Below are 230,686 nucleotides of genomic sequence, written 5' to 3' on the forward strand. Positions count from 1 at the left end.
TGAGTCCTGGTGTTTATCATACACATGTTGGCGGAAAAGTTGTTCTAACCCCTGAGGGTAAGCTACACTTAGCCGAAAGCCCTGACCTGCTAGCAGGTTCAGTAAAATCTTTAAGAAAAGGGATAGAAAATTTAATAAACATGGGAGTATGTTCTTTTCAAGAAGCATGGGAGATGTCGTCCTTACACCCTTCCACTTTTTTGGGGTTACAAACGAAAGATGGCTTAAAAGTAGGAAGCCCGGCAGACTTTGTCCTGTTTAATAGGAATAAAAATGAAATTCAAGTAATCCAAACAATTAAGAATGGTGAAATAGTGTTTAATGGGTTAAAGGTTGAAAAAAATTAGGAGGTATAAAAATGAGTGAATTAGTTATGACTCAATACTTGCATAAAATTTTTGACCACCTTCAACGGTTACACGATGAAGAAGCATCTTCTATTCAAGAGGCAGCAAGAATGATTGCTAATCAAGTAAAAGATAACAAGATTGTCTTTATTTATGGACCTGGTGGGCATTCCAATCTCGGATCACAAGAATTATTTTTCCGTGCTGGCGGCCTTATGCATATAAGCGCAATTTTAGATGAGGGAACTCTCCTCAGTGGTGGTGCACTTCGTTCAATGGCAATTGAACGAACACCTGGTTACGGGACAATTGTTATCGATGACTACAATTTGCAGAAAGATGATCTTCTAATCATAGTGAATGCTTATGGAATTAATTCGGCAACAATTGATGCAGCACTGGAAGCAAAACGCCGTGGAGTCAATACTATTGGCGTCACTTCTATTGAACACGCGAAAAACACTCCAAAAGAACATCCTGCAAGACATCCAAGTAAAAAGAATTTATTTGAACTTGTTGATGTAGCTGTTGATAGTAAGATTATTGTTGGAGATGCAGTCGTCGATATTCCTGGATTAGAACAGCGTGTTGCAGCAATGTCAACTTTTGCAAACGCGTATTTATTAAATTGCATGGCGGCAGAGGCAGTAAAAATACTTGTTGATCAAGGAATTTATCCTCCAATCTGGAAAAGTGGAAATGCCACAGGTGGGGATGAAGCAAATGCTCGCTTTATTGGACAATTTAAAGGTCGGATTAAATTGCTTTAGATTTGAAAATTAATTTTGGTTTTAATACAAACTTTGATTAACTAGGAGGAAAAATTGAATGGAAATGGGTTTTCGCTGGTACGGACCCTCTGATTCCATCCCGCTGGAATATATCCGTCAAATTCCCGGAATGAAAGGGGTTGTCACAGCCATTTATAATATCCCTGTAGGTGAATCATGGTCGTTGGAAAAAATTAATAAATTAAAAAAGATGGTGGAAGATGCCGGGTTACACATTTCAGTAATTGAAAGTGTTCCAGTTCACGAGGATATCAAGATCGGCCTTCCAACCAGGGATAGATACATTGAAAATTATAAAGAAACGATCCGTAATCTTGGCAAAGCCGGCATTTCAGTTATCTGCTATAATTTTATGCCCATTTTTGACTGGACTCGCTCTCAACTGGATTACCGCTTGCCTGATGGTTCAACATCGTTAATTTTTGAAGAGTCAGTTGTTGAAAAAATGGACCCGTTAACCGGGAAATTATCACTTCCTGGCTGGGATACAAGCTATAAAAAAGAAGAACTTCATACATTATTTGATCACTATAAAAATGTTGATCACGAAAAATTATGGAGTAATTTGGAGTATTTCCTAAAAGAAATTATTCCTGTTGCCGAGAAAGTTAATGTCAAAATGGCAATCCATCCGGATGATCCACCATGGGATATCTTTGGTCTTCCACGCATTATTACAAATAAAGAAAACCTTGAAAGATTTATTAATCTTGTTGACAGCCCATATAACGGCATTACAATGTGCAGCGGCTCGCTTGGATCTGATCCAAAGAACGATTTCCCTGAAATGCTGCGTTATTTTGGAAAGAAAGGCCGCGTGAATTTTGTACATGCCCGTAATGTTAAGTATACGGGCGGAAGATCTTTCCAGGAGTCAGGCCATTTATCTGCAGACGGCTCGATTGATATGTATGAAGTAATCCGTGCAATGGCAGACTTTGATTATACTGGACCAATCCGCCCGGACCATGGCCGGATGATTTGGGGAGAAACCGGAAAATCAGGCTACGGTTTATACGACCGGGCATTAGGGGCTACTTACCTGAATGGATTGTGGGAAGCAGAACAAAAAAACAGAAGGCGTCAATAAATACAACTCAGGGGAGGAACTTAAAATGGCAGTCCCATTTAAAGTCGATTTAACAAATAAAGTGGCGGTTGTAACCGGCGGCGGCGGTGTTTTAGGTTCTTATTTTGCGCAAGCCTTAGCTGAATGCGGAGCAAAAGTGGCCATTCTTGATCTTAACAAGGAACCGGCAAATAAAGTGGCCAATGAGATTAATGCTGCCGGTGGACAGGCGATCGGTGTTGCTGCCAACGTACTTGACAGAGAAGCCTTAGAAAAAGCCAGAGAAATTATTGAAAAGGAACTTGGCACTTGTGACATTCTTCTTAATGGTGCTGGTGGAAATAATCCGCACGGTACAACCGATGATGAATTTTACAATGTTGAAGCAGTTAAAAGTAATCCAGATCTAAAAACTTTCTTTGAACTTGACCCTAAAGGTGTTGGGTTTGTATTTGATTTAAACTTCTTAGGTACATTGCTTCCTTCTCAAGTATTTGCGAAAAGTATGACTGAGAAAAAAGGATGCTGCATTATCAATGTATCTTCCATGAATGCTTATATACCTTTAACGAAAATCCCTGCATACAGCGGTGCAAAAGCAGCTGTAAGTAACTTCACCAAATGGCTTGCTGTTTATTTTGCTAAAGTAGGTATTCGGGTAAATGCGATTGCACCTGGATTTTTGGTAACAAAGCAAAATGAAAAGCTGTTGTTCAATGACGATGGAACACCAACTTCCAGAACGGGCAAAATCCTTAACAGCACGCCAATGGAAAGATTTGGTGAACCGAAAGAGTTAATTGGAGGCCTATTGTACTTGGTTAGTGAAGAAGCAGCAAGTTTTGTTACCGGTGTTGTTTTGCCAATTGATGGCGGCTTCTCATCTTATACAGGTGTATAAGATGAGATAGCTGAAACAATTACCCATTTCATTTCTAATCCTAGTTTTAATCATCAGTTCAGTGCTTCGGTAATCCCTAGGGACATTTGAAATACTAATATATATAAATAATATGTGTGATAATCCCTTGGATAATTGCGATACCAGTCAGCCTCGAGATTTATCTAAGATTGATTGCCTTATAAAGAAGAATGAAATGATATTGTAAAAGTGAAAGGATAGATTTGAAAAATTACCAAAGTAAATAATTGATTCTTGGAAAATTAATAAGAATATATTTTTCCCTATAAGATTATCTTTAGTTTTAAAAGAGAATTTCCAGTTAGATGATGTTAAATGCGTAGATGAGTTTTATAAGGAAAATGAAGAATGGGTTACAGAACTATCAGCAACAATAAGTCCTGAAGTGTATAACTTAGTAAATTCTCTCTTCACACATATATCAGATTATTATTCTTATAAAGCAATGGGCGACCTTAATATATGGTTTGATAAGCATACGATTACCATGATAAGTTAAGTAAAATTATTGATTTATTTGAAAAAGAGTATGAAAAGCTAAAGTAATAGCATCCTTCGGGGTGCTTTTTCTTTTCATAAAAAACCACCTAATGCATTGTATCGCTTGTAGACCATATTCTTTTTTATGCTGAGTGACAACGCTAAGAAGATAATAAAAGAAATTGTAAATGATTTTAATGTATATTACATAAAAAGAGTGATAGTATACAATTAATATTGTATACTACATAATGCCAATATGTTTACAACTTACTTTTCTTAATCCTTTTACAAGAGGAAAATAAGCGCAAATTTAAACGTTAATAATAAGTAAATACATTAAAATCGGGAGTGATCGACTTGGATAAAGGAAATAATGATAACAATGATCCGTTGTACAAACAAATTGCAGATGATTTACTGAATAAGATTGATTCGGGTGTGTTTAAAGAAGATCAGTTAATTCCAAAAGAAGTGGAATTAGCCGACAAATACTACAAAGTAAGTCGGCCAACCATACGGAAAGCCATTGAAATACTTGTTAATGATGGGTATTTGGAACGTAAAAAAAGAAAAGGAACAATTGTTAAAAGAAAAAGGATTGTCCAAGAGTTTACACAGGTTCTTGAAAGTTATGACGAGCAAATGATTAGAAAAGGTTTAGAACCGAGGACAACCGTCTTATCTTTTAACAAAGATAAAGCGAACCGGGAAATCAAAGAAAATTTAGAATTAGAAGAAGGGGATGAAGTTTACAAACTAATTCGTCTGAGATATACAGGTGAAGATCCCAATGTATTGGTTACAAGTTATTTACCGGTAAAATTACTTCCCAACTTATTAACAATTGATTTTACCAAGCGCCGACTATATCAGGTATTGTCAGAACAGGGACATGCAGTGGATTCAGTTGTGAGAACATTGAATATTGAAAAAGCGGATGAAACAACTGGCCATTTATTGAATATAGAGGAAAATGACCCAATTTATTATTTTCATACGATTGGTTATACAGGTAATAAAGTTCCGGTTGAGTTCTCGATTTCAAAATACCGGAGTGATATCAACACATTTATTTTCCAAATAACAAGTGAAGATAAATTTAAGTTACAGTTAAAAGATGCGAATGGTCATTTGTAACAAATGAAAACTGTAATGATTTAGTTTTGGGATGTTACAGAATAGGAGGATAACGCATCCTTGGAGTACATTTTTAAACATTATAAAAAACAATAGCATCTAGAATGGCTTAGTTTTAAAAATAATAAAAAAGGGGTTTCCATTAATTTAGGAAACCTCTTTTTTAGGCTAAATTTCAATAAAATCTTTTCCATCGTTTGTCATTCTTTTTTTAATTTCCTCGATAATTGGGATACCGGCGCTACAACCGATTCTTTCTGCACCATTTTTAATCATTTCCAAGAATGTGTCGGCATCTCTTATTCCGCCTGCCGCTTTCACTTTTACATCATTTCCGGCTGTTTTTTTCATCAGACTTACATCTTCAACAGTAGCACCAGTTGGAGCAAATCCCGTAGAAGTTTTAATAAAATCAGGTTTAACTATTTTTGCAATTTCGGTTAATTTAACAATTTCATCCTTTGTCAAATAGGCATTTTCAAAGATAACCTTTGATATAACATTATGTTCACGGCAAATAGAGACGATTTGTTCCATTTCACCTTTAACATAATCGTAATTTTTCTCCTTTAGCTCGGACAGATTGATGACATAATCAATTTCATCCGCGCCGTTTTCGATGGCATCGACAGTTTCTGCAACTTTCGCTTTAATGGAAGTTTGTCCAAGTGGAAAGCCTATGGCAGCACCGACATGAATATCGGTTCCTTCCAATAACGTTGCACAATATTTTGTTTGAACTTGATTGATGGCAACCATTTTAAAATGATATTGCCTGGCTTCCTCGCAAAGTTTTTTCATATCTTCTCTTGTTGCATACGGCTTCAGATTTGTGTGATCAATCAATCTGCATAAATCATCCAGGTTAAATTTTTTCAAAACGATCTTCTCCTTTTAGGTGAAAAGCTCAAATACACCAGAATAGTAACATATTAAGTAATGACCCTTAAAATATGTCCTAACATAAAATATAAAGTTTGAAAAAATAACTGTCAATAGTCTAAAAACATCTTAACATAAAGTTCAAAAATCGCAGAAAAAACCATATTGACAGCGCTTTCGTAGAGGGGCATTATAAAAGTATAGTTACATTTAAATAAAGTAACTAACATATTACTGCTATCTTACATTTAAAATGTAAAGATACATATTAGGAAGAAGGGAGCAGAACATGAAAGTTGTCGTTACTTCACACGGTGATTTTTGTACCGGAATTTTGAACAGCTTGGAGATGATTGTCGGAAAAAATGGTAATGTGTTCGTCATCAAATTGTCAGAATCAGGGATTGGCAGTTTTACTGAAAAATTAAACTCATTGTTGGATGAATTAACCAAACAAAACAAAGTGTTAATTCTCTGCGATCTAAAGGGTGGAACTCCCTATAACCAAAGCTTCCAGTATTTTTTAGCGAACCAGGATAAAGTAAGGGTCGTCAGCGGCCTGAATTTACCAATGTTAATTGAAACATCAATGATGATGGGGTCAATAGAGGATCTGGATACTTTGGCCGACATGGCGGTTCAGGCTGGCCAGACAGGAGTGGACAAGCCTTCTGCAGATGACAGTGATGAAGACAATCTGGAATTTTAACATAAGCCTAAGGAGGAATTATTTATGACTATTTCATTGGTAAGAATTGATGACCGGATTATCCATGGGCAAATTACAACACGGTGGACAAAACATAAACCGGTATATGGGATTTTGGCGGTTGCGGATGATGTTGCCCAAGATACTTTAAGAAAGAAAGTTTTGAAAGCAGCTGCAGGTAATTATAAGCTGGGTATTTACATGGTGGATCAAGCCCCTGAAAAAATTGCCAAAGCGATGGAATCTGATAAGGCATATTTTTTGATAACAAATAGCCCCCAAGTGATTGCTAGATTACTGGAGAAAGGGGTGGATATCGGTAAAGTCCTGAATGTTGGATGTATGAATGCACGCCCTGGGGCTACTGTTTTAGGCAGATCAGTGGCAATAGATCAAAAGGATTATGAGGCATTTGATTATATTGAAAGTAAAAACGTTAAGATTGAATTCCAATTGTTACCTGATGATGACCCGAAATCCTGGCAATCAATGAAGAAAAAATATGATTCTATAAAATAATCAATTAAAAAGGTTTGGAGGATTAATAATGGATATGACCCTTTTTATTCAAGCGTTGTTGGTCGGTATTCTCTGTTACTTAGGTGCAATTGAAACTCCATGGGCATTTGGTATTACTGGAGGATTTTATACTTTAGGAAGACCATTGGTTGCCGGGTTTTTAATTGGACTTGTATTTGGCGATGTAACTGCCGGGGTGTTATGTGGACTCGCTGTACAAGCGGTTTTCATTGCGAACCTATCTACCGGTGGTGCAACGAACAGTGAAATCACTTATGCGGGATATGGTGGTATCGGTCTTGCGATGGCAACAACAAAGGACCCTGCGATTGCCGTAACATTATCAGTTCTTATTGGGCAAACATTTGGGCTTATTTTCTATAACACGAGGATGGCACTTTATTCATTTTGGAATACGAGAGCCCAAAAAGCTGCAGAAAATTTGGATGACCGGGGAATTACATTAAACCACGTCTATTATCCGGCGATATCAACATTCTTCTTCAGAGCTGTTCCGGTTTGGTTAGCCATTTACTATGGACAAGGTGCTGTTAAATGGATGCTAAACAATGTTCCGAAAGTAATTACTGATATCATTTCCGTACTTGGCGGCGTCTTGCCGGCATTAGGTATTGCACTGCTAATGAGCATCATTATTAAAAACAAAATTCAATTAATCTTTTTCTTTGCCGGATTTGTCTTATTGGCATTTGCAAAATTAAGTATGATTGCCGTGGTATTTATTGCAGCTTTAGTCGCCTATGTCGTTTATTTAAGCATGTCAAAACCATCAGCAGCTGCAGCTAAAACTGCAAATGCTGATGTAGCGGATGATTTTGTTGAAGATGAAGATCTCTTTTAAATGAAAAAACGGGGTGATATAGATGAATACTAAAGAATTAACGAAAGAGCAGGAAAGCAGAAAAGACCGCCTGACAAAAAAAGAATTGCGCCAAATTTGGTTGAGATGGGGTTTTACACATTTGACCTCCATGAGTTATGAAAAATTGCAATCTCATGCTTGGGCCTATTCTTTTATTCCTTTTGCCAATAAATATTATAAAAACGACCCGGAAGCCAAACGCAGGTTATTGTTAAGACATTCTTTATTTTATAATACAGAGCCACAAACAGGTTCTCTCATAAACGGTATTGTTACATCGATGGAAGAAGAAATTGCACTAGGTAACAATGTCCCGGAAACCATGCCGGTAAACATTAAAACATCTTTGATGGGTCCGTTGGCCGGTCTTGGTGATTCAATCATTCAAGGGATTATCGTACCAACATTATTATCCATTGCGATGGGGCTTGCTGACGGAGGGAACCCGTTAGGACCGATATTTTATATTATCACCTATGGAATTATCGGACCGTTGATTTCATATCTCTGCTTTAAATACGGTTATCGATTGGGAGTAAATGCTATTGATGTTGTTACAGGGGAGAATGCGAAACGGATTACGGATGCTTTCAACGTTTTAGGGATAATGATTGTAGGTGGCTTGGCGGCTTCATACATTACACTGAACACTACTTTGAAAATACCGATGGGTGATAAAATGAAACCTTTACAAGAAGTATTGGAAGGAATTTTCCCACATATTTTACCACTGTCAATGGTGTTATTATCCTGGTGGTTAATCTCTTCAAAACAAATGACAGCTACAAAAGTTATTTTGATTTTGACGGCTATTGTTACGTTGGGAGTTGTAGTGGGAATTTTCTAATTTGGTAAGTTTTATGGGCTTTTCTTTCAACTATCCCGGTTGGCAGGATTGCCCATTTATATATAAAGTGTGGAAAAGTCCCATTTCCATGAAGTTTAAAAAGTGGAAAACAATATGATTGGTAAGGCATGAATATTAAATTCCACTTTAGTTCATTTTATCTGAAAAATGAAACGAACGATACATTATACAAGAATTAAAGGAGTAATGAAAAATGTTAAAACTTGAACCAATTTCCAAAAGAAGAATATGGGGAACTAAAAAGTTGCACGAATATTGTGGTGACCAAAGCATCGATAAAATCGGATCTATATATACTGTCAGTGCCATTGAAGAAATCAGCAATCGTATTACAAATGGGGAATATGCCGGACAAGATTTATATCATTTGGTAAAGCAAAATCCTGAAATGCTTGGTTTGGAAAAAGGAGAAACATATCCGCTGATTGTTTCCATGACGGGTGCAGGTGATAACTTGAGCATCCAAGTTCATCCAACTGATGATTACGTTATGGAAAATGGGATAGAGAAAACCGGAAAAAGTGAATCGTGGTACTTTTTGGAGGGACCTGATGAAGGATGGATTTATGCCGGGGCGAAAATAGAAGATAAAACAATTATAAGAGAAAAAATCCAAGAAGGAAAGTATAAAGAAGTGGTCGATACACTTCCTGTTAACCAATTAGACTACGTTTTTATCCCTTCTGGAACCCTTCATGCATTAACAACAGGCTCACTTGTTTATGAAATTCAACAATCAACGGATATTACATACCGTTTTTATGATTATGACCGTGTAGATAAGGATGAAAAAAAACGCGAATTGCATCTCGAGAATGCACTGGACACATTAGAGCCATCAAAGAAACCGGAGAAATCGGCTTTACAAAAAAATGAATGGAAAAAAGAAAAGCCATATCAAATTTTGCTTACGGATTTTAAAGAAGGATACGAAAACAAAGAAACAGTAGCCCAAGCAATGACCGTTATAAACGGTACTTTGAGAATTGAAAACGAGACGGTTGAAAAAGGAATGAGCATACTTATTTTACCAGGCGAAAAATTGGATGTAAGACAATCGGCAGAAGTTATCATCGCGACACCAAACATGTATTGGAGGAGTTAGAAATGTTAAATTGGGGAATTGTCGGTACTGGAGTTATTGCAAATGAATTTGCACAACAATTTCTTGCAGGTAACGCGAATCTCTATGGGGTTTCTTCCAAAAGCGAAATACAAGCCAAACAATTTGCGGGAAAATACAATATTGAAAAAGTATTTGCCACGAATGATGAATTAATCAATGAACCGGAAGTGGATGTTGTTTATATTGCCGTTCCGCATAATATACATTATGAGTTGATTATGCAAAGTTTAAAAGCGAAAAAACATGTGGTCTGTGAAAAATTAATTACCATTTCAAAAGAACAATTAGATAAAGCGACAGAATTGGCCAATAAGAACAATGTATTGTTATTTGAAGCAATGACGATTCATTATATGCCTCTGTATACAAAATTAAATGAGTGGATAAAAGCACATGATTTAGGCCCGTTAAAGATGGTGCAAGTTAACTTTGGCAGCTTTAAAACGTTTGATCAGTCCCGTTACTTTTTTAATAAAGACTTAGCCGGCGGGGCATTGTTTGATATTGGCGTTTATGCCCTGAATTTCACCCGTTGGTTTTTAACGAGCAAACCGGAGGAAATAGACACTTTAGGGAATATTCATACTTCAACAGGTGTAGACGAATCATCGGTCATTATCTTGAGAAACAAGGAAAAAGAATTGGCTTCGATTTCGTTGACCTTTCGGGCGAAAATGCCTAAACAAGGGGTGGTTGCTTTCGAGAACGGCTACTTCACAATCACAAATTACCCACGGGCAGACAAAGCAATCTTTACGGATTTAGAAGGCAATGTGACCATAATCGAGGAAGGGCAGACTGCTAAAGGTCTTGCCTACGAAGTCGAGAAGATAACTGACCTCATTCTATATAAAAAAGAAAATCCAAACTTGCAGTACACATTGGATGTTCTGGAAATTATGGACAACGTGAGAAATAAATGGGGTTTGCACTATCTCTTTGAACATTGCTAATCTTAGTTTTTGTGTATCCGTTCAAATTTGCAAAAAGGGTCATATGATCAAGAAAAGTATAGATGGGACATGGTGTTAATCTAATGTATAAATTAATCGCTTTTGATCTGGATGGTACTTTGTTAAACGAGAAAAAGGAGATCTCCGAACAAGTTTGTGAAGCAGTTCGTTGTGCAAAAACAAACGGTATTTTCATTGTATTAAGCTCCGGAAGATCTTGCCAAGGTATGTCCCAATATATCCAACAACTTGGAGAAGATCTCGTTGATTATGTTATTGGCTTTAGCGGTTCATTAATTAACGAAGTGAAAGGGAATTGCAATATTTACAGATTGCCTTTATTAAAAAGCGATATGGACTTTATAAAGCAAACTGGTTGGCAAGCGGGGTTATCTGTTCATTTTGTATCAGAAAAAGAAATATATACATTTGAAAATCCAATTGGAAAATATACCGTTCATGAATCCTATTTAACTAATTCTCCAATCCTTTATTTGGCGGATTCACAATTGCCGGTTCACCACTATATTTATAAGGTCATTTTCAGTGGAGAAAAAGAAGATATAGATTGGGCGGTTAGAAGGATACCTGAAGAATTTACTAAGGGATTTCATTTTGTTCGAAGTGGGGACAACTATTTAGAAATTGTTAATAAAAATTCAGGAAAAGGGAGCGCTTTAAAATTTCTTGCTGAATCTCTTCATATTCCGCAAGAAGAGGTTGTCGCTTTCGGGGATCACGAAAATGACCTGACAATGATTGAATACGCCGGCTTAGGAATTGCAATGGAAAATGCAATTGATCAGGTAAAAGAGGCAGCGAATTATGTAACAAAGTCTAATGAAAAAGATGGAGTGGCTTATGCTTTAAAAACATTGGTTTTAGTCGGTTCTGACGGACCTTGATTCTTTTGCTTCAAGTGCTTAGGAGTAAAAGAAAGATAGTCGGGAGAATACGTGCTGCTTAGTTCGATTCATTCACTCACTCACTCACCCACCCACTAAGAGGGATGGGGAAGGAATGCTGAAAAAAGCTTTTTATTTTGAGGAAAAATAGGAGTTGCTATCTTATATGTCTTACGATTTAAAACCAAAAGTTAACATTAAACAGTTTCGGCTTGCTTTAAAGGGTTATGAAAAAATTACTGATGAAATAAAAAAAAGACTTGAAAAGATGAATAGCAGGGGCAGGAAAGTTCTGGTGGTCGAATGCTATCCAGGGGTTCGTGATGATGAAATCAAAACAGAGCTGATCGCTTCATTACATGCAGATGTTGTTATTCATTCGGATTCCTGCTTTTTAGATGCAGGAAATCTGAATGAAGAAGTAAAGTCTACGTTGACGGATGACCGTGTTTTTGGAATCATGTCCCATTACCGTTTTGAAGACTTTTTGCTGAAAGATCAAACGGAAAAAGTAAAAGAACAGGTGGAAAATTCAGATGGACTGGTTGTCATTTATGGTACGGGTGCATCAGTCATATATGATCAATATGATATCTTGATTTACGCAGACCTGTCTAGATGGGAGATTCAATGTCGTCACCGAAGCGGCATTCCTAACTGGAAAGCAGATAATCCGGATGAAGATGCAAAAAGAAAATTTAAACGGGGCTATTTTTTTGAATGGAGAGTCGCAGACCGGCAAAAACAAAAAGTATATGAAAAGATTGATTATCTCTTGGATACAACCATTATGGGCCTGCCCAAAATGATATCGGGTGAGGATTACCGCAATGCATTAAGAACAGTGACCCATCGCCCTTTCCGTGTAGTGCCTTATTTTGATCAAAGCGTTTGGGGTGGGAAATGGATGATGGAAACATTCCATCTTGATCCTTCTAAAGTAAATTACGGCTGGGGGTTTGACGGGCTACCGGAAGAAAACAGCCTGATATTGAACTTTGGGGAAGTAGAGATTGAAGTTCCATCTATTAATCTCGTGTTTGCCCATCCTGTTGAATTGTTGGGAGAAAAGGTGAAGGCTCGTTTCGGCAAGGAATTTCCAATCCGTTTCGACTTTTTGGATACGGTCGGCGGGGGTAATTTAAGTTTGCAGGTTCACCCGCTTGTTGAATACATTCAAGATACGTTTGGCATGCATTATACCCAGGATGAAAGTTATTATATTTTACATTCCGAGGAAGACTCATCGGTATATTTAGGCTTGAAAGCCGATGTAGATTTTCAAGAACTTGAAGAAGATTTGCAAAAGGCAGAGATAGGTGAATTCCGCTTTCCAGATGAAAAATTTATAAATCATTTTTCTGCCCGAAAACATGATCATTACAGCATTCCTTCCGGTACGGTTCATTGTCAGGGAAAGAACACCGTAGTTTTAGAAATCAGCGCCACCCCGTATATTTTTACATTTAAACTGTGGGATTGGGGACGTGTCGACTTTGATGGACTGCCAAGGCCGATTCACCTTGAACATGGACTGAAAAATATTGTGAAAGAACGGGATACCAAATGGGTCGAAGAAAATTTAATAAACCGATTTAAGGGCATTCCTGACTTAAACGAACAGGATCCTGTCGTTGAAAAAACCGGCTTGCATCATCTTGAATTTGTAGAAACTCTTCGTCATTGGTTCAAAAATGATGCAATTGTAGAAACGTTTGAAAGTGTGAATATGTTGAATTTGGTTGAAGGGGGAAAAATAACGGTTGAAAGCGTTGATAGTAGTTTTGAACCCTTTGAAGTACATTACGCAGAAACATTTATTGTTCCGGCATCAGTAAAGCAATACAGGCTGGTCAATAAAACCTCCTCGGATAAACCGGTCTGCGTCCTTCAAGCTTTTGTAAGAAATCCAGAAAGTAAATTTCACTAGTATGTTTATTAAATAGGCTCTGTAAATTACAAGCGCTGATACTCGCATTATTAGAAGTCAGCAATATGGTTTGATAGAGACATTAAAGAGACATTGAAATAAAAATGGCGAGGAGCAGGGGGGGAGAAATATCCATTATTTTTCCCCTTGCAAAAATAAAAAATTGGTGATGGTAAATGGAAAAATTGGTTGCCTCAATCATGTGTGCCGATCAGTTAAGATTGGGAGAAGAACTGGAAGAGCTTTTAGATGCCGGGATTGATTGGCTGCATTGTGATGTAATGGACGGGATGTTCGTAAATAATCTAGCAATATCCCTTTTTGCTAAAAACAATAACGGGGGCCAATTTGATAACCGTGAAGTAGAATTTCGCTTGGCTTGTTAATCAAGGAATAAAAGTCATTCCAAGGATTCCTCTAATACCAGGATATACCGCTACAAAGAAAAATATGGAAGAAACTATTCATTTTTTAAATGACTTACAAATATAGAAGGCCCATCTTTTGCCATTTCATCAATACGGCAGAAAAAAATATGAAAACTTGGGAAAAGAGTATCAATTGCAAAATGCACAAACGCTACCACAAGCAGAAATAGATTTATTTAAGTCGCAATTTTTTATTCGTGGAATACAAGTTGTCATTAGTAGACTTGAATAGAGAAAAGTTTGTATCATGTTTATTCAAATAAAAGAAGGGTCGTTTATGATGGAAAATGTATTTTTAGCCGCTTCTATGATGTGTGCCGATTTTACCAATTTGGAAACTGAAGTGAAACAGCTGGATGAGGCTGGGATTGATTGTTTTCATATCGATATTATGGATGGAAACTTTGTGCCGAATTTTGGTATGGGGTTAATGGATTTGGAGACCATCAGGATTTTGACACAAAGACCGGTAGATGCTCATTTGATGATTGCAAATCCAGGAAATTATATTGATTTTTTTAAGGATAAAGGTGTCAATATCATATATTTCCATCCTGAGGCGGATCTTCACCCTGTACGGACAATTTTGAAAATCAAAGAGAGAGGGATTAAAGCCGGAATTGCCGTAAATCCCGGAACTTCGATGGAAACAATACAGGAATTGTTGCCAATCGTTGATATTGTCCTTGTGATGACGGTCAACCCGGGGTTTGCCGGGCAAAAATATTTGGAATTTGTCGATAATAAAATTAATCGAATAGTTTCCAAAAAAGAAGAATATGATTTTAAAATTTATGTTGACGGGGCCATTTCTGCAGAAAAAGTGAGGGAATTATCTAGAAAAGGCGTTGAAGGTTTTATCCTGGGGACATCCTGCCTTTTTAAAAAAATGGAAAATTATCGTACTATTATTGAGAGATTAAAAGCTGCTAATAGATGCAAGGTTTCTGTATGAATTCATTAGTATAATTATCCAGGCCATTTTGTCAAAATAAATTAGAATAGGGAGATCATGATGAAAATTTTAATTGACTCCGCAAATGTTGAAAAAATACGCGAATTAAATGAATATTACACAATTGACGGTGTGACAACGAACCCGACGATATTGGCAAAAGAGAAAAAGGATTATATCGATGTATTGAAGGAAATCCACTCCATCATTGGTAATGAAAAAATGTTGCACGTTCAAGTGGTAGCCCAAACTGCAGAGAAAATGGTTAAAGAAGCAGAGTTGATCCGTGGTCTTATCGAGGGAAATATTTTCATTAAAGTGCCTGTAACTAAAGAAGGGTATAAAGCAATGAAAACATTATCGGAAAATGGCTATAATGTTTTAGCTACAGCTGTATTTACAGTTCAACAAGCATTAATGGCAGCCAAGTGTGGGGCTAAATATATTGCTCCATATGTAAACAGGATTGATAATGCTTCAAGAAACGGGGTGCAGGTAGTTTCGGATATTGTTCATTTACTATCTTTATACGGATTACAAGCTGGTGTGTTGGCGGCAAGTTTCAAAAATATTAGTCAAGTTCATCAATGTAGTTTAGCAGGAGCTCAGGCGGTCACTTGCAATCCTGAGATTATTGAGAAACTCGTAAATTCTCTATATACGGATAAAAGTGTGTGCCAATTTACCGAGGATTGGAAAAACTCATTTGGAAAAGATAGTTTTTAAATGTACCCTCTCCTGAAAATTTGGGGTCAGACCTCCCGCTCAAGTGTAAATTTTGTGGAAAGATATTCTAAATAAGTGCCAGTCACAACCTGCTTTTTTGTCGAAAGCTTCGGCATTCGAGGGTGACAGGCACTGTTCATTTTAAAATTACAATTTTACAGCCTTTATCTCTGGTTGTTCGCCATACTTCTTGACCCAGCCATGTAAAGTATTGACGTTGACGCCCACTTCTCTGGCAACTTGAGCTACAGGCTTATTGTTTTCACTAATGTACTTTACGGTTTCAATTTTAAACTCCTCTTCGAATCGTCTACCCATACAGACACACCTCGTTATAGTTGATATGTGTCTACTATTTAGTCTAGCATCAGTTCTTCAAGGAAATTCAGCGTTCCATTAGATTTATCTTCCAAGTTTATCCCGAACAGGAGATTTTTTTTCATATTCCTCTAAGCTCATTAGCTTCTCGTATTTCTTGCTAGTTTGGTTGTATTGGTAGTCATTATCCATCATGATTTTCGTAAAGTCTGAGTATGGAATGCCAACCTTCTCACTAAAATTTTTCAAATGGTCTTTCTCTTCTTTTTCTAGCATTTTGTTCACAGTCTTTAGCTTATCTTTCATTGATAAACTCATGAATTCCTCTGAGGTCATCTTTATCACTCCTTTAGTTTTGGATGACTTTTTCTTTATATCTATATAGTAGAGTCATAGAAAAGAAATATTCCTGGTTCCATTGATTGTTATGGCAAATAACATACATGTGTATAATAAGAGGTTCACAAAAATAAAAGGTACTGGGAAAACTGCCAGTAATTATAGGGAGGATATCAAAATAAGCAATGTGGAAAAAAAGAATGAAAAGGATTAATAAGGTTATTGATGACTTTGGAGGTCTTTGCGTGAATATCGCTTGGCACACAATCTTTCGTTACAGGATATGTCTCGAATTATTGGAGGATACTCACCATCGTACATTTGGGGAATAGAAAAATACAGGAGATTCCCTGAAATGAACATAAAGCTAAGAATGTTACTTGAAATTTGGGAAAGGGAGGACATCTAAATGTTTTTGCAGGAGATTGTAACAAGAGAGGCAAACGCTAATTGATTGGAGATAATAAAGGCTACTGTATTACGGTTCAAATGTCGTTTTCTGTAGCTTATTTTGTTGGTTCAATAAGCTATGGTTAGACATCCAATCAAATATTCAAACAATAATAGGTAATTGTACCCGTACAACCGCCCTCTTACTTTTTCTTATTGAATTTGATACTATTAAGCCTTTGTAATAAATCTTTATTACAAACCTTTTTTCTTTTTTCTGTCACGGAAGTTATGATTGAAGAGTAGCTAGATTGGTGTGATAAAATTGAGTAAGACATTGCTTTTGATCGGACATACGTTTTCGAGAATGAGCCTTACTAGATTTGAAGAGGCTGTTAAAAGAAATATGAATGATCAAGAAGAAGATTAGACAAGGCATTTAAAAAGGTCAAGATGGATGCTGTTGTTATGGAAGCAATTGAATAAGGAATATATGATGTGATAAAGGTTGAAGCAGTCTTGTGAAGGTTAATAAACGGTGAAGAGTCACTATTTACAGAGAAAGGGCAAGTGGAGTTTGGCTTTGGCGAAGGAGATTTAGATATAGAGGTATTCTAACCATACAAAGTAACCTAGAGCCCACAATTCATATTAGAAAAAAATTGCACAATACTGAAGTATTAATCATTTTCTAACTAGGAAACTATTATTTGTAAGAACTCAATATGTTGTACACATCTGTTACAATTTTATCAAAGGATTTTGGGGGTAAAAATGATAGAGATAAAAAATCCATACAGTCGTAATAGATTAAGTTTGAAAGGAAAATTCAATAAAAAGTTTACTGATTTTATCGTTCCCTATATTAAAAGGATTTCATTGGATGAGAATTGGCAGACAAAGTCAAAATACATTCTTAAAGTGTTAGAATCAGCAAGAATTAGTGTAGAAGATTGGGAAAGTGATAGATTCAGTACATCTGAAATCCCTCAAGACATTGACTTAGATTTGCTTTCTGTGTACGTAGCTGAATATATACCAATTGAGAACGTGGATAAGCTAAATAAAGGACTAAAAAAACTGGTGAAAAACTATCCATTTCGTTTTCAACATGGACAAGCTGAGCATGTAGATGAATTTTGTAATGAGGTGAAAAAGAGCATTCATGGAGGACGTTGGAGTAACTTTGGTTTTATAGATTTCACTAAGGAGAAAAAAGTTTCAGATTTTGTAAAAGACATCCACATCCATGGAACACACTTATCTTCATCTTCTATTATTTTACAATTTGTTATAAATCCTTCTGATGAATTCATTAGTGAATATAAGAAATTAATTCAAAGTGATATAAAAGAGGGTCATTCATTTGAACTTAGTTTTAAGAGTTTATTTAAGTTTTGGGGAGGGAAAGGCTTATCGTATGATATTGTAAAGAATCAGATGTTAGAAGATTTAATTATAGAACTAAAATGGAGGACAATGAAAGAAATCAGTAAATACTTTCCCTTGTATTTCACAAATAATAAACTGATTCCTCCAAGTATCGAAGTCTACAAGTTGAATCAAACTTCATCTATTTTTAAAATTGATGAACATGAGAAAAGAAGTTCATTCTGGCATTCAATCGGAATGGATAGACCTTTTAGCGACATATCTAAGGATGGTTACTGGCAGCTATTTACCGAAGGAAGTAGGCCATATTTTATAGATAGTTCATTAAAGGTTACTTGTAACTCATTAATTAAACGGGAACCAATGTATCATTCATTTGACTTTCAGATTGTTTATTTGTTAGAAGAATTTGCGAATTTATTTCTACCGATTATGGTGATGAGAGAGTATACGGTAGATTCCAGCCAGAAGATTGCTATACAACAAAATAGGACTTTTTCATCAATACAAAAGGAAAAACCTAAGTATCATAAATTGATAAATATAAGGTATGAATTAGAACGAAACTCGCAGATACTTAAAAGATTTAAAAATGAAATTGATGATAACTACTTTAATAGAGTAAAATCTAAAATAAATAAAATAGCTGAATTTGAACCATCAAACCGTAGATATAATGGTATGAGTGCAACTGAAATGATTGTCGATAACACTAAGTATATTGTTGATAAAACATATGAACATTTCCGAAATTTTGCAAAAATGATAGATGACACCGTTCAATTGCTTGAAATTAAAACAAACAACTCTCTAAGAAGAAGGACTTTTGGACTTTCAATTATTACAGTTGTATTATCTATAGCAGCAACTACATTTGCAGGCATTTCATTGTTCTATCAGTTAAGTGATGAAAAGCAGAATAAGATAGTCGGCTTATTCAGTCCCTTTATAGATTTGTGGCAATACTTCTTTTGAAGATGTAAATGAGTAATTCATAAAAGACAGACGAGTAAAAGGAGGGGGTGTTATTACTGAAATTGCTGAAAAAGTATTTACTCACAACAAACAACCTCTCCGAACATCTATAACTAGTAGATAAAAAACGTTAATCTTCAACATATTGTAGCTGAACGTCTTAATTTTCATTTCATTCGTACTTTTTCAGTGGTCTCGTTATTACTAATCCATCCTTTTTCTGCGTTATCATTAAGAAATATGCCAATCACGCTTGGAATTTATTTGGCTACCTTTAAAGCGTTACGGTGAACCGCATAGAACAATAGGTGAATTCCACTACTCAATTATTAGGTGTCTACAGATAGCACACTACACACGTGGAGTGTGGAAACTTAGAGGTTTTATTATATTTCAAACTGTATTAGTAAGAAAGAGTATAAGAGGTCACCTATTCACCAACTTGCTAACATAATTAATTTTCTGAGTTGAATTTATTTAACTGAATTGCTTTTATATAACATTTAAAACTTGATATATCAATCTTTATTGAACTTATTTAATTCAGTTAAATTAGTTAAAATCCAAAAAGTAAAATTGACAGGGTAGAAGTCGCTTGTTCGAGACCAGTCGGAACCATTCTTGCATTGGGGCTGAATCATTTCTACCAGTAAGGATTCAGCCTCTTTTAATATTTAAAAATGTAATTTCACATTTATTCAGTAGTAAGAATTGCACTAATTCTATACCCTTAGTTTACAAAAGGAATGGTTATTGTTCATTTTTTTCTTTCCAAGGAAGGTTACCTCGAAATTCCGATTTTTGATGAGTTTAATTCCCCCTGTTACAATGGGGTATTCCGCCACCTGTATATAGCCATTAATGCCGAAATTACCAAATTCAATAGTAAATTTGTTTGAGTACTGTTGCTTTATTTAGATTTCTAAATAAGGCAGCATCTTAAAAATATTGTTGGTCGTTCAAGTGATTGTCTAATTCAAAGAATGCAGCTTTTCCCCTTATTTTACATGGTTTTCATGCACTAAGACATAAAAAACGAGTCGTTAGGGGGACTTGATTTCTTATCTTGATGGCTATGGACCGGAACCCCTAAAACTGCAATTAATTATTGGCATGCATTACTAAGCCATCAAAAAATTGCTTTAGAGATACTTTGCCTCCGGTTGACGATTTTCTTTGCAAGAAGAGAATCTCTTTGTGGATATTTTTATACCCATAGAGAGTGTTCGCACACTCAATAGTTAATTCATTGTCAAAATCATCTTGGCATAAATTAGCAAGGTTTACCATGCCCTTTTTTATAGCTCGTCTAACGCGCTGAAAAATAATTTTCTTTTCATGAGAGTCTAAAGCAAATTGTTGATCAAAGTTGATAGATTGAAAAGAAATATTTTGTTCGATCATTACTTGACTAATATTTAATATATCAGCATAACCTGCTTCAGAAGTTATTCCTAAAAAACCCAGAATAGATCGTACCTTTTTTTTTGTCTCATTAAACTGATTTGAGTTTAAATTTGAATAGCCATTTGAAGAAGATCCTAATAAGTTTTGAATTTTCTTCAGCTTTTGTTCCATCAAAATACTTTGTTTTACACGATCAACGATTGTCCGGACTTCAATAATATTGATTGGTTTATCGATAAAAAATTCGATTCCAGCTTTATAAGCATCTTCTCTCAATTCACTATCTCGTACTTGTGAAATCATAATAAATTTCAACTCAGGTTTAGCTTTGCAAAGTGCTTCAACTAATGCAATACCATTTAGTTCGGGCATTAACAAATCTACTAAAACAATATCAACATTCAGTAACATCAGTTCATTTAAGGCTATTTTAGGCGATACCGATTTTCCAACTACCTGATTGTTCATGTTTTCTTCCACGATTCTTTGCAAGATCATTGTAACTGCAAGATCATCGTCAATAATATAAAAATTCATGACTGTTCCCCCATAGTTAGTTTTTCCCTGTTAAACGTTAAAAAGAAGATTGCTCCTTTTCCTTCTTCAGAAACAACTTTTATATTGCCACCGAATTGTTCTGCCATAATTATTTTAACGTGCGACAAGCCAATCCCTCGATAAATATCTCCAGTATATTGATTAAATTTAGTAGAAAAACCCGGTTGAAAGATCATATCTTTTATCTCTGAAGGAATACCAGGACCGTTGTCAGAGATACTTATTAGCAACTGCTCTCCCTGATCCTTGACAATTACTGTTATTGAGCCTCCATGTTGATTTCCTATTGCATCAATGCTATTTGCAATAATATTCGACAAGATTGAAACCAAGTAGTAATGATTATTTATTTGTAGATCAATTTGGTTCTTGACCGTAATCAAAATATCCAATTCTCTTTCTCTGATAAGACTGCGTGAATGCATCAAGACGATTTTCAGTATATCGCTTAAACGCATAAATGAGTCATTTTCTACTTCAAAATAACTCCCCAGACCTTTGATAACATTTTGATAATCTTTCTTTACTTCATGTACGTCTCTGGCAATATCTAACGCAATACTTCCATTTTTGCTGGAAGGGTTTTCATTAGAAAGCTCTTTATTGAGTAAATAAGCATTTTTCATGATTCTTTCGATTTCGTTAATATTCTTATTCATAAAATATACTTCACTTTTAACTGCTGAAACTGACCACAAAAAGTAATAATACCGCTGCTCATGACTTTTTTTTCTAATCATAAGCGTGAAGTAATGATACAAAAATGCAATAAAGCAGCTAATAAGACTGCGTAGCAACGCTACTAAAAACAATATTTTAAATAAACGTAGACTATAATTTGAAAAATTCAACAGCAGACTAACTTCTAAGATATTAGAAATATAATCACACAGCACAATAGTAAAAAAGAAAGAACTATCATTGCGATATGCGCGGTGCCAGTATAAAAAATAATACACACATCCGTAACAAAGATAAAAAGCAATATCGGTAAATATATACTGAGCAATTGTTTCGATAGCATAATTATTGGTTATAAAAAGCAGAAGTCCTCGGAAAAAAGGTGAAGCAATTGCAATTCCAAGTGTTAATGGTATCGGATTTAGATCATCATTAAAATATAAAAAAATGGGTAATAAGATGACGGACAGGGTCAAAATGAAGCCATCCACAAAAAACGTCATATTAATTTGTGCCGCCAATGCGATACAAGCTGCAGCAACGCTTATTCTCTTGATTTTATCTTGATTAATGTTGCGAGAAAAAAACGGCATAAAAAAACCCTCCCCCAAAAAACGAGATTGCTGAAAAAGTACTTAGCCATCAAAAACAGCCTATAAGAATATCTACAACTAGTATTTAAAGAATGTTGATTTTCAACATATTGTGTTGTTTCGTCTTAGCTTTTAATTTAGTAGGAATTTTTCAGTGGCCTTCAAAAAAACTTGTCGAATCTTTTTGAAGTTTTTTGAAGCCTCCAAATACACTTTGATTATAGAATTTAAAGGAGGAACAAACAATGAAAAATTTACGAAACCGAAACTTTTTGACACTACTGGATTTTTCACCAATAGAAATGGAATTTTTGTTGAATCTATCCGAAGATCTGAAGAGAGCCAAATATTCAGGTCTTGAACAAAAGAAATTATGTGGGAAGAACATCGCGTTGATTTTTGAAAAGGATTCCACACGGACTCGTTGTGCTTTTGAAGTGGCAGCCTATGATCAAGGTGCACATGTCACATATTTAGGCCCTACTGGAAGCCAAATGGGGAAGAAGGAAAGCGCCGAAGATACTGCACGAGTGCTAGGGGGAATGTTTGATGGTATTGAATATCGCGGATTCTCGCAACGAACAGTAGAAACTTTAGCTAAATATTCTGGCGTTCCTGTATGGAATGGCTTAACTGATGAAGATCACCCTACACAAGTATTGGCAGATTTCTTAACCGCTAAAGAATACTTAAAGAAGCCTTATAATCAAATTCACTTTACTTATGTAGGTGACGGCCGTAACAACGTAGCAAATGCGTTGATGATTGGTGCTTCAATCATGGGTATGACATTCCATTTGGTTTGTCCAAGTGAATTAAATCCAACTGACGAATTATTAGCCAAATGTCAAAAAATTGCGTCTACAACTGGAGCCTCCATTCTAGTCACAGATGACATTGATGAAGGTGTACTGCATTCTGATGTGATCTATACAGATGTTTGGGTATCCATGGGGGAACCAGATGATGTTTGGCAAGAACGAATCAAATTATTAGAACCTTATCGTGTGACCAAAGAAATGATGGATAAAACGCAAAACCCTAATGTAATTTTCGAGCATTGCTTACCATCCTTCCATAATTTGAAAACCAAAATTGGGAATGAAATTTTTGAAAAATATGGATTGAAAGAAATGGAAGTCAGTGACGAAGTCTTTGAAAGCTCTGCTTCAGTTGTTTTCCAAGAAGCAGAAAACCGGATGCATACTATTAAAGCTGTAATGGTTGCAACATTAGGAGATTAAGGAGGAAACTGAATGGCTAAGATCGTAGTTGCTTTAGGTGGAAATGCACTAGGAAATTCCCCTGAAGAACAATTAGAGCTGGTTCAACAAACGGCAGCTTCTCTTGTAGGATTGATTTCTAAAGGCCATCAAGTGGTTATCAGTCACGGTAATGGCCCTCAAGTAGGTATCATCAATCTAGGGATGAACTATGCAGCTGAGCACGGTCAATCTCCAGCTTTTCCATTCCCAGAATGCGGGGCGATGAGTCAAGGTTACATTGGCTACCATTTGCAACAAAGTTTACAAAACGAATTACGCAAAAATAAATTGACTAAAGAAGTAGTTACCTTGATTACTCAAGTCGAGGTCGATCCAAACGACCCAGCTTTTTCCAATCCTACTAAACCAATCGGCTCATTTTATGACAAGACAACTGCAGAAAAAATTGCGAAAGAAAAAGGCTATGTTTTTGTTGAAGATGCTGGTCGTGGTTACCGGAGAGTTGTAGCTTCACCTTTACCAAAAGAGATCGTAGAGTTTAAAAGTATTAACCACTTAATTGAAGCTAATACTTTAGTGATTGCAAGTGGCGGTGGCGGTGAGCCTGTTGTGAAAAACCATGGTAACTATACAGGAGTTCCAGCAGTTATTGACAAGGATAGATCAAGTGCACTATTAGCTGGAAAACTTGCTGCTGATCAATTGATCATTCTAACCGCTGTTGATTTTGTCTATGTGAACTATGGAAAAGCAAATCAATCCGCATTAACAGAAACCAGCACTCAGCAATTAAAAGAATTTATCAAGGAAAATCAATTTTCTAAAGGGAGTATGCTGCCTAAAGTTGAGGCTTGCTTAAGCTTTGTGGATGAAAATCCAAATGGTACTGCGTTGATTACTTCACTTGACCATCTAGATGAAGCCTTAGCTGGAAAAATTGGTACTCGTATCAAAAAATAAATTTATGACGGTTCTATTTCAAGGCCTTTCTAGTCTGCAGCTTTTTTATCATTTGTCCAGATCTAACGAATTGAAAGAACAGTCATGATCGATTGTTGCCTCTGGCCTGGCGCTGATTCCCACAAAAATGAATTAGTTACGTGGTTATCATACCATTGAGACATTCCGGAAAGGATTCATTTGTGATTGCGGACACCTTGATCAGTTGCGACAAATAAATCTGCAGCAACTTTAAGTGCTTTTAGCAAGCTAAAAAACATTAAATCCAAAAGTCAATATTGGCAATCAAATCACAACTGTCTCCATGCTATTTTTGATAAGTGGGACTTCACAAATAGGTGGAGTTCCACTTATCAAAAGTTGCTAATTTCTCGTTGATACATACGCTTCTATCACGTTAAAAAATATGAATCACTAACTACATTATCTAAAGAAAGTCGAAAAAAATTGCCCCTTCGACTTTTCGCTGTAACTTAAAATGAAAGATCTATTTCGTACTGCATAAGCAAAAGTTCAAAATTTCAAGGAAATATGCTCTCTTTTAAAACTATGAAATTCAACCTTATACGATTATATTTTTACAGAGGAGATGACCTTATGAACAATGTAAATGTAGCATATAGTGTAGCAAATAGCACAGAAAAGGACCCTAAAAAGAGATTTAAATTAAGAATGCCCGGAGCATTTGTCATCTTGTTTTTCTTAACAATTGTTGCTGTGATAGCGACATGGGCTATTCCAGCAGGGTCTTATTCAAAGTTATCTTATGATCAGTCTAGTTCTCAATTGAAAATTACTGATCCTTATGGAAAAGTCAAAAGTATCCCTAGTACGCAAGAAGAGCTTGACAAACTTGGTGTTAAGATTGACGTCACCCAGTTTACTTCAGGAGGAATAACTAAACCAGTCTCTGTTCCAAACACCTATCAAAGATTGAAACAAAGGCCAGCAGGACCTGAAGCCATAACAAGCAGTATGGTACGCGGGACAACTGAGGCTGTTGATATTATGGTATTTATTTTGGTTTTAGGCGGCTTGATTGGTGTTGTCAAGGCAAGTGGTTCGTTCGAATCTGGACTTTTGGCTTTGACGAAAAAAACTAAGGGGCGTGAGTTTCTCTTAATATTCTTGGTCGCTATTTTAATGATTATAGGTGGAACTTTATGCGGTATTGAGGAAGAAGCCGTAGCATTTTATCCAATTTTAGTTCCTGTGTTTTTAGCGATGGGGTATGATTCTATCGTTTGTGTAGGTGCAATATTCTTAGCAAGCTCTATTGGTACCGCATTTTCCACAATTAATCCTTTTTCCGTGGTCATTGCATCTAATGCTGCAGGTATAAATTTCACTCAAGGTCTTACTTGGCGAATTGCTGGGTGTGTTGTCGCAGCTATTTTTGTGATCCTTTATTTACGTTGGTATTCTCAGAAAGTGAAAGCTAATCCTAAGTTCTCCTATTCATATGAAGATCGTGATGAATTCAATAAAATGTGGTCTGTAACATCGACTGAAGGCAACGAAAATTCTTCATTTACAGTACGTAAAAAATTGATTTTGACATTGTTTGTCGTAGGATTCCCGATTATGGTATGGGGCGTTATGTCTCAGGGCTGGTGGTTTCCTACCATGGCTGCTTCATTCTTAACATTTGCTATTATCATTATGTTCTTAACTGCTACGGGAAGAAATGGTATAGGCGAGAAAGGCGTAGTCGATGCGTTTGTAGGTGGTGCATCGAGTTTAGTGGGTGTTTCTTTAATTATTGGTCTTGCTCGAGGGATTAATCTCGTGATGAATGAAGGTTTGATTTCTGATACGATACTTCAATTTTCATCTTCTCTTGTTACGCATGTAAGTGGGCCAATTTTTATTCTGGTTATGTTATTGATCTTTTTTGTTCTTGGATTTATTGTTCCATCGTCTTCTGGATTAGCTGTTCTTTCTATGCCTATCCTTGCCCCTTTAGCTGACACTGTGGATATCCCACGTTTTGTGATTGTTACTGCCTACCAATTTGGACAGTATGCTATGCTCTTCTTGGCACCGACTGGATTAGTAATGGCTACCTTACAAATGTTGAATATGAAGTATTCTCATTGGTTTAGATTCGTTTGGCCAGTTGTACTATTTGTTCTAGGTTTTGGTGGGTTAATGCTAGTTATGCAAGTGCTGATTTATTAGAATTGAAAGATTCTTTATTCTCTTTAATCAAAATTGCCAGATAATGTATATGAATAGTTTTTCTGGCCCTAGGGTAAATTATCCACTGGCAAGAATTAATGGATTTAAACCATAAACAAAGTTTTTACTATAGGATGGGAACTACAATTCATTACGGATTTGGTCGCGAGATAGCATAAAAAGAGAGATATTAGGTGATTTTGATGTAAATATAGTAAAAATGCTCAGCTGGTTGGCATTATAAAAAAAGCATGGTCGATACCCTACTGCAAAGGGATTAAGGACCATGCTTTTTTGTCTGTAAAATCATTTTTGCCAGTCTTAAAAGATGCAAAAAACCCTAACGACGCTATTAGCTCCGATGAAAGAGTAAATGTAATTAGTTTGGGAGATCGCTTAGCTGGGAATTTAATGAGTAAAGGGATTGGGGTTAAACATGATAAAACAAATATGACGCAAAAGTTACTAAAGAAAGGATGGAGATCAGCCCAAGCCTATATTTCGTGGTAGGTAGAGAAAATAAAAACTACATAGAAAATCTTGAATTGGCGGTGTAGATAATAATTTGAATGAACTCAATAATACAATTGATGTATTTTCAGATGTACTTGCCCACTATTATTGGAAATCAAATGAATCAAAAGAGGTCAATGGGAATGGTTAAATATTTACCCTCGTCTGTAAAATGGTTACTGTTTACTTTTATTAGTGCAGATTTGTCTTTTTGTCTTACAGGTTTATCCTATATAACAATAAGTGTTTCTTTACTGGTTTTATCTTTTCAATAGCATATTTATATCGGAACAGCTTAGAGAATAAAGATTCCTAACGGATTTTCCTATTTTGAAACTATTGATTTTGTAAGTAATGCCTTTTAACAGATGGGAGAAGAGTAATGGCTTGAATGAAGAGTCCAAGGAAGATGTAGAAAACGTGAATAAAGGCAACTCCTTGAATCATATACATTTCGACTGTAATCCAAATAATTAAGATAAAACCTATGTACAACGAACTATTCCATGACCAATCATTTTCTTTATTAAGTTTGAGTTTTTCAGCGAAGTTTGACGGCTTTTCAGAGATAAGAAAAAATGCAGTAATCAGAGGGAGCAGACCTAACCCTACAAATAGTATAAGTCCTGGAATGAGAAAGTTATTAAAGGGGCTATTTTGCAACATTTTCAGAGGCATAGACAATATCGAACCGTCAGGAGAAACAATCAGTACACCTCCACCAAATAGAGCACCAATTCCTAGAAAAATGTGCAAAAAAATTAATAAATAGCAGGTAAATGGCTTCCGTTGCTTCACAAACATTAGAATCATCTCCAGAAAGATTATGTTTTCAGCTTAATTCTACAGTATGGTAAAAATTCTGGAGTTATGAAACATGAAGGAACTGTGAAAGTTTTTTGAGGAGAACTTTATGAACTGAACATTTTGATCATTTTCCTAGGCATCACATTTTTTAAAAACTCGATAACAATCTGAAAATAGCCATAGATTTTTCTTAGTGCAGTATCAGTTTATTTTTTTCCTTTATAAATCGTCTTTCTAATGAATTTGTGGTGCAAGCGCATAAATGCACAGGCGTACATATAAAAAAGAACAGAATACCATATTTTCCATCCTTTGTAGTCGATGTAACCAAAATATCGAGAAATTTGCTCGTAAATGATCGAAAAAACGATCCAGAAAATATAATAGCCAATAAATCTATCTTTTGGCATAAAGTTTAAATAAATAAATCCAAATAAAGCAGGTATCGTTGTTTGAATGACTATATCTGAATATTGAGGACCATTAATCCTCATTAGGTCGTATAGATCCATAATATCTGCAAATAGGATATCCGCTAAAAGGGTGTGGAAAGAAACAACAAGAAAAGTTATATAAAATTCTTGCAGGCTTAATCTTTTCGGCATTTTAAGGATGATAATCATTAGGATTAAATAAGACAACGATAGAAAAATATAAGTCAATATTCTCCTTCTCCATTCTAACAATTGGATGACCTTTATTAGTAAGATGATTAATCAGCTAAGTTTGATCAACTTTTCGCCCTTAATGGAATTAGGGGTGCCTTTATTAATTGGGTGCCCCTGGTGGATAGTAGTATGGGGGGACTTTAATCTATCCATGTTCTCTCATTTTTGTTTTAACGTCCATTCCATAAATACACTTTTCTGAATGGAACCGGATCCATAGTAGTCCCAGATCACTTCTGATACATTGGCTAATATTCGTGGAGCACAAGACAATATTTGCTGCGATTTTGGCAGAGATTAAATTGGCGATTTCTGTATCAGTAGCCTTAACTCCTAAAGGAATACTATCAGGGTTCGAGTGCGGCTTATTTCCTGTTGTATCCGGGAGAGGTACACCCTCCTTTATCATGAAATCTTTTAATATTTTTGATTGCTTATTTGTAAGCCTTAAAGATCTTTTAATATTCTGCCAAAACATTATCTGAAGTGGTGTTTAAAGCAGATTCAAGGACAGGTATTTCTTCTGCAAGTGCGGTGAAATATAGCCAACATCCCATTGCTTCACCAATATGAAGATTCGATTTAGGCTCACTGTCAAATCTCGTTTTTAAATAATCGAATAAGGCTTCCATTTTATTAGGCATAGGCACTCCTCATTTATAGTGGTTATACAATAAAGTTAACCCCAGATGAGAATTTTATACTTAAGATAGAGTAATTCGAGTATTTCCTATATGAGAAGAGGTGGTAATTATTGACGAGCAAGAGATTCGTTAATAAAAGATACTCTATTTTTAGGGCATGTTTGGAGTTATTTTAAACAGGTTCAATAAATATCAAAAAGAAAACAGGCCTTCACATACGGATATATCTATAAAGCGTTCAGACCTTAAAGAAGGTGTTGACGCTTATTTAATGGGAAAGGAAAAACAGGCACTGATTACTGAATAGGCAGAAATTGATATTGAAAAAATATGGTAACTTTTTTCAACGAATATTCATAGGAAAATTCAATATATTCGGAATTAATATGTTAAAATTTAGTAAATTGATTGAATTAAAACTTAACAATGGGAGTTTTTGCTGGTTGTATTGCAATCTATATTTCATCATTATTCATGCTTTGATTGAGGGGGATTTTATAATGAAGAAAAATTATAAAATTCAAAATGAATATAGGGAAATAATAAAGCAAAAAAGAGAGGAAAAAAAACATACTAAAGAAATTCTAATGGTTGTAATAATTCTGATTTCAATTATACTTCTATTTACATTTTTCAAATATAATCCTGTGGAAAATAAAAACCTTATTAAAATTGAAAAAATTAAATGATCTATGAAATTCATAGTTTTCTTTTTATTATCCCTAGATAGCTCCTAGTTAACAACAATTTGAGTGGTAAGAGATAAATTTTATTATTGATTTAGTGAAATGAAAATATTTCCAGTATTTGGCTGATAGGAATGAAGATATATGTTAATGTATTGAAAAGGAGAAAAAACAATTGGAGGTAAAGTCGAAAAAGGTCGATAGTTTACCAGTTTTTTTAAAAAACTTTTTTTACTTAACGAATTAGACAGATCTATAAAAGTTGGTTTGAATTTTTTGAGAGGGATTCTGAAGATTAAAGGATCTATATGTCTTGAAGAGAGGACAGGAATTATAATAATGGTTTTAAAAATAATACGCTTATACAAATCAAGGCGATAAATATCACTAGTTCCTGTTTTTTAGATTTTTACCGATTTCAATACCTGCATTGAAAATAGCTACAACCATAATAAAGAAAAAGAGGATTCGAATTGAAGAGTTAGCTGTCCAAAGTCCCAGTAAATTCATAAATACAAGAACGATAAATAAAATAGCAGAACTTATAGCTGTTAAAAGGCGTAAGAAACGAGTCATTTTTGTTTCCTCCTAAGCAAGTTAATTTTATTTAGTAAAAGGTTAGCACCATGAATTGGAATTATCAACCATTATTTATATTTCTGGATATTTCTGGTATTGTGGGGTAGTTCCTCTTTATAGCTATTTATTTGTTGGCAATTCCTTGTGATGGCGTTTTTTTCACAAAATAATAATAAAAAACATCTCTTGTTATGGTTATAATTGGATATAAGGGAGATGTGAAAAAAACTTATCCATTCATTATCTATATTTAGTGCGACTGTAGAGCTCCCATGAATGTTTAGGGAGATTCGCACCTCAAATTATACATATTTTTTTACATTTATGTTCTTTTTTTACAAATTATTATTAAAATAATATAAGAATTAGGTGGTTTTTAATGTGGAAAATCATATAAAATGATTGTTTTCTACATAAAGACGCTGTCGCACTCTATATGAGTGCGTGGATTGAAATATCAAGCATTGACCGTCACCTCAATGTTATCTATTGTCGCACTCTATATGAGTGCGTGGATTGAAATAACTAAATCGCCAAGAATTTGAACAGATAAGCCCTGTCGCACTCTATATGAGTGCGTGGATTGAAATTTTCCTGTGTTGAGAACATCATCCTTTCTCTCCTGTCGCACTCTATATGAGTGCGTGGATTGAAATAACGGGGTAAAAAAATATTGACAGCGTTTTCATCGTCGCACTCTATATGAGTGCGTGGATTGAAATATCCGAAATCAATCCTTAAATAATTTCTAACAATGTCGCACTCTATATGAGTGCGTGGATTGAAATGTTATTCGGTCGTGGTAGAGGAGGTGGATCTAATGTCGCACTCTATATGAGTGCGTGGATTGAAATACCAATGATTTTTGGCTCCTGTTCACGATAGCGCCGTCGCACTCTATATGAGTGCGTGGATTGAAATTCAGCTGGTACCAACGTTCCGTTAAATAACTGCCGTCGCACTCTATATGAGTGCGTGGATTGAAATATCACGAAACTGAATTTCAGTACGAACCCAATGACGTCGCACTCTATATGAGTGCGTGGATTGAAATTCAAAAGCCAAACGAATCGCGTATTCAATCGCTGTCGCACTCTATATGAGTGCGTGGATTGAAATTTCGATGATTTTTTGTAAACTCCCATCTTTTTTTGTCGCACTCTATATGAGTGCGTGGATTGAAATATACTCTTCATCGGAATAAGGTTTTACCATATTCATGTCGCACTCTATATGAGTGCGTGGATTGAAATAGTTTTAGGCGTAAGTACGAAAGAAAGAATTGCAGTCGCACTCTATATGAGTGCGTGGATTGAAATCATAGATGACCGGGGAACCGCCCATAATAGTTTTACCGTCGCACTCTATATGAGTGCGTGGATTGAAATATTATGATAACAGCATTTACCGCCACAGATGCAATGTCGCACTCTATATGAGTGCGTGGATTGAAATCTTTAGGATGCTATCAAAGTTTTGATGAAGCAAAGTCGCACTCTATATGAGTGCGTGGATTGAAATTATATGACAGGATTAAACCCTTCAAATTCTTTAAGTCGCACTCTATATGAGTGCGTGGATTGAAATTCATCTAGCTCCATTTTCAATTGATCCTCATCAGTCGCACTCTATATGAGTGCGTGGATTGAAATATGAAGGGAAATGGCTCCTTTCACACTGCGAATCGTCGCACTCTATATGAGTGCGTGGATTGAAATATAAGCCTTCTGATAAGCTTTTGTCGCATTAAAGTCGCACTCTATATGAGTGCGTGGATTGAAATTGCTTCGATAACAAAATTAGGCTTTCCAGTAAAAGTCGCACTCTATATGAGTGCGTGGATTGAAATTCTTCAATCGGAGCTACTGTGCAGCGAGGGTACCGTCGCACTCTATATGAGTGCGTGGATTGAAATTCTTCAATCGGAGCTACTGTGCAGCGAGGGTACCGTCGCACTCTATATGAGTGCGTGGATTGAAATAAATCCCCTTTTAAGAGTTCTTCCGCTTTTGCTGTCGCACTCTATATGAGTGCGTGGATTGAAATTTTGATAGAGTCTCGAAGATTTCCTTTTTACGCGTCGCACTCTATATGAGTGCGTGGATTGAAATTTTATTTCTGATACTGGAATGACTAGAAATAGACAGTCGCACTCTATATGAGTGCGTGGATTGAAATATATAATTATTTACATGTAATTAATTATATGTTATGTCGCACTCTATATGAGTGCGTGGATTGAAATTCGTGATCTAGCAATATATCAAAACTCACACCATGTCGCACTCTATATGAGTGCGTGGATTGAAATATCTATGAATAGCCGTTATATTGAAGGGAAAATAGTCGCACTCTATATGAGTGCGTGGATTGAAATACCTCCTTTATATAAAGGGTTTAATCCACATATGGTCGCACTCTATATGAGTGCGTGGATTGAAATAATAACAATCACATCATCTTTTTTTATATGTGCAGTCGCACTCTATATGAGTGCGTGGATTGAAATTTGTTGTGTATGAAGAAGGAAAATCAAAGGAAGAGTCGCACTCTATATGAGTGCGTGGATTGAAATAACTTCCAAAAATGTACGGTATGGAGCCAAAGCAGTCGCACTCTATATGAGTGCGTGGATTGAAATAGATGTACTTATTGTGGCATCAAGACATTAGAAGGGTCGCACTCTATATGAGTGCGTGGATTGAAATGAGGATGACGAGGAAAATATAACACCCTGAATAAAGTACATCCGAATATCATCCTCTTTTCTCAAAAGTACTCAACTAAAACAAAAAAACGATGAACAGAAAGATGCAGCAATGAACTGGGGGATAGATGGATCGAGTGTAGAAATAGAATTGTCTTTTTTCTAATTTTTACATAAGAGAATTTTAAAAAGCCAGCTTTCTGTAAGATTGTGTTTTTAGTTTAATAAATTACCATAATATATTAAAAATGTTGTGAATTTCCAAAGAGGGATTTATCTAAAGCGTTTTTGAAAATATATTCTGCATTAATAGAAAATGGTGATGTTGTTAATGAAAGAAGAAGAGAAAGACTTAAACAAGAAGAGTTAAAAAGTAACCCAACGGGAAATATGAATGATGCGTTTCATAGGATTGATACTGGAAACCTTGCTGACTTAGTAGGTGTTTAGGTAGGAGAGGGATTTGTACACTTATTCTAGTACTCATAATAGGATTTATCATCGCATCAATATTTATAAAGTAAAGATACCTCTTTTTGAGAAATTTTTAAATTTCTATTCTTGGAGTTTTGATTTTTGACTTGCTGAAATAAGCATTTGTTCTACTCATCAAATGTTAAATTCACCCTCAAAAAAACCAGACGGAATAAGTAAAAATAGTTCTTAATGCCGTTAACACGCTGATCAAATAAATAGATCAATTCAAAAGGTTAATCTTGAATCAATGAGAAAGTCTTATTTAATTTCTCTTAATCCTTTCTCTTCAAGAATATCCTGGACCCCTTCTTCGCAAATCCCATACGACCGCCAAGAACAGGATTCACATATAATTTGAATATCTGTGGGAACGGTGGACTTTCGGATTAGTGACTCAATGTCCTTCCACTGCATAATTTGTCCAATCTTCAAACCTAATTTTTCCAAAATTGCGGCATCTCTATTATGAATATTTTCATTTTGGCAGTGGTATTCACCTGAGTTTGGGTATTTTTCGCATAGTTGATCAGGACCCTTTACAAGTTGAATCCAAATTTTCGGATTTTCCCGTAATGTCTGGTGAAGACGTGTCATATTTTCCACATATTCTTGAGAATAGCCCATTCCGCGATACCCCAAAAGGCAAAAGATATGATGACCTCGAAGTTTATACATTAAATCCCTCCATCTTTATATATGTTAACTGAAACAATGATGTAGTTTACTAATAGTTAATATCATAACACATCACACCAAAAATACTGGAGAATTTTCACCAAAGAGTGATTATTTATTTAAAATAGTAAGTTGCTTAGCCTAATTGGATTTGAACTTAGAGAGTAATTTCCTCATGTATTCATACAAAAAGGGAACAAGAGTTACCTGTTTATTTATCAATGACACTTATAGTATTAAAAAAAATATGGTGGGAACGATAAGGAAAAAACTAAATTGGAGGTCCACCCCAAATGAATTTCAATCTAACGCAGCTAACGGAGGAACACCAAAAGCAAATTAGAACAATCGAAAAACAATATAATATCATTCTCCTTGGATTAACGGGAGAGGAATATGATTTTACTTTAGATGCACTGCGGGAATATCACTGGAATACTAAGTAATGAGAAGAAATTGTAACATTCTTTATGCAAGAAGTTGCAGCTTCTGCTTGGAACCTGGCAAATATGGTTGAAAAATTAAGGAATCAGGTTCATACTTTTAATATTTAGGTTATGTTAAAGAATGGTGTTGATATTATAACAATATTAAAAGAAGCCTCTATTAATCAGGCTTCTTTAGTTGTTATATTTGAACATTGCGTAATACATACGATTTATTTTATCTAAATTTAATAATATAATTATGCTCTTGTTCAGTAGAACTAACCAATTTAAAATTACAATTATTCAATACTTTAATAGAACCAACATTCGTTTTTAGAACTTTTGCGGTTATACCTTTAGCACCTTGAAGTCTATAAGCCCAGTTTATTGATGCTTCTAAAGCCTCAGTCATAAATCTTTTCTTTCTGTAATTAGGTGAAATACTGTATCCAACTTCTGAATAACCATTTACATCTGGTGCTCCTTTAAACCCTATAAAACCTATTCCTTTTTGATTCTCCTTATTAATAATCAGCCAATATGTATACCATTCATGAATATCTTCGTTAATGTTTTGCATTTTCATTAGTTTCTTTGATATTGCTAATTTAACAGAATCTAATATTGATTCTAATTCAATTGAAGTTTCAATCTTATTTAAATCATTGTTATTTATATATTGTAATTCATGAAAAGATAAAGGTTTCAGAAATAATCTTTCAGATTCTAAACATTTCTTATTCACTTTAGCACCCCCGTTTTTTGATTCTCGCAGGTTACACAATAATTTACAACTACGAATTAATTTCATTATAAAAAAAACTGGATAGTTTTGCATATAGATAAGGTGTGTCATTTTCAACACCAGTCTTTAACATAGCCAATATTTAATAGAATAAGAAAATTGCTCATCAATAATCAAATTATTCTTTTTCCAAGTAAGATAATAAAAAAACGGTAGGTTGCCTGAAATAGTTCAGATTGCCTATGTTTTTTTTATTTGAAAAATGATTAATTGTGCGAGTCTAAACGGAACCTTTCATTTGATTTATTAATTTTTCACAACTGTTGTCTAGGCATTTTCAAAAATTACTATTTGTCGAGAATATCAGAATGGTAAAATATAGGGAAATAATGGGATGATATAGAAATTTATCCAAAAATCGGAGTGCATATCATGATGTAGACTTGCTTATACAAGTAGAAATTCTTGTATATCAACAAATCATGTGTAAATTTGGATGTTTATACCTGATTGTTTCAAATGAATCGGAATTATAAAAAAAATTTTTTCCAATAAAATAGGATGCTAAAACGTTTATTAAGTGAAAGGGTGGTGTGAAAAATTCAAATGTGTTTGGAACAATCCGAAGAATCCATTAATATAACTGAATTTAAAAAATTGTTTGATGAAAATAAGAAGTATGTGTTTGCCATAGCACTTTCAATCCTGCGGGACTTTGAATTGGCTGAAGATGTACTGCAGGAAGTGTATATTAAGCTTTTTCAGCAAATGAAATATCAGGAAATTTCAAATGTGAAGGCTTGGCTGATTACAGTCTCTAGAACCAAAGCGTTAGATCAGTATCGAAAGAAAAAACGTGAAATTACAGGTTTGGATAGTGATTATTTTGAACGGTTGGAATGTATTTTAGAAGATCCCCTAGAAAAATTGGTCTTATCCAAATACTTGGAATTGCTAGACCAAGAGGAAAGACAGATTGTCATCATGAAAGGCATCATGGGAATGAAGCATAGAGAAATTGCCAATATAGTAGATATTCCATTGGGAACAGCAATTTGGAAATACAATGCTGCTATAAAAAAACTGCGAAAAAATATAGGTTAAGGAGGAATCTTCTTGGAGAAAGTAAAAATGCTGAAGCATTTGAATCATGCAATTGAAAAACAAGTACCGGATGTCTGGGAAGAAATTAATAATAAGATACATAATACAAAGAATGTAGAAAATATAGAAGATGCCTGGCAAGTTACTGTCTATTCTCCTAATAAAAAAAGAAAGCTTTACAAACGATTATCAATTGCAGCAGTCATTTGCTTGATTACGGTATCCACTTTAACCTTTACTCCTGTGCTGGCGGCAATTCAGGCGACATTTGATAAGATTTTTTCGAGTAAACAGATCGATGATACCGGATTAAGAATGGCTATTAATGAGGGACATGGTCAGGTGCTTAATCAAATATATATTGATAAGATACATGATATTACCGTTCACTTTGACAGTATTTTGACGGATGATAAGGAAACAAAACTACTATTGACTTTTAAGAGTAATAAAACAAATTTAAAAAATTATTATGTGGATATTTTTGAAGGTGCGAGCACAATCAACCTAATTACCAGTGATGGAGAAAAGAAAAAGTTAGAAAATGTAGGTTGGGGAAGTCGACATTACGATCGTGATGAAAATAAAGTGGCGGAAGCATTGTCGTTCGCATCAATTAAGGAATTTGAGGGCAAAGATATTCAGTTAGAAATAGAAAATTTAACGATTTATAGTAATAATAGCTCTAGTAAACTTGAAACCATCTGGCCGATTCACTTCAAACTTGATAAAACAGCCGTTTCCGATAGAGAAACCATTAACCTAAATAAAACGTTCTCGTTTGAAGGCCAAAGTTATAAAATTAAACAGATTGAATTTTCCGCGATGGAAACAAGAATCGTTGTATCTGGAACTGACACGAAACTTATTACGGATTCAGATGGAGAAAAATACCATGTCATGAGCAAGTTGGAGAATCAATTTCTTAATGCGAGGAAATTCGATAAAAAATTGGGATATATTGTGGATGAAAAAAAATCTGGTGTATTTTTAAGATCAACAGGTAAAAGGGTAGAGCCTATTTTTAGTAAAGGTGAAGTACAAGGAGCAGATGACGAATATATTATGTTTTTTGCCCCGGTAACAAACCGCCAAGACTGCATTCTTGAGATTGGAAATGATATTAAAATACCATTGGCAAAGTAGGGAGTCATAATTTTTAAAAAACGTTAAGTTAAATTTACTCATGTTTTGGAGGAAAAGAGCAAGTGTGTATGTTTTAGCATAAATCCTAGTTGTCTTGCACCGTTCGTGTCTAAAGGTTTATTAGATGAACCAAGCATAACATTAGAAATAATTTATAAAAATAATATAATGGATGTGAAAGGAGTTGTTGATTATGACACAATCACTTAAAGGAAAAGTAGCGTTTGTAACTGGTGCTGGAAGAGGTATTGGCAAAGCGGTTGCAATTGCATTAGCAAATGAAGGTGTTAACATTGGTTTACTTGCTAGAACTGAGGCAGATTTAAAAAAAGTTGCAGATGAAGTTAAAGGTTTAGGGGTGAAAGCAGCTTATGCTGCAGTAGATATTTCATCTCTGGATGAGGTAGAACAGGCGATTAAAATGATAACAGATGAATTGGGAACGGCTGATATCCTGATTAATAATGCGGGAATTGGAAAATTTGAAACATTAATAGATATGGATCCACAAGAATGGAAGAGAATCATCGATGTTAATTTAATGGGTCCCTATTACGTGACACGTGCTGTTCTTCCTCAATTAATTGAAAAAAATGGCGGAGATATTATCAATATTTCATCTACCAATGGGTTAAGCGGTGCGGCCACATCGAGTGCCTATAGCGCATCTAAATTTGGCGTAATTGGCTTAACGGAATCATTAGCACAAGAGGTTAGAAGAAATAATATCAGAGTTACTGCTTTAACTCCAAGTACAGTAGCAACTGAACTTGCGATAAAAACAAACTTAATTTCTGAAAACAATGATGAAAAATATATGCAACCTGAAGATATTGCTGAGTTTATCGTTTCCCAATTAAAATTGCATCCACGTATTTATGTGAAAACAGCAAGTCTACTGGCAACTAATCCATTCTAATCAGTTTATGCTGAAGAGGACGAGTCTATTTTAATTAACTATCATTAAATTCATAATTTTATATAATTTTCCTTGCGCTTTTATGAACTCTTTACTATAATCAATTTAATATTATACAATAATTAACCTAAAGACAATGAAGAGAAAAAGTAAGATTAGCCTATTTTACACAGAAAGCTTCGGTAGCTGAAAAGAAGCAAGAATACTAATCTGAACAATGGCCTCTGAGTTTCGTGCTGAACATATCGCTTGATATTAGTAGGTTCCGACGAGATTTGGTACTCGTTATCAATACCACAGTATTCCGGCACATTGATGCCTTGTACTTGTTGAGGCTGTTTGCGTGAACAAACAGTAAAGTAAGGTGGTACCACGTGAGATAAACCACGTCCTTATCCGATTGGATAAAGACGTGGTTTTTTTGTTTTATCCTAGGCATATGCATGAAAGAGAAAAAGCCAAAGGAAGGAAAATGTGGTTTCTCAGTTTGATGAACGACAAAAAGAGGAAAACTCAAAGGGAAACATTTTGCAGAATGGAGGAAGAGTTGTGAATAAGTTTTTAGTCTTACAAACCGATTTTGGTACGAGTGATGGGGCAGTTAGCGCGATGTATGGCGTAGCGTTATCCGTTGAGCCAACACTTCGTCTTTTTGATCTTACGCATGATATTCCTGAATATAATATTTGGGAAGGAGCGTATCGTTTATATCAAACGATTTCCTATTGGCCAGAGGGCACTGTATTTGTTTCAGTCGTTGATCCGGGAGTTGGGTCTGAGCGAAGAAGTATTGTTGCCAAAACGGCATCGAATCAATATATTGTGACTCCAGATAATGGAACTCTCACGCAAATCAAGAAACATATTGGGATTGTGGAGGCACGATTGATTGATGAAGAGGTGAATCGACTTCCGCATTCTGGTGAATCTTATACATTTCATGGTCGCGATGTATATGCCTTTACTGGTGCAAGACTTTCAGCAGGAGTGATTTTATTTCAAGAAGTGGGACCTGAAGTGTCTGTTGATTCCATTGTAGAACTGTCTGTTCCTGAGGCAAGTTTGAGCCAAGGAAAAGTAACAGGCAATATTGACATTTTGGATGTTCGTTTTGGGAACCTTTGGACAAATATTGAACGGGAACTTTTTAGAGAATTACAGATTGAATATGGAGATTCCTTTGAAGTTTTGATTGAAAATGATCAGCGTCAAGTTTATAAAAATATTATGACTTTTGGACGATCATTTGCTGATAGCCATTTAGGAGAGCCACTGCTATATGTCAATTCTCTTGATAATATAGGGGTTGCTCTCAATCAAGGGTCATTCGCCAAGGCTTATCATATCCAGTCCGGTATTAATTGGAAAATTACAATACGCAAAGTACCGAAAATCATTTATAATTAGGAAAATTCAGATAAAATTAAAAGGGAGTTGGATAAGGATGAAAAGGAATCAATTATCGATTAAAACGATTGTAGCCATTGGAATTGGAGCGGCGGTTTTTATTATTTTAGCGAAATTTGTATCCATTCCATCACCGGTACCGAATACGACGATTCAAACGTCTTACGCGTTCTTAGCCTTAATGGCGGTTGTTTTCGGCCCAATTGCAGGAGGATTAATTGGATTAATTGGTCATGCTTTGAATGATGCCATCTCCTATGGGTCTGTTTGGTGGAGCTGGGTTATTGTCTCTATGATTGTTGGTTTTTTAATCGGGCTGCTTTCAAACAAATTGGATATTGAATCTGGTGTATTTAATACGAAAAAGGTGATTACCTTTAATGTCGTTCAAGTTGTTGCACAAGCAGTGGGATGGTTTTTGATTGCGCCATCTTTAGATATTTTGATTTATGCAGAACCGGCAAATAAGGTTTTCGTTCAAGGCCTTTTTGCTGGTATTTCTAATATGGTCACGGTCGGGATTATTGGAACGATTTTATTATTAGCTTATGCAAAAACACGTAGTCAAAGCAACAGTCTACATCGAGAATTATAATTTCCTTCTTGAAGAGGTAGAAGGTTTAAATAGGAGAACACAATGAAAAAGCCAGTCATTGAATTTCACAACTACAGTTTTAAATATCGCAGCCAGTCACAACCTACCCTTCAAGAATTGAATTTAACCATCTATGAAGGTGAAAAGGTATTAATTGTCGGCCCATCTGGTTCAGGAAAAAGTACGATTGGACATTGTCTTAATGGGCTAATCCCTTTTTCATATAAGGGAGAGGTTTCTGGTAGCCTTAGAATTAAAGGGAAGGATGCTTACGAATTAGATATTTTTTCCCGGTCTAAAATAGTGGGAACGGTCTTACAGGATCCAGACGGACAGTTTATTGGGTTGACGGTTGGAGAGGACATTGCTTTTGCACTAGAAAATGATACTACTGAACAAGAGAAGATGATTGATCTTGTGGATGAAGCGGCAAAAATGGTGGAAATGGATGGATATCTTCAATCCTCTATCCATCATTTATCTGGAGGACAACGACAGAGAGTTTCGATTGCTGGAGTCATCGTAGATCAGGTAGATATTCTATTATTTGATGAACCCCTTGCCAATCTTGATCCCGCTACAGGAGTATATGCGATTGAATTGATTGACCGAATTCAGAAAGAAACGAATACTACCGTTGTCATTATTGAGCACCGGTTAGAAGATGTTTTGCATTGTTCTGTTGACCGAATTATTGTGGTGGATGAAGGACAGATTGTTGGGGACATGAGCCCTAACCAGTTATTATCAAGCCCAGTATTAGAAAACAGCTATATTCGTGAACCATTATATCTGAAAGCAGCAAAATATGCGGGAATTGGCATAACGGAAGAGATGAAGCCTGATCATATAAGTACTTTTGCCGTTGAACAATGTAAGACAAAATTATTGGATTGGTTTGAATCCATTTCTCCAATCGTACCTAGGGAAAAAAAGTCTACAATTCTTGAATTGGCCAATATTACTTTTTCTTATTCCCCTGAAAAGGAAACCATTCATGGTATATCATTTTCGATCGAGCGAGGGGAAATGGTTAGTATTGTGGGGAAAAACGGAGCAGGGAAGTCCACTCTTTCCAAACTGATATGCGGGTTTGAAAGGCCAAATTCCGGTGACATCTTCTATAATGGAACAAATATTACGGATGATACCATTAAGGAACGTTCCTTAAGAATTGGCATGGTGTTGCAAAACCCAAATCATATGATTTCGAAGCATATGATTTTTGATGAAGTCGCTCTAGGACTTGTGATTCGTGGAGTGCCGGTGGAGGAGGTAAGGGAGCGAGTAGAAATAACGTTGAAGGTGTGTGGCCTTTATCCATATCGAAATTGGCCAATATCCGCATTAAGTTTTGGTCAAAAGAAACGAGTAACGATCGCCTCCATCTTAGTTCTCGAACCTGAGATTATCATTCTTGATGAACCGACAGCCGGACAAGATCTTCGTCATTATACAGAAATGATGGAGTTTTTAGAGGAATTGAATAGCCAAGGCATGACGATTATGATGATTACTCATGATATGCATTTGATGCTTGAATATACTCCACGTGCAATTGTAATTGAGAGTGGCAGAAAAATTGCTGATGCTTCCTCTGCAACGATTTTGACAGATTCCAAAGTCATCCAACAAGCAAATTTAAAAGAGACCTCCTTATTTGAATTGGCAAAACGAGCAGGGATTTGTGACCCGAGCGAGTTTGTTGCAAGGTTTATAGCCTATGATAAGGAGGTAAGGAAGATATGGCAGTAGAGATGTTATCATATATTGAACGAAATTCGCCTGTTCATCAATTAACAGGTGTAACAAAACTCATATGCTTTCTAATCTGGTCGACTGCTGCAATGCTTACTTATGATACTCGAATTCTTGTTTTTTTGTTTATTTGTAGTATTGCTATTTTTATCCTCTCAAAAATTAAGCTTCAAGAGGTTTCTTTTGTCCTTATTTTTATTTTAATCTTTCTATTGATTAATAATCTGGCTATCTATGGATTCTCGCCACAGGAAGGGGTGAAAATCTATGGAACGAGCCATGTTCTATTTGAAATCGCCGGAAGATATAATCTGACGTGGGAACAAGTTTTTTATCAAACGAATATTACATTAAAATATTTTACTGTTATTCCAGTCGCCTTGCTATTTGTGGTAACGACACACCCAAGTGAATTTGCGGCATCGCTTAATAAGATTGGTGTGAGTTATCGAATTGCTTATGCTGTTTCTCTAGCACTACGTTACATTCCAGACATTCAAAGGGATTTTCGAAATATCGCCCTTTCTCAACAAGCAAGAGGAATGGATCTGTCACGAAAGGAAAAGCTGCTAAAACGGATAAAGAATGCTGCTTCTATCATTCTTCCATTAATTCTTTCCAGTCTGGATAAGATTGAGATAATAAGTAACGCCATGGAATTGCGAGGGTTTGGAAAAAAGAAACGGAGAACCTGGTATAGTGCACGTCCTTTTAAGAAAGGTGACTATTTGACTATGATACTATTTTCAATTTTCTTTGTTTTGACATTGATGATTACTTTTTATGATGGGAATCGGTTTTATAATCCGTTTTTGCTAGTAAAGTAGGTAATTTATAAACTCGATTTCTTCATGTGAGAAATCGAGTTTATTTTATGATGGGAAATAGGACGATTGAAAGGGGATGAACGACATTTTTAAGAAAATTTAATGAGAAAAGGTCGTTCATAAGCTGGATCAATAACAGTTTTAAGAAAAAAGGAAGAGAAAAAGTCGTTCAAATTGGTAAAAGTTTGTTTGTGGTGTTGTTAAACTTTTAAAGGATCTTATGGAAATTATTAACGGTAGAAAGAACCATTATTCTTGAGTATATGATGTGAATAAAGATTGGTTCCGTTCAAATTTCAGGCGCTTTTGCTTTAATCCATCAAGTCTTTCTGAAAAAAGAATAGCTTCATGGCTCCCGTTTCCATATTTATGAATGATATCAAGAAGTTTCTGCTCAAAGATGTTAATTTGCAAATTAAGGTATTCTTCACTTAGTGGGTGTTGTTGCTTCATAATGAAAACTCCGTTTCATTGATTTAAGTTCGAAACACATTTTATCAGTTTTATATAAAATAATTATTAAAAAAATATGGCAAATTTATGAATATAACGTAAGGATATGTTTTTGATAAGAATAGTTAGCAGTTCTCAGAATTTTGGCTTTTCTTTTTATTATTGGAAATCATTTAATGGAATTTAAGGGTATTTGCATAGTAGTTTTCATCAACCGGGCTCATTCCTCTACATTTATAGAATTGTGACATGTTTCCACTCTTATCGTTACGGAGCACAAAAAACAGCATGATTCTTTGTTACTTAGGGACATACCTTCTTTCTGGTAAAAAATAATATAATAAAGATAGATTTTGTCTATCCTTTCATTTTTGAAATGTATGAGCGATTGACAAAACGTTTAATGGATAAATACGGATCAGCTCTGGGAGTCCGTCTAATGGGATAATGACGGCATGCTATCCGTTTTATGGGCTGCTAGTGGTAAGAGAATTTTATCATCGATTGGGTATTCAATTTGTTCAGGAAAATCAAGAATCGCTTGTACATCTATTAATGGAACTAAAGTTTATGATATATTTAATTCAAAGAGGTATAGGAATGTCTTTATTTAAAGGAGGAAAGAAATTAATATATTTATGTGGACTTAAATAATCTCTATCAACATTTTGGAAGTTGGGCAAATCATTTTGTGAACGCTTTCGTTCTTGCACAACGGTTCCGTACTATTCCAGATGTGCCGATTTTTTGAAATACTTTTTAAAACTGATGCTATCATGACAAATGAAGTCCTACAAATTACAAAAAAAGGAGTCAGTCAAATGTTCTCAAATATTGGAGTTCCAGGTTTAATTTTAATTTTAGTACTTGCCCTTATCGTTTTTGGACCGAAAAAGCTTCCGGAAATTGGGCGTGCAATTGGGCAATCCTTAAGAGAATTTAAGAATTCTACGAAAGGATTAATTGAAGAAGAAAAGGACAAGGTGGTTGAGGAAGTAAAATCTGAACAACAGCCTAAGTCAAATGAGTTGTAATTTTCCTGTATAAGTTTAAATGGGTCTAACCTTTATTCAAATTATTTGAGATGAAGGTAGACCTATTTTTATTTAGCGGTTATGGAAAGTTCTGGTCTGGAATTTAGACGGAAGGGAGGGAGTACTTTTTTATCAAGGTAAATTCCGCCATATTATATTTCTAAACTAGTTGCCATTTATCCCACTCTTAACGGACATTTTGACTCCCACTTCAAGATTCTGAGAATACGAAGAAGATAAGTGGGAGATCAACTGTTCGTAAAGGTCCTAGTCAGGCGAAGCCACAGGATGTGGCGCTCCTTGAGCGTGATAAGTGAAATAAGATTTTTCTTTGGGCTTCAGCCTTAGAAAAATCAATCAGGCTCTGCGTGGCTAACCATCAGTGGGGGATGAATGGCAGACTAAAAGCGCGACGTCAATCACAACGTCTGCACACTTCACGTCCTGTGCGTCGAAAACCCCCACTAATGGAAGTTTCACTTTATTCTAATCTGCTCGAATCTAATATTCATTTCAAAGTACTTCGTTTATTTTTTTCATCTACCAGTTGTCTCGTCATTATGTTTTTAGTGAAATAAATTTTTATTTTGAGTTTTAATTTACATGTTTTTTGAAAATTGGTGTTTTATGGATTCATTTATTTTTTACAATCAAATATAATATAAATGGATGAAATTGGATTTTTTTGAGATGGTTAGTATTGTTTAATGGAGGTAATTGATGAAAAGATACATATCTATGGCATTTTTGATTTTTTTTGGCAGTTTATTTTTGGCGTATGTATTTATCTCTATGATCCATGATTATGTTACTGGTTTTGAAATGGTTATTATACTACTACTGTCAATTTTGATTACGTTAATGATTGGGGTTGTAGAATTATTGAGGAAGAGGTAATCATTTAATGGTTCAATTCATTATTGAAAAATAGACTAAAAGGAATATAGGGAAAAATAAAGTCTGAAGGTACGATAATAAAGCCTAAAAAAACTTAATTGCCTGAAAAAACCCATAGATATTGACTCGTAAAATACTTGTTGTTAAGATTAACCCTATTAATCTAATAGAAGAAATACCTTGTATAAGTTCAAGAATATGGCTTGAACGTCTCTACCGGGCTGCCGTAAATAGCCTGTCTACAAGGGGCATGATAAATAGATAATTATTGTCCTTTGTAGATCCTCCGGCAGTGTTCCGGAGGATTTTTTTTACGAGATTCGGAGGAACTATCATGAAAAACTATTTTCAATTTTCCGAACGGAATACTTCTTATAAGAAGGAAACTATTGCGGGAATTACGACGTTTTTATCCATGGCTTATATTTTAGTGGTGAACCCAGTCATCTTAAGTCAAACAGGCATGGACAAGGGAGCTTTATTTACTGCTACTGCACTTTCAGCAATTGTGGGGTCATTATTAATTGGTTTGATTGCGAATTACCCAATCGGGATAGCACCAAGTATGGGAATCAATGCCTTTTTTACGTTTACCGTCTGTATTGGCATGAAAATTCCTTGGGAAACAGCGCTGACAGGCGTTTTTATTGCAGGCGTATTGTTCATGATACTAAGCCTGCTAAAAATTCGTGAAAAAATTATTAATGTGATTCCTCAGGATTTAAAGCATGCGATTGCAGGAGGAATTGGTTTTTTTGTTGCCTTTATTGGTTTGAAAAATGCAGGGATTGTCATGGCAAATGAATCTACCTTTGTTGCGATTGGAGACTTAAAATCAGCTCCAACTTTGCTTGCCATAGTTGGATTTATTATTACGATTATCCTTTTAAACAAAGGGGTAAAAGGCGGGATATTCTATGGAATGGTCATTTCCACAATCATTGGCGTTGTTTTTGGAATCATCGATACGCCAAGTGCCGTTGTTGGAAAAATCCCTAGTCTCGAACCTTCATTTGGCGTTGTCTTCAGTCACTTAGATGAAATCTTTTCACCTAAAGTGTTAGCTGTTATTTTCACCTTTTTATTCGTTGCCTTTTTCGATACAGCTGGAGCTTTAATTGCCGTGGCGAGCCAAGCAGGTTTGATGAAGAATAATGAGATCCCGAATGCAGGGAAGGCACTGCTTGCCGACTCGATGTCAACGATTGTTGGCTCGATTTTTGGTACCTCCACTACTGCATCATTTGTAGAATCTTCTGCGGGAATTGCAGTGGGGGGAAGAACAGGGTTTACATCTGTAATTATCGCATCCTGTTTTGCTATATCACTTTTCTTTGCACCGATCTTGTCGATTGTTACCCCTGAAGTAACAGCACCTGCGCTTATCATTGTTGGAGCTTTAATGGCTACGGAAATCAGCAAAATCAATTGGGGGAATTTTGCGGTTGTCATCCCATGCTTTGTAACGATTATTATGATGCCATTGACCTATAGTGTAGCAACGGGAATTGCGCTCGGATTTATTCTCTATCCCATCAGCATGATTGCTATGAATAAAATGAGAGAAGTCCATCCGATTATGTATGTTTTATGTTTGACCTTTATTGGGTATTTTGTGTATGTGATATAGAATAAGGTTTAAGGCGTGAATCATGTTGTGGATTCACGCCTTGAGTTTTGAAATGGAGATGGTTTCTTGAATGAAATATTAAGGAATTAAAAATATCATCATCTCCTATTAATGGTTAAAAAAGAGTAGGTTTTGAAAATTAATAACCAACCTCAACGGATGCAATGACAATATACATCATATCATTTTTATCCCCTTTTTCTTCAAGGACAATTCCACTAGTTGTTAACATTCCTCCATCCATTACTTCTACCGTGACAATTCCAAATGGCAAGGCTTCCTTTACTGCTTCAATATCAAGGGTTTCTTTTTCACATGGTACTGCAAGTTTTACGTTTACTTTCATATTATGTAAACTGTTTTCAGGTAATACAGAACGGATACCAGGCATAGAATTATAATGAATGGCATTTTTCACAGCCCGAATAGCTGCTTTGGTAATATCTTGACCATGAACATCGATTCCCATCCCAGTTTCGATAAACATTATTTTTTCCATCATTCTTCACTTTCCTTTCTTGAAAATCCTTCATATCTTATTTTATCTCTTTTTTTGTCTTTTTGGGAATTTGATATCATCTCACTTTTTGGAAATAGATAGTTTCAGAAATGCTATCATATATTGGAACATTAATTATAATGGATTATTTTGGGAATGAAGGTTTTCTGGGTAATGGATTAATTCCCCTTTTTATCGTTAATTTAATGCACTCAAAGACTCTGTTTATCTTCGGAGTGAGATCCCGGTTTGTCATGATTGTGATTAATAGGTATAAATTAATTGAAGAGGAATTCTGAAGACCTATCGATATTCATTAAATTTCGGTATTTTTAGGAATGAAAGAGGTTTTTCTTTTCATTATTCTTTGAAATTACCCCTTTTGTATACCAACTTGGACAATGATATGCTTATAGTATATTTCATAATAGAATAAGGAGAAGAGAACTCATGGGAAAATTCTACATAACCGATGCGTTTTGGGAGCTGTTTCCACATGCTGAAATTGCCGTTATTGTGGCAAAGGGGATTACCAATAGTGAAGTATTAGTGGAAAATGTAAGACCAGATATTATTGAACTCTTGGAAAATAGCAACAAAGAAGCAAAACGGTTCTTAACTGAGGATGTTTTTAGTAATAATCAGGTGATATCTGTATGGCGCAAGGCTTATCAGAAATTTAAAACAAAGAAAGGCGCGAGATCTTCCATAGAGTCATTACTCAAACGAATTGAAAAAGGGCGAGAAGTCGGCACGATTAATCCTTTAGTAGACATCTATAACTCTGTTTCCCTTACCTATGGACTACCATGTGGAGGGGAGGATATCGACACTTTCAAGGGAGATTTGCTCTTAACAAAAGCAGATGGGGATGAACTTTTCTTAGCATTAGGCGATGAAGAGTTCGATCATGCTTTGCCCAGTGAAATCATTTATAAAGATGAAGAAGGGGCAGTCTGCCGTTGTTGGAATTGGCGTGATGGGCAGCGAACAATGTTAACAGAGGATACGGTTAATGCTTTTTTAATTATTGAATCAGTCGATCCCAAAAGAAGTTCTGATTTAAAAGAGGCAGCCGAAAAACTTTCGGGGCTTACTAGTCAATTTCTTGGAGGTCAATGTAGCATTACCTATATGGATAAAGATAACCGACAATTGTTATTAAAGTAATGCTTTTTTTCAGGGAGGAAAATAGATGCAAAATATTTTTCTAAAAAGAATCTACGAACCATATGAGCAATCAGACGGTTTGAGAATATTGATTGATCGGCTCTGGCCACGAGGAATATCAAAGGAAGCAGCCAATTTAGACGAGTGGGTAAAGGAAGCAGCTCCGAGTAGTGAATTACGAAAATGGTTCTGTCATAAGCCAGAGCTTTTTGAGGAATTTAAAGCTCACTATCAAAATGAATTACGGACTAACCCATTGCAAAAAAAGGCAGTAGAGCAAATTATCGGAGAGGCAAGAGAGGGGAGAGTAACGCTCTTGTATGGAGCTAAGGATCCAATCTATAATCATGCAGTGGTCCTGCTAGATTGTATAAAAAAATCAATTCGTTGAGACACGAATTGATTTTTTTAGTCTTTTCTGAAATGACCAACGACTTCCAGCGTCTTGGTGATATTGACAAACGCATGCGGATCCGTCTTTTTGATGGTATGTTTCGTTTCATTTAATTCATATTTCGTGATAACAGTTGTTAAAATTTTTTTTGGCTTATGGGTGTATGCCCCTTCTGCATCATAAACTGTGATTCCTCTTGCATGTAAATGGATAAGAGCATCAGTAAGCTCTTTCGATTTCTCTGTAACAATAGTTACTGTTAATTTGTTTTGTGTTGTATACACCATATCGACCGCGCGACCAGCTACATAAATCGCGATAATCGTATATAATGTGATATTCCAGCCAAACACAATACCAGAAATGCCAACCACAAGTAGATTCATCCATATATTTAAATGGCCAACTTGAAAGTTTTTTCTTTTGGCGAGAATTAGACTGACGATGTCTGTTCCCCCTGTTGAACCACCAATGCGAATGATAATTCCAACAGCAATTCCATAAAGGGCTCCCCCAATGATTGAAGAAAGAAGAATATCATTGCTAATAGAACGGATTGGAATAAACTTCAGACTAAAAGATAAAACAAGAACAGCATATATCGTTAAAACAATAAATCTTTTTCCTAAATATTTTATTCCCAGAATAAAAAGGGGAATATTGATGAGTAAAACGACTAACCCAGTGTTGATATGGATAAAATGATGTATAAAAAAAGCGATGCCCGTAGCCCCTCCGGATGCAAGTTTGTGAGGGATTAAAAAAGAATTATAGGCAAATCCAAAAAGAATTGAACATAAGCCAATTACGATTAAATGATAGATATATCGAAACAAAGTATGAACACCTCGACAATTTTTTCCAAACTCAAGTGCAAATCAAATACGGCTAAAAAGTGAAAATACAGTATTTTAATACAAAGGGTTCTAAAGATAATCTTGGATTTTTAGTTTTCCCATTTATATATGTAAAATGAGTAAGTTCATAAAAAAATTAGTTTGAAGCAAACTCCCTTTGAACTTTATCATAAATATTCCAATCCTCCATCATATTTATTATCAATCTCTTAATATCTTTTATTCTATTTTCTCCGCAGCTCTCCTTATTTAATAATTGGCACAATGCGATTAAATCCAGCAGTTTCGCTTGCTGTAACCATTCTTTCGTTAGAACTCTGCCATTATTTTGATAACTCTTTATAAAAGGATACCAAAAATCCGTTATCGGAATTTTTTCATACCTCAACATATTTCCTATATCAATTAAAGGCGAGCCGCATAAAGTATATTCCCAATCTAGGATAGCAGGTAGGTTAATATGAATGATTTCAGCTAAATTCTTATCCCACTCTTAACGGACAGTAAGACTCCCACTTCAAGATTCTGAGAATACGAAGAAGATAAGTGGGAGATCAACTGTCCGTATAGGTCCGACGACGGACAGGATGTCCTAGTCAGGCGAAGCCACAGGACGTGGCGTTATGAGCGTGATAAGTGAAATAAGATTTTTCTTTGGGCTTCAGCCCTTAGAAAAATCAATCAGGCTCTGCGTGACTAACCATCAGTGGGGGATGAATGGCAGACTAAAAGCGCGACGTCAATCGCAACGTCTGCACTAGCACGTCCTGTGCGTCGAAAACCCCCACTGATGGAAGTTTCACTTTATGAGTTTGCATAGCGATTTAAAGTTTATTTCGATTTTTACTTTAACACATTCCTGCCATCGTTACCTTAATTTTAGGATTAACTACATATATACCGTAACAATTCCATTAAATCGAATACAAAAGTTCGCAATATATTTTTAGGTTTAAAGAATTTCGTTATTGCACAAAGTTATATTTTTTATTCTTATATTCAGTAACAATCATGCTAAAAGCGTACAAACATTGGTAGGGTAAAGAAAAAGAGCTAATAACTTGAAAAAAGGAAATTATTGAAATATATAGAATATATAAACATAATTCTGTTCTGATAATTAATTGAATCAATCAATTAGGTTAGGAGATGCCAAGCTATTTAAATGAATATTATGTTTCTATCGATGTTTATAATCCTTACGACTTTGGGGATTTACTTAAGAAGGAAAAATAAAGAAAGTCGATTGGTGTTATGGGCAACACTTATCTCAATTTGTGGTGGGTTTACTGGGTTGCAGATTATTCTAGAAAAAGAAGTTCTACCAATTATCATTATCCATGGGAGCCATCAAATGGTACATGTGTGGACTATAATAGTAGGAATCTTAAATCTGATTATAAATATATTCCCCTATTATGGCATTCTCATCTTCTTCTTGTTTTACAATGGATATTTTCTTTATAACAAATGGATAATGGTCGTTTTGAGCTTTCCTATATGGATTTCCCTATTTTTCTTCTCAGATTTATCGAGTAATGAATTGGATGAGGTTTCAATTGCATCTTGGGGAGCTATTTATTTGATAATAACAGGATGTTTAGCGCTTCGACCGATTATTCTTAGTAATGATCGATCAGAAAGAATGTATCATAGTTCTGTTTCCCTCATATTTCTTGTGCCTTTAATTTGCTTGAATGTGTTTCATTTTACACCTGATCCCTATAGTGATCAGGTTTTGAAAATGATTCCTTTCATCTGTATTGGGAGTTTTCTTTTTGTTTTTCTTTTGTTTTTGCGAGGAACTTTCATAGGGGTGAAGAGAAAGTCAATACAGACTGTTAATATAGGGACAGCCGTTATCCATCATTCTTTGAAGAATTCAATAGCCAAGATTAAGCTGGTTGCTCTTAATATTAGAAAAAGCATAGAACTTCAACATTATTTGGAAGTTGAAGAGGAGATCGGACAACTTCTTAAAACCTATGATGAAATGATGGGTACGATGACTAAAATTTCACATGCAGTTTCAGATAAGCTGAAAATTAATCCGCAGGAACATGATTTATCAGACATACTTGATGAAGTAGTGGAAGTGATAGAAAGTGTTCCAAACATGAAAGTGGAAAAACATTACTTTCCTTATCAGGTGTTTGTCGACCGACAGTGTTTTATCGAATGCTTAGTAAATATATGCAATAATGCGGTGGAAGCAATGGAGGATGGAGGAGTTATTCGGATTGAACTAGAGTTAAGGAGAAGAGTGTTCATTCTTGCTATTAGTGACACGGGGAAGGGAATGAATCCGTTACAATTGCAAAATATGTTTGAACCCTTCTATTCAACAAAACATCAAATGGGGACTAATTTTGGTTTAGGTATGTATCATGTTAAGAAGGTTATAGAGGCACATAAAGGTAAAGTATTCGTAAAAAGCAAATTGGGAGAAGGTACAACAATACAAATTATGTTAAAAAGATGGGATTTGGAGAAATGAACGAGGATATTAAGGTCATGATAGTTGATGATGATCCTGACTGGAGAATGGGGTTACAACGTTATTTTTCGGGGTATAAGCAAATTAATCTAATTTTCTGTGCAGCAACCATTGAGGAGTGTTTTACTTTTTTACATAAAGAACCGATTGACATTGTGCTTATGGATATTATGTTAAGTCATTCATGTGGTTCAGGACTTGATGCAGCCTTAGACATCGCTATTCAATTTCCAAATGTGAAAGTCATTATGCTTAGTTCTGTAGATCAAAATGATGAGATTTTTAACGAAGCTTTTTTAAATGGGGCTTATGAATATGTGTACAAACATGATTTCAATCAATTACCAGAAATCATGATAAGATCCATGGAAAACGAGCCCCATAAATTTGGCGAGAGACTACGGAAGCTCGTTTATGAGAAAAAGAAAAGCTTGCTTAGTGAGGGAGATAAAGAACTTTTAATTATGATATTGGAAGGAAAGACACAAGTAGAGATTTCTCAAGAATTTTGTGTCAGCTTGGCTGCTATAAAAAAGAGAACAGGGAGAATTATGAAAAAGTTCGACTGGCAACGTTCAAGTAAGGAGTTAGCTGAAAAATGTCGCAAATGGGGATTATTTTAATTCAAAAGTATATTTTGTTTAATTTCTGTTTTTCGACATGTTTGGTTCATTATACCTTTATTATGCTATTTATTATAATCTGATGGTAGACATAAAATTGTATACTTTTGGAATTGAGTCAATTGCAATATAATTTAAATATAGTTAGATAATTCTGTTATATTAATGAAATGCTTTTTTCTACCGAAAATTATAATTAGTTCCATAAATTAAAAGAGTTCATTTCATTGCTCAGTAAAGGGCAAACTAATTGAAAGATTGGGGCGCAAAATCACAGGTCTAAGGTACGAATGGTATACTATGACGGCTGGGTTGCCTGAAATACAATCAGTATTTTGGGAGGAATTAAGTGTTGAAAGCAAATAATCATAATGATGACCTAGATGTTGAGTGGGTACAGCTAATTCAAGAAGCAAAGCGACTTGGATTAACAAAAGAAGATATTATTCTCTTTTTAAAGAAGAAGAGGGAAGACAGGAATGGTTTCATAAATCATAAATTTACATAAATTAGTTCTTTAGGTATTTCTTAAATGAAATTAGTTTAAGAAATGCTCCTTTATTATGTATATTTAATATTCAATAGAAGCTGTATCTGAGAAAAAAACTAGAGTATTTACTATTCCTACAGAAGTCAAAATATCACAGCTTGAAAATCAAAAAGAATTATAAATCACGGGTCTTACTATTAATTAAATCATAGAAAAAATTTTATTATTTTATAGATTAATGGAGTCTAATATGAATTTAGTTTATAGAGGTTTAATTATATTTGCGGTATTTTATAATTTTTGATTATTTTAGAAATAATACATTTAATTGGGTGGGAAATATTTTACAATCTGTGTTTATCTTTACTTTTTATTTGTTGCTTACATGGCTATTGGACAGCAATGGAAATAAAAAAGCATAAAAAACTTCGATCAAAAATGATTGGAGCTTTTTTATGTTTAAATACAACAATTTTCATATAAGCAAGTTGCAACTGATAATTAAGCTGTTTATTTTTTCAGGAATAAAGTACTTCTAGCAATACTATTTATAATAATATTCTAATAGAAAAAAATGAATGATTTTTTCTTTAAGGTCATACTCTTCGTTTGAATGTTATGATGAACATATATAGAGAATAAAAAGTAGAGGTACCTGAATCTATGAATGAGACGAAAAAGAATAAAGCGGATAGCTGGTATTGGAAGGCTGAGAAAAAAGCGAGCAATTACTTTAAATTACTTCAGAAACAAGCGTTAGAAAAGACATATGTCACAAAGCTCACAAAGGATATCCAATCATGGAGAAAGTTCCATATTCATCCACCCTTCATTTCTTTATTTTCATCGAAGAAAGGATATTCAGATTATCAGGATTATATACGTTGGTTAGATTCAAAAGGAAAATTAGATCAGTATTTAGATCGGAGCATTTCTTATATTTATATGAGGGATTTAGGGAAAGCCCTCCACTCTAAGGAAACACAGGAAAGGATACAGAGTATAGTCGATGCTTTAAAAAGCCACTTACTAAATAATCAAGTGAATAGCAATGAAACATTTAACTTGGCGAGGCTGTATCGGTTTACGGAGAGGGAAGGAATAGAATCAACCCTGATTTGGGTGATGAATAAATTAAGAAAGGTCACTACGCATTTTCCAAAAGAAATGGATGCTCTTCATGCTGAAAGGAAACTGATTAAAATTATTGCAGGGGTTTTTATGCATCAATGGGAGGAGATGGACAATCATATTTCTCCTCAAGAACGGACTAAGAAATTGGATAGAGCGATAAGGCTTGGCTATTCTTATGGCTTAACCTACCCCTTTATTGATGATCTCCTTGATGCCAAAATCCTAACTTCAAAGGAGGAGAGTCAATATACGGAAATGATTCGGACAACCTTAATATCAGGGACTGTGCCGAATTTAGGAGTATGGACGGGAAAAAATAAAGAGTTTATTCAATTTATTCATGCTGAGCTACGTCAGGCTTTTGAATACATTAAGTCTCAACAGCCAAAAGAAGCTCAAGAGCAGTTTTTTGAACAGGCCTATGTTTTTTTCCGTTCTCAGGAAATGGATCGTAATAAAGACCTTTCAAATGCAAATTACACCAACGAAGAACTATATGTCCCAATCATATTGAAATCTTCATTTTCTCGATTAATTGCTCGTTCTGTGATAAGTGCACCAGAGGATGTTGGTTTTGATGAGCGTACCTTTTATTATGGAATCTACAATCAATTGGCCGACGATTTCACTGATATATTTGAAGATCTGGAAAAAGGAGCGGTTACCCCATATACCTATTATCTGAAATATCATAAAAGAAGAAATGATTTAGTCAATCCATTTGAATTGTATTGGACGGTTATTTCTTATTTGATTCATGATGTGTACCATTCAGATACTAAAACAAGAGAAGTCATTTTAGATCGAGCAATCAATAGTCAAAAGCGTTTCAAGGAAAAATGGGGGACAAAAAAATACAAAGAGATAATGGAAATCTTCACTACCAATAATCTAAAATTTCAAGGACAGCTTCAAAGAATTGTTCAAAAAGCTAAGGATGTAGATTTTTTTGATAAACTTCTTCGTGACTTGATCATCGATTCATTAAACATTGAACAAAAAGAGCAGGAGAACTTTCAAAATACAATTAAACATGTTCGTACACAAATTAATAAAAACTTGCTAATCAAGAAAATGAATTCTGATTCTTTAATAAATGACAAAATTATTGATGCTGCCAACTATACTCTTGAAGGTGATGGAAAACGTCTTCGGCCAATCTTGACCTGGGTGATGGGTGTGCATGGATTTGGTTTAAAAGGTACAGATATCATGCCACTATTACAATCACTAGAATATATGCATACGGCATCCCTTATTTTTGATGATTTGCCAAGTCAGGATAATGCGTCCATACGGCGAGGACGTCCAACTTTGCATAAAGTCTATAACAATGCCATCGCGGAATTAACTGGTCTTTTTCTAATTCAAAAAGCCATAATAGAGCAAACCAATTTAAAGACTTTTGATGCAAAAACAATCCTTCAGTTAATTCAATATTCTGCACAAATGACTGCAGAAATGTGTAGAGGACAGGCAATGGATTTGGATGCAAAAGGAAAATCATTGTCATTAGAACAATTAAAAGTGATGAGCTATTATAAAACGGGAAAAGCTTTTGAAGCTTCTCTGATTGTGCCTGCAATTCTTGCCCATGCAGAGGAATCTGAAATGAAGGCAATAAAAAAATACGCTCAACATGCAGGGATTGCCTTTCAAATAAAAGATGATTTGCTTGATGTAGAGGGTGTACAAAAGACCTTAGGTAAACCAATTGGAAAAGATGCTGAAAACGATAATTCTACCTTTGTGTCGGTTCTTGGAATGGAAGGAGCGAGAAAGGCAATGTGGGAAGAATACTGTCTTGCCATAGAAGCCTTGCAAGAAGTATCCCGTAATCTATCATTTTTTAAGCAATTTTTGAATTACATCGTACACAGAGACCATTAATTTTATTGAACAAATTAGTCAGAGTTTTCGATTTTATCGATTAGGCAGGAAGCATGTATGTGTTTTATTTTGACTGATTCTGCCAATATTTAAGGGGAACATGGAGATATTTAAAGCAATTGAATTAAATTTTATAAAAAATAGGGCTATCTAGACAAAGACAAAGTAAACATATTTTTCAATAAATAATTTGAAAATACTGAAATTATTATGAGAGAATAAAGGTAATAAGGAAGCGCAAGGCGAAAAGTATACATGCTGGGATTTTATCTGTATCAATGGCATATTGTTTATTGATGGCTTTAAAAAGTGGTCGAAATAAGATAAGTTTGAACGGTAACATGAAGGCGCTCCAATCCATTGGGGCGCTTTTATATAAATTTATCTGCTTTTAATGAATGAAGGTGTGATGAACTTGAATTTTGAAAGGATAACTCCCCTTGGTGATTCAGCAATAGTAGTAGAGTTTGGTAAAATAATCGATATAGAAACGCATCAAAAGGTTCAAGAGTTGGGATTGTTTTTGGAGAAAAACCCTTTACCCGCCATGATTGAGCATGTTCCAAGTTTTACGAGTGTAACTATCTTTTATGACTGTGCAAAGGCAGAGAGATCTCAAGATAAAAAGAAGTCCCTCTCTCCTTATGAATATATGAAAAACCAAATAGAGAAAACTCTTTCTCTTATTGAGATGAAGTCTCGGAATCGACCGCAAATCGTTGATATTCCCGTCTGCTATGGTGGTGAGTTCGGGCCCGACTTGGAGTTCGTTGCGAAAATTAATCATTTGCTCCCCGAAGAAGTAATCGAAATCCATACAAGTGGAAACTATCTAACCTATATGATTGGATTTGCGCCGGGCTTTCCGTATTTAGGGGGGTTATCGGATAGGATAACAGCTCCAAGATGTGAAACACCGAGGCTTCATATTCCGGCCGGAACTGTAGGAATTGGCGGAAAACAAACTGGAATTTATCCAATTGCTTCACCAGGCGGATGGCGGTTGATAGGGAGGACACCATTACATTTATTTAATCCAAATCAGTCTCCCCCCACTTTAATTAAATCGGGTGATATGATTCGGTTTAGATCCATTTCATACGCGGAATATCTGAAGCTAACGGAGGTGAAAAGTTGAGCCTTATCATTAAGAAGCCTGGAATCCTTTCCACTATTCAAGATTCTGGGAGAAGAGGATATCAAAAATATGGAGTCATCGTGAATGGCGCTATGGATCCATTTGCCATGAGAGCAGCGAATCTATTAGTTGGGAATGAGAGCAATGAAGCGGTAATTGAAGCTACGATAGTTGGTCCAACGGTCTATTTTGATTCCTTTTCCTTAATTGCCATTTGTGGCGGTGATTTTCAGCCAACCATTGATGGGGTAAAAGTCCCCATGTGGCAGCCTCATATTGTGAAAGCAGGAAGCACCTTGAAAATAGGATCTGCTTGTTTAGGAATACGTTGCTATTTAGCCATTTGTGGAGGTTTCAAATTACCGCTTGAAATGGAGAGCCGTTCCACCTATTTGCGTGCGGGTTTTGGCGGTTTTTCAGGAAGGGCACTTCGAGCAGGTGATTTTCTAGAGACAAGAAAAAAATTGACGATAAGTAAAGCAATCTTATCTACTATTCGTTCAAACGAAAATCGCTCATTTTATTCAATACCATGCTTTATTTCACATCATGTAAAGCCACTTTATTCAAAAAATCCACTGATTCGTGTGATAAAAGGAGCCCATTTTGAACTTTTTACTACTCAAAGTAAAATATTATTCTTTAAAAGCTCCTATAAAGTTTTAGCTTCATCGGACAGAATGGGCTATAGATTAAAAGGAGCAGAGCTTGGATTAAAGAAGCCAAGGGAAATCATTTCAGAGGCGGTCTCATTTGGAACGATTCAGGTACCTCCAGATGGTCAACCCATTGTATTAATGGCCGATCATCAAACAATTGGCGGATATCCGAGGATAGCTGAGGTAATATCTGTTGATTTGCCGCTTATGGCACAGTTGAATCTAGGGTCCTCGGTTCATTTTCAAGAAATTTCACTACATGAAGCTCAGAAACTATATATAAAACGCGAACAGGATTTACGTTTAATGGAAAAAGGTATGAAAGATATATTGAAAAAATTTGGAGGTTCCTAGAATGAGTGTGATTGATATTAATTGTGATATGGGAGAAAGTTTTGGAGCATATACATTAGGTGAAGATGCTGAAATTTTAAAATATGTTACCTCTGCCAATATTGCGTGTGGCTTTCATGCAGGAGATCCATCCACTATGAGGAAAACAGTCAGACTTGCCTTAGAGTACGATGTTGGAATTGGGGTACATCCTGGTTTACAGGACTTAACGGGCTTTGGTCGCCGTTATATGGATATTTCTCCGGAAGAAGCTTACGATTTGGTTGTTTATCAAATTGGGGCGCTATCTGCTTTTGTAAAAGCTGAGGGTGGGCAAGTCCAGCATGTGAAGGCTCATGGTGCTCTTTATAATATGGCTGCTAAAAATCAAGAACTTTCAGAGGCAATCGCAAAAGCGGTATACCATGTGAATCCTGACTTGATTTTATTTGGTATAGCAAATAGTGAAATCTTGAAGGCTGGGAAACGAATCGGTTTGCGGACGGCAAGTGAAGTATTTGCAGATCGAACGTATCAACAGGATGGTACTTTAACTTCAAGAAAGCAAGCAGATGCATTGGTTTTGGATGAAAATCAAGCTGTTCAACAAGTTGTCAGAATGGTGAAAGAACAAAAGGTGTTAACAAGAGAAGGGATGGATGTTGATATTGTTGCTGAAACTCTTTGCATTCATGGAGATGGAGTCAAAGCTTTAACTTTTGCTCAAAAAATCAGACGTACATTAGAAGAGTCTGGTATTGATGTGTGTGCAATAAGAGAAACAAAATAATTTTCATGAAAAAATAAAGGAAATCAGAGGTGAGATTATGAAGGAGATTTATCGTAGGTTGGAACAATGCTGGCAACAAAAAAAAACTGCCGTTTTAGCGACGATTATCCATGTAAATGGATCTGCCTACCGAAAGTCAGGCACCCGGTGTCTCATTTCTGAAACAGGTGAAATGATTGGAATTATTAGCGGAGGCTGTGTGGAAGAAGATTTATTTGAACACGCAAAGGAAGTACTCAGAACCCATTTACCCATTAAGTTGGAATATGATTTTAGATGGGGAGAGGATGATTTATGGGGTTTAGGAGTAGGATGTGATGGTATCATATCCATTTGGCTTGAATCATTTGATCCCATTGGACAACCGATGCAGGCAAAAAGACTTTTGAATGAAATAGCAGCAAGGCTTTCATGCGAAAAACCGTATTATTTTGTATCCGTGATTGAATCTAGCCTCAAAGAAAAATTTCCACTTGGGTTTTATTTATCTTCTTATGAGAGCCCTCAATATTATTCTTTTATGGAGTCAATAGCAAAATCATGTATATTGAAAATCCAATTAGATGGAGTTCAATTGACATTGTTTGTTGAGAAAGTAGAGCCGATGCCCCATTTATATATTATTGGTTCGGGTCCAGATGCCGCAATGCTTGCAAGAAAAGCAAATGAATTGCCTTGGAAAATTAGTGTGATTGATCATAGAGAAATGACCCTTATCAAACATTTTCCTCATATTCATCATTGTTTAATTAAACGGACCGATTACCAATCAGTGAATATTCCACCTCATTCTTATGTTGTCGTTATGACTCATAATTTGGAATTTGATTATCTAGCCCTGAACTATTTAGTGACTTTAAATCTCTCTTACATTGGTCTTTTAGGTTCAAGCAGACGCTTTACAAAACTTAAGCAGATGTTAAAAGCAGGAGATTCTGATATTAAAGAAGAAGGATTTCAAGTGATTCATTCCCCGGTCGGATTAGATATTGGAGCAGCATCACCGGAGGAAATTATCATAAGTATTCTTTCAGAAATACTGGCACATAAAAACAAAAAATTAGGTGAAATGCCATGCAAACAGAAAACGTGCAACTAAACGAATGTGAAGTCTGGCTGCTTGTTCTGGCTGCCGGATTTTCGAAAAGAATGGGGGAGCAGAAGCTATTACTTTCTGTTAAAGGTGAAACGATGATTCGATATGTTGTGAAGAAATTAAATCAAACAAAGGCAGATGGAATCATCGTTGTAACAAACTCATGTTTTGAAAAAGAAAAGTATGAACTTGCAGATTTAGGGATTGTCATCCTTGAGAATGATGAATCACACTTAGGAATGAGTTCTTCCCTCAAATTAGGGATTCAATATTTGAAAAAACGAAATGCAGGTTCTGCGATTATTCTATTAGCGGATCAACCAACTATTGATGTTCAAATCATTAATCGTGTAATTGATAAATATAAAAAAGATCGATTTGATATCATTCAAGCCCTTTATCAAACAAAGCCATCCCATCCGGTGCTATTTTCCAAAAGGTGGTTTGATGAGCTTCTGCAAATTTCTGGTGATAAAGGGGCAAGAGATGTAATGAAGATGAATCAGAATCAGATTATGTTTGTAGAATGTGATGTACCTGAACCAAAGGATATTGATACAGTTAAAGATTATGAGGATTTAATAAAATCTATTGCATGAACGTTATGGAAAAAATGATATTTTGACAATTTTTAATAGGAACTTTATAATGAACGTGAATTTAAATATTTAGGAGGATTATTAAAAAATGACACACGCGATGAGACTTCGATTCCTGACTTTGAACTAGTAATTGAATAAGTTCAAAGGCTCTGTTTGTGTATACAGAGTAAACGGGATAAGTCTGTCCTTTTTTAATAATCTTCATTTTGTATTCATACAGGGCATATGAAGAAAGGCGGATGATGCTGCCTTTCTTTATTTATGTTTTCATGAATTTCCTTCATTTGTTTAGGCAAAAAGAAGGTTTATTTGGTGGCGCTCCTTAATTGCCCTAATCCAATCATGATGGGTCTCCCGACTTTTACTCTAATCACAGGCAGATTGCCTGTGATTTTTTTTCGTTGCCTGATCAAAGGATTTCATTTTTATAGAGTCAGAAAAGTAAAGACCACGGTTGGATCAATAAGAAGCTGAAAAAAGAACAACCACATAAAAATGGCTGGAGGAAGAATTTATGGAAAAAGTATATCTTGAATTAGAAAATATTGAAGTTTCCTATTTGGATCGATTGGTACTGAGCATCCCGCGGTTAACCGTTTATCAATTTGATCGGATAGGAATTGTCGGGAAAAATGGGGCAGGAAAGAGTACTCTCTTAAAGCTAATGAATGGACAAATCAAACCAGATAAAGGACATGTGAAAGGATTAGTAGATTTCGCTTATTTTGATCAGCTTTCACAGCCTATTGTTCAAACGGTAGATTATGAGTTGGTTGGGAAGCTATCGATCCCAAAAACGGACCTTGAACATTTTAGTGGAGGAGAACAAACTCGTTTGAAGCTTGCTGAAATCTTCTCCAATTACCATGAAGGATTACTCCTTGATGAACCAACGACCCATCTCGATGCTGCAGGAACACAGTTCTTGATCGAAGAGTTGAAATATTATTACGGTGCCCTTGTGCTTGTCAGTCATGACCGTCATGTATTAGATCAACTGGTTACGAAAATTTGGGAAATAGAAGGTGGACAAATTACAGAATACACAGGTAATTATTCTGCTTATGTTGCTCAAAAGGAATTAATGCAAAAGCAACAGCAAGAGCAGCATGAACTCTATGTAAAAGAAAAAAATCGCCTAATAAAAGCAGCAGAAGAAAAGATGAAAAAAGCAGAAAAAATGACTCAGGCAAATGGTCATATTTCCAAAAAAGAATCCAAGGCAAAGGCAAATAAAATGTTTATGACGAAATCAAAGGATACAGGGCAAAAAGCAGTTCAAAAAGCAGCGAAAGCAATCGAACAAAGAGTTCAGAAGCTTGATGTTGTGGAGGCTCCACTTAAAGAAATGGAACTGCATTTTCATCAACCACATGCCTTACAGCTGCACAATAAATTTCCTATAATGGCTGATCGTCTCACCCTTAAAGCGGGAGATAAAATTCTTCTCAAGGAAGTAAGTTTTCAATTTCCTTTAGGAAAAACCATTGCTATTACTGGAAATAATGGCTCAGGAAAAACAACCCTTCTTCGCTATATTTTACAAAGGAGAGAAGGAATCTTCCTCTCACCGAAAGCGGTCATGGGGGCTTATGAACAAATGAGCTATCAGTTTGAAAAGAATGAAACGGTCCTATCCTATATGAAAAAAAGAAGTGAATACGATGAGGGTAAAATTCGTTCGGTTCTTCATGCTATGAATTTTACAGGGAATGATTTAAGAAAAAATGTCCGTGATTTAAGTGGGGGAGAAGCGATTCGCCTTATATTGTGCCAGTTATTCTTAGGAAAATACAATGTATTAATTTTCGATGAACCGACGAACTTTTTGGACGTTTATTGTATTGAAGCATTGGAACGTTTTTTAAAGGCATATGAAGGTACCGTTATCTTGGTTTCCCATGATCGAATGTTTGTGGACCAGGTGGCTGATCATTTGTATTTAATGGAAGAGCATAAATTAAAATGGATTTATTGATCGCTTATTGACAAAAGAAGATGAAGAGCATTACAATAAATTTAGTAATTTACTAAATGAGTAATTTACTAAATTACTAAATTTAAATAAAGGAGAAAGGAATTGAAAATCCCAACTAGTCTTAAACATAAACCAGTGATTGTTTCAGAGAATTATGAAAATATAGATGGAAGAAATGCTTATCAGACGGATGCTAAAGGTCTTTCTTTAGGCCTTGCTCAATGGAATGAAAGAGGGAAACTGGATATCTCCGCCAAAGTCTGGCGCTATACAGGTGAAAAATGGTCTCGACAGTCAGAAGAATTACCGATGCATCGCGTTTTAGATCTTGCCATATTAATTTGTAGAACAAATTTGTACTTTCAAGACGCTTATAGGTTCCCGAAAATGTATGATCCAGAGAATTCGCTGATCGAGAGAATCGGTTTACAAGGGGATGCCATGAGTGTAGAAGTTTGCAAAGATAATCCAATGATTGATGAAGATATTCAATTATTTGCACAAGCGCTAAGCGAAGATGGAGAAATGATTGGCGAAAGACTGCGCGTATTATCAAGACTTTTGAAAGAAATGGGGTATTAGAAAGGAGAATTACTGTGTGTACAGCAGATAATGGATATGCCAATATCCATTCAGAGTTTATTTTAACAGGGAATCGAAACTTTATGGAATCTGAAAAAGCTTTAATTTGGAAGAAGCCTTTATCTCATCGAACGAGCATTGAAGAATTAAGAATATGTCGTGAAATTAACCGAAATTGGAATCGTGGAGAAATGAAAATCACCAATATTTTATTAGAAGGGGATGCAGGTTCCGGGAAAACACAATTAGCGAAAGCTTTATCCGCTAATTTAGGCCTTCCGTATACGAAGGTGACTTGTTTTGCTGATATGGATCAAACGGATATCATTGGTGCGATTTTGCCTATCATCTCTTCTCAAGGTTTAGAGGAGATGGAACCGGAGGCGAAATTCGCGCTGCAGGCACTGTATGAGAGCGATGGTTTTCAAAGTGCAACAGAAATATTGATGAGGTTTTTAGGTGTTACTCAGGAAGAGGCTGCTCTCAGATTTAAGCAATTATTGAAGCTTGTGAAGGAAAAAGGCGGGGATGAAGTAATTGAGTATCGCTTTTATCCATCCGAGATTGTACGGGCTTTTCAAAAGGGATATCTTCTAGAGATTCAAGAACCAACAGTCATTCGGGATGCTGCGGTATTAATGGCCCTTAATTCTGCTTTGGAGATGGATGGTTGCATCAATTTACCAACAGAAATGATTCATAGACATCCGGATTTTATTGCTGTCATCACGACGAATCGCAATTATGCAGGCTGTAGACCATTAAATGAATCGCTGCGAGATCGTTTTCAACATACAGAGAAGATGGATTTACCTTCAAAGGAAACCATGATGGAACGTGCAAAGGCGAAAACAGGTTTTAAAAATGAAAGAATGCTCGGTGTATTAGCTGAAACCATAATTCTTTTAGATAAAACGGCGCGTGCAAATGCGATTAAAGGGGTTGCAGGTATGCGTTCATACTTTTACTGGACAGATGCAGTAGCTAACGGTGCCCCTGTCAAAGAATCGCTTTATCATAAAGTTATTTTTAAAATTACAACGGATCAGGAAGAAATTAGCCTATTAGAGGAAGCATTAACATCACAAGGCTTGCTAGAGCAATTAAATGAGTTAGGGAATGAGTTAAAAAAAAACGGAATTCTGATGTAGTAGAGATTACCACATCAGGAAATATAGATGGGGCGAAAATAGATAAGAAAAAGCATGATGAGGAAAAAGGAATTGCCTTAAGAAAGGCTCCAAATAGTGAAACTCATTCCTCTGATCTTTCGAATGAGTTAGGTGATACAAGTGGCTCAGAAATTGGAGAAGATGGAAAGCCAAAGTATCATCAAGTAAACCCAGAAACGATGTCAGAAAGAGAAATAAGAAAGGAACGAGCATTTCGAAAAAAGTTGAATCAGGAGGCACGAAAGATTATTTCCCATTCTATTCATCAAGGGGTGAAGCTTGTTGTCCATCGCCCAGATTTTGATATGAAAAATAGGAAGGAATATGAAGATTTGAAAATTGGCCTTATGCCAATCGTTAGAGAAATTGCTAGAAAGACGCTTCCATTACTTGAGCACGAGATTTCTTCCGAATTCGTGAAAAATCATTATTATGGCAGTAAATTTCAGGCAGAGAGCATTGTGAATAAAGATTTTAGGTATTTTTTGAAAAAACGACCACCAACTGAATCCCCTTCACTTGTAGTGGGGTTAAGAATAGATGAATCCGCGTCTATGACAGCGTTTGGAAGATTAGAAGCAGCGAAAAGAGCTGCACTTGCCGTCTATGAATTTTGTCAAATATGTGAGATTCCAGTTTCTATTTATGGGGACACCGCGGATGCTTCCAAGCTAGAACAAATGTCGATTTTTGCCTATGCTGACTTTCATAAAAAGGATCCTGATGACCGATATCGAATAATGGGAATTCGCGGGAGAAGTAATAATCGGGATGGGATGGCGTTAAGAGTTCTTGCTGATCGGTTAGCGGAGTCTTCTCAACAAACAAAGCTCATTATTAGCATCAGTGACGGGCAGCCAAAGGCCATGCCGGATTATACGGGAAGCTATGCTGTAAAGGATATGCAGCAAACCATTGCGGAATATGAGCGAAAAGGCATAACCTTTCTGGCAGCTGCCATTGGACAGGATAAGGAAGTCATTAATGAAATCTATGGAAAAGAACGGTTTTTGGATATTTCAAATCTTCATGAGCTCCCTACCCAGCTAGTTCGAATTATTGCCCGATATTTATAAAAAGAAAAAGAAAGGACGATTAGAATGGATATGAAAAGAAGGAAAGAATTATTAGAACAATATAAGCAGATTAAGACCTATTATGGTGTCATTCAAGTGACAAATACAGCGAATGGAAAAATATTCTTGAACTCTTACCCAAATTTGAAAAACAAATGGTTAACCTTAAAAGCGCAATTAGATATGGGAACCCATGCTAATACTGAATTACAAAAAGATTGGAAGGAGTTTGGACCTGAAACCTTTACCTACGAAGTATTAGAGCAAAAAGATCTTTCCAAAGTGACAGATAGAAAATGGGAGTTAAAACAAATCTTAAAGCCATGGTTAGAGAAGCTGCAGCCATATGGGGAAAAAGGATATAATAAACCGCCAAGGGATTAAGAATATGACCCTCTGCTAAAACAATGGTATTCACACTGTTTTAGCAGAGATTTTTGTTTGTATGATGGATCTTCAAAATGGTAATTAGGTTATAAAAAATCCATATTCGTTATAATGGTTATATTTTTGAAAAATAGTTGTTCATATTCCATTCATATACTTCTTATATAATCCAATTATCAAATTAGAAGTTATTATAGAAGGGATGTATATAAATATGTCAAAAGCGAAGAAGCAAATAGGGTGGCGGTCATTTATTCGTATGGTCCAACAAACGAACCCGCCAAAGCTCTTAATTGGTATTGCGTTGTTATTAAGCTTGGGTACTACCGGGGTCAGTCTATTGGTCCCGCTTTTTACTAAAAATCTGATCAATGATTTTTCACTTAGTTCTTTAAGCGCTGGAAAGATTATTCTTCTCGTCTCAGCTATGCTTATTCAGGCTTTAGCAAGCGGGGTCTCCATTTATTTACTAAATCATATTGGACAGTCTGTTGTCGCTGGGATACGCGATCGACTTTGGAAAAAATTATTAGTATTGCCTATCAGTTATTATGATGAACATCAATCTGGCGAAACAGTCAGTCGGATGACCAATGATACTGCTGTGGTTAAAACACTCATCACTGACCATCTCACAAATTTTATCTCAGGAGTCATTTCGATTATCGGTTCTATCATTGTTTTGCTAATTTTAGATTGGAAAATGACAATCGTTATGTTTATAGCTATTCCTTTAGCTGGGGTGATTCTAGGTGTTTTAGGGAAAAAAATGCATCAAGTGTCAAAAGGTATGCAGGACGAAACGGCCAAATTTACATCTGTTCTTCAACAGGTTTTATCAGAAGTCCGTCTAGTTAAATCCTCTAATGCTGAGCAGATTGAATATCAGAATGGGAAAAAGGGGATAACAAATTTATTTCAATATGGGTTGAAAGAAGCCAAAATTCAGGCGCTAATCTCTCCATTAATGGGCTTAATTATTATGGTACTACTTGTTCTGATTTTAGGTTATGGTGGAATGAGAGTTTCATCGGGAGCTTTGACAGCCGGTGAGTTAGTTGCCTTTATTATGTATCTGTTTCAAATTGTCATGCCAATGGGTCAACTAGCTGCATTTTTTACTCAATTTCAAAAAGCATCAGGTGCGACTGAACGAATTATTTCAATCATGGACTCAGATGTTGAAGAAGATGCCAGTTTGGAGGTTCAAGAGATTCAGCAAAATATTGTTGTAGATGGCTTGGATTTTTCCTATAAAAACGGAGAGGACGTTTTAAAAAATATCAGCTTTGAGGTGGAGGCAGAAAAAGTAACCGCGATTGTCGGACCAAGCGGAAGTGGAAAGACTACGCTGTTTTCGCTAATAGAACGTTTTTATCAACCAAAAGAAGGGGATATCCGTCTAGGAAAGAACTCCATTCGTCAATTTTCTCTTCTTTCTTGGAGAAGTCAAATAGGCTATGTTTCACAGGAAAGTCCAATTGTCTCAGGTACGATTCGTGATAATATTTGTTATGGCTTGGATCGATTTGTGAAGGATGAGGAAATCCATCGAGTCGCCAAAATGGCTTATGCGGATCAGTTTATCTCAGAACTACCGCAAGGCTATGATACTGAAGTGGGAGAAAGAGGAATTAAGTTATCTGGTGGACAAAGACAAAGAATCGCGATTGCAAGGGCATTTTTACGAAATCCTAAAATTTTGATGCTGGATGAAGCGACTTCAAGCCTTGACAGTAATTCAGAGTTGGTCGTTCAACAAGCACTGAAAAACCTCATGAGAGGAAGGACGACCATTATAATTGCTCATCGTTTATCGACTGTGATTGATTCGGATAAAATTATCTTTCTGGATAAAGGGACGATTACCGGAAGCGGGACACATGAACAGCTTTTACGGACTCATCCCTTGTATCGCCAATTTGCTCAGCAGCAGCTACGAAATATTGAGTTAGCTTGAATGGATGAAAGGAATGAAAGTAGATGACGAAAATAGTGGTCGTCGATGATGACGCGCATATTCGTGAATTGGTTCATCTTTTTTTAAAAAAAGAAGGATTTGAGCTATATGAAGCGGCCGATGGTGTTCAAGCGTTAGATTTAATGGAAAAGATCAAAATGGACTTAGCCATTATTGATGTAATGATGCCTTATATGGATGGATGGGAGCTATGCCAAGAGCTTCGAAGCTTTAGTGATATGCCCATTCTAATGCTTACAGCCAAAGGAGAAACCTCACAAAAGGTAAAGGGATTTGGACTTGGCGCGGACGATTACCTGGTTAAGCCGTTTGATCCAATCGAGTTACTGGTCAGGGTAAAGGCTTTATTGAAACGATATAAAATAACGGTCTCGCAAACAGTGAATATTGGTGACTTTCAGTTAAATCGGAAAACCCATGAAATTTCTTTTAAGGAGATGGATTACACAATCCCATTAAAGGAGTTTGAACTATTGTTTAAATTGGCCAGCTACCCCGGGAAGACATTTTCAAGGGAGGAGCTAATTGAAGATATTTGGGGTTATGATTACGAAGGGGATGAACGAACAGTAGATGTTCATATTAAAAGATTGCGTGAGCGCTTCTCTGAGTCAGAATTTCCTTTTCGCATACAGACGATGAGGGGATTGGGATACCGATTTGAGGTAAGAGTATGAAATTAAAGCGTTTTTTCAGACATCTACTGGGATTTATCTATGGAATAATTCTATTTGGATTTAGTTTTACAGCAGGTTATTTTATTGTGAATCTTCTCCATTTCCATTTTCTTGATTATTTTTTACATTTAATTGAGACTTTATTTGGCTTTTTAGTATTGGGTTTAATTGGTTTTATCATTCATCTTTTCACTCGTACCAAGCAACGAAATTTTTTCAATGAAATTATCGAAGCATTAAGAAAAATTGCACATGGTGATTTTAATGTAAAATTGGATTTTAATATCAATAGAAGGAATGATTTTACCCTTCTCATTGATCATATTAATGATATGGCAAAGCAATTAAAACAAATGGAAGAAATGCGGCAGGAATTTATTTCTAATGTTTCTCATGAAATTCAGTCGCCATTAACCTCTATAGGAGGGTTTGCAAGAGCGCTTCAATATGACGAGCTGACACAAGATGAACGAAAGCATTATTTAACGATTATTGAAACAGAGTGCAGAAGGTTATCAAAATTAAGTGACAATCTATTAAAACTCACATCATTAGAATCCGAGCAACAGTCTTTTGAACGGATAGAATATCGGTTGGATCATCAAATCCGAAATATCATATTGGCTTGTGAACCCAATTGGACGGAAAAAGATATAGATATGGAGGCTTCACTTGATCATGTAATGGTATGGGCAGATAAGGATTTAATGAGTCAAGTCTGGATGAATCTTCTTTATAATAGTATTAAATTTACACCAAATTCAGGAAAGATTTATGTTCGTTTACAGCAAGTCAATGGGGAAGCTATCATCAAAATTTGTGATACCGGAATTGGAATTTCGAAAGAGGATCAAATTCATATTTTTGAACGGTTTTACAAAGTGGATAAGGCAAGAGACCGTTCAAAAGGAGGAAGCGGCCTTGGACTTTCCATTGTCAAAAAAATTATCGAAATGCATGAGGGAAATATACTGGTCGAAAGTGAGGTTGGGAAAGGGACCACTTTTACTATCAAGATTCCAGTTCGTGAGGTTAAAAAAGAATGGAAGGAGAAAATAAAATAGCGTGGTCTTTAGCATGAAGGCTTAGGCAAGAAAAAGCTGAAACTAATTTATTCACACTGAGAATTTGAACTAGATTATTTGTAAGATGGATGAACAATAGATAAAGTGAACAGGTAAAGAAAAAAATCGTTCAAATCTAAACGATAGACAAAAAGTTGATGTGGGAATAAACTAGGACAAACTATTAAATGAATAGGGTACCAAAACTATCATTTTCAACTATGGTACCCCTATATATCACTAACCTTCTATCCAACAATATTGTCAGTATCTTCTACTTATAGTAGGTTGTAATCTTGTCTTTTTGATCGAGTTCCCTTGATCATAAGAAATCATGATCAAAAATGGAATGATTAAGATACTTGAAATCAGGATCATTGCCAAAGTGCTTGAAAAAGGTGTCATGGTTTTATCTAAATGATGCATATATTTTTGAAAAAAAGCCTTTATTTCTGGATTGCCAAAGACATTATTTGCTGCGAGAAATTCCTTTTTATCTAGATCGTAATAATAAACATCTCTTTTCTTAAATACAAAGAGTTTATCCCTTTTTTGCTCATATTCAATATATCCCGTGATGATATGTGATGTATATTCTTCAGTTTTTTCTTCATTTTCAGGTGTTTTCGGATCATCTGTTTGAATGGTTTTGATAACATTCCCTTGCAGATCGATTGAATCTAATATTTTGGAGGAGTTCTTGTGGTAGTAATTAATGGTATCATTTAAATATGTTTCTAATGCCTGGGCAAATTCATGATCACAATCTGTGATTATTGAAGTATCATTAGCATGTACTTTTGTAACGTTTAAGCTTACGAGACTAACTAAGAAGATAAATGGAATCATAATTTTTTTCAATGGAATCCCACCTTCATATACTTTTATTTAAATTGTGATAATAATTGATTTAGTTCATGCTTTGTTGCAAATTGATTAAAGTAGAGAGCTTCATACCGTTTTTTGTCCCACGTCCACATTAATTGAATCCCTACCCCAGGAATAGGTTGGACGGATACAGGCTGGTTAAAAAACTTCAAATTACTTGGAACATTAGGTCGAACGTCATTTATGTCCTCACTGTTTAATTCAACTGCCTTTAATAAGAGAAATTCTGCTCCATCTTTTAAAAATAGAATCTCAATTCCTTCTTGTGGTGAGAACAGTTTCTTAACTTTAAAAGTAGTTATTCTCTTATTCGGTTTTAAGGTTAAATAGTTTAGTTTCATTAATTGTTTATTTGTGATGATATCTTCAATATACTTTGGTTCATACTGAAAATGGATTTTGTCTGAATTTGGTAAAGTAAAGCGACTTTGAGGGATTTTTACATTTCGCTCAATTTTTTTCACTCGAACCACAACAAATTTATCTTCTATCTGGTAGCTTTGCTTTAGAATCATCCAAGACTTTTGACTAATCCATAGATGTTGTTCACCGAGAATCTGATTTTCATCTTTTGGAACTGCTTGTAAATGATAGGTTTGTTCATTGGAAATTTTTTCATCTCCAATTAGTTGAATCTGATGGTTTGTTCTTAATTCATTAAGTTTTTGAATCACTTCATCCTTAAATAATAGAAAAGAATCAGGATGAGGGAAGGATAAAGGTTTAACGGTTGCATTCTTATTTCCTTTTTTATAAAGAGTCATATACTTATCTGACATGATTGTATAAAATGTCCCATTTTCTGAATCTGTTAATTCATAATTGGCCCTTCTTGAAATGGTATCTTCCCATACCTTTAATTGCTGAGTATTGACGATTTTTCCTTTGATTGAAGTGGTTGTTTCTAATTCTTGATAAAATTTTGAATAGGTTGGTTTTTCGCTACGTTCAATCGTGTTTTCTAAAAGGAACTTTGGTGATATAGACTGCAATTTGGGTGCGCAACCTGTTAATAAACAAAAGAGAAGGACGGGAGATAAATATTTAACTACCTTACTCATCTCACTTCTCCTTTGTTGATAAACTGATAGTTTGGGAGAAAGCCAATTACAGTGATTCCGAATCCTTCTGAAGAGGTCATCACGATATTTCCTTCAAGTCTTTCAATAATCATTTTCGAAATGGATAATCCTAAGCCACTTCCCCTGTTTCCTAATTTTGATATTTTGGATCTTGAAGGATCTCTTTGATAGAGAGGCTCAAAGAGCTTTTCCTGCTCATCTATGGAAAATGTCTCACCTTCATTTTGAACAACTAACCAAACACCATTTTTATCTTGATTTTTTATAATCCATTCTTTTGCCGTAGGAAAAAGAAATGTAGGAAGAGTGTCACAAAGGGTGAAGGCACAAATCCAAATGGATGATCCTTTTTCCGTATGATGAATGGCGTTGAGAATTAAATTATCAAATAGTCTTAATATTTGTTTCGTATTAACAAGATAATGGCCTGCTACGTTAATGTAATGTATCAATGTTATTTCAGCGGAAGATGCTATTGTTTCATAATCTGATAACACCATTTCAAAAAATTCCTGACCTTCCACTTCCCCTGTTTCGAGCACGTAATGGCTGGATTGGAGAAGATTGAAAACTGTTAAATCATCAATTAATTGGTGAATATAATCTGTTTTTCCTAAAATCATTTGAATTTTATCTTGACCATTTTTGCTGTCCATTCCGTCATCTATCATTCCCTCTGCAGAAGTACGAATGACTGTTAACGGAGTTTTGATATCATGGGATATTGAAGCAATCATATATTGCTTTTGTTCTTGAATGGCTTGAATAGCAGCTTCTTTTTGGTTAATTTCAAATTGCATTTTTTCAAAATGAGTGATCAATTCTCCTATTTCATCCTTCTTCTTTGGCACACTTTTAACTATTTCCCCTTTTGCAAAGGCATTCATAGCATTCATCAATAATTGCAATGGAGAAAAAAGTTTTTTCTTTAACATGAAAATTGCTAAAGAATAAATCACAATAAATATAGAAATATAGAGGATGATTGCTAGTGCTTTTCTTTTTTCAACTCCACCTAGCCAGTCAAGTCGGAGAAAAGTGATTTCATAAAAACCGATTAATTTATTGTTTGAAAAGACAGGCCTTTTATAAACAAATGATTTGTAGTTTGGTTTTATTTCATAAAGTCCTTGATAGATATTAGCTAAACTCTTTTTCATCATAGTTTCTGCATTGGGTCCGGTTGAAAAGCGTACAAATCCTTCTGAATTATATAAAGTGAAGGTGATCTGATTTTGAGTATAGTTTTCTAAACGGTCATATTCTGAGACATCCCCTGTAGTATAAAGAATCGGATTGGCAAGAAGGCGGTCATAAAGATCCAACTTATTCTGTACTTCAAGGTAATCGAGCATTTCCTGTTTATTGTCATAGGATTGTACTAGATGGACAAGGAAAAAGAGAAAGATAATTGGGATAATCATCACAATTAAATAGGACCCCATTAGCCAAAATTTAATTTTCATTGCTGAGTTCCCCTATAAAACGATAACCTGTACCCCAGACCGTTTGGATAAATTTTGGCTTTTTTGGAGAATCATTTAATTTTGCTCTTAAGCTTTTCATATGAACGGTTATGGTATTATTCCCCTCATTATCTGTCTCCTCCCAAATATGTTCATATAATTCCTTTTTTGAAAATGTATGTTGAGGATTTTTAGCTAGTAATACAAGGATTGAATACTCTTTATTTGTTAAGGTAACTTCTATGCCATTCAATAGAACTATTCTTTTTTCCGGGAAAAGAGACAGACCATCTAAAAAAATAAATGACTCTTCCATCTCATTTTTACCAAGATATCGATTATATCTTCTTAAATGGGATTCAATTCTTGCCTCAAGTTCTCTTAAGCTAAAGGGCTTAGTCAAGTAATCATCTGCTCCAAGCTTTAAACTTCGTACCTTATCATCCTCCTCACTTCGTGCACTTAGAATAAGGAGGGGAAGATCGCTTTCCCAACGTATATTTTGACATAGGGTAAAACCATCCATCTCTGGGAGCATTAAATCGATTATTGCTAAGGAGTAATTTCCCTTACGAAAATCCTCCCAACCTTCAAATCCAGTCGTAGCCCATGTTACAAGAAAATTTCTTTTTAATAAATATTCGCGAATATTTAAGGCGATTTCTCGATCATCTTCAACTAATAAAATTGAGTGTTTCATGACATCCCTCTCCCAATAAAAATCATAAAATACTAGTTTAATAAAACTGGAAACTTTATAAAAATTTTATAATTAGAATCGATGAAACTTAAAATGACAAGGAAAAGAATTAATTACCAGAAAATTCCCTAAATTCATCATACCAGTATTTAAAAAATAATGTAATTTATGGTGAATAGTTCGACTATGGTAAAATAAAAGTTGAGACTAATTTTAGATCAACATGAGGAGGTGGATTAGATGGCAAATGAGAGGCCAAAATTAAATATCCCCAAAACAAGGGGAGAATGGATTTGGAATGGTATCGGCTATTTCTTTTTTGTCGGATCAGTGATTCTATTACTCTTTGTTTGGAAGTCTCTTCCGGAAAAGGTACCGGCTCATTTTGATTTTTCCGGTGAGGTGAATCGCTGGGGGAGAAGATGGGAGCTTTGGACTTTGCCAGGTTTCGGAATTTTTATTGGCATCCTAATGCAAATATTGGAAAATTATCCACAAGTTTATAATTTTCCTCAGCGTTTTAATGAAAGTAATGCAGAACTTTTTTATTTACATAATCGGAAGATGTTGAATCAATTGAAAAATATTTGTTTTATTATCTTTTCTCTCCTCTTATTTGAATCGATCTCAATAGCATTGGACTGGGGATTTGAATTGGGTGTTTGGTTACTTCCCATTGTTATTTTAGGAATGGGAGTTCCATTGGTTTTAGGTTTAATCAAACAAGGGAAGATTAAATAAAATAAAAAGAAGCTAACTCGTGAATGGTTAGCTTCTTTTTGTACCTATCATTATTTTGAAATAGCTCGCATGGATTTACTATCAACAGTGGAAAGGGAAGGTGCATTTTGCACTGCTTCTGCTGAATGAAATTCATTTTCCGTTTTCGAAATAACGATGGTTGCAACTCCATTTCCAATTAAGTTGGTGATGGCACGTGCTTCTGACATGAAGCGGTCAACCCCGATAATAAGGGCAATTCCTTCTACTGGAATCATAGGGAAAGCGGCTAGTGTTGCAGCTAAAGTGATAAAGCCTGAACCTGTTACCCCTGCAGCTCCTTTAGATGTTAGCATTAATATTCCAAGTAGAGTCAACAGTTGTATGACGCTTAAGTGGACTCCATATGCTTGTGCAATAAATACCGTTGCCATGGATAAATAAATGGAAGTCCCATCTAAGTTAAAGGAATAGCCAGTTGGAACGACAAGACCAACAACTGATTTAGAGCAGCCATATTTCTCAAGCTTTTCCATCATTTTTGGTAATGCTGATTCGGAAGAGGAAGTTCCTAACACAAGCAAGATTTCATCTTTAATATATTTTAAATAGCTAAAAATATTAAATTTAAACATTTTGGCAATTAAACCAAGGACCACAATAATAAAGATCGCCATTGTGAGATAAACGGAGCCCATTAATTTTGCCAATGAAACGAGAGAACCGATTCCAAAATTCCCTATTGTATAAGCCATGGCGCCAAATGCGGCAATTGGTGAAACCTTCATAACAATATTAACGATCATAAAGAAGATTTCTGATATTTTTTCAAATAAAGAGATCACAGGTTTGACCTTTTCTCCGAGCATTGCGGCTGAAACTCCAAAAAGAACGGCAAAGAATAAAATAGGTAATAAGTCACCACCAGCTAGTGCTGCTACGGCATTTTCTGGGACAATTCCTAAAATGAAATCCATGAATCCATGACTTGTTTCAGCGGCTGCTTTTGTATATTGGGCAACATCGGCTCCGGTTGCTGCTTTTGTATTAAAGCCATGTCCTGGTCGAATGATGGATACGACTGTAATTCCAATAGCTAAGGCAAATGTCGTAACGACTTCAAAGTAGATAAGGGCCTTGCCGCCAATTCTCCCGACCTTCTTTAAGTCTCCCATATTGCCAATACCAATTACAATCGTAAAGAAGATGATTGGTGCAATAACCATTTTAATGAGTTTAATAAATATATCGGCTAATACCTTAAGCTTTGCTCCGAATTCCGGAAAGGCAAAACCAATGATGATTCCGAGAATAATTCCGATTATCACTTGGACTGTTAGATTGCGGAAATTTATTTTCATTTGTTAAAGACCCCCTTGTGGTTTCTGATAACGCTTTCAGTCCCCTTAATTTCATATTAAAAGAAATTTGCGAATTTTTATATTTTTGGTGATAATGTTCTTTTTGGTCTTTTTGGTCACAAACTTTTTTCATATTGTTCAGGCAAGGTCTTTCTATGGACATATCTAGTAAAATTAAAAAATATAGGAATTGACGCCCTAAAAAATAGTATTATCATCTTGAGGAGGATGAAGATGAAGTCATTCAGCCATTGGTCATTTGTGTTTATGGTTTTAGGTTCGCTATTATTCGGAATAAATTGGATGATAGAGGGTTATTTTGAAGTTATTGTCATTATCGGGCTTGTTTGTTTTATGATCGGAATGATATTTGTTTTTTGTTCCATTTTGAAAAGGGAAAAGGGGAATTTAAAGGTTATTTCCCTTATTATTTTTTTCCTTGTATTCTTTTACATCACCTGGTTTAAATCCTTTCAAGTTCTTCGAATCGTAACTTGGTTAAAAAATAGTATGTGATTCAAATTTGTTTATTTTTTTGAGAGAAAAAGAAAAGAGGCACAGCCGAATTACTGTGTCTCCATTTGTTCCATTCTTTCTTCCGCAAATTTCTTCAATTCCTTAGAATGAACAGATTGAAGAAACTTGTGATAGACGGGTTTGAATTTTGGGTACCACTCCATTTTGTCTTTATCTGATAAATAATGAATTTGGATGGAGGATTCTTTTTCAATCCATTTTAATTGATCGTCATTCATTTTTTGGGATTGGGAAATCATCCAATTGGTGGTTTCATTCATAGCCTCTTGAATTTTTGGTTTCACTTTATCAGGGAGGCTGTTCCAAAATTTTTCATTTATGAGAACGGCATACCCTAAAAAGCCGTGATTGCTAATGGTCAAATACTTTTGGAATCCATAGATGCGTCTTGAATAGATATTGGATATCGTATTTTCCTGACCATCAAACTGATCCTCTTGAAGGGCTGAATATAATTGGTCAAAAGGAACCTCGATGGGGGATGCACCTAAGGCTTGAAATTGTTCAGCAATAATATCACTGGGCATAATACGAAATCGTTGGCCGACAAAGTCTTCAGGATGCTGGACAGGATTTACATTGCTTGTCATCTGTTTAAATCCATTACTCCAAAGCGCCAGCCCTTTGATTCCTTCATCTTCATGCAAGGTTAAAAATTTCTTTCCTGCTTTACTAGAAAGGAAAGATGCAATATCTTCTTTGTTTTGAAATAAAAATGGCAAATCAAAAAGTCCCCAGTCAGAATTTAATTTAGTCATTTTCGATAAAGAGGGGGCAATCATTTGGACATCATTATTTCTTAGTGCCTTCAGTTCCTCGTCGTCTGTATATAAACGGGCATTTGGGAAGACCTCCACCTTTACCAGCCCATTTGTTTTTTGCTCAACAAGCTGGGCAAACTTTTGTGCTGCTAATCCTTTTGGGGTATTTTCTGCAACAACATGACTGAAGCGAATGACAATTTGATTTGATAAACCTTCCTGCTCATCATCAAAAGGAAGCTCTTTTCCACTTAAAAAGTCCAATGGATGGAAAAGGATATATAAGATAATGAAGATCACTAGTAAACTAGTACCGATTAAATACTTCACTTACATATTCCCTCCCACGTCTATTATCTATTAATTTTATCATGTAATCGTTTTCTGTGATAAAATTATTTAAGTAAATATTCGATAATATTCATTTTTTCAAAATAATTTTTCTTTTGTTTGGATATTTGTCAGATTTTAAGAGAAAGGAATCCTCATGATGAAGCGTTTTTCCATTCAATCCAAGATAACCGCATTGATATTTTTTATTGTGGGCCTTTCTCTGCTACTTGCTGGAATTGTTATTATAAGTAATTTTATCGACTCAAAAGAGGATGATTTAAGGCAGAGAGCAATTCTTGCTGCTCAAACCATTGCGGAGGATGTTGAGATAAAATCAGATATTTCGGGATCAGTTGCACAAAAAATGAAAATTCGTGATCGGGTCGAAACGTTGCGGATTATTCATCATGCTGACTATATCGTCGTTATGGATATGAATCATATCCGTTTATCCCATCCAATTCCAGCCTTGATAGGAAAAAGATCATATGGTTCAGATGAAAACAAGGCATTTGCCGAACTCACTTACACGACGAAAGCAAAGGGAGAAGTGGGAACAGTTATTCGCGCCTTTGTTCCTATTATGAATAAGGATCATAAACAAGTTGGCGTTGTGTTAGTGGGATATTTGCTTCCTTCATTATTTGAGCTGATTTGGGATTTAAGAGTGGAAATTTTCTTAGCGGGAGCGATTTCTCTTTTGTTTGGAGGCTGGGGGGCATGGCTGCTTGCTTCGAAAATGAAAAGGCAGATGTATAATTTGGAGCCCCATGAGATTGCCCAACTCGTTTTGGAACGAACGGAAACCTTCAATGCCATGCATGAGGGGATTATTGCCATCGATAAAGATGAAAGAATTACCGTTTTTAATGATAAAGCGAAGAAAATGATGGGTGTTTCTGGCGATGTAATTGGTGAAAATATTTTAAAGATTGTTCAGGACACGAGATTACCAGAAATTCTTGAGATTAAAAAACCAATTTATAATAAGGAGTTAAAGGTTAGGGGGCAAAATATCGTTAGTAATCGGATTCCAATTAAAGTCAATGAAGAAATTATTGGGGCTGTTGCCATCTTCCAAGATCGTACGGAAGTGAAAAAACTCGCAGAAGAATTAACAGGGGTCAAAGCATTTGTCAGCGCGCTAAGAGTTCAAAATCATGAGCATATGAATAAGCTCCATACAATTGCTGGTCTGCTTCAGTTAGGCCATCATAAAAAAGCGCTGGACTATATTTTTCATACAACCGAGGAGCAGGCAGAGCTGACTCAATTTTTATCAAAAAAAATCAAGAGTGAAAGTATTTCGGGCTTATTATTTAGCAAAGTAAGTCGGGCAAAGGAGTTAGGTATCCAATTACATATTGATCGAAACAGTGTACTAGAATCCTTTCCGGCCCCACTGGATGAGCATGATTTTGTTATTATTTTTGGGAATTTAATTGAAAATGCTTTCGATTCATTTGCCGACAGTATGAAAGCAGAAAAAAATATGTATATTAGCATCGAACAAAATAAGGACTTATTATCCATCTTAATTGAGGACAATGGAAAGGGAATTCCAGAAGAGATCCAGTCCCTTATTTTTAAAAAGGGTTTCTCAACAAAAGATAAGGAGAATCGAGGATTCGGCTTATATTTAATAAAAGAAATTGTAGAAAAAGGGCAAGGTGAGATTAAAGTAGAATCTGAACTTGGAAAGGGTACGACCTTTATTATCACTTTTGCAAAATAAGAATGGGGGGATGCTTAATGGGGGAAGAGTTGATTCGCGTTCTATTAATCGAAGATGATCCAATGGTTCAAGAAATTAATAAGCAATTTGTTGAGAAGGTAGAAGGATATGAGGTAATAGGTTGTGCTTCTAATGGGATTGAAGGAATTCGATTAATCAAACAAATGAAGCCGGATCTAGCTTTAATAGATATTTATATGCCTAGTCAGGATGGCAGAACAACCATTAAACAAGTCCGAAAAGAAAATCTAGGAACGGACATCATTGCCATTACTGCTGCAAGCGATATGAAAACGATTCGCGATTGCCTGCAATATGGGGCAATCGATTATATCATGAAGCCTTTTAAATTTGATCGTATCCAACAAGCGTTATCAAATTATCGCCATTATCATGAACGAATGCAAAAGCAGGAAACATTTTCTCAGCAGGAATTAGATCACTTATTATTTTCACACGAAAAACAAAAAAAGGCAGAGCTTCCAAAAGGATTGAACCAGCATACGCTCGAGAAGGTTATTCACTTTTTACAGGATAAAAAGGAAGCGACTTCGGCTGAGGATGTGGCAGAAGGGATCGGAATTGCTCGCGTCACAGCAAGACGCTATTTAGAGTATCTAGAACAAATTGGGCGAGTTGAGATTCAAATTGAATATGGAGGAATTGGCCGCCCTGTTAATCAATATCAGATTATCAGAGGTTAGCGTAATGTCTATTGCTCTATAGAAATAAGAACCAGATTCTATTTGAATCCGGTTCTTATTTTATCATTCTACTATTCTTTTGAAATGGTCAATCCTGTTATTCCAAATAAAATGGTCAAGACGGGTGAAAGCAAACAAAAGAATGCAAATGGAAAGTAATCCATTGTTGAAACTCCTAAAACCCCTGTTAAGAAGACTCCGCAAACACTCCATGGGACTAATGGATTTACAACAGTGCCGGCATCCTCTAAAACGCGGGAGAGATTTCTTGGATGGAGTCCAGCTTTGTGATAGGATTCCTGGTATGCATTTCCCGGCAAAAGAATGGATAAATATTGTTCACCAAGTAAATAGTTAATCCCAATTGAGGTTATAGCCGTTGTACTGATTAATATAGGAGCTCGATTTAAAAATCTTTTTATTCCATCCAAAAGAGCAGGAAGAATGCCTAACTTAAAAAGAAGTCCACCCATTGCTAATGCAAGGAAAACCATCGAAATGGAAAAAAACATACTCTCCATTCCGCCGCGTGTTAGCAATGAATCAATTTCTTTAACTCCACTATGAGCCTGATAACCCGCATATAAAACTTCAAAGATCTTACCCAATCCATAATCCTTTTGGACAAATAAACTAGTCAGAATTGCGGAGAAGATTCCCATAGATAAAGTCACGATAGCAGATACCTTTTTGATCGCTAAAATAATCAAGACCAAAAAGGGAATGAGTGAATACCAATGGACAAGATCCATCTGATTTAACGTGCTTTTTAACAATGCAAGCTTTTTAAAATCTGTATTCGCTGATTTAGGTGATAGGAATGCATAGAATATCGTCGATAAAATAAATGCCGGCACCGTTGTCCACATCATATTTCTTATATGGTCAAATAAATCGACTTTCACTACCATGGATGCAAGATTGCATGTGTCGGATAATGGGGACATCTTATCTCCAAAAAATGCACCTGAAATAACCGCTCCCGCAGTAATTACCGTTGAAATCCCTAGGACAGAACTAACACTAATGAACACAACACCAATTGTAGCTGCTGTTGTAAGCGAGCTTCCGATACTTATCCCCACAACGGAAGAAACGATAAAGGCGACTGCAAAGAAATATTTTCCACTTACAGCATTTAAAGCTAAATAAATAAAAGTAGGAATGGTGCCGCTTGCCATCCAGCTGCTAATGAGCATTCCTATAAAGAAAAAGATAAAAATTGCTCCAAGTCCGGATTTTGCTCCTTCAATCATTCCAATTTCTAAATCCTTAATGGTTACCTTCTTCCAAAATCCATATAAGAGTAAGAGAAAAATAGCGACCATAATAGGGGTATGCGGAACCACTTGATAATGAATAATAGAAAAACTAATGGTTCCAAAAATGATTAAAGTGACAATGAGTGCCTCTAAAGGCTTAAGTTTAAGTACTGCTTGATCATGTTGCATTTGGAATTCACCTTTCATTCTTTTGATTTTCATTCTTAATCGAGAATGGGGCAAATGATTTTTGTGCATACAAAAAGCCCCTTCCACTCTAGGGACGAAGGAGCTCCGCGGTACCACCCTATTTGATAGAACTGATCTATCCACTTGATTCGTTTCTGTCATTGTTTCATGCAGTTGTATTTCAAATCATTATTGCCCAGATTTACACCAACCATCTAGTCTCTTCATGCTGCGAATAGTGATTTTACTTGGTCTGCTTGACAGATTTATAATTTCTTTTTCACTTAAACGCTTTTTAGCGTTAAAGTATTTGTTTGTGTTACTATATTATTTTTTCACAATAATGTCAATGATAATAAAAATTATTCTATTTAAAAGAGAAGAATAAAAGATAACTGTTTAATAAATATGGGGAATGACTCACAATAGGCCATTGTGAGTCAGATAATAAGAAAGACAATAGATCAACTTGTTGGGTTAAAATGGTGTGATAAAAAAAGCGTTTCTTTATTTTTTGGCAAAGGTTTCTGGCATGACTACGGCAATTACTTCCCCACATGCAACCTGCTCGTTACCGGCATAAACAATCGTTTCCACTTTGAATTTCTTAGGATGAATTTCTGTTACGTTTCCAATCGCTATTAGTAGAAAATCATTCGGAGTGGGCTTTAAGAAATTTACCCTTAATGATCCGGTAACAAATCTTGGCGGGGTGATGCCATCCCCAATTTCATGACCATTTTTTCGATGAAGAAATAAAGAAGCAGAACCTGTTCCGTGGCAATCTATTAAGGAGGCAATTAATCCGCCGTATACAAAGCCTGGAATAGCGGTATGCTCTGGTTTGGGAGAATAAATGGTGAGCGTTTTTTCCTTCTCCTCATCCCATCCTGTTCGAAAATGGTAACCGCTCTCATTTAAACGGCCACAACCATAGCACCAAGCCACATCCTCTGGATAAATATCTTGAATCGCATTTCCTATCTGTTCCATCAACATTCTCCTTCCATAAAATAAATCATATTTCCTATATAATACCATAAATGGAGATGTTTATAGATGATTAGTTTGATAGTTAGTAAAATTTAGTCTTTAACAGCAAGCAAGGGGACGGTTTTTTGCTTCCTATAATCGCCCTGTACAGCTCTGCCAAAAAATTAAATGGATTTGGTTCATAAAAGTTATATAAATCCATTCGAACGAGTAATGGAAGTCTATTTACATAAATTATTAGAATATTGGAATAATAATTTGCCGTGACATAAATATCGGCTTATTATTATTTTTACTTTTGAGGTCGGATTCTTCCACCTATTAATTGGTTAATCTTTTATAACCCACTTTATCTTTAATCAAGGTTAATGCTGCACTTCTATTATGATTTTGAAATGCCTCGTGCCGCCCTCGTATACATTTGGAAGCAGAGAACAGGCCCTATGTTCACCAAAAAGACACTTCCCTTTCAGATTTATCGTGATATAATAATTCCTGTTCATTTTTAATGCATGTTTGAGATAGAAACAAATACAACAAAGAAGTGTAGTGTAGTGTAGTGATTAGAATAGAACCAATAATTAGGAAAAAAACGGTATGTTTATTAGATAAATATTTGACTGGTGATTCGCTTAATTATAAGCAGGTTATTGCCCTTATTATCCCGATATTAGTAGATCAGGCATTTTTAATATTTATGAGTCTACTAAATACCGCCATGATCAGCTCGGCTGGAGTAGCTGCAGTTAGTGCGGTCAGTATGGTAGATTCTTTAAATATTTTCCTGGTAAACGTATTTATCGCTGTGGCAACTGGTGGAACAGTTATTGTTGCGCAGTACAAAGGGAGTCGAAATGCCGCGATGGTTTCCAAAACGGCAACACAGGCTATTTCTGCTGTTACGATATTTTCCCTTTTGATTAGTGCATTTGTTATCATTTTTAATGAACCAACTTTAAAGCTCCTTTTTGGAAAAGTAGATCTGGATGTTTTTCAAAATGCGAAGATTTACTTGATTGGTAGCTGTATTTCTTATCCGTTTATTGCTATATTTCAGGCTGTGAGTGGAGCTCTGAGAGGTGTAGGAGAGACAAAGCCTTGCTTAAGTCTGTCATTATTAATGAATTTAACCAATACGGGTCTCAATGTGTTATTAATTACGACTTTACATATGGGAGTAATTGGACTTGTGATTTCAACGATCGTTGCTAGAGTTATTGGGATGCTAGCATCGATTACCTATATTAAGAAATATAATCGGACCTTGAGTTTTAAATTTAGAAATGCACTAAGGATTGATTTTACTATATTGAAAAAAATCATGTTTATTGGACTTCCCTTTGCTGCAGAGCAATTGTTTTTTAATGGGGGAAAGCTTCTAACACAGACATTTATTGTTCAGTTAGGCACATTAGCCTTAACTGCAAATGCTATTAGTAACTCGATCACATTATTATTTCAAATTGGACCGAATTCTTTAAGTATTTCGATATTAACTGTAGTTGGTCAATGTATGGGAAGAAGAAATATCGGGGATGCCAGAAAATTTATTAAATCGTTCATTGGACTTTCTTCGATTTTATATGTGGTGACATCAGCAATTCTGTTACCTCTATTTCCGGCATTGATGAAAATGTTTTCTTCACCTGATGAGATTCAACATACCATTTTTATTTTGGTATTAATCACGGCAATTGCACAACCAATTTTATGGTCACCAGCTTTTGTTCTACCATCAGCTTTGCGTGCAGCGGGAGATTCTAACTTTACCTCTATCACTTCTCTACTAACCATGTGGCTGTTCCGGGTAGTTTCTGGATATGTTCTAGGAATTACCTTAGGATTTGGGATTACAGGTGTTTGGTTGGCGATGATTGGCGAATGGGCCGTTCGCGGGATTATTTTTGAATGGCGATTTAAAGGAAATAAATGGTATGCTCATAAGTTGGTTTAGGATATTAGAAAAAATAGAGAGAAGGTTGTTTCAAAAACTTGTTTTTTGGGGCAATCTTCTTTTTGTTTTAGGGCCTATTTGAAAGTTAAATAGATTTTCAAATGGGCGCCAACCTGAATAACGGTTTGAAATTGTCCAAATAAAACTTTTAAAAGTTATCTCAAGTTAAGCTTAATTCCAGTGGCTCAAACTCCAAAGGTATCCCCACACAAACTTTATTTATAAAAAAGGATTCTCTTGTAAAGTAAATACAAAAAAAAAGCACACCAAACTTTGTAAAAGCGATTGGGTGCTTGAATTTTAAAATCATTATGCTGATTTTTCCATTTCAATTAATAAAATATGGGAAGCCTCATCTGCTTTAATGGTAATGTCTTCTTCAACAATTTCCATTCCATCTCTGGAATCTAATTGGATAGAATTAATGGTTGAGTTTCCTTCAATTTGGACTAAGTAGGCTTGTCTGCCTTGTTTAACCGGAAAGCTAATTTCTTTGCCTTTATCTAATTCTAGGGCGTAAATATTTGCATCTTGATGAATCTGTATTGGAGCATGGCCTTCCATATTTGATACAACGTGTAGCCATTGATTATGTCTGTCTTCGAATTGAAAGGGCTGATCACCATAATTTGGAGTGTGTCCGATTTCATCTGGAAAAATCCATATTTGCAATAATCGTAATAGATCTTTTCCCCGATTATGTTCACTATGGAAAACTCCTGTTCCTGCACTCATATATTGCACGTGTCCGCGGGTAATAGTATTGTCATTGCCCATGCTATCTCGATGGGTTAGCTGACCATTCACAACATAAGTGATAATCTCCATATTTTGATGGGGATGTGTATTAAATCCTGTGTGGGGATCGATTAAATCATCATTGATTACGCGCAAGACTCCAAATTGAATATTATCTGGATTGTAATACTCCGAAAATGAAAAGTGAAATTTACTCCTAAGCCACCCAAGATTGCTGCTTCCCATGTTTTGGCTATCTAATTTCTTTAACATATAATCGACTCCTTTTTGAATTGAAACTTTAGTAAATATTTTCTTTTAAAAACAATATTTTATTTTGAATTAAATTATCTTTAATTCGAGATAATTATAAAACCATCATTAACAACTTGTCAATAACAAAATATTTATCGGATAAGAGAACATATTATTTTGATAAAAAAGGATTGTATTATTCAGATATGCATAATTTATGTAAGAATGAATAAAAGGAAAGGAATTTTTTGCAAATTTTAAGAAAATTCACAAAAATGAATTTGGTACGAAACTTGCATAAATAGTATTTATATAATGAAAAACATTAATTGTATGATCAATCTATTAAAAAAAGGGAGAGTGGAAGATGAAAAATGTAAGGCTACAAAGATCCTTAACCGTATTTCCTTTAGTCATTTTTGGATTAGCCTATATGGCACCCACCACAGTATTTTCTACATATGGGGTTGTTGCACAAATCACAGAAGGAATGGTTCCGGCTGCATATATTGTTGCTTTAATTGGAATGCTATTTACGGCATACAGCTACGGAAAAATGGTTAAAGCGTTCCCCGTCTCTGGATCCGCTTATACATATACGCAAAAAGCGATAAATTCACATGTGGGCTTTATGGTGGGCTGGGTGATTTTATTAGATTATCTATTTTTACCCATGATCAATGGACTGTTGCTTGGAATCTATTTACATGCTTATTTTCCTTCCGTCCCATTTTCTGTTTGGCTTATTGGATATATCGTTTTGATAACCATTGTGAATGTAATTGGGGTCAAAATTGCTACGAAGGTTAACCTCTTATTAATATCTTGTCAATTTTTTATTATCCTTATCTTTTTTATTCTCTCAATCAAAGGATTAGTAAATGGAATGGGGTCAGGGACTCTATTCATGAGTTCCCCGTTTATTAACGGGGATATTCCGTTTTCATATGTATTAACGGGTGCCTCCGTATTATGTCTTTCCTTTTTAGGTTTTGATTCTGTTACCACATTTTCAGAGGAAACTATTGACCCTCGAAAAAATCTCCCCAAAGCGATATTTCTAGTCGCTCTGATAGGCGGAGCGCTATTCATCCTAATCTCCTATTTCTTGCATCTCGTTTATCCGCAATATCACGCATTTAAGGATGCGGATTCAGCCTCACTTGAAATTGCTAAATATATCGGAGGGAAGTTGTTTGAATCCATTTTCTTAGGTGGCTATATAACAGGGGCATTGGCTTCGGGATTATCCTCACATGCAAGTGTTTCAAGACTCTTATATGGAATGGGAAGAGATGGAGTTCTTCCAAAAAAGGTTTTTGGACAAATTCATGCAAAATATCGTACTCCCGCAGTGAATATTTTAATAGTAAGTGTGTTTATGTTGACAGCATTTTTCGTAGACTTAGTCACAGCCTCTTCTTTTATCAATTTTGGGGCACTCGTTGCATTTACTTTCGTTAATTTATCGGTTATTTCTCATTATTTTATACGTGAAAAACTGAGAAAGAAATTTGATTTTCTCCTATATTTAATGATTCCGTTGATAGGGGCTGGTTTTTCTATTTGGTTATGGGCTAATCTAGATAAAAAGGCATTGATTCTAGGTTTTTCATGGTTCGCCATTGGATTTCTCATTCTTCTTTCGATGACGAAATTGTTTAGTCAAAGTCCGCCAGAATTATCCATTGATCAAATAGAAACAAGTGAGATGAATATTTGATATCAATTATTGGGAGGAATGCTTCATGACAAAAGCAGATTTGCTTCTTTCAAGTCATCATGTATTTACAGGATTACAGGATGAACCTATTCCTGCTGCCATTGCAGTTACGAATAATATCATTACGGCGATTGGCACAAAGGAAGAACTGCAAGACTGTATTGGAGAGAATACAAAAGTATATGATATGGAGGATGAACTGATTCTTCCAGGATTTCATGACTTTCATATGCATATTATGATGGGGAGTATCATGGAAAAAGAAAGTGTCTCATTATTTAATACGAAATCAGCAGCGGAAGTTGCCGAAATGGTTGCGGGTTTTGCTGAAAAGAGACCAGGAGATGATTGGATTATCGGAATTGGCTGGGATCATACAAGTTGGGATCAAAAAGAGCTTCCTCATCGAAGAGTACTAGATTCATATATTGCAGATCGACCTGTTTTATTATTTAATGCAGAGGTCCACTATGCATGGATTAATAGTAAAGCCATGGAAGTCATCCAATTAACGGAAGAAAATCCCAACCCGGAATATGGAGAAATCGGGAAGGATGAATATGGACAGGTAACAGGAATTTTATTTGAACATGCTATGGGGTATGCAACAGATTATGCTTACCAAATGTCAAAAGAAGAGCGAGTACAATTATTACAAGGATTTTTAAATGAGACAGCAAAATTTGGAATTACTTCTGTTAATGATTTATATGGAGCGAAGATTGCCCCTAATCAATTAGAGGATATAGAATTATTCTCGGAATTTGAACAGGATGGAAGGTTAACAACCCGAATTCATTTCTCCCCCGAATTAAGAAATGATTTGAAGGAAGCTCAGCAATTACATGCAAAGTATCATTCGCCATGCTTATCTTTATCCGGGTTAAAGCAATTTATCGACGGAGTTGTTACTGGACATACTGCTTTTCTACTTGAGCCTTATCTTGATTCTTCTGAAACAAGAGGAGGAACGACTCAATCACCTGAAAAGATTAAGGCCATCGTCAAACAGGCTGATAAACAAGGATTTCAAATTCGTTTTCACGCGATAGGCAATGCGGCCGTGCGGTTAGCATTGGATGCGTTTGAAGAAGCAAGAGGCGAAAATGGAAGCAGAGATTCCAGACATGTTATTGAACATGTGGAAGTATTGCATCCAGATGATATTTATCGTTTTAAAGAGCTTGGAGTTATCGCTTCCTTTCAACCTTATCATATCGGATTAATGGAAAGTCAAGCATATACCTCAAGGATTAGTGAACAACAACAACCTCTTTACTATCCGATAAAAACTGTAAGCGATACAGGGGCAAAAATTGCCTTTGGCACGGATTTTCCAGTTGTTTCTCTAAATCCGATGAATGGTATTTATCATGCTATTACAAGAGAAGATTTATCGAGAAATCCATGGGAGAAAGGGGAGGGAATTTCTTTAGCCCAAGCTTTGAAGAATTATACATCCGTTCCTGCCTACGGCTCTTTTAGAGAAAAAGAGTTAGGAACCTTAGAGGTTGGAAAACTAGCAGATATCGTTGTATTAAATAAAAATTTATTTGCTATACCTACAAAAGAAATTCTTCAGACAGAAGTGAAACTGACCATTATGGATGGAAAAGTAATTTTTGAAAACCAATCTGTTCCAACCGTTTAAAATCTTTCAAACAAAGGGGTCGTTTGTGATGTCAAAGGTTAAAATTGGTCTGATTCAATTGGAATGCGGAGAAAATATTCAGCAAAATATTCAAAAAACGAAAGGGAAAATTATTGAGGCCGCTAAAAATGGGGCGCAAATTATTTGTTTACAAGAACTATTTTCATCTCAATATTTTCCACAAACTGTAAATGTTAAGAATTATGATTTAGCTGAAGATCTTCATAGTGAAATGTTGACTGAGATGAGCGAATTGGCGAGAATTTTAGGGGCTGTTTTAATCGTTCCATTTTATGAAAGGGCAGGAGCAGGGATTTATTTTAATAGTGCAGCAATCTTTGATACAAATGGTGAATGCTTAGGAATTACGAGAAAAAATCATATTCCAGATGGACCACAGTATCATGAAAAATACTATTTTGTCCCAGGAAATACGGGTTATCCTGTTTATGAAACAATATTTGGAAAAATAGGAATTGGAATCTGTTGGGATGAATGGTTTCCTGAGGTGGCAAGAATTCTTTCCTTAAAAGGTGCCGAAATTTTATTCTATCCTTCAGCCATTGGCTCTGAGCCTGATCATCCTGAATTATCAACAAGATCCACTTGGCAGAAGGCAATATCTGCTCACGGGATAAGTAATGGCGTTTTTGTGGCAGCAACCAATCGAGTTGGAAAGGAAAGGGAAATGCATTTTTATGGTGGGACTTTTATTAGCGATCCATTGGGAAATATCCTTGCAGAACTTGACAAGGAAGAAGGCATCCTAGTTCAAGAGATCGATTTACATGAAATCGAAAAGACTCGGAGAATTCTTCATTTCTTTAGAGATCGACGTGTTGAAACTTATGAACCGCTGATGCAGAAGGAAATTCTACCTAAATTTGCTCCTCTGCGATCAAAGGTAATTGAAGGTTAATCATTCATTTGTCATGAGGGGATGTCTAAAATGCACATTTTAGGATCCATTTTGCTCAAACTATAAACCCAAGAATGATGTTATTTCAGCATTCTTGGGTTTAACATGTTAACTTATTCGAGCTTAAAATTATTTTTCGGACAGCTCTTTTTCATGCGGATGATATATTCATGTATTTGAAAAAAATCTCTTCTCCCAAAATCTTTTAAACACTATGGGGAGTATGCTTATATCTTCTGGTTGCCAGACTTCCTAAGCGGAAGGCTAACAAAATGGAAATGAAGGCAAGAGTTCCGATCATCGCTACAACACCACTCCAGCCATGGCTGCTGTAAAATGTACCACTTACAGTTCCGCCAATACTTGAACCAACATAATAGAAAAATAAATACAGGGCAGATGCTTGTGCTTTATCATGAGTTGCTAATTGTCCAACCCAGCCACTCGCAATAGAATGTCCAGCAAAAAAGCCATAAGTAAAAATGGCAATTCCCAATATTTTAATCAATAAATTAGAATTTAATGTGATAAAAGCTCCTACTAATAAAATCATCAGCGAAATTTGTAATAATTTTTTCTTCCCGTATTGATCAGCTAACATCCCCATCCAAGTCGAGCTAAATGTTCCCACAATATAAACGACAAACAAAAAGCCAACTAAAGTTTGACTTAAGGAATAAGGAGGAGCGACCAGTTGAAAGCCAATGTAGTTATATAAAGAGACAAAGCAGCCCATTAAAATAAAGCCAATAAAAAATAGATAAATCAATCCCGGCTCTTTAAATTGAATGAAAAGGGATTTAATTAAGGTGTTGAGTTCTAATTTTCGTGGCTTAAAATGGGTGGATTTTGGTAAAATGAACCAGAAGGCAATGCTGGCAATTAAGCTAATGATTCCAATCCCCGCTAAGGCTACATGCCAATTAAAGATATCGGTTAAAATTCCACTGATAATCCGCCCGGTCATCCCACCGATGGAATTGCCGCTTATATATAATCCCATGGCCAATCCTAAGCTTTGCGGTTCAATTTCTTCACCCAAATAAGCCATGGCGACAGCCGGCAAACCAGCTAGCGTAATTCCTTGTAAAATTCTACATAGAATTAATAAATGAAAGCTTGGGCTTAAGGCTGTCAGAATAGATAGGATGGAAGAAGCAAGCAAAGAAATCGTCATTACTGACTTTCGTCCAAACACCTCTGACAAGGAACCGGCAATTAACATACTAATCGCTAATGCAATCGTTGTTGAGGATAAACTTAAGCTAGAAATCGTAGGTGAAATATGAAATTGCTTGCTGATTTCAGGAAGTAATGGCTGCGTTCCCCATAGAATCGCAAACGTATTAAAACCACCCGCAAATAATGCAATGTTAACCATTTTAAATGTGTGAGTCCCACGCTGAATATAACTCATGTCTAAAGCATACTCCTTTATAAAAAAATAAACCTGTTATCCCTATAAAACTACATAAGTTCATAAAGTTTTATTTTACTACTTTAAGTTAATGTGTTCAAAACTGTCTTTTCACACTATGAAACTGATTTTAGCACTTTTTGACTTTTTGTAAATGAATGTGAACGCCGCTTTCCTCATTTATAAGAACCGAATTTTTTATGAAAGGAAGGAAAATGAGTGGAAATATTGAAAATGGGGAATCTGTTTCTTCGTTTTATTTTAGAATTATTCGCATTATGGATGGCTGGATATTGGGGATTTAAAACGGGACATGGAAACTGGATGAAAGGACTTTTAGGAATAGGCGCACCACTAGCAATTGCGCTTGTCTGGGGAATGCTCGGATCTCCTAAGGCGCCCATTACCTTGTCAACTTCTTATCAATTAATTTTGGAGGCAGTTTTTTTCGGACTTCCTACCATTTTATTTTATATATCAGGGAAACCCGCTTTTGCTTGTATTTTTGTCATTGTTTTTGTTGGAAATCGAGTTCTAATGCTATTATGGAATCAATGATAAAAGGCCCAGTACAGTTGTGGATAGAAACGTAATCTTTAGCACTGGGTTCAAATATTTATTCTTTTTTCAACATATCTATCATTTTCATTTGTAAACCAATAACGATTGAGATTAATAGAATAAATATAAACGAAATGCTGTAAATCATTGTATGATCAATAAAAAACAGTAAGCTAAGCGAAACAAATGCGCCTAAGGTTATTAGTAAAATGGCAGCAAGATACTTTCCCATCTTCATCCCTCCAAAATAGATATACCATATTATAACAAATCAAAACAATTGCATAGAAGGAGAAAGGAGAAAATTTGTTGAACAGGGTCAGATGATAAAGCAAATGTGAAAATAGTTTGGTCTAGAAAGTGCTGATTGTGCATCCAGAGATTCTAGGCCTTTTTTGTGCGTAGAATTTGGACAGATTTATCCTTGTCCCGCCTGAAAGTAAAAGTTGTGAGTTGAAAAACCTAGCCTAACTCCAAAAATTATTCCTTTTTTGGGACCAATTATTTATAAAATGTGAAAATTTAGCGAATTTTAACAATGATTATCTAGGAATAAGAAAAAAGGAAATAGTAGAAAAGAGTGATACAAATTTCAATAATTTAACAATTGTATCATCATTTGGTACTAATAAAATGAATAGGTGCAGAAGAAAAAGTGAACATTCTTTGAAAACAGTAATAATTTCCTGATTTTTTATGCTTATTGATTTCAATTGAACAGTTTGTAAGAATTAACAATGTTCAATATTTAGTGAGGAGGGGAGGTGAAAAGATTGAAAAAAGGATTCATTTGTCTATTTTCTTCCTGTGTTTTGTTTTCTATGCCTAATGTTATTCAAGCAGAAGAAATTGGAAAACCTTTGGATTTGGAGCAGGCGGAGCAAACAACCGCAATCCCCCCTATATATGGGGACTCATCTGTTAATTCAAATGAACGGGAACATCAAATCAATATCCAGGGAGATGCGGATCAGACAAAGGGGATGGATAAAGAACAGAATATTCCAGTTCAAATCCAGGATGAATCCCAAAAAGAATTATTGGGGGAAATGGACGGAACAGAACAAGATCAGAGTGGTTTGGAATTATCAGACGAACCCACTACTATCGATGAAGGGAAAAATGATAAAGATGGTTCACTCTTAGAAGTTGCTGATAATCAAGGAAAACAATCAGCAGATAAAACAAAATTATCCGCTGACTTAATAGAATCCGGAGATTCCGTACAGAATAAAGAAGAACCAATTTCCACAAAGGTAATTGAACCGAAACCACTTTTGAGTATTAACCTCCTAGGTCTTAAACTTAGTCTTTTAGGTGCAAATATGAATGAAAATGGCCAATTCCAACCTTCACTATTAGGCCTGAGTTTAAATGATTCATCAAATTGGGGCGTTTTAAATCTTGGTTTAAGTTTGCCTTTGATTGGGGATGCCAGTATCGATCTAATCTCTGGAGGCAGTCAAAAGTCTGCATCAGGGGAGGTCCTTTCCTCAAAAAATCAGTTATTGGGAATTGGACTTAATAATTCTATGATTCTCGGAGATTTAAATGTAGGGGTATTACCTAGTAATGTCGAAAGTTCAGAAACTCAGAATAGTGTTTCTGGAGGATTAGCAGCAATCAACTTAAACAATAAGATTGGCAATGCACATTTAGGTGTTATTGAAGGAAGTAAACAGTGGTCTCAAGATTCAAGTAATTTCCACGGTGGCTTATTAATAACAGATCTTCAAGATTCTATTGTTGGGGACGCCCATTTAGGATTAGCTGAAGTTAATGCCATACAGACTTCTGATAGTAAGGAATTGCACGCAAGCTTAGTTAACGGGGAAATTGTTAATCCGATATTAGGAGACAGCCATTTAGGTGTAATAGACTTTAATCAAAAAGAAACAAGTGAAGGAAAAACTACTTCTGGAGGAATCATCATTATTGACCTAGAGGATTCTCCAATTGGGGATGTCCATATTGGAGCAGGTGAATTTGAAAAGAATGAAAATGGAAAACCAAACTCAAATACAACCAATCCTGAAGATGAAGGGAACATTCCTCAAAACGAGGGGACGAATTCTGATCAAGATCCAATTCATGATGGTTCAAAAGATAATGAACAACCTGGAGAAGAAACCCAAATCCCCGGAAATGGCGACCAACCAAATGAAAACTCTGAGGAAGAGATTTCTAATCCAAGTAGTCCAGTAAACCCAAGTATACCAGATCAAGAGGATTTACAACAAGATAATGAAAATAATCTGGATGCGCTAGAACATATTAATGTTCTAGATGATGAAATGAATGATTTAAATGAATTAGATCGCAAGGGTTCAGTTTCTCAATGGATGAATGAATTGATTGATGCAGGTAATCATACTGTCTTAAATAAGGACATTGAACAATCATTATCTAAACTGCTTGAAGGACAAAATGATGTTAACGATTTGATGAGTGATATACCAACGACAAGTCAAATAGTTCCAAACGGTTCTGGAAATGGAGCATCAGGTTCTACTAATAATGTTGGTGGAGGAGGAAATGGACTCGTTGCCCACCTTGATCGTGAGTATATGAATGAAGATTATATTCATAATCAGTTACACTTTATTTTAAAAAACGTACTTCCAGATCAATGGATAAAGGCGCCACCTGGTAAACCTCCAAAAGATCTCTTCTTCTTATGAGCTTAATGAAAAAGAAGAAGGAGAGTAGAAAATGAATAAAAAAATCGTTGTTAATTCATTTAAGAGTTTTGCTTTTGCCGTTATCTTTGCCTTTGGATTTTTTATCTTTGGTAACCAAGCTGACGCAGAAGAAGTAGCAAAAACAGAAGCTGATAATGCCAATACTTTAGCTGAGACAAATCCAGTTCATGAAGAAGTTTCAGCAGAAGATGCTAAAGTGACAGCTGCAGCCGAAGAAGTAAATGAAAACGCTGTAGTTGCAGAGGATCAAGCTAAAGAGCAAGTAGAGGCTAATTCAATCATTCCGAAAACAGCTCCCGTTCAGACAGGTAATCCCGATGAAAAAGATCCAAGTATTAAGAGTGAAAAAAAGGGATCACTTATCAATATTGGATTAGGGGGAGGTCTTATTAAACCAATCCTAGGTGAAGTCAATATTGATATCCTCGGAGGGAAAAAGGTTGAAACCGAGAATGGCAGTTTAACTACTGGAGGAGTTGCTCAGATCGATATTAAAGGTTCTGGATTGCTCGGAGATACGCATGCTGGTGTTATAGAAGGTACAAAAATTAAAACGGATGATTATGAATACACACATGGAGCCATAGTAGATGCAGATGTTGAAGGCTCAGTCATTGGCGATGCACATGTAGGCGTCATTGAAGGAGAAGCAGTTGAAACAGATGAATATACTTGGAAACATGGTGGACTTGCAATTGTGGATTTAGATAATCCTATAACTGGTCCCGTTCATGCTGGTGTAGGCGAAATTGAATCCTATGATCAAAAAGATAATAATCAACCAGGTAATGGAGACCAACCAGGTAATGGAGACCAACCAGGTAATGGAGACCAACCAGGTAACGGAGACCAACCAGGTAACGGGGACCAACCAGGTAATGGAGACCAACCAGGTAACGGAGACCAACCAGGTAACGGGGACCAACCAGGTAACGGAGACCAACCAGGTAACGGAGACCAACCAGGTAACGGGGACCAACCAGGCAACGGAGACCAACCAGGTAACGGAGACCAACCAGGTAACGGAGACCAACCAGGCAATGGAGATCAACCAGGAAACGATAATCAACCAAGTAATGATGATCAAAATAACAATAACGGTAAAGATAAAACTATAACGATAAATGAGAATAACAACAAGGTTATTGATACGGATAACGTTACAAACAGTACAAATGAAAATACATTACCAAAAACCGGTTCTCTATTGGATTCTAGTTTACTAGTTCTTTTATCCTTTATGATGATGGTTATTGGTCTTGCTTTTAGAAGATTTAATCTTAAACAAGCTTAATCAATTGAACATTGCCTAAATATTTACTATTAAGTAGGCGTATTTTTAAAAGAGGGCTGGCCACCCTCTTTTTTTCAGTATATATTTGCTTATTTCAAGCGCCAAAGCACATCTTTGGTATTTGAAAAAAGTGAAACAACAATTTGCAGCTGTTTTGAAAAAAATAGACTAGACAAAAAGAGTCTATAAAAAGGAGCTCCTATTGCATATGAAAAAAATCGGTACAATTTTCATTCTTATTGGAATTGTTCTGTTTATGTTTGTGATTTATACAAAAGGGAAAACATACTTCGAACAGCAAAAGTTGATAAAAGAATATACCTCACTGAATTTTTCCAGTGAATATGATGAAGATTCTCCTAAACAATTAGAAGTAAAGAAAGGTGATACAATAGGGATTCTTAAGATTTCCAAAATCAATTTGAAAACACCTATCGTGGAAGGAGCAAGCCAAGAGAATATTCGTTATGCTGTTGGACATCTTCCCTCTAGTTGCTCGACAACCGAATTAGGTAATAAGAATCAGAATTTTGTCATAGCCGGGCACCGTTCCTACACTTATGGAAAATTTTTTAACCGTTTGGATGAACTAAAAAAAGGGAATAAAATCATCATTTATGTTCAGAATCGAGTATTAACTTATAAAGTATTTAAGAAAAAAATAGTGGATCCAAAAGAGATAGATGTGATTAATCCGATGAAAGGTAAATCAATGGTAACATTAATTACCTGTCATCCTCCATATTCAGATAAGCAAAGATTGATTATTTTTAGTGAACTTGAATCTGAAAAAGTCTTAAATGGGGCTGAACTGATGAAAAAATAAAAATTACATTTGTATTTGTGATCTTGATATTCCTTATTTAACTCATTATAAAAGGCAAACACCTTTCATAAAAAAGTAAACAGTATTTCCTTGATCCTTCTTTTATTCATTTCCAGCTGAGGATGGTGAGCATATAAATTTGTTTCTTTTTTTATCATTGTTACTATAGTATTAATTCTTGAAAGAAAGGACAAATGAATATGGTGAACACTCAAATTCCGGTATCTGTTTTAAATCTTGTGCCTATTCGTGAAGGAGAAGGGCAAAAAGAAGCGATTAATGCGATGGTTGATTTGGCACAAACAACAGAGAAAATGGGGTATAAACGTTATTGGATTGCAGAGCATCATAATACGCCAACATTGGTTAGTTCGGCGACCTCAATCTTGATTAAACATACATTAGAACATACCAGTCAAATTCGGGTTGGATCCGGTGGGGTTATGCTGCCTAATCATTCTCCACTAGTTGTTGCGGAACAGTTTGGAACAATGGCAACGATATATCCAAATCGACTGGACTTAGGACTTGGTAGAGCACCAGGGACTGATATGATGACAGCAAGCGCACTTAGACGTTCTAAGCATGACTCTGTTTATACCTTTCCAGATGATGTTAGACAATTACTTGCATACTTTGGACCGAGGGAGCAACAAGGCTATGTAAAAGCTTATCCGGGTATCGAGACAAATGTACCGATATATATACTTGGATCTTCTACAGATTCAGCTTATTTGGCAGCAAAATTAGGATTGCCTTATGTATTTGCCTCACATTTTGCTCCCACTTATATGGATGAGGCCATTTCTATATATCGTGCCAGATTCCAGCCATCTGAATTTTTGGATGTCCCATATATGATGGTTTGTCTAAATGTTATTGCTGCTGAAAGTGATGAAGAGGCAGAAATTGAGTCGACGACAATGAAACAATTTTTCTTAAATGTAGTGCGAGGATCGCAAATTCCTCTTCAGCCGCCAACATTAAATATGGATGCTATTTGGAGCCCGGCGGAAAAAGAGGCCTCCAATTCTATGTCAAGACTAACATTTTTAGGAAGTAAGGATTCGATTAGGAGACAATTTATCCAGTTTCAAGAAAAATATCATGTCGATGAGATTATGGCTGTTTCTTATATTTATGACCGGGACAAACAAAAACGCTCATATGAAATATTAAAAGAGGTAATAGATGAAAATTAAACGTTTTTGATTTTTATAAAGCCTGATCTTTTAAAACAAAGTTTATTTTAAAAGGTCAGGCTTTAAATTTTGGAAAGGGAAAATTTGTAACAAATGAGTTAATGTTCATACATTTTACATATAATCATCTTTTTTCATAACTATTAATCTTATATAATCGAATAGTGTGTGTTTAATGTGCAAATACGAACAAATAATACACACTAATAGCAGATGTTTGTTACAACAATAGCCTTAGAGGAGGATCATTAATGTTTTTCATGGATTATCATCATCATACAAATAATTCCCATGACTCAAAAGCGATCATGGAGGATGTTTGTAGGAATGCAATTGATAGAGGAATCAAGGAGATTTGTTTCACTGAACACTTTTCATTAAATCCACTAGCAACTACCTATAATCATTTAGTCCTCGATAACTACTTAGCTGAAATCAAAATGAATCAGCATCAATTTCAAGATCAGTTAACCATTAAAGCAGGTATTGAGATTTGTGAACCTCATCAATTAATCAATGAATATAAAGAGGTATTAGAACCCTTAGAATTAGATTTTATTTTAGGTTCGGTCCATAATATCCATAATATGAAGCTTAGAACCTTTATGGCGGATAAAGAGAAGTATGAGGGGTATTATACCTATTTCTCTGAATTATATGAAATGGTTGCAACGGCCGACATTGATATTATTGCTCATTTAGATTTAATGAAACGTTATGCTTTATCCACGCATGGAAACTATAAATTTCAAGATCATTATGATCAGCTTGTTGAAATATTAGAAAAAGCAATTGCTAGAAATATTGGGATTGAAGTGAATACTTCTGGTCTTAGAGGCGATTTGCAAGAGACTCTCCCGACTTTTTCGGTTCTGCAATTATATAAACAGCTAGGCGGTGAGATTCTGACCATTGGATCCGATTCTCATGCTGCTGAAACGGTAGGCTCAGGTGTAAGGGAAGCATATGAGATGGCTAAGCAGGCTGGATTTAAATACATTTTTTGTTATGAGAAGAGAAAACCAGAAGCTATTTCAATTTAGATTTAAGACCGGGTATCCTAAAACAGGGTATCCGGTCAATTTGTTTTTCTTTAAGATAGCGTAAATTAGCAGCAATGATGAAGATTAGTGTCCAATTTAGGAATAATCTATAAAGGCATAAGGAAAGCTTCAATGTAATGCTTCTCAACCGAAAAAATCATTTTCTTTTTTCGATGAACTTCGCCTCTGCCTTCGCCTGATGGCTTTCCAATCAGCGAGTTTTCATTAGGTGCAATTACTTTAAGTGCATGTTTTTGATATATATGGTTCAAGCTATATAGAAAACTGCATGGGGGAAAGTACAAATGGATCAGATCAAGCCAATTAAACTCTGTAAATGGTAGGCATGATATTGGATTATTGTATAGTAAGTTACTTTTGGACATCAGCTTATATGTGAATGAGGGTACAAAGATATATATTGATCATGGATGGATGGAGCAATCTCCGCATGCGGCCGATCGAGGAGAACTGACTTCAAGGTAGTAAGCTACTTTGTTAAATTTTAGCATTTGTTTCAACTTTTTACACTCCAAAACAAGTCCAGCGAACATCTATATTGAGGAAAAATTTACTTTAAGTATAATAATTTCCCTCAAAATAGATATCCTATAAAAATGGAGGTGTATTGAGTGAAAAAGTCGAAATTATTATTAGTAGCCATGCTAATCCTTCCTTGGCTTACAGTTCCTCTATTAGGAAAAAATACTCTCAAAAAGTATTGGCCAGCATCAATTTTTATTAGCGTCTTCACGAAATATTTAGATGTTTTTGGAGAAAGAAATAGATGGTGGAAATTTTATAAAGGAATTTGGCCTTTCAATAGCATGGATTTTTTAAATCTGGGGCCATACTTAGTTAGTAGTCTTTGGATGTTAAAAGCGACATACGGTAAATTTTTCTTATATCTTGTAGCAAATACATTGTTACATATATTGTTTATTTTTATCGGATTAAACTATCTAAAACAAATCAAAATATTGTCTTTAGTGAATTTAACGAAAATCCGTTATTTATTTATTCATATCTCAAGAGCTATTCTTTTATATGGCTTTGAATATTTGAAAGAAAGAGCGGGAACTTTCATGAAGAAGAAAAACAAATTCAATAATGAGAATTTGCAAATTTTAAAATGAAAGAAGAGTTGCAAGGATAATGAGGGGAAAATGGTGAATAAAATGAATTTTTTAACGATTGATGAGTATATCAATCAATTTCCTCCTGAGATTCAGGAAAAGTTAAAAGCATTGCGGGCAATAATAGGTGAAACTGCACCGGAAGCGACTGAAAAAATCAGTTATCAAATGCCCACTTTTTATTTAAATGGGAATCTTGTCCACTTCGCAGCTTATAAAATTCATATTGGATTCTATCCGACACCAAGTGGAATAATGGCTTTCCAAAGTCAATTAACAGGCTACAAAACTTCAAAGGGGGCTGTGCAATTTCCTATCAAAGAGAAGCTTCCCTTTGATTTGATCAGTGCTATTGTGAAATTTAGAGTTGAAGAGAATAAACATAAAGCGGAAAAAAAGAGAAAAAAATAATGAGACCATAATAATGTTGGCCTCTTGAGCTTATCGGCTACTTCATATATATTCCTCATGAAGTAGCCATTGTAATGGATTAACTTGTTTTCTGTTTGTAGTAGAAGTTGAAAAAGTGGAATGCTACATCTGCTTCGCTTTCGGACACATTTAGCTATTTTCGGTGAACCCAGTCCGAAAGAGCCTCGCTTATGGACACGATTCAGCTGTTTTCTATGAAACCAGTCCGAAACCGCCTCTCATACGGACACCTTTTAGCTATTTTCCATGATTTCTGTCTCTTTACTATCATCATTGATATCATCTAAAGTGCATTCCATTATGCATTTACTTATTAATGGAAAGAACATCTCTTCATCGTTTGCAGGCATTCCTCTTAACTTTTGAATGTGCACAACAAATGCATTTTGCGTTGCTCCATACGGTATTAAAAAGAATACTGAGTCTGTTTAGTATTAATACAGTATTCTCCATAAATAAAAGGTTGCATAGGATTCCCAATGTTTCCAATGGTGAGCTAGTTTTAGAATTTCCTCTTTAGTTGGCTTGCGGTCCATATTTTGTAATGTTTTGATAGAATTGATTAAGCCGACATCATCAATTGGAAATGCCTCCTTAAATCTGAGGCAGCGCATGAGGACATAATTGGCAGTCCAAGGACCGATGCCGCGAATCTTGATCAAGGTCTTTTCGGCCTCTTTATAGTTCAAGTTTTTTAATTGTTCCTTTGACAAAGCTCCTCTTGTTAACAACTGGGCGATTTCAATTATATATTCGCTCTTTTTTAAGGTCATTTTCATGTCTGTTAGGTCTGGGGGCGTTAATTGCGCAATTCGTTCGCAGGTAGGAAAAATCCAGAATTTTTTTCCTTGCCATTCTATAGATTCACCAAATTTCTCTACAAATCTTCGCTTTAAGGTATAGGCAAATGTTAAATTAATTTGTTGACCGATAATTCCCCAACATATGGCTTCAAAAAAATCGGAAAGCCCAATAATTCGGAGCCCATAGTGTTCTTGCACAGGGATATGAAGCAACTGATCAGTTTGGGCGATTTCATAAAATTGCGTTAGGTCCGTATCCAAATCAAACCATTCCCGAATATAGTTGATTAATCCGGCTTTCTCCCATTTATTGAGGGGGCGGTTTAATAAATGCACGACCATTTGTTGATGGTTATTGAGATGGATTCTCACTAAATATCTATTCTCATGAATAACGATGACTTTGATTAATTGTGCATTCTCTACTTCATACATGCATTCGCTCGTATTTCTTGAAAGGTATCCAAGATTTGCAGAGAGATTAAAATCAAAGGGCAATGTGATGATGATTTCATCTTGAAATTCTTGTGTGTTCAAGTGTTCACCTTCTTTATACATGATATTATTTGAATTTAAGTTTATCATAAGGTATTTTTCTTTCCATTTCGTTATCTTGCTATTTTAATACAAGAATCCACTATTTGAAATTGTTATGGATATAATGAGAGAAGAGGTGAATGGACATGTCAAAGAGTGAAGAGTGTCATTGTTGGCAGGCAGACATGCAAAATGATGAGGAGAGACTAACTTTTGAAAAGTGGCAAGCGATTATCGATAACGATCAATCCTATAATGGCCAATTTTTTTATGCGGTTAAAACGACAGGCATCTTTTGTAAGCCTTCTTGTAAATCACGCGTTCCCAAAAAAGAGCATGTCCTTATTTTTTCCACAGCGAGAAAGGCGCTAGAGGCTAATTTTCGTCAATGTAAACGATGTAATCCCATGGAAGAGAAGCTTCCAGATATAGAGTGGGCAGAACGAATTATCCATTATTTGCATCAACATTTTTCAGAAAAAATCACTTTAGATACATTAGCCGAAGAAACGATGGGGAGTCCTTATCATTTACAACGAACCTTTAAAAGAATTATTGGAACTACTCCTGCAGAGTACTTGCAGAATGTGAGAATTAATAGGGCAAAAGAATATTTATGCTATGGGACTAAGACCATTTCAGAGATCGCATTAAGTGTGGGAATGTCAAACACCTCCTATTTTATAACTTTATTTAAAAAGAGAACGGGGAATACACCTGTTGAATATCGAAAACTTCATCAAAAGGAAGAATGAAAACGATGGAAAAATCATGCATTTATTGGTCTTTATTAGTGTATAGGGATTGGGGGTTATTTGTAGCTGCAACAAAAGAAGGGCTATGTTATGTTGGAGCACCAAACCAATCCTTTGAAGAAATGTCCTTGGCGGTTCGAAGGCATATTCCCAATAGTCACTTGATAGAAGCTGAAGAGAATTTAGAGCCTTATAAACAAGAAATTAGTGAATATCTGGATGGAAATAGGGAAAATTTCACGCTTCCGATGGATCTTCATGGAACCCCATTTCAACTGGCTGTATGGAATTCTCTTTGTAAAATTCCATATGGAAAGACAACCTCTTATTCTGAGATAGCGATTGAAATAAATAAAGTATCTGCCGCTCGGGCTGTTGGGACAGCAATTGGAGCAAATCCCATTTTGATCGTCGTCCCTTGTCATCGAGTGGTAGGGAAAAATGGTTCGCTTGTCGGGTATCGCGGAGGTTTAGAAATGAAGAGAAGTTTACTAGAATTGGAAAATAAGAGAGAATACCATCACTAAGAAAATGAGAATGTTCGAAGGAATTTAACTGCTCTTATTTTTCTTTTCCTATTCAAATTCTCAACATGATGGATGAGAGTGGTAGCTTGTCATATTTAGAGGTGAAAATAGGTTGATAAAAAATGAAGAAGATATTATAGCTGAAATTCAAAAGGACGATTGGATGATGGAAATCCTGTATATTGTCCAAACCTTAAATTTACCGGATTGGTGGGTTTGTGCAGGATTTGTCCGTTCTAAAATATGGGATACGCAGCATCATTTTTCTAAGAGAACTCCTTTGCCAGATATTGATGTCATATATTATGATTCAGTTAATGCTGTGGAAGAGGAGGAGAAGAAATGGGAAGGAGTGTTAAAATCGATAGCTCCAAAACTACCTTGGTCAGTTAAAAATCAATCAAGGATGCATTTGAAAAATCAACTACCGCCATATTCTTCATCTATCGATGGGATTTCTAAATTTCCTGAAACAGCTACAGCTTTAGGGGTTAAGCTCGGGAAAGAGAAAAATGTGGTATTAGCGGCTCCTTGGGGAGTAGAAGATGTGATTAAGATGGAAGTAAGGGCAACCCCTTTTTATAAATCAAATTTGAAAAGGATCTATCAAGATAGAGTTATGAAAAAGAATTGGCAATCCATATGGAGCAAAGTGAAAATCTATGATATTTAATGAAGGAAAATGTATGTTTTAAAAAAACTGTATAAAAAGAAGATCTTTTGTTATTTTGACCATTCAGTTATTTACAATAGGTTTACAAAGTACAAAATTTTTTAAATGAGTTGACTGGTACCATTTTTGAAAAGTTGATTGCTTTTCTGAAAGCAGGCAAAGCTTCATATTTTTTTGAATGTTAAAGCAAAGGGAGAAATGAAGGGGAGATTTAGGTGGAGAAAAAGATATATGTGGTTAGACATTGTCAAGCGCAGGGGCAGCAGGCATTTGCGCCACTAACAGAACAAGGGATAAAACAAGCACAACAATTAAGTGAATTTCTTGCAAGTCAATCGATTGACCAAATTATTTCCAGTCCGTTTTTACGGGCGGTTCAATCCATTGAGCCATTGAGCATGAAAAATAATGTAACCATTGAAATAGATGAACGTCTTCAAGAAAGAATTTTGAGTGATAAGGATATGCCAGATTGGCTTGAAGAATTAAAAGAGAGCTTTCAAAATTTTGATTTATCATTTGAAGGTGGAGAATCAAATCGAGAAGCAACCAATCGTGCAACAGCGGTAGTGAAGGAAATTTTGGCAAATGAATATTCAAATACACTTTTGGTCACTCATGGTAATTTACTATCATTACTTTTGCATCATTATGATTCGAATTTTGGTTTTGAAGAGTGGAAGCAGTTAACAAACCCAGATGTTTTCCTTTTCAGATTTAGAGAAAATCAAGCTGATTTTGAGAGAATATGGATGGAATAGCTATTTGTGCAGTCTGGTTCATCCAGACTGTTTTTTTTTAGAGAAAACCTTTCGAAGTGCTATATCGTCTAAAAATAGGAAAGGAGGAACAGATGTGGATGAAATTGCAATTGAAGTCATTGGGATTGAGGATAAAGAAAAATGGATTGATGAGTTGATGACTCAGTTTGGGCAAGAAATTTTGCAGCTCGTTTTTTCTTACGTGAAAAATCGAGAAATCGCTGAAGACCTTACACAGGATATATTTGTGAAATGTTATAAATCACTTGATACATATAAAGGTCAATCTAAGATTAGAACCTGGCTATGGAGAATTGCGATTAATCATTGTAAAGACTATTTAAAAAGCTGGTATAACAGGAAGGTCATGATTACGGATACAGAACCCAATCAATCCACCAGTTCCAATGATATAGTTGAACAATCCGTTATTCAGAAAGATGAGGATCGAATGCTTGTTTCAGCGGTAATGGATCTACCAATTAAATATCGAGAAATTATCTATCTCTATTATTTTGAAGAACGATCTATTAAAGAGATTGCCAGTATGATTGGAGAAAATGAAAATACAATAAAAACTCGGCATAGAAGAGCGAAGGAACTCTTAAGGAAAGGAATGGGAAACCATCATGGACGAACGATTAAAAGGACTGCGAAAATCAATGGAAAAGACAGTCTTTAAACAATTGGATTTTTCCAATAAGCTGCGAAATCAAGTTTTTGAGAAAATAAATAGACCCGATGAGGATTTCGAAACGGTTATTATTTCTATTTTGCAACTACTTGTTCATGAAAAGACGGGATATGAATTGATTAAATTACTCCAAGCAAGGGGAATTCATAAATTTACAAATAATGAGGGGTTTTTATATACCCTTTTACATCGTTTGGAACAGACTCGCTTAATTATTTCAAAATGGGAGACCTCGGGAGAAAAGCTCTATTTGAACAGTGATAAGGGAAAAAGAATTTTACAGAAGGCTGAAAGAAGTACTACAAATAAAGGATTGGCATTAAAAGAGTTGTGCCAGGAGTGAGGGAATTTTGAATAAGAACAGTGACTATTTTTTAAATGAGGTAATGACATACATTCAATCTAAAGAAGCAAAGAAATTGATCGCGTCTGAACTGGAGTTTCATTTGCAGAATGCAAAAGCCTCTTGGATAAAAAAGGGTTTGGATGAAGAAGAGGCGGAGAGAAAAGCAGTAGAACAAATGGGAAGTCCGATTCAATTAGGTTTAGAACTGAACAAGCTCCACCGACCCAAAATAGATTGGTGGATAATTAGTTTATTAGTGATTTCCATGGGTTTCGGATTCTTACCGATTGTATCACTAGAAAACAAGGATTTCTTTATCAATAAAGGAATCATGATCATGATAGGAACTGTAGTAGCTTTTGGAGTAATGATGTTTGACTATCGAAAATTAGAAAAGTATGGTTGGTCGTTTTTTGTGGTGGGCGGGTTGATCCTTTTAATATTAATATTTTTCCCAAACGGTATCATAAATGGGCAGCCATTTATTCATATAGGACCTTTTACGATTGAGGGACTAATGGCCATACCTTTTTTCTATCTTGCTTGGGCTTCCTTTTTCAACCATTACCGATTGAAAATATGGCATTTTTTTCTTTTATTCCTATTAACTTTCTATCTCTTTTTAAATATAACGAATCTTTCCACTACTTTTTTATACAGTCTCATGGTGTTTGTAATGCTGTGGTGGAGTAAATTGGGCAAAAGAAAGGCCTTTTATATAACAAGTATATTTCTTGGAATATCCATAATTGGTGGCATTTCCATTTGGTTCACTGCCAAGAGTTATCAATTGGCGAGAATAATTGGATATTTACATCCGAAAGATCATGCAGATGGGTCTGGTTATGTGTATGTTCATCTAAAAAAGATGATGGCCTCCTCAAATTGGGTTGGCTCAACTGGGAATGTAGACCTTCCGGAAGCACACACGGATTTGGTTTTTGCTACTTTAATCAATCATTATGGCTATCTATTAGCATTTGTCCTCGTAGGAATCCTTTTGTTATTAGTTTTTAGAATGATTTCGATTTCTCAGAAAGTTAGCCACTCATATGGTTATATGCTGCTAGTGGGGAGTATTACCCTTTTTGTCATCCAATTAATTTATAATATCGGTATGACTTTAGGTATGCTTCCCATCATATCTATTTCTTTGCCCTTTGTTAGTTATGGGCTTATGCCTATTCTTCTAAATGCTTTTTTAATTGGGATCGTGCTAAGTATTTATCGGTGGAAAAATTTGATAGCGAATCATATTTAAGAAATTGGAAAGATATTGCTCAGAATGTTGTTAATAATATGTTTAAAGTTTAAGATTTAAGTCAATAGCATTCAAAAAAGCCAGAAAGAATATGGAAATTACAAATCATATCATTGCTTACTGATTCATATGATTTTAAAAGGAGCGGAATATCGCATAGTTGAAAAAGAGCAGTTTCAAGTGATAGGAGTACGACAGGAATTATCACTGTAATTTAGAAAAGGGAGAAGGTCTATTATCATTGACCTTCTCTCTTTGGTTTAGAAATGATAATGCTTTCGAAGGAGGTAAGAAATCCATTTACAATGAGGATGATTTCGAATATTTTCAATTAATCCTCTGATAATGACAGGATTGAAAGAAGGTTGCAGTAGTTCCTGTTTTAAAAGGATTAAGGATTCCTTCTCAACAGATTCCTCTATTTCAACTATTTCTTGGGTTATTAATTCGATTAACTCTTCTTTTGATAATTCATGATCTAAAGATTCTGTCAGTATTTGCTTAAGTTCTTTGGAGAAAAAAGGAATACTTGAATGTTTCGCCAGTAGATTTGTTTTGTCAACAAGGGATTTCGATAATAAATCTAAGTCAAGCGGAATGTGATTAAATAGAAATAATGATAAATAACTATTGATAAATCCTTTGATAGTAAATACTAGATCGTATTTCAGCGGCTCAATTTCTTTTCCATATAATCGATCCACTAAGTGTGAAATACTGCGATCTGTTAAACAATCATAATATCGCATCTTTAAAAAGAGCTCATCATTAAAGGATTGTGTTTGTTCCTTGACGAGTAATTTGGCAAAATTGACATGTTTTTGAAGCGAATGAAAGAGTTCAGAATAAAAAATATATAAAAGGTTCTCATTTTTTGAATTTTTGACCGCATAGTCAATATCGGAAGTGATTTGTTGCATAAAATAGTCAATTAAGGCTAAAATCAACTCATCTTTCGATTTGAATGATAAATAAAAAGCTCCTTTAGAAATCCCGCAGTGCTCTGTAATTTGTTGAATAGAAGTGGATTCAAATCCCTGTTTGGCAAAAAGCTCAAGTGCCTTTTCCATAATTAATTGTTTTTTCATCATTTTTGTCATTCACTCCTAGGTCTAATTGTTGACAAATGACTTGGTAGTCATTATTATAGGGAAATGAGCCTGAATAGTCAAATGAGGATGGTGTGATCGTGAAAGGTCTAGTAAATTTTGTTCTGAGGAACAAACTGGCAGTTTGGCTGCTTACAATTATTATTATAGTTTCGGGAATATATTCTGGTACAAGAATGAATATGGAAACAATCCCGAATATTTCCATTCCATACTTAACTATTACGGATGTATATCCGGGAGAAACTCCAGAAAAAGTGATGGAAGATATTTCGATTCCAATAGAAAAAGCAGTTGAAGGACTTGAAGATGTTAAATTTGTTTATTCCAATTCCTACGCCAATATGTCAAGCATTCAAGTGGAATATGAGTACGGAATTGATATGGATGAGGCGAAACGTGCCCTCCAATCAGCGGTTGAAAATGTAAAATTTCCAGATGGGGCGAAAGAGCCAACGATTTCTGCCATCAGTATGAATATGATGCCAGTTGTTGCATTAAGTGTTAGTAGCACAAAAGAAGATATTGTTGATTTGACTTCAACAGTAGAAGAAACACTATTACCTAAGATTGAAAAAATAGATGGTGTTGCTTCTGCAACGACAACCGGTCAACATATCGACGAAGTTCAATTAACTTATGATAAAGCAAAAATGGCTCAATTTGATTTAACTGAAGATAAAGTAAAAGAAATGATTCAGGCAAGTAACCTCTCTGTATCATTAGGCCTATATGAATTTAAAGATGCAGAAGAAGCTGTTTCTGTCGATGGAAAGTTTATGACAGTTGATGAATTAAAGAATATGATGATCCCGGTAAAACCATCAGCTGCTCATCCATCTCCATTTGTAAAACTAAGTGAAATTGCGCAAATAAAAACTGTAGGTAAAGTACAATCTGTTTCACGAACCAATGGGAAAAATGCCATTACTATTCAGATTGTCAAAGATCAAGAGGCTAATACAGTCGATGTTGTAAATAAAGTGAAGAAGCTCATTAAAGAGGAAAAATCAAAAGTGGATGGACTTGTGATCGATGTATCACTTGACCAAGGAAAACCAATTCAAGATTCCATTTCTACTATGGTTGAAAAGGCATTGTTTGGCGGTCTAATCGCTGTGTTAATCATCTTGTTATTCCTACGTGATATAAAGTCAACGATTATCTCGATCGTTTCCATTCCAGTTTCCATTTTCTTAGCAATATTACTATTGCACTGGATGAATATCACGTTGAATATTATGACGCTTGGTGCAATAACAGTCGCGATTGGTCGTGTCATTGATGACTCCATTGTTGTCGTTGAAAATATTTATCGTCGACTGCATTTGAGAGAAGAAAAGCTAAACGGCCGTGCCTTAATTCGTGAAGCGACTATTGAGATGTTTAAACCAATCATGGCATCAACCTTAGTTACGGTTGCCGTTTTTGCCCCACTTATTTTTGTAGGTGGAATGGTTGGGGAACTATTTATGCCATTTGCCTTAACGATGACCTTTGCTCTTGGAGCTTCATTATTAATCGCAATTACAGTTGTTCCTGCTCTTTCTCACTTCTTGTTTAAGAAGAAATTATATGGAGAAAAAACAGAAAAGAGCCATAAGGGTCCCGGTAAATTATCTAAATGGTACAAAAAAGTTCTGGAAAAAGCCCTTAATCATAAAGTCATAACATCTGTGCTTGCAATCGTGTTACTTGCAGGAAGTTTGGCATTAACTCCATTGATTGGCTTTAGTTTTATGGGTAGTGATGAAGAAAAGGTTATGTATCTGACGTATACTCCTTCAGCAGGCGAACTTAAAGATGAAACATTAGATAATGTCAAAGCTGTAGAAGAGAAGATGCTTAAGCGTGATGACATCGATATCGTACAAGTATCTGTAACGGATAGCGGAGACCAAATGGCTGCCATGATGGGCGGTGGAGGAAATGGTGCATTGATGTACCTGATCTTTGATCCGGATATGAAAGATTTTCCTAAAGCTCGTGATAAAATTGAGGACTATGTCAAAAATATCGGACAATCCGGTGAATGGAAGAGCCAAAACTTCTCTTCAATGGGTTCGACTAATGAAGTAAGCTATTCTCTTTACAGTGAAGATTTAGATAAATTATATAAAGCAGTTGATAAAGTCGAAGGCGTTATGAGTAAGAGTAAGAGCCTCGATGATGTGAAATCAAGTGCCGAAGATGCCTATGTGGAATACACCTTTATGGTTGATCAAAATGAATTAATACAGTATGGCTTAACAGCTGGGCAAATTGTCATGATGTTAAGTCCTAATAAATCAGATGATGTCTTAACCACAGTCGAAAAGGACGGAAAATCGTTAAATGTCATTGTTCAGCAAGAGCAAAAGAAACAACCTAAATCTGTGGATGATATTTTAAAAACCCCAGTTCCGACAGCCCTTGGGACTACAATGCCGCTTTCTGAGCTTGTAACAGTGAAGAAAGGAACAACGTTAAATACGTTATCGCGTAGTAAGGGTGAGTATTATGCAACTGTGTCTGGTACAGTAAAAGATGAAAATATCTCAAAAGCTACATCGAAAATTGAAAAGGAAATTGATAAATTAGATATTCCAAAAGGTGTAACACTTGATGTTGGTGGGGTTCAGGCTGATATGTCTGAAACATTTACAAAACTTGGTGCAGCGATGATTGCTGCAATTGCCATTGTGTACTTTATCTTGGTGGTTACATTTGGAGAAGGTCTTGCGCCGTTTACGATTCTATTCTCTTTACCGTTTGCCGTTATTGGTTCGTTTGTTGGTCTGTTAATTGCAGATGAGACTATTTCTGTATCGGTTATGATGGGTCTCTTAATGTTGATCGGGATTGTGGTCACAAATGCCATCGTGTTGGTGGACAGGATTATTCATATGGAACGCGACGGTATGAATATGCGTGATGCGATTCTCGAAGCAGGGGCAACACGTTTACGACCAATTCTGATGACTGCCATCGCAACGATTGGTGCTTTAATCCCATTAGCCCTTGGTTCTGGTGGAAGCGGCTTGATTTCCAGAGGGCTTGGTGTTACAGTTATTGGCGGATTAGCAAGTTCAACCTTGTTAACATTAATTATTGTCCCAATCGTTTATGAAGTTTTATCCAAGCTATTTAAGAAAAACAGAAAAAATATAGAAGAAAATTAAATGAAATACCCTACAGGAAGAAATTCTTGTAGGGTATTTTTATTTTATCCCACTCTTAACGAACAGTAAGATTCCACTTCAAGATTCTGAGAATACGAAGAAGATAAGTGGGAGATCAACTGTCCGTAAAGGTCCGATAAGTTCAACTAACCATCAGTGGGGGATGAATGAAAACCCCACTGATGGAAGTTTCACTTTATTTGAAAAGGACAAAGATGAACGAAATTTTTAAGGTAAATTCAGCAATAAAATTCTTTTTTACGAACATAATAAAATAAGAAAGAGGTGAGGTGAAAGTGAGAAGAAAACAATTCAATCAAAATTTTTTGCAAGTTAACCTCATTTTGTATTTGATTATTTTGTTCATCGCTCTTTTTAGGAAGCCTCCAATTAAGGACTGGTTGCTTGTTTATTTATTTAATGCTGTAACAAATGGGATTGCTGATAGCATTTTAAGTGCTTATAAAACGGTTTCGTACCCTATTCGCTTCTTTCCAAAAATATTCAAAACCCATATCTTGTTTGACTATTTAATTTATCCTACTGTTACAGTCGTTTATAATCAGTTGACCTATAAAGATAAACCGTTTGCTATTTTTTATAAAGTATTCTTGATTACGATTCCAATGGTGTTAATGGAGCATTGGGCTGTGAAAAGAACGAAGTTGATCAGATGGAATAAAGGCTGGAATTGGTATTACACGTTTATCAGCATTAGTATAAAAACGTTATTTACGAGATTAATGATTGGGATGATTAGAGGGATTTCAAATTTAGAAAAGAAATCGACTTCTCTTTCAGGCATAATGAATAACTAAGAAATAAACCATGCCCCTAAAATAATAACGGGTTCGATTTTGAAGTACAAAATTGTAATTAGAAGATAAAATCGCGTCATAATTAACAACCTAACTAGCAGTTCAAATAACATTATAAATAGCACAAAAAAATGCTTGGATTAAACCCAAGCGTTTTTAATGTTATTCATATTGGTTTTTGTTGAACTTAAATTCCCCTTTTGCAAATTATCCCTGAAATCATACGTTTCTACATCTCCGCCTGTAAAAAAGACTACTCTGCACTCTCCCTTTTGAATAAATAAAAAATCTCGGTGGAAGATAAAGTAGTAGCTGAGACGGGTGCGTAAACACTCACACATTCCCAGCCTTCTTGTCCTAATTTATTCAATTCTTCATCAGGGTTGTTTTTGGATTTAAATAATCCCGCTTTTGGAAAAGTTACTGTTTTGTATTCGAATCTTTTCATTCAACCATCCTCCATTTTTATAAGTCCCATTTCAAGGGCAATCTTACATATATATTCACATATTCATCAAACTAATTCCATCTTAATTAAACTTTATGAAAAACCACTTTTTTTCTTTCTGAATTCCTCAAAATCATTCTAAGCTATTTTCAACAAGAACAATTCTTCTCAAACTCAATCCTTATAATAATACAAATATCTATTCACCCGTCATTTTCAAAAGTGTAAAAGCAAAATTAGCATATCAATGCTTATTTCACAAAATTGCATTTTCTAAACAAAAATTATGTTTGAAATTTCATAAATACGAGAATGAAATTATATGATAAAATTTCCATAAAAGGATGGTAAAGGGTGAGAGATGATGTTTCCAGTTTTAGAAACTGAACGGCTATTATTAAGGGAAATACTTGAGGATGATGCTGAGGTTCTTTTTTCAATTCTTTCAAGAAAAGATGTAACACGTTATTATGGTCAAGAAGCTTTTCAGAATAGAGAGCAGGCTTGCACTCTTGTTCACTTATTTCAAAAAAACTTTAACGAGAATCGAGGAATTCGGTGGGGAATAGAGAGAAAAGACACACATCAATTAATTGGCACAATCGGTCTGAATGCATTTGTGCCTAAACATAAACGTGCGGAAATTGGATATGAGATTCATTCAGATTATTGGAGAAAGGGGTATGCAACTGAAGCCATTTTTGAGATTCTTTCTTATGGATTTAATGTACTCGAGTTAAATCGAATTGGGGCGGTTGTCTTTTTAGAAAATCAAGCATCTAATCAATTGTTAAAAAAACTTGGGTTTCAAAAGGAAGGGATTTTGAAAAATTATATTTTTCAAGATGGGGATTCTCATGATACCAACGTATATTCAATGATAAATCATTCAGCAGATTTATTTAAAACGGAGTGAATCATTTGAAACGATTGAAATGTATTTTTTCGAAAATTATATATTTATTTCATCGCTATTTTCAGCATTTTTCATTTTGGTTTTCTTTGTTTTTAGTAGATATTTTATTTATGCTTGGAGACTTTTCAGTTTTTCTAATCATACCAGAAATAGCCCCAACCATATTTTCCATTCTTTTGATTATTTATATTTGGAGAAAAGTTAGGGATAAAAGATTTCTAAAATATAAAAGCATAAAACAATTAATTAATACCCTGTTTTTTTGGAATTTTACTTTTATATGGGTTTATCCATTTCCTGATATGAAGGGAAAATGAAATGGATTCATCTTGTATCCTAGTTATTACATTATCGTTAAAAAAGGAAACAAAAGGAGACAAAACGAGACTAACATCTCATTTTGTCTCCTTTTTTTGTTAGTGTTTTTTTTTTTTATTGATATCAGGATCTTATTAAAATGGCACGGTAATTGCAATAACAAAATATGTAAGAAAATTTTTACGGGGAGGCAGAAATATGAGAACAATTGAAAGCAAAGAAATTGTTTTAACAAAGGATAAGGCTCAATGGATGTATCAAAAGATGTTGGAGATTAGATTTTTTGAGGACCGGGTACATGAGCTATTTGCGCAAGGAATTTTACCGGGATTTGTTCATTTATATGCGGGGGAAGAGGCAGTGGCTGTTGGCGTTTGTGCACACTTAACAGATAAAGATAGTATCACAAGCACTCACCGTGGACATGGGCATTGTATAGCCAAAGGGTGTGATCTAAACGGGATGATGGCGGAAATATATGGAAAAGAAACAGGGCTTTGTAAGGGGAAAGGAGGTTCCATGCATATTGCAGATCTGAATAAAGGCATGTTAGGTGCTAATGGAATCGTTGGCGGCGGATTTCCACTTGCTTGTGGAGCTGCATTGACTGCTAAATATAAAAAGACAAACGATGTAAGCGTTTGTTTCTTTGGAGATGGTGCACAAAATCACGGCACATTTCATGAAGGAATAAACTTAGCAGCTATTTGGAAACTTCCTGTAATTTTTGTTGCTGAAAATAATGGGTATGCTGAAGCTACACCATTTCATTATGCATCAAGCTGTAAGTCAATAGTAGACCGCGCAATTGGCTATAATATCCCCAGCATTAAGGTAGATGGGAAAGATGTACTAGCGGTATATCAGGCGGCAGAAGAAGCTGTTCAAAGAGCGCGACGTGGGGAAGGACCAACATTAATTGAGTGTGTGACCTATCGAAATTATGGGCATTTTGAAGGTGACGCACAAAAATATAAAACAGAAAAAGAAAAGCTTGAACATAAACAAGAAAAAGATGCAATTAAGTTTTTTAAACAGCATCTCCTTACTCAACAGCTAATAAATGAAAGGGAATTTAAAATTTTGGAAGGTACTGTCGAAGAAGCAGTGAATCAAGCAGTAAAGTATAGTGAAGAAAGTCCTTATCCAAATGCTTCTGAACTTTTAACAGACGTCTACGTTAGCTATTAGTCGTCTGGACTTTTGTGAATATCTTTATATGGTCAAAAAATCGTATTAAATAACAAGGAGGATGTTAAAATGGCAAGAAAATTGAGCATGTCAGCTGCGATTAATGAAGCAATGAAGCTAGCAATGAGAAAGGACGAAAATGTCATATTAATGGGGGAGGATGTAGCAGGTGGCGCTGAGGTTGATCACTTAATGGACGAGGATGCTTGGGGAGGAGTATTGGGAGTTACAAAGGGGCTTGTTCAGGAATTTGGCCGTGAAAGAATTTTAGATACTCCCATTACGGAAGCGGGCTATATGGGAGCAGCGATGGCTGCAGCATCTACCGGTTTAAGACCCATTGCAGAGCTGATGTTTAATGACTTTATTGGCAGCTGTTTGGATGAAGTGTTAAATCAAGGAGCAAAATTCCGGTATATGTTTGGTGGAAAGGCTCAAGTACCCGTAACGATTAGAACCATGCATGGAGCGGGGTTTAGAGCAGCTGCCCAACATTCGCAAAGTTTATATGCGCTATTTACCGCAATTCCTGGAGTTAAGGTGGTTGTGCCGTCAACACCTTATGAGGCAAAGGGCTTATTGCTTGCAGCTATTGAGGACAATGATCCTGTAATCTTTTTTGAAGATAAGACGCTTTATAATGTTGAGGGTGAAGTACCTGAAGACTATTATACCATTCCATTAGGAAAGGCAGAGATTAAACGGGTAGGGGAAGATGTAACGATCGTGGCAATCGGAAAACAAGTGCAAACTGCGTTGGACGCAGCTGAGACACTTGCTGCAAAAGGAATTGAGGTTGAAATAGTGGACCCTCGCAGCCTGTCACCATTAGATGAAGAATCCATTCTTGCCTCTGTTAAGAAAACAAATCGCTTAATTGTCATTGATGAAGCAAATCCAAGATGCTCAATTGCAACCGATATCGCAGCTTTAGTAGCTGACAAGGGTTTTGATTATTTAGATGCACCAATTAAACGTATTACAGCTCCACATACACCAGTACCTTTTTCACCACCACTTGAGGATATTTACCTACCTAGCCCAGATAGAGTCGTTAAAGTGGTTTCCGAGTTAATAGATTCGCCAATTGAAGTATAAGAATTAGGTTGGAAGGAGAAATCAGCATGGCAGTAAAAGTTGTAATGCCGAAATTAGGAATGGCAATGAAAGAAGGAATTGTATCTATATGGAATAAAGGAGTCGGGGATTTTGTTAAAAAGGGAGAATCCATTGCAAGCGTCAATTCAGAAAAAATTGAAATAGAAGTAGAATCCCCTGCGGAAGGAACAGTTTTGAAAATTGCCGTTCCCGAAGGAGAAGGTGTGCCGCCGGGAACGGTTATTTGTTACATTGGAAAAGCGGGAGAGGATATAGAAGAAGCAGAATTAAATCATTCACAGCTAATAAAGACGGATAAGTCTTCAACTATGATGATTGATGAAAGAGAGAATGGTCTGCAAATTCAAAAATCTTCCAAAGTACGAGTGAAAATATCTCCAGTTGCAAGAAAAATTGCGGAAGCAGCAAATCTTAATATAAACAAAATTCAGGGCACTGGACCAGGTGGAAGAATTACGAAGGAAGATGTCCAAGAAGCCTTAAGGAAAGTACAGGTAACTACAGATGATCATAAGGAAAAACCAGATCCAGTACCTTCTGTTGAACATAAGGAAGAAGCACAGAAAATCCCATTAAGCGGAATTCGCAAGGTAATTGCAGACCGCATGTATAATAGCTTACAAACAACAGCGCAACTTACGATTAATATGAAGGTTGATGTCAGTGAGTTGATTGCTTTACAAAAGCAGACAGCAGAAACGATAAGAATTAACTATGATCATAAATTAACCATGACTGACTTTATTTCCCGTGCAGTGATTCTTTCTCTGCAAAAGCATCAAGAAATGAATAGTGCCTATCTAGAAGATAAGATCCATTTATATAAACAGATTCATCTCGGGATGGCTGTTGCCCTTGAAAAAGGGTTAGTTGTGCCAGTCATTCGACAAGCGGAAAACTTTTCGCTTCTTGAATTATCTAAGAAAATAAAAGAAGTCGGACGAAAAGCAAGAGAAGTTAAGCTTTCAAATGAAGAGTTGACCGGATCAACCTTTACGATCAGCAATCTTGGTAGTTATGGAGTGGAGCACTTTACTCCAGTTCTCAATCCACCTGAGTCGGGCATCTTGGGTGTTGGTGCAGTCTATGATACTCCTATTTTCAAAGGAGAGAAATTTGAAAGGCGAAGCATTCTGCCACTTAGTTTAACTTTTGATCATCGAGTGGTAGATGGTGCGCCAGCTGCATCCTTTTTACAAACAGTAAAGCAGTATTTAGAAGAACCAATTACCATGCTTATTTAGAAAGAAGGAAAAGAACATGTCATCCATCGCTATTATTGGAGGGGGTCCTGCTGGTTATGTGGCTGCAATTACTGCAGCCCAGCAGGGGGAAAATGTAACACTTATCGATAAAGGATCACTAGGAGGGACTTGTTTAAATGAAGGTTGTATGCCAACCAAGACCTTGTTAGAAAGTGCAAGAGTTTATCAGGAATGTCAGCATCTTGAGAAATTTGGAATTCATCTTCCCGATGGTTCAATAGAAATAAATTGGAAGTCCATTCTAAATCGGAAAAGCAAAATTATATCCAGCTTAGTTCAAGGAATTCAATATTTAATGAAAAAAAATAAGATTAACGTAATAAAAGGAGAGGCACGATTTAAAAGAAGCCATGAATTAGAAATTTATTCAGAAGGAAAACTAACCGAGTTTCAGGCTAATCAATATATTATTGCAACGGGTTCAGAGCCCATTCAGCTGCCGTTTGCTCCATTTGATTCAGAGTGGATTATCGATAGCAGTCAAGCAATGTCTCTTGATTCTATTCCTTCATCTTTACTAGTTATTGGTGGAGGAGTTATAGGGTGCGAGTTTGCTAGTATCTTTAGTAGAATTGGCACAAAGGTTACTATTGTGGAAATGGCCGAACAAATTTTGCTGGGAGAAGATAGGGATATTGCCACGATCCTTCATCAACAACTAGAACATGATGGAGTTAATATTTATCCGTCGACTGCTTTAAAGAATCTTGATAAGGCAAAAAGAAAAGCTACTTTAGAAAATAAACAAGGACCTTTTGAACTTCAGGCTGATGTCGTGCTTGTATCAATTGGAAGGAAACCAAGATTGGAGCATCTTGGTCTTAAGGATATTGGAGTTGATTTTTCAACCAGTGGGATTTTCGTTAACAATCAAATGCGAACAAACGTGGAGAATGTTTATGCCTGTGGAGATGTGATTGGGGGTATTCAGCTTGCTCATGTTGCTTTTCATGAAGGAACTATTGCTGCATTAAATGCTTGTGGCTTGGATGAACAGGTGAATTATCGTGCTGTTCCTCGATGTATCTATACTCTGCCTGAAGTAGCTAGTGTTGGGTTGACAGAAAAGGAGGCTAGAGAAACGTACGGGGATATAAGGATTGGCGAATTTCCATTTTCAGCTAATGGAAAGGCAATGATTGCGGATGCCCCCTTTGGAAAGGTGAAGGTTTTAATCGAACCGAAATACGGGGAGATTATTGGGATTTCAATTATTGGCCATCATGCTACAGAATTGATTGCTCAAGGAACTGTCATGCTCCATGCTGAGTTGACTATTGATTTGTTGGAAAATATGATTACTGCGCATCCAACCCTTTCGGAGGCAATTCAAGAAGCTTTACTGAGTGCAATAGGTAATGCTGTTCATGCTTAAGAAAAAGAGAAAGATTACAGGATGATTAGAGGCAATCATCATAATCATAGAGTAAATACTGTATATTTCCTCACCATGCGTATAAAAACTTCGTGTAAAACACACGGAGTTTTTTTGAATTTTCAATATAATAAATGTTTATTTATTGAAAGCGCATACAATTTTTAATATAATGAGAGTTGACTATCGGAATAAACCTCAATCCATTTTTCTACTATTTACCACGAAGCTTTTTTAGACCCTCACAATAGGATATTAATAATCTCAAATCAAAGTGGATTAAAGCCAAATGATTAGAGGAGGAATGGAATGAATACGGTTTTATATTTAGATACATGGAAGCGTTTTGTAAAAGAAGGGGTTCTTGATTCTGCACGGATAAACAAGAGAATATTGGAATCTTGGTACCGATGTAAAATGGAAAATGTGGATCCTTATTTAAATAAAGGACTGCATCTCCTGGCTAAAGAGGATTTAGAAAAGAAGAGAGTAAAGAACGCGCTTCTTTTAGAAGCCGCTACACCCTATATAGAAAGATTAGAGCAGTCAGTTAAAGATTCAGGAATGATGAGTCTGTTGGTCGATCCTGATGGATATGTGCTTTCGTTGACTGGTAATGAAAATACCTTACTGGAAGCTAGTCGAATCAATTTCATTGAAGGAGCTCGTTGGACGGAAAAGGAGGTAGGAACAAACGCCATTGGAACGGCTTTACAAACGAAGGAACCGGTAAATATTAACGGGGCAGAGCATTATTCCGTCGCTTCACACCGTTGGAGCTGTTCTGCTACTCCTATTTATCAGGAAAATGGCCAATTAATTGGTGTAATTGATATATCCTGTCCAGTTGAAAATTCTCATCCCTCTATGCTAGGAATCGTTTCTTCGATTGCCTATGCTATTGAAAAGGATATCAGGAGTCGTTTCTATCAAAATGAACAATCCCTCATCCAGAATGCTACAGAACTAGCTGAATCCTATCAACAACATTTCCTCGTTGTCTGTAATAATGAACAAATCATCATCGCTGTGAGTAAACCTCTTCGCGAAAAATATTCAAAAATAATTGGACAGAATCTACAGGATTTATTATTTAGCGGTTATCGGATTGACCGAGAAATAGCCTTTCCATCAAATCAGGACAATTTCTTTTCAGCTCGTTGCATTTTTCTGTCACCATCAAATGATTTTAGTCCTAAACCCATTTTTTTCTCCGCAGATTTATCCAATTCCTTCGTTTTTAAAGGAGAGTGTGGTACAAGTGAAAGTTTTCATAGCATGATTCATAAAGTAAAACTTGTAGCGCCAACAGACGCAACAGTATTTATCTCTGGTGAAACAGGAACTGGGAAGGAATTAATTGCTCATGCTGTTCACGATAACAGTCCAAGAAGGGGTGGACCCTTTATTTCCATTAATTGCGGGGCAATTCCAAAGGACTTAATGGAAAGTGAACTCTTCGGCTATTCTGAAGGAGCATTTACTGGAGCCAAACGACAGGGATATAAGGGGAAATTCGAACAGGCTCAAAATGGGACGATTTTTTTAGATGAAATAGGAGAAATTCCATTGCAAATGCAGGTTGCATTATTACGGGTTTTACAAGAAAGAAAAATAACTCCAATAGGAGGCACAAAGGAAATCTCGCTGGATGTCCGTATTATTACAGCGACTCATCGGAATATTCCAGAGCTTGTTCAGGAAGGTGCTTTTCGAGAAGATTTATATTATCGTTTAAATGTCTATCCTATTCATGTTCCTTCACTGAGAGAAAGGAAGGAAGATATCCCTCATCTTGTTCGGTTTATTTGTCAAAAGAATAATTGGCATTTGCCCATTACGGAGGATTTCATTCAAACTTTACAAGAATATGATTGGTCAGGAAATATTAGAGAGCTTGCAAACGTGCTGGAACGTGCACAAATAATTTGTTCAAATTCTCAGCTAGAACAAGCTGTAACACCGCATCCCTTAGAAAATTTAAAGATAATTTATCCATCTGTCAATAATACAATTGCACAAGAAAATTGCGAAAATAATGAAAAAAAATTAAAGGGCCGTGAAAGAATTCAAAGGGATTTAATGCTCGAAGCTTTAAAGAGAACAAAAGGGAATGTAACGGCAGCGGCCAAATTGCTTGAAATTCCAAGAAGTACATTTTATAAAAGATTAAAGAAGTTTGAAATATAAAATTTACTTTCAAAATATAAAATAAATGAAACTGCAGTCATAATGGATGAACGTCCATAAGTGGTTGAAGTTTTTTGTTTATGCTAGTTCAGTTCTTGATTTTTCTTGGAGCTTGACTCATGATGATGAACCCTACTGAAGACAGCTACCACACTGATGGCCAAGTTTGATTTTTATCATTGTAAATGCGTTGTCATAAATATTGGTTGAGAAAAATGATGGTTTTATGAATGGAGCTTAGACAATTGATTAATAGTATAGAGTTAAATGATCGTAATGAGGATTTGGAAACGGAGGGAAATGATGAGCAAATTATCTTACATAGCATATACATTGGCTCTTTATTATTTATTGTGAGCTTTTCATTATCATTAGTATACGGTTACAAAGTGCTTACAGAGGATTTACCTCTTGAAGTGAAGACCCAAGCCATTGGATCCTATGAACTTTCTTACTTTGTCATATATGCTATTGTAATCTCCTATATTATTTGGATTATCTGGAATAAAAGAAAACTTGGAAAAATATGTATGCTATTGGTGGAAATCCCGAAGCAGCAAAGGTTTCTGGTGTAAACGTAGCCAAAAAAGAGAATTCAGAACCAAAAATAAAATTTAATTTTGGATTATTGTCTCGTTTTTTGAATAATAGCGAAAAAAATTAACCTCTCTGCATAAGGCTGTTATGGATCAAGTGATGAACATTCTTGATAATTCAAATTGATAAATTATTATTAGTTTTCATTTTTTTTAGTGGGTCTACACCAAAACATGGTCTTGACCCATATTTCACCTAATTAATTCCATGTTACACTCAAGTAAAATTCTTTGTTTATAACACTTAGGATTTCGAGTAAAGTAGTGTCGAATGTTGAAGGACTTTTATTTTATTGTTCTTCCCTTCTACAGTTGCATTCGTAAACCGTATTTGGTGATAGTTATAGATCTCTTCCTTCCAATTCATCATCGTTTTTATGCATTCTTGAACGGCCGTATGTTCAATTTGTTTTCCTTGGTTTAACCATCGATCAAACCCTTGTTGAGCATATTTATAGTGAGAAGTGCAATCATACCATTCGATTAATGCTTCTTTCCATTCATATACCTCTCTCAAGGTATCCGAATATTGAAGTAATTGCTTTAAGGTTACAAGTTCTTGGTTCGTTAATTGATCAAATCGCTTACCCAGTATACGGTGATTTTGCTTCAAATGAACTCGGGCAAAAGATGAAAGGTTCTTTTGCACGTGTTTTCGAACCAATTGTAGAGCCTCTGTCACATAACGATTCACATGAAAACGATCGGCAATTCGAATAGCTGATGGGTACACTTCTTTAATAAACGAGTGATATCCCTTTGCCAAATCCATGACCACTGCCTTTGGTTGAAGGGCTGCTAGCTCCGAATGTACTCGATAATGAGTGAGTAATTCATCAAGTGTTCTACCAGAAATAACATCTAGAAACGTTTCACCACGTAAGTCATGGAGGCCAGTATTATAGGTATGACCTTTGCGGATCGCAAAATCATCGATTCCTAAGATGAGTTGTTGACTATTTTTTGCTTTCTCTATGCATTCTTCTTGGACCCGAGAACTTTAGTTTTCCATCCATTTCTTAAAGACTCTTTCAACCGTTGTCGAAGGGGTACTGGTTACTTCTGAAGCGTGTTTTACGGTAGAACCAACTACATGATAAGGTAGACTTGCCTCAAAAGCCTTGGTATATCTCTTTTTAGGAGCTACACACTCGTATTGCTATATAAATGAAGCGTGACAGTCGCAACAAGATAAACGAATGGCAGGAAGTCGCTGGCCGAAGGCAGACAGGTGGCGAACTTTTCTAGTATAAGCACTCCCTCGACGAATTGTATTGGAAGACGTACAAACTGGGCAAGGCTGTAAATAATCAACTGGCTCTACCTCAATCAAAACAGAGTCTTCGTCCCTTAAAATATGGCAGTTCTGGTAAATTTAATAGAATACTGTTAAACTAAGAGTGCATCTGTATACCTCGTTATGTTGTGGGTTGGCACTTTCAACATACTAGATACAGATGTTTTTTTTTGTATTATTTTTACTCGTCAAGAACAGATTTCAGTGTTGAGCTTTTATTATAGCAATAAAGTTTCCTAACGAATCCTAGCCCTCTATTTCAAGTTTTAAAGCATCAATGGCGATCAATGGACCTTGCTGAAGTAAAGCTTGATGACTTACATTTCCACCACTTCATAATTTGGATGAAACCTATCACTTTTGGATTATTCATTTCATGCTAACAGAGTAGCACAGCAAATATCAAAACAAAAATGCATACAAAGTGTGAATCATCTCACCCATAGGCGAGATGTATGTTTGGTCAACTGAATTCACCGTAGAGATACGCTGCACAAACCATTTCTTGGTGGTTTGTTTAAATCTAACCATATCATTACAGCAAAGAATCCAATTGACCAATATAATGATTGTTTGTTAATATAATGTTCAGGAAAACGTTTTCGAGAAAAGAGGGGGTGAATATATGCCAATCACAATCCAGGATATTGCCAAAGAAGCACAAGTGTCGATCGCAACGGTATCAAGAGTAATCAATGGTTCAAAAGCGGTCAGCCCAGAACTTGAAAAAAGAGTAAATGATGTCATTCAAAAAAGGAATTTCAAACCCAATTCTTTAGCCAGAGGTTTAATAACAAACCAGACGAACATCATCGGAATTATCGTCCCTGATATTTCAAATCCGATTTTCGGTGCATTGACAAAAGGGATTAATGATGTTTGTCAACAAAAAGGATACACACTAATGGTATGCGAATCTGGTGGAAATCTAGAAAAGGAAATTGAATTATTAGGAGTATTATCTGATAGAAAAATAGATGGTGTTTTATTTGCGGGTGTTGATATTAATACAACATTGGTTGAAGAAATGAAGAAACAAGAATATCCTATTGTATTGGTTACGCAAGAGGCAGCGGATGGAAAAGAAGAACTCTATACAGTAGTACATGATAACGTAAGTGCAATATATGATGCCATTTCTTTTTTAATAAAAAATGGGCATAAGCAGATAGCATTTATTGGCGGTCCAGAAAACGATTATTCATCTGGGCAGAAACGTTTGAAAGGTTTTCGAATGGCATTGCAGGAAAACAAAATAGAAATTCCGAAATCCTATATTGAACATGGGGATTTTTCCTTTGATTCTGGATATACCTGCATGAGAAAAATATACGAAGAAAACAGTGTATTACCAACGGCAGTAATGGTTTGTAACGATACTATGGCTATTGGTGCAATTCGCTTTTTAAAAAGCGCAAAAGTTTCAGTACCAGATGATATTTCAATAATGGGTTTTGATGACTCGGAATTAGGAAAATATTTTAGTCCTGAATTATCAACAGTTCGCATCTCCTATTTTGATGAAGGGGTTAAAGTCGCCAAAACACTTTTCAAACTTATTAATAACAAGAACCAAACGATACCAAAAACACAATTTATACCCCATAAAATTATCAGGAGAAACAGCGTAAAAAAAATATAGTCTATTATGTTATTGAAAAGGAAAACCCTTTCCTGTTATTTTGTCAAAAAATAGGAAAAATCAAATAAAAATACAAAGAGGAAAGCTTTGTAACCTACAAAATTAAACAAAAATGATAATATTTTTATTGATTTTGATTTAAGTTATTATATATAATTTAAATATCAGGTAAACGTTTTCAAAATAAGTGAAAACATAAGTTTAAAAGAATAAAGGAGGAGGAGAAATTAAGGGTTAATTTTAATGAAAATGTTTTCCAATGAGAACGATTTTATCCCCTGGTGCTACCAAAACTAATGTATGATGGAGGGTCATTTATGAAGCGTCTTAAGTTAAAGAAATTTTTAGCTCCATTGGCTGCAGGTTCACTGATTCTTTCGTTAGCAGCATGTAGCGGCACTTCAAGTTCTTCAAGTTCATCCAGCAAAACATCATCAAATGGATCGGTAACGATTAATTTTTCGTTTGACCAAGGTGTTGGAAAACCGGCTCAACAAATTGTTAACGAATTCAACAAAAGTCAAAACAAAGTTCATGTAAATACCGTCATCTTACCACAGGATGCAAATACGGTACACGACAATTTTGTAAACAAGCTAGCATCAGAAGATACAAGTGTTGATGTAATGGCTGCAGATGTTGTTTACGTTTCAGAGTTCGCTTCCGCAGGTTGGCTAACTGACTTAACTCCATATTTTAAGAAATCAACACTTAATCAATTTATTCCAGGAACGGTTGATGCAGCAACATTTAAAGGAAAACTTGACGCAGTGCCATGGTTTACAAATGCAAGCGCTCTCTTCTACCGTAAAGACGTACTCGATCAATTGGGCGTAACACAACCGCCTACTACATACCAAGGGTGGATTGACCTTGCAAACAAAGCAAAAGGTGTTAACGGTGTTCAATATTTAGCAGACTTTCAAGCTGCACAGAGTGAATCAATGGTAACAAACTGGGTTGAATTTTTGTGGAATAACGGCGGAGATGTTTTGGATAAATCAGGAAAACCAATTGTTAATTCTTCAGCTAATATTAAAGCAACTCAAACAATGGTTGATTTAGCGAAAAATTATGCTCCAACAGGTGTAACAACCTACGCTGAGCCAGAAAGTGAGCAAGTATTCTTAGCTGGTAAAGCATTATTTTTACGCGATTGGTCAGGATTCTGGAGCCAGGCAAATGCAAAAGGTTCTCAAGTAGCAGGAAAAGTAGGTGTTACATTCTTGCCGGTTGAAACTGACAGAATGCAATCACATTCATGCTTAGGCGGTCTTGACTTAGTCGTCAATAATGCAATCGATGCTAAACACAAACAGGCTACTGTCGATTTCATTAAATATTTAACAAGCGAAAAGATACAAAAAGAATTTAACTTGATTGCTGCCCAACCACCAGTGTTGAAAGCAGTTTATACTGATCCAGATGTTTTGAAAGAAAACCCGTTCTATAAAGATTTCTATAACATTATTTTAAATGGAAAATCACGTCCAATGTCTCCTAAGTATGCAAAGGTATCTGATGCAATCCAGAAGAATATCCATCAAGCATTAACTGGAACAATTGATGTAAAGACGGCATTGGATAATACGCAAAAGGATATTGAAAAAGCAAATAATAGCAGCAATTAATAAGAAATGAACTGCAGAATATATTCCATATTCTGCAGTTCATTTCACTAATTGGAGAAAACGTAAGATAGGAGGTTTAATATGCAAAAGGAAAGCTCACTTCAAAAAAAAGAAGCAAGAGATGCATGGATCATGATGGCGCCAGCTATCATTATTATGTTAGTAATTGCTGTCTATCCTATATTAAGAACGTTTTGGATTAGCCTGCATCAAATGGTATTGACAGATCCGGGTTCCGGTTATCCTTTTATTGGTTTAAAGAATTATATGAAAGTATTCCAGGATCCAAGAGGAATGGCAGCCCTCACATTTACGTTAAAATTCACCATAACTACCGTTGTGTTAGAATTAATAGTTGGTTTTGCGGCTGCTATTATTATGAATAAGAAGTTTAAAGGACGAGGATTGGTGCGGGCAGCAGTATTGATCCCTTGGGCAATACCTACTACTGTATCAGCTTTGATGTGGAAATTTATCTACAATGACCAATATGGTCTATTTAATGACGTTTTATTTCGATTGGGGATCATCGATAAATATCAAGCGTGGCTAAGCACTTCAAATGGTACATTCATGGCACTTGTTATTACAGATGTATGGAAAACAGCCCCTTTCATGGCATTATTAATTTTAGCCGGACTACAAATGATTCCGAATGAATTGTATGAATCGGCAAAAATAGATGGTGCAAATTCTTTCCAAGCATTTGTAAAAATTACATTGCCTATGGTAAAAAACACTGTTTTGGTAGCATTGCTGTTCAGGACATTGGATGCATTCAGGGTATTCGACCTTGTTTCCGTCATGACCGGTGGAGCAAATAATTCGGAGAGTGTCTCATTGTATGCCTATGATAATTTAATGAAGTTCCTTGACTTCGGATACGGTTCTGCTTTGTCTATTATGGTATTTTTAGTAGTTTTCATCATTAGTTTAATTTACATGAAGATAATAGGTAAAAACATTGTTGGATAACAGAAAGGAGGAGAACTGGAATGAAACGTAAAGGCATGGGAATTCTTAAAAGTTTGATCTTTTGTATATTTGTCATTTTGTTTTTGGTCTTTATTTTATTACCATTCGTTTGGCAGTTCTTAACTTCCATCAAACCGCTTAATGAAATATCGGCAATACCGGCAAAATGGTTCCCTAGCAAAATAAACATACAATTTTATTTTAATGTTTTCCAGAAACATCCATTTGGCAGATATTTAATAAACAGTTTCATAGTTGCGCTTATTACAACTTTCCTAAGCATTTTCATTGGAGCTTCGGCATCGTATGCACTAGCCAGATTACGGTTTAAAGGGAAAAAAATAATGTTAATGGCAATTTTGTGCATTTCGATGTTCCCGACAATCTCAACAGTAAGCCCTTTGTTTTTAATTTTAAAAAGTTTGCATTTATTGAATACGTATGTAGGCCTTGTTATCCCTTATATAACATTTTCTCTTCCGTTTTCGATATGGCTATTAACAAACTTCTTTAGCCAATTGCCAAGAGGATTTGAGGATGCGGCAAAGATAGATGGATGCAACAGGTTCCAAATGTTTTTTAAGATCATGTTACCATTAATTAAACCTGCAACATTTTCGGTTGCTCTTTTAACATTTATCAATGCATGGAACGAATATATCTATGCTTTAACTTTTATGACTAGCGATGACATGAAAACTGTTCCTGTTGGAATTGCCTTATTCCCAAGTAACTATGAACTTCCATGGGGCGATATGGCAGCTGCATCCGTTGTTGTTACGGTCCCACTCATTTTATTGGTGTTGATATTCCAAAAGAAAATTATCGCCGGCTTAACTTCAGGCGGTGTTAAAGAATAACGGAGGGAATATAAATGAAAAAAATTCGATTTGGGGTTATCGGTTCAGGATGGAGAGCAGAGTTTTATATTCGTATTGCAAAAGTGGTTTCGGATAAATTCGAACTGACAGAAGTATTGATAAGGGATAAAGAAAAAGGAGAAAAATTCGCCGAAAGATTCGGGGTGAAAGTCGTCAATTCCTTGGATGAACTGATGAAAGGCAATCCGGATTATGTCGTATTATCCATAAAAAGAGGAACGGTTACCGATTATTTAATTGACCTATTTAAAAAAGGCATTCCCGTCTTATGTGAGACACCTCCAGGAGAATCCATCGAATCGCTGGAAGAACTTTGGAAGCAAGCAAAAAAATATAAAGCAAAAATACAAATTGCAGAACAGTATTTTGTTCAGCCGCTATATGCAGCATGGCTAAAAGTAATCCAGGAAGGAAAACTCGGGGAAGTAGGAAACATCAATATTTCGTCTCTTCATGGATATCACGGAGTAAGTATTATCAGGAAGTTTCTTAACGTTGGTTTTGGTAATTGTGTAGCATACGGGAAAAGGTTTTCCTTTGATGTAACGGAAACATATGGGCGCGATGGTATGGCTTTTGATGGGGAAATATTCTCTTGTACAAGAGATCGCTTAACATTAGAATTCGATAACGGTAAAGTTGCATTTTTCGATTTTTCGGATCCTGCACAATATCATTCCTTCATACGTACCCGTCAACTAACAGTTCAGGGGACAAGAGGGGAAATCGACGATTTAACCATTCGTTACCTTACACGAGAAAATGTTCCTGTTACACAAGAATTAAACCGGATCGATTTAGGAAAATACAGTAATCAGGAATGGGCACACTTTGCCATCATGTTAGGGGAAGAGTTTCTTTATAGAAATCCTTTTGTGAATGCGAGACTGAATGATGATGAAATAGCGGTAGGTACATGCATGCTTTTAATGGGTGAATATCTATCAACGGGCAGAGATTTTTATTCTTTAAAGGAAGCGTTGCAGGATACATACATTTCATTAATGATGGATGAAGCTCTTAAAAATCCAAACAAGGAAATAAGGACTTCAAAAAGGCCTTGGGCGAATGAGTAAAACAAATCTGGGGGACTACCATGTTTGATTTTAATAGCAGAATTGAACTTCAAAATAAAAGCAATGATATCCTAGCTGTTGGAGAACTTTTGATAGATATGATATCCGCCGATTACGATGATGATTTTACGTGCAAGACGTATAACAAATTTTTCGGCGGTTCACCCTCTAACATTGCTATGAATGCAAAAAAATTAGGGATTCGTTCTCTTGTCGCATCGGCTGTCGGAAAAGATGGATTAGGAATGTTTTTAATAAATCATTTGCATAATGCGGGTATCGATGCCGGATGCGTTCAAGCGGTTGACTATGCAACTAGCATGGTGTTAGTTACAAAAAGCAAGAACAATCCTGTCCCAATCTTTTACAGAGAAGCGGATTATCAGTTAACATATACAAAAGAATTGGAAGAAGCAGTGCTGAATTCAAAAATCCTTCATTTTTCTTGTTGGGCAATTTCGAAAGTGCCGATTCGTAACACAACCGAAAAGATGATTGAAGTGGCAAGGGAAAATGGTAAATTAGTATGTTTTGACCCAAATTACCATCCGATGTTATGGGAAAGAGGCGAAGATGGAGTTGCATACATAAAATCCATTATTCGTAACGTGGATATCATAAAGCCTTCTGAGGATGATGCGGAAAGGTTGTTTGGTAGGGATAGCCACGAGAACCAAGTCAAAAAGTTTTTGGAGTTGGGTGCCAATCTCGTTATAATGACGTTGGGGAAAGATGGGGCAATTGTTTCAAACGAAACAGAAACATTAAAATTCAATACTTTGGCAACCGAAGTGGTGGATGCAACAGGAGCCGGTGATGCATTTTGGTCTGGGTTTTATACCGCATTGGTAAAAGGATATTCAATCAAAGAAGCAATCCTATCAGGATTTGCAGTTAGCGCATACAAATTGAAATATACGGGTGCAGTAGTCGATTTGCCTAAACTAGAAGAAATAAAGGAAATGTATGGATTATAGGGGGATGTTTTGATGATAGTAAAAAATCAAGTACAGCTAATCACCTATCCAGACTCAATGGGAGGAAATCTAAAAACTCTCAATCAAGTACTTTTGAAGCATTTTTCGGATATTTTTAAAGGTGGAGTTCATATTTTGCCGCCTTTCCCGTCTTCAGGTGACAGAGGTTTTGCTCCACTTACGTATCTAAAAATTGATCCGGATTTCGGCTCTTGGGAAGATATAAAAGAAATCGGAAAAAACTTTGATGTTTTGGTCGATTTGATGGTGAACCACATTTCGAGAAAATCTGAATATTTTCAGGATTTCTTAAAAAAGGGACGTAAATCCGAATACGCAGATTTATTCATCACTTTGGACAAGTATTGGAAAAACGGAGAACCGGTTCAATCCGATATCGATAAGATGTTTTTGCGACGTAATTTTCCTTACTCGACCTTTACAATCGAAGAATCAGGTGAAAAAGAAAAAGTATGGACAACATTCGGGAAAACAGATCCTTCCGAACAAATTGATTTGGATACAAAATCGCTGAAGGTAAGACAGTTGCTTACCCAGTTTTTACAGAATTTTAAGGAACAAAATGTAAAGATAGTAAGGCTAGATGCAGTCGGATATGTAAGCAAAAGATTAGGAACAAGTTGCTTTTTTGTAGAACCGGAAATTTATGAATTCCTTGATTGGATAAAAGAACTTGCTGATTCTCTCGGGATTGAGTTACTCCCTGAGGTTCATGCGCATTACTCCATCCAATACAAATTGGCGGAACATGACTACTGGATATATGATTTTATCCTGCCATACCAAATACTAGATACGCTGATTAATAAGTCAAGTAAGAATCTCCTTCAATACCTTAAAGACCGCCCTCATAAGCAATTCACGATGCTTGATTGTCATGACGGAATTCCGGTAAAACCAGATCTGGATGACCTTATCGACTCAAAAGAAGCGAAAAAAGTAGTCGATGTTTGCGTAGAAAGAGGGTCAACGCTAAGCCTTATTTTATCTGATGAACACAAGGGGAAAGACGGATTCGATGTCCATCAGATAAAATGTTCTTATTTTTCTGCACTAAATTGTGATGACGATGCTTATCTTGCAGCAAGAGCAATTCAATTCTTTGCTCCAGGCGTTCCACAAGTTTATTATGTTGGACTTCTTGCTGGGGAAAACGACTACGAGAGTGTTGAAAAAACTGGAGAGGGGCGAGAAATTAACCGTCATAATTTTAGCCTTGATGAAATCGAAGAAGCCATCGAAAAAGACGTCGTGCAAAGGCTTTTAAAATTGATTCGATTCCGAAATAAGTACGAGGCTTTTAACGGAAAATTTAACGTATTGGATTCTGGCGATAATGAAATCCGTCTTTCGTGGAAAAAAGATCAGAAATGCTGCACATTGTTTATTGACCTTAAAACAAACAAATCAGTTATTGATTATATCGATAAATATGGAAATGTAACACAATATCACATATAAAAAGGGGAATAAGTGACATGAAAACTTTACCAATAAACAAGAATGGACTACAAACAAGCCGATTGATTTATGGATGTATGGGGCTTGGAGGCGGGTGGACGAAAGATCCTGTCCAACCCGAACATATCAAGCAGGCACATGAGGTAGTGGAACTTGTACTGGAAAACGGAATCAATATGTTTGATCACGCAGATATTTATGCATTTGGAAAAGCCGAAACTGTTTTCGGTCAAGTAATGAAAGAAAAGCCTAAATTAAGGGAAAAGATAATTATTCAATCAAAATTAGGGATTCGATTTCCAGTCGAAAAGAAAGGAATTCCAGCACGATATGATTTTTCAAAGTCTTATATTTTAGAAAGTGTAGACGGTATTCTTTCGAGACTGAATATCGATTACTTGGATATTCTTTTATTACATCGACCAGACTCTTTAATGGATGCACAGGAAGTAGGAGAAGCTTTTCACAAGTTAAAGGCTTCGGGAAAAGTTCGCTATTTTGGCGTATCCAATATGAGTGCCGGACAAATCCGCTTACTGCAAAATTTCTGCAATGAAAAGCTGGTTGTAAACCAGTTGGAAATGAGTTTGGACAAAATCGGATTTTTGGAAACTGGTGTGCATGTTAACCAAATCGCAGCCCGAAATAACGTATTTCCAGAAGGGACACTTGAATATTGCCAATTGGAAAACATTCAGCTTCAGGCTTGGGGATCACTTGCCAAAGGTTTGTATTCCGGACGAAACCTAGAAAATGAAAGCGAAAAGGTGAAAAATACTGCATCGCTTGTACGGAAACTTGCGGAAGAAAAACAAACTTCAACTGAAGCGATTGTTCTTGCTTGGCTGATGAAACACCCTGCTAATATCCAGCCAATCATCGGGACTACAAACCTTGACCGGATTCAGGCGTGTACGGATGCAGTAAATGTTACACTAAGTAGGGACGAATGGTATACATTATACGTTAGTTCAAGAGGTGTAAGCTTGCCATAATCGATAGATAAAAATCATAAGGCTGGAGGTATCATGGAGAACTTTGTTTTTCAAAACGGTACAAAAATTATTTTGATCAATTAACTTCCGAGTTAATACACTTGTTAATTAATACAATTAAAGTAAAGAAGAATGGTGATATTAAAGTATATTATCGTGTATCGGAAAAATCATTCAAGAATTAGAATATCCAACAATTTGTTTAGTCCACTCGAAAAATCTTTGTTATAGTGATTCGAGTGGATTTTTTATTACTCTTTATACCATATTACTTTGCTAATCATCGTTCACATATGGAAACTGACGTAATACAAAAAAAGTAATTATTAAAAAATATATTAGTAAAATTTTTAGTAAAAAATTTAATTATAAATCTATTTAATGGTATAATTTGAATAAACAAATCATCCATAAAAGTAGATTAATTGGAGGTCCATATATGTGGAAAGTCGAAGCAGATAAATGGCTTAATTTTACCCAATTAGATGAAGAATTAAAAAAGCAATTAAAGGAAATGTCTCAATCGGAAAGTCTTTTGGAAGATGCTTTTTACAAGCATTTGGAATTTGGAACGGGTGGAATGAGAGGGGAAATCGGTCCAGGAATTAATCGTATGAATATTTATACCGTGCGTAAGGCTTCAGAGGGATTAGCTCGTTATATCGAGAGAATAGGTGAAACAGCAAGAAAACGTGGAATTGTCATTGCCTATGACTCTCGTCATCTATCATCTCAATTTGCTTTGGAAGTGGCTAAGACAGTAGGAAAACATGGAATTAAAGTATATTTGTTTGAAGAGCTTCGCCCTACACCGGAGCTATCATTTGCTGTTAGATATTTAAATGCTTTTTCAGGTGTCGTGATCACGGCCAGTCATAATCCCCCGGAATATAATGGCTATAAGGTTTATGGCCAAGATGGCGGGCAGATTCCACCAGAAGCAGCAGATATAATTATTCAATATGTAAATGAAGTGGAAAATGAATTAACAGTTGAAGTTACTGATGAAGCTGATCTAGTTCGAAGTGGTTTGCTTCATTATATTGGTCGTGAAATTGATGAATGTTATCTTCATCAATTAAAAACGATTCAATTGAATCCGAATGTGATTGAACAGGTGGCTGATGATTTTCGAATTGTCTATTCCCCACTACATGGAGCAGCAAATAGGCTGGTTAGAGAGGGATTAAAAGCTTATGGATTTAAGAATATTACAGTAGTTAATGAACAGGAGCACCCCGATCCCAATTTTTCCACTGTAAAGTCACCTAATCCTGAGGAGCATTCTGCATTTCAGCTGGCCATTGAGTATGGGGAAAAGATGGATGCGGATCTTTTACTTGCAACTGATCCGGATGGGGATCGCTTAGGGGTGGCGGCTAGAAATAATAACGGTGAATATGAGGTTCTAACTGGCAATCAGATGGGAGCGTTAATGCTTGAATATCTTTTATCTCAAAGAAAAAGTCAAGGCACTTTTCCTGAAAATGGAGCTTTTATCAAAACAATCGTAACCTCTGATTTTGGGAGAGCTATTGCCAATGACTATCAGATTAGAACAATCGATACACTAACAGGGTTTAAGTTTATTGGGGAGAAAATAAAAGAATTTGAAGAAACAAAAGAACAAACTTTTTTATTTGGTTATGAAGAAAGCTACGGCTATTTAATCGGTGATTTTGTTCGAGAAAAAGATGCTGTACAAGCAGCTGTTTTGGCAGCAGAAACAGCTGCTTGCTATAAATTAAAGGGTATGACCCTATATGAAGGGTTAAATGCGTTATTTGAAAAATATGGGTATTTTCAAGAAGCGCTAGAATCAATTACCTTAAAAGGGAAAGAAGGAGCAGAGAAAATCGTATTGTTAATGGATTCTTTTAGACAATACCCACCAAAGAAAATTGAAGAAGTAGAGATTGTCGCAATAGAAGACTACTTAACTAGTAAACGATACAATATAAATTCAGAAGAAGTTGAACCAATATTTTTACCAGCCTCTAATGTACTAAAATATCATTTAGCTGACGGATCTTGGTTCTGCCTGCGTCCATCTGGAACAGAGCCAAAAGTAAAATTTTACTTTGGAGTCACATCAGATTCATTCGAGAAGAGTCAAGAAAAGCTGCATTTATTGCGGAAGGCATTTATGGAACAGGTAAAAACTATTCTTACAATTGAATAAAGTACATTTTGAAAAGGGACTAGATTTTTCTAGTCTCTTTTTGAAATTGAGGTATTTTTTTTAAACGTATTTCAAAGTAAAACAACCTCATTTTTTTAAAAAAGTCTAAAAATAATAGGTTGTAGTTGACAGTAGAGTAGGTGCATTATATATTTTAAATGTAGTAAAACTTTTACTCAAAACTTTTACTAAAATGATTTTGCTTTAAAGTATGGAATGTAATTTATGTTCAAAAATGAACCAAGAGCTTACTAAAGTAATAGGGGAACCTAAATTGGGAATAAATAATAGGTGGTATCACTTAACCATTATGGAATAGTTAGAAAGCATACTGTCTAATGGGGGATTGAGACTACCTTTATAAAAAGGAAATGAGGTAATTTATGGCAACTATTAAAGACATCGCCGAAAAAGCTAATGTCTCCATCGGTACAGTTTCAAGGGTATTGAATTATGACTCTACTTTATCCGTTTCTGATGAAACAAGGAAAAAAATATTTGAGGTGGCAGAGGAGCTTTCTTATAAAAAAAGGGTGATAAAAAAAACTGCGACTTCAAAGATTGCCATTATCCATTGGTATACCGAAAAAGAAGAGCTTGAGGATTTATATTATATGTCCATTCGGTTTGGAATAGAAAATCGCTGTCAGCAATTGGATGTCCAGGTGGTTAATTATTTTTATGACAACATCGATGAAGTAAAATTGGAAAAAATTCAAGGAGTTATTGCAGTTGGAAAATTCAGTAAGATCCAAGTGGAGACCATGGCAGAAATAACAGATAATCTCGTCTTTGTTGATTATTGCCCTGATGAGGACCAATATGATTCCATTATTATTGATTTTGAAAAAGCAACCAAAAAAATTATTCATTATTTTATCGAAAAAGGTCACAAGTCTATTGGATATATTGGTGGCAGGGAAAAGTGTAAAGATTCTAAAGAAGAGCTAGAAGATACGCGCGAAAAGACCTTCCGTTCCTACATGAGAGAACTGGACCTTTTAGATGAAACTCATATTTATATCGGTACATTTTCTGTGAATGATGGTTACCGTATAATGAAAAAGGCGATTACAGAGCAAAAAGAAAATCTGCCAACAGCTTTTTTTGCAGCAAATGATTCGATTGCAATTGGCTGTTTAAGGGCGCTTCATGAAGAAAATATTCCTGTTCCTGAACGAGTTAATATTATTGGAATCAATGATATCAGCGTCTCTAAATATATATTTCCATCATTAACAACATTAAAGGTTTATACAGAGTTAATGGGGGAAACAGCAGTAGACACTTTAGCGGAAAGAATTGATGGAAGGAAAATTGCCAAGAAAATTTTTATTGCAACAGAATTAATTAAGCGCAATAGTAGCTTTTAATAATTAGACCGCACAGTTCCTTTGTTTGATTGTCCAAAAAAGAAATAAGATATAAATTTGATCAAAATTAACTAACTGGATCCTTATAAATTACAGATTAAGGATTTTTAAGGGGAAGACAAAATGATGGATAATGATCAATTGCTAATTCATAAATATAAGGAAATATTTACGTCACAGGCTGATCGTGAGCTGCGATATTTTTTTTCACCTGGGCGGATAAACTTAATTGGAGAACATACCGATTATAATGGAGGCTATGTATTTCCTTGTGCCATTACTTTTGGAACTTACGGAATCGCAAGGAAGCGGGATGATAAACAAGTCCGTCTCTTTTCTATGAATTTTTCCGAAAAAGGGATCATTGAATTTCCACTTAAATGTATGAGGTATGTAGAGTCGGATGAATGGGGCAATTATCCAAAAGGAATGATCCATTTTATTCAGGAAGCAGGATATCAGCTCCCTGCTGGTCTCGATATTCTTGTGTACGGCAATATTCCAAATGGTGCTGGACTATCCTCATCGGCATCCCTCGAGTTGTTGATTGGGGTAATGGTCAATGAAATTTTTCATTTAGGCATAGAACGAATGGCATTAGTAAAGCTGGGAAAAAAGGTGGAAAATGAATTTATTGGTGTGAACAGTGGAATTATGGATCAATTTGCGATTGGAATGGGGAAGGCGAATAATGGGATATTGCTAGATTGCAATACCTTAAAATATGAATATGCTCCCTTAAATTTAACCAATCAGCAAATTATAATTATGAATACGAATAAAAGAAGAGAGCTGGCGGATTCGAAATATAATGAGCGAAGAAGAGAATGTGAAGCGGCACTGACTCAGCTGCAAGCAGAACTTGATATTCATAATTTAGGTGAATTATCAGAAGGCGAATTTGATCAATACAAGCATTTAATTACAAATGAGATGCTTATACGTAGAGCCAAACATGCTGTATATGAAAATCAGCGTACGATAAAAGCTGCCCGGGAATTAAAGCGGAATCATTTAGCTGAGTTCGGCAAATTAATGAATGCCTCTCATATCTCATTAAGAGATGATTACGAGGTAACTGGGTTGGAGCTTGATACATTAGTAGAAGCTGCTTGGGATCAGAAAGGGACAATTGGTGCACGAATGACTGGTGCTGGATTTGGCGGCTGCGCTATAGCATTAGTTGAAAATAAGTATACAGAAACCTTTATCAAAGAAGTGGGTAAGAAGTATAAAGACAAAATAGGCTATGAAGCTACCTTTTATGTAGCGAGTATCGGAGAAGGAACAAAAGAAATCGCTGAGGAGGCCGTGTTGTGAGTATTTTAGTGTTGGGTGGCGCTGGTTACATCGGTTCACATGCTGTCTATCAATTAATCGATCAAAATTATGAGGTTGTGGTGATTGATAATTTACAAACGGGACATAAAGAAGCCGTTCATCCTAAGGCAAAATTCTATCGGGGTGATATTCGCGATAAGGCCTTTTTACGGAGGGTATTTGAATTTGAAAGAATTGAAGGCGTTCTTCATTTTGCAGCTTTTTCTTTAGTGGGTGAATCGATGGAGGTCCCTTTAGATTATTTCAATAATAATGTGTATGGAACGCAGGTCCTTTTAGAAGTGATGGTCGAATTTGGTGTCAAAACAATCGTTTTTTCTTCTACTGCGGCTACATATGGTGAACAAGAAATCATGCCAATTACAGAAGTTATGCAGACTTCCCCTACCAATGCATACGGAGAAACGAAGTTGACGATGGAAAAGATGATGAAGTGGTGTGATACAGCATATGGTTTAAAATATGTTTCATTAAGATATTTTAACGTTGCTGGTGCCAGAGAATCAGGGGAAATTGGCGAGGATCATCATCCCGAAACCCATCTTATCCCTATTGTACTCCAAGTTGCTTTAGGAAAAAGAGATCATATTTCGATCTTTGGCGAAGATTATGATACAGAAGATGGAACCTGCATTAGGGATTATATTCATGTGGAGGATTTAATTGATGCCCATCTCCTTGCTCTTCAATATTTAAAAAATGGTGGGGGGAGCAGTATTTTTAATTTAGGCAGCAGTAATGGGTATTCCGTCAAAGAAATCATTGATTCCGCTCGTCGAGTGACGAAACATTCCATTCCGGCACAAGTAGCTGAAAGAAGAGCAGGCGACCCAAGTAAATTAATTGCTTCATCAGATAAGGCAAAAAAGATTTTGGGTTGGGTTCCTAAAAGGACATCTGTCGAGAAAATCATTGAAGATGCCTGGAATTGGCACCAAGCTCATCCAAATGGCTATAAAAGGTAGGGGCAAAATAATGGACGTATATTCAATCATCCAGATGTTGCTAACACGGGCTACTACTCTTGAAATGATTCAAAAGGAAGATGAGATATATGCCCGTAACCAAATCCTATCACTCTTGTCTTTGCATGGTTTTCCCAAGCAAATCACAATAGAAACTGAGTTGGAAATTCCAGAATTATTGGCACTGCTAGAGCAATATGCTATTAATAATGGCCTTATCCATGATGTTCTTGCTGAAAAGGAAATCTTTTTAAGTAAAATTATGAACGTTCTTGTTCTAAAACCATCAGAAGTGAATCGTCTTTTTTATGATAAATATGATAGAGATAAAACAGAGGCAACCCAATTTTTCTATCAACTAAGTCAAAATAGTAACTATATCCAAACCAAAAGCATCGCAAAAAATATTAATTATCGCTTTTTTTCTCCTTATGGGGAATTGGATATTACGATTAATCTCTCTAAGCCTGAGAAGGATCCTAAACGGATTGCATTAGAAAGAGAAGCAAAGTCCAATTCTATAAACTATCCAAAGTGTTTACTATGTGTTGAAAATGAAGGCTATGCAGGAAGAATTAATCATCCTGCCCGTTCAAACCACCGTTTAATTCGCTTAGAACTAACGGATGAACCTTGGTTTTTACAATATTCCCCTTATGTTTATTACAATGAGCATTGTATTGTGTTATCGGGTGAGCATCGAGATATGAGAATAGACCGATTAACTTTTGCGAGATTACTAGAATTTGTTGAGAAATTTCCACATTATTTCTTAGGTTCGAATGCGGATATTCCTATTGTCGGCGGTTCGATTTTAAGTCATGATCATTACCAGGGTGGGCAATATGAATTTGCGATGGCAAAAGCAGATGCTGATTTTGCTTTTCAATTAAGGGATTATCCTTCCATTCAAGCAGAAACATTAAAATGGCCATTATCTGTCATTCGATTAAGAGGGGAGAAGGTAGAAGAACTTGTTGATGCAGCAGATGAAATATTAGCCAAATGGATCGATTACAGTGATCCTGAAGTCCAAATTCAAGCTTATACGGGAGAATCAAGGCATAACACGATTACACCGATTGCAAGAAAACGGGATGAAAAATATGAAATCGATCTCGTTCTGCGCAATAATCGCACAACAAAAGAATACCCTTATGGGATTTTCCATCCACATGAGGATGTGCACCACATAAAAAAAGAAAATATCGGTTTGATTGAAGTGATGGGACTTGCGGTATTACCTGCCCGTTTAGAAACCGAACTAAAGGAAATTGAAAAGTATTTATTAGGTGCGAAACATCATGTTGCTGGCTATCATTTACTATGGGCACAGGAATTAAAAGACAAATACGGTGAGAATATAGCCCCTCATTCCGTGAAAGAGATTTTGCAACGGGAGGTTGGAGCTAAATTTTTAAGGGCATTAGAGGATGCTGGTGTTTTTAAAAGGGATGAACAAGGCTTGAAAGCATTTAATCGCTTTATCCATTTATTTTCTATAAGTGACAATGAGTAAATATGTTTCTTAAATGGGTTAAGTAAATTGGCAGATAGAGTTTTCTTTTGTATAAAAAGGATTCATTCTGGTTCAGAAAAGGGGGAACGATCAATCAGTAACAAAATATAAATTTGATAATGAGCGACTATGAATAGATATAACAATAAAAGTTTCCGATGATTCCTGCCTATGAATAGTCAGGAATTTTTTTGATTCAGGAAGTTGGAGCAAAGAAATTGAAGATGTTATAGAATAAGCTTTTGATCTTCTTGGTAGCCAGCAATTATTGGTTGATCTATCATTTTTTGAGAGTAGAACATATATCTGCTCTTTTTTAATTGGTAATTGTTGTGAGTAAAAGCACTTATTTTACAATCTGTCTAATGAAAATTCCATCTTATTCCTCTATAATCTCCTTTAATAAGTAATTCATATTACGATTAGGGGGATTTTGATGGCAATTACTGAAAATGAAACTACTACAATAAAGAATTTTATTAATGGTGAATGGATTAAGGCAAATGCCAAGGAAGCGCTAGAAGTGCTTAATCCAGCAACAAATGAGGTTTTGGCAAGAGTGCCGATTTCCTCAAAAAAAGACGTGGAGGAAGCGGTAGCAGCGGCAAAGGCAACATTTAAAATATGGAAGAATGTTCCTGTTCCTAAAAGGGCAAGAATTCTATTTAAATATCACTCTTTATTAACCTCTAAACATGAAGAGCTAGCTAAACTTGTTGTTTTGGAGAATGGAAAAGCCTATAAGGAAGCCTATGGGGAGGTTCAGCGGGGGATTGAGTGTGTCGAATTTGCGGCTGGTGCTCCAACCTTATTGATGGGTGAATCATTATCAGGGATAGCAGAAGAGATGGACTCAGAAATGTTCCGTTATCCAATCGGAGTAGTCGGGGGAATTACTCCATTTAACTTTCCGATGATGGTGCCATTATGGATGTTTCCTCTGGCAATTGCCTGCGGGAATACCTTTGTTTTAAAGCCATCAGAAAGAACTCCCCTATTGTCAAATAAATTAGCTGAATTATTTACAGAAGCGGGTGCTCCAAACGGCGTATTAAATATTGTTCATGGTGCTCATGATGTGGTAAACGGTCTACTTGAACATGAGGACGTCAAAGCGATTTCTTTTGTTGGATCCCAGCCTGTAGCTAAATATGTTTACCAACAGGCTGCTAAAAATGGAAAGCGTGTTCAAGCTTTGTCTGGTGCGAAAAATCACCATATTATTATGCCTGATGCAGATTTAGATAAGGCCGTCAGCCACGTGATTAGTTCTGCCTATGGAAGTGCTGGTCAACGTTGTATGGCTTGCAGTGCAGTCATCGTTGTGGGGGATAATGAAGCTTTTGTTCAGAAACTTAAGACACAAGCAGATGAGCTTTTGCTTGGCAGTGGATTTGATGAGGATGTGCTACTAACTCCTGTGATTCGTCAATCCCACCGTGAAAAAGTATTAGGATATATTGAAAAGGGAATTGAAGAAGGGGCAACTCTTTTACGAGATGGCCGGAAAGAAATGGAGAAAATAACAGAAGGCACATTCCTTGGCCCTACCATTTTTGATCACGTCACACCGAATATGACGATAGCTAAAGAAGAAATTTTTGCCCCAGTTTTAAGCTTATTACGTGCACAGAATTTGGATGATGCTTTGCGCTATATTGAAAAATCAAGATACGGAAATGGCGCAACAATTTATACGAAGGATGCTGCAGCTGTTCGAAGGTTCCGGGAAGAAGCAGATGCAGGTATGCTTGGCATTAATGTAGGGGTTCCGGCAACAATGGCTTTCTTCCCATTCTCAGGCTGGAAGGATAGTTTTTATGGAGACTTGCATGTTAATGGCAAAGATGGGGTCAATTTTTATACAAGAAAGAAAATGATCACATCAAGATATGATTTTTAAAAATATTTTGTGGCAATTGACAGGGTGTTGATTGCCTTCATTTTCACTTTATCCCACTCTTAACGGACATTTTGACTCCCACTTCAAGATTCTGAGAATACGAAGAAGATAAGTGGGAGATCAACTGTCCGTAAAGGTCCGATAAGTGAAATAAGATTTTTCTTTGGGCTTCAGCCCTTAGAAAAATCAATCAGGCTCTGCGTGACTAACCATCAGTGGGGGGATGAATGAAAACCCCCACTGATGGAAGTTTCACTTTATGTTTATTCAAAATAATAGATCAGGGAGTGAAGGCGTATGGTCCAAGTAAGGCAAAATAAAGAAATTATGAACAAAGACGAAAAGTATATTTGGCATTCTATGAAGCCATATAACCCCGATGCAACGATGATTATTGAGAAATCTGAGGGATCATGGTTAACAGACATCAATGGGCATAAATATTTGGATGCGATGGCTGGCCTTTGGTGTGTTAACGTAGGATACGGGAGGGAGGAATTAGCTGAGGCAGCGTTCAAGCAATTAAAAGAAAATGCTTATACTCCATTATCTCAAAGCCATATTTCTGCTGTAAAACTAGGTGAAAAAATCAATGAATTACTCGGAGATGAGTATGTTATTTTCTTCTCCAATAGTGGATCTGAAGCAAATGAAACGGCTTTTAAGATTGCACGGCAATATCATCAGCAAAGAGGAGAATATTCACGGTACAAAATTGTTTCAAGGTATCGGTCCTATCACGGAAATTCCATGGGTGCATTATCTGCAACAGGGCAGGCGCAGAGAAAATATAAATATGAACCGCTAGCTCCGGGCTTTATTCATGTTACCCCACCCGATATGTATCGCTCACCTGAAAAAGGTACATTAAATCCATTGGAATTGGAGTCCGTTCAAGCTGTGGATCGTGTCATGACTTGGGAGTTAGGTGAAACCATTGCGGCAATGATCATGGAGCCGATAATTACAGGTGGAGGGGTGTTAATTCCTCCAGAGGGATATTTGAAAGGGATTAAGTCTGTTTGTGAAAAACATGGTGCACTCCTGATTGTCGATGAAGTAATCTGTGGATTTGGTCGTACAGGAAAGCCATTTGGCTTTATGAACTATGATGTCAAACCAGACATTATTACGATGGCAAAGGGCTTAACAAGTGCTTATCTTCCTTTATCAGCTACTGCGGTACGCAGGGAAATATATGAGGCGTTTAAAGGCTCAGAGGAATATGATTACTTCCGACATGTCAATACTTTTGGGGGTTCCCCGTCAGCCTGTGCCTTAGCACTGAAAAATATTGAAATCATGGAGAGAGAAGATTTATTTAACCGTTCACGTGATATGGGTGGGATGTTGCTTAAGCAGTTGCAAGAGTTATTGAAAGATCATCCTAAGGTTGGAAGCGTTCGTGGAAAGGGATTATTGATTGGCATCGAGTTAGTTAAAGATAAATCTTCAAAAGAACCATTGGAAGTAAAAGAAATCAATGAAGTCATTGCCATATGTAAGCAAAAAGGGGTTTTAATTGGGAAAAACGGTGCCACTGTAGCTGGTTTCAATAATGTCTTAACACTTTCACCGCCGTTAAATATTTTTGAAGAGGATTTAACATTCTTGATTGACACTCTTGTGGAGGGATTGGAGATAATAAAATAATGCTCTTTTCGTAAACTATGTTTCTTTTGGAATAAATAAGTTAGATGCTCATTCAGATATCTCTTGCTGATTGAAAAGTATTTGTGACGGGACTCAGACATTAGGAAGTATATGGGGATTGCATGATGATCGAGTCCAAATCAAGGGCAAATTCGGACGGCAAAAAAAATGCTGCCTCATACTCGCGAGTATTTGAATCATCGCACGAGAAAATGGTATTTTCGAGCATTTTTATGAAGTCGCGAATAAAAAGGTTGTTTTCAAGAGATTGAAATGCTTGTCCAAAAAATAAACAATCTTTGAGAAAGCAGCGCTAAATAAAAATACCAAGGTCATTTGTAGACGTTCGTCTAATTTAATGACCTTGGTATTTTTATTATAATATGTTAATTCGCTATTGATAAGATGAATAAAATGGTATGATAATTATTCATGCTAGTAATACTTAGATTATTTATCTTACAAAGGACGTGAATACACGTGATTAAAATTGAAATTCCAACACCGGATTTGACCATTACAGAAAGACAGCAAAAGCCTCAAGAAAATGAACCATTAATCAAACCGATTTATGGGTTCATCGATTTTCATCGCATTCCAAGGGATAAAGGGGGAATTTTTCTCTTTTTTAATATTAATGATGAGCTTCTTTTTGTCGGTAAGGCACGAAAGCTTAGACAAAGAATAAAAAAACATTTTGAGGATAATGTCTCTCCAATGAAAACCCATCGAGATGAAGTTCATCGAATTGATGTAATACTTGTGGATGATCCAATGGAACGTGAAATATATGAAACCTATATCATTAATAAACTTCAGGCAAAATATAATATTGATAAAGTATTTTTTCGCTAAGAAATAAATTTTACCCTCCAAAATTAACCATTGAAGTCTTAAAGTTATCCTCTAATAAAGATAAACGAAAGGGGCATACTAATCACAAAAGGTTGTTTTGGGAGGGTTTTGCTTTGGATGCAAATGAGGGATTGCTATCAATTTTTGCTTTAGGTGGGTTGTATGAAATTGGGAAAAATATGTACGCCATTCAATATGCTGAAGAAATGATTATCATTGACTGCGGTAATAAATTTCCAGATGAAAACTTATTAGGAATTGATTTGATTATCCAAGATCTCACCTTTTTAGTTGAAAATCAGGATAAAGTAAAAGCGCTAATTGTTACTCATGGGCATGAAGATCATATAGGAGGCGTACCTTATTTTTTAAAAAAAATGAATGTCCCCGTCTATGCTACGAGGTTTACATTAGGCTTAATCGAATTAAAGTTAGAGGAACATAAAATCCTTAGAGAGACGAAGCTCGTGGAAATTGACAGGGATTCAAAGTTACAATTTGAGCATATTACAGCAAGTTTTTTCAAGGTGAATCATAGCATTCCGGACTGTCTTGGCATTGTTTTTGATACTCCAGAAGGAACAGTCGTACATACTGGCGATTTCAAATTTGATTTAACTCCTGCTAATCGAGAGCATGCCGATATTCACAAGATGGCTGAAATTGGGTCAAAAGGGGTCTTGTTATTATTATCTGAAAGTACGAATGCTGAACGACCGGGTTTCACGCCATCAGAGAAAACGGTCGGGGAACAAATTGATGAGGCTTTTATAAAGGCAACGGGCAAGGTGATTCTTTCTACTTTTGCCTCCAATATTAATCGGATTCAACAAGTGGTTGATGCTGCTCGAAAAACCAGAAGGAAACTTGCTTTACTTGGACGTAGTATGGTCAATGTCATTGATGTTGCTATCCAAAGAGGATATTTACAGGTCCCAGAAGGAATGATGATAGATGCAAATCAAATTAATGATATGAGTCCAGAAAATGTCGCGATTTTATGTACAGGTAGTCAGGGGGAACCGCTGGCTGCACTTGCTCGCTTATCAACCGGAAACTATCGTGGTGTCGACATAGTACATGGAGATACCGTTATTTTAGCGGCAGGTCCAATTCCAGGTAACGAGAAAAATGTCTCTAAAATTGTAGATAATTTATTTTCCTTAGGGGCAAAAGTAATTTATGGGTCAGGGAAAGGAATGCATGTATCTGGTCATGGGTATCAAGAGGATCTAAAGCTGATGTTAACCTTTATGAAACCAACATATCTGGTTCCTATACATGGTGAATTACGCATGCTATATTTGCATCGTCAATTAGCGGAATCAGTCGGAGTTAAGGAAGAGAATACCTTTATCATGAAAAATGGAGAGGTTCTTGATATCATAAATGGCAAAGCTCGTCAGACCCGAAGCTTTCCAGCAGGTGAGACCTATATAGATGGAATCGGAGTTGGGGATATCGGTGAAATTGTCCTTCGCGATCGTAAACAGTTATCGGAGGACGGTATGCTTGTTATTGTATTAACCATGAGTAAAACAGATAAAAAATTATTAGCAGAGCCGGACATGATTACTCGGGGATTTGTTTATGCCAGGGATTCTGAAGAATTATTAAAAGAAATTAACAGGCTTATTAAGAAAAATGTGAAAGAGCTTTTAGATGCAAATAATACACAATGGAATGCAATAAAAATAAGTCTTAAGAAATCAGTTGGTCAACATTTGTTTAATCGGACAAAAAGAAAGCCAATGATTCTTCCGATTATTATTGAGGTTTAGGGGAATATACACAAAAAAGGGGTTTGATTTATGGAAGAAGCAGTTTCAAAGGAGCCGAAAAAAGGAAAAAAGGCGAAGGAAGGTGATATGATTCAAATCGTAAAAGGGATCGAAAAGGGAAAGAAGGGCAAGGTAGTGGTTGTTCGTGAAAATTCAGTCATTGTAGAAATCGGAAGGAATGTAAAAAAGGACGAACCGATCAAAACCGTTGTCAATCATCAAAATTATAAAATGATCCATTGAAATAGATTCTGGTTAGTTTTCCGTAATTCATTGAGTTACGGTTTTTTTTTACAAAGCAGCATCCAATCTACCTTGTTATACGATGTATATTGTTATAAAATGGTATTGTAAATATTTGGAGGTATCTGTATGGACAGAGAACTGCTAAAAGGAAGTATTGAAATCTTATTGCTTTCTTTATTAGTAGAAAAAGATAGTTACGGGTATGAAATGACGAAAAAATTACGGGCATTAAGTGATGGAGCCTACCACATGAATGAAGGAACACTCTACCCAGCTTTGAAGCGGTTAGAAATGAAGGAATGTGTGTCATCTTATTGGAACTTAGGACCTGAGGGCACAAGGCGAAAATATTATTCGATAACTGAAACTGGTCATAGAGTACTTTCAGAAAAACTAAATAATTGGAAACAGATGAATCAATTAATTTCTAAAACACTGGGGGGATATTCATGAACGAAATCGAACGCTATCTACTAGATATCATCGAGGATTTACCTATTAGTGATCATGAAAAAGTGGAAATGTATGAGGAGTTTACGAATCATCTAAATGAACACATTCGAGAGCTTATGATAAAGGGATATACAGAGAAAGAAGCTACTCTGCAAGCAATAGAATCATTTGGTTCGAAAAATAAAATAAATCGGGAAATGAAGAAAGTATTGTTCCCGTTTTTTAAAGTTGCCCGTTATTTGAGTAGTGTTCTGGGGGTTACCTTCGTCTTTTGGATACTCTCCTATTCTGTGATGGAGTATTATCATCCAGAGTTTGAAAATTCTGTCCCTATTATAAGTGTGATAGCAGGAATGGGTATCATCGCAATATTAGCAGGTGCTGCAGAGGCCATTTTTGAGGCAATTTGTGATCAATTTTCTTCGAAATGGATAGCTAACCCATGGTTTGTCTTTATGGTTCCCTCCCTTTTCATAGGAGGACTCATGATAAGTCCTTACTTTGATCATCCAGACCAATACCTTGAAGGTCGATGGTTGGACCTTATTTCAATTCCGTTAGGTGCAGTCATTTATATGATTTTTAGAGAGTTATTTACAGCAATCTTTGGTCAAAGAAATCGTTATTTTAAAAAGGCGGAATAGAAGGGAGTAACTCATATATTTAAGGGGGGGAAGGGAAATCTTGAAAGGAAAGCGAATCGTCCATTACTTAATTGGAATTACTGCGTTTTTATTGGTAAGTGCAATTGTTTATAGTATCCTTCGGGATGATGACCCTTATCAATATTTTACTGGAATTGGAGATAGCTTTGATATATCCCCAGATGACAAAGAATACATGTTTCCTTATTTTTTGAATGGAAATGAGGCCATTTATAGCGCTAATATAGATGGAACAAATGTAAAAAAATTAACCAATCCGCAGAAGGAAAGACATCTTCAACCTCGGTATTCTCAGGATGGTTTGAGAATTTTGTTTTTATCACAAAATGATAAGCGAATTAACTCCCTAGTAGTAGCCAATCGTGATGGAACTGGTCAAAAAAAATGGACATCAAACAAGATGCATGTAAGAGAGGCCGTTTTTTCACCGAATAATTATTTGATATTTTATATTGGAATGCCTGCTGAAGACTTTTTAAAAGCAGAAGGGGAAACATCAGAAGGTTATGACTTATATTCAATTAATTTAAGGAATGGGAAAATGGATCAATTAACAGATCATAATGAGTTTGATATGGATTCTCTCTCAGTATCAGCAAATGGAAAGGAAGTCTTTTATAGCATTTTTGCAGCGGATCGAAAGAAACTTATCGCTTATTCAATTGTAACTGGAGATGAACATGCGGCAATTGGGTCAGAAAATCTCTCAACAGAAAGCTACTCCTTTCAAATATCACCTGACGCAAGCCAAGCCCTTTTCACAACTATCTCAGAAGAATCTCGGAAAAGTCATCTTTTTAAATATGAACTATTTCTCAAGGATATGAAAAGTGGGAAAGTAAAGAGATTGACCCATTTAAACTCTCATGTTTCTTCACCAAGATTTTTCCACCACAGTAATCAAATCACCTTATTAGATAATGATAATTGGGCTAGTGAGCCTGCCACCTATAAATTTTATCATGTTGATCTTGAGACGAATAAACTACAGCCAATTTCGTTTCATTTACCTGAAAAGAAAGTAATGGGTTTGATGGTTCTCAAGTGGATTGATGAAATGGTCAACAGTAGTACTGTCACAGGATTATATATCCTGCTCATGATGCTTTTTACAATTCAATTACACTTTTATTCTCTTAAAGATAGAACTTATTTACCAGGAATTATTAGTATTTGCCTTACCATCCTTACTTTTATTAGCAGCATTTTCGTAACGATTATTACAAAGGACCCTTGGGCTGGAATGGCGATTGGAATGATTACAGCTGTTTTATTTGGGTCTACAATATTTATATTATTTTTTGCTCTTCTATTAAATCTACTAGGGAAGAGAAGATGGGCATCTTAAAAACGCTCAGGATGCAAAGTATTAGATGGAAAAGTTCGTTTTGCACAAAAATGCTTGGCTGACTTTTTATTTGTAAAATAAACTATGAAGGAACTATTCGTACAGATGTACCATTAGGCACAATAGAAGCAAGTTCAAGTACATCTTTGTTATGCATACGAATACACCCGCTTGAAACCATTTTGCCAATGGAATAGGGATTATTGGTGCCGTGAATACCATACCCTACTTTTGATAGTGAAAGCCACATCACTCCATATGGCCCACCAGGATTTGGCTCACGATTCACAATCACAAATTCGCCAACTGGGGTTTGGGTGACCATTTTTCCAATACCAACCGGAAAAGTACGAATTAAGCGATTATTATTAAATAATGATAGGGATCTTTTGTTTAATGAAACTTGAATTCGGTATGGGATTGAATCAGGGGAGGGTAACCCCGGAATACTTATCAATTGTCCTGGGATTATGAAATTTGGATTTACGTGAGGGTTGGCCCTTAATATCTGTTGTAAACTTCTGCGATAATTACGAGCGATAATAGATAAGGTTTCTCCCTTTTTTACTACATGCTGCATGAGTATCAACTCCTTTAATGATCATAATATGCAAAAAAAGAGGTTGGGGAATTAATTATAGAAGAAATTAAGGTTATCTAAGGGTGATGAACGGTTATTAGAAGTAAGTGCTGAAGAAAAAAGCTGGGTATCGGTGGATGATAACAGAAAAGAGGAAATTCTCTTCAAAAAGATGTTTACCTTGATGAAAGAAATGAAAAATAAGAAAAAAATCCATGACCGATATAAGTACATATAAGAAATAAGTACAGATATTTAGTGAATCAATCTTATTATCAGTTCTTTTCAAACATTCTAATATAGATAAATAAAAACACGGCCATCAATTTAATTTGTCCGTGTTTTTCCATAAGTTTTTGTCAGCATTTTAACAATCCTGATGTTTATTCAAATGCAAAGGCGGTGGAATCAGCCATCCTTTTTCTTTATTCAGGCGTAGAGTCTTTGCTCCAAGTGCTGCTTTCTGATTGTGAAATTGTCCAAATATCATGGCGACATCTTCTCGAACTGACTTCCCAATCACTTGACTGCATAGCACCATTTCGGCTGCAATATCGGCAGAAAGGGCTGCGGCTATCGCTGGGTCGGGTATTCTTGCCCCAACAGGTATATCCTCTAGACAGGCTTCCGGTGGTTCTGGTTGTGCAGGCGGCAAGCCAATTCCGTTTTCCTTTAATATTGTTTCAACTTGAACTTTTTGTTGCTGGCACAATTCAATTGCTTCAGTTAATAGTTTTTTTAAATCTTTATCACCTGCATGATTTAACATGGTTTGGTAACAAGTGATCATATTATTTCCAACCATTTGTGCAGACCAAATGTCAAAGACTTCACCATAGTGTAATGGTTCATCCTTTGGATTTCCACTTAATATTCCCATTATTGTCCTCCTAAGTATATAATTCAGCAAATTGCTCTATTTTCCAAAATCACAGAAATAGTTTATCCCAAGAATTAAATTTTAATGTATTTGATAAGAAGAAATCCTTTCTATTTATTCTTGCTATCATCTGATTTTTTCTTTGTTTTTACTTCACTAATAGTTCGGAAAATTTGTGTGAACATACTGTTTTCAGCAATATTTTCAAGAAAGAAATCTCCTATGAGTTTTATGTATTCTTCGTCTTCAAACATTTTTTTATTTTGCAATTCCATTTCCGCTAAACCCTCGTACGTGGATAATAATGCGTAAGTATGGTCCTTCCCAGAGACGGGAGTAAGAATTTCAATAGTATGATTATAATTTTCGTTCCGAAATTTTTTGATCTCTCTTAGATTTTCAATCGCTTCTTTAAACTTCTCTTGTTTAATGACAAATGTTTGATAAACAAAGACTGGCATTTTTAACCCCCCTTGGTAAAGACTAGGTAGACTTAAAATTAAAATTTCCCAAAATCCTTTCTTTTATTCTTAATGCACGATCAGAGGATGGTAGCAGATATTTTTTATATTATTTAATCCACTTCCATAAATAGAAAATTATTGAAACAAAGTAATATTTTATGATACTATAAGTCACAAAGGATGGTGAGGAATGAAGAATCATTCAATTAAGGAAAGACTTGTGGAAGCGGCTATTTACTTATTTGAAAGAAATGGCTATCACGGAACATCTGTTGACCAGATTGTAGTCGAATCAAAAACTTCAAAAGGAGGGTTTTATCACAATTTTAAATCAAAGGATGAATTGCTTTACAATATCCACGATATCTTTATCTCCTATGTTCTTAATAAGGCGACGGAAGCATATGATGAGTTTGATACTCCTGTTTCTCGTTTATGTGCCATTATTCAATCATTTACAAAAGTATTTGATTTATACAAACCTCACATCACTGTTTTTTATCAGGAAAGCACCTATCTGACCGGTAAATTCAATCAAATTATTAATGAAAAGCGTGATCAATTTCGAAAGCTCATCATTCTAGTCATTCACGAAGGCCAAGAAAGTGGTGATTTTCGCGAGGAGATTCCTGCAGAAATATCAGCAATGGCCATTATTGGCATGATCAATTGGACGTATAAATGGTTTAACAAAGAAGGCCCTTTGACAATTGATACCATTGCCCTCATATTTAATGATTTACTCTTACATTCACTTTTATCTGAAAAAGGAATGAAGGAAGAGGAAGTTCAAAAATTCTTATTTAAGCCCAACTTCAGTAGTGTATCTTTCATAAAGAAACAAGATAAGACTAACTAGTCGGTCTTCGAACAGACCGACCAGTCAGTCCAAAATGGAGGGGAAAATATGAACTTTGATTTGTCAGATGAACAGAAAATGCTTCAGGACATGGTTAGGGAATTTGCAGAGCAGGAAATAAAACCATATGCTCGTGAAGTAGATGAAACCTCAAAGATGAGGATAGAAACCTTTGAGAAGCTAGGGGAGCTTGGGCTCCTTGGAATCCCGTTTTCGGAAGAGTATGGTGGGGCAGGAGGTGATACCATCTCTTACTGTATTGCTGTTGAGGAAATTGGCAAAGCGTGCGGTGGAACTGGGTTAAGCTATGCGGCGAATACGAGCCTTGGAGCAAGTCCAATTTATTATTTTGGAACGGAGGAGCAAAAGCAAAAATGGTTGGTGCCGATGGCAAAAGGGGAGACTTTAGGTGCTTTCGGCCTAACGGAGCCTAATGCAGGCTCAGATGCCGGAGGGACGAGGACAAGGGCTGTATTAGATGGGGATGAATGGGTGATCAATGGTCAGAAGTGCTGGATTACAAATGCCGGCTTTTCTCGACAAATAATTGTAACCGCTTACACGAAAAAACGGGAGAATGGTCGAAATATTGTTTCTGCTTTTATTGTTCCGACTGCTACACCGGGAGTTAAAATTTCCTGTAATTATGACAAGATGGGGGTCAGAGGTTCTAATACATGTGAGATTATACTGGAAAACGTCCGAGTGCCAAAGGAAAATCTGTTAGGTGATGAGAAAAAGGGTTTTAGTCAATTCTTATATACACTTGATGGCGGGAGAATTTCTATTGCAGCACTGTCTGTTGGAATTGCAGAAGCGGCTTTTGAAAAAGCACTACAATATGCGAAGGAAAGGGTACAGTTTGGTCAATCAATCTCAAAATTTCAAGCCATTCAATTTAAATTAGCTGACATGGCGATGGAGCTTGAATTAGCGCGAAATATGGTCTATAAAGCTGCGTGGCTGAAGGATGAACGCAAACCATTTGGCAAAGAAGCTGCATTTGCAAAGTTATATGCGTCAGAAGCAGGATTTCGTATCTGTAATGAAGCGATTCAAATTCACGGTGGTAACGGCTATATGAAGGAATATGATGTAGAGAGACATCTTCGGGATATGAAATTAATGGAAATTGGAGAAGGAACATCAGAAATCCAGCGTTTAGTCATTGCTCGTCAATTAGGATGTTAATTATGAAGGAGGAATTTGGATGAGTGAATTCATTAGTAAAACTGTCGCTGAGTTATTGGCTGATAGAGCACAAGAATTTCCCAATCATGAAGCTTTAGTATATCCGGATCGCGGTCTTAGATTAACCTATCGCGAATTTCATGCTCAGTGTGAAAAAGTCGCAAAAGGATTAATAGCTCTGGGAATCCAAAAAGGGGAAAATGTTGCAGCGTGGTCAACCAATGTCCCGGAATGGGTTAGTTTGCAATTTGGAACGGGAAAAATGGGGGCAGTGCTAGTGACTGTTAATACCAATTATCGTTCCACGGAACTAGAGTATCTCCTTAAACAATCTGATTGTACAACCCTATTCCTCATTGAGGAATATCGTGATAATTCATATATTCAAACTCTTTATGAACTTTGTCCGGAATTGGAAACATCAAAGCCAGGTCAACTGGAGTCTAAACGCCTTCCTTTGCTGAAAAACGTCATTATCCTTGGTGAAAAGAAATATAATGGCGCCTATAATTGGTCAGATATTCTCGAAATGGCAGAGCAGGTTTCAGATGAAGCATTAAGAGAGCGTGAGGATACATTGCAGCCAGAGGATGTCATCAATATGCAATACACTTCAGGTACTACAGGTTTTCCGAAGGGTGTAATGCTTACTCACAGCAATTTAACGAATAATGGTTATAATATCGCAAGGTGTATGAACTTAAAGCAAGAAGATCGTCTTTGTATTCCTGTCCCATTTTTTCATTGCTTTGGGTGTGTGATTGGAACGCTTGCAGCTGTCAGTGTTGGGGCAACAATGGTTCCAGTTGAAGAATTTGATCCGGAAAAGGTGCTTTGGACGGTAGAGCAAGAAAAGTGCACCGCTCTTCATGGGGTACCAACCATGTTCATAGCTGAATTAAACCATCCGAATTTTGAAAATTATGATTTATCCTCTCTTAGAACTGGGGTTATGGCCGGATCAAATTGTCCCATTGAGGTGATGAAAAATGTTATCAATAAAATGAATATGACGGAAATCACAATTTGCTATGGACAGACAGAATCCTCTCCTGTCATTACACAAACACGGACAGATGATCCGATGGAATTGCGGGTGGAAACAGTTGGCCGTGCATTGCCGAATGTTGAGGTAAGAATTGTTCAACCCGGAACAACAAACGAGCTGCCATTCAATGAGCAAGGGGAGCTCTGTACTAGGGGTTATCATGTGATGGAGGGATATTATAAAAATCCTGAAGCGACTCGCGAAGCAATTGATGAAGATGGTTGGTTACATACAGGCGATCTTGCTGTCATGGATAAGAATGGCTATTGCCGAATAACTGGCCGTTTGAAGGATATGATTATCCGCGGTGGAGAAAATATTTATCCACGTGAAATTGAAGAGTTCCTTTACACTCATCCTAAAATACTTGATGCACAGATTGTTGGTGTCCCTGATGGAAAATATGGGGAAGAGGTCATGGCTTGGATTATTTTGAAGGAAGAGGAAAGTGCAACAGAAGATGAAATAAAAGAATACTGTAAGGGGAAAATTTCACGCTTTAAAATCCCCAAATTTGTTTTCTTTACAGATTCATATCCGATGACAGCTTCAGGAAAAATTCAAAAGTATAAGCTGAAAGAGCAATCTATTAATCTATTAGCTCGATAAAGGGAAGGTGTGATTACTTGTTCTCTAAAATTTTGATTGCAAACCGCGGTGAAATTGCTCGAAGGGTTATCCGTACCTGTAATAGACTTGGAATCCAGACTGTTGCCATATTTTCTGAAGCAGATGCAGATTCATTGTATGTAAAGGAAGCAAATGAGGCTTATTGCATTGGTAAGCCTCCTGTCAATCAAAGTTACTTAAATATTGAGGAAATCCTTCTGACTGCTAAGCGTAGTGGAGCCGAAGCCATTCACCCTGGTTATGGGCTTTTATCAGAAAATGCAGATTTTGCAAGAAGATGCGAAAAAGAAGGAATCGTTTTTATCGGGCCAAATCCAGAAATCATTGCATCCATGGGAAGTAAGATTGAGGCGCGGAAAACTATGAAGGAAGCAGGAGTACCAATTATTGAAGGAATTGATGCCTCGATTGAAACAGAGGAAGAGGCACTTGTTGCGGCTCAGGAGATTGGATATCCTTTGATGCTAAAGGCTTCCGCTGGAGGTGGAGGAATTGGGATGCAGTTAGTTACATCAGATGAGGAGCTCATTAAGGCCTTTTCCGGCAATAAAAAACGGGCTGAATCTTTTTTTGGGGATGGGGCGATGTTTATCGAAAAGTATATCGAAGAACCTCATCATATCGAAGTACAAATCATTGCTGATACGCATGGGAATATTGTGCCTTTGTGGGAAAGAGAGTGCTCTATTCAGCGTAGAAATCAAAAGGTGGTGGAGGAAGCACCTTCTCCTTATGTAAATGAATCGACACGAAATGCTTTGCTTGATGCAGCAGTACGGGCTGCGAAGCATATCGGTTATACCAATGCGGGAACGATTGAATTTTTAGTGGATCGAGAACAAAATTTCTATTTTCTCGAGATGAATACACGTTTGCAGGTGGAACACCCTGTTACAGAAGAAATTACAGGTTTAGATTTAGTCGAGGAACAGATCAAAGTAGCTTCAAAAGAGGCGCTAACATTCACAAGGGAGGAGGTTTGTAGAAAGGGGCATGCTGTTGAAGTGAGGATTTATGCAGAGGATCCGATCACTTTTTTCCCTTCACCTGGAAAAATCAGCGGACTAAAGCTTCCAATAGGAGAAGGAATTCGTAATGAATGTGGGGTTGAAAAAGGATCACAGGTGACCCCGTTTTATGATCCGATGATTGCAAAATTAATTGCTTGGGGAAAAAACAGGGAAGATGCATGTAAACGTTTAGAGGCAGCCCTTTTAAACTATGAAATTACAGGAATTAAAACCAATGTTCCTATGCTTTTAAGAGTTGTAAGTCATGAGCAATTTTTATTAGGAAATACAACGACTCAATTTGTGAATCAGTATTATCTACCAAGCTTTTCTAATTAAAGAATTAATGGAGGGAGAATGGAGATGACAAAAATTGAAGCTGGTATGGCAGGTAGTGTTTGGAAGGTGTTAGTGAAGGAAGGTGATAAGGTGGCAGCCGGACAAGATGTCATTATTTTAGAATCAATGAAGATGGAGATTCCAGTAAGCACTGAATCGGATGGAACGATCGTGAAGCTCCATGTTCAAGAAGGAGATTTTGTAAACGATAACGATATCATTGCCGAGTTAGAGTGAGGTGGAGATTGTTTGAGACTTCCAAAAAAAGTAGTGATTAAAGAAGTTGGTCCCCGGGATGGTTTACAAAATGAAAAGCAGATGCTCAGTACAGAGGAGAAAATCCTTTGGATAAATTCCCTTTCTGAAACTGGGCTTTCTTATATTGAGGTAAGCTCCTTTGTTCATCCAAAATGGATTCCTCAGCTCAGTGATGCCACAGAAGTATTTAAAGGAATAAAAAAGAGGCAAGGTGTTACCTATTCCGCACTTGTGCCAAATATAAGAGGACTAGATAGAGCCCTTGAAGTTGATGTAGATGAGATCAGTGTTTTTATGTCAGCAAGTGAAGGACATAATCTTGCCAATATAAATAAGTCGATAGCAGAAACTTATCCGATTCTTGCGGAAGTAGTAAAAGAAGCTAAAATGGCAGAAAAAACGGTAAGAGGATATGTTTCAACCGTTATTGCTTGTCCGATTGAGGGGCCGGTAGCTCCATCTCAAGTAAAGGAAGTCGCGAACAGACTCTTTTCGATGGGAATTGATGAGCTTTCATTAGGAGATACGATTGGGGTGGGAGTTCCAACTCAGGTAGAAAGATTGTTAGAAGAACTTTTACCTCTATATGATTCTAGTAAGCTCGCATTACATTTTCATGATACACGGGGTACTGCAATTTCTAATATTGTGAAAGCAATGGAAATGGGAATAACAATTTTTGATAGTGCGCTTGGAGGTTTAGGCGGATGTCCTTATGCATTGGGGGCATCCGGAAATGTCGCGACCGACGATTTATTATATTTGCTCCATGAAATGGGAATCGAGACGGGAGTAGATTTAACTCAAATATTAAAATCTGCGCAACTTCTGGAAAGAATTCTTGGGAAGAGTCTGAATAGCCGGCAAATGGACATTATTCGAAAAAAGGGGAAGGAGCGAATTTCATGAACGAAATGCTGAAAAAATATGTGTTTCTTGAAAAAAGTACTGACGGTATAGCTATGATCACAATAAATCGTCCGGAAGCAGCGAATGCTTTATCAAGAAAGCTGCTAGAGGAATTAAATATTTGTTTCAATCAATTGAAAAATGACTCCGGTGTAAGAGTGATTATCATAACAGGTGCTGGGGATAAAGCCTTTTGTGCTGGTGCTGATTTAAAGGAACGTAAAGGTATGAATGATTATGAGGTTAAACAAAATGTTCGTCTGATAAGCTCGACCGTGAGTGAATTAGAGGCTATCCCCCAACCCGTCATTGCAGCTTTGAATGGTGTGGCCTTTGGCGGTGGATTGGAGCTTGCCCTTGCCTGTGACATAAGAATTGGCGCCTTAGAGGCTCAGGTGGGTTTAACTGAAACCTCTCTGGCTATAATTCCAGGAGCGGGTGGAACGCAGCGGCTTCCACGTCTAATTGGTCGTGGAAAAGCAAAAGAGTTAATTTATACAGCGCGAAGACTAAGTGCAAAAGAAGCAGAATCCATTGGGATATTAGAATATGTTGTTCCGCAAACTCAATTATTAGAAAAAGCATTAGAACTTGCTTGTGCGATGGCAAAAAATGCGCCACTTGCTCTTATTCAAGCAAAGGCTGCCATCAATAAAGGAGTAGAGGTTGATCTAGCTACTGGGCTTAAGATTGAGGAGCTTGCGTATAACGCTTTAATTCCGACAAAAGATAGAATGGAAGGCTTAAATGCTTTTGCAGAAAAACGCCCTCCTCAATATAAAGGTCAATAAACGAGAGGAGAGGATGAGACGAATGGGAATGAAGACAAACGAACATGCTAAAAGAGATATGATTAAAAAAGGCGGTCAAGAGAAATATCATATAAAAAATCAGGAACAAGGAAAGCTGTTTGTGCGTGAACGGTTAAATTTACTTTTTGATCAAGGACTGCAAGTAGAAGATGGAATGTTTGCCAATGTATTAGCGGGTGAACTTCCTGCTGACGGAGTTGTTACAGGTATCGGAAAGATACATGGACGTACTGTTTGTGTAATGGCAAATGATTCAACCGTTAAGGCCGGATCCTGGGGAAAATTTACAGTTGAGAAAATTATTCGTATTCAGGAAACGGCTGAAAAGCTTCGTTGTCCGATGCTCTATTTAGTTGACTCGGCAGGAGCGCGTATAACGGACCAACTGGAAATGTTTCCGGGTCGAAGAGGCGCAGGGAGAATATTTTATAATCAAGTAAAATTATCGGGTAGTGTTCCGCAAATTTGTCTATTATTTGGTCCATCTGCAGCAGGAGGTGCTTATATCCCGGCATTTTGTGACATTGTAGTCATGGTAGAGGGAAACGCCTCCATGTATTTAGGATCTCCAAGGATGGCGGAAATGGTTATCGGTGAAAAAGTGACACTTGAGCAAATGGGTGGAACCAAGATGCACTGTTCCATTTCCGGATGTGGAGACGTACTGGCGAAAACTGAAGAAGAAGCGATAGAATATGCACGTCATTATTTAACGTACTTTCCAGATAATTTTTCTGAGAGACCAGCAAGGATGGAAGCAATGGCTCCGGGAATCTTTGAAAAGTCGATAGAAGAGTTAATTCCGAAAAATCAAAATGCCCCATTTGATATGTATCAGCTTATTGAAAGAATAATTGATGAAGGTTCTATATGTGAAATCAAAAAATTATTTGCAGCAGAGCTTATTACTTGTCTTGCGAGGATTAATGGACAACCGATTGGGATTATTGCCAATCAGCCAAGGGTAAAAGGTGGCGTACTCTTTCATGACAGTGCAGATAAGGCAGCAAAGTTTATAAATCTATGTGACGCCTTTCATATCCCACTATTATTCCTTGCTGATGTACCAGGTTTTATGATTGGCACGAACGTGGAAAAAGCGGGGATTATTCGTCATGGCGCTAAGATGATTTCTGCCATCAGTGAAGCCACAGTCCCTAAATTGACCGTTATCGTTCGAAAAGCATACGGGGCAGGTTTATATGCCATGGCAGGCCCAGCCTTTGAACCAGATTGTTGCCTTGCCCTTCCATCAGCAGCCATTGCAGTGATGGGCCCAGAGGCAGCCGTTAATGCCGTTTATGCGAATAAAATTGCTGCCCTTCCGGAAGAGGAACGTGCCGCTTTCATCGCTGAAAAGCGAGATGAATATCGGGAGGATATAGATATTTATCGCTTGGCGTCAGAATTAATTATTGATGAAATTGTGGAACCAAATCATCTCCGTGATGAGCTTTCAGCGCGATTGGACTTATATATGTCGAAGTACTTTGTTTTTTCAGAGCGTAAGCATGGGGTTCATCCGGTTTAAAAAAATATGTTAATTTCTAAAAGAATCTTCATTTTTTCCAATGCATTAACATTGATTATGGAGATCATAAACATGAATTTCGATTTTAGTTTTCTTTAAAAAAATGACGGAAAATCCTTTTTTTTGATAAAAAAGATTGCTAAATTCAGAAAATTTAGTATAATAAAAATTAGGTTCTTACCCTATCTGCCAAACAGCAGAAGGAAAGAAAGACCGTGAGGAAAAGTTTTAATTTTGTACTATAAAAATGACTGTTAAGATTCATCTCTCATTCTTTGCCGGGTGATGCATATGAATCATAAAAGCCAGTTCTTAACACATTTAAAATTGTGTGAGGACTGGCTTTTTTTGCTTTTATTTAGTGAATGGGGGGATATGATGGCTGGTGCTTTAGAAGGAATTAAAGTCTTAGATTTAACTCGCGTCCTTGCTGGGCCACATTGCACCATGATATTAGGAGATCTCGGAGCGGATGTGATTAAAGTAGAGGCACCTGGCGGAAGTGACGAGACACGAGAGTGGGGACCACCGTTTCAAAATGGAGTAAGCGCCTATTATTTATGTGCAAATCGCAATAAAAGAAGTATAACAGTGAATTTGAAGACAGAAAAGGGAAGGGAAATTATCCGTTCACTTGTAAAGGAAGCGGATGTCCTGATTCATAATTTTAAAACAGGCACGATGGAAAAGTGGATACTCGATTATGAAGATTTACAGAAGGTAAATTCTCGTTTAGTATTTTGCTCCATAACAGGTTTTGGAGAAACAGGGCCAATGCGTCAATTACCGGGATATGATTTTATCATTCAAGGAATGAGCGGGTTAATGAGTATTACGGGATCAGAGGAAAGCGGTTCGTTAAAAATTGGGGTTGCCATGATTGATATTCTTACAGGGTTACATGCGGCTCTTTCCATACAAGCAGCTTTATTGGAACGGGAAAAATCCGGTCAAGGACAAAAAATTGACTTATCCCTTCTAGACGTTGGGGTTGCTTCATTAGCTAACGTTGCAAGCAATTATTTAATATCGGGAAAGGTCCCCAAAAAGCTTGGAAATGATCATCCCAATATTGTGCCATATTCTACATTTAGGACAGTGGACGGATGGATGATTATTGCGGTTGGTAACGATAGGCAATTTACTAATTTATGTGAATTGTTACATTGTCATGATTTGGCCTTTCATGAGAAATTTCATACGAATGCTTGTAGGCTGGAAAATCGGCAAGAGCTGACCGAAATATTAAATTCAAGATTGGAGACACAGTCTATGGATTATTGGATTGATTTGTTTTCAAAACATAATATCCCATGTGGTCCCATCAATACGATGGATAGAGTCTTTAGTCACCCACAAGTGTCAGCAAGAGAAATGGTAGTGGAAATGAATCACCCACTTGCAGGAAATATCAAATTGGCAGGTTCCCCGTTTAAGCTATCACGAACAAAGGTAGAAATGAAAAGACACCCACCTTTAGCTGGGGAGCATACGGACGAGGTTTTACAGGAAATTGGCTTTTCAGTAGAGGAATTGGATCAATTAAAAAATAATCATATCATTTAGGGAGGAAGAAAATATGAATTTCGAATTCACAGAAGAGCAGGTTATGCTACGAAAGATGGTTAGAAGCTTTGTTGATAAGGAAATTATGCCAAATATTAGAGAATGGGATGAAAAAGGGCAATTTCATTCAGACATTTTAAAACGGTTGGCTGAATTAAATTTAATGGGGGTTTGTATTCCAGAAAAATACGGTGGTTCAGGAATGGATTATAATTCATTAGCAATTGTCTGTGAGGAATTAGAAAGAGGGGACACAGCATTTCGTACTGCCGTTTCTGTTCATACGGGATTAAACAGCCTAACCCTTTTACAATTTGGGACAGAGGAACAAAAGCAGAAATACTTAGTTCCTCAAGCAAAAGGGGAAAAAATCGGGGCATTTGGGTTAACAGAACCGGGCGCTGGCTCTGATGTAGCTTCCATTGGAACAACTGCTGTATTGGATGGCGATGAATATATCCTTAATGGTTCAAAAACATGGATTTCTTTATGTGACTATGCAGATCACTTCCTTGTCTTTGCTTATACGGATAAAGACAAAAAACATCATGGAATTTCAGCTTTTATTGTAGAAAGGACTATGCCAGGTTTTTCCTCTCGTGCGATAAAAGGTAAGTTGGGAATTCGTGCAGGAAATACAGGTGAATTATTTTTCGATCAAGTCAGGGTTCCAAAAGAGAACTTACTTGGGAATGAGGGGGATGGATTTAAAATTGCTATGGCAGCCCTTGATAATGGCCGATTCACGGTTGCAGCAGGAGCTGTAGGATTGATTATGGCGAGTTTGGAAGCTAGCGTTAAATATTGCCATGAGCGAAAAACCTTTGGAAAAGAAATTGGCAAGCATCAGCTTGTTCAACAAATGATCGCCCAGATGGAAGCTGGTTTGCAATCTAGTCGATTACTAGTTTATCGTGCAGGTGAATTAAAGAATCAAGGAAAACGGAATACTCGTGAGACTTCATTAGCCAAATGGGTTGCCTGTGATTTTGCGAATAAGGCTGCTGATGATGCGGTTCAGGTTCATGGCGCCTATGGATATTCAAGTGAGTATCCGGTTGAACGCTATTTGCGTAATTCAAAGGCACCAGTCATTTATGAAGGTACTCGTGAAATCCATACGATTATGCAAGCCGAATATGTACTTGGCTATCGTGAAGATAAACCTCTGAATAAACCTTTGCCATCTTGGCTTTCTGCATGTGATAAAGAAACGGTGAATCATTAATAGAAAAGGAAGTGAGTCTATTTCGAAGGCTTACTTCCTTTTTTATCATGACGAAGAGGTTGACTCGATTATGTGTGAGCTACAAGGAATGCTACAAGCCGGTCAAGAGTGTAGTAGAAAATCTTGCTTCATGGTTAAAACTCCAATTAATTATTTACAATTATATATAATGAAGTTCTTTCTTTTCGTAAAGAAAATGCATCCTAATTATATAGAATGCATTTTTGCTTCCTAAGCCTTTAAATCGATGGAATGTCCTAACGTTGGGTGTGGGGCCTCAATCATTTTGATCATTTGGTCACTATTTTGTTGAGCGGTGTTCATGATATTTTTCATTAATGCAAGGCTAACATCCTGACCAAGTGAGGCTTGACTCATTCCGATTGACAGAGCTGCAATGTCCAATTTTTCACCCCCTTTTTCTTGTTATCGGAAAGTTATTGAGAAAATGAATAAGTTGATTTTCTTTTTAAAGGGAATATGGTACATTTAACAAAAAATACATATTTATTGGAATAAAGAGGAGGAAAAATAGAGTTCCTATTTTTTTGACTCCTAGTTTCATATAAAATACAAAACAATTAAAGGCTAAAAGGAGCGATGATGGATGCGAAGTCGACCAGAGGTTCATGAATATGCCCCTTATTACTCTCCCTATTTAAAGTTAGTTCCTAATGGAGATATTATTGATATTTTAAGTAAGCAATTAGAGGGAATTCATGAGCTACTATCAGGTATAAGTGAAGAACAGGCATTATTTAAATATGGCCCTGATAAATGGACTATAAAAGAGGTTTTAGGTCATTTGATGGACACAGAGCGCATTATGGCTTATCGACTTCTTTGCATTGCTAGAGGAGATCAAACCTCATTATCTGGATACAACGAGGAGAATTATGTACAAAATGCACATTTTAATCAGCATTCCCTTCGTGATTTACTTGGGGATTTATCAGTTGTAAGAAAGTCCACAATCCGTTTGCTTGACGTTCTTGAGACTGATGATTGGCTAAAAGCAGGAACTGCCAATCATTATCCAGTGACTGTCCGCGCTATTGCCTATATTATTGCTGGACATGAAAAGCATCATCTGAACATTTTAAAAGAACGTTATCTAGATTCAGAACAATTTCCATCAAAATAAACATGCCATTTTGAAAAGATTCTTATCAAAAAATAATATTATGACTCTTCAATTAATAATCATAAATTAAAGAAGGATTTCATCAAATGACTACAATACTATTAGTGATTATTTATTTGGCATTTATCAGCTTAGGGTTACCTGATTTGCTTTAAGGAGGGGAGTTGTTCATGAATCTCTGTTTGGATCACATTGTCCATTATGTGAAAGAACCTGAGCTTGCACAAAAGTCTTTTTCTGAAAGAGGATTCACAACAGTTAAAGGCGGGAGACATCTAAATTGGGGAACCTATAATAGCCTTTGCTATTTTTCGAATGGCTGTTATATTGAGTGGATTGGTTTAGATCATCAAGAAGTTGCCAAAAAATCAGATAATCTCTTCATACAGCAAGTATATGAGGATTCACGAATCGGGGAGGGATTCTCACAACTAGCCTTTCGAACAGAAGATATTCAAGGACTTGCAGCTAGACTGAAAGAAAAGGGTTTCGAGGTGATTGGGCCGGTTCCTGGGTGTAGGCGAAGAGAGGATGGTTCTCTCTTGGAATGGTCTATGCTATTTATTGCGCAAAACCGAGATGAGTGCAGATTGCCGTTTTTTATTCAATGGGGAGAACCGGAACAAGAAAGGCAAAAGCAATTTCAGCTATTAACGAAGCATAAAGCTGGGAATGCCATTATTGATGCTATTTATTTTTCTGTAAATGATAGCAACAAATGTGCAAATCAATGGCTATCCTTATTTGATCGAACAGAAATAGACTCCTTTGTATTAGAAAAATGGAATGTCACTGGGAAAAGAATTCATGTAGGGGGAATAGAAGTCGGCTTTTGTGAACCTAAAGATGATGGTTTTGTATGGAAAGAGCATATCCGCAGGGGGGAAAGGCCGTTTGTCATGCAAATTTCGAATCAAAGTATGAAAGGAGTGCATCATCTATTTGGTGCTGCGTATCAATTTCAAAAAAATGAAAAGGGATAAAAGATATTAAGCTAGTTAAGAAATCACTTAACTAGCTTTTTTTATTAACAATCGATAAGTAATGATACCTGATTCTTATATAATTAGTAGATTTATTGATTCTATCTTTTCAACAGTATATAATATGAATACGCTTACAAATGTAAAAATATTTATTTTTTGTAAGAGATAGGGAGGGGATGAATGCAATATGACAAATTTATACGAAAAAGTTGTGATTGTCACTGGTGGGGTATCTGGTATTGGTTTTGCTACAGTTAAAGCGTTTTTAGAAAAAGGAGCAAAGGTAGTTATAGCAGATTATAATGTAGAAGGCGGGATTTCAGCTGAAAAGAAGTTAAAAGAATCAGGGGCAGATGTTATCTTTGTTGAAGTTAATGTGGCTGAAGAAAAATCAGTTGCAAATCTTGTGTCGAAAACTGTAGAACAATACGGCAGAGTGGATATTATGGTGAACAATGCTGGTGTTGGAGCTATTAGCAAGACCCACGATTTATCCTTAGAAGACTACAATCGGGTGATTTCCATTAATCAAAATGGAGTTTTCTTTGGATCAAAATATGCTATTCGTGAAATGCTTAAAACAGGTGGAGGCTCTATTGTTAATACAGCTTCAATATTGGGACATGTTGGAGAGGCAGGAGCTTTTGCCTATAATGCAAGTAAAGGGGCTGTGAATATTTTGACTAAATCTTTAGCCCTTGAATATGCAACAAAAAATATACGTGTGAATGCCGTTTGCCCAGGTTATGTTGAATCAGGAATGGTAAACAAGGAAGTGCTAGGTGATTTCTATGATGGGTTAGTTGCAAGGCATCCAGTGGGGAGACTTGGCAGACCGGATGAAATTGCCCATGCCATTATTTTCTTATGTGAAAATGATTTTGTTACTGGTAGTTCGTTATTAATTGATGGTGGGTATACTGCTCAATAGATTAAGGCTTCTTTAAGAAAAAGAAGCCAGTAATCAGATGGGTTTAAAAGATTGGTCATAAAGGGCAATATTTTCTGATTGATGCATATCATTATATGGGTGTCTCTTACTTGAAGAGATGAATAAATGAACATGGGATTTATTAGGGGCAATGATTTTTTGCTCTTTTTTTGTTTAGAAGCATACCTATACCTCCTAAATGAATGGTTTGATGGACGGAATGGACAGGCTAGACTAGATGAACCGATTTAATATGGGCAAGATTCCAATATACAACTTCCCCATTCTCTAGGGTTAATTCAACGAGATGATCCTTTATATCATTGAGCATTCCACTTTTTTGTGGATTATTTCCCCCATCAATCAAAATAACATGGCCAATTTTTCGTTTCAATTGTTCCTCTATAGAATCTGCTTGTATGGCAGTAAGATCCAAGCCTTTGATTTTTTCATTACTTAACGTGAATGGTGACTGATTTTTGGAATGGGGTATGAGCCACTTTAAATGTTCAATGGAAATAAACATGAATTTATAAATTGGTGAATAAAAAGTGAAATAATCTTGAGAAATATTCAAAATATAACCGAAGTAAGAAGTTTTGCCTGTAACAAAAATTTCAGTAAAAGTTCCTTTCGCGTTCGTTAATACGTGATCAAGAGAAAGGAGTTCAGTATGGCTGAGAAAAGTGGACTCACTTGGTTGATTTACCTGTTCTTCATCATTCGTATTTAACTGTATGAGGTGGATACTGTTAAATGGGAGATAAAGATAATCATCCCCGTTAAAAATAACCATAACATCACTACCTATATCAGTGAGAATGCCATTAAATGAATCCTTGCCTGATATTTGAACGAAAATTTGCTTTCCAATATAATTTTTTACCTTACTCATCATAGTGCCTCCTTATAAACTTACATAAATACATTTTGTATCCAAAAGTATAATAGAAAGATTGTGACAACTGTTGAGATTGGGATAACGATCAATGAAACGCTTAGATAATCCTTCCATCTAATTTTCATTTTGTGCTGTTTAAGGATATACATCCAAATAAGAGAGGCAAGTGTTCCAATCGGCAACAATAACGAACCAATATCACTTCCAATAATATTTGCGAGATAAATAGTTTTTAAGGTTATTGGATCGAAGCCCATTTCGGTTAAGGTGAATGTCCCAATCATTAGAGCAGGATGGTTGTTAAATATATTGGAGAGAATCGATACGAGTCCTCCCATGACAAAACTCGCGGAAAATAATCCTTGGCCAACCAGTGGTTCACAAATATTGACTAAGATACTAGTAAGTCCAATATTGTGAAGCCCGTAGATTATGACATACATGGAAAAGGCAAAGATGAGAATGTGCCAGGGTGTTTTTTTCAAAATGTCTACAGGGTTTGTTCGGAGATGGTACCAACGAAAGAATAGAAGTACTAGCGACCCGATTACTGCAACAATTGAAATTGGAATGGAAAGGAAAGAAGCGACAAATAATAGGCATCTCATTATAAAAATAAACAGTAAAATCTTAAGCATAAATTTTGTGCGCTTTTTCTTAGTCTCGCTTTCATTATGGCCTGTTTTTAATGGATGAAAATTTTTTACAAAAAAACTTTCCTCTATATCATAAATGGGAGGGGAGAGCTCCTTAGGCAACTTTCTTTTTAAGACGATAAACATGAGCCCTGACATAAATAGCAATCCTAATGTGGCGGGTACAAACATCATAGCTGTTTGCATATAAAGGGTCATATGGATTATTTTTAAAGCAATAAGATTGACGATATTACTTACGCCAATCGGAGTACTCGAGGCTGTGGCAATGAGCGCTCCGCTTAACAAATAGGGAATTTGCTGATGTGGTTTTAAACGGAGATTTTTCAAAAGTAATATAAGAATCGGTGTTGTAATTAGGATGCTTCCATCATTGTTAAATAAAAGCGTCATTAAAAAACAGAGCAATTGGATATACCAATATAGCCGGTATCCGGATCCTTTAGCAAAGTTGGCGAGCTTGGCAGCAGACCAATGAAAGAATCCAAAGCTTTCCAAAATAACTGCCATCACAATGGTGGATATAATCGTAATTGATGCTCCGCCTATTTTATCGACAATATCCACGATGTTTTCTTGCGAGACAACGCCTATTAGTAAAATAACGATTGCTCCAATTGCAGCTGGATAAGCTTCATTCACCCCCCTTGGCCTCCAAAATATGACAAGCATGGTTACTGCAAAAACGAAGAGGGTGATTCCTACTTGAAATGTCATTCAACCTTCTCCTTTCTTTAAAAACGGGACAAGGTCTATTGACCATACATGTCCGTTTGCTTATATTTATATTCGGCTATAAAAAGAAGGAGCTAGATGATTGTCTAAATTTGTCTAATATGTATGTTTGTCTGATAGAGATATTTGTACTCCTGAGATAAAATGTAATGAGAAACGAGAAAACAAATGATTCATATGAAAGTGGAATTTCTTTTCGTTAGAAGTTATGATGGTATTTAAGAGGTTTAGATATTTTGAATAAGGGAGATAGGAAGGAATAGCTTCTTAACTTTGAAAATATATGGGAATACGAAAAGTGTGAAGCAAGATCCTATATTTCCTTGTATAATATTATTATTCAGAGATCAATTTCATAGAAAATGATAATCCCTAATTTGGGAGTTTAGTAGAAGGGAATGTATCAATTGGGGAAAAAGAAGAAAAAAAAGACATCACTTCCATTGCGCTTGAATATCCTTTTTTTGGCGGTATTTGTCCTTTTCTCAATGCTGATTATTCGATTAGGAATCGTGCAAATTGTTTATGGAAAAGATTATAAACGGGAAATCGACCAAAAAGAGGTTGTTCCTATTAATTTATCGATGCCACGTGGAAAAATTTATGACACAAATGGAAAACTAATCACTGGAAATAAAACATTAAAGGCCATTACTTATACACGTTCAAGTACAGTAACGCAAGATGAAATGCTAGACGTTGCCAAGAAATTAGCGACTATAATTAAAAAAGATACAAAGGATGATTTTAAAGCCATCACCGAACGCGATCGTCAGGATTTTTGGATTATTAAACATCCAGATGAAGCAAAGAAAAAAATTACATCAAAAGATGAAGCAAAATTAAAGAAGAAAGAATTGGATCAAGACGAATACAATAAAGAAATTTATGATTTAACGAGAAAAAGAATTACGGAACAAGAATTAAATTCCTTTTCAAAGAAGGATCTTGAGGTTCTAGCAATATACCGTGAAATGTCAAGCGGCAGAGCGCTATCACCGCAAATTATAAAGAATAAAAATGTAACGGATGAGGAATTTGCCCGTGTCAGCGAAAATCTAGATATCTTGCCTGGAGTCGATGCCACGACTGACTGGGAGCGATACAATGCTTATAAGGATAAGGAAGGAAATGAAACCTTAAGCTCTATTTTAGGGAAGGTTACCAGCACGAAAGAGGGATTGCCTCAAGATATGCTTGATTATTTTGAAGCAAGGGGCTACAGTCGAAATGACCGTGTAGGAAAAAGCTATCTTGAGTGGCAGTACGAAGATGTCCTACAAGGTCAAAAAGAAATTGTAAAAAATGTTTCCGATAAATCAGGCAATGTCATCGATACAAAAGTATATCGTAAAGGAAAAAGCGGAAATGACTTAGTCTTATCTGTCGATATTGATTTACAGCAGAAGGTAGAAAAGATAATTGAAGATAAATTAGGAAGCGCCCGAATGGGTCAGCCGTATATGGATCGCGCCCTTGTAACGGTCTTAAATCCAAAAACGGGAGAAGTCCTTGCCATGGCAGGCAAGCAGTATATGAAGGATGAAGAGACCAATAAGACTGTTGCTGCTGATTTTGCTTTAGGAAATATGATTACTTCCTACTCAATGGGTTCAGCAGTGAAAGCGGCCACGGTCTTAACTGGTTATAATACAGGAGCGATTACTCCTGGAGAATATCAATATGACCAACCGTTGAAATTTAAGGGTACTCAAGTAAAGAAATCTTGGAATACCGTTGGTTTTGGTTCAATTAATGATTTATATGCCTTAAAACGTTCCTCAAACGTTTATATGTTCTTAACAGCTATGAAAATTGGTGGTCAACAAACTTATGTTCCGAATGGTCCTTTAACTATTAATAAAGTGGCTGCAATTAATAAACTAAGAAATAATTTTGCTCAATTTGGATTAGGCGTAAAGACAGGGATTGATTTGCCTGGGGAGCAATCTGGTTATGGTCAAGGGCAAATCCCGGAAGATGCTGGTAAGGTACTAGACTTTGGGATTGGCCAGTATGACACATATACTCCATTGCAGCTTGCCCAATATATTTCAACGGTTGCCAACGGAGGTTATCGCATTCAGCCTCATATTGCCAAAGAAATTCGCGAATCCAATAACTCATCCGATAAACTAGGTTCAATCGTTCAGGAGATCAAACCAAAGGTATTGAACCGTGTAGATATGAAGGATGAATGGATTAAACATGTACAGGAAGGATTGAGATTGGTTGTAAATGATCCTCAAGGTACAGGTTATGCAACGATTAAGAATAAGCAATATAAAATTGCAGGGAAAACAGGAACGGCCCAGGCATTATATGATGGCCCATTAGGTGGACATCCAATGCTATGGAATGTGACATTTGCAGGCTACGCCCCATATGATGATCCTGAAATTGCCCTCTCAGTTGTTATTCCATGGTCCACGACCGATCAAACACACGTCAACTTGGAAATTGCTGATGAAGTGTTTAAAGCGTATTTTGATTTGAAAGAAAAACGTGCAAAATAAACGACTGATTTTAGTAGACTTATGAAAAGAAGTGCTTGTTTTTAGCACTTCTTTTTAAACTTTAAGCGTATAAATTGGCACCATTGATGAAGATTGACTTAGTGGCCAATTTTTGGAATTAGTGAAACGATGTCTCTGTAAAAGAGGAAGAAGTCGTGAATCCATGTGAAAACAGTCATGATGGAAAAAGATTTACTATATACACCAACTCGGATTAAATAGATGTTTTTATTATATAAACATACCAATTATTCTAAAAAATATTTCAAAAAGTTCTTGATTTTTTTTTCTGAATGATTATAATAATCTCCAATACTAAAAAAAAAATCTATGATAAAGAGAGTAGTTATTTTGTGAAGGGAAGCGAGTCAGGGATGGTGGGAGCCTGATACGGAGCAAATAATGAACCGCACTTTAGAGATGCTTTCCTGAAATGAGTAGGGGTAAGCCGGGGAAATACCTCGTTAACAAAAAGAAGTGGTTTTTATTGTTTAAAAACAAATGGAGTGGTACCACGGGAAATCATCAAACTCTCGTCTCTTTTATTATAAAAGAGGCGGGAGTTTTTTTATTGGAGGGAAAAATGATGTATAAGGAGCACTTAGTTGAGGTATTATCAGAATTTTTAAATGGTGTATTAGAAAAAGACAAATTAAGTGAAATGATTGAAAAACCGAAATATGAAAATTTGGGGGATTTGGCTTTTCCTTGTTTTGAATTGGCAAAGGTTTATCGGAAATCTCCACAAATTATTGCAACTGAAATAGCTGAAGGCATTAAATCTTCTCAGTTTGAAAAGGTGGAAGCCGTAAGTGGATATGTAAATGTTTTTCTTAACAAAAAAGAAGTATCCTCACAGGTTATGAAACAAATCATTTCTGAAAAAGAGCATTATGGTGATGTAAACATTGGTCATGGAGGGGCTGTAACGATTGATTTATCATCCCCAAATATTGCAAAACCCTTTTCCATGGGACATTTGCGCTCAACTGTTATTGGGAATGCTCTTGCATTAATTACCGAAAAATGTGGATATCAGCCCATTAAAATCAACCATCTAGGCGATTGGGGTACACAATTTGGGAAATTGATTGTTGCTTATAAATTATGGGGAGACGAAGAACAGGTTAGAAAGAATCCAATCAATGAGCTCTTAAAGTTGTATATTCAATTTCACGAAGAGGCTGAAAAGGATCCTTCATTAGATGATCATGGGCGTGAATGGTTTAAGAAGCTAGAGGATGGAGATGAAGAAGCCATTTCATTATGGAAGTGGTTTAGAGAGGAATCCATAAAGGAATTTTCAAGATTATATGAACTATTAGGAATCACTTTTGATTCGTATAATGGAGAAGCTTTTTATAATGATAAAATGGAACGGGTTGTCGAGCTTTTGGAGGAGAAAAAATTATTGCTTCAATCTGAAGGAGCAGAGATCGTTTCTCTAGAAGAAAAGGATTTACCACCTTGCTTAATTAAGAAAAGTGATGGTACTACCCTTTACGCGACCCGTGACTTAGCGGCTGCAATTTATCGGCAGGAAACTTATCACTTCGTTAAATCTTTATATGTAGTGGGAAATGAACAGTCCTTTCATTTTAAGCAATTTTTCTCTGTATTAGAAAAGATGGGGTATGACTGGCATAAAGGTCTTATTCATATACCTTTTGGAATGATGCTAATGGATGGTAAGAAGATGTCAACGCGGAAAGGGAAGGTTGTTTTCTTAGAGGAAGTCGTGCAAGAAGCAATCAAGCTTGCGATGAATGATATTATGGAAAAAAATCCGAATCTTGAATCCAAGGAAGAAGTGGCCCGTCAAGTAGGAACAGGAGCTGTCATTTTCCATGATTTGAAGCATTATCGGATGAATGATATTGAATTTTCTTTAAAAGATATGTTGCGCTTTGAAGGAGATACAGGTCCTTATGTTCAATACACACATGCACGTATTTCATCATTACTAAAAAAAGGAATTTATGAGGAAAGTAACGAAGAAATTCATTTGGATGATTTAGAAGCTTGGCCAATTATTACGTTATTAATGTCATTTCCTGATATCCTTAAGCGATCATTGGATGGGTATGATCCGTCTCAAATTGCTAAATATGTGATTGACTTGGCGAAGGCATTTAATAAATATTATGCTACTGTAAGAATTCTCGATGATGAAGCTTTAAAACATGCAAGACTGTCGCTAGCATTTTCAGTGAAAATAGTGTTAAAGGAAGGGCTTCGTCTGTTGGGACTTGAAGCACCGGAAAAAATGTAAAATAAGAGAGACCAGCATTCAACCAAAGCTTTTGTAATGCTGGCCTCTTTTTTATAAACAAAAAAATGATCATAAAAACTTATTATTAGTGTCAATCCAAATTAATTTGTCCTCCCGGTTCTTCATTTTTTTAAATAAAGGAAATTTCGTGCCTTTTTATACATTCTTCAGTATCTTGCTTCATTTTTTTTCATAAAGTAACAGTACCGAGATTTTTTTTGAGGAGGAGTATTATGTATTACGCTCGTCTTGTACAATTTAAATTAGGAACTGGAAAGCGACAGATTGCGGAAAAAATATGTAAGGAATATGATTCATTTAATCGGAATTTAACTGGATTTAGAGGAAATGTTTATTTCTTTGATGATTTAAATGGTGAATACCATACATTAAATTATTGGGATACAAAACAAGATGCTGAAAACGCACATGAAATTTTATTTCCTAAATTCACGGCCAAACTTGAAAAGTATACAGATGAGAAAATAGTCTATAGAATCTTTGAAGTGTTTGATACATCAGAAAATAGTGGTTTTTTCCAATCTCATTTGAAGTTATAAAGGGATGTAACAATAGGGCATAGAAAGATTTTACCTCATTTTTTGTAGTTAGAATAGCAAGAAAAATGAATTAAAAGATTTTGAAATTGTTAAGAAAAGAAGCGAATAGAGGAAAAAAGGAAGAGGAAATCTGAGAAGTGTATTTACTATTAAATAAGAAAAGAATCATCATTCATTTTTTTATTTTTTCCTGGAGAAAGCTAATGATAAAATAGCTAATCACTAAAACTAAAATACTTACGGTATAAATAAATGTTTGTTTTGCATCCTCATGGTTGACAACAACTAAACGGACCATTGCTGTAATTCCGATGTATATAAAGTATCGAAGTGGAAAATGATAATGTTCTTGAAAATATTTAACGGCAACTGCAATGAATTCAAAGTAAAGAAAAAATACTAAAATCCCTTCAAGTAATTCAAAATGTGCTTCCTTCCCAGTTTCGAAAAAAGCAAGATGGAAAAGATTAATGATTTCCTTGCAAAGCAGAGCTGCTAATATAATGCTTAAGACCACTAACGCTACATTCAATCCCCATTGAAGGATTTGAGCAATGGCTATATTTGTATATTTTTTCATGTTTCACCTCCTCTACTGTTTATTTTAAGATATTTGGCATCAGGATTCTAGTTTGAAGTTTTATTATTTATCATTAATTCTGATGAATTTGTTTGATACAAAATAAAGGCTGTTCTGATAGCTATTTAATAAAAAAACTTATTTAGATTAAAAAAAAAAAACGCCACAAATGGCGTTGAACATTATGATGGATGATTTATTTCTTCATTATTGTCATTCAAAATATTTTTTACATCTTCTACCATTTTATTGAAGGCTTGATCCACTCGATTTAGAATATCTTCTTGTTCAGATTGAGTGGACTGATGATTTTCATTTTCATTTTTATCGTCCATTTCTACACCTCCCATTTTAGCATGTGTAGAAAAGGAAATTTTTATAAGGAAAGAAGTTATGATTTTAAGAAAAAAATAATCTTTAACGATTTTTTAAGAATGGTTCCAGTGAATCATCAACAGCTTTTTATCCTAAGCAATTATATGGGTAATGGCAAGAAAAAGTGCAAATGAAATGAAAACCATATGGATTGTACGAAGTCTTTTGGATTTTTTGTTTTGCATTAATTTGCTGCCTAGTATTGCAGCTAATACGATAAAAAGGACGGAGCCGAGGCCGATGATCCCTTCTCCTTCTAATTCACCTTCTTTTAGAAACATCAATGCACCATGGAGGATACTTAAAGTTAGGGCGATTAGTCCAATTAAAACATGATTTTTTGTGATGAATTTACCAAAAGAAATGAAGGTATTTTTCCATTTTGAAAATTGGGAAATCAAAGTTTTCAATGACCTTCTAAATGGATAGAGCAGCGCAGCGAATCCCATTGCGATAGCCGTTCCCCAACCAATCATCTTTCCAATTTCCTCTATTGGACCTTCCTTTTCATGATCGCCCTGATAATCACCATATTTTCCATCATCGTGCTTTTCAAAATGATGACCGTCATCATCTGCAAACGCTATAGAATTTGTCACCCCGAATCCAAGTATGAAAATTAAAATTACAGAAGCAAAGATTAATTGAAAATACTTCATCATTAAACCTCCCATTTTTTTCTAAAAGCGATAGTATGTATGTCCTTATTAGGATACTTGCTAAATATGAAAATTGACTGAAAAGTGGCCCTTAAATAGGATTTCATGATCACCATTTTTGAGAGCGTTCAATATTCTAGATATAGAATGCAAATTGCCATATTTTATAAGCATTTGAAAAAAGTATAAAAGGAATGAACAATGATGGAACTTTTCATGTTTAGCTCCATTTGGTTTGATCTAAGTTTCTTTTTCGTAGGAATGATATTTTGGGGACTAATGATTGTTTCGGGATTATATTTTATTGTGGGGCTGGTCAAAAAGTCAGCAAAAGCATTCTTTATAAGCGGATTAGCCTTTTTAATCCCCTCCATTACACTTTCTTCACAGGAAGGCTATTATCTCTTGTTTCTATTATTGCCTTTACTTGCTTTTCTCCTCGCTTTTCTGTTGTGGAGATATATGGACATTCATTAAAAATGTGCGATACTTTGAATCAATAAAGTATCGCTTTTTGATGTGCTTGAATTTAGGAGAAAAAAAGAGTGAATGCTCGTTTATCTATATTAACAGCGAATTGCTATTCGAATAGGGATCACAATACCTCCTGTTGGCTTTATATGAGATGGTTGAAATTTCAAAAAGTAACTTTTTTCATAGAAAAAAGACAGGAGAAGTTCCTGTCATTTCTTTGCAACGAGAATGAGCGCAGGGGAGTTACTTGAGTAATTCTGAAAATCATAATTCCCATAAACGGTTATATCATGAAATCCACAACTTTTTAGGCTAGAAACTAATTGATCTGCTACTGCCGGATACAGCTTTGTCGTATTAATCTTAGCTTTTCCATCCGATGTTAAAGTAGTAGTAAAAAGAACTGTATCCTTAGATATTTCATATTTTCTCTCAAAGGTGAATGTATCTCTTTTTATAATAGGAAAACTAAATTGCTCTTTTGTTAATATATTTTCATAATTCACCGTCTGAATAATCATTACTCCATCATTCGCTAGGGTGAGGTAGGAGTCTCGAAAAAACTGAGTTATTTCCTCTAGGTTGTTTAAGTGAACGAGGGTATTTCCGATACAATAGATCCCGTCATAGATTTCATTCAACTCATTCAATTGCTGCATGTTTTTTCTATAGAGCTTAAGGTGATTTCTGCTCCTAATGATTTTTTTTCGAATTTCTTCTGTAAAGGATGCTTCAGGTTCTAAAGCGGAAACCATGTATCCACTATTAGCAAGGGAAAATGCCATATTGCCTGTCCCTGCTCCAACATCTAATAAGTTTCTTTTCCCCTTGAAACATATGGATAAAAATCGAAAGGCTTTTTCATTAGTAGGAAAAATTTGATCATAATAGGGTGCTAATGTTTCATAAAATGACATGCTTGAATCCCTTTCTTTCAAAATTTCTTTTATTCTATTTTAGTATAAATGAAGCAGATAAGCATACAGATGATGTAAATCATAGATATTGCTTTCTCTAATAATGTTCGCTGAATGTATAAAAAATATCAGATAAAATTTACACGACCGAATATTATAAAGGAGTACATGGGATAAAATACAAAATTTCGGCTATGCGCTAAACAAAAAAGGACCGGGCGGTTTTGTAACGGGTTCCGTAACTATCGCAAAACGTCAATTTACACAGGAAAATGCAAACCAAAATGTAATAAAATGTAGGACAAATGGTAAGGCTAGAGAAATTAAAAAACATTAGCAATAGCAAGGGTTTATACCCTTGCTATTGCTGCTTTTAATGGCTAATTCTTCGGATTGCGAATGACGAATTCTGCTCATTGAGAAGTTTACAAACTATTTTCGCCTTCTCCTTATCAATAACGTGTAGGTATGAGAATTCATAGGCGGAGAATTTCCTGCTAATGTATATAGAGGAAGCTTAAGAAGCCGATATAAGCGGAGATATTCCGATTAACTGCTCTAAATAAGACAAAATATAAAGATTTGGATCATTTAAACGGAAAAACTCCCCTTATTTTTAAGGAAATATGGGTATTTCCCAATATAGACGGAATTTTTCCGTTTATTTTTCATACACAGTAAAATCAACATTCAGATTTAACAGCGGCTAACCTTAAATTTAAGAAAACAATATTTTTTTGTATATTCATTTGCAAGTAAAAATGTAGTGTATTTTGCAACGCTGCACTAGATATTGTGCCCCTACATTTTAATATACAAATTGCCCTACAAATTCTCCAAAAATAATGATCGAACTCCCCTTATATCAACAAAAATCGACCTACAAATTACCATACAATTTGAAGGCCATTTTGCCTTACATTTTTAATGTTTGTGATAGTTTAACGGAACCCGTCAGCGGTTTTGCCCGGTTTTTCTTAATGATCCGAAGTGACTATCCTCTAATTTGTGCGAATGGAGCATGTCAATGCTTGCCGCATTTTCATACTCTATAAAAGGAATTGACAACTTATGAAAAGAAGGTGAAGCAAATGCCGAGAGAAAAGTCCCTTTCTGGATTTAAGAAGGAGGGTGATGGTTATGTTTGGATCTGGAATTATGTTGCCAATGCGCATATGGAAACCGGTTATAAAATAAAATCTTTACTACATTATGAGAAGTCACCATTTCAAGAAATTAGCATCGTGGACTCAAAGGCTTTTGGTAGAATGCTTGTATTGGACGGGACCCCACAAAATTCGATGAGCTTAGGATTTATTTATAATGAAATGATCAGTCATGTCCCAATCGTAACCCACCCGAATCCAAAGCGCATAGGAATGATTGGTGGTGGTGATTGTGGACCTGCGAGAGAAGTTATGAAATATTCTGATGTAGAGGAAATAACAGTTGTCGAACTTGATGAGAAGGTAACGGAAATATGTCGGAAATACTTAACTCCAGAAGTGATATATGAAAATGAATCAAGATTACAGATGGTTCATATGGATGGAATGGATTGGATTCAAGAAAAAAACGGAGAACTCGATATTTTAATGATAGATCGACCAGATCCAGTTGGTCCAGGAAAAAAGCTCTTTAAACCTGAATTTTATCAGCATGTGCATGATGCTCTTACCGAGGACGGCATCGCCGTATTTCAATCTGGATCTCCATTTTATAATATTTCCACATTACAAGGTACGGTGAACAATCTGCGTGAGCTTTTTCCTATTGTGCGCACTTATTTATTTACCATCCCTCTTTTTCCATGTGGAATATGGAGTTTTACCTTAGCTTCGAAAAAATGGGACCCTCTTAATGCCGATTTAAGCAAGTTAAAGGATGAGGAAACTCAGTATATTGACAAGGAGGTATTCTTATCCTCTTTTGTTCTTCCCAAATATGTGAAAAAGATTATCGATAATGGAGAGTGGTAAAATCTTGCCTAGATATAGTTATAACGGAAAAATTTTTGGTGGACTTTCGATCGAAGTCCTCCTTTTTTTTGGAAAATAAATTTGGCTAAAATATATGGAAAGTATATGGATTCTCTTTGCGTATTCTTTTCTGGAATGGGTTTGATCAATCAATCAACTTTGGATTTTTAAAAGCAACAAATAATCATTTCCTTACATTTTTCGTCATGAAAAAGCACTCACAAAAGAAAAGTGCTTCTTCGCCAATCTTCATTTATCTTGCAAGCTATTTTAAATCATTCATAACAATTTCTTGCTGAAATGAAAGCATTATTTTGGATAACAATTCAACTATTTCGGGCAAATGATTTTCTCGTAGTGTTCGGGAAATTTCAATTTGAAAGGTGTGAAAATGCGGCCCATAACCTTTAAAAGTATCTCCATCTCCTAATCTATGATAGAGAATGGATTCATCTCCATTGAAGAAATGATCAAAAATGATTGTGATGTTGGGCAGAACTTTTTGGACGAGAGTCGTGATGGTATGTTGAAACCATTGCAAAACATCAGGGGAACAGGATCGCCCATTTTGGGTTCCAATTTCGATAGCGTAGGGTCCATGGTGCAAATCTCTCATTCCGTGAATAGTTAAATGAAGATAAGGATGAAGACTGGTATTGGTTTCTTGATTTAGAATTCCTAGCTGGAGAAGGTTACTTTTGATTGTCTTTCGGTATTCTTCTAAAGCTTCGTTATTTCTCCCATTTGGTTTTCGGTTAAGATCTGCGATTGTTCTGGAAATTTGACTGATAATCCCGAAGCAACCCGTTTTTTCGATAACTTGCTCGACGATTTGAGCGGTGAAAAGATCCGCTTCCGGAGGCATTGCATGCTGTGCATCCAAATGACTGTATAAATGGTCATGTCCATATTTGTATTTTATAAATTTCAATTGAATAAATGGATGTGGCATTTTTCTATCACCTACTTTCATCCTCTGAACTTTTCGATTCTTAATATTTATTCACCTAAATCAAAAATTGAGGGCATGTCTTTTATGATATTGAATGCATCGAATGTCATTTGGTGCTATGTATTTAGCTTATTAAACTTGTAATTTGACAGGATCCTTTTATTTTTCCACAAGTGGTATTGCATTTGTCTATTTTTTGATGATTTCCTTGAATGGACAGGGTAAAAACACAAGAAAAAACTGCTGAAACCCATATGATAAATTAAACCATGGAATCGTTATGAACGCTTATTTTTGATAGCTTACTTTTAGGAGGTCATACATGTGGAGTCGTTAAAGAACCTGTATAGGTTACCAGAGGATAAGGAACTCACTCTACAAATATTAAAACTAAACAATATCAAAATAACTGAATTTGTTGATGCAAAAACTTCCACATATCCAATCATTGGTCGAAGGTTTGGAAATCATGGAGGAAAAGATGTCACAGTTGTTCATTCAAAGGAACAAGCCTTCGATGAGGGATTTGATTATTTTACTAAACTTTATATTTTCGAACAGGAGTATCGCATGGAAGTAAAAGAATTATCTGTAATTCGTGTACAAAAGAGTGTTCAAGAGAAGGTTGTGAGTAACGAGATTCCAATAAGAATCAAGGAAAATTGGTGGAAATGGGAGGACGTGGACCTCGACGATGTTCTGGAAGAATGGCTGCAAATTGCCATTCGTTCTGCCTATATTACAGGGTCTACTCATGCTTTTGTTAAAATCGGTCTTACCGAGAATGAACAACCCACTGTGATTGCTCTCCGACCTCTTGAAAAGGATAATTCATTAGACACTGTATGTGCGAATTCGTCATTTACGATGGGTGCTGATGTGGAGTTTATGCTTTTCTGCAATGGAGATTTATTACCTGCCTCAGATTTTTTTCCTATAGAAGGTTCAATTGGATGTGACGAGAGACAGATTGAACAGGATAGCGGAGAATACGCGCTTGCTGAAATTCGTCCAGAGCCATCTGAATCACCTCACATGCTTTATTATCGATTAAAACAATTACTTGAAGAGGCAACTGATCTTATTCCCTTTGAAAACATTGAATTTCGAGCAGGAAGTATGCCGTTTTTTGGGTACCAATGTGGTGGACATCTTCATTTTGGGTTACAGCCTACTGTTTCAATATTAAGAGCATTGGATTATTATCTTGCAATCCCACTTGCACTAATCGAAGAGTCAAGTACAAGCAGACGCAGAAGAGCAACAAAGCATGGAGGACTGGGGAGATTTAGGGAAAAACCATATGGCTTTGAATATTTAAGTTTAAGTTCTTGGTTAATTGATCCGAATATTACACTTGCAACGATCTGTCTCGCTAAACTTATTATATTAGAACATCAAAATTTGAATACCTTTCATTTATTTCAACCACTAATTCAAAGGGCCTATTATCAAGGAAATTGCTCTATTCTTTCACTTCTTTGGGAGGATATGAAAAAAAGCCTTTCACAAACCGCAAGTTTTCCACAATTTGAGACAGAAATTACCTATTTATTTGATTTTATTGATGAAAAGAAACCATTATGTGGTGACACAGATATTCGAAAAAGTTGGGGGATGCCAATTTCAGATGAGGTGTATGATCGTGGAGAAATTATCTATATTCCTCGCAAAACAAGGATTAAATTTAATTTAACAGAAGGGGATAAGACTTTTATTTGTGCTGGAAAGTCGCTTGCTGAGGCAGTTATCCGCCCCTATCCTTTTTCATTTCGCAACTCAAACATCATTCAGCTTTCCCCTTCTCTTCGTGAAAAATTATCTCTTCCAACTAATTGGATTCCAAAGGTTGCATCTGCAAATGGTGCCCTTATCTTAGGGCCTATTCTTGGTATATTAGCTGATCGACCATTTGAAAGGCAGGCAACTTATTTTCAGCATTTGAGCAGAATTGCAAAGGAGAGGCAAATGCTCGTATATGTATTTGAACCAAATGATATTCTCTGGGAGCAGCAGTTAATTAAAGGAACTACTATAGATGGAGACGGGATTTTCCCATTTCCTGCTGTTATTTATGATCGTTATTTTCACAATAAGTTAAAACGAGGGAAGGAAATCGATGAATTACGTGCTAAATTACAATTTATCCATCAGATTCCATTTATTAATCCACCTTCCTTGTTTGAATTAACAGGAAACAAATGGGCTTCCCATCAAATTTTATCGGAGAATCATGAGGAATATCTTCCAGATGCAAGATTGCTTGAACATCCATCTGATATAGAGGAAATGTTAGATCTACATGGCGAAATTTTCATCAAACCACTTGGAGGCGCCTTAAGTAATGGAATTTATCGAGTGATACAAAATACGATGGGAATCTATTGGATGAACCTAGAAACTCGGGGCTTTCAGCAATTAAAAGGAGTGGAGGAGTTAGTTTCTATATTTTTTCCGCTTAAGAAAAACAAGCAATATTTAGTTCAAGAAGCTATTAAACGCAAAAAATTGAAAGGAAATTATGTGGAATTACGGTGTTATATGCAAAAAAATGGCAAGCAAAAATGGGTAAGAACGGGGATGGTTGCCCGACTTTCCAATGAGGGAGTTATGTCGGAGGATACCGAAATTAACAGGAAATCAAGCTATGTTCTCAATCAGTTATATGAGAACCCAGCAGAAGTACGAGAGATTCGAGAGCAGATTGCTAAAGTAACGAAAAGTGTAGTGGAAACCATTGAAGAGAGCATTGGCCCCTTTGGTGAATTGGCTGTAGATCTATGCATCGATGGCCATGACAAAATAAAAATTCTCGAAATGAATGCCAAGCCAGATAATTTATTTGCTCAGGTTCAAGCTTATAAACTGAGACATTTGGCTGCTACTAGATTGTTAAATTATGCGACCTCTTTAACAGAATATGAGATAGATGATCTTTAAGACGAAAGATAAGGAGGGATATAGGAATGAAACATTTGCCATTAAACGAGATTGTACAACAAATTCAAGGGCGCATCGTGTGGGGCTCTAACAATCCAATAATTAAGCATGTCATCAAATGGACAAATAAGGAAATTAAAGATCATACCCTTTTATTTCATCTTCGAAAGGATCAAATCAATGGGAAATATTGGCGTGACAATGAAGAAATTGCGGTTGTAACGGAATCTCCTGAGCAATGTCAAGAATTAGGGAACAATATTGTTCTTGTCGTCGTTGATGATGTGCAAGAGGCTTATTATAGATTTATCGATTATTATCGGAGCCTTTTTGACATTCCCATCATCGGTGTTACAGGAACATGCGGAAAAACAACGACAAAGGAAATGATTGCGACCATTTTAGAAGCGGAGTTTGAAACAGAGAGTACATGGATGAGCATGAATTCCATGAGTGTGAATTTACGCTATCTTCTTAGATTGGATGATGAAACTGAAGCTGCAGTATATGAAATGCCTGTCGCCTATCCAGGTTATTTACGGATAGCCTGCCGTTATTTTAAACCACAGATTCGGATCTTGTTAAATATTGGTATCCATCATTTGGCTGATAGCGAAACACCTGAAGCGTATATGAAGGCAAAGGGGGAAATTGTTGACGGTCTAGATCCTGTTAAGGGCATTCTCATTCTTAATCAAGATGATGAAAATATAGAAAAGATAATTGATGTGACCCCTTTCCAAAATGTAGTTTACTTTGGTAAAAAGGAATCGGCTCATTTTCATGCAACAGAAATTCGATATGCAAAACAAGGAATGGAATTTACTTTATGCCATGAAAATAGTTCATATGAAGTTTTTGTCCCGGGATTAGGCGAGCACAATGTTTATAATGCTATGGCTGCGATTGCAGCTACCTCTTTTGTTGGAATAGATATAGAAAAGGCCATTTCACGGCTTGCTCAATTTGAGCAAATCGAGGAGCACCTTGAATTTAAGAAGGGGGTTAATGGATGTACGGTCATAGATGATACATGGAATTCAGCTCCACTTTCAATGGAGACAGGACTACAAGTATTGAAGGATGTATCTAAGCAATTGACATCCATTGCTTTTTTAGGGTATATGCCTCAGCTTGGAGATAGTCACTATGCAGTAGAGCAATATCAAAAAATAGGTGAAAAAGCGGTCGAAACGGGTGTTGATTGGTTAATTGTCGTAGGCGACGAAGCGAAGCCTATTGGACATAGAGCATTAGAGCTTGGGATGGATAAGAACAAGGTTTATTTCTGTGAAGAAGGAATGGATATCTATGAAATTATCAAGGATCAGTTAAATGAAGAAACTGTTTTGTTATTAAAGATAACGCATCGGGTGATGGTGCGCTCTGATTTTATAAAATTGAAAAATTGGTTGCTTCCTATAGATAAGAATTAAGCGGATGGAGGGAAGAAGATGAAGAAAACGACGCAATTACGAAACTTGATTAATAGTCATCAATTGGAACTGCTTATGGAGGCTCATAATGGTTTGAGTGCCAAAATTGTTGAAGAAGCCGGATTTAAAGGAATATGGGCAAGCGGCTTATCCATGTCAGCTGCAATGGGTGTTCGAGATAATAATGAGGCATCGTGGACACAAGTAATGGAAGTTTTAGAGTTTATGAGTGATGCAACCTCCATCCCGATTTTATTAGATGGTGATACAGGATATGGTAATTTTAATAATGCTCGGAGGCTAGTGAGAAAGCTAGAGCAAAGAAATATCGCTGGTGTTTGTATCGAGGATAAACAATTTCCAAAGACAAATTCCTTTATAAAAGGGGAAGCACAGCCCTTAGCAGACATGGATGAATTTAGTAATAAAATAAGGGCGATGAAGGACACGCAAAAGGATGATGATTTTGTTGTTATCTCAAGAATTGAAGCTCTTATTGCTGGTTGGGGACTTGAAGAGGCTTTGAAACGTGCAGAGGCATATAGAAAAGCAGGGACGGATGCCATCCTTATTCATAGTAAGAGAAATGATTTTGTTGAAATCGAAGCCTTTATGAAAGAATGGGGAAGCCGTCTTCCAGTGGTCATCGTTCCAACGAAATACTTTTCGGTTCCAACCGGTAAATTTCGGGAGTTTGGAATTAGTCTTGCGATTTGGGCTAATCATAATTTAAGAGCATCCATTGCAGCGATGGAACAAATAACTAAACAAATCTTTTTAGAAGAAACTCTTATCAATGCGGAAAAGAATGTTGCTTCACTTGAAAGAGTGTTTCAGTTACAAGAGGCGGAAGAACTTGCTCAAGCGGAAAAACGATATCTTTCAATGAATGGTAATCAATCGAATGCGATGATTCTTTTAAGGAATTCAACAATGGCTTCCCAAGCTCTTTTAGGAAAACAAATTCACCAGATGAAGGCAAAAGGGATTAAGGAAGTCCAGGTGGTTGATCTTAATGGGAGTGAAAATGTCATACCTTCTCTTATAAAGGAAAGCGATTTTCTAAGGGGAAATACGATTATTGCTAATGGTGATCTATTTTATAAGCCCCATATCATCGAGGACTTAATGAATGATACTAATGATATTACGATTGTTGTCGATGCTGATGTAGAACCCGGAATGGAAAAAAGATATATAACAGCTAATCAAGCTTATTCAAAAGAGTTATGGTTTAAACCTGTTCAACTCATTGAGATGAAAGAGCAATGGACCGATGATGATATTCATGGGGAATTTATTGGGCTTTGGAAGGTATCAGAAAATGGGGCGGTAAAAGTAAAAAAAGCTCTGGATACTTTATCCCAAAAAGAAGATGAAAAATTATTAACCTATCCCCATCTTTTTAACTATTTACGAGAATACCTCTCCATTTCGGTTCAATATATAAAAGGAGGGTGGCTTGATTACAAAGGCTACCAAGAATTTCAAAATAACGGTGAAATCATATGATAAATACAGAATTATTTGGTGGATATCTAAAAAATTTTGGCTTCAATCTCTTTACTGGAGTTCCCTGTTCTTTTCTAAAACCTCTTATCAATTTTGCCATTAACGAGTGTGAATATATTCCAGCCGTTAATGAAGGAGAAGCGGTTGCAATCTCTGCAGGAGCAAGGATAGGTGGAAGGAAATCTGTCGTTCTAATGCAAAATTCTGGACTAACTAACGCTTCTTCACCATTAACCTCTTTAATTCAGCCCTTTCGAATTCCCATTCTTGGTTTTGTCAGTCTTCGTGGAGAACCTGGATTAATGGATGAGCCTCAGCATGAAATAATGGGAGAAATTACAGGAGAACTGCTGTCATTAATGAAGGTGAAATGGGAGTATTTAGCAAATGAAATGGAGGAAGCATTAAAGCAACTACAAAGGGCAACTATTATTTTAGAGAATAATCAGCCTTTTTTCTTTATCGTGAAGAAAAATACTTTTGCCAACGTAAATCTGCAAAAACAAATGAAGATAGCCACAAAAAATCAATGCAAAATGGGAAAAAAAGCAGAGGATCAGTTTCCAACAAGAATGGAGGCATTAAACCGGATTAATGCCTTAAAAGGAGAAAACACCATTCAACTTGCGACAACAGGAAAAACAGGAAGAGAATTATATGAAATCGAGGACGTCCCTAATAATTTTTACATGGTAGGGTCAATGGGCTGTATTAGCTCACTTGGTTTAGGTCTCTCAATAACCAAAAAAGAAAAAGAAATTATTGCGATTGATGGGGATGGAGCACTCTTAATGCGTATGGGCTCTCTTGCGACAAATGGTTATCAAAACCCGAAAAATCTTCTTCATATTTTGCTAGATAATGGGTCACACGATTCTACTGGTGGTCAGGCAACTGTTTCCCACAATGTTGATTTTGTTGGAATCGCGGCCTGCAGTGGCTATGCAAATGCCATTTATGTCCATAATCTTGATGAATTAACCCAATATATTCAAGCATGGAAACAAGAGCAAAAACTGACGTTTCTATATATAAAGATTGCAAAAGGCTCTATGAATGGTGTTGGTAGGCCAAAAGAAAAACCTTTTGAAGTAAAGGAAAGATTGCAGGTGTTTTTAAATGACTAAGCTTGCGGTAATTGTGGCGGCAGGTTTAGGAAGTCGATTAGGGGAAAGGACTGCTAATTATCCAAAGGGTTTTCTTGAATTGGATGGCAAGCCGATTATTGAGCACTCGATTGAAAAGCTATTAGAGAGTGGAATTGAAAAGGTGATTATTGGTACGGGTTATAAGCATGAGCAATATGAAGCATTAGCAAGTAAATTTCCACAAATTACTTGTGTATTTAACCCAATCTATGAACTCAGCGGGAGTATGCGCACACTTTACTTGTGCAAGAAACAAATAACCGAAGATTTTCTATTACTTGAATCAGATCTAATCTATGAAAAAAAAGCCATTCAAATGATTTTAAAAAGTGAGGAAAGAAACGTTATTTTAGCAAGTGAATTTACCCATTCTGGGGATGAGGTTTTTATTGAAATGAGTGTCAAAGGTAAACTCGTTAATTTGTCTAAACATAGAGAAGAATTGGCTTCAACTAATGCGGAATTGATGGGGATTTCGAAAATTTCCCATTCTTCTTTCCGTAAAATGTGTTCTTTTGCGGAGAAAGAATGGAGCAATCCTTTTAAAATGGATTATGAACGGGCCCTTGTTGGAATCTCAGAAACAGAAGAATTTGAAATTCTTAAGCTCTCCGATGTGGCTTGGTGCGAGATAGATGATGAATCTCAATGGAATCGTGCGTTTCATGTCATCTATCCAATTATTCAATCAAAGGAAGCACTCCCTGTATTCAATATCCCTCGAAACATTCTCTTAAATCCTGGTCCAGCAACAACAACTAATACGGTAAAGTTTGCCCAAGTCGTTGCAGATATCTGTCCGAGAGAGCAAGAATTTGGAGAATTAATGGAATGGATTTCAAGGGAAATAACCCAATTTGTCGCTTCTACTAATGATTATACAACGATATTATTTGGTGGATCAGGAACAGCCGCAGTGGAATCAATCATAAGTTCAGTGATCGCTGATGAAGGAATTCTAATCATCAATAATGGTGCGTATGGCAGGCGAATGTGTGAGATGGCTGAGGTATATCAATTGCCAAATTTAATTTTTGAAAGTTCAAGTGATTCTCCTATAGACATGGATCGTTTAGAGAAATGTATTCAAAATAACATAAACATCATCTCTCATCTTGCTGTCGTTCATAATGAAACGACGACGGGTCTTCTCAATCCAATCGAAGAGCTAGGAGAGCTATGTAAAAAGTACAATATCCAATTAATTGTTGATGCGATGAGTTCCTTCGCAGCGATTCCTATAGATATGGAAAAGATGAATATCAGTTATTTAGCTGCAAGTGCAAATAAGAATTTACAAGGGATGGCTGGAGTTTCATTTGTTATTTCAAGAAAAATGGATTTAGAAAAGACCAACCATAATCGCCCACGTAATTTATACCTCCACTTATATTCTCAATATCGACATTTTAAATTAACAAAGCAAATGCGATTTACCCCACCTGTTCAAACATTATATGCTCTAAAGCAAGCCATTTTAGAAACAAAATGGGAAGGAATTGAAAACCGATATGCAAGGTATACCGAAATGTGGCAGATCCTGATTGAAGGAATCACCAATCTGGGACTCGAGTATATCGTTGAAAAAAAGAATCATTCCAAAATTATTACAGCTATTAAAGAACCAACTGATTCAAATTATGATTTTGAACGGATGCATGAATTTTTCTATGAAAATGGCATTACGATTTACCCGGGAAAATTGGAAAATCAGAAGACCTTTCGAGTTGCCAATATCGGTCAAGTAAATCGGGGGGATATTGAGCGCTTTGTAATTCTTTTAGAGACATATTTACTTACATTGAAAGGGAGGGAGTGAATTCATTTGACAAGTTATAAGCACAAACTGGCAGTCGCAACTTTAGTGTGGAATAAACATAAGAAAATTCTTTTAGTAAAAAACCATATTCGTGGCTGGGAGTTTCCTGGAGGCTATGTAGAACGGGGGGAATCAATTAAAGAGGCAGCTATCCGAGAAGTAAAAGAAGAAACTGGAATGAATATTAAGATTACAGGTATTTATGGAATGGATCAGGATATGAAAGAATCAACTTTGGTTGTTATATTTGCTGGAAAAATTATTAATGGAACATTAGCCGCCTCCCATGAAAGCCTGGAAGTTGGTTTTTTTACCGTAGATGAGGCAAAAAGAATGATTACCTCTGAACATTTTAAGGAAAGAATGATACGTTGTCTAAGTAAAAATCGATCTCCTTTTATTAAAGAAATCAAATAAATGATCTGGAGCCTCATCTATTATGTAATAGGGGGCTTCAGAAAAAATTGAGGAGGTAATAAATTTATAAAAAAGTATGGATTCAATTAAAATAAATTTCGAGAATAGCTCGGCCATCTTCAAGTTCCTCTCTGTCCACTCACAAAAATTAATCTCTTCATTTATTAATTTACTCCATTATCCCAAAAAGATTTTTTGTATAAGCATTAAGAAACATTCCTTCCGGATCCAGTTTTTTGCGAACTTCAAGAAAATCATTAAATTTAGGATAAAGTAATTGTAATTCCTTAAAAGAGAGGTTATGTAGCTTTCCCCAATGGGGTCGTCCCTCATATTTCTTCATGATCTCTTCCATATCACGAAAATAGTCATGATAAGGCATTCCTTTATACATATGGAATGCGATATAGGCGGAATCACGTTGATAGGAGGGACTAAGCCAAATATCGTCCTCTTTCACTGTCCGGCATTCAATTGGAAAATGAACATGATATCCCTTTTGTTCCATGTATGCACGAACTTCCTCCAAAGCAATTTTTAATGAAAAAAGTGGAATACAGTACTCCATTTCTCTGAAACGAACAAGTCTAGGCGTTGCAAATAGTCGGTAACTGTAAGAGGTGATGGAGGCTGTTCCAACGCCCCATGCAGATAAGCGGCTAATGTAACGACTGCTTTTTGGAAACCATTTACATATCTTTGAGAGAAGTAAAAAGAAGTAGTTTTCGAGAATAAGATTTTTAAGCTGTTGCTTTTTTAAACCCTGTGGTCTTTGATTAGTCTCATTCATCTTTTTGACTTGCACAGTATTGGAATAGGGAAAGAGATAAAATTCAAAATGACGATTATTGAGAATATAGGCATCTAATTTTTGAATGAGCTGATCATAATTAACTTTCTTACATTGATAGATATAGATGGGGGCTTCGATGATTTTTAATGTTACTTTGACGATAATTCCAAGGCAACCTAACGAAACGAGACTTGCCTGAAAAAAATGTGGCTGTTTATAAGCAGAAAGAGTTAAACATTCTCCATTTGCAGTTAAAAGGGTTAATTCAATTACTTGTGTTGAGAGATTTCCAAATTGTAAACCGGTTCCGTGTGTTCCTGTTGAAAGAGCCCCAGCAATGCTTTGAACGTTGATGTCCCCAAGATTTTCTTGTGAATATCCTCTTTTTCCAAGCTCTTTTCCAATCGTATATAATCTTGTTCCTCCAAGAACAGTAACGGTAGATTTCTCTTTGTTAAGAGATTCGATGCCGCTTAAAGAATCTAGTGAAATGATCCACTCGTTTGTTTTTAGTAAGCTGGTAAAAGAATGCCCTGCACCAGCAACACGTATCGTTTTCTTATATTCTTTGGCTTCCTTGACAATGGTAGAAAGTTCTTCAAGCGATGTAGGGTAGAATATTTGATCGGGCTTATTCTCAACTGTATGCGACCAGTTTCTCCAACGCTGACCTTTTAGTGTCCTCATAAAAAGCATCCTCCTTCACCACGATAGGTAGGGTAACTTTGAACGATTTGTCCATCAGAAAAACAGATTATTTCATTGAAGCGTTCGCAAATCTCCCCCGCTTTTGCAGCCCGAAAAATGATGGCATCCCCAATTTCTAATGAAGGTTGATTTTCATAGTAAACGGGAGTTTGTACTTCTCCTGCTGCTTCTAGGGGCAAGAGCTTACCTCCCATGGGATAAATCGGTTGGGGAACTTTATCTTGCCCAGGTGGTCCTGAAGCAATATATCCTCCGCCAAGACAGGTGAAAATAGTGGCGGTAGGTTTTCTGACAATCGGAAGAGCAAAAAATAGGGAAGGCTTGTACTGAAAATCAGAATAATAATCAAATAGCAAAGGAGAATAAAAACCCGAGCCGACGGTAATTTCTGTTACCACTTCCTCTGTAGAGGTGGTAAGGATACTACCGGTTCCCCCGCCATTGACTAAAGTGAGCTCAAATTCTTCATTTTTAATTGTCTCTACGAAGTTTTGCCTTCGAAAGACGATTTCATTTAGCGATCGGTTCTTTAAAAAAGTGATTATTTTATTTTTTATATGAGCTCCAGGTACATTGTCTCCAACACCGGCAATTTGCGCCTCATAACCCATAAATCCAACGATAGTGAGATGATCCGTTTCTTTAATTTTTTCTAGCAAAGGTAATAGCTGCTGTTCTTGATGAATGGGGGATCTACGAACACCGAAATGAAAGCCACTAAATCTTGAGCTCATGTCCCCATCTATGCATAAATAGAATAGACCATCTACTTCCTTTGCAAGCTGCTCCAGATAGATAAGATGTTCAAGTGAATCAATCATACAGATGAATTGCTTTCCGGAAAGATTCCTTCTTGCCATTTGCCTCAATGCGTCATTATCCCAGCAAGGGTAGCCGAGCAATATATCATCAAACCCTTTTTCCTCTAGAAAGAGTGCTTCCTTTGGGCTAAAGCACATAAGCCCTTGAAAAGTAGAACTGGATTGGAGAATTCTTCGGAGAACAGGGACAGAACGAATGGATTTTGTTGCAATTCTAATGGTTTTTCCCTGTGCTTTTGCAGCTATGGTACGACAGTTTTCATCAAAGACTTTTATATCCAATAGTAAGGCAGGAAGGGGGATGTCTCTCAATGCCTTATGAATCAACACAATAGCACCTCATTTCAAAATACTTCTTCATTTTATATATATTCCTTCTTTGTTGAGGTGATGAGGAAAAAGGAAAAAAAATCTTCATTTGAATTAGGAGGTACACTGAAATATTGTTAATCGGAATAAACAGAAGATTTGATCCATATATTTTTTAAAGGATTTAGATCGTTATCTTGTGAATATTGGAAATAAATATTTTGCTAGCTCCTCATAACCTGAAAACGGGGTGATGTAGTTTGCGTATCATCGGCAAAAGTGAATTCCGAAAGGATGCAGCTGATAAAATTTCTGGGAGAGCCAAGTATACAGCAGATGAGCAGGGTTGCATGCTACATGCTCAAATGCTAATTAGTCCCTATGGTCATGCGCGAATAAAATCAATCAATTTGACCTTTGCCAAAAAAGTACATGGAGTTCGGGCAATTATTACTGGACAAGAATCAATACCACTAACAGGGGAAGAAATAAGAGACCGTCCTCCCATAGCGACGGAAAAAGTACGCTACCATGGCGAAGTGGTGGCATTGGTGGTCGCTGATCAACCATATTTAGCAAGGAGAGCCGCTGATTTAATACAAGTTGAATATGAACCTCTACCTGTAGTTAATTCCCCAACGGAAGCAATAAGAAGTGATGCTCCTCTCATTCATGAGAATCTCGCAAGTTATCAAAAAATTGAAGGTGTCTTTCCAGAGCCAAATACAAACATTGCCAATCGGACAAAAATAAGAAAAGGAGATATAGAGAAAGGGTGGGCTGAAAGTGAAGTTGTTGTAGAAGCCAAGTTTTCTTTTAATCCGTCCAGTCATGCCGCCATGGAAACAAGAGCAGCAATCGCTGAAATCAAGCCTGATGGCATGGTTCATATTACGACATCTTCACAAGCTCCTTTTATGGTGAAAAAGTTAATGAGCCAATACTTTAATATTGATTCGGGAAAAATAGTGGCTCATACCCCATTTGTTGGTGGGGGATATGGGGGAAAGGCATCCGTTCAATGGGAGATTCTTGCATATCTAGCTTCAAAAGCAGTCGGGGGAAGGCCGGTCAAGCTCGTTTATTCTCGAGAAGAGGATATTCTTACGGCACCATGTCATATCGGTTTGGACGCAACTATTAAACTGGGTTGCACAAAAGACGGGATATTGAAGGCAACAGAAATACTATATTTATTTGACGGTGGAGCTTATTCTGATAAAGCAACAGATGTAAATCGGGCTGGAGCAGTTGATTGTACAGGACCATATAATATTGAACATATTTGGTGCGATTCATTATGTGTGTATACGAATCATCCGTATGCCTCGCCATATAGAGGGTTTGGGCATTCGGAGGTTTTATTTGTGTTTGAACGGACAATGGATATGCTTGCGCAAAAACTAAGGATGGATCCGCTAGAATTCAGAGAGAAAAACGCCATTCAGCCAGGAGATACAACTCCTACCCAGACTCTTCTCAATAAAAGCAATGTGGGAAATGTAAAAGAATGCATTCGGATTCTTAGAAGAGCTATGAATTGGGAAGGAGGGCAAATTAGGGAAGTCGATGATCGACGCATCATTGTAAAAGGAGTCAGTTGTTTTTGGAAAACCTCAACCATTGATTCTGATGCGAGTTCTGGTGTAATTCTTACCTTTAATCCAGATGGAACCGTTAATTTGATGTCTGGAGTGATTGAAATCGGAACGGGTACGAAAACGGTACTTGCTCAGATCTTGGCTGAGCGGATGAAAATGAAAATGAAGGATATCCATGTTCGAATGAAGGTCGATACCCAAACTACACCAGACCATTGGAAAACGGTTGCAAGCAGAGGAACGTTTATGGCAGGGAGAGCGGTACTTGCAGCAGCTGATGATGCGATTCGTCAATTGAAGCAAATTGCATCGATTGTATTGCGTTGTACTCCTGATGATTTAGATATTGGGGATGGGAGAGTTTTTTTAATTGATGAACCATATACAGGGATTCCCATAAAAGATATTGCCTACGGATATAAATACTCAAATGGAAATGCTATCGGTGGTCAAATTATCGGGAGAGGCCATTATATTCTGAGACATATTACGAATATGAATCCTGAAACAGGAGAGGGAAAACCAGGTCCTGAATGGTCAGTCGGTGCCCAAGGATTGGAAATTGAATTTGATAAAAGGAATTTTACCTACAAGGTGCTTAGAGCGATTACGGTAGCGGACATTGGCACAGTTTTAAATGAAAAGATGGCAAGAGGCCAAGTAATGGGTGCCATGAGTATGGGGCTAGCATTTGCTGGTAGAGAAACATTTCAATTTGATCAATACGGGAGAAATTTGAACTCTCAGCTCAGAACCTACCGTCCGCTTCATTATGGAGAAAACCCTGAATATGTCGTTCACTTTGTTGAGACGCCACAGCTTGATGCTCCTTATGGTGCACGTGGGGCAGGAGAGCATGGATTGATGGGGATTCCTGCTGCCTTAGCTAATGGATTATCTCTTGCTACTGGAGTTGAATTAAATCAATTGCCACTTATTCCTGAACTTATTTGGAAGAGAACAGAGGAGGAGCAGCAGTGATTCCTTTCGATTTTAATTATTATTGTCCAACAACGTTTAGTGAAGCGGTGGAATTATATCTCATTCTTGATAAGCAACAAAAAAATCCAGTTTATTATTCTGGAGGGACAGAAATTATTACTTTAGGAAGGCTAAACCTTCTTCAGACAGGCGCTGTCGTTGATATTAAATATATTCCTGAAAGCACAGAGATGTATGAACAAGATGGGAGAATTGTTCTTGGGTCTGGGCTAACCTTATCAGAAGTAGCGGATGCAAATATCTTCCCGTTACTAACTAAGACATCTAGTGAAGTCGCTGATCGAACAACAAGAAATAAAATAACATTAGGTGGGAATATTTGTGGAAATATCTACTATCGAGAGGCTGTTTTACCTTATTTATTAACGGATAGTCAGGCAATAATAGCTGGGCCGAATGGATTGAAACAAGTTCCGTTCCATCAAATTTTTAAGCAAACTCTTCGATTAGAAAAAGGAGAATTTCTAATTCAACTTGTTACCCCGATAATTGATTCTCAATTACCATTTATTAGTATAAAAAGAAGACGTCAATGGGATACCGGTTATCCGCTTGTTACAATGGCTGCAATTAAAAAAGAGGAAGAAATGAGAGTAGCATTTAGCGGCTTATCCCCCTTTCCATATCGAGCATATAGAATTGAAAAGGAACTAAATCAAGAACAATATCCGATGGAAACGAGAATAGAGAATGCTATTCAGTTTTTAGAACAGCCAATCCTTAATGATGAACAAGGATCTCGTGAATATCGCATTTTTGTAGTTCGAAACTTGCTTCAAGATATGATGCTTACATGGAAAGGAGAGGGCAATGGATAATCAAAAAGCTTCATTTATGAACGGTGAGTTCGATATTAATGGGGAAAAAATTCATCTTACGTTTCGTCCATCTGATATTTTGCTAGATATTCTTAGAAACAAAGTGGGATTAACTGGTGCCAAACCGGGATGTCTTAACGGAGATTGTGGAGCATGTACGATCGAAGCTGATGGCATCCCATTGAAATCATGTTTGATTTTGGCTATTGAGGCAATAAACAAAAAGATTATTACGATTGAAGGTTTAGGGGGGACCCCTATTCAGCATGCTTTTGTAGAGAAATTTGCATTCCAATGTGGGTATTGTACACCGGGCTTTATCGTGAATTGTCAAACTTTAATTCAGAATCATCCCAATGCTTCAGATGAAATGATTAAAGAATGGCTTGAGTCCAATATTTGCCGCTGTACGAGTTATCAGGAAATCGAAGAGGCTGTTAAATCAGTATTAAAGAAAAAATAAAAGAACGAATCGATAGAATCGTGGATATCTTTAAAATTAAAAGAGAAGAAGCTTCATATTTAGTTTTTTATAAATACCTTGGCCTTACCGATAAAATTTTATAAATGCTATGGAGCAATCAATCTGAGCCAAGAGGAATTTGTGAAAAGGAAGGAGACCATCCTTGTAGAAAAGCGATGCTTGGATGGCTTTTTTTGTGGGTGGAGAACCTGAATAACTAGTTCTTTTGTATTTTTTTCACAAAAAGTCTTTTATTTTCTGAAAATTTAATTTAAAATAAAAAGCAGAAAACATACCAACTGGTCGGTAGGCGGTAGGGGTGATTTCCAGTAAGATAATGAAAATAATAAACTAATAAAATAATGTAATCGTAGAAAAGGAAAAGAGGGGAAATGGGAGATGGGAAAGCGATTTGCAGGAAGAGCAGCGGTAATTACAGGAGGCAGCAGAGGAATTGGAAAAGGGATTGCTCAATTGTTGACACATGAAGGGGCAAACGTAGCTTTATTTGATGTGAATGAAGAAGCTTTGAATAATACGGCACAGGAACTAAGGGAACAGGACGTAAATGTACTAGAAAGAGTTGTGAATGTCGTTGATCCGGAACAAGTTGAAACCGCTATCAAGGAGGTTTTTGAAGTCTTCGGATCGGTTGACATACTAGTTAATAACGCAGGTGTGATTCGGGATAATCTTTTATTTAAAATGACGGATTCAGATTGGCAAACGGTTATGGATGTTCATTTAAAAGGATCATTTAATTGTGCAAGAGCTGCACAGAAATATATGGTTGCAAAGAAATATGGCCGGATCATTAATATTTCTTCAACATCTGCATTAGGAAATCGGGGGCAAGCAAATTATGCTGCAGCAAAGGCGGGACTTCAGGGATTTACCAAAACTCTGGCAATCGAGCTTGGTAAATATGGAATCACAGCCAATGCTGTTGCTCCTGGTTTCATCGAAACTGAGATGACGAGAGAAACGGCTGATCGGATGGGATATCCTTTTGAGGATTTTATTAAAGCTAATGAAGCTTTGATTCCAGTCGGACGAACAGGAAAACCTAAGGATATTGCCAATGCCGTTGCTTTTTTTGCAGATGAAAATTCCTCGTTTGTAAATGGTCAGGTCATTTATGTGGCTGGCGGACCAAAAGCGTAAAACTAGACGAATGAAGTCGAACAGGCATTTGATTATAAAAAGATTGGAAGTTTCCAAATAAGGATGAGGTGAATGGAAATTGTACTATGATCAAATTGGAAAAAAATCAAACAAGGTAAAAAATACGGTTGAAAGAGGGGCAGTAAAGAAGTTTGCTGAGGCCATCAGGGATCTACATCCAATTTATTTTGATGAGGTAGTTGGGGAAAAATCTAGGTATGGCAGAAATATCGCCCCTCCAACCTATCCACGAGTATTCGATTATGGTGTAGTTGAAGGTTTGAATCTTCCCAAAAAAGGATTAATTCATGGAGAACAAGAATTTCATTATAACCGCCCCCTTTTTGTAGGGGAAGATGTTTATTGCTATACAGTAATAAAAGATTATACCGAAAAGGTTGGAAAACAAGGAAGCATGGGCATTTTAGTGACAGATGCAATTGGAGAAGATTTAGAAGGGAAAATGATTTTCTCATCTAAATCAACGATTATCATCAATGAAGCCGTAAGAAAGGGGATGACAATTTGAGCACGATAACAGAATTAATGATTGGTGAGTCCCTTCCTGTAATTCATCTGAATCCTGTATCTAGAATTGACTTAATCAAATACGCAGGTGCATCTGGTGATTTTAATCCGATTCATACCATTGATGAGGAGGCAAAAAAAGCAGGCTTACCTGGAATCATTGCTCATGGAATGTGGACAATGGGTAATTTAGGAAAGCTCTTTACTTCTTATTATGAGGCAGGTTATATCGAGGATTATTCTATTCGCTTTAAGGGGATGGTATTATTAAATGATGAAATCTCCTTAAAGGCAACATTAGAAGATAAAAATGATAATCAATTACATTTTGCAGTGAGTGCTGTTAATCAAAACGGAAATGAAGTCATTAAAGGAAAAGTAGTTTATCATCTCTTTACAGTCTAGAGAAATAATTGAATAATAAAATCAAATCAAAACCCAGTGACATAGATGCTGTTTCGTTACTGGGTTATTCCTCTTACATAAGGATGTGGGAAAATATGATGAAGATTGGTATTGCAGGAACCGGTGCTGTTGGAGGCTACTTCGGTGGATTATTAGCTCTTGCAGGAAATTCAATCGTTTTTCTTACGAGAGGGAAAAACTATGAATTTATGAAAAAACATGGGTTAGTGATTGAAACAAATCAAGAAATGAAAAAGGTTCAAGGGAATTTTACAAATCATATAGATGAATTTGCAGATGTTGACCTCGTTGTCTTTGCCGTGAAATCAAATGATACAAAAGAGATGGCAACCAAACTCAAACCTTATTTAAAAGAAGATGCAAGGATTCTAACACTTCAAAATGGAGTTGATAATGAAGAATGCTTAGCTGACATTTTAGGACGAGAAAGAATTCTTTCAGCTGCTGCATACATACAAGCTCAAATGAAGAATACAGGTATTATTATGCAAATTGGGAATCCTCCCTTTTTTTTAATTGGTTCATATGACAATCAGAAAAATAAGGATTTTTTAGATAGATTAAGTGATATTTGTAATGAGGCTGAGATTCATGTTCATCTTTCTAATCATATTATGGAGGCTAAATGGAAGAAACTTATCTGGAATGTAACATTTAATCCACTCTCAGCACTTATAGAAGATAGCATTGCATCTATATTGGATGACGAGGGATTATTGGCTGCTGCGAAAAGAATATGTAAGGAATCGATCCAGGTGGCAAGACTTGCAGGAGTAGATATCGATGATTCCTATATTGAAAGCATAATCTCCCAAGGCCAGTTGGCACGAGACCATCAAACATCCATGTTACAGGATAGATTAAAGGGGAAACCGATGGAGCTTGAATCCATAGGCGGGTTTATTCTCCACAAGGGTAAAGAGCTGGGAATTGAAACACCAACCATTGATACGATTTATCATTTATTAAAGTATTCAGAAAAGGAGAAGATTTCACATATTCATGGGAGTCATTATGTCAAATAGCTGCTGTTATGAAGACCAAGAAGAATGAAAAAGAGGTGAAAAGATGATAATCGATAATCTTCCTTTTCTTTACTTTGAAACGCAGGAAAATGGCGAAATCATCCAAGTCAACCAACTATTAAGAAAGAGCTTTTCAAAAGAAATCATCCATCAGCATATGGAAGAGATTTTTGATGAATGGCTTGTTCGTGGCGACGGGAAAATTATTCAATCAAAAATTGGTACAAATAGCTGCGTTTTTTTTCGAATTTCTTTGGAAAAGAATCGCGTTCTTTATTTGGGCGTATTTTCCAATGAATTTGAGCAGATATTTACAGAAATGAGTGAATTGAAGCGTGTAAACCGGCAGTTGGATGCCATTATTGAAAATTCATATGATGGGATTTATATTACAGATCGTAATGGTCTGACCATCAAAACCAATTCTGCTATTGAGAGGATCACGAATATTCCAAAAGAATATTATTTGAATAAAAAGACAGAGGATTTAGTGAAAAGAGGAATTTTGGAAAATTCTGTAACTCATAAAGTCATCGAGAAAAGAAGAACGGTTTCATTAGTTCAATTAAATTATTGTGGCAGGGAAACACTTTTAACAGGAAATCCTGTCTTTAATGAAGATGGTGAAATTGAAAGTGTGGTAACCAATATTCGTGATTTATCAGAATTAAATGAATTGCAAACAGCTTTACGAAAGGCTAATGAGCTCAATAAAAGCTATCAAAAGGAGATTAATCGATTAAAAGGACATCCTATTCATTCAGATGAACAAACGATTGTTCAATCGCAATCGATGAAATTAATCTATGAAGCAGCTGCAAGAATTGTGGATACAGATGCAACGGTTCTCATTCTTGGAGAGACCGGAGTTGGGAAGGATGTATTAGCCAATTACATCTATAGTCGAAGTGAACGGAGCCAAAATGGAAAATTTATTAAAGTGAATTGTAGTGCGATTCCACCAGATTTACTAGAATCTGAGTTATTTGGTTATGAAGCCGGGGCTTTTACCGGTGCAAATACGAAAGGAAAACCCGGAATGTTTGAGATGGCAGATAAAGGAGTTCTATTTTTGGATGAGATTGGGGAACTTCCACTAAACCTTCAGGTTAAGCTATTACGGGTTATTCAGGAGAAGGAAATTATGCGGATTGGGGGAACGACTACTAAGAAAGTAGATGTGCGTTTAATTGCTGCCACTAACCGAAATTTAAAAAAAATGGTTGAAGAAGGCTCATTTAGGGAGGATCTCTTCTATCGATTAAATGTTGTTCCCATATCTATTCCTCTATTAAGAGAAAGAAAGGAAGATATATTGCCCCTTGCCAATCAGTATCTTGGAAAAATAAATCGCAAATATGGAACAATGAAGCGATTTAACTCAGAACTGAAAACCTTCCTTTATTATTATTCTTGGTCGGGCAATATTCGAGAACTGGCTAATTTAGTAGAACGGATTATTTTATTAAATAAGGAAGATTTATTAGGAGTCGAGCATTTGCCAGCTGAATATCGGAATGCTCCGGTAGAAGATTTACCAGCAGTTGAAAAAATAATGACCTTGAAGGATGCAACAGAATTAACCGAAGAGCGTTTACTAACTTTGGCAGCAAAAAAATATAAGACGACATATGAAATGGCAGATGCCTTGAAAACTAGTCAACCAACGATCGTTAGGAAATTAAAGAAATACCGAATCAAGTTAACAAATGAAATTAGAGTATAGTGACGTAGTGAAGAAATTGATTCAATTAATTCATTATTGAATCAAATGAACTTAAATTTGATTGAAAACCATCTTGAGAAGGATGGTTTTTTGTATTTTACAGATAATTCAATTATGAATCACTTTATTAGTCTAAAACTGAATATAATTCATCATTGAATTAAATTTTGGGTTTTAAGTGTATTTTTTGATTGAAACAGCTTTAATTCAAACTTGGCATGAAAATTGCAAATTAAAATGTAAAGCAATTTTTAGAGGATAAGGCTTATTTGACAAATTTGTCTTAAACAAAATAAAGAAAGTTGGAGGTGAAATTTTGCAAAAAGTATCAAAACGACCTTGGCATCAATGGTATCAAAAGAATGAAATACTGAAGTTACCAGAAGTGTCTCTTTACTCCTTTCTTGAAAAGACGGTTGAGCTTTATCCTACTCGCACAGCGATTATTTTTGAGGATGAAGTGCTAACCTATCACGAATTGAAAGAAAAAGTTGATCGCTTAGCAGGAAGATGGAAATGTATGAACTTTCAAAAGGGTGAGAGAATTGGGTTGATGATGGTGAACCATCCGTTTTATATCATTTGTTATTATGCTGCTCAAGCCCTAGGAATGACTGTTGTTCAAATTAATCCATTATATACACAAAGAGAATTACTTCAAATATTAACAGATTCGACTGCTCATTATCTTGTTTATGATGAAAGTGCAGAAAAAAATGTGAAAGAAGCTGAAGTCATTTATCCTTTAAAGGCAAGTATGAGTATTCATGGGGATGACTTTAGTATTTCTACCATGCTTCAATCAGGGCAAGCTATTGACGCATATGAGCTCATTGAACCCCGCGAAGATATTGCTGTGATTCAGTATACGGGTGGCACAACAGGGAAAATGAAGGGGGCCGTGTTAACTCATTACAATTTAACATCAAATGTCATTCAAAGTTACAGCATGTATGGAAAGTTACTTGTTCTCGGTCAAGAAATCATCTTAGCGGCAACACCGCTTTATCATGTCTACGCAATGACGAGTGCAATGAATCTTGGAATTTATATAGGGGCAACAATTTTACTAGTTAAGAAGTTTGAAGTAGCTGATGTATTAGAAAAAATAAAATTATTTCGACCTACCTTTTTTCCGGGTGTACCGAAAATGTATCATGCACTCCTTCATTATCCTGGGATTGAAAACCATGATTTAACTTGCTTTAAAATGTGTTCTTCTGGTTCAGCCCCTTTACCTGTTGAAGTTTTAAAGCGATTTGAAGAATTAACAGGTATTGCGATTAGTGAAGGATTTGGATTATCTGAAGCTTCTCCCAGTACTCATAGAAATCCGCCTTATGGAAAGCAGAAGGTTGGAAGCATAGGAATTCCGATGCCTGGCACAGATTGTATGGTTGTGGATGAAAGCAATCGGCCTTTAAAGGAGAAATTTGTTGGTGAGCTTTTAATAAAGGGGCCACAAATCATGAAGGGATATTGGAATAATCCAACAGAAACGGAACGGGCACTTAAAAATGGATGGCTCTATACAGGGGATCTCGCCATTATGGATGAAGAAGGTTATTTCTATATTGTTGGCAGGAAAAAAGAAATGATCATTGTCAATGGATTTAACATCTATCCGCAGGAGGTAGAAGGGATTCTATATGAGCACCCGGATGTTAAAGAAGTAGCGGTCGTCGGAATTCCAGATGAAATATCAGGAGAAATGGTCAAAGCATATGTTGTCCCTAAGGAACATGTTCAGATTGATTTAGATGAAATCAAGGGCTATTGCTATTCCAAGCTTACTCCTTATAAGGTACCTAAAATATTTGAAGTAAGAAATGAACTTCCAAGGAATACAGTTGGAAAGTTATTAAAAAGAACGCTAATTAAAGAAGAATTGAGGAAGCAAGAAGCTTCTATAGCTAAATGGAAAATGATTGATGAAGGAGAGCAATCAAAATGAATTTTGAATTGAGTGAGGAAATTCTCATCCTCAAGCAGAATGTTCGGGATTTTGTCCAAAATGAAGTGGAACGAGAAGCGATGCAAATCGAAGAAGAGGATAAAATACCGGAACGGATTATTGAAATGTCAAAAAAAATGGGGTTGTTTGGGCTTAGTATTCCGGAGAAATACGGTGGTCTTGGAATTGGAATGGTTGGGAAATGCGCGCTCTATGAAGAAATTGGCGCCACTCATAATGGCTACACCACCCTTATCGGGGCACACACTGGTATTGGAACAGTGGGTATAGTAGAAATGGGTAATGAGGAACAAAAGAAAAAATATTTACCGGATATGGCGAGTGGCCAAAAAATAGGTGCATTTGCCTTAACGGAGCCTGAAGCTGGATCAAATGCGACTAATTTGAAAACAACAGCAATAAAAAAAGGGGATAAATATATTTTAAATGGAACAAAGCATTATATTACAAATGCAACGGATGCAGATATTTTCACTGTAATGGCAGTCACAGATGCAACAAGGGGAGCAAAGGGAATCAGTTCATTCATTGTCGAAAAAGACTTCCCAGGATTTCATATTGGAGCAGTCGAGAAAAAAATGGGTTTACGCGGTTCTCATTCGGCTGAGGTCATTTTTGAAGATTGTGAAGTTCCAATTGAAAATCTATTAGGTGAAGAAGGAAAAGGCTATGTCAATGCTTTGACCATCTTAGCAAATGGGCGAGCTGGTCTTGCTGCAAGAAATTTAGGTTCCTGTCAAAAATTATTGGAGCTTTCAATAAGCTATGCGAAAGAAAGAATTCAGTTCAATGTGCCAATCATTCAGCATCAAGCTGTTGGTCATATGCTTGCTGAAATGGCTCTTGAAATTGAAGCGTTAAGATCATTTACTTATCGTGTTGCGTGGATGGTGGATCAGGGACAAAAGCTTATTAAAGAGGCAGCAATGCTTAAGCTATATGGCTCAGAGGTATATAACAGAGTTGCAGATAAGGCTGTACAAATTCATGGGGGTCTTGGATATATTGCTGATTATCCAATTGAACGCTTCTTTCGTGATGCTCGAATAACACGCATTTATGAAGGAACATCTGAAATTCAGAAAAATATTATTATCGGGCAATTAAATAAGGAATACACCTAATGAAGGAGGGATGTAAAGGATGAGTGAAAGAATTGTCATTGCAGAAGGAATTCGGACGCCCATTGGTCGGTATGGAGGAACCTTAAAAGAAATGAATTCTGGTATGTTGGCAACCCATGTAATTAAAAATGTTCTGCAGAAGAGTTCACTTTCTGCTGAGAAAATAAATGAAGTAATCCTGGGCGAGGTTCGTCAATCAACAGATTCCTCTAATGTCGCTCGTGTAGCAGCGATTCGTGCAGGAATTCCTGTCCAAGTTCCGGCTTTTACTGTTAATCGATTATGTGCTTCCTCCATGCAGGCAATCGCATCAGGAATTCAGCAAATTTGGACGAATCAATCTGAAATCGTCATTGCCGGAGGAACGGAAAGCATGAGCTGCTCCCCAATTTATTTGAGAGATGCCCGCTTCGGGGGAGATAGGCCATATTTAGTGGACTCTAATATAGAAGCAGGACAACAGCCAAAGGAAATCTATGGCAATGATATGGGGATGGGGATCACAGCAGAAAATGTTGCTGAAAAGTATCAGATATCAAGAGAAGATCAAGATGTTTTCGCATTAGAAAGTCAACAGAAAGCAGCTAGAGCTATTAAAGAAGGAAGATTTGAAACGGAAATTGCTCCAATTGAAGTGAGCGAAAGAAAAATCACCTTTCTATTTTCACAAGATGAACATCCACGTCCGAGTACAACTATAGAAAAATTACAGCAATTAAGACCTGCATTTAAAACGAGAGGCACGGTGACAGCTGGAAACGCATGTGGAAGAAATGATGGTGCTGCTGCCGTACTTTTAATGACAGAAAAGAAAGCGAAGGAAGAAGAAATGAATCCATATGCTGCCATCGTTGATTGGACAGCTGTAGGCGTTCCACCAGAATTAATGGGAATTGGACCGATTCCAGCCATTCAGACATTACTTAAACGGGTCAATATGACGATTGACGATATCGATTTATTTGAAATAAATGAAGCCTTCGCCTCGCAAGCTCTTGCTGTACAGAGAGAGTTGAAAATAGACCCATCCAAATTAAATGTTAATGGCGGTGCGATTGCTCTTGGTCATCCGGTTGGCGCGACGGGTGCGAGAATCGTGATTACGCTCATGCATGAATTGGCCAGGAGAGGATCAAAATATGGCATTGCTTCACTCTGTGTTGGAGGCGGGCAAGGGATGGCCATTTTGATTGAAAACCTGCGTGGTCGTTCTGATTGATAAAGGAATGGGGAAAATTATGGCCGTAATTCATTGCGTTAGAGCAAAATGAAAATAGCAAAAATAAAAATTCATAAAATCATTGGGCATCCAATTCTTTAAAAGGCGCTCCACTTCTTCTTGCAAGTTAGGTAAGTGACTGCATCACGGGACAAATAATTGCTGTAGATGGCGGAAGCTCCCTATAAAATCGGTGTACAGAAATTTAATAGATATCTGTTTTGATTCATAGATAAATCATTAATTCAAAAATTAATCTTCATTAATAATGGTATCGCTTACATTTGATTCAATTTCAAATTATTGACTGTGCTAATAGCATTAAAAAACCAATTAATGCAAGTCTCTGAGTTGGCATGATAATTGCATAATTGACTATAGGGCGAGAAAAATTTTGGGCTGTAACAGCGTAGGACATGAATTTTTAATTTCATCACTAGCGAGATATTAAACAGAAAGTTACAAGCAACTGGGAAAATAGAATTTTAAACAAGCGAGCTATTAAACAATTATACTATGAATTGGAGTGAATGACATGCACTTAAGATTGACTGATGAACAAAGAATGGTCCAGCAAACCATTAGAAAATTTGTCGAAAATGAACTAATTCCTCTTGAGAATGAGGTTCTTCGAAATGAAAGAGCCGGGAGACCTGGATTATCTGCTGAAAAAATGGAAGAACTTCAATTAAAGGCAAAAGAATTTGGGTTCTGGGGAATTAACACACCAGAGAAATACGGTGGAGCAGATTTAGGACAAACGATGATGGCTCTAGTTTTTATGGAGATTTCTAAAACTTTTGTGCCATTTAAGTTTGGAGGATCGGCTGATAATATCCTTTATTATGCGAACGGAGAGCAAAAGAAAAAGTACTTAATTCCGACTATTAATGGTGAGAAAAAATCTTGTTTTGCCATGACTGAGCCAGGTGCGGGGTCTGATACGCGAAATATTAAGATGTCCGCAGTTAAAGATGGAAATGAGTGGGTTCTAAACGGAGAAAAAACGTTTATTACAGGTGGAAATGAAGCCGATTTTGTTATGGTTATTGCCATTACCGATAAAGAATTACATCAAAAAACAGGTCGAGAAGGCGTGACATGTTTTATTGTTGATCGCGACATGGGCTGGAAATCTGAATACATCGATACAATGGGAGAGTGGGGTCCTGCATCTTTAGTATTTGATAATGTCCGTGTTCCAGAGGAAAATATTCTTGGCGAAATCCATGGAGGCTATAAACTGGGTCTTGAGTGGATCGGATTTGCGAGATGGGTTGTTGGAGCCCGGGCAGTGGGAATGGCTGAACGTTTGTTGCAGATGGCGATCGATTATTCGAAGGAACGTGTTACTTTTGGTCGCCCAATTGCTGACAGACAGGCCATACAATGGCAAATTGCTGATTCAGCAGTCGAAATAGAAGCAGCAAAATGGCTTGTATTAAATGCTGCATGGACATTGGATCAAGGTGAAGATAATCGTCATTTAGCTTCTATGGCAAAACTTTATGGAGCAAATATGGGGAATCGTGTCGTTGATCGTGTTCTGCAAATTCATGGAGGTATGGGTTATACAAGAGAGTTGCCAATTGAACGTTGGTACCGTGAAGCAAGATTATGGAGAATATATGACGGTACAGATGAGATTCAACGGATGATTATTTCAAGAAATTTACTTAAAGGTCATGTAAAGGTAGGCCAATTTATTTAACATACTGACCATTCAGTTAAAAATATGAGGAGGAAGAAATAATGACGGGGAGATTTACTGGAAGAACGGCTTTAGTAACGGGTGGGAGCAGAGGTATAGGAAAGAGTATTGTAGAACGATTTGCTGAGGAAGGGGCTAATGTTGCTTTAATTGATGTAAATGAAGAAGCAATAAGAGCTATTGAAGCAGAATTAAAGAATAAGGGTTATTCTGTTTTTGCAAAGGTAGCTAGTGTGACAGAGCTTGCTCAAGTTGAACAGGCGATGGAAGAAATTGTTCAAAAATTTGGGAGCGTCGACATTCTTGTTAATAATGCAGGTGTCATTCGTGACAATATGCTCTTTAAAATGACAGATAGCGACTGGGAAACCGTTATGGATGTTCATTTAAAAGGATCGTTTATTGCAACAAGGTCTGCTCAAAAATATATGGTTAAAAATCAATATGGAAGAATCATTAATATCTCTTCAACTTCTGCATTAGGAAATAGGGGGCAAGCCAATTATGCAACAGCAAAGGCAGGGTTACAAGGATTTACAAAGACGCTTGCCATTGAGTTAGGCAAGTATGGTATTACTGCAAATGCAGTGGCTCCAGGATTTATTGAAACCGATATGACAAAAGCAACAGCAGAAAGAATCGGAATTTCCTTTGAGGATTTGGTTAAGGCCAATATTAATAAAATCCCTGTTGCGAGAAGTGGAAAACCTGAGGATATTGCGAATGCCGTTGCTTTCTTTGCAGATGAACAATCATCTTTTGTTAGCGGTCAGGTTCTTTATGTTGCGGGAGGCCCTAGATGCTAAGCTGAGTTTTTTTTAATAGTAATTGAAATGAAGAATAAGAAGGAGGAGGATAAACTGTGAAGAGAGACGCTGTTATTGTATCAGCCGTTCGCACAGCAATCGGTAAACAAGGTGGAGTTCTTGCTTCCATTCCAGCACATATTTATGGTGCTGAGGTGATAAAGGAAGCAATAAAAAGAGCAAATATAACTCCTGATTTAGTTGAAGACGTGATTATGGGCAATGTCTTAAGTGGGGGAGGAAACATTGCGAGATTAACAGCTCTTGCAACAGGGCTTTCAATCGATTTACCCGGTTTAACTGTGGACCGACAATGCGGATCGGGAATTAATGCTATTAATCTCGCGGCACAGGCTATTCGTTCAGGAGATGGCGATGTTTTTATTGCAGGAGGGACTGAAAGTATGAGTCGCGCCCCATATTTAATGGATCGCGCTGAAAAGCCCTATAGTCCGATGGTACCGAAATTTAGGAAATCACAGCTTTCGCCTAAGGAAATTGGTGATCCGCCAATGGGGATTACAGCAGAAAATTTAGCGAAAAATTACGAAATCTCTAGGGTTGAACAAGATGAATTTGCTGCAAAAAGTCAACAAAGAATGGAGAGAGCAATCAAAGAAGGGCGCTTTAAAGAACAAATTATTCCTATCACGATACCTGTTCGAAAAGGGAAACCCATTGTATTTTCAGAGGATGAACACCCGCGTCTAGGAACTACTAAGGAATTATTGGCAAAACTGCCACCCGCATTTTTAGAGGGAGGAACTGTTACGGCAGGAAACAGTTCCGGTCTAAATGATGCAGCATCAGCTCTTGTCGTTATGTCAAGAGAAAAAGCAGAAGAATTAGGATTAAAGCCTTTGGCTGTAATCCGAGAGCATGCAGTTGCTGGAGTCGATCCAAATATAATGGGAATTGGTCCAGTTCCAGCAACAAAAAAGGTTTTAAAGAAGTCAGGTTTATCCTTGGATGATTTCGATCTGATTGAGATTAATGAGGCTTTTGCTGCACAGGTCATTGCTTGCGACCGAGAACTTTCTTTGAATCCTGATAAAGTGAATGTGAATGGGGGAGCGATTTCTCATGGTCATCCTCTTGGTGCGACTGGCGCAATTCTTTTCACTAAGGCAATTTATGAATTGCAAAGAACAGGCGGAAAGTTTGCACTTATCACTGCTTGCATCGGTGGAGGACAAGGAATTGCCACCATCATTGAAAGAGAGGATTAATCATCCACTATAAATATTAAGAAAAGGGAATTACTTGCTAATTGGTAACTCAGAAAATCTATCTCCTTATGTGGTGATAGATTTTCTGAAGGGAGATATTGATTTGATAGGAGGAGTGTAATGGAAATTTTATTTCAACAGTTATTTAATGGTTTAACCATTGGAAGCGTTTACAGTTTGGTTGCCTTGGGGTTGACCCTCGTTTACGGAATTCTGCATATTCCTAATTTCGCCCATGGTGCCTTATACATGCTGGGTGGTTATATTACTTTAACCATGATGACAACATTTGGATTGCACTATTGGCTAGCAATTTTTGTTTCAATTATTGCCGTAGGAATCATTGGTGTATTAATGGAAAGAGTTGTATTCCACCCGTTACGAAATGCACCACCTATCCAAGATAATATTGCCGCAATTGGAATCCTTTTATTTTTAGAAGCCCTCGCTCAATTTGTTTGGGGAGCAGATTATCAATCTATGCCAACTCCATATGGTCAGGTTGTTTCATTATTTGGTCTAACCCTAACTGTTCAAAGAATCCTCATTGTTGCATCAGCCATTGTCGTCATGATTTTACTCTATTTATTCTTGAAAAAAACCTATACTGGCTCCACGATTATTGCCATGTCACAAAATCGGGAAGGGGCAAATTTAGTTGGAATCAATACGAATAAAGTAGCAATGTTGACCTTCCTTATTTCCGGATCCTTAGCAGCTATTGCTTCTTCACTTGCTGCACCTATTAATTTAGTTTTTCCGGGCATGGGGCAGCTCGTCATTTTAAAAGCATTTGTCATCATTATTCTCGGGGGAATGGGGAGTATTCCTGGTGCCATTCTTGGTGGCTATATTCTTGGGTTTAGCGAGAGCTTAGGTGCAACCTATCTTTCTAATGATTATAAGGATATTATTGCCTTTGTTCTCCTTGTGATCATCCTCACTGTAAAACCAACAGGATTATTTGCTAAGGGGGGACAATAATGTCAATTGTTTTTAATCGAAGAACAATTATCACTGTGCTGATTCTTTTTACGATTGCCTTTCCGCTCTTAACAAACAATGAATATTTTATCCATATTATGACGTTATCATTTATTTGGATGATTGCTGTATATGGATTAAATCTTTTAGCAGGTTATACGGGCTATTTATCGCTTGCACATGCTGGTTTCTTTGCTGTTGGAGCTTATTCATTGGGGATTTTGACAGTTAAAGCACAGCTTTCGTATTGGACAGCATTTCTTTTAGCTCTAGTTATTACTAGTTTATTGGGATTATTAATCGGTGTCATTGCTCTTAGGACGAAGGAACATTTCTTTGCCATTTATACGTTGTGTGTGGGATATATTCTCTATTTATTAATTGATAAATGGGATGCCTTAACTGAAGGTGTTCGAGGATTAATAGGGATTCCAGCCCCAGCTGATGTCGGACCTTTGTCCTTTCAAACACCAATATCTCAATATTATCTTGTCCTATTTTTCTTATTGTTGACGATTTTGATAATGTTTCGAATTGTCCACTCTTTAACGGGAAGAACGTATATCGCTATTCGTAACAGCGAAGATTTAGCTCTCACCATTGGAATTTCAACCATGAAAAATAAATTAGCTTCTTTTGTTTTATCTTGTCTTTTTGCAGGTCTTTCAGGAGCACTATACGCCTCATTTATCCGTTTTATTGGACCAGACATTGGTAGTATGAATATTACTTTTGATTTATTAACTTATTTGTTAGTTGGGGGAATAGGAACAATGTCAGGTCCGATTGTCGGGACATTAATCATTGTATGGGTGTCTCAGCAGCTTCAATTTCTTCAAGATTATCGCATGTTAATTTTTGGCCCCGCGCTAACATTTGTTGTTATTTTTTATCCAAGGGGACTTGTAGGTGGGGTTATCAACTGGAGCATGAAGCTTAAAGAGAAAAGAGAGAAAAAAATCAAGCTCAATCAATCTTCTGCGAATGATGTCATATTTGATAGCCAAGCGGGTGCGAGTAAGCAGATAAAGGAGGGATAATATGTTCTTAGAAACAAATAATCTCACAAAAAAATTTGGGGGGAATACTGCGGTTCATGATGTTGATTTCTCGATTGAAAAAGGGAAAATCAATGCGATTATCGGTCCTAATGGAGCGGGAAAATCTACCTTTTTTAATTTGATTAGCGGATTTCATATCCCTACATCGGGTCAGGTTATTTTTAAAGGCAAGGATATTACTAATCTACCAGCTAATAAGGTGGCGGAACTCGGCATTGGCAGAACTTTTCAGACGACGAATTTATTTGAGCAAACCACTGTGTTAGATAATGTTATGATTGGACACCGACTGCGAACAAAGTCCACCCTGATTGATGCGATATTGCGCACGAAACGCTTAAAGGTAGAAGAGAAGCAATGTAGGGAAAAGGCGCTTGAGGTATTGGAATTCGTTGGCTTGTCAGCAGTTGCCCACAAATTGGTAGCTGGTATTTCTCAAGAGGAGAAAAAACGGGTTGCATTTGCTTTGGCGCTTGCGACAGATCCTGAAATTGTCTTTCTTGATGAGCCCGCTGCCGGGGTGAATCCGGATGAGACAGAGGGACTAGCCCAATTGATGCAAAAAATGGTTGGAAAAGGGATTACGGTTTGTTTAATCGAGCACAAAATGCAAATGATTATGAAAATAGCTGAAAAAATTATGGTCCTAAACTATGGCGAGAAGATTGCTGAAGGAGCACCTGATGAGATTATTAACAATGATACCGTGATTAAGGCTTATCTGGGGGGAAAGACAATTGCTTAAAGTTCAAAATATCTCTGTGAAATATGGTAGCTACACGGCGATTCATGATGTAAATATTGACGTTTCTAGAGGAGAAATAGTGGTTTTATTAGGATCAAATGGTGCTGGAAAGAGCACAACCTTTCGCAGCATTAGTGGACTAAATAAACCTTGCAATGGAGATATTTTATTTGATGGGGAGTTAATCCATAAATGGTCTCCAGATCGAATTGTACGTTCAGGTATTGTTCAATGTGCTGAAGGGAGAAAATTATTTTCAGCTATGTCTGTCTATGAAAATTTGAAAATGGGTGGGTATGTTCATCGAAGCAAAAAGGCGGAAATCAAAAAATCTTTAGAGCATGTATTTACTTTATTTCCAATTTTAAAAGAAAAACGGAACGATGCGGCAGGATCCTTGAGCGGCGGGCAACAACAAATGCTTGCGATTGGCAGAGCTTTGATGTCACAGCCAAAATTAATGATGTTGGATGAGCCATCTGTTGGATTGGCCCCATTAATTGTTGAACAAATGTTTGAAGTGATTCAACAAATTAATCAAGAGGGGACAACGATTTTACTAGCAGAGCAAAATGCGAATGCTGCTTTGAAAATTGCAGATAAAGGATATGTTTTTGAAAATGGCTCGATTGTTATGCAGGGAACATCTGAAGAGCTATTTGCAGATGATGGTGTTCGAAAAGCCTATATTGGAGCTTAAGAAAAATGTCTAAAAGGGGGTGGTAGAGGTTTATCCTAGGTAATTGAGTCTGAATTTTCAATAAATAAATACAAGGGGGAGAAGGGATGAAAAAAAGGAAATGGCTTTTTTTAGTCAGTGTGATTTTTACACTTATTTATGCTTTAGCTGCTTGTAATGGATCAGAAAAAAACGGGGGGACAGAAAAGGGTTCCGGATCCTCAACTGGAAATGGAGAAGCTACTGTTAATATTGGTTATACAGGACCATTAAGTGGACCTGCAGCTTTTTATGGGGAAAGAACCTTAAATGGTCTAAAGTTGGCAGCAGATGAAATTAATGCAAGTGGGGGATTTGAAGTAAGTGGGAAAAAGTATAAATTAAATATTGTATCCCTTGATGACAAGTATTTGCCAAATGAGGCAGGTTCTAATGCTAAAAGACTAGTTCAAGAAAATAAAACCCCAATTATTTTTACACCGCATAGTGGTGGGGCATTTGCTCTACAGGTTTTTAACCAACAGCAACCCAAATTCCTTATTGGTGCCTATACAAGTGAACCAAAGATCACTGAAGTTGGAAACAAATATACGATTCGAATTCCACCACGATACGATGGATATCTGGAGCCATTTACGAAATATGCAATGGAACGTTTTGGAAAGAAAATTGCGTTCCTACCTACTTCGTCTCAATATGGGAAGGATTGGGCTGATAAGCTTAAACCACATTGGGAAAAGCAAGGTGGCAAAATTGTTCATAATGCATCAATTGATTTTGCCAAAGAAACTGACTTCTTCTCTTTAATTACGAATGCTCTTAAAAACAAACCGGATGTGTTATTTATCGGTGGAGCTTCAGAACCAACAGCAAAAGTTGTTAAACAAGCGAGAGAGCTGGGCTTCAAAGGGGGATTCGTCATTATGGACCAAGCCAAATTGGATGAAATGAAGGCAATAACTGGCTCTTATGATGTGTTAGAGGGGTCAGTGGGGGTCTTACCACTTGTTAATTCATCAGGACCAGCTGTTCAGCAGTTCGTCAAGAATTACAAGGAAAAATATAATGAAACACCAGGTTCGGAAGCTGGCCTTAATTATATTGGCTTAAATATTTTTGTTGAGGCAATGAAAGCGGCTGGGTCTGTTGATGATGTAGAAAAAATCCGTGCTAATATGCAAAAGGGATTAGATAATTTGCCAGAAGACAAAAAAGTATATGTGATTCCGAAAATTGATGAAAACGGTGGATTTGAATCAGAGCTTGAAGTCGCCTCAGTCGAAAATGGAAAAATTGTCTCAATAAAAGTGAAATAGCCTTTAAGGTTGATTGGTGCCAAGCGCTTATCAACCTTTTTTAGTGTGCAGTCTTTGGGGTTTTAATAACAGATGATATAATGGAAAAATGTAATCCATATTATTAAATTATTAGGAGGCAACATGCTAACTTTTGAGAAAAAACTTGCCATTATTGAATCATTTCCTGAATTAAAAAGAAAAGATGTGTCACTTAAACGCGTGAATTTTCAATATGAAGAAAGTGCTAGTGATAAAAAGAATGTAGTTTACCATCTTCATCCAAATGGAAATGGATTTGTCTATGCCGAGCATTTAAACGGCTATGATAAAGATCCAAAAGGGATGGTGAATATTCGGGACTTTTCAGAGCCTGAGTTGAAAGAGATACTCGAAAAATCGATTGAATCTTTAGCCCCTAAATCAGTTGAAGAACTTGCAATTGTTGGAGAAATGGATGAAGAGCGTTGGATTAATGCAGATGGCCATACTCTAGTGTTAATTAATGAAGATGATATGTGGAACGTATATGCCGGCTTAAATCTCGATGGAACCTTTCCATCATACAATGAAGCAAAGCAATATTTATTAGAGGAAGGCTTTAATTTGGAAAGATAAAATAATTTAGTTGGATTTTCCATGGGTGATTTCTTGCCTATTGTGACTATTTCTGTTATTCTAAGGTAGAATTATTTTTGTTCAGAATGTAAGTACGGGAAGACAAGATATTGCTTTCGCCTGGATCTCATAAGAGCAAGAATAGTAATACAATGTGTGGTTTCACACAAGGAGGCAACAAACATGGAAAATGGTAAAGTAAAATGGTTTAACGCAGAAAAAGGTTTCGGATTCATCGAGCGCGAAGGTGGAGAAGATGTATTCGTTCATTTTTCAGCTATCCAAGGCGAAGGTTTCAAAACACTTGAAGAAGGTCAAGCAGTAACTTTTGACATCGAGCAAGGTGCTCGTGGACCTCAAGCAGCTAACGTTCAAAAAGCATAATAATGAAATCTTATATAAAAAGCAGACTCTTAGCAGTCTGCTTTTTTGTTTTGTTTAGCGTACAATGTCAAATACTTTTTTCAAGTTTTAGGGTAACTCAAACACACTTACTGTAAAGTTATTTTTTTTGCTAGTAACAATTAACCAAGCTTTTATAAAACAGGCGCCATTTTCTTGATTCAGAAATGGGCATACACTCGCTTCTTGGTCTGCATTGATGCATTCTGGCATTGAGTACAAATTAGATTAACGTACTGATCCGTATTTACAGGACGAGTGGGATAAAGCTAAACATCGAGGTCAGGGCCTCAGGCAATTGGATACGATCTCCACTCGAACCAAGAGAATGATGCCTATTAATTTAATGTTTTATTTAAGCTGACAATGGAAGTGTCAGTTTTTTGATGAATTAAGAACCTGCTAAGTGATATTTAAGTTATTCTATTAAAGGGCCATTTAATTGAACAACACACTTTAAGAGAGCCTGTCCATAAAGAGACCCCCCATAAAAATAAGGAACGGTCTTATCATGCTATTCTATTAAACTTTTAGTCACTACTCTCAACATTGCTTTTATCATCATCTGCAAAGCGGAGTTTATCCGGATGATTTTTAAGGTATTTTAATTCATGCAAGCGAGCAATCTCTAAATGTCCTGCGTCGGTGGGATGTACATCAGGTGGCACTTCACAGAAATGAGTCCACGTACAGACCTTCCATTGTGTGGTGTTATTAAACTGTCCAAGAAAATCAGCATGAACATCAACCACTTTATAATGGAACTTGAATTGGTTAGCTTTAATCACATTGTTTATTTGCTGAATAAAGAACTCTGCCGTATTGAAATTTGGATCATCTCCTCTGAAAGGGTTGTAAACGGTGATTACAAATATTTCAGCATGGGATCGAATACTTTTTCGAATTTCCTTCATAATCAGAGGCCAGTTTTGGGCAAAAGTGGCAACGGCATTTGGCAAACAGTTGGGTGTTGGTTGAAGAAAGCAATCAAATAAATCGGCGCCACCATTGCTAATGGTAATTAAATCCGCTGTTTTGACTGCTTCTCGTGTGACTGCAACGGTTTGTAGCTGCTGAAGTAAAAGAGTACTCGTTAAAGCAGGATTAGCGAGATTAGTTAAATTCACACATGGGAATATCGTCGCCAAGAAGTCCCGAAAATAATAAACGTATCCGTATCTTTTAGGAGGATCGACTACAAATGAAGCACCAATTCCTGCAGCAATGGAATTTCCAAGTGCGGTATATTGAAAACAGACGTGATGATGGTGTTCGTGTTCGTGTAAATCAGACACATAAACATCTCCTTTATAATAAATTCAATAATATACTATTAGTCAGGATTAGAATTAAAAACGGCAACTGTCCAGCTGTTTCCGTAAAATCATTTTATTTATTATTTCGATTATTAACGGGGGCTTAACTTCAATCAGACAACATAAATAATCTTCCACAAATTGGTGATTGTGGAACAAAGAGTAAAAGGAGTGAAGCATATTATACATGACTAATATGTTTCACTCCTTATTTTTTATGACTTTTTACGATTTAGGTCTTGATAATTGAAAAAAGTTGCACCGGAATTTCCTATCTCTTTAAAGAAGGGATTTCGGTTTTTTTTGTGAATCAAGAACTGCTAAGTGATATTTAAGTTATTCCATTAGAAGGCCAGATTACAGAGTAGAACCCTTCACCATTGATAATTAGTAAACCTCGTTGAATTTCAACGAAGTTTTTGACTTTAACTGCATTTGTTAATATCTGTAATTTATGAGTTTGCCGAATTTATTATTCCCTTCCGTTTACCCCATGGCTTCAAAATAGAAATAACAATGACAAAAACCAATAATGAGGTCTGAATGGCAGCACTGATTATTAGCATATTGCGATCATGAAGATATATTGGATCATGCAGTGCATTCAATCCTTTTTCAGTAGTAATTTTAATTGAACTTTGAACCCAGATATTTAAAATACTTCCTATCCCTATAGTAATTAAAGTTATGATTTCTTTAGTCATAATCCAGTAATGTTTAACAAAGCCCCAGTGTGTCTTGAGTGACAGGAATATTCCAGTAATAATGACTCCTAAAAGACCTGGTATTATCAGTGATAGATCCACTACATGCATTAGATGATGGGAAACTTTTAGGACTTCAGGAGTATTTGCTGTTAAAGCTGATATAAGAAGAAGCCATTGAGTAAAGCTACCTCCAACAAATAGAACGGTTGATATTAAATGAAAAATAAGAAACCAATTTCTTTGATTTAATTTGTTTTTCTTTTTAGTCCCTTTCAATATTAATCACTCCTTTAATTTAACAGTGTTAAGTTTATGTTTAACAGTGTTAAGTTTAAGGCATTAATGTTATTATTGTCAATAGATATAGGAGGTATACAAATGGATAGAAAAAAACAAAATTCAGAACATGAATCGCTGAATCAAAGTAAAATTATTCAAACAGCGATCGACTTGATTAATAAAGATGGCTTAAAAAAACTCTCTATGAGAAATGTTGCTAATGCTCTTAATACAAGTGCTGCATCTTTATATTGGCACCTCGAAAATAAATATGAATTATTGCAGTTATTATCGGAACAGATTTGTAAAACAATCTCTTTCCCGGATTCATCTAAAGATTGGTATGAGCAGCTCATTGAACTTGGGCATGAATATCGACAAGCATTGCTGTCTATTCGGGATTCATTTGAAATAATGACCGAAACAGTACCAATGACTCCTGATCGACTTCAATTAATTGAGAATATATACCGAATTCTTATGAATGCTGGTTTTGGGTCAGAGGATGTTCCAGCTACGGCAAGTTTATTTAATAATTATATTCTTTCATTTGTAAGAGATGAAATGAAACAGGTTTATATAGCTAATATCCAAGGATTAGAGGTTAATGTAGCTTTTGAACAGGCAAGAAAAATGTTTAAGTCTTTGTCTGTGAATAAATATCCGTCATTAGTTGAACTTGCTGATTATTCAGTATCCGTAAATAGTGATAAACAATTTGAATTTGGTCTTCATGTTTTATTAGATGGACTTAATAAACGATTAAAGCAATAACTTATTAAAGCACACTTCTGTTATTTCAGAATTGGGCGCTATTTCTTAAAGTATAAAACAAACGGGCTAATTTCATTAGCCCGTCTTCTGTTGCTTTTATAAATGATCCGTTTTTTTAGAATACTGATGCTTGCCAGCTTTGCGATTTTTTTCACGCATCATATTTCTTTCATGTCGAAGGGCATTATAGTCTTTGGTTTTAAAAAAAAACACTGGAAGTGACCAGTGTTTTTATGATTATGAAGTTTGCTCTTCAAGCTCGTCAATATAGATTAAGGATCCTTTTTTTATCCAATACTGAAAGTTGTCTGACGGAAAGACTCCGCGGCAATTTGATTGATTCATTTGAATTACCACACTTTCGTCTGTTACCTTTAAAATTTTTAAGGTGTTTGAGTGACTGATATTGGGGATAAAACTATTTTTCATTTCAAATTCCATATTTGTGTGCAAATTCAACGGGAACTCCTCCTAATTACAATATAGTCTCAAATTTAACATTCCCATTATTTTTCTCTCTATCCATATTTTGTTCATCGATGACGTTTTGTCTGATTCCGTTGCTCTGATTTTTTAGTGTTATTATGATTTGAGTGTTTGCGATTCACTTCTTCATTTTTAAAAGTTTTTCCTTTTATTTTTGTCCCTCGCTTTTTTTGTTTTGAAGTATCTTTCTTTTCTTTATGTCGAACCTTGTTGCTTTCTTTTATGCGATTCTGTTCGATAACGAGGGAATTATTCCTTTGTTGCTCATTTTTCTTTTCAAGATTCTGTTTTTCAATCCTTATATTAAGTTCTTTTTCAATCATTTCCAAAGTTTGACGGTTGGAAGAGGAATAAAAAGTGATAGCCATCCCAGTCATCCCAGCTCTTCCGGTTCTCCCGATACGGTGTACATAGCTCTCGGCATCCTGTGGAATATCGTAGTTAAATACATGAGTGACTCCTTCTACATCCAATCCTCTTGCCGCAACATCAGTCGCGATTAATAATTGAATCTCAGCATTTCGAAAGCGTTGCATCACTTGTTCTCGTTTTGATTGTGATAAATTTCCATGCAATTCATCACATGAAAATCCATTTGCTTTTAACACTTCATATAGCTTGCTTACTCTTCGTTTTGTTCGGCAGAAGATGACAGCCAGAAAGGGACGATAGGTCGTAATGAGTTGAATAAGTGCAGATTGCTTCGCCCGATCGGTTGTATGAAAAGCTATTTGTTTCACGGATAAAGCAGGTCCTTGTTTTTTTTCTACCTGAATATATTCAGGTGTCCTCATATATTGATTAGCAAGTGTTCTAATTTCCGTTGGCATTGTTGCTGAGAACAACAACGTCTGTCTTCTTGCAGGGGTTTGTTTAATAATTTCTTCTACTTCAGATAAAAATCCAATATGGAGCATTTGATCTGCTTCATCAAGAACAAGATACGATAAATGAGATAATTGAATCGTTTCTCGTCGAATATGATCCAGAAGACGTCCAGGTGTTCCAACAACAATATGAACATTTTTCTTCAGTTGGTGTAATTGTTTTTCTACATCTTGCCCACCATAAGCAGCCAAAACATGAATTTCTTCTTGAGCCATAATTAATTTTTTGATTTCCCCAGTTATTTGTAGCGCCAATTCTCTTGTTGGGGTTACGATAAGCGCTTGAACATGTGCGGAATGAGGATTAATGTTTTCAAGAATTGGTAAGATAAAGGCAAATGTCTTGCCTGTACCAGTTTGGGCTTGCCCAATCAAATCCTTACCTTCCAAAACGATAGGGATGGTTCTTTCCTGAATGGGAGTCGGAATCACCACGCCATTTTGCTGAAGGATATCGATGAATGTTTTTGATAATCCTAATGATAAAAAATCAGACAACCATTTTTCCCTACTTTCTGTTTAACCTTAATTTGGATGAATTTAGATATGTACTTATCCATAATGCGTGTTAATCTGCGAAATAGCAAATAAAATTTGAAAAAGAAAGGATCCTAGCTGAAATGAGACAAAGAGGATACAAAAAAAAACGCAGAAGGCTTCCGATTTCCTTTCGCGTTTTTAAGGTAAACCATTATCATTTTTTAAAAGAAAATTATTCTTCGTATCTTCCAATGCAATGTTCACATTCGTATAAAGAGGATTCCTGTTTTTCAATAAATTGCCCACCACATTCACGACATTCCTTTACAGTTTGTTTTGTTTCGATTGTCATCATTTTAACGCCTCCATTAATTAAGTATTGAACTTAGTGTACTATAACAGTTAACAAAAATCAACACTGTTATATAATTATTTTTGTAAAAAATTCTCTATTTTAATTTGCATTACACAAGAGCACTAAAGGTGCTCTCATGAATGGTGTTGATTTTTTGTTTACAGTGATCGTTTTGGGAAGTGGTAAAGGATGATTGGAATCAAACAAGTTCAAAAACAGGTAGATATTTTACAATTCCACCAGCATATTTTAGCGAGTCTTTATAAAGCTCTCGAATCATGAAGCATTGATCAGGTACTTTAAAAGGAGGGAGGATTCCTTTCTCTTTTGCTGGCTGAAATCCAAATTTCCGAAAAAAACGAGGGCTACCAATCACAACAACATGTTCATAATCAAGCTGCCCCGATCTAACAAATCCCTCTTGAACGAGTCTGGATCCAATCCCTTGCAATTGATAAACTGGTTTGACTGAAATAGTTGATAAGAAAAGGGAAGGTATGGAACCATCAATTGAATCAATTGAAATCTTGCTAAAAAGGATGTGACCAAGAATTTCCTGCTTTTTTTCTGCAACCAAGGATAATTCTGGAATAAAGAAATTTGAATTTCGAATTTCATTAATCAGTCTTGCTTCATTTTCTTGCTTATAAGCATCTTTAGTTAAATGAAAAATGGTTTCTTGATCCTCGATTGTTTCAGGTCGAATTGTCAACAAGGAAGAGTCTCCTTTCTATATAGTTATTGTACTAATTTCACTATATCTTGAGTATTATAGGTAAACAATTGTCTTAATGGAAAAAAACGGCTGTAGTGTGAGGAAATTCACAAAAAGTTCTATTTTTAAAAATTAAAAGTTCTATATTACCCACAATTGAATCGAACTCAAAATAATTTTTAGAAAAATCAAAGACAGCAAAACACAGCAGGCTAATTTAAACAGACCAGATCAAAATGATCTGGTCTGTCAGTAATGTCTATGATTAAGTTTCCCTGCAAATTTGAATATTCAAAATTGAATTTTAGATTTTCATAATTCCACCTGTGCTGGCGGAGGTTACAAGTTTTGTATAACGGGCAAGGTATCCTGTTTTAACTTTTGGTTCGAATCCTTTCCAATTAGCTTTTCGTTTTGCCATTTCTTTATCAGAAATTTCAAGGGTAATCTTACGGTTATTTAAGTCGAGCTCGATCATATCACCATCTTCGACAAAAGCAATTGGCCCGCCTTCTGCTGCTTCAGGTGAAATATGTCCAATGGAGATTCCTCTTGAGGCACCAGAGAAACGTCCATCGGTAATCAATCCGACTTTTGCTCCAAGACCTCTACCAACAATTTGTGAAGTAGGGGCAAGCATTTCAGGCATTCCTGGTCCTCCCTTTGGACCTTCATAACGAATAACAACAACCTGTCCTTCTTTCACTTTTCCTGAGATAATGCCTGATAAAGCCTCTTCCTGTGAATTAAAGCAAATGGCTGGACCTCTATGGTAGCCACCGACAGCAGGATCAACGGCACCAACCTTAATAACAGCTCCATCTGGGGCTAGATTTCCGAATAATACGGCAAGACCGCCTTTTTCAGAATAAGGGCTTTCTAAAGGATGGATGACATCTTTATCTAAAATGTCAGAACCGGCAACATTTTCTTTAATGGTTTTTCCTGATACCGTTAAACAATCACCGTTGATTGTTCCTGGTTTTTTAAGTAATTCATTAATAATGGCGCTAACTCCGCCAGCATTATGAACATCCTCGATGGAGTAATCGGATGCAGGCGCAATTTTGGCAAGATGTGGAACTCGACTGGCCACCTCATTAATTCGTTCTAATGAATAGTCAATTCCTGCTTCATTAGCAATCGCTAAGGTATGAAGAACGGTGTTGGTAGAACCACCCATCGCCATATCTAATGCAAAGGCATTATCAAGTGTATCAATGGTTACAATATCACGCGGCTTGATATCATTTTTAATAAGCTCCATCAATTGTTTAGCGGAGCGTTTAACAAATTCCTTTCGTTCATCGGAAATAGCTAAAATCGTCCCATTTCCTGGAAGGGCAAGACCCAATGCTTCTGCTAAACAGTTCATAGAGTTTGCAGTAAACATCCCTGAACAGGATCCACAAGTAGGACAAGCAAATTGTTCGATTTCTTCTAAATCCTTTTCTTCAATTTTGCCAGATTGGAAGGCCCCGACTCCTTCAAAGACAGAGTTAAGGGTAAGGGTCTTCCCATTTTTATCTTTTCCAGCTTTCATTGGTCCGCCACTAACAAAGATGGTTGGAATATTTAGTCTCATGGCTGCCATCATCATTCCTGGTGTTATTTTATCGCAGTTTGGAATACAAACCATTCCATCAAACCAATGAGCAGAAACCACCGTTTCTACGGAATCAGCGATAATTTCTCTACTTGGAAGAGAGTAGCGCATCCCAATATGACCCATTGCGATGCCATCATCGACGCCGATTGTGTTCATTTCAAATGGAACTCCACCTGCTTCACGTATGGCATCCTTTACAATTTTCCCAAACTCTTGTAAATGAACATGTCCAGGCACTATATCAATATAAGAATTGACGACCGCAATAAATGGTTTATTGAAATCTTCCTCTTTAACACCGGCAGCACGAAGCAAGCTTCGGTGTGGAGCGCGGTCATACCCTTGTTTAATCATATTACTGCGTAATTCTGGCATAATGACTTCCCCCAATGGCTTTATTTTTTAGAAATATTCAAAGTTTTCTCTTATTTTAGCACTATTGTAAAAAGAATCATAGAGTTTTCGGGAAATGGTTCAAGCTCTCTTTGGTTATAAATTAGAAGGGGAGGGGTGCATTGCGGTCTTAAATAAAAAAGCTGAATCAAAAAGAATTGATTCAGCCTTTTGGAGTGTCTATTAAACTGCTATTTTGTTTTCGTATCATCATCGATTGGAATTTGAATAAGTTGATTAGAGCCAGTTGCTTTTGGCATTTTACCATCCCATTTTTCAATCCATTTGTTTTGAATAACTTCATTTGAAATGGACTTTTTGATAATATCGTTGTATTTTGCCTGACCTTCCGCTTCAATTCTTAGCTTTTCAGCTTCCGCTTTGGCAATTTTTAATTCGATTTGTTTTCTTTCTAATTCCTGAGCAGCTTCAACTCTTTTATCAATAGCTGCTTGAGTGGATTTATCCGGTTTTGGTACACCAAGGGTAAGATTATCTACTGTGAATCCAAGATTCTTAATATCATCTGCAAAAAGTTGTTGAACCTTAACGGCCGCTTCTGCTGATTTTTCCCCGTAAGTATCAATAACTGAATATTTGGCAATTCCTTTACGACTGGCGTCCCAAAGTCGTGTCTTTAGGTAGGAATCTTCAATTTCTTGCACTTCAACTGGACCAAATTTATTGAAAACTTCAACAACCTTATCTGGTTGAATGCTATAGTTATAGGCAAAATCGATCGTAACATTTTTACCATCAGAAGTGGCAACTTGAATATCACGATAGTTTACTGTTTGCATTCTGACTGGATAAACAGTAACTTTATCAAATAAGCCAACTAAATGCCAACCTTGACCTAGCGTCTTATCCTGAACACCACCATTTGGACTGTAGACGACCCCAACAAAGCCATTAGGAATTTTTTGAATGAACATAGCAGTAATCCCAATTGCTAAAGCCAATACAATAGCGATGATTACTCCACCAATGATTTTGCGGTTTCCACCTTTTTTGTTATTTTGTTCCATCATTATCCTCCTCATCTTCTAGGTAATCTTTAATCTTCTTCGCTGAATCTCCTACCTTTTTAAAAGTTGGGGAGAGTACGAGCCAAATACCAAACCCTAATAGAGCGATCACGAATAAAGAACCGATAACTACCTTCATGAATTTGCCTCCTCCCACTTTATTGTTACATTTTATTACCATAAAGTCACTCAACGTAATTATGACAATTGTGTTTAACTCTTTTTTACCTTGAATAAATTATTCATGTGACTTCTTCGGGTTCTTTATTTTGGTGAAAATGTATTTATTAGTTATACGAATCAAATTGAAATTGGATTCAAAAAATCGAAAATTGATGTACATCAATGTTTTTATTTTGTCGAGTTTGTAAGATAAGAGTATCAAAAGGTGAGAGAGGGAATAAAAAATGAAAACAGCTATTTATAAAATAGGGGATTTGTCTTGTCCAAGTTGTGTTAAAGGGATTGAGAAGGCTTTCAAGAGGTTAAATGGCGTAGCTGAGGTACGGGTGTTGTTTAATTCAAGTAAAGTAAAAATCTCTTTTCAGGAAGATGTTGGAAGTCCAAAGGAATTTTCAGAGCTTTTACAAAATCTGGGGTATCCTGTTGTTCAAGAGAAAATAGGCTGAGTGATTAGGATTATATCATTTGAATCATCGCTATGATACAAATAGGAGGGAGGATAATCTTGATTTTTAACAAAAAAGGTGTGATTCTTGCTATTTCAGGGATAATGATTGCATTATCATTCTTATTTAAAATCTTCGATTGGAATCTGGCAGCAAGTGGTTTGCTGTTAGCGGCCACTATTATTGCAGGCTATTCTATTGCACGGAAAGCATTCCATTTATTATTGATGAAAATAATCAGTATTGAATTATTGGTGACTATCGCTGTTTTGGGTGCAATGGTTATACATGAGTATATTGAATCGGCAGCGGTTACTTTTTTATTTTTGCTAGGAGCATATTTAGAAGGAAAAACATTAGAAAGAACGAGGGCATCGATTAAAGAAGTGCTAGATCTTGCTCCATTAGAAGCGAGGGTGATACGAGAGGGAAAGAAAGAGATGATTTCTTCCGATAAGCTTGTGGAAGGAGATCTTGTGATTGTTCAATCGGGGGAGAAGATTCCCGTTGATGGACATGTATTGAGTGGAAATGGATATATGCTTGAGGCGCCCATTACAGGAGAATCCGCTTTGGTTAAAAAGGAGAAAGATGGGAAAGTCTATTGCGGTACAATATTAGACCACGGATATTTAGAAATAATGGCGGATAGAGTAGGGGAGGATACCACGTACGCAAAAATTATTGAACTTGTTGAAGAGGCTCAGGAATCTAAGGCAAAGACGCAGCAATTTCTTGAGCGGTTTGCTTCATATTACACGCCGGGGATATTAGTTCTCTCAGGTTTTGTCTTTTTATTGACAAAGGATATCAGTTTGACTCTTACCTTCCTTGTTATTGCTTGTCCAGGGGCACTTGTGATTTCTGCACCTGTTTCCATTGTGGCCGGGATTGGAAATGGTGCAAGAAAAGGCATTCTAATTAAAGGAGGAGAAATATTTGAGAAGTTTGCGAAGGCTGATATCATTGCTTTTGATAAAACAGGAACATTAACAAACGGAAATCCTCAAGTAGTTGATATAGAGACCTCAGATATAAGTGAAACCGAATTATTGCGAATTACAGCACTGGCTGAACAATATTCAGAGCATCCTCTTGGTAGAACGATTGTTAAGGAAGCAGAGGAACGGAAGCTTTGCTTAGATGGCAAGTTGGAAAATTTCCATGTTGAAAAGGGAAAAGGGATTGAAGCAATTATAAATAATAGTAGAATTGTGGTCGGAAATCAAAAGTGGATGAAGGAAAAAGGAATAGATTTACCTTCAATCATGGAACATGAAGCTCATCAAAAAGAACGTGATGGAAAAACTGTTGTGTTTGTGGGAGTGAATGAGAGTTATAAGGGAACTATCTCGATTATGGATACAATTAGAACAGAAGCGTACCAGACCATCCTGGATTTAAGAGAATCAGGTATAAAGGAAATGGTGATGTTAACAGGGGATAATACAAGAACAGCAGAAAAAATCAGTCAGCTTCTTGGTTTAGATCGATATGAAGCAGAGCTTTTACCAGAAGATAAAGTTGAAATGATGAAAAAGTTACAGCGCAATAAGCAAAGTGTGATCATGGTTGGAGATGGAATAAATGATGCCCCGGCAATTGCCACAGCTACGATCGGAATTGCCATGGGAGCTACAGGATCTGCTGCTGCCATGGAAACAGCTGATGTTGTCCTTATGTCAAACCATTTACGAAGTCTTAAATATGCACATGAGCTTTCAAAAGCAACAATGAAAAACATGAAGCAAAATATGTTTATGTCTATTTCTGTTGTACTTCTTTTGTTAATTGGTGTATTAACAAAGACTGTGTTTTTAGCTGAGGGCATGTTTGTACATGAATTCAGTGTCTTATTAGTGATTATTAACGCGATTAGACTTGTCAAGTTTGATTACAACTTTGATAAAAGGTCTAAAGAATATTTTCAAACCATGCGCGAGGAGAGACTATAATGGAATGTTGTCATCATTTTCAGAATGAAGGAAATGTAAAAAAGTTATGTATATCCATTGTTCCTATCTTTAATCATTTGAGTCAAGAGGAAATGGTGGAGATTGCAAATACAAGTATAAGTACGAAATATCAAAAGGGAGAGTTTATTTTTCAAGCGGGTGAGCCGTATGATCATTTATATATTGTTCATAAAGGAAGAGTGAAGGTTTATCATTTGGGGGATTCAGGAAAAGAACAACTCATTCGTATCCTTGAGCCTGGCGATTTCCTAGGGGAATTATCATTGTTTTCAAAGCAAGAATCTGATAGTTTTGCAGAAGCCATGGTGGAAACGGAAATATGTTCGATTCACCGCCGAGATCTACAGAAAATATTGATAAAATTTCCATCAATATCCTTGAAAATCTTGGAGCAATTTACCCATCGATTAGAACAAACGGAAAAGCTTGTTAGCCAATTAAGCTTACAGGATGTCGAGAAAAGAACGGCCTCTTATTTAGTGGAACTGATGGACGGGAAAGGAGAAGAACATGAAATTATCCTTCCCATGAGTAAAAAAGATTTAGCTTCTTATCTCGGAACAACAAGGGAAACGATTAGTAGAAGGTTGTCCTCTTTTCAGGATAAGGGCTGGATTGAACAAACTGGTCAGCGAAATATCCGTATTCTAAATGTCAAAGCCATTAAAAAAATGGCAGAGCAGTAAAGGAAGTGAAAATTTTGAATTGCATTATTGTGTATACGAGCATGACTGGTAATACAGAAGCGATGGCCCTAGCTATTAAAGAAGGAATGCAAGATGCAAGAGTGAAGGTTGATGTTAAAGATTCATTGCAAGTATTTCCTCAGAATTTAATGGAGTATGATTGTGTTATATTAGGATCTTATACGTGGAATGATGGGGATCTACCTGATGAATTTCTAGATTTTTATGAGGAGATGGATCAATTAAATTTATCAGGAAAAATCGCGGCTGCTTTTGGTTCTGGAGATCAAACCTATCCAGCCTTTTGTCATGCAGTTGAGATTCTAACCGAAAAATTATCAGAACTAGGTGCTTTAGTAGTTCATAGCGGATTAAAAATGGAGCATGCTCCAGATGATAAAGGGGAAGAGCTATGCAGAGAGTTTGGGAGGCAATTGGCAGAATGCCTCATAAACGTTCAGCAACTATCTGTAATATAATCACTATGAAACAATAAACTGATCCAAAGATAATAATTGGATCAGTTTTTTTGCGGGGTTCTTCGGGCGAAATTTACAAATACAAATTTATCAGGTTGGTGTCGAGATTCCGTAAATGGAAAGAGGTAGTCAATAAAAATATTCTATTTAATTTCAAATATGTAACCTGAAAAACTTTTTTATGTTGATGTTAATGCAGGATAAATTCATTAAAAAGGCAAAAAATGCTAATATAATAAAGTTGTGTAGTAAAATCCCAAGGAGAAGTCAATGAATACGTTATCTAATTTGTTTCCCATTGCAGTTAATAAAACCAAACAGAAGGTTTATGAAGATTTGGAGCGATTCCTCGGAATGCAGGCGGAAATCCCTTTATTCGAGGAATATTTAAAAAAGAGAAATAATTATATCGATCAAGTCTGGATGAATGTTTGGATAAATAAAGCCTCAAATGATATTTCAAAAAAAGAAAAAAAGGAATTTCTAAGTAAGAAGGGATATGAGGTCGAAGGAGTAGACCGAAAAATAATCAATAAATTATTTCGAACAGAAATAAGAAATTATCAAGCTTATGATGTAAAAAAATGGGTTGTTGAGACCTTTAAGGGAAAGGAAGAGGAATGGAAAAATCTTTATAACAAAGCAAGGTTAGCTTATAAAAAAAGAGAAGAAGAGCGAATACTTGAAGAAAAAAGAAAAGAAGTCCGTCAACGGATAGAGGAAAAAGCACTGGAATCGAAAGAGAAAAATGCTGATATCTTTTATTTGTATATCAGATATCAAACAGGTAGGCAATTAGCTCATGACTTTCAATATAACACAAGATATCATTCCATTGATTCTTATCATTTGGGAGAAAAACTAATTCAAGAGGATCCTTTTGATGCTAGTTGTTATGAAAAAGTGTCCGATTTTTTTGATGAGCTTACCGGGGATGTTCATCAAATGGTGAATTGGGGAAGGTCTTATTATGAATATGAGAGTTATTATTATATTTATGAAAGGCTCATTGTTAGATATTTATTTGATTTTGTACCTGCGTTTTTATTAGAAACCGATCTCTTATTACAAGACTTATATAAGGAAGCAACCGGGGAAGGTCTTACTGCCGTAATCTTGATGGAAATGCTTGAAGATGTCCTCTTTGAAATGGCTGATGATTTTTTTGTGGATATTCAAGAAGAATATGTAACCGATTTATTAGCAGCTGCTGAAATATCTTTTGAGTCGCCAATACACCAAGCTCTTTACGAAAATCAAAAGGCCACATGGGCACAAAGAAAGGCTGAGAAGCTTGCTGAGCTTCAAAGAAAACAAGAGGAGGAAGCAAGGATTCTTGCAGACGTTTTTGGGCAGGAATATAGTCCAACAATGAGTCAAACGACCCGATATGTGCTTCATATTGGAGAGACCAATACAGGAAAGACGCATCACGCACTTGAAAGAATGAAACAGGCTCATTCTGGTATGTATCTTGCGCCATTAAGGCTATTGGCATTAGAGGTTTATGACAAATTAAATCAAGAGGGAGTTCCATGTTCATTAAAAACGGGTGAAGAGGAAAAAATCACGAGAAATGCGAACCATATCGCCTGTACAGTTGAAATGTTCCACGAAAAAGATTTTTATGATTGTATAGTCATTGATGAATCTCAATTGATTGCTGATCAGGAAAGAGGATTTTCGTGGTATAAAGCGATAACAAAAGCTCGTGCAAATGAAGTTCATATTATTGGTAGCCGGAATATCAAAAATTTAATGCTCCAGCTATTAGGCGATGCCAAAATGGATATTTACGATTATCATCGTGACATTCCTTTAGAGGTTGAAACGATTAGCTTCAGTTTAAATTCAACTAAAAAAGGGGACGCACTTGTTTGTTTTTCTAGAAAAAAGGTGTTGGAAATTGCCTCAAAACTTCAAAATCGTCATCGAGTAAGCATGATTTATGGAAGTATGCCTCCAGAAACAAGAAGAAAACAAATTGAGCGATTTATCAAAGGGGAAACAACGGTGATTGTTTCGACCGATGCCATTGGAATGGGAGTGAATTTACCGATTCGCAGGATAATCTTTTTAGAAAACGAGAAATTTGACGGGACGCGGCTGAGAAGATTAACTTCACAAGAAATGAAACAAATTGCTGGACGGGCAGGGAGAAAGGGCATTTATAATATAGGCAAGGTAGCTTTTACAAAGGAAATTTCCATCATGAGAGAATTATTACAGCAACCGGATAAACCTGTTGAAACCTTTACGATTGCTCCTACTAACCAAGTTTTTGAAAAATTTCAAAAGTATTATCATTATTTAGGTGAATTCTTTGAGCTTTGGGAGAGGTTTGATAATCCAAAGGGAACAATAAAAGCGACATTGACTCAGGAGCGGGAGCTGTATGAAATTGTTCGTGGTTCGGAAATAGAGGGACGATTGTCAATAATGGATCTCTATGGATTTTTACATTTACCTTTTTCTACAAAGGATTCTGGGTTGATAAGACAATGGCTTGAATCTGTGAAGGCGATTGTATCAGGGGAGGAATTTCCAGAGCCAATGATTAAAAGACGAACTCTGGAAGAGTTAGAACTGACTTATAAAGCAATCGGTCTCCATCTCTTGTTCTTGTATCGATTAAATCGGCGGACAGAAGCAATTTATTGGGAGAGAATTCGTGAAGAAATTAGTCATGATACGAATGAAAGCTTAAAAACTGAAGTGAAAAACTTCAGGAAAAAATGCAAAAGATGTGGACGAAGTCTCCCTCTAGATTTTTCCTTTACAATCTGTGACGCTTGTCATGAATTTCATTTTAAAAAGAGACATGATTAAAAATCAGTCTTATGAATAGTATAGGAATTATCCTGATGACAGTTGGTGTCATATTTGCAGCTCTTTAATTTTACAAGTAATAAAGGTACGAAATAATCGTATAAAACGATTTATTTCGTACCTTTTATTTTAAATAACATAAAGAAAAACGGATAGGAAATGGGCAAGGCTGCCAAGAAGGATAAAAATGTGAAAAATTTCATGGAAACCAAGATGCTTAAATTGGAGGAATTTTGGCTTTAGTCCGTAAATAATTCCACCAATCGTATAGAACACACCACCAAGAATCAATAAGAAAAGCCCGATAGAATTAATTCTTGCAGATAAAGGAGAAACAACAAAAATAATCATCCAGCCCATGGCAATATATAAAGCCGTTGACAACCATCTTGGACAATGGAACCAAATCATTTTAAATACAATTCCAAAAAAGGCGATGGCAGTAATAATGGAGAACAATACCCACCCAATCATTCCTTTTAGTGTAATCAGACAGAATGGGGTATAGGTGCCAGCAATTAACAAAAAGATCATCGAATGATCCAATCTTCTTAAAAAGGCAATGACTTTATCTTTCGCAATGACCATATGGTAGGTGGCTGAGGCCGAGTATAGTAAAATCATGCTAATGCCAAAAATGATGACGGCTGTTATAGCGAGTGGTGATCCTGTATGGATAGATGCTTTAATGACCATAGACAATAATGCAAAAAATGATAGAATAGCACCAGCTAAATGCGTTAAGCCATTAATTGGTTCCCGAATATAGATGCCCATTTATATCCTCCTAATATATGTAGTTTTGATAACTACTTATTATAATATACGTATTGTACTATGTAGTCAATGTTTACTTCTTCAAATAGATAGGTTAAAATCAAGGAGTAAATCAAAAGATTAGAGGGAGTCCTGTGGAAAATATACATGAATTTATCCAAGAGCTTGGCCTAGAAAATAATATTACTTTAGAGGATATTCCTGATATTGATCTATATATGGATCAGGTCATTCAATTGTTTGAAAATAAATTCAGCGGGTCCAAGCGAGATAGCAATGATAAGGTATTAACAAAAACGATGATCAACAACTATGCAAAAGGAAAGTTGTTTATTCCTATCAAAAATAAAAAGTATGCAAAGGAACACCTGATTTTAATTAGTTTGATTTATCAATTAAAAGGTGCACTTTCCATTAATGATATTAAGGTAACGTTAGATGGAGTGAATAATGATTTTCTTAAGGGAAGAGTAGATTTAGAAGAGCTTTATAATAGCTATCTTCATTTAGCAACCATCAATGTAAATAATTTCAAACAGGATTTTGTAAGTCGTGCCAGTGAATCTAGCAATGAAGTAAGTCAGTGGAATCACAAAGGTTCAGAGCCTTTAAATGATGTCCTCTTAATTGCTTCACTCGTGAATATAAGTAATATTTATCGACGCGCGGCAGAGAAACTAGTTGATCAATTAGTAGATCAGGATATT

212 protein-coding genes, 1 pseudogene, 1 CRISPR repeat array, 2 riboswitches and 2 other annotated features (2 of these 218 cut by a window edge) are annotated in these 230,686 nt (G+C 36.2%); of the genes and pseudogenes, 158 read left to right on the forward strand and 55 right to left on the reverse strand.

Features of this window, described 5'->3' with window-relative positions; genetic code table 11:
• The 5 genes from nagA to ACE38V_RS01210 form a co-directional block, all read left to right on the forward strand.
• Window positions 1-347, forward strand: partial view of an N-acetylglucosamine-6-phosphate deacetylase gene (nagA, locus tag ACE38V_RS01190; RefSeq protein WP_375839298.1) — the 3' portion only. Its footprint begins 838 nt before the window's first position; the window shows 347 of its 1,185 coding nt (coding positions 839-1,185); the start codon falls outside the window, past its left edge; it ends in the stop codon at window positions 345-347.
• An 11-nt stretch (window positions 348-358) separates the two neighbouring features.
• Window positions 359-1,117, forward strand: a complete 759-nt coding sequence (locus tag ACE38V_RS01195; protein WP_375839300.1) for a sugar isomerase domain-containing protein — start codon at window positions 359-361, stop codon at window positions 1,115-1,117.
• A 58-nt stretch (window positions 1,118-1,175) separates the two neighbouring features.
• Window positions 1,176-2,228 carry a mannonate dehydratase gene (gene uxuA, locus ACE38V_RS01200; protein ID WP_375839302.1) on the forward strand — a complete coding sequence of 351 codons (1,053 nt, stop codon included), beginning with the start codon at window positions 1,176-1,178 and terminating at the stop codon, window positions 2,226-2,228.
• A gap of 25 nt (window positions 2,229-2,253) precedes the next feature.
• Complete coding sequence (locus tag ACE38V_RS01205) at window positions 2,254-3,108, forward strand: SDR family oxidoreductase (RefSeq protein WP_375839304.1); 855 nt, start codon at window positions 2,254-2,256, stop codon at window positions 3,106-3,108.
• 861 nt (window positions 3,109-3,969) lie between these two features.
• Entirely contained in the window at window positions 3,970-4,749 is a 780-nt protein-coding gene (locus ACE38V_RS01210; protein ID WP_375839306.1) for a GntR family transcriptional regulator, read from the forward strand.
• Window positions 4,750-4,917: 168 nt separating this feature from the next.
• On the opposite strand, the gene deoC is transcribed toward ACE38V_RS01210, so the two are convergent.
• Complete coding sequence (gene deoC, locus ACE38V_RS01215; protein ID WP_375839308.1) at window positions 4,918-5,628, reverse strand: deoxyribose-phosphate aldolase; 711 nt, start codon at window positions 5,626-5,628, stop codon at window positions 4,918-4,920.
• Window positions 5,629-5,920: 292 nt separating this feature from the next.
• Here deoC and ACE38V_RS01220 point away from each other — a divergent pair, with 292 nt between their 5' ends.
• The 12 genes and pseudogenes from ACE38V_RS01220 (at window position 5,921) to ACE38V_RS01275 (ending at window position 15,633) form a co-directional block, all read left to right on the forward strand.
• Entirely contained in the window at window positions 5,921-6,340 is a 420-nt protein-coding gene (locus ACE38V_RS01220; RefSeq protein ID WP_375839310.1) for a PTS sugar transporter subunit IIA, read from the forward strand.
• A gap of 24 nt (window positions 6,341-6,364) precedes the next feature.
• A complete protein-coding gene (locus ACE38V_RS01225; RefSeq protein WP_375839312.1) occupies window positions 6,365-6,859 on the forward strand; it encodes a PTS sugar transporter subunit IIB in 495 nt (164 codons plus the stop codon).
• Window positions 6,860-6,887: 28 nt separating this feature from the next.
• Window positions 6,888-7,721 carry a PTS mannose/fructose/sorbose/N-acetylgalactosamine transporter subunit IIC gene (locus ACE38V_RS01230; RefSeq protein WP_375839313.1) on the forward strand — a complete coding sequence of 278 codons (834 nt, stop codon included), beginning with the start codon at window positions 6,888-6,890 and terminating at the stop codon, window positions 7,719-7,721.
• Window positions 7,722-7,743: 22 nt separating this feature from the next.
• Window positions 7,744-8,589, forward strand: a complete 846-nt coding sequence (locus tag ACE38V_RS01235) for a PTS system mannose/fructose/sorbose family transporter subunit IID (RefSeq protein WP_375839314.1) — start codon at window positions 7,744-7,746, stop codon at window positions 8,587-8,589.
• 214 nt (window positions 8,590-8,803) lie between these two features.
• Entirely contained in the window at window positions 8,804-9,715 is a 912-nt protein-coding gene (locus ACE38V_RS01240) for a class I mannose-6-phosphate isomerase (RefSeq protein WP_375839315.1), read from the forward strand.
• A 2-nt stretch (window positions 9,716-9,717) separates the two neighbouring features.
• Window positions 9,718-10,689, forward strand: coding sequence for a Gfo/Idh/MocA family protein (locus ACE38V_RS01245; protein WP_375839316.1), 972 nt, complete (start codon window positions 9,718-9,720; stop codon window positions 10,687-10,689).
• Window positions 10,690-10,772: 83 nt separating this feature from the next.
• Window positions 10,773-11,594, forward strand: coding sequence for a Cof-type HAD-IIB family hydrolase (locus tag ACE38V_RS01250; protein ID WP_375839317.1), 822 nt, complete (start codon window positions 10,773-10,775; stop codon window positions 11,592-11,594).
• A gap of 166 nt (window positions 11,595-11,760) precedes the next feature.
• Window positions 11,761-13,524 carry a class I mannose-6-phosphate isomerase gene (locus ACE38V_RS01255; RefSeq protein ID WP_375839318.1) on the forward strand — a complete coding sequence of 588 codons (1,764 nt, stop codon included), beginning with the start codon at window positions 11,761-11,763 and terminating at the stop codon, window positions 13,522-13,524.
• Window positions 13,525-13,700: 176 nt separating this feature from the next.
• Window positions 13,701-13,838: pseudogene (locus ACE38V_RS01260) on the forward strand (ribulose-phosphate 3-epimerase); the annotation flags it as partial.
• Between the two features lie 190 nt (window positions 13,839-14,028).
• Window positions 14,029-14,184 (forward strand): radical SAM family protein, encoded by a 156-nt coding sequence (locus ACE38V_RS01265; RefSeq protein WP_375839319.1) that lies wholly within the window; start codon window positions 14,029-14,031, stop codon window positions 14,182-14,184.
• Between the two features lie 48 nt (window positions 14,185-14,232).
• Complete coding sequence (gene rpe, locus ACE38V_RS01270; RefSeq protein ID WP_375839649.1) at window positions 14,233-14,907, forward strand: ribulose-phosphate 3-epimerase; 675 nt, start codon at window positions 14,233-14,235, stop codon at window positions 14,905-14,907.
• Between the two features lie 60 nt (window positions 14,908-14,967).
• On the forward strand, window positions 14,968-15,633 hold the full coding sequence (locus ACE38V_RS01275; protein WP_375839320.1) for a transaldolase family protein: 666 nt from the start codon (window positions 14,968-14,970) through the stop codon (window positions 15,631-15,633).
• 147 nt (window positions 15,634-15,780) lie between these two features.
• Here ACE38V_RS01275 and ACE38V_RS01280 read toward each other — a convergent pair whose 3' ends face one another.
• Window positions 15,781-15,951 carry a transposase gene (locus ACE38V_RS01280; protein ID WP_375839321.1) on the reverse strand — a complete coding sequence of 57 codons (171 nt, stop codon included), beginning with the start codon at window positions 15,949-15,951 and terminating at the stop codon, window positions 15,781-15,783.
• 84 nt (window positions 15,952-16,035) lie between these two features.
• Window positions 16,036-16,287: a hypothetical protein gene (locus tag ACE38V_RS01285; protein WP_375839322.1), complete on the reverse strand. Its 252-nt coding sequence runs from the start codon at window positions 16,285-16,287 to the stop codon at window positions 16,036-16,038.
• Between the two features lie 1,167 nt (window positions 16,288-17,454).
• Here ACE38V_RS01285 and ACE38V_RS01290 point away from each other — a divergent pair.
• Window positions 17,455-19,047, forward strand: a complete 1,593-nt coding sequence (locus tag ACE38V_RS01290; RefSeq protein WP_375839323.1) for a hypothetical protein — start codon at window positions 17,455-17,457, stop codon at window positions 19,045-19,047.
• Between the two features lie 1,101 nt (window positions 19,048-20,148).
• On the opposite strand, the gene ACE38V_RS01295 is transcribed toward ACE38V_RS01290, so the two are convergent.
• Both ACE38V_RS01295 and ACE38V_RS01300 read right to left on the reverse strand, forming a co-directional pair.
• On the reverse strand, window positions 20,149-20,991 hold the full coding sequence (locus ACE38V_RS01295; protein WP_375839324.1) for a DNA-binding domain-containing protein: 843 nt from the start codon (window positions 20,989-20,991) through the stop codon (window positions 20,149-20,151).
• Window positions 20,988-22,286 (reverse strand): ATP-binding protein, encoded by a 1,299-nt coding sequence (locus ACE38V_RS01300; RefSeq protein WP_375839325.1) that lies wholly within the window; start codon window positions 22,284-22,286, stop codon window positions 20,988-20,990. The genes ACE38V_RS01295 and ACE38V_RS01300 overlap by 4 nt, the downstream gene beginning before the upstream one ends.
• Window positions 22,287-22,531: 245 nt before the next feature.
• Here ACE38V_RS01300 and argF point away from each other — a divergent pair, with 245 nt between their 5' ends.
• The 4 genes from argF (at window position 22,532) to ACE38V_RS01320 (ending at window position 27,163) form a co-directional block, all read left to right on the forward strand.
• Window positions 22,532-23,530, forward strand: a complete 999-nt coding sequence (argF, locus tag ACE38V_RS01305) for an ornithine carbamoyltransferase (protein WP_375839326.1) — start codon at window positions 22,532-22,534, stop codon at window positions 23,528-23,530.
• 12 nt (window positions 23,531-23,542) lie between these two features.
• Window positions 23,543-24,472 carry a carbamate kinase gene (arcC, locus tag ACE38V_RS01310; RefSeq protein ID WP_375839327.1) on the forward strand — a complete coding sequence of 310 codons (930 nt, stop codon included), beginning with the start codon at window positions 23,543-23,545 and terminating at the stop codon, window positions 24,470-24,472.
• 597 nt (window positions 24,473-25,069) lie between these two features.
• Window positions 25,070-26,653 carry a YfcC family protein gene (locus ACE38V_RS01315; protein ID WP_375839328.1) on the forward strand — a complete coding sequence of 528 codons (1,584 nt, stop codon included), beginning with the start codon at window positions 25,070-25,072 and terminating at the stop codon, window positions 26,651-26,653.
• 294 nt (window positions 26,654-26,947) lie between these two features.
• Window positions 26,948-27,163 carry a stage II sporulation protein P gene (locus ACE38V_RS01320; RefSeq protein ID WP_375839329.1) on the forward strand — a complete coding sequence of 72 codons (216 nt, stop codon included), beginning with the start codon at window positions 26,948-26,950 and terminating at the stop codon, window positions 27,161-27,163.
• A gap of 339 nt (window positions 27,164-27,502) precedes the next feature.
• Here the strand turns inward: ACE38V_RS01320 and ACE38V_RS01325 are convergent, their stop codons facing one another.
• From ACE38V_RS01325 to ACE38V_RS01340, 4 genes are all read right to left on the reverse strand, one after another.
• Entirely contained in the window at window positions 27,503-27,970 is a 468-nt protein-coding gene (locus tag ACE38V_RS01325) for a hypothetical protein (protein WP_375839330.1), read from the reverse strand.
• A gap of 209 nt (window positions 27,971-28,179) precedes the next feature.
• Window positions 28,180-28,635 (reverse strand): hypothetical protein, encoded by a 456-nt coding sequence (locus ACE38V_RS01330; protein WP_375839331.1) that lies wholly within the window; start codon window positions 28,633-28,635, stop codon window positions 28,180-28,182.
• Between the two features lie 151 nt (window positions 28,636-28,786).
• A complete protein-coding gene (locus ACE38V_RS01335) occupies window positions 28,787-29,119 on the reverse strand; it encodes a DUF3231 family protein (RefSeq protein WP_375839332.1) in 333 nt (110 codons plus the stop codon).
• Entirely contained in the window at window positions 29,100-29,285 is a 186-nt protein-coding gene (locus tag ACE38V_RS01340) for a hypothetical protein (protein WP_375839333.1), read from the reverse strand. The genes ACE38V_RS01335 and ACE38V_RS01340 overlap by 20 nt, the downstream gene beginning before the upstream one ends.
• Window positions 29,286-29,785: 500 nt before the next feature.
• Here ACE38V_RS01340 and ACE38V_RS01345 point away from each other — a divergent pair, with 500 nt between their 5' ends.
• A complete protein-coding gene (locus tag ACE38V_RS01345) occupies window positions 29,786-29,974 on the forward strand; it encodes a hypothetical protein (RefSeq protein ID WP_375839334.1) in 189 nt (62 codons plus the stop codon).
• A gap of 384 nt (window positions 29,975-30,358) precedes the next feature.
• On the opposite strand, the gene ACE38V_RS01350 is transcribed toward ACE38V_RS01345, so the two are convergent.
• Complete coding sequence (locus ACE38V_RS01350; protein ID WP_375839335.1) at window positions 30,359-30,547, reverse strand: hypothetical protein; 189 nt, start codon at window positions 30,545-30,547, stop codon at window positions 30,359-30,361.
• Window positions 30,548-30,974: 427 nt separating this feature from the next.
• Window positions 30,975-33,258: a CRISPR direct-repeat array (repeat unit 32 nt; unit sequence GTCGCACTCTATATGAGTGCGTGGATTGAAAT).
• A gap of 287 nt (window positions 33,259-33,545) precedes the next feature.
• Between ACE38V_RS01350 and ACE38V_RS01355 the strand changes: the two genes are divergently transcribed.
• Window positions 33,546-33,707 carry a DUF6366 family protein gene (locus tag ACE38V_RS01355; RefSeq protein WP_375839336.1) on the forward strand — a complete coding sequence of 54 codons (162 nt, stop codon included), beginning with the start codon at window positions 33,546-33,548 and terminating at the stop codon, window positions 33,705-33,707.
• A 285-nt stretch (window positions 33,708-33,992) separates the two neighbouring features.
• Here ACE38V_RS01355 and ACE38V_RS01360 read toward each other — a convergent pair whose 3' ends face one another.
• On the reverse strand, window positions 33,993-34,409 hold the full coding sequence (locus tag ACE38V_RS01360; protein WP_375839337.1) for a DUF1284 domain-containing protein: 417 nt from the start codon (window positions 34,407-34,409) through the stop codon (window positions 33,993-33,995).
• Window positions 34,410-34,702: 293 nt separating this feature from the next.
• Between ACE38V_RS01360 and ACE38V_RS01365 the strand changes: the two genes are divergently transcribed.
• Window positions 34,703-34,855 carry a hypothetical protein gene (locus ACE38V_RS01365; RefSeq protein WP_375839338.1) on the forward strand — a complete coding sequence of 51 codons (153 nt, stop codon included), beginning with the start codon at window positions 34,703-34,705 and terminating at the stop codon, window positions 34,853-34,855.
• A 217-nt stretch (window positions 34,856-35,072) separates the two neighbouring features.
• Here ACE38V_RS01365 and ACE38V_RS01370 read toward each other — a convergent pair whose 3' ends face one another.
• Entirely contained in the window at window positions 35,073-35,582 is a 510-nt protein-coding gene (locus ACE38V_RS01370; RefSeq protein WP_375839339.1) for a GNAT family N-acetyltransferase, read from the reverse strand.
• Window positions 35,583-36,188: 606 nt separating this feature from the next.
• Between ACE38V_RS01370 and ACE38V_RS01375 the strand changes: the two genes are divergently transcribed.
• The 7 genes from ACE38V_RS01375 to ACE38V_RS01405 all read left to right on the forward strand — a co-directional run bounded on the left by ACE38V_RS01375 (window position 36,189) and on the right by ACE38V_RS01405 (window position 43,338).
• A complete protein-coding gene (locus ACE38V_RS01375) occupies window positions 36,189-36,686 on the forward strand; it encodes an RNA polymerase sigma factor (RefSeq protein ID WP_375839340.1) in 498 nt (165 codons plus the stop codon).
• Window positions 36,687-36,698: 12 nt separating this feature from the next.
• The gene (locus ACE38V_RS01380; protein WP_375839341.1) at window positions 36,699-37,832 is read left to right on the forward strand and encodes a DUF4179 domain-containing protein; all 1,134 of its coding nucleotides are present in this window, start codon (window positions 36,699-36,701) and stop codon (window positions 37,830-37,832) included.
• A gap of 193 nt (window positions 37,833-38,025) precedes the next feature.
• Complete coding sequence (locus ACE38V_RS01385) at window positions 38,026-38,751, forward strand: 3-ketoacyl-ACP reductase (RefSeq protein WP_375839343.1); 726 nt, start codon at window positions 38,026-38,028, stop codon at window positions 38,749-38,751.
• A gap of 127 nt (window positions 38,752-38,878) precedes the next feature.
• Window positions 38,879-39,148, forward strand: a binding site (T-box leader).
• A 152-nt stretch (window positions 39,149-39,300) separates the two neighbouring features.
• Entirely contained in the window at window positions 39,301-40,158 is an 858-nt protein-coding gene (locus tag ACE38V_RS01390) for an SAM hydrolase/SAM-dependent halogenase family protein (RefSeq protein WP_375839345.1), read from the forward strand.
• Between the two features lie 37 nt (window positions 40,159-40,195).
• Window positions 40,196-40,753 carry an ECF-type riboflavin transporter substrate-binding protein gene (locus ACE38V_RS01395; protein ID WP_375839346.1) on the forward strand — a complete coding sequence of 186 codons (558 nt, stop codon included), beginning with the start codon at window positions 40,196-40,198 and terminating at the stop codon, window positions 40,751-40,753.
• 42 nt (window positions 40,754-40,795) lie between these two features.
• Window positions 40,796-42,508, forward strand: a complete 1,713-nt coding sequence (locus ACE38V_RS01400) for an ABC transporter ATP-binding protein (protein WP_375839347.1) — start codon at window positions 40,796-40,798, stop codon at window positions 42,506-42,508.
• Window positions 42,499-43,338 carry an energy-coupling factor transporter transmembrane component T family protein gene (locus ACE38V_RS01405; RefSeq protein ID WP_375839349.1) on the forward strand — a complete coding sequence of 280 codons (840 nt, stop codon included), beginning with the start codon at window positions 42,499-42,501 and terminating at the stop codon, window positions 43,336-43,338. The genes ACE38V_RS01400 and ACE38V_RS01405 overlap by 10 nt, the downstream gene beginning before the upstream one ends.
• 249 nt (window positions 43,339-43,587) lie before the next feature.
• Here the strand turns inward: ACE38V_RS01405 and ACE38V_RS01410 are convergent, their stop codons facing one another.
• Window positions 43,588-43,791 (reverse strand): hypothetical protein, encoded by a 204-nt coding sequence (locus ACE38V_RS01410; protein ID WP_375839350.1) that lies wholly within the window; start codon window positions 43,789-43,791, stop codon window positions 43,588-43,590.
• 821 nt (window positions 43,792-44,612) lie between these two features.
• On the opposite strand from ACE38V_RS01410, the gene tatA reads away from it, so the two are divergent.
• A complete protein-coding gene (gene tatA, locus ACE38V_RS01415) occupies window positions 44,613-44,825 on the forward strand; it encodes a twin-arginine translocase TatA/TatE family subunit (protein ID WP_375839351.1) in 213 nt (70 codons plus the stop codon).
• 1,057 nt (window positions 44,826-45,882) lie between these two features.
• Window positions 45,883-45,984: riboswitch (purine riboswitch) on the forward strand.
• A gap of 72 nt (window positions 45,985-46,056) precedes the next feature.
• Window positions 46,057-47,352, forward strand: a complete 1,296-nt coding sequence (locus tag ACE38V_RS01420; RefSeq protein WP_375839352.1) for an NCS2 family permease — start codon at window positions 46,057-46,059, stop codon at window positions 47,350-47,352.
• 139 nt (window positions 47,353-47,491) lie between these two features.
• Here the strand turns inward: ACE38V_RS01420 and ACE38V_RS01425 are convergent, their stop codons facing one another.
• Window positions 47,492-47,851, reverse strand: a complete 360-nt coding sequence (locus ACE38V_RS01425) for a Lin0512 family protein (RefSeq protein ID WP_375839650.1) — start codon at window positions 47,849-47,851, stop codon at window positions 47,492-47,494.
• 450 nt (window positions 47,852-48,301) lie between these two features.
• Here ACE38V_RS01425 and ACE38V_RS01430 point away from each other — a divergent pair, with 450 nt between their 5' ends.
• The gene (locus ACE38V_RS01430) at window positions 48,302-49,021 is read left to right on the forward strand and encodes a B3/B4 domain-containing protein (protein ID WP_375839353.1); all 720 of its coding nucleotides are present in this window, start codon (window positions 48,302-48,304) and stop codon (window positions 49,019-49,021) included.
• 25 nt (window positions 49,022-49,046) lie between these two features.
• Window positions 49,047-49,412 carry a DUF488 domain-containing protein gene (locus tag ACE38V_RS01435; protein WP_375839354.1) on the forward strand — a complete coding sequence of 122 codons (366 nt, stop codon included), beginning with the start codon at window positions 49,047-49,049 and terminating at the stop codon, window positions 49,410-49,412.
• Between the two features lie 17 nt (window positions 49,413-49,429).
• Here the strand turns inward: ACE38V_RS01435 and ACE38V_RS01440 are convergent, their stop codons facing one another.
• Window positions 49,430-50,251 (reverse strand): YitT family protein, encoded by an 822-nt coding sequence (locus ACE38V_RS01440; protein ID WP_375839355.1) that lies wholly within the window; start codon window positions 50,249-50,251, stop codon window positions 49,430-49,432.
• 157 nt (window positions 50,252-50,408) lie between these two features.
• On the reverse strand, window positions 50,409-50,660 hold the full coding sequence (locus ACE38V_RS01445; RefSeq protein WP_375839356.1) for a hypothetical protein: 252 nt from the start codon (window positions 50,658-50,660) through the stop codon (window positions 50,409-50,411).
• A gap of 1,428 nt (window positions 50,661-52,088) precedes the next feature.
• On the opposite strand from ACE38V_RS01445, the gene ACE38V_RS01450 reads away from it, so the two are divergent.
• The 17 genes from ACE38V_RS01450 to ACE38V_RS01530 all read left to right on the forward strand — a co-directional run bounded on the left by ACE38V_RS01450 (window position 52,089) and on the right by ACE38V_RS01530 (window position 70,441).
• Window positions 52,089-52,769, forward strand: coding sequence for a sensor histidine kinase (locus tag ACE38V_RS01450; RefSeq protein WP_375839357.1), 681 nt, complete (start codon window positions 52,089-52,091; stop codon window positions 52,767-52,769).
• Entirely contained in the window at window positions 52,766-53,392 is a 627-nt protein-coding gene (locus ACE38V_RS01455) for a response regulator transcription factor (RefSeq protein WP_375839358.1), read from the forward strand. The genes ACE38V_RS01450 and ACE38V_RS01455 overlap by 4 nt, the downstream gene beginning before the upstream one ends.
• Before the next feature lie 230 nt (window positions 53,393-53,622).
• A riboswitch (cyclic di-GMP riboswitch) is annotated at window positions 53,623-53,712 on the forward strand.
• A 29-nt stretch (window positions 53,713-53,741) separates the two neighbouring features.
• On the forward strand, window positions 53,742-53,900 hold the full coding sequence (locus tag ACE38V_RS01460; RefSeq protein ID WP_375839359.1) for an anti-repressor SinI family protein: 159 nt from the start codon (window positions 53,742-53,744) through the stop codon (window positions 53,898-53,900).
• Between the two features lie 645 nt (window positions 53,901-54,545).
• Window positions 54,546-56,906 carry a polyprenyl synthetase family protein gene (locus ACE38V_RS01465; RefSeq protein WP_375839360.1) on the forward strand — a complete coding sequence of 787 codons (2,361 nt, stop codon included), beginning with the start codon at window positions 54,546-54,548 and terminating at the stop codon, window positions 56,904-56,906.
• Between the two features lie 409 nt (window positions 56,907-57,315).
• Window positions 57,316-58,044, forward strand: a complete 729-nt coding sequence (gene pxpB, locus ACE38V_RS01470) for a 5-oxoprolinase subunit PxpB (RefSeq protein ID WP_375839361.1) — start codon at window positions 57,316-57,318, stop codon at window positions 58,042-58,044.
• The gene (locus ACE38V_RS01475) at window positions 58,041-59,057 is read left to right on the forward strand and encodes a 5-oxoprolinase subunit C family protein (protein WP_375839362.1); all 1,017 of its coding nucleotides are present in this window, start codon (window positions 58,041-58,043) and stop codon (window positions 59,055-59,057) included. Before pxpB ends, ACE38V_RS01475 begins: the two co-directional genes overlap by 4 nt.
• 1 nt (window position 59,058) lies before the next feature.
• Complete coding sequence (locus ACE38V_RS01480; RefSeq protein ID WP_375839363.1) at window positions 59,059-59,826, forward strand: LamB/YcsF family protein; 768 nt, start codon at window positions 59,059-59,061, stop codon at window positions 59,824-59,826.
• A gap of 58 nt (window positions 59,827-59,884) precedes the next feature.
• Window positions 59,885-60,925 (forward strand): XdhC family protein, encoded by a 1,041-nt coding sequence (locus ACE38V_RS01485; protein WP_375839364.1) that lies wholly within the window; start codon window positions 59,885-59,887, stop codon window positions 60,923-60,925.
• Window positions 60,901-61,521 (forward strand): nucleotidyltransferase family protein, encoded by a 621-nt coding sequence (locus tag ACE38V_RS01490; protein ID WP_375839365.1) that lies wholly within the window; start codon window positions 60,901-60,903, stop codon window positions 61,519-61,521. The genes ACE38V_RS01485 and ACE38V_RS01490 overlap by 25 nt, the downstream gene beginning before the upstream one ends.
• Before the next feature lie 517 nt (window positions 61,522-62,038).
• On the forward strand, window positions 62,039-63,502 hold the full coding sequence (locus tag ACE38V_RS01495) for an Msr family ABC-F type ribosomal protection protein (protein WP_375839366.1): 1,464 nt from the start codon (window positions 62,039-62,041) through the stop codon (window positions 63,500-63,502).
• 102 nt (window positions 63,503-63,604) lie between these two features.
• The gene (locus ACE38V_RS01500) at window positions 63,605-64,084 is read left to right on the forward strand and encodes a DUF6530 family protein (RefSeq protein ID WP_375839367.1); all 480 of its coding nucleotides are present in this window, start codon (window positions 63,605-63,607) and stop codon (window positions 64,082-64,084) included.
• A gap of 83 nt (window positions 64,085-64,167) precedes the next feature.
• Window positions 64,168-65,235: an AAA family ATPase gene (locus ACE38V_RS01505; RefSeq protein WP_375839651.1), complete on the forward strand. Its 1,068-nt coding sequence runs from the start codon at window positions 64,168-64,170 to the stop codon at window positions 65,233-65,235.
• 200 nt (window positions 65,236-65,435) lie between these two features.
• Entirely contained in the window at window positions 65,436-66,332 is an 897-nt protein-coding gene (locus ACE38V_RS01510) for a vWA domain-containing protein (protein ID WP_375839368.1), read from the forward strand.
• Between the two features lie 24 nt (window positions 66,333-66,356).
• Window positions 66,357-66,716, forward strand: a complete 360-nt coding sequence (locus tag ACE38V_RS01515) for a GIY-YIG nuclease family protein (protein ID WP_375839369.1) — start codon at window positions 66,357-66,359, stop codon at window positions 66,714-66,716.
• Window positions 66,717-66,933: 217 nt separating this feature from the next.
• On the forward strand, window positions 66,934-68,679 hold the full coding sequence (locus ACE38V_RS01520) for an ABC transporter ATP-binding protein (protein ID WP_375839370.1): 1,746 nt from the start codon (window positions 66,934-66,936) through the stop codon (window positions 68,677-68,679).
• A gap of 23 nt (window positions 68,680-68,702) precedes the next feature.
• Window positions 68,703-69,377 (forward strand): response regulator transcription factor, encoded by a 675-nt coding sequence (locus tag ACE38V_RS01525; RefSeq protein WP_375839371.1) that lies wholly within the window; start codon window positions 68,703-68,705, stop codon window positions 69,375-69,377.
• Complete coding sequence (locus ACE38V_RS01530; protein ID WP_375839372.1) at window positions 69,374-70,441, forward strand: sensor histidine kinase; 1,068 nt, start codon at window positions 69,374-69,376, stop codon at window positions 70,439-70,441. Before ACE38V_RS01525 ends, ACE38V_RS01530 begins: the two co-directional genes overlap by 4 nt.
• A gap of 264 nt (window positions 70,442-70,705) precedes the next feature.
• Here ACE38V_RS01530 and ACE38V_RS01535 read toward each other — a convergent pair whose 3' ends face one another.
• The 4 genes from ACE38V_RS01535 to ACE38V_RS01550 are packed head-to-tail and all read right to left on the reverse strand — an operon-like array spanning window position 70,706 to window position 74,577.
• Complete coding sequence (locus tag ACE38V_RS01535; RefSeq protein ID WP_375839373.1) at window positions 70,706-71,302, reverse strand: hypothetical protein; 597 nt, start codon at window positions 71,300-71,302, stop codon at window positions 70,706-70,708.
• 23 nt (window positions 71,303-71,325) lie between these two features.
• Complete coding sequence (locus ACE38V_RS01540) at window positions 71,326-72,390, reverse strand: LolA family protein (RefSeq protein WP_375839374.1); 1,065 nt, start codon at window positions 72,388-72,390, stop codon at window positions 71,326-71,328.
• Window positions 72,387-73,877 carry a HAMP domain-containing sensor histidine kinase gene (locus ACE38V_RS01545; RefSeq protein WP_375839375.1) on the reverse strand — a complete coding sequence of 497 codons (1,491 nt, stop codon included), beginning with the start codon at window positions 73,875-73,877 and terminating at the stop codon, window positions 72,387-72,389. The genes ACE38V_RS01540 and ACE38V_RS01545 overlap by 4 nt, the downstream gene beginning before the upstream one ends.
• Window positions 73,867-74,577, reverse strand: a complete 711-nt coding sequence (locus ACE38V_RS01550) for a response regulator transcription factor (RefSeq protein ID WP_375839376.1) — start codon at window positions 74,575-74,577, stop codon at window positions 73,867-73,869. Before ACE38V_RS01550 ends, ACE38V_RS01545 begins: the two co-directional genes overlap by 11 nt.
• Before the next feature lie 240 nt (window positions 74,578-74,817).
• On the opposite strand from ACE38V_RS01550, the gene ACE38V_RS01555 reads away from it, so the two are divergent.
• A complete protein-coding gene (locus tag ACE38V_RS01555; RefSeq protein WP_375839377.1) occupies window positions 74,818-75,318 on the forward strand; it encodes a DUF1648 domain-containing protein in 501 nt (166 codons plus the stop codon).
• 50 nt (window positions 75,319-75,368) lie between these two features.
• On the opposite strand, the gene dctA is transcribed toward ACE38V_RS01555, so the two are convergent.
• Entirely contained in the window at window positions 75,369-76,658 is a 1,290-nt protein-coding gene (gene dctA / locus ACE38V_RS01560) for a C4-dicarboxylate transporter DctA (protein WP_375839378.1), read from the reverse strand.
• A gap of 234 nt (window positions 76,659-76,892) precedes the next feature.
• Between dctA and ACE38V_RS01565 the strand changes: the two genes are divergently transcribed.
• Window positions 76,893-77,174 (forward strand): hypothetical protein, encoded by a 282-nt coding sequence (locus tag ACE38V_RS01565; protein WP_375839379.1) that lies wholly within the window; start codon window positions 76,893-76,895, stop codon window positions 77,172-77,174.
• 50 nt (window positions 77,175-77,224) lie between these two features.
• On the opposite strand, the gene ACE38V_RS01570 is transcribed toward ACE38V_RS01565, so the two are convergent.
• Window positions 77,225-78,286 (reverse strand): DctP family TRAP transporter solute-binding subunit, encoded by a 1,062-nt coding sequence (locus ACE38V_RS01570; protein ID WP_375839380.1) that lies wholly within the window; start codon window positions 78,284-78,286, stop codon window positions 77,225-77,227.
• Window positions 78,287-78,446: 160 nt separating this feature from the next.
• Between ACE38V_RS01570 and ACE38V_RS01575 the strand changes: the two genes are divergently transcribed.
• Both ACE38V_RS01575 and ACE38V_RS01580 read left to right on the forward strand, forming a co-directional pair.
• Window positions 78,447-80,024 (forward strand): ATP-binding protein, encoded by a 1,578-nt coding sequence (locus ACE38V_RS01575; protein WP_375839381.1) that lies wholly within the window; start codon window positions 78,447-78,449, stop codon window positions 80,022-80,024.
• 29 nt (window positions 80,025-80,053) lie between these two features.
• Complete coding sequence (locus ACE38V_RS01580; protein ID WP_375839652.1) at window positions 80,054-80,728, forward strand: response regulator; 675 nt, start codon at window positions 80,054-80,056, stop codon at window positions 80,726-80,728.
• A gap of 71 nt (window positions 80,729-80,799) precedes the next feature.
• On the opposite strand, the gene nhaC is transcribed toward ACE38V_RS01580, so the two are convergent.
• Together nhaC and ACE38V_RS01590 are read right to left on the reverse strand one after the other, a co-directional pair.
• Window positions 80,800-82,179 carry a Na+/H+ antiporter NhaC gene (nhaC, locus tag ACE38V_RS01585; protein WP_375839653.1) on the reverse strand — a complete coding sequence of 460 codons (1,380 nt, stop codon included), beginning with the start codon at window positions 82,177-82,179 and terminating at the stop codon, window positions 80,800-80,802.
• Between the two features lie 507 nt (window positions 82,180-82,686).
• A complete protein-coding gene (locus ACE38V_RS01590) occupies window positions 82,687-83,172 on the reverse strand; it encodes a PaaI family thioesterase (RefSeq protein ID WP_375839382.1) in 486 nt (161 codons plus the stop codon).
• Between the two features lie 559 nt (window positions 83,173-83,731).
• On the opposite strand from ACE38V_RS01590, the gene ACE38V_RS01595 reads away from it, so the two are divergent.
• On the forward strand, window positions 83,732-85,126 hold the full coding sequence (locus ACE38V_RS01595; RefSeq protein ID WP_375839383.1) for an MATE family efflux transporter: 1,395 nt from the start codon (window positions 83,732-83,734) through the stop codon (window positions 85,124-85,126).
• 309 nt (window positions 85,127-85,435) lie between these two features.
• Here ACE38V_RS01595 and ACE38V_RS01600 read toward each other — a convergent pair whose 3' ends face one another.
• The gene (locus ACE38V_RS01600; RefSeq protein WP_375839384.1) at window positions 85,436-86,137 is read right to left on the reverse strand and encodes a pirin family protein; all 702 of its coding nucleotides are present in this window, start codon (window positions 86,135-86,137) and stop codon (window positions 85,436-85,438) included.
• A gap of 349 nt (window positions 86,138-86,486) precedes the next feature.
• Here ACE38V_RS01600 and ACE38V_RS01605 point away from each other — a divergent pair, with 349 nt between their 5' ends.
• The 3 genes from ACE38V_RS01605 to ACE38V_RS01615 are packed head-to-tail and all read left to right on the forward strand — an operon-like array spanning window position 86,487 to window position 90,412.
• On the forward strand, window positions 86,487-87,842 hold the full coding sequence (locus ACE38V_RS01605; protein WP_375839385.1) for an APC family permease: 1,356 nt from the start codon (window positions 86,487-86,489) through the stop codon (window positions 87,840-87,842).
• A 25-nt stretch (window positions 87,843-87,867) separates the two neighbouring features.
• The gene (locus tag ACE38V_RS01610) at window positions 87,868-89,493 is read left to right on the forward strand and encodes an amidohydrolase (protein ID WP_375839386.1); all 1,626 of its coding nucleotides are present in this window, start codon (window positions 87,868-87,870) and stop codon (window positions 89,491-89,493) included.
• A 28-nt stretch (window positions 89,494-89,521) separates the two neighbouring features.
• Window positions 89,522-90,412 carry a carbon-nitrogen hydrolase gene (locus ACE38V_RS01615; RefSeq protein WP_375839387.1) on the forward strand — a complete coding sequence of 297 codons (891 nt, stop codon included), beginning with the start codon at window positions 89,522-89,524 and terminating at the stop codon, window positions 90,410-90,412.
• 205 nt (window positions 90,413-90,617) lie between these two features.
• Here ACE38V_RS01615 and ACE38V_RS01620 read toward each other — a convergent pair whose 3' ends face one another.
• On the reverse strand, window positions 90,618-91,829 hold the full coding sequence (locus ACE38V_RS01620) for an MFS transporter (RefSeq protein ID WP_375839388.1): 1,212 nt from the start codon (window positions 91,827-91,829) through the stop codon (window positions 90,618-90,620).
• A gap of 219 nt (window positions 91,830-92,048) precedes the next feature.
• Here ACE38V_RS01620 and ACE38V_RS01625 point away from each other — a divergent pair, with 219 nt between their 5' ends.
• Window positions 92,049-92,387 (forward strand): YrdB family protein, encoded by a 339-nt coding sequence (locus ACE38V_RS01625; protein WP_375839389.1) that lies wholly within the window; start codon window positions 92,049-92,051, stop codon window positions 92,385-92,387.
• Between the two features lie 58 nt (window positions 92,388-92,445).
• Here the strand turns inward: ACE38V_RS01625 and ACE38V_RS01630 are convergent, their stop codons facing one another.
• Window positions 92,446-92,622, reverse strand: coding sequence for a hypothetical protein (locus ACE38V_RS01630; RefSeq protein ID WP_375839390.1), 177 nt, complete (start codon window positions 92,620-92,622; stop codon window positions 92,446-92,448).
• A 541-nt stretch (window positions 92,623-93,163) separates the two neighbouring features.
• On the opposite strand from ACE38V_RS01630, the gene ACE38V_RS01635 reads away from it, so the two are divergent.
• The 8 genes from ACE38V_RS01635 to ACE38V_RS01670 all read left to right on the forward strand — a co-directional run bounded on the left by ACE38V_RS01635 (window position 93,164) and on the right by ACE38V_RS01670 (window position 101,004).
• Window positions 93,164-95,071: a hypothetical protein gene (locus tag ACE38V_RS01635; protein WP_375839391.1), complete on the forward strand. Its 1,908-nt coding sequence runs from the start codon at window positions 93,164-93,166 to the stop codon at window positions 95,069-95,071.
• Between the two features lie 31 nt (window positions 95,072-95,102).
• Complete coding sequence (locus ACE38V_RS01640; protein WP_375839392.1) at window positions 95,103-96,386, forward strand: glycosyl hydrolase family 5; 1,284 nt, start codon at window positions 95,103-95,105, stop codon at window positions 96,384-96,386.
• Between the two features lie 208 nt (window positions 96,387-96,594).
• Window positions 96,595-97,212: a class D sortase gene (locus ACE38V_RS01645; protein WP_375839393.1), complete on the forward strand. Its 618-nt coding sequence runs from the start codon at window positions 96,595-96,597 to the stop codon at window positions 97,210-97,212.
• 200 nt (window positions 97,213-97,412) lie between these two features.
• Window positions 97,413-98,414 carry an LLM class flavin-dependent oxidoreductase gene (locus ACE38V_RS01650; protein WP_375839394.1) on the forward strand — a complete coding sequence of 334 codons (1,002 nt, stop codon included), beginning with the start codon at window positions 97,413-97,415 and terminating at the stop codon, window positions 98,412-98,414.
• Between the two features lie 251 nt (window positions 98,415-98,665).
• Window positions 98,666-99,457 carry a histidinol-phosphatase HisJ family protein gene (locus ACE38V_RS01655; RefSeq protein WP_375839395.1) on the forward strand — a complete coding sequence of 264 codons (792 nt, stop codon included), beginning with the start codon at window positions 98,666-98,668 and terminating at the stop codon, window positions 99,455-99,457.
• A gap of 309 nt (window positions 99,458-99,766) precedes the next feature.
• The gene (locus ACE38V_RS01660) at window positions 99,767-99,943 is read left to right on the forward strand and encodes a DUF3231 family protein (RefSeq protein WP_375839654.1); all 177 of its coding nucleotides are present in this window, start codon (window positions 99,767-99,769) and stop codon (window positions 99,941-99,943) included.
• A 146-nt stretch (window positions 99,944-100,089) separates the two neighbouring features.
• A complete protein-coding gene (locus ACE38V_RS01665; RefSeq protein WP_375839396.1) occupies window positions 100,090-100,593 on the forward strand; it encodes a hypothetical protein in 504 nt (167 codons plus the stop codon).
• Between the two features lie 30 nt (window positions 100,594-100,623).
• Window positions 100,624-101,004: an iron chaperone gene (locus ACE38V_RS01670; protein WP_375839397.1), complete on the forward strand. Its 381-nt coding sequence runs from the start codon at window positions 100,624-100,626 to the stop codon at window positions 101,002-101,004.
• 455 nt (window positions 101,005-101,459) lie between these two features.
• Here ACE38V_RS01670 and ACE38V_RS01675 read toward each other — a convergent pair whose 3' ends face one another.
• Complete coding sequence (locus tag ACE38V_RS01675; RefSeq protein WP_375839398.1) at window positions 101,460-102,365, reverse strand: DNA-3-methyladenine glycosylase 2; 906 nt, start codon at window positions 102,363-102,365, stop codon at window positions 101,460-101,462.
• 146 nt (window positions 102,366-102,511) lie between these two features.
• Between ACE38V_RS01675 and ACE38V_RS01680 the strand changes: the two genes are divergently transcribed.
• The 7 genes from ACE38V_RS01680 to ACE38V_RS01710 all read left to right on the forward strand — a co-directional run bounded on the left by ACE38V_RS01680 (window position 102,512) and on the right by ACE38V_RS01710 (window position 107,382).
• Entirely contained in the window at window positions 102,512-103,120 is a 609-nt protein-coding gene (locus tag ACE38V_RS01680) for a bifunctional transcriptional activator/DNA repair enzyme AdaA (RefSeq protein WP_375839399.1), read from the forward strand.
• Window positions 103,117-103,647 (forward strand): methylated-DNA--[protein]-cysteine S-methyltransferase, encoded by a 531-nt coding sequence (locus tag ACE38V_RS01685; protein WP_375839400.1) that lies wholly within the window; start codon window positions 103,117-103,119, stop codon window positions 103,645-103,647. The genes ACE38V_RS01680 and ACE38V_RS01685 overlap by 4 nt, the downstream gene beginning before the upstream one ends.
• A 115-nt stretch (window positions 103,648-103,762) precedes the next feature.
• Window positions 103,763-104,320 carry a nucleotidyltransferase family protein gene (locus tag ACE38V_RS01690; protein WP_375839655.1) on the forward strand — a complete coding sequence of 186 codons (558 nt, stop codon included), beginning with the start codon at window positions 103,763-103,765 and terminating at the stop codon, window positions 104,318-104,320.
• Window positions 104,321-104,535: 215 nt separating this feature from the next.
• Window positions 104,536-105,081, forward strand: coding sequence for a histidine phosphatase family protein (locus ACE38V_RS01695; RefSeq protein WP_375839401.1), 546 nt, complete (start codon window positions 104,536-104,538; stop codon window positions 105,079-105,081).
• Between the two features lie 94 nt (window positions 105,082-105,175).
• Window positions 105,176-105,763, forward strand: coding sequence for a sigma-70 family RNA polymerase sigma factor (locus ACE38V_RS01700; RefSeq protein WP_375839402.1), 588 nt, complete (start codon window positions 105,176-105,178; stop codon window positions 105,761-105,763).
• Window positions 105,711-106,118, forward strand: a complete 408-nt coding sequence (locus ACE38V_RS01705) for a PadR family transcriptional regulator (protein WP_375839403.1) — start codon at window positions 105,711-105,713, stop codon at window positions 106,116-106,118. The genes ACE38V_RS01700 and ACE38V_RS01705 overlap by 53 nt, the downstream gene beginning before the upstream one ends.
• Before the next feature lie 7 nt (window positions 106,119-106,125).
• Window positions 106,126-107,382, forward strand: coding sequence for an FtsW/RodA/SpoVE family cell cycle protein (locus ACE38V_RS01710; protein ID WP_375839404.1), 1,257 nt, complete (start codon window positions 106,126-106,128; stop codon window positions 107,380-107,382).
• A gap of 260 nt (window positions 107,383-107,642) precedes the next feature.
• Here ACE38V_RS01710 and ACE38V_RS01715 read toward each other — a convergent pair whose 3' ends face one another.
• Window positions 107,643-108,473: a TetR/AcrR family transcriptional regulator gene (locus tag ACE38V_RS01715; protein WP_375839405.1), complete on the reverse strand. Its 831-nt coding sequence runs from the start codon at window positions 108,471-108,473 to the stop codon at window positions 107,643-107,645.
• Window positions 108,474-108,571: 98 nt separating this feature from the next.
• Here ACE38V_RS01715 and ACE38V_RS01720 point away from each other — a divergent pair, with 98 nt between their 5' ends.
• Both ACE38V_RS01720 and ACE38V_RS01725 read left to right on the forward strand, forming a co-directional pair.
• A complete protein-coding gene (locus ACE38V_RS01720) occupies window positions 108,572-111,652 on the forward strand; it encodes an efflux RND transporter permease subunit (RefSeq protein ID WP_375839406.1) in 3,081 nt (1,026 codons plus the stop codon).
• A gap of 296 nt (window positions 111,653-111,948) precedes the next feature.
• Entirely contained in the window at window positions 111,949-112,470 is a 522-nt protein-coding gene (locus tag ACE38V_RS01725) for a CBO0543 family protein (RefSeq protein WP_375839407.1), read from the forward strand.
• A gap of 253 nt (window positions 112,471-112,723) precedes the next feature.
• Here the strand turns inward: ACE38V_RS01725 and ACE38V_RS01730 are convergent, their stop codons facing one another.
• Window positions 112,724-112,918 carry a DUF4177 domain-containing protein gene (locus tag ACE38V_RS01730; RefSeq protein WP_375839408.1) on the reverse strand — a complete coding sequence of 65 codons (195 nt, stop codon included), beginning with the start codon at window positions 112,916-112,918 and terminating at the stop codon, window positions 112,724-112,726.
• Between the two features lie 364 nt (window positions 112,919-113,282).
• Between ACE38V_RS01730 and ACE38V_RS01735 the strand changes: the two genes are divergently transcribed.
• The 7 genes from ACE38V_RS01735 to ACE38V_RS01765 all read left to right on the forward strand — a co-directional run bounded on the left by ACE38V_RS01735 (window position 113,283) and on the right by ACE38V_RS01765 (window position 121,867).
• Window positions 113,283-113,834 carry a GNAT family N-acetyltransferase gene (locus tag ACE38V_RS01735; RefSeq protein ID WP_375839409.1) on the forward strand — a complete coding sequence of 184 codons (552 nt, stop codon included), beginning with the start codon at window positions 113,283-113,285 and terminating at the stop codon, window positions 113,832-113,834.
• Window positions 113,835-114,350: 516 nt separating this feature from the next.
• Window positions 114,351-115,343: a thiamine pyrophosphate-dependent dehydrogenase E1 component subunit alpha gene (locus ACE38V_RS01740; protein WP_375839410.1), complete on the forward strand. Its 993-nt coding sequence runs from the start codon at window positions 114,351-114,353 to the stop codon at window positions 115,341-115,343.
• 69 nt (window positions 115,344-115,412) lie between these two features.
• On the forward strand, window positions 115,413-116,441 hold the full coding sequence (locus ACE38V_RS01745; protein ID WP_375839411.1) for an alpha-ketoacid dehydrogenase subunit beta: 1,029 nt from the start codon (window positions 115,413-115,415) through the stop codon (window positions 116,439-116,441).
• 26 nt (window positions 116,442-116,467) lie between these two features.
• On the forward strand, window positions 116,468-117,706 hold the full coding sequence (locus ACE38V_RS01750) for a dihydrolipoamide acetyltransferase family protein (RefSeq protein ID WP_375839412.1): 1,239 nt from the start codon (window positions 116,468-116,470) through the stop codon (window positions 117,704-117,706).
• Between the two features lie 16 nt (window positions 117,707-117,722).
• Window positions 117,723-119,102 carry a dihydrolipoyl dehydrogenase gene (gene lpdA / locus ACE38V_RS01755; RefSeq protein ID WP_375839413.1) on the forward strand — a complete coding sequence of 460 codons (1,380 nt, stop codon included), beginning with the start codon at window positions 117,723-117,725 and terminating at the stop codon, window positions 119,100-119,102.
• Window positions 119,103-119,411: 309 nt separating this feature from the next.
• Window positions 119,412-121,292, forward strand: a complete 1,881-nt coding sequence (locus ACE38V_RS01760; RefSeq protein WP_375839414.1) for a sigma-54-dependent Fis family transcriptional regulator — start codon at window positions 119,412-119,414, stop codon at window positions 121,290-121,292.
• Between the two features lie 245 nt (window positions 121,293-121,537).
• Entirely contained in the window at window positions 121,538-121,867 is a 330-nt protein-coding gene (locus ACE38V_RS01765; RefSeq protein ID WP_375839415.1) for a hypothetical protein, read from the forward strand.
• A 265-nt stretch (window positions 121,868-122,132) separates the two neighbouring features.
• On the opposite strand, the gene ACE38V_RS01770 is transcribed toward ACE38V_RS01765, so the two are convergent.
• Window positions 122,133-122,864, reverse strand: coding sequence for a transposase (locus ACE38V_RS01770; protein ID WP_375839656.1), 732 nt, complete (start codon window positions 122,862-122,864; stop codon window positions 122,133-122,135).
• A gap of 946 nt (window positions 122,865-123,810) precedes the next feature.
• On the opposite strand from ACE38V_RS01770, the gene ACE38V_RS01775 reads away from it, so the two are divergent.
• The 21 genes from ACE38V_RS01775 to ACE38V_RS01875 all read left to right on the forward strand — a co-directional run bounded on the left by ACE38V_RS01775 (window position 123,811) and on the right by ACE38V_RS01875 (window position 149,128).
• Window positions 123,811-124,827, forward strand: coding sequence for a LacI family DNA-binding transcriptional regulator (locus ACE38V_RS01775; protein WP_375839416.1), 1,017 nt, complete (start codon window positions 123,811-123,813; stop codon window positions 124,825-124,827).
• A gap of 317 nt (window positions 124,828-125,144) precedes the next feature.
• Entirely contained in the window at window positions 125,145-126,458 is a 1,314-nt protein-coding gene (locus ACE38V_RS01780) for an ABC transporter substrate-binding protein (protein WP_375839417.1), read from the forward strand.
• A gap of 81 nt (window positions 126,459-126,539) precedes the next feature.
• The gene (locus ACE38V_RS01785; RefSeq protein ID WP_375839418.1) at window positions 126,540-127,433 is read left to right on the forward strand and encodes a carbohydrate ABC transporter permease; all 894 of its coding nucleotides are present in this window, start codon (window positions 126,540-126,542) and stop codon (window positions 127,431-127,433) included.
• Between the two features lie 20 nt (window positions 127,434-127,453).
• On the forward strand, window positions 127,454-128,293 hold the full coding sequence (locus tag ACE38V_RS01790; protein ID WP_375839419.1) for a carbohydrate ABC transporter permease: 840 nt from the start codon (window positions 127,454-127,456) through the stop codon (window positions 128,291-128,293).
• A 14-nt stretch (window positions 128,294-128,307) separates the two neighbouring features.
• The gene (locus ACE38V_RS01795; protein ID WP_375839420.1) at window positions 128,308-129,390 is read left to right on the forward strand and encodes a Gfo/Idh/MocA family protein; all 1,083 of its coding nucleotides are present in this window, start codon (window positions 128,308-128,310) and stop codon (window positions 129,388-129,390) included.
• A gap of 20 nt (window positions 129,391-129,410) precedes the next feature.
• Entirely contained in the window at window positions 129,411-130,367 is a 957-nt protein-coding gene (locus ACE38V_RS01800) for a carbohydrate kinase family protein (protein ID WP_375839421.1), read from the forward strand.
• Window positions 130,368-130,379: 12 nt separating this feature from the next.
• Window positions 130,380-131,849 carry a sucrose phosphorylase gene (gene gtfA, locus ACE38V_RS01805; RefSeq protein WP_375839422.1) on the forward strand — a complete coding sequence of 490 codons (1,470 nt, stop codon included), beginning with the start codon at window positions 130,380-130,382 and terminating at the stop codon, window positions 131,847-131,849.
• Window positions 131,850-131,866: 17 nt separating this feature from the next.
• Window positions 131,867-132,844: an aldo/keto reductase gene (locus ACE38V_RS01810; RefSeq protein WP_375839423.1), complete on the forward strand. Its 978-nt coding sequence runs from the start codon at window positions 131,867-131,869 to the stop codon at window positions 132,842-132,844.
• Between the two features lie 439 nt (window positions 132,845-133,283).
• Complete coding sequence (locus ACE38V_RS01815; protein WP_375839424.1) at window positions 133,284-135,026, forward strand: phospho-sugar mutase; 1,743 nt, start codon at window positions 133,284-133,286, stop codon at window positions 135,024-135,026.
• A 383-nt stretch (window positions 135,027-135,409) separates the two neighbouring features.
• Window positions 135,410-136,399, forward strand: coding sequence for a LacI family DNA-binding transcriptional regulator (locus ACE38V_RS01820; RefSeq protein WP_375839425.1), 990 nt, complete (start codon window positions 135,410-135,412; stop codon window positions 136,397-136,399).
• A gap of 123 nt (window positions 136,400-136,522) precedes the next feature.
• Window positions 136,523-137,719 (forward strand): galactokinase, encoded by a 1,197-nt coding sequence (locus tag ACE38V_RS01825; RefSeq protein WP_375839426.1) that lies wholly within the window; start codon window positions 136,523-136,525, stop codon window positions 137,717-137,719.
• A complete protein-coding gene (gene galE, locus ACE38V_RS01830; RefSeq protein WP_375839427.1) occupies window positions 137,716-138,705 on the forward strand; it encodes a UDP-glucose 4-epimerase GalE in 990 nt (329 codons plus the stop codon). Before ACE38V_RS01825 ends, galE begins: the two co-directional genes overlap by 4 nt.
• Before the next feature lie 10 nt (window positions 138,706-138,715).
• A complete protein-coding gene (galT, locus tag ACE38V_RS01835) occupies window positions 138,716-140,224 on the forward strand; it encodes a UDP-glucose--hexose-1-phosphate uridylyltransferase (RefSeq protein ID WP_375839428.1) in 1,509 nt (502 codons plus the stop codon).
• Window positions 140,225-140,660: 436 nt separating this feature from the next.
• Window positions 140,661-142,127 carry a CoA-acylating methylmalonate-semialdehyde dehydrogenase gene (locus ACE38V_RS01840; protein WP_375839429.1) on the forward strand — a complete coding sequence of 489 codons (1,467 nt, stop codon included), beginning with the start codon at window positions 140,661-140,663 and terminating at the stop codon, window positions 142,125-142,127.
• Window positions 142,128-142,424: 297 nt separating this feature from the next.
• Entirely contained in the window at window positions 142,425-143,780 is a 1,356-nt protein-coding gene (locus ACE38V_RS01845; protein WP_375839430.1) for an aspartate aminotransferase family protein, read from the forward strand.
• Between the two features lie 480 nt (window positions 143,781-144,260).
• A complete protein-coding gene (locus ACE38V_RS01850) occupies window positions 144,261-144,635 on the forward strand; it encodes a nucleotide excision repair endonuclease (protein ID WP_375839431.1) in 375 nt (124 codons plus the stop codon).
• Between the two features lie 113 nt (window positions 144,636-144,748).
• Window positions 144,749-146,416, forward strand: coding sequence for a ribonuclease J (locus ACE38V_RS01855; RefSeq protein ID WP_375839432.1), 1,668 nt, complete (start codon window positions 144,749-144,751; stop codon window positions 146,414-146,416).
• A 30-nt stretch (window positions 146,417-146,446) separates the two neighbouring features.
• Window positions 146,447-146,659: a DUF2187 family protein gene (locus ACE38V_RS01860; protein WP_375839433.1), complete on the forward strand. Its 213-nt coding sequence runs from the start codon at window positions 146,447-146,449 to the stop codon at window positions 146,657-146,659.
• 129 nt (window positions 146,660-146,788) lie between these two features.
• A complete protein-coding gene (locus ACE38V_RS01865) occupies window positions 146,789-147,115 on the forward strand; it encodes a PadR family transcriptional regulator (RefSeq protein WP_375839434.1) in 327 nt (108 codons plus the stop codon).
• Window positions 147,112-147,759 carry a permease prefix domain 1-containing protein gene (locus ACE38V_RS01870; protein ID WP_375839435.1) on the forward strand — a complete coding sequence of 216 codons (648 nt, stop codon included), beginning with the start codon at window positions 147,112-147,114 and terminating at the stop codon, window positions 147,757-147,759. Before ACE38V_RS01865 ends, ACE38V_RS01870 begins: the two co-directional genes overlap by 4 nt.
• A gap of 40 nt (window positions 147,760-147,799) precedes the next feature.
• On the forward strand, window positions 147,800-149,128 hold the full coding sequence (locus tag ACE38V_RS01875) for a TolB-like translocation protein (RefSeq protein ID WP_375839436.1): 1,329 nt from the start codon (window positions 147,800-147,802) through the stop codon (window positions 149,126-149,128).
• An 82-nt stretch (window positions 149,129-149,210) separates the two neighbouring features.
• Here the strand turns inward: ACE38V_RS01875 and ACE38V_RS01880 are convergent, their stop codons facing one another.
• From ACE38V_RS01880 to ACE38V_RS01890, 3 genes are all read right to left on the reverse strand, one after another.
• A complete protein-coding gene (locus ACE38V_RS01880) occupies window positions 149,211-149,708 on the reverse strand; it encodes a L,D-transpeptidase family protein (RefSeq protein ID WP_375839437.1) in 498 nt (165 codons plus the stop codon).
• 367 nt (window positions 149,709-150,075) lie between these two features.
• Window positions 150,076-150,588, reverse strand: coding sequence for a DUF3231 family protein (locus ACE38V_RS01885; protein ID WP_375839438.1), 513 nt, complete (start codon window positions 150,586-150,588; stop codon window positions 150,076-150,078).
• 110 nt (window positions 150,589-150,698) lie between these two features.
• Window positions 150,699-151,049 carry a hypothetical protein gene (locus tag ACE38V_RS01890; protein ID WP_375839439.1) on the reverse strand — a complete coding sequence of 117 codons (351 nt, stop codon included), beginning with the start codon at window positions 151,047-151,049 and terminating at the stop codon, window positions 150,699-150,701.
• A 193-nt stretch (window positions 151,050-151,242) separates the two neighbouring features.
• Between ACE38V_RS01890 and ACE38V_RS01895 the strand changes: the two genes are divergently transcribed.
• The 10 genes from ACE38V_RS01895 to ACE38V_RS01940 all read left to right on the forward strand — a co-directional run bounded on the left by ACE38V_RS01895 (window position 151,243) and on the right by ACE38V_RS01940 (window position 162,433).
• On the forward strand, window positions 151,243-151,911 hold the full coding sequence (locus tag ACE38V_RS01895; protein WP_375839440.1) for a TetR/AcrR family transcriptional regulator: 669 nt from the start codon (window positions 151,243-151,245) through the stop codon (window positions 151,909-151,911).
• A gap of 48 nt (window positions 151,912-151,959) precedes the next feature.
• The gene (locus ACE38V_RS01900; protein ID WP_375839441.1) at window positions 151,960-153,102 is read left to right on the forward strand and encodes an acyl-CoA dehydrogenase; all 1,143 of its coding nucleotides are present in this window, start codon (window positions 151,960-151,962) and stop codon (window positions 153,100-153,102) included.
• Window positions 153,103-153,121: 19 nt separating this feature from the next.
• On the forward strand, window positions 153,122-154,759 hold the full coding sequence (locus ACE38V_RS01905) for an AMP-binding protein (RefSeq protein WP_375839442.1): 1,638 nt from the start codon (window positions 153,122-153,124) through the stop codon (window positions 154,757-154,759).
• A gap of 17 nt (window positions 154,760-154,776) precedes the next feature.
• A complete protein-coding gene (locus tag ACE38V_RS01910) occupies window positions 154,777-156,129 on the forward strand; it encodes an acetyl-CoA carboxylase biotin carboxylase subunit (protein WP_375839443.1) in 1,353 nt (450 codons plus the stop codon).
• Window positions 156,130-156,153: 24 nt separating this feature from the next.
• Window positions 156,154-156,366 (forward strand): acetyl-CoA carboxylase biotin carboxyl carrier protein subunit, encoded by a 213-nt coding sequence (locus ACE38V_RS01915; protein ID WP_375839444.1) that lies wholly within the window; start codon window positions 156,154-156,156, stop codon window positions 156,364-156,366.
• A gap of 12 nt (window positions 156,367-156,378) precedes the next feature.
• Window positions 156,379-157,296 (forward strand): hydroxymethylglutaryl-CoA lyase, encoded by a 918-nt coding sequence (locus ACE38V_RS01920; protein WP_375839445.1) that lies wholly within the window; start codon window positions 156,379-156,381, stop codon window positions 157,294-157,296.
• Window positions 157,293-158,087 (forward strand): enoyl-CoA hydratase, encoded by a 795-nt coding sequence (locus ACE38V_RS01925; RefSeq protein ID WP_375839446.1) that lies wholly within the window; start codon window positions 157,293-157,295, stop codon window positions 158,085-158,087. Before ACE38V_RS01920 ends, ACE38V_RS01925 begins: the two co-directional genes overlap by 4 nt.
• A gap of 22 nt (window positions 158,088-158,109) precedes the next feature.
• Window positions 158,110-159,639: an acyl-CoA carboxylase subunit beta gene (locus ACE38V_RS01930; RefSeq protein ID WP_375839447.1), complete on the forward strand. Its 1,530-nt coding sequence runs from the start codon at window positions 158,110-158,112 to the stop codon at window positions 159,637-159,639.
• 378 nt (window positions 159,640-160,017) lie between these two features.
• A complete protein-coding gene (locus ACE38V_RS01935) occupies window positions 160,018-161,205 on the forward strand; it encodes a CaiB/BaiF CoA transferase family protein (RefSeq protein ID WP_375839657.1) in 1,188 nt (395 codons plus the stop codon).
• Window positions 161,206-161,218: 13 nt separating this feature from the next.
• Window positions 161,219-162,433 carry an acyl-CoA dehydrogenase family protein gene (locus ACE38V_RS01940; RefSeq protein WP_375839448.1) on the forward strand — a complete coding sequence of 405 codons (1,215 nt, stop codon included), beginning with the start codon at window positions 161,219-161,221 and terminating at the stop codon, window positions 162,431-162,433.
• 231 nt (window positions 162,434-162,664) lie between these two features.
• On the opposite strand, the gene ACE38V_RS01945 is transcribed toward ACE38V_RS01940, so the two are convergent.
• Entirely contained in the window at window positions 162,665-162,838 is a 174-nt protein-coding gene (locus ACE38V_RS01945) for a YjfB family protein (RefSeq protein WP_375839449.1), read from the reverse strand.
• Between the two features lie 202 nt (window positions 162,839-163,040).
• Here ACE38V_RS01945 and ACE38V_RS01950 point away from each other — a divergent pair, with 202 nt between their 5' ends.
• The 3 genes from ACE38V_RS01950 to ACE38V_RS01960 all read left to right on the forward strand — a co-directional run bounded on the left by ACE38V_RS01950 (window position 163,041) and on the right by ACE38V_RS01960 (window position 165,494).
• Complete coding sequence (locus ACE38V_RS01950; RefSeq protein WP_375839450.1) at window positions 163,041-163,577, forward strand: DinB family protein; 537 nt, start codon at window positions 163,041-163,043, stop codon at window positions 163,575-163,577.
• A gap of 170 nt (window positions 163,578-163,747) precedes the next feature.
• On the forward strand, window positions 163,748-164,560 hold the full coding sequence (locus tag ACE38V_RS01955; protein ID WP_375839451.1) for a VOC family protein: 813 nt from the start codon (window positions 163,748-163,750) through the stop codon (window positions 164,558-164,560).
• Window positions 164,561-164,750: 190 nt separating this feature from the next.
• Window positions 164,751-165,494 carry an SDR family NAD(P)-dependent oxidoreductase gene (locus ACE38V_RS01960; RefSeq protein WP_375839452.1) on the forward strand — a complete coding sequence of 248 codons (744 nt, stop codon included), beginning with the start codon at window positions 164,751-164,753 and terminating at the stop codon, window positions 165,492-165,494.
• A gap of 229 nt (window positions 165,495-165,723) precedes the next feature.
• Here ACE38V_RS01960 and ACE38V_RS01965 read toward each other — a convergent pair whose 3' ends face one another.
• Both ACE38V_RS01965 and ACE38V_RS01970 read right to left on the reverse strand, forming a co-directional pair.
• Window positions 165,724-166,389: a DUF2642 domain-containing protein gene (locus ACE38V_RS01965; RefSeq protein ID WP_375839453.1), complete on the reverse strand. Its 666-nt coding sequence runs from the start codon at window positions 166,387-166,389 to the stop codon at window positions 165,724-165,726.
• Between the two features lie 20 nt (window positions 166,390-166,409).
• On the reverse strand, window positions 166,410-167,768 hold the full coding sequence (locus ACE38V_RS01970; RefSeq protein ID WP_375839454.1) for an arsenic transporter: 1,359 nt from the start codon (window positions 167,766-167,768) through the stop codon (window positions 166,410-166,412).
• A 416-nt stretch (window positions 167,769-168,184) separates the two neighbouring features.
• Between ACE38V_RS01970 and ACE38V_RS01975 the strand changes: the two genes are divergently transcribed.
• The 3 genes from ACE38V_RS01975 (at window position 168,185) to ACE38V_RS01985 (ending at window position 173,134) form a co-directional block, all read left to right on the forward strand.
• Complete coding sequence (locus tag ACE38V_RS01975; RefSeq protein ID WP_375839455.1) at window positions 168,185-170,302, forward strand: peptidoglycan D,D-transpeptidase FtsI family protein; 2,118 nt, start codon at window positions 168,185-168,187, stop codon at window positions 170,300-170,302.
• Window positions 170,303-170,623: 321 nt separating this feature from the next.
• Window positions 170,624-170,846, forward strand: a binding site (T-box leader).
• Window positions 170,847-170,885: 39 nt separating this feature from the next.
• The gene (argS, locus tag ACE38V_RS01980) at window positions 170,886-172,574 is read left to right on the forward strand and encodes an arginine--tRNA ligase (RefSeq protein ID WP_375839456.1); all 1,689 of its coding nucleotides are present in this window, start codon (window positions 170,886-170,888) and stop codon (window positions 172,572-172,574) included.
• Window positions 172,575-172,807: 233 nt separating this feature from the next.
• Window positions 172,808-173,134, forward strand: coding sequence for a hypothetical protein (locus ACE38V_RS01985; protein ID WP_375839457.1), 327 nt, complete (start codon window positions 172,808-172,810; stop codon window positions 173,132-173,134).
• A 172-nt stretch (window positions 173,135-173,306) separates the two neighbouring features.
• Here the strand turns inward: ACE38V_RS01985 and psiE are convergent, their stop codons facing one another.
• From psiE to ACE38V_RS02005, 4 genes are all read right to left on the reverse strand, one after another.
• Window positions 173,307-173,714, reverse strand: a complete 408-nt coding sequence (gene psiE / locus ACE38V_RS01990) for a phosphate-starvation-inducible protein PsiE (protein WP_375839458.1) — start codon at window positions 173,712-173,714, stop codon at window positions 173,307-173,309.
• A gap of 182 nt (window positions 173,715-173,896) precedes the next feature.
• Window positions 173,897-174,049, reverse strand: a complete 153-nt coding sequence (locus tag ACE38V_RS01995) for a hypothetical protein (protein WP_375839459.1) — start codon at window positions 174,047-174,049, stop codon at window positions 173,897-173,899.
• A 132-nt stretch (window positions 174,050-174,181) separates the two neighbouring features.
• On the reverse strand, window positions 174,182-174,748 hold the full coding sequence (locus ACE38V_RS02000) for a hypothetical protein (protein WP_375839460.1): 567 nt from the start codon (window positions 174,746-174,748) through the stop codon (window positions 174,182-174,184).
• A gap of 683 nt (window positions 174,749-175,431) precedes the next feature.
• A complete protein-coding gene (locus tag ACE38V_RS02005) occupies window positions 175,432-176,139 on the reverse strand; it encodes a class I SAM-dependent methyltransferase (protein WP_375839461.1) in 708 nt (235 codons plus the stop codon).
• Between the two features lie 1,091 nt (window positions 176,140-177,230).
• On the opposite strand from ACE38V_RS02005, the gene speE reads away from it, so the two are divergent.
• The gene (gene speE / locus ACE38V_RS02010) at window positions 177,231-178,118 is read left to right on the forward strand and encodes a polyamine aminopropyltransferase (protein WP_375839462.1); all 888 of its coding nucleotides are present in this window, start codon (window positions 177,231-177,233) and stop codon (window positions 178,116-178,118) included.
• A 265-nt stretch (window positions 178,119-178,383) separates the two neighbouring features.
• On the opposite strand, the gene ACE38V_RS02015 is transcribed toward speE, so the two are convergent.
• Window positions 178,384-179,070 carry a hypothetical protein gene (locus ACE38V_RS02015; RefSeq protein WP_375839463.1) on the reverse strand — a complete coding sequence of 229 codons (687 nt, stop codon included), beginning with the start codon at window positions 179,068-179,070 and terminating at the stop codon, window positions 178,384-178,386.
• Between the two features lie 324 nt (window positions 179,071-179,394).
• On the opposite strand from ACE38V_RS02015, the gene ACE38V_RS02020 reads away from it, so the two are divergent.
• Genes ACE38V_RS02020 through ACE38V_RS02045 form a run of 6 tightly spaced genes read left to right on the forward strand, consistent with a single transcriptional unit; the run spans window position 179,395 to window position 188,342 of the window.
• Complete coding sequence (locus tag ACE38V_RS02020) at window positions 179,395-182,010, forward strand: putative amidoligase domain-containing protein (RefSeq protein WP_375839464.1); 2,616 nt, start codon at window positions 179,395-179,397, stop codon at window positions 182,008-182,010.
• A gap of 26 nt (window positions 182,011-182,036) precedes the next feature.
• Window positions 182,037-183,446, forward strand: a complete 1,410-nt coding sequence (locus ACE38V_RS02025) for a Mur ligase family protein (RefSeq protein ID WP_375839465.1) — start codon at window positions 182,037-182,039, stop codon at window positions 183,444-183,446.
• A gap of 18 nt (window positions 183,447-183,464) precedes the next feature.
• Window positions 183,465-184,958, forward strand: a complete 1,494-nt coding sequence (gene aepX, locus ACE38V_RS02030) for a phosphoenolpyruvate mutase (RefSeq protein WP_375839466.1) — start codon at window positions 183,465-183,467, stop codon at window positions 184,956-184,958.
• Window positions 184,955-186,085 carry a phosphonopyruvate decarboxylase gene (gene aepY, locus ACE38V_RS02035; RefSeq protein WP_375839467.1) on the forward strand — a complete coding sequence of 377 codons (1,131 nt, stop codon included), beginning with the start codon at window positions 184,955-184,957 and terminating at the stop codon, window positions 186,083-186,085. Before aepX ends, aepY begins: the two co-directional genes overlap by 4 nt.
• The gene (locus ACE38V_RS02040) at window positions 186,078-187,925 is read left to right on the forward strand and encodes a 2-aminoethylphosphonate aminotransferase (RefSeq protein WP_375839468.1); all 1,848 of its coding nucleotides are present in this window, start codon (window positions 186,078-186,080) and stop codon (window positions 187,923-187,925) included. The genes aepY and ACE38V_RS02040 overlap by 8 nt, the downstream gene beginning before the upstream one ends.
• Window positions 187,926-187,931: 6 nt before the next feature.
• A complete protein-coding gene (locus tag ACE38V_RS02045) occupies window positions 187,932-188,342 on the forward strand; it encodes an NUDIX hydrolase (RefSeq protein WP_375839469.1) in 411 nt (136 codons plus the stop codon).
• 169 nt (window positions 188,343-188,511) lie between these two features.
• On the opposite strand, the gene ACE38V_RS02050 is transcribed toward ACE38V_RS02045, so the two are convergent.
• Window positions 188,512-189,822, reverse strand: a complete 1,311-nt coding sequence (locus tag ACE38V_RS02050) for a D-arabinono-1,4-lactone oxidase (RefSeq protein ID WP_375839470.1) — start codon at window positions 189,820-189,822, stop codon at window positions 188,512-188,514.
• The gene (locus tag ACE38V_RS02055; protein WP_375839658.1) at window positions 189,819-190,991 is read right to left on the reverse strand and encodes an amino acid deaminase/aldolase; all 1,173 of its coding nucleotides are present in this window, start codon (window positions 190,989-190,991) and stop codon (window positions 189,819-189,821) included. The genes ACE38V_RS02050 and ACE38V_RS02055 overlap by 4 nt, the downstream gene beginning before the upstream one ends.
• Before the next feature lie 242 nt (window positions 190,992-191,233).
• On the opposite strand from ACE38V_RS02055, the gene ACE38V_RS02060 reads away from it, so the two are divergent.
• The 21 genes from ACE38V_RS02060 (at window position 191,234) to ACE38V_RS02160 (ending at window position 213,556) form a co-directional block, all read left to right on the forward strand.
• Window positions 191,234-193,555, forward strand: coding sequence for a xanthine dehydrogenase family protein molybdopterin-binding subunit (locus ACE38V_RS02060; RefSeq protein ID WP_375839471.1), 2,322 nt, complete (start codon window positions 191,234-191,236; stop codon window positions 193,553-193,555).
• Window positions 193,552-194,394 (forward strand): FAD binding domain-containing protein, encoded by an 843-nt coding sequence (locus ACE38V_RS02065; RefSeq protein WP_375839472.1) that lies wholly within the window; start codon window positions 193,552-193,554, stop codon window positions 194,392-194,394. Before ACE38V_RS02060 ends, ACE38V_RS02065 begins: the two co-directional genes overlap by 4 nt.
• A gap of 16 nt (window positions 194,395-194,410) precedes the next feature.
• Window positions 194,411-194,857, forward strand: a complete 447-nt coding sequence (locus tag ACE38V_RS02070) for a (2Fe-2S)-binding protein (protein WP_375839659.1) — start codon at window positions 194,411-194,413, stop codon at window positions 194,855-194,857.
• A 399-nt stretch (window positions 194,858-195,256) separates the two neighbouring features.
• Window positions 195,257-196,021: a 3-oxoacyl-ACP reductase FabG gene (gene fabG / locus ACE38V_RS02075; RefSeq protein ID WP_375839473.1), complete on the forward strand. Its 765-nt coding sequence runs from the start codon at window positions 195,257-195,259 to the stop codon at window positions 196,019-196,021.
• A 79-nt stretch (window positions 196,022-196,100) separates the two neighbouring features.
• Window positions 196,101-196,550 carry a MaoC family dehydratase N-terminal domain-containing protein gene (locus ACE38V_RS02080; RefSeq protein ID WP_375839474.1) on the forward strand — a complete coding sequence of 150 codons (450 nt, stop codon included), beginning with the start codon at window positions 196,101-196,103 and terminating at the stop codon, window positions 196,548-196,550.
• Window positions 196,547-196,954, forward strand: coding sequence for a MaoC/PaaZ C-terminal domain-containing protein (locus ACE38V_RS02085; protein ID WP_375839475.1), 408 nt, complete (start codon window positions 196,547-196,549; stop codon window positions 196,952-196,954). The genes ACE38V_RS02080 and ACE38V_RS02085 overlap by 4 nt, the downstream gene beginning before the upstream one ends.
• Before the next feature lie 95 nt (window positions 196,955-197,049).
• Window positions 197,050-198,000 carry a ketopantoate reductase family protein gene (locus ACE38V_RS02090; RefSeq protein WP_375839476.1) on the forward strand — a complete coding sequence of 317 codons (951 nt, stop codon included), beginning with the start codon at window positions 197,050-197,052 and terminating at the stop codon, window positions 197,998-198,000.
• 43 nt (window positions 198,001-198,043) lie between these two features.
• Window positions 198,044-199,726 (forward strand): sigma-54 interaction domain-containing protein, encoded by a 1,683-nt coding sequence (locus ACE38V_RS02095; protein WP_375839477.1) that lies wholly within the window; start codon window positions 198,044-198,046, stop codon window positions 199,724-199,726.
• 316 nt (window positions 199,727-200,042) lie between these two features.
• Window positions 200,043-201,680, forward strand: coding sequence for a long-chain-fatty-acid--CoA ligase (locus tag ACE38V_RS02100; protein ID WP_375839478.1), 1,638 nt, complete (start codon window positions 200,043-200,045; stop codon window positions 201,678-201,680).
• Window positions 201,677-202,825: an acyl-CoA dehydrogenase family protein gene (locus ACE38V_RS02105; RefSeq protein WP_375839479.1), complete on the forward strand. Its 1,149-nt coding sequence runs from the start codon at window positions 201,677-201,679 to the stop codon at window positions 202,823-202,825. The genes ACE38V_RS02100 and ACE38V_RS02105 overlap by 4 nt, the downstream gene beginning before the upstream one ends.
• A 19-nt stretch (window positions 202,826-202,844) precedes the next feature.
• On the forward strand, window positions 202,845-204,044 hold the full coding sequence (locus tag ACE38V_RS02110) for a thiolase family protein (RefSeq protein ID WP_375839480.1): 1,200 nt from the start codon (window positions 202,845-202,847) through the stop codon (window positions 204,042-204,044).
• A 535-nt stretch (window positions 204,045-204,579) separates the two neighbouring features.
• Window positions 204,580-205,755, forward strand: coding sequence for an acyl-CoA dehydrogenase family protein (locus tag ACE38V_RS02115; protein WP_375839481.1), 1,176 nt, complete (start codon window positions 204,580-204,582; stop codon window positions 205,753-205,755).
• Window positions 205,756-205,796: 41 nt separating this feature from the next.
• Window positions 205,797-206,561 (forward strand): 3-oxoacyl-ACP reductase FabG, encoded by a 765-nt coding sequence (gene fabG, locus ACE38V_RS02120; RefSeq protein WP_375839482.1) that lies wholly within the window; start codon window positions 205,797-205,799, stop codon window positions 206,559-206,561.
• A gap of 56 nt (window positions 206,562-206,617) precedes the next feature.
• Window positions 206,618-207,790, forward strand: coding sequence for a thiolase family protein (locus tag ACE38V_RS02125; protein WP_375839483.1), 1,173 nt, complete (start codon window positions 206,618-206,620; stop codon window positions 207,788-207,790).
• A 120-nt stretch (window positions 207,791-207,910) separates the two neighbouring features.
• Window positions 207,911-208,774, forward strand: coding sequence for a branched-chain amino acid ABC transporter permease (locus ACE38V_RS02130; RefSeq protein WP_375839484.1), 864 nt, complete (start codon window positions 207,911-207,913; stop codon window positions 208,772-208,774).
• Window positions 208,774-209,814 (forward strand): branched-chain amino acid ABC transporter permease, encoded by a 1,041-nt coding sequence (locus ACE38V_RS02135; protein ID WP_375839485.1) that lies wholly within the window; start codon window positions 208,774-208,776, stop codon window positions 209,812-209,814. The genes ACE38V_RS02130 and ACE38V_RS02135 overlap by 1 nt, the downstream gene beginning before the upstream one ends.
• Before the next feature lies 1 nt (window position 209,815).
• Window positions 209,816-210,580 (forward strand): ABC transporter ATP-binding protein, encoded by a 765-nt coding sequence (locus tag ACE38V_RS02140; RefSeq protein ID WP_375839486.1) that lies wholly within the window; start codon window positions 209,816-209,818, stop codon window positions 210,578-210,580.
• Window positions 210,573-211,280: an ABC transporter ATP-binding protein gene (locus ACE38V_RS02145; RefSeq protein ID WP_375839487.1), complete on the forward strand. Its 708-nt coding sequence runs from the start codon at window positions 210,573-210,575 to the stop codon at window positions 211,278-211,280. Before ACE38V_RS02140 ends, ACE38V_RS02145 begins: the two co-directional genes overlap by 8 nt.
• Window positions 211,281-211,366: 86 nt before the next feature.
• Complete coding sequence (locus ACE38V_RS02150) at window positions 211,367-212,575, forward strand: ABC transporter substrate-binding protein (protein WP_375839488.1); 1,209 nt, start codon at window positions 211,367-211,369, stop codon at window positions 212,573-212,575.
• A gap of 123 nt (window positions 212,576-212,698) precedes the next feature.
• Window positions 212,699-213,172, forward strand: coding sequence for a hypothetical protein (locus ACE38V_RS02155; RefSeq protein ID WP_375839489.1), 474 nt, complete (start codon window positions 212,699-212,701; stop codon window positions 213,170-213,172).
• Window positions 213,173-213,355: 183 nt separating this feature from the next.
• Window positions 213,356-213,556 carry a cold-shock protein gene (locus tag ACE38V_RS02160; RefSeq protein WP_075981185.1) on the forward strand — a complete coding sequence of 67 codons (201 nt, stop codon included), beginning with the start codon at window positions 213,356-213,358 and terminating at the stop codon, window positions 213,554-213,556.
• A 548-nt stretch (window positions 213,557-214,104) separates the two neighbouring features.
• Here the strand turns inward: ACE38V_RS02160 and ACE38V_RS02165 are convergent.
• Window positions 214,105-214,869: an SGNH/GDSL hydrolase family protein gene (locus ACE38V_RS02165; RefSeq protein ID WP_375839490.1), complete on the reverse strand. Its 765-nt coding sequence runs from the start codon at window positions 214,867-214,869 to the stop codon at window positions 214,105-214,107.
• Window positions 214,870-215,342: 473 nt separating this feature from the next.
• Window positions 215,343-215,873 (reverse strand): DUF2269 family protein, encoded by a 531-nt coding sequence (locus tag ACE38V_RS02170; RefSeq protein ID WP_375839491.1) that lies wholly within the window; start codon window positions 215,871-215,873, stop codon window positions 215,343-215,345.
• 102 nt (window positions 215,874-215,975) lie between these two features.
• Between ACE38V_RS02170 and ACE38V_RS02175 the strand changes: the two genes are divergently transcribed.
• Window positions 215,976-216,650 (forward strand): TetR/AcrR family transcriptional regulator, encoded by a 675-nt coding sequence (locus ACE38V_RS02175; RefSeq protein ID WP_375839492.1) that lies wholly within the window; start codon window positions 215,976-215,978, stop codon window positions 216,648-216,650.
• Window positions 216,651-216,746: 96 nt separating this feature from the next.
• On the opposite strand, the gene ACE38V_RS02180 is transcribed toward ACE38V_RS02175, so the two are convergent.
• The 8 genes from ACE38V_RS02180 to ACE38V_RS02215 all read right to left on the reverse strand — a co-directional run bounded on the left by ACE38V_RS02180 (window position 216,747) and on the right by ACE38V_RS02215 (window position 222,742).
• Entirely contained in the window at window positions 216,747-216,863 is a 117-nt protein-coding gene (locus ACE38V_RS02180) for a DUF3941 domain-containing protein (protein ID WP_375839493.1), read from the reverse strand.
• Between the two features lie 24 nt (window positions 216,864-216,887).
• Entirely contained in the window at window positions 216,888-217,109 is a 222-nt protein-coding gene (locus ACE38V_RS02185) for a hypothetical protein (protein WP_375839494.1), read from the reverse strand.
• Window positions 217,110-217,183: 74 nt separating this feature from the next.
• The gene (locus ACE38V_RS02190) at window positions 217,184-218,521 is read right to left on the reverse strand and encodes a DEAD/DEAH box helicase (protein ID WP_375839495.1); all 1,338 of its coding nucleotides are present in this window, start codon (window positions 218,519-218,521) and stop codon (window positions 217,184-217,186) included.
• 214 nt (window positions 218,522-218,735) lie between these two features.
• A complete protein-coding gene (locus tag ACE38V_RS02195) occupies window positions 218,736-218,858 on the reverse strand; it encodes a YhfH family protein (protein WP_375839496.1) in 123 nt (40 codons plus the stop codon).
• 199 nt (window positions 218,859-219,057) lie between these two features.
• Window positions 219,058-219,573: a GNAT family N-acetyltransferase gene (locus tag ACE38V_RS02200; RefSeq protein ID WP_375839497.1), complete on the reverse strand. Its 516-nt coding sequence runs from the start codon at window positions 219,571-219,573 to the stop codon at window positions 219,058-219,060.
• Window positions 219,574-219,877: 304 nt separating this feature from the next.
• Window positions 219,878-221,557, reverse strand: a complete 1,680-nt coding sequence (gene ilvD / locus ACE38V_RS02205) for a dihydroxy-acid dehydratase (protein WP_375839498.1) — start codon at window positions 221,555-221,557, stop codon at window positions 219,878-219,880.
• Between the two features lie 209 nt (window positions 221,558-221,766).
• Window positions 221,767-222,606 carry a prohibitin family protein gene (locus ACE38V_RS02210; protein WP_375839499.1) on the reverse strand — a complete coding sequence of 280 codons (840 nt, stop codon included), beginning with the start codon at window positions 222,604-222,606 and terminating at the stop codon, window positions 221,767-221,769.
• Window positions 222,590-222,742 carry a hypothetical protein gene (locus ACE38V_RS02215; protein WP_375839500.1) on the reverse strand — a complete coding sequence of 51 codons (153 nt, stop codon included), beginning with the start codon at window positions 222,740-222,742 and terminating at the stop codon, window positions 222,590-222,592. The genes ACE38V_RS02210 and ACE38V_RS02215 overlap by 17 nt, the downstream gene beginning before the upstream one ends.
• Before the next feature lie 268 nt (window positions 222,743-223,010).
• On the opposite strand from ACE38V_RS02215, the gene ACE38V_RS02220 reads away from it, so the two are divergent.
• From ACE38V_RS02220 to ACE38V_RS02240, 5 genes are all read left to right on the forward strand, one after another.
• On the forward strand, window positions 223,011-223,232 hold the full coding sequence (locus ACE38V_RS02220) for a heavy-metal-associated domain-containing protein (protein ID WP_375839501.1): 222 nt from the start codon (window positions 223,011-223,013) through the stop codon (window positions 223,230-223,232).
• 59 nt (window positions 223,233-223,291) lie between these two features.
• Window positions 223,292-225,187, forward strand: coding sequence for a heavy metal translocating P-type ATPase (locus tag ACE38V_RS02225; RefSeq protein WP_375839502.1), 1,896 nt, complete (start codon window positions 223,292-223,294; stop codon window positions 225,185-225,187).
• Window positions 225,187-225,894 (forward strand): Crp/Fnr family transcriptional regulator, encoded by a 708-nt coding sequence (locus ACE38V_RS02230; RefSeq protein WP_375839503.1) that lies wholly within the window; start codon window positions 225,187-225,189, stop codon window positions 225,892-225,894. Before ACE38V_RS02225 ends, ACE38V_RS02230 begins: the two co-directional genes overlap by 1 nt.
• 14 nt (window positions 225,895-225,908) lie before the next feature.
• Window positions 225,909-226,373, forward strand: a complete 465-nt coding sequence (locus ACE38V_RS02235; protein WP_375839504.1) for a flavodoxin — start codon at window positions 225,909-225,911, stop codon at window positions 226,371-226,373.
• A gap of 270 nt (window positions 226,374-226,643) precedes the next feature.
• Entirely contained in the window at window positions 226,644-229,202 is a 2,559-nt protein-coding gene (locus ACE38V_RS02240) for a helicase-related protein (RefSeq protein WP_375839505.1), read from the forward strand.
• Window positions 229,203-229,331: 129 nt separating this feature from the next.
• On the opposite strand, the gene trhA is transcribed toward ACE38V_RS02240, so the two are convergent.
• Window positions 229,332-229,979 carry a PAQR family membrane homeostasis protein TrhA gene (gene trhA / locus ACE38V_RS02245; RefSeq protein WP_375839506.1) on the reverse strand — a complete coding sequence of 216 codons (648 nt, stop codon included), beginning with the start codon at window positions 229,977-229,979 and terminating at the stop codon, window positions 229,332-229,334.
• A gap of 134 nt (window positions 229,980-230,113) precedes the next feature.
• Between trhA and ACE38V_RS02250 the strand changes: the two genes are divergently transcribed.
• Window positions 230,114-230,686: the 5' portion of a DUF1836 domain-containing protein gene (locus ACE38V_RS02250; protein ID WP_375839507.1), read on the forward strand. 21 nt of this gene lie beyond the right edge of the window; 573 of the gene's 594 nt are visible here — the first part of the coding sequence; its start codon is at window positions 230,114-230,116; its stop codon lies off the right edge, out of view.

This window comes from Cytobacillus sp. Hz8, assembly GCF_042263505.1.
Lineage (GTDB): Bacteria > Bacillota > Bacilli > Bacillales > Cytobacillaceae > Bacillus_BE.

Bases quoted from the DNA above. Each gene is read 5' to 3' on its own strand.
- ACE38V_RS01195 (WP_375839300.1), top strand. From the start codon at position 359: ATGAGTGAATTAGTTATGACTCAATACTTGCATAAAATTTTTGACCAC.
- uxuA (WP_375839302.1), top strand. From the start codon at position 1,176: ATGGAAATGGGTTTTCGCTGGTACGGACCCTCTGATTCCATCCCGCTG.
- ACE38V_RS01205 (WP_375839304.1), top strand. From the start codon at position 2,254: ATGGCAGTCCCATTTAAAGTCGATTTAACAAATAAAGTGGCGGTTGTA.
- ACE38V_RS01220 (WP_375839310.1), top strand. From the start codon at position 5,921: ATGAAAGTTGTCGTTACTTCACACGGTGATTTTTGTACCGGAATTTTG.
- ACE38V_RS01225 (WP_375839312.1), top strand. From the start codon at position 6,365: ATGACTATTTCATTGGTAAGAATTGATGACCGGATTATCCATGGGCAA.
- ACE38V_RS01230 (WP_375839313.1), top strand. From the start codon at position 6,888: ATGGATATGACCCTTTTTATTCAAGCGTTGTTGGTCGGTATTCTCTGT.
- ACE38V_RS01235 (WP_375839314.1), top strand. From the start codon at position 7,744: ATGAATACTAAAGAATTAACGAAAGAGCAGGAAAGCAGAAAAGACCGC.
- ACE38V_RS01240 (WP_375839315.1), top strand. From the start codon at position 8,804: ATGTTAAAACTTGAACCAATTTCCAAAAGAAGAATATGGGGAACTAAA.
- ACE38V_RS01245 (WP_375839316.1), top strand. From the start codon at position 9,718: ATGTTAAATTGGGGAATTGTCGGTACTGGAGTTATTGCAAATGAATTT.
- ACE38V_RS01250 (WP_375839317.1), top strand. From the start codon at position 10,773: ATGTATAAATTAATCGCTTTTGATCTGGATGGTACTTTGTTAAACGAG.
- ACE38V_RS01255 (WP_375839318.1), top strand. From the start codon at position 11,761: ATGTCTTACGATTTAAAACCAAAAGTTAACATTAAACAGTTTCGGCTT.
- rpe (WP_375839649.1), top strand. From the start codon at position 14,233: ATGGAAAATGTATTTTTAGCCGCTTCTATGATGTGTGCCGATTTTACC.
- ACE38V_RS01275 (WP_375839320.1), top strand. From the start codon at position 14,968: ATGAAAATTTTAATTGACTCCGCAAATGTTGAAAAAATACGCGAATTA.
- ACE38V_RS01280 (WP_375839321.1), bottom strand. From the start codon at position 15,951: ATGGGTAGACGATTCGAAGAGGAGTTTAAAATTGAAACCGTAAAGTAC.
- ACE38V_RS01285 (WP_375839322.1), bottom strand. From the start codon at position 16,287: ATGACCTCAGAGGAATTCATGAGTTTATCAATGAAAGATAAGCTAAAG.
- ACE38V_RS01290 (WP_375839323.1), top strand. From the start codon at position 17,455: ATGATAGAGATAAAAAATCCATACAGTCGTAATAGATTAAGTTTGAAA.
- ACE38V_RS01295 (WP_375839324.1), bottom strand. From the start codon at position 20,991: ATGAATTTTTATATTATTGACGATGATCTTGCAGTTACAATGATCTTG.
- ACE38V_RS01300 (WP_375839325.1), bottom strand. From the start codon at position 22,286: ATGCCGTTTTTTTCTCGCAACATTAATCAAGATAAAATCAAGAGAATA.
- argF (WP_375839326.1), top strand. From the start codon at position 22,532: ATGAAAAATTTACGAAACCGAAACTTTTTGACACTACTGGATTTTTCA.
- arcC (WP_375839327.1), top strand. From the start codon at position 23,543: ATGGCTAAGATCGTAGTTGCTTTAGGTGGAAATGCACTAGGAAATTCC.
- ACE38V_RS01315 (WP_375839328.1), top strand. From the start codon at position 25,070: ATGAACAATGTAAATGTAGCATATAGTGTAGCAAATAGCACAGAAAAG.
- ACE38V_RS01325 (WP_375839330.1), bottom strand. From the start codon at position 27,970: ATGTTTGTGAAGCAACGGAAGCCATTTACCTGCTATTTATTAATTTTT.
- ACE38V_RS01335 (WP_375839332.1), bottom strand. From the start codon at position 29,119: ATGTTTTGGCAGAATATTAAAAGATCTTTAAGGCTTACAAATAAGCAA.
- ACE38V_RS01340 (WP_375839333.1), bottom strand. From the start codon at position 29,285: ATGCCTAATAAAATGGAAGCCTTATTCGATTATTTAAAAACGAGATTT.
- ACE38V_RS01345 (WP_375839334.1), top strand. From the start codon at position 29,786: ATGAAGAAAAATTATAAAATTCAAAATGAATATAGGGAAATAATAAAG.
- ACE38V_RS01350 (WP_375839335.1), bottom strand. From the start codon at position 30,547: ATGACTCGTTTCTTACGCCTTTTAACAGCTATAAGTTCTGCTATTTTA.
- ACE38V_RS01360 (WP_375839337.1), bottom strand. From the start codon at position 34,409: ATGTATAAACTTCGAGGTCATCATATCTTTTGCCTTTTGGGGTATCGC.
- ACE38V_RS01365 (WP_375839338.1), top strand. From the start codon at position 34,703: ATGAATTTCAATCTAACGCAGCTAACGGAGGAACACCAAAAGCAAATT.
- ACE38V_RS01375 (WP_375839340.1), top strand. From the start codon at position 36,189: ATGTGTTTGGAACAATCCGAAGAATCCATTAATATAACTGAATTTAAA.
- ACE38V_RS01385 (WP_375839343.1), top strand. From the start codon at position 38,026: ATGACACAATCACTTAAAGGAAAAGTAGCGTTTGTAACTGGTGCTGGA.
- ACE38V_RS01395 (WP_375839346.1), top strand. From the start codon at position 40,196: ATGAAAAGGAATCAATTATCGATTAAAACGATTGTAGCCATTGGAATT.
- ACE38V_RS01400 (WP_375839347.1), top strand. From the start codon at position 40,796: ATGAAAAAGCCAGTCATTGAATTTCACAACTACAGTTTTAAATATCGC.
- ACE38V_RS01405 (WP_375839349.1), top strand. From the start codon at position 42,499: ATGGCAGTAGAGATGTTATCATATATTGAACGAAATTCGCCTGTTCAT.
- ACE38V_RS01410 (WP_375839350.1), bottom strand. From the start codon at position 43,791: ATGAAGCAACAACACCCACTAAGTGAAGAATACCTTAATTTGCAAATT.
- tatA (WP_375839351.1), top strand. From the start codon at position 44,613: ATGTTCTCAAATATTGGAGTTCCAGGTTTAATTTTAATTTTAGTACTT.
- ACE38V_RS01420 (WP_375839352.1), top strand. From the start codon at position 46,057: ATGAAAAACTATTTTCAATTTTCCGAACGGAATACTTCTTATAAGAAG.
- ACE38V_RS01425 (WP_375839650.1), bottom strand. From the start codon at position 47,851: ATGGAAAAAATAATGTTTATCGAAACTGGGATGGGAATCGATGTTCAT.
- ACE38V_RS01430 (WP_375839353.1), top strand. From the start codon at position 48,302: ATGGGAAAATTCTACATAACCGATGCGTTTTGGGAGCTGTTTCCACAT.
- ACE38V_RS01435 (WP_375839354.1), top strand. From the start codon at position 49,047: ATGCAAAATATTTTTCTAAAAAGAATCTACGAACCATATGAGCAATCA.
- ACE38V_RS01455 (WP_375839358.1), top strand. From the start codon at position 52,766: ATGAACGAGGATATTAAGGTCATGATAGTTGATGATGATCCTGACTGG.
- ACE38V_RS01465 (WP_375839360.1), top strand. From the start codon at position 54,546: ATGAATGAGACGAAAAAGAATAAAGCGGATAGCTGGTATTGGAAGGCT.
- pxpB (WP_375839361.1), top strand. From the start codon at position 57,316: ATGAACTTGAATTTTGAAAGGATAACTCCCCTTGGTGATTCAGCAATA.
- ACE38V_RS01480 (WP_375839363.1), top strand. From the start codon at position 59,059: ATGAGTGTGATTGATATTAATTGTGATATGGGAGAAAGTTTTGGAGCA.
- ACE38V_RS01490 (WP_375839365.1), top strand. From the start codon at position 60,901: ATGCAAACAGAAAACGTGCAACTAAACGAATGTGAAGTCTGGCTGCTT.
- ACE38V_RS01495 (WP_375839366.1), top strand. From the start codon at position 62,039: ATGGAAAAAGTATATCTTGAATTAGAAAATATTGAAGTTTCCTATTTG.
- ACE38V_RS01505 (WP_375839651.1), top strand. From the start codon at position 64,168: ATGGAATCTGAAAAAGCTTTAATTTGGAAGAAGCCTTTATCTCATCGA.
- ACE38V_RS01510 (WP_375839368.1), top strand. From the start codon at position 65,436: ATGTCAGAAAGAGAAATAAGAAAGGAACGAGCATTTCGAAAAAAGTTG.
- ACE38V_RS01515 (WP_375839369.1), top strand. From the start codon at position 66,357: ATGGATATGAAAAGAAGGAAAGAATTATTAGAACAATATAAGCAGATT.
- ACE38V_RS01520 (WP_375839370.1), top strand. From the start codon at position 66,934: ATGTCAAAAGCGAAGAAGCAAATAGGGTGGCGGTCATTTATTCGTATG.
- ACE38V_RS01525 (WP_375839371.1), top strand. From the start codon at position 68,703: ATGACGAAAATAGTGGTCGTCGATGATGACGCGCATATTCGTGAATTG.
- ACE38V_RS01530 (WP_375839372.1), top strand. From the start codon at position 69,374: ATGAAATTAAAGCGTTTTTTCAGACATCTACTGGGATTTATCTATGGA.
- ACE38V_RS01540 (WP_375839374.1), bottom strand. From the start codon at position 72,390: ATGAGTAAGGTAGTTAAATATTTATCTCCCGTCCTTCTCTTTTGTTTA.
- ACE38V_RS01545 (WP_375839375.1), bottom strand. From the start codon at position 73,877: ATGAAAATTAAATTTTGGCTAATGGGGTCCTATTTAATTGTGATGATT.
- ACE38V_RS01550 (WP_375839376.1), bottom strand. From the start codon at position 74,577: ATGAAACACTCAATTTTATTAGTTGAAGATGATCGAGAAATCGCCTTA.
- ACE38V_RS01555 (WP_375839377.1), top strand. From the start codon at position 74,818: ATGGCAAATGAGAGGCCAAAATTAAATATCCCCAAAACAAGGGGAGAA.
- dctA (WP_375839378.1), bottom strand. From the start codon at position 76,658: ATGAAAATAAATTTCCGCAATCTAACAGTCCAAGTGATAATCGGAATT.
- ACE38V_RS01565 (WP_375839379.1), top strand. From the start codon at position 76,893: ATGAAGTCATTCAGCCATTGGTCATTTGTGTTTATGGTTTTAGGTTCG.
- ACE38V_RS01575 (WP_375839381.1), top strand. From the start codon at position 78,447: ATGAAGCGTTTTTCCATTCAATCCAAGATAACCGCATTGATATTTTTT.
- nhaC (WP_375839653.1), bottom strand. From the start codon at position 82,179: ATGCAACATGATCAAGCAGTACTTAAACTTAAGCCTTTAGAGGCACTC.
- ACE38V_RS01590 (WP_375839382.1), bottom strand. From the start codon at position 83,172: ATGGAACAGATAGGAAATGCGATTCAAGATATTTATCCAGAGGATGTG.
- ACE38V_RS01600 (WP_375839384.1), bottom strand. From the start codon at position 86,137: ATGTTAAAGAAATTAGATAGCCAAAACATGGGAAGCAGCAATCTTGGG.
- ACE38V_RS01605 (WP_375839385.1), top strand. From the start codon at position 86,487: ATGAAAAATGTAAGGCTACAAAGATCCTTAACCGTATTTCCTTTAGTC.
- ACE38V_RS01610 (WP_375839386.1), top strand. From the start codon at position 87,868: ATGACAAAAGCAGATTTGCTTCTTTCAAGTCATCATGTATTTACAGGA.
- ACE38V_RS01615 (WP_375839387.1), top strand. From the start codon at position 89,522: ATGTCAAAGGTTAAAATTGGTCTGATTCAATTGGAATGCGGAGAAAAT.
- ACE38V_RS01620 (WP_375839388.1), bottom strand. From the start codon at position 91,829: ATGAGTTATATTCAGCGTGGGACTCACACATTTAAAATGGTTAACATT.
- ACE38V_RS01630 (WP_375839390.1), bottom strand. From the start codon at position 92,622: ATGGGAAAGTATCTTGCTGCCATTTTACTAATAACCTTAGGCGCATTT.
- ACE38V_RS01640 (WP_375839392.1), top strand. From the start codon at position 95,103: ATGAATAAAAAAATCGTTGTTAATTCATTTAAGAGTTTTGCTTTTGCC.
- ACE38V_RS01645 (WP_375839393.1), top strand. From the start codon at position 96,595: ATGAAAAAAATCGGTACAATTTTCATTCTTATTGGAATTGTTCTGTTT.
- ACE38V_RS01650 (WP_375839394.1), top strand. From the start codon at position 97,413: ATGGTGAACACTCAAATTCCGGTATCTGTTTTAAATCTTGTGCCTATT.
- ACE38V_RS01655 (WP_375839395.1), top strand. From the start codon at position 98,666: ATGTTTTTCATGGATTATCATCATCATACAAATAATTCCCATGACTCA.
- ACE38V_RS01670 (WP_375839397.1), top strand. From the start codon at position 100,624: ATGGTGAATAAAATGAATTTTTTAACGATTGATGAGTATATCAATCAA.
- ACE38V_RS01680 (WP_375839399.1), top strand. From the start codon at position 102,512: ATGTCAAAGAGTGAAGAGTGTCATTGTTGGCAGGCAGACATGCAAAAT.
- ACE38V_RS01685 (WP_375839400.1), top strand. From the start codon at position 103,117: ATGAAAACGATGGAAAAATCATGCATTTATTGGTCTTTATTAGTGTAT.
- ACE38V_RS01705 (WP_375839403.1), top strand. From the start codon at position 105,711: ATGGACGAACGATTAAAAGGACTGCGAAAATCAATGGAAAAGACAGTC.
- ACE38V_RS01715 (WP_375839405.1), bottom strand. From the start codon at position 108,473: ATGATGAAAAAACAATTAATTATGGAAAAGGCACTTGAGCTTTTTGCC.
- ACE38V_RS01730 (WP_375839408.1), bottom strand. From the start codon at position 112,918: ATGAAAAGATTCGAATACAAAACAGTAACTTTTCCAAAAGCGGGATTA.
- ACE38V_RS01735 (WP_375839409.1), top strand. From the start codon at position 113,283: ATGTTTCCAGTTTTAGAAACTGAACGGCTATTATTAAGGGAAATACTT.
- ACE38V_RS01740 (WP_375839410.1), top strand. From the start codon at position 114,351: ATGAGAACAATTGAAAGCAAAGAAATTGTTTTAACAAAGGATAAGGCT.
- ACE38V_RS01745 (WP_375839411.1), top strand. From the start codon at position 115,413: ATGGCAAGAAAATTGAGCATGTCAGCTGCGATTAATGAAGCAATGAAG.
- ACE38V_RS01750 (WP_375839412.1), top strand. From the start codon at position 116,468: ATGGCAGTAAAAGTTGTAATGCCGAAATTAGGAATGGCAATGAAAGAA.
- lpdA (WP_375839413.1), top strand. From the start codon at position 117,723: ATGTCATCCATCGCTATTATTGGAGGGGGTCCTGCTGGTTATGTGGCT.
- ACE38V_RS01760 (WP_375839414.1), top strand. From the start codon at position 119,412: ATGAATACGGTTTTATATTTAGATACATGGAAGCGTTTTGTAAAAGAA.
- ACE38V_RS01775 (WP_375839416.1), top strand. From the start codon at position 123,811: ATGCCAATCACAATCCAGGATATTGCCAAAGAAGCACAAGTGTCGATC.
- ACE38V_RS01780 (WP_375839417.1), top strand. From the start codon at position 125,145: ATGAAGCGTCTTAAGTTAAAGAAATTTTTAGCTCCATTGGCTGCAGGT.
- ACE38V_RS01785 (WP_375839418.1), top strand. From the start codon at position 126,540: ATGCAAAAGGAAAGCTCACTTCAAAAAAAAGAAGCAAGAGATGCATGG.
- ACE38V_RS01790 (WP_375839419.1), top strand. From the start codon at position 127,454: ATGAAACGTAAAGGCATGGGAATTCTTAAAAGTTTGATCTTTTGTATA.
- ACE38V_RS01795 (WP_375839420.1), top strand. From the start codon at position 128,308: ATGAAAAAAATTCGATTTGGGGTTATCGGTTCAGGATGGAGAGCAGAG.
- ACE38V_RS01800 (WP_375839421.1), top strand. From the start codon at position 129,411: ATGTTTGATTTTAATAGCAGAATTGAACTTCAAAATAAAAGCAATGAT.
- gtfA (WP_375839422.1), top strand. From the start codon at position 130,380: ATGATAGTAAAAAATCAAGTACAGCTAATCACCTATCCAGACTCAATG.
- ACE38V_RS01810 (WP_375839423.1), top strand. From the start codon at position 131,867: ATGAAAACTTTACCAATAAACAAGAATGGACTACAAACAAGCCGATTG.
- ACE38V_RS01815 (WP_375839424.1), top strand. From the start codon at position 133,284: ATGTGGAAAGTCGAAGCAGATAAATGGCTTAATTTTACCCAATTAGAT.
- ACE38V_RS01820 (WP_375839425.1), top strand. From the start codon at position 135,410: ATGGCAACTATTAAAGACATCGCCGAAAAAGCTAATGTCTCCATCGGT.
- ACE38V_RS01825 (WP_375839426.1), top strand. From the start codon at position 136,523: ATGATGGATAATGATCAATTGCTAATTCATAAATATAAGGAAATATTT.
- galT (WP_375839428.1), top strand. From the start codon at position 138,716: ATGGACGTATATTCAATCATCCAGATGTTGCTAACACGGGCTACTACT.
- ACE38V_RS01840 (WP_375839429.1), top strand. From the start codon at position 140,661: ATGGCAATTACTGAAAATGAAACTACTACAATAAAGAATTTTATTAAT.
- ACE38V_RS01845 (WP_375839430.1), top strand. From the start codon at position 142,425: ATGGTCCAAGTAAGGCAAAATAAAGAAATTATGAACAAAGACGAAAAG.
- ACE38V_RS01860 (WP_375839433.1), top strand. From the start codon at position 146,447: ATGGAAGAAGCAGTTTCAAAGGAGCCGAAAAAAGGAAAAAAGGCGAAG.
- ACE38V_RS01865 (WP_375839434.1), top strand. From the start codon at position 146,789: ATGGACAGAGAACTGCTAAAAGGAAGTATTGAAATCTTATTGCTTTCT.
- ACE38V_RS01870 (WP_375839435.1), top strand. From the start codon at position 147,112: ATGAACGAAATCGAACGCTATCTACTAGATATCATCGAGGATTTACCT.
- ACE38V_RS01880 (WP_375839437.1), bottom strand. From the start codon at position 149,708: ATGCAGCATGTAGTAAAAAAGGGAGAAACCTTATCTATTATCGCTCGT.
- ACE38V_RS01885 (WP_375839438.1), bottom strand. From the start codon at position 150,588: ATGGGAATATTAAGTGGAAATCCAAAGGATGAACCATTACACTATGGT.
- ACE38V_RS01890 (WP_375839439.1), bottom strand. From the start codon at position 151,049: ATGCCAGTCTTTGTTTATCAAACATTTGTCATTAAACAAGAGAAGTTT.
- ACE38V_RS01895 (WP_375839440.1), top strand. From the start codon at position 151,243: ATGAAGAATCATTCAATTAAGGAAAGACTTGTGGAAGCGGCTATTTAC.
- ACE38V_RS01900 (WP_375839441.1), top strand. From the start codon at position 151,960: ATGAACTTTGATTTGTCAGATGAACAGAAAATGCTTCAGGACATGGTT.
- ACE38V_RS01905 (WP_375839442.1), top strand. From the start codon at position 153,122: ATGAGTGAATTCATTAGTAAAACTGTCGCTGAGTTATTGGCTGATAGA.
- ACE38V_RS01915 (WP_375839444.1), top strand. From the start codon at position 156,154: ATGACAAAAATTGAAGCTGGTATGGCAGGTAGTGTTTGGAAGGTGTTA.
- ACE38V_RS01925 (WP_375839446.1), top strand. From the start codon at position 157,293: ATGAACGAAATGCTGAAAAAATATGTGTTTCTTGAAAAAAGTACTGAC.
- ACE38V_RS01930 (WP_375839447.1), top strand. From the start codon at position 158,110: ATGGGAATGAAGACAAACGAACATGCTAAAAGAGATATGATTAAAAAA.
- ACE38V_RS01935 (WP_375839657.1), top strand. From the start codon at position 160,018: ATGGCTGGTGCTTTAGAAGGAATTAAAGTCTTAGATTTAACTCGCGTC.
- ACE38V_RS01940 (WP_375839448.1), top strand. From the start codon at position 161,219: ATGAATTTCGAATTCACAGAAGAGCAGGTTATGCTACGAAAGATGGTT.
- ACE38V_RS01950 (WP_375839450.1), top strand. From the start codon at position 163,041: ATGCGAAGTCGACCAGAGGTTCATGAATATGCCCCTTATTACTCTCCC.
- ACE38V_RS01955 (WP_375839451.1), top strand. From the start codon at position 163,748: ATGAATCTCTGTTTGGATCACATTGTCCATTATGTGAAAGAACCTGAG.
- ACE38V_RS01960 (WP_375839452.1), top strand. From the start codon at position 164,751: ATGACAAATTTATACGAAAAAGTTGTGATTGTCACTGGTGGGGTATCT.
- ACE38V_RS01965 (WP_375839453.1), bottom strand. From the start codon at position 166,389: ATGAGTAAGGTAAAAAATTATATTGGAAAGCAAATTTTCGTTCAAATA.
- ACE38V_RS01970 (WP_375839454.1), bottom strand. From the start codon at position 167,768: ATGACATTTCAAGTAGGAATCACCCTCTTCGTTTTTGCAGTAACCATG.
- ACE38V_RS01975 (WP_375839455.1), top strand. From the start codon at position 168,185: ATGTATCAATTGGGGAAAAAGAAGAAAAAAAAGACATCACTTCCATTG.
- argS (WP_375839456.1), top strand. From the start codon at position 170,886: ATGATGTATAAGGAGCACTTAGTTGAGGTATTATCAGAATTTTTAAAT.
- ACE38V_RS01985 (WP_375839457.1), top strand. From the start codon at position 172,808: ATGTATTACGCTCGTCTTGTACAATTTAAATTAGGAACTGGAAAGCGA.
- psiE (WP_375839458.1), bottom strand. From the start codon at position 173,714: ATGAAAAAATATACAAATATAGCCATTGCTCAAATCCTTCAATGGGGA.
- ACE38V_RS01995 (WP_375839459.1), bottom strand. From the start codon at position 174,049: ATGGACGATAAAAATGAAAATGAAAATCATCAGTCCACTCAATCTGAA.
- ACE38V_RS02000 (WP_375839460.1), bottom strand. From the start codon at position 174,748: ATGAAGTATTTTCAATTAATCTTTGCTTCTGTAATTTTAATTTTCATA.
- ACE38V_RS02005 (WP_375839461.1), bottom strand. From the start codon at position 176,139: ATGTCATTTTATGAAACATTAGCACCCTATTATGATCAAATTTTTCCT.
- speE (WP_375839462.1), top strand. From the start codon at position 177,231: ATGCCGAGAGAAAAGTCCCTTTCTGGATTTAAGAAGGAGGGTGATGGT.
- ACE38V_RS02015 (WP_375839463.1), bottom strand. From the start codon at position 179,070: ATGCCACATCCATTTATTCAATTGAAATTTATAAAATACAAATATGGA.
- ACE38V_RS02025 (WP_375839465.1), top strand. From the start codon at position 182,037: ATGAAACATTTGCCATTAAACGAGATTGTACAACAAATTCAAGGGCGC.
- aepX (WP_375839466.1), top strand. From the start codon at position 183,465: ATGAAGAAAACGACGCAATTACGAAACTTGATTAATAGTCATCAATTG.
- aepY (WP_375839467.1), top strand. From the start codon at position 184,955: ATGATAAATACAGAATTATTTGGTGGATATCTAAAAAATTTTGGCTTC.
- ACE38V_RS02040 (WP_375839468.1), top strand. From the start codon at position 186,078: ATGACTAAGCTTGCGGTAATTGTGGCGGCAGGTTTAGGAAGTCGATTA.
- ACE38V_RS02050 (WP_375839470.1), bottom strand. From the start codon at position 189,822: ATGAGGACACTAAAAGGTCAGCGTTGGAGAAACTGGTCGCATACAGTT.
- ACE38V_RS02070 (WP_375839659.1), top strand. From the start codon at position 194,411: ATGAACGGTGAGTTCGATATTAATGGGGAAAAAATTCATCTTACGTTT.
- fabG (WP_375839473.1), top strand. From the start codon at position 195,257: ATGGGAAAGCGATTTGCAGGAAGAGCAGCGGTAATTACAGGAGGCAGC.
- ACE38V_RS02090 (WP_375839476.1), top strand. From the start codon at position 197,050: ATGATGAAGATTGGTATTGCAGGAACCGGTGCTGTTGGAGGCTACTTC.
- ACE38V_RS02095 (WP_375839477.1), top strand. From the start codon at position 198,044: ATGATAATCGATAATCTTCCTTTTCTTTACTTTGAAACGCAGGAAAAT.
- ACE38V_RS02105 (WP_375839479.1), top strand. From the start codon at position 201,677: ATGAATTTTGAATTGAGTGAGGAAATTCTCATCCTCAAGCAGAATGTT.
- ACE38V_RS02110 (WP_375839480.1), top strand. From the start codon at position 202,845: ATGAGTGAAAGAATTGTCATTGCAGAAGGAATTCGGACGCCCATTGGT.
- ACE38V_RS02115 (WP_375839481.1), top strand. From the start codon at position 204,580: ATGCACTTAAGATTGACTGATGAACAAAGAATGGTCCAGCAAACCATT.
- fabG (WP_375839482.1), top strand. From the start codon at position 205,797: ATGACGGGGAGATTTACTGGAAGAACGGCTTTAGTAACGGGTGGGAGC.
- ACE38V_RS02130 (WP_375839484.1), top strand. From the start codon at position 207,911: ATGGAAATTTTATTTCAACAGTTATTTAATGGTTTAACCATTGGAAGC.
- ACE38V_RS02135 (WP_375839485.1), top strand. From the start codon at position 208,774: ATGTCAATTGTTTTTAATCGAAGAACAATTATCACTGTGCTGATTCTT.
- ACE38V_RS02140 (WP_375839486.1), top strand. From the start codon at position 209,816: ATGTTCTTAGAAACAAATAATCTCACAAAAAAATTTGGGGGGAATACT.
- ACE38V_RS02150 (WP_375839488.1), top strand. From the start codon at position 211,367: ATGAAAAAAAGGAAATGGCTTTTTTTAGTCAGTGTGATTTTTACACTT.
- ACE38V_RS02155 (WP_375839489.1), top strand. From the start codon at position 212,699: ATGCTAACTTTTGAGAAAAAACTTGCCATTATTGAATCATTTCCTGAA.
- ACE38V_RS02160 (WP_075981185.1), top strand. From the start codon at position 213,356: ATGGAAAATGGTAAAGTAAAATGGTTTAACGCAGAAAAAGGTTTCGGA.
- ACE38V_RS02175 (WP_375839492.1), top strand. From the start codon at position 215,976: ATGGATAGAAAAAAACAAAATTCAGAACATGAATCGCTGAATCAAAGT.
- ACE38V_RS02195 (WP_375839496.1), bottom strand. From the start codon at position 218,858: ATGATGACAATCGAAACAAAACAAACTGTAAAGGAATGTCGTGAATGT.
- ilvD (WP_375839498.1), bottom strand. From the start codon at position 221,557: ATGCCAGAATTACGCAGTAATATGATTAAACAAGGGTATGACCGCGCT.
- ACE38V_RS02210 (WP_375839499.1), bottom strand. From the start codon at position 222,606: ATGATGGAACAAAATAACAAAAAAGGTGGAAACCGCAAAATCATTGGT.
- ACE38V_RS02215 (WP_375839500.1), bottom strand. From the start codon at position 222,742: ATGAAGGTAGTTATCGGTTCTTTATTCGTGATCGCTCTATTAGGGTTT.
- ACE38V_RS02220 (WP_375839501.1), top strand. From the start codon at position 223,011: ATGAAAACAGCTATTTATAAAATAGGGGATTTGTCTTGTCCAAGTTGT.
- ACE38V_RS02230 (WP_375839503.1), top strand. From the start codon at position 225,187: ATGGAATGTTGTCATCATTTTCAGAATGAAGGAAATGTAAAAAAGTTA.
- ACE38V_RS02240 (WP_375839505.1), top strand. From the start codon at position 226,644: ATGAATACGTTATCTAATTTGTTTCCCATTGCAGTTAATAAAACCAAA.
- trhA (WP_375839506.1), bottom strand. From the start codon at position 229,979: ATGGGCATCTATATTCGGGAACCAATTAATGGCTTAACGCATTTAGCT.